This is a genomic window from Streptomyces sp. NPDC048196, from assembly GCF_040652715.1.
Lineage (GTDB): Bacteria > Actinomycetota > Actinomycetes > Streptomycetales > Streptomycetaceae > Streptomyces > Streptomyces siderophoricus.
Map to the genome: position 1 here is coordinate 55,056 of NZ_JBEZMM010000003.1, position 223,291 is coordinate 278,346.

A 223,291-nucleotide genomic window follows, 5' to 3' on the forward strand; every position below is an offset into this window, starting at 1 on the left:
CACCAGCCAGGCCGGTGCGGCGCTCCGGCGGGAGGTCGTGGACAGGGTGGCGGACTCGGCTATCGGGGGCATGCGGACCATGCTCGCATCCGCCCCACACCCCCCGCATCGGAATATGGGTGCATACACCACCTGACCGGGGACCTAGGTCGGGGGGCGGAGGGGCGGGGGCAGGAAGGGGAAGGAAGGGACAGGAAGGTGGGTGGTGGGGGGGTGGGTCCCGTAGGGGTTGGGGGCGGCGATCCCCTAAGGGTCGGGAGACCCCCCGGAGAGCCAACTACCCACATCGGGGCGGAGGTTAACGCGACACCGACGGCCACACGGCCGCACGACCCCACGGCCCCACCGCCCCACGGCCGCACGACCCGCCGGCCCCACGGCCCCACGGCCGCACGGCCCCACGGCCGCACGGCCCGCCGGCCCCCCCACGGCCCCACGGCCCGCCGGCCCCAGGGCCCCACGGCCGCGCGGTCTCTCCCCCACGGCCCATGACCCCACAGCCCCACAGCCCCACGGCCGCGCGGCCTCTCCCTCACGGCCCCAGCCCTCACCTCCGCAGCAATGTCACCACCGCCGCGCCGCCCAGGCCGATGTTGTGGGCCAGGCCCACGTGGGCGTCGGGGACCTGGCGGGCACCGGCCGTGCCGCGGAGTTGCCAGACGAGTTCGGCGGCCTGGGCGAGGCCGGTCGCGCCCAGGGGGTGGCCCTTCGAGATCAGGCCGCCGGACGGGTTGACCACCCAGCGGCCGCCGTACGTGGTGGCCCCGTCGGCGACCAGCTTCCCCGACTCGCCGTCCGCGCACATGCCCAGCGCCTCGTACGTCAGCAACTCGTTGATCGAGAAGCAGTCGTGCAGCTCGATGACGTCCACGTCCTCGATGCCGAGCCCGGACGCCTCGTAGACCTGCCGGGCGGCGGCCCGCGACATCGGCTTGCCGACGACGTCGATGCAGGAGCCGGTGGCGAAGCTCTCCCCGGTGTCGGTGGTCATCGCCTGGGCGACGATCTCCACCGCCCGGTCGGCCAGTCCGTGCGCCCGGACGAAGCGCTCGGAGGCGACCACCACCGCGGCCGCGCCGTCGGACGTCGGCGAGCACTGGAGCTTGGTCAGCGGGCGGTGGATGACCTTGGCGGCCAGCACCTCCTCGACCGTGTGGACGTCCTGGAACTGGGCGCGGGGGTTGTGCGCGGAATGCCGGTGGTTCTTGGCGCCGACCGCGGCCAGTTGCTCGGCCGTGGTGCCGTACCTCGCCATGTGCTCGCGGGCCGCGTTGCCGAAGATCTGGGCGGTGGGCGGGGTCCGCTCGAAGCCGTGCGCGGCCGCCATGACGCCGTAGTGGCGGGCGACCGGGGAAGCGGCGAAATCACCTCCCGCCGCACCGCCGCCCAGCGCGCCGCGCTTCATCTTCTCGAAGCCGAGTGCCAGTACGCAGTCGTTGAGGCCCGAGGCGACGAACTGGCGGGCCATCATCAGCGCGGTCGAGCCGGTCGCGCAGTTGTTGTTGACGTTGTAGACGGGGACGCCGGTCAGGCCCAGCTCGTACGCGGCGCGCTGGCCGGCCGTGGACGGCTGGTGGCAGAAGCCGACCGGCACCTGCTCGACGGCGTCGTAGCCGATCCCGGCGTCCGCGAGCGCCGCCCCGCCCGCCTCCTTGGCCATGTCCCAGTACTGCCACTCGCGGGTCTCGGGCTTCTCGAAGTGCGTCATCCCTACGCCGACGAGGTACGCCGTGCCTGCCATACAGGTCCTCCTGGTGAGTCACCGGGCGTCGTGGGGGGCGGATGAAGCGGTGAAATCATCCGAGTTGGGGTCAGATCAGGGGGCGGGGCTCAGGGTCGCGGGGCAGTCCGAGCAGCCGCTCGGCGACGACGTTCCGCTGCACCTGGGTGGTGCCGCCGGCGATGGTCAGGCAGCGCGACATCAGGAAGCCGTGCAGGGCGCGTTCGCCGGCGCCCTCGCGCACCGCGCCCTCCGGGCCGAGCAGTTCCAGCGCCAGTTCGGCGACCTTCTGCTGGTGCGGGGTCTGGACCAGCTTGCGGATGCTGGCGCCGGCGCCCGGTTCGAGGCCGGAGACCTGCTGGAGCGTGGTGCGCAGGGTGAGGCAGGCCAGGGCGTGCGCCTCGGCGGCCAGGGCGCCCACCCGGGCCCGGACCGAGGCGTCGAGGCCGGCGGTGCGGTCCAGGAGCGCGGTCAGTCCGGTGTCGAAGGTCAACTGGTCGGCCATGTGGACGCGTTCGTTGTCCAGGGTGGTGCGGGCCACCTTCCAGCCGTTGCCGGTCTCGCCGACCACCGCGTCGGCCGGCAGCAGCACGTCGTCGAAGTGGACCTCGCTGAAGAGCGCCTCGCCGGTGATCTCCTTCAGTGGGCGGACGTCGATCCCGGGGGTCTTCATGTCGACGACGAAGAAGGTCAGCCCCTTGTGTTTGGGGGCTTCCGGGTCGGTGCGGGCGAGCAGGATGCCGTGGTCGGCCCACTGGGCGGCCGAGGTCCACACCTTCTGCCCGTTGATCCGCCAGCCGGGGCCGTCGGGGCCGACCACCCGCTCGGCGCGGGTGCGCAGACCGGCCAGGTCCGATCCGGCCTCCGGTTCGGAGAACAGCTGGCACCACCGCATCTCCCCGCGCAGCGACGGCATCAGATAGCGCTGCTGCTGCTCGGCGGTGCCGTGGGCGAGGAGGGAGGGCACCACCCAGGTGGCGATGCCCAGGTCGCTGACGGTGACCCCGGCGGCGGCCAGTTCCTGCTGCACGGCCAGCTGCTGGACGGGGCCGGCGCCGAGCCCGTAGGGCGGGGGAAGGTGCGGTGCGGCGTATCCGGTGGGGGCCAGCTCGCGGCGGACGGCGGCGGGGTCGAGGCCGCGCACCCGGTCGATGACCTCGCGGGCCTCGGTGCGGAACTGCTCGGCCTGGGCGGGGAGTTCGAGGATCAGCGGGCGGCGGGCACCGTCGGCGGCGTGGGCGGCGGCGCGCAGCCGGTGGGTGTCGCCGGTGCCGAGCAGCTGGCGGGCCACGGTCGCCCGGCGCAGGTGCAGATGGGCGTCATGCTCCCAGGTGAAGCCGATGCCGCCGAGGATCTGGATGCAGTCCTTGGCGCAGCTGAAGGCGGCGTCGAGGGCGGTGGCGGTGGCGAGGGCGGCGACCAGGCCGCGGACCTCGGGCGGCTCGCGGTGGGCGCGGGCCGCGTCCCAGACCAGGGCGCGGGCCTGTTCGCAGCGGACGAGCAGGTCGGCGCAGAGGTGTTTGACGGCCTGGAACTGGCCGATGGGGCGGCCGAACTGCTCGCGGACCCGGGCGTGTTGGGTGGCGGTGGCGAGGGCCCAGGCCGCCGTCCCGCAGCTCTCGGCCGCGTACAGCACTCCGGCCAGGTCGCGGACGAGCGCGTCGTCGATCGCCACCAGCCGGTCCGCGGGCACCGGGACGCGGTCCGCCCGGACCTCGGCGGTGGGCCGGGTCGGGTCGGCGCTGTCCTGGACGCGTACGGTCGGCGCCGCGGCGTCGACGGCGAGGTGGACGGTCCCCGTGGCGGTCCGCGCGGCGAGTACGAGGAGGTCGGCGTCGGCCCCGGCGAGGACCGGCGGCGCGGTGCCGTCGAGGAGGTAACCGTCGGGCGTCCGTGTGGCGGTGAGCGTGCCGGGGCCGAGCGCCACGGCACCGATCAGTTCGCCGGTGGCGAGGGCCCGTACGAGGTGCCGGTGCGCGCCGCCGTGGTGGAGCAGCGCGGCGGCGAGAACGGTGGGCAGGTACGGGCCGGGGAGTGCGGCGCGGCCCATTTCTTCGAGGACCACGGCGAGGTCCAGCAGGTCGCCGCCGCCCCCGCCGTCGGCCTCGGGGAGGTGGAGGCCGAGCAGGCCCTGGGCGGCGAGGCCGTCCCAGTGGGCGGGGCGCCCGGGGCGGGTGGGTGCGCCGTCGAGAAGTTTGCGGACCTCTTCGGGCGGTACGGCCCGGCGGGCCCAGCCGCCCGCCGCCTCGGCCAGGTCGCGGTGGTCCGGTGTGATTCCGATGCCCATGCGGGGCAGACTAGAACACGTTCCAATCTGACGGAAGGTCAGACGGGCCGGAATGTTCCGCCCGGCGGAACGCGGCGAGGGGGCCGCGGGGAACGTCCGGCGGCGGACCGGAAACGGTCCGGTGAATTCCGGTACGGAATGCCATTCGCCCGCCCGGCGGTTTCCCGCCCCGGCGGTTTCCGGGGCCCCGCGGGGCCCGCACCTTTCCCGTTTCCGGACATCCGGGAAACGTCCGGCGATAAACCGGCGGGAACGGCCCGGAATCCGCCGGCGCGACTCCCCCGCACCGCCCGGCCCGCCGGAAAGCCGCACGGAATGCGAACCCCCGCACGGCCGCCTCCGGCCCGTACGGCACGATGAGCCCTCCCACCGCACCACCAGGAGGAAGCCCATGTCCGCTCCCACGGCGCCGACCGCCCCGCAGCCGGAGATCCTCGCCGCGTTCGAGGCGGCGAAGGGCTTCATGCCCGTGGACGAGGGGCTCGCGCTGTACGCGGCGGCGGCCGGGGCGGCGCGGCTGGGGCTGCCGTTGGTGGAGGTGGGTACGTACTGCGGCCGGTCCACCCTGCTGCTCGCCGACGCGGCCCGGGCCGCCGGGGTGACGGCCGTCACGGTGGACCACCACCGGGGCAGCGAGGAGCAGCAGCCCGGCTGGGACTACCACGACCCGTCCGTGGTGGACCCCGAGGTCGGCCGGATGGACACCCTGCCCACGTTCCGCCGGACCCTGCACGCGGCCGGGCTGGAGGACCACGTCATCGCGCTCGTGGGCCGTTCCCCGCAGGCCGCGGCCGTGTGGGGGCGGCCGGTCGGGCTGGTCTTCATCGACGGCGGGCACACCGACGAGCACGCCACCGCCGACTACGAGGGCTGGGCGCCGCACGTGGCGCAGGACGGGCTGCTGGTCATCCACGACGTGCATCCGCACCCCGAGGACGAGTTCACCGGCCAGGCGCCGTACCGGATCTATCTGCGCGCGCTGGCCTCCGGAGCGTTCACCGAGGTCTCGGCGCAGGGGACGCTGCGGGTGCTGCGGCGCACCGGCCCCGGCATCTGATCCGGGCCGCGGGCTACCATCGCGGAGATGTCGAACGGCAGCACCTTCCCCCCGCCCCGCCGCCGGCGCGGCACCGTACTCCTGGTACTGGCCGCCGTGGCCCTGGTCTCCGTCGGCGGCTGGCTGTTCTGGCGGCAGGCGGGCGGTCACGGCGGCCCGACGGCCCGGGGCGGCTCGCCGGCGCCCGGCCGGACGGCGGGCAGCGGCACCGGCGGCGGCAGCGGGACCGGCGCCCCGGACCGGAGCACGGGCCACGGCGCCACCCCTCGCCCGGACGGCAAGGGCGATCCGCACGGCAGCCTCAAGGGCAGGACCGTGCTGATCGATCCCGGGCACAATCCGCACAACGGCCGGCACACCGGGCAGATCGCCCGGCTGGTGAACATCGGCACCGCCCGCAAGGAGTGCGACACCACCGGCACCGCCACCAACAACGGCTACCCGGAGGCGTCCTTCACCCTGGACGTGGCCCGCCGGGTCCGCACCCTCCTGGAACACCAGGGCGCCAAGGTCGTCCTCACCCAGGACGGCGACCGGCCGTACGGGCCGTGTGTGGACGAGCGCGCGGCGATCGGCAACAAGGCGCACGCGGACGCCGCGGTCTCCCTCCACGCCGACGGCTCGGCCGCCGGCAACCGCGGCTTCCACGTCATCCTGCCCGCGCGGGTCACCGCCGGCCCGGCGGACACCACCGCGATCACCGGCCCGTCGCGGCAGCTGGGCGAGCGGCTGGCCGACCGCTTCGGGGCGGTAACCGGAAGTTCGCGGTCCAATTACATCGGCGACGGCACCGGACTGGACGTCCGCGGCGATCTCGGCGGGCTCAACCTCTCCACGGTGCCGAAGGTGTTCATCGAGTGCGGCAATATGCGCGACGCCAAGGACGCCGCGCAATTGACCGACGGAGGGTGGCGGCAAAAAGCGGCCCGTGGGATCACCGAGGGCATTACGGACTTCCTGACCCGCTGACCACCCACGACGTCCGCGACCCCGGCCGATAACGCATCGAAACCAACAGGCCGACCCGCCGGATTCGGCGACAGGTTCCCCTTTACGATGGGTGGTCACCGCCGTGCCTCGCACCGCGCGCACCGCGACAGCGACGAACAGCCCACGAAAGAGACAAAGGACCCTTACGTGAACATCCGCTCCCTCACTAGAGGCGACGGCGTGGTGATCGGAGCAGCGGTGTTGCTGTTCATCGCCTCGTTCCTCGGCCTCACCGGCGCCCCGGACTGCACCGGCCCGTTCGCCAAGTACTGCGAGGCGCAGGACTACAGCAGCTCCAACGCCTGGAGCTCGGTCTCCGTGCTCATGAGCCTGTACCTGGCCGGTGTGATCGGCGCGGCGATCATCGTCATCAGCCGTGCGCTGCCGCAGCCGCGCAAGATCGCCGGTCTGGACCTCGGCCAGTTCGGCGTGGCGTTGACCATCTTCGCGGCGTGGACGGCCTTCTGGTACATCATCGACGCCGCCAGCGCGGGCGCCGGCCTGATCGTGGGTCTGATCGCCGCACTGGTGCTGGCCGGCGGCGCGGTCGCCGGTCCGCTCGTCCCGGCGCTGAAGGCCGAATTGATCGGCGCGCCCAAGCCGCCGGCCGCCCCGTACGGCGCGGGCCCCAACCCGGGCTACGGCTACCCCGGCGCCCAGCAGCAGGCGGCGGGCCAGGGCTACGGCTACCCGGGTCCCGGCGGCCAGCAGCAGACCGGCCAGACGCCCGGTCAGCCGGCGGTCGACGCCACGGCCGGCGGCGCGGCGGGCGCGACCCCCGCGGCCGGCGCCCCGGCGGACTTCGCCCCGTTCTGGTTCGCGGTCCCGGTCGCCCGCCCGCTGTACGGCGAGGACGGTTCGCCCTCGCCGATCGCCGAACTCGCGCCCGGCACCTGGTACCTGGCGGTGGAGCAGCGCGGCCAGGCACTGATCGCGCAGACCCAGGACGGCCGCCGCGGCGTCCTGCAGGACACCACCGGCATCCAGCGCGGCTGACCGCCGCCACCGTCCCCCAGCGGTCCTTCCACGGCCCCTCGCCTTCCGGCGGGGGGCCGTTGCGCTGCCCGCACACCGGCCGTACAGTGCGCCGCACGACAGCGAACTGACGACGCGTCAGTTCGCCCGGGGAGCCGTGGAAGAGAGGCGGTCGCCATGCGACTCGGTCTGGCACTGGGCTACTGGGGCCGCGGCCCCGACCCCCGGCACGTCGAACTCGCCCGCGAGGCCGAGCGCCTGGGCTACGACTCGGTGTGGACCGCGGAGGCCTGGGGCTCGGACGCGTTCACCACGCTCACCTGGATCGCCGCGCACACCTCGCGGATCAAACTCGGCACCGGCATCGCGCAGATGGCCGCCCGTACGCCCACCGCCACCGCCATGCAGGCGCTGACGCTGGACCATCTGTCCGGGGGCCGGCTGCTGCTGGGTCTGGGGCTGTCCGGGCCGCAGGTCGTCGAGGGGTGGTACGGGCGGCCGTTCCCCAAGAGCCCGCTGACCGCCACCCGCGAATACGTGGACGTGGTCCGCCAAGTGCTGCGCCGCGAGGGGCCGGTGGCGTCCGACGGGCTGTTCCATCCGCTCCCCTACCGCGGCCCGGACGGCACCGGCCTGGGCAAACCGCTCAAGCCCATCACCCACCCGCTGCGCGCCGATCTGCCCCTCCTGCTGGGCGCGGAGGGGCCGAAGAACATCGCGCAGACCACCCGGATCGCGGACGGCTGGCTCCCGCTGTACTGGTCACCGCGGCGCACCGACGTCCATACGGCGTCGCTGGCGGATGCTCCCGAGGGCTTTCTGATCGCCCCCATGGCGCGCGCCGTGGTCTGCGACGACGTCGCCGAGGGGCTGCTGCCCGTCAAGGCGATGCTCGGCTTCTACATCGGCGGGATGGGCCATGCGGCCAGGAACTTCCACGCCGATCTGATGGCGCGGATGGGATACGAGGCCGAGGCGCGGCGGATCCAGGAACTGTTCCTCCAGGGCCGCAAGCAGGAGGCGGTACTGGCCGTACCGGACGCCTTCGCGGACGAGATCTCGCTGGTCGGCCCGCGCGAACGGATCTCCCGGCGGCTGGAGTTGTGGCGTACGGGCCCGGTCACCGACCTCCTGGTGACGGCGCCGGACCCGCACACGCTACGGGTGCTGGCCGAGCTGAACTCCTGAAAAGCCCGTCCGGTCGCTCACCCGAAGCTCGCCCACTCCAGCCACTGGTCGAGCACCGCACGCTCGCCCAGCACCTCCACCCGGTCGCTGTCGGCGGGCAGCCTGCGGTAGAGGACCAGGAGGGCATCGGTGAGGCTGCCGCGCAGGGCGACCGCCGCCTTCTCGTGGGTGCGGCGGTGGGTGGGCGCCTCCCCCGTGAGGTCGAGCAGCCACTCGGCGTCCAGCTCGGGCGGGGCGTCGGTGGCGTGGACGTGGATCGTCCGGCCGGGGCCGAACGCGTCGCGCCCACGCTCGGCGAAGCGGGCCACCACCATCGGCAGTTCGCCGATCTGCAGCCACTCCTCCAGACAGTCCGCGGCGACCGGCGCCGGAAGGTCGAAGGGGACGCCGGCGGTCAGCGCGGCATCGGCGCGGTGGATGGCCGTCTCGTGGACCATCCGGCGGGCCCAGAATCCCGCGTGGTGGGCCGTCGTCCAGCTCCACACCTTGGTATCGGGCCCGGCTTCCCGCAGCGCGGCCACGGTCTGCTCGACGCCCGCCGCCAGCCAGGCGTCCAGCGCCGCCGCGTCCGCACCCTCGGGCCCGTCGCCCTCGGGGATGTCCGCATCGTCGACGTTCTCGGAGGCGCGGGTGGCGACGAGCGTGCCGACCCAGCGATGCGCACCCCCGACGTGCCGGGCGAGATCGGCGAGCGTCCAGTCGGGGCAGGTCGGCACGGTCGCCGAGAGATCGGCGCTGCGCACGATCTTCCGGAACCCGTCGGTCTCGGCGAGGAGTTGGGCGCAGTATTCCTCGTGGGTGAGGGAGCCTTGGAGAGTCATGGACCGCACAGTAATGCGTATTGCGGACCTGGGGTGTCCTCTTTGACGGCGCACCGGGTCCGCCGATGCCGTGCGGCCGATGCCGCGTCGCGCCTACCGGCAGCAGTCCGGGTCGAGCCCCGTCGGCAGCCGCTCGCCGCCGAACACGAGGGTGGTCGCCTCGTCGCCGCCCACGGCCGCCACCGCGAGCAGCAGCGAACCGGCCGTCCAGGAGGTGCATTCGCGCGGCCAGATCGCGTCGTCGTCGAAGACGTAGCCGGTCCAGTACATGCCGTCCTCGGCCCGCAGGTGCTGGATCCACTTGAGGATCGCAACGGCCCGTTCGGACTCCCCCATCGCCCACAGCGCGAGCGCCAGTTCCGCGCTCTCGCCGCCGGTGACCCAGGGGTTGGGCAGTACGCAGCGCACGCCCAGGCCGGGCACCACGAAGCGGTCCCAGTCGGCGTCGATCCGGTCCCGGGCCGCCTGGCCGCGGACCGCGCCGCCGAGGATCGGGTAGTACCAGTCCATGGAGTAGCGGGCCTTGTCCAGGAACCGCTCGGGATGGCTGCGTATCGCGTGGCCGAGCCGGCCGGCCGCCAGCTCCCAGTCGGGCTGCGGCTCCTCGCGCTGTTCGGCGAGCGCCAGCGCGCAGCGCAGCGCCTGGTAGATGGAGGACGAGCCGGTCAGCAGCGCGTCGCGGACCGGGGTGCCGTCGTCCTCGCGCTTCCAGCCGATCTCCCCGCCGGGCTGCTGCAGTTCGAGGACGTACTCGATCGCGGAGTGGACAGCGGGCCACATCCGGTCGAGGAAGGCCTCGTCGCCGGTGGACAGGTAGTGGTGCCAGACGCCGACCGCGATGTAGGCGCAGAAGTTGGTCTCCCGGCCGCGGTCGGTGGGCGCCTCGGCGTCCCCGTCGGCGTAGGCCGCGTACCAGGACCCGTCCGGGTTCTGGTGCCGCACCAGCCAGTCGTACGCGGCCTCGGCGCGCTCGTGTTCACCGGCCGCGTCCAGGGCCATGGCGGCCTCGGTGTGGTCCCACGGGTCGAGGTGGTGGCCCCGGAACCACGGGATGGCGCCGTCCGTGCGCTGGGTCGCGAGGATGCCCTCGACCGTACGGGCGGCCTCCTCTGCGGTGAGCACCCCCGGCAGGACGAGCCGTTCGGTACGTCCGGGACTCGTCACTTGGCGGCCCCGGCGGAGGACTTGGCGGAGGTCTTGGCGGAGGACGTGGCGGTCTTCCGGGCGCGGGCGGCGGGCCGGGCGGCCGGCTCCGGCGCCTCGGCGGCGGCGCTCGCCTCGTCGGCGGCGGGCGCCTCGGGCAGATGCGGCTTGGTGGCGTAGACGACGAAGCTCTTGCCGATGACGGGGTTGAGGGCCCGCTCGGCGAGCCGGGTGGCCAGCGGCTTCTTCATGATGTCCCAGACCAGCAGCTTGTGGTACGCCTGCACCGGCAGCGCCTTGTCGTTGTCCACCCCGAAGGCGCACTTGAGCCACCAGTAGGGGCTGTGCAGCCCGTGGGCATGGTGCGTGCCGTACGGCTCCAGGCCGGCCTCCCGCATCTTGCCGAGGAGTTCGTCGCCCCGGTAGATGCGGATGTGGCCACCCTCGACCTCGTGGTAGGCGTCGCTGAGCGCCCAGCAGATCTTCTCCGGGCCGTAGCGCGGCACGGTGACGGCGATCCGGCCGCCGGGGCGCAGCACCCGCACCATCTCGGCGAGCACGCCCTTGTCGTCGGGGATGTGCTCCATGACCTCGGAGATGATGACGACGTCGAAGCTGTCGTCGGGGAACGGCAGGGCCAGCGCGTCGCCCTCCATCGCGGTGGCGGACGCGCCGGCCGGGGCCTCGCCCGCCTCCTTCATCGCGGCGAACCACTTGGCGACCTCGCGGATCTCGTCGCCGTTCTGGTCGAGGGCGACGACCTGCGCACCGCGCCGGTAACACTCGAAGGCGTGCCGGCCGGCGCCGCAGCCCAGGTCGAGCACGCGGTCGCCGGGAGCGAGCGGGAATCGGGAGAAGTCGACGGTCAGCACGGCGTTCTGCTTTCGTCCGGCGGTGGGTGGCGGTGGTGCGGCAAACGGCGGCGGGGCGCCCGGGAGGCGGCGCCGGTGAGGTGACGGAGCTATCTGCGGGCGGCGGCGGACCGGCTGCCCTGGAGGGCGATGGCCTCGCGGTAGCGCTCGGCGGTGCCGAGGGCGGCCTGGCGCCAGGTGAAGCGGGCCAGCACCCGCTCCCGGCCGGCCGTGCCCAGCCGGCGGCGCAGCTCCGGGTCGCCGAGGAGGCGCAGCAGCCCGGCCGCCAGGGCACCGGCGTCGCCCGGCGGCACCGCCAGACACGTCTCGCCGTCCGGCCCGGCGACCTCCGGGATGGCGCCGCCGGTGGTGGCGAGCAGCGGGGTGCCGGTGGCCATCGCCTCGGCGGCGGGCAGCGAGAACCCCTCGTAGAGGGAGGGGACACAGGCGATCTGGGCGCTGCGCACGAGGTCGACGAGTTCGGGGTCGCTGATGCCCTTGACGAACTCGATGGCACCGGCCAGCCCGAGTCGTTCGATGGTGGCGGCGACCGGTCCGTCGTCGGCGCGCTTGCCGACGACCACCAGATGGGCGTCGGGGTTCTCGGTGCGCACCTTGGCGAGCGCCTCGACGAGGTGGATCAGGCCCTTGAGGGGCACGTCGGCGCTGGAGGTGGTGACGATCCGGCCCGGCACCTCGGGGACGGACGCATCCGGCGAGAAGAGGTCGGTGTCGGCGCCGATGGGGACCACGTGGATCCGCTCGGGGTGGACCCCGAGGTCGTCGACGATCTCCTGGCGGGAGGAGCCGGAGACGGTCAGTACGGACGGCAGCCGGCGGGCGACCCGCTTCTGCATCCTGGTGAAGCCGTACCAGCGGCGGACCGAGGCGCGGCGCTTCCAGTCCGCGGCGGCGGCCAGGTCGAGCCGGCGGTCGACGGTGATGGGGTGGTGGATCGTGGTGACCAGCGGGGCGCCGAGCGCGCCGGGGCCGCCGAGCAGGCCGTAGCCGAGGGTCTGGTTGTCGTGGACCACGTCGAACTGGCCGCGCTGGGCCGCGAGATGCCGCCGGGCGCGCAGCGAGAAGGTCAGCGGCTCGGGGAAGCCACCGGTCCACATCGTGCCCACCTCAAGGGCGTCGATCCAGTCGCGGTACTCGCCGCGCTTCGGCGTGCGGAACGGGTCCGGCTGGCGGTAGAGGTCCAGGCTCGGCAGCTCGGTCAGCCGCACGCCCTCGTCGAGGACCGGATAGGGCTGGGCGCCGATCACCTCGACGGTGTGGCCGAGCCGGGCCAGTTCGCGTGAGAGGTGGCGGACGTAGACGCCCTGACCGCCGCAGAACGGGTTCCCCTTGTACGTGAGCATCGCGATGCGCAGGGGGCGCCCGTGGTTCTCTTCGGTGGTGGGTGCGGTGCGCTCCGGGCGCCCGTGGTTCTCAGGGGTGGTGGCCGAGGAGTCCCCGACAGGGCGAGGCGCGGCTGCCTGAACGGCCTCTGCGGTCACGCTCGGCCCCCTTCTCACTGGACTTTCGCCGGAGCGTAACCGCTGGCGGTAATCTAGAACAAGTTTCAGAACTGCTGGGCTACTGATCAGTTCACCGAGCTTCGAATCTACCGGCCGAGAACGATGCGAAAAGAGCCGCACCAGGTGATTCGCGCCACCACCCGACCCCCTGCCATGCTGTGCCGGTCGCGGCAGCGGCACTCACCACATCGCGGACAGAACGCCACCAACGGCCACGGAACAGCCATGGAATGGGAACAATGACTACGGAATCCAAGGCAGCCAGGCCGGCGCTTCCCGCGAGTCCTCCCCTGACCGAGCGTCAGGAGGCCCGGCGCCGCCGCATCCTGCACACCAGCGCCAAACTGGCCTCCCGTGGCGGCTTCGACGCCGTACAGATGCGTGAGGTCGCCGAGTCCTCGGGCGTCGCGCTCGGCACCCTCTACCGCTACTTCCCGTCCAAGGTGCATCTGCTCGTCGCCACCATGCAGGACCAGCTCCAGCACATGCACGAGACGCTGCGCAAGCGCCCGCCGTCCGAGCAGGACCCGGGCGCCCGGGTCGCCCAGACCCTGATGCGGGCGTTCCGTGCCCTGCAGCGCGAACCGCACCTCGCGGACGCCATGGTCCGCGCCCTGACCTTCGCGGACCGCTCGGTGAGCCCCGAGGTCGACACGGTCTCCCGCCTGACCACGGCGATCATCCTCGACGCGATGCGCCTGGACGGCCCGCCCACCCCCGAACAGCTCTCCGCGGTCCGCGTCATCGAGCACACCTGGCACTCGGCCCTGATCACCTGGCTCTCCGGCCGCGCCTCGATCGCCCAGGTCAAGATCGACATCGAAACGGTCTGCCGGTTGATCGACGTGACGTCACCGGGGGCGGGGAGCTAGGGGGCGCCTCCCCCTGGTCCCCCTCGCTCACGAGAGGGAGGGCTCATTCCTCCGGAGGGAACACCGCCGCCCCGCTGTCCGCCTCGGTGAGCGTGATCGCCTCCACGGGGCACCCCTCGGCCGCCGCCAGTACGCGCTCGCCGGGCTCCGTCTCCGTCGCCACCGGACGGGACTGCCGCGCGGTGTCCAGCCGGAACCCGTCCGGCGCCGCGCCGACACACATCCCCGACCCGATGCACACGCCCCGGTCGACCTCCACCCGCCACCGCGCCGCCGTCCGCCGCTCCGCGTCCGCCATCACGCACCCGCCGGCAGGTGGATCATCTTGTGCTCCAGATACTCACCGAACCCCTCGGGCCCGAACTCCCGCCCGATCCCGGAGTCCTTGTAGCCGCCGAACGGTCCGAGCATGTCGATGCTGAAGGTGTTCACCGAGTACGTGCCGGTCCGCACCCGCCGCGCCACGTCGATCCCGCGCTCGACATCGCCCGTCCACACCGAGCCGGACAGCCCGTAGTCGGAGTCGTCGGCGATCCGTACCGCCTCCGCCTCGTCCTCGTACGGCAGCAGGCAGATCACCGGTCCGAAGATCTCCTCCCGGGCGATCCGCATGCCGTTGTCGACCTCGCCGAAGAGCGTCGGCTCGACGTACCAGCCGGTGGCCTGCCCCTTCGGCCGGCCGCCGCCGGCCAGGACCTTGGCGCCTTCCTTCTGACCGAGCGCGATGTAGTCCAACGAGCGCTGCTGCTGCCGGCGGGCGACCAGCGGGCCGACCTCGGTGGCCGGATCCAGCGGGTCGCCCACGGTGAGCGCGGACGCCGCCGCGGTGAAGCGCTCGGCGATCTCGTCGTAGTGGCTGCGCGGCGCGAGGATCCGGGTCTGCGCCACGCACGCCTGCCCGTTGATCATCCACGCGAACGGCACGATGCCGGCCACCGCCGCGTCCAGATCGGCGTCCGGCAGGATCACCGCCGCCGACTTGCCGCCCAGCTCCAGCGTGACGCGGCTGAGGTTCCGGGCCGCGACCTCCATGACCCGCTTGCCCGCCGCCACCGACCCGGTGAACGACACCTTGTCCACGCCGGGATGCCCGACGAGGTACTCGCTCACCTCACGGTCCGCCGGCAGGATCGAGAGCACCCCCGCCGGCAGCCCGGCCGCGGTCGCGATCTCCGCGAGGACATACGCGTCCAGCGGAGTCTCCGGCGACACCTTCAGCACCACCGAACACCCGGCCAGCAGCGCCGGCGCGAGCTTGGCGGCGGCGGTGAACTGCGGCACGTTCCACGGCACCACGGCCGCCACCACCCCGGCCGGCTCCCGCCGCACCAGGATCGGGCCCAGCACCCCGGCCCGCCGCTCCTCGAACGGGAAGTCCCGGGCCACCGTGAGCGCCGCGTCCCAGGCCAGCACCGCGGCCAGCGACTGCACCATGACGCCCGAGGTGTACGGGGTGCCGTTCTCCGAGCTGATGACCCTGGCGATCTCCTCGCTGCGCGCCGCGAAGGCGTCCTTGATCCGGGTCACCACCTCGATCCGGTCCGCGAGCGGGGCGTTCGCCCACACCCCGGACGCGAAGGAGGTGCGGGCCGCGGCCACCGCACGGTCGACATCGGCCCGCGAGGCGTGCGGGACCCGGCCGATGACCTGCTCGGTGTGCGGCGAGACGACCTCGATCGTGTCCCGGCCGGCCGGATCGACCCACTCACCGCCTATGTAGAGCTTTCCGTGCTCGACGAGGTCGCTCATGGCTGCCGCCTCCCGACGATGACGATGACCTGCTGTTGACGATGGCGCTACCGCGCGCCCTTGCTGCGCATCGCTACCCACTACGCACCTTGCTGACGGTTCGTCAGATGCCCTGCCGCATCAGGAACTGTTACCAGTTCCCGTGGGAGGAGTCCACGACGTGGGCCGAATCCGACCCGCTCAACTCCACGGATGCGGTGGGCACTTACCCGATCTCTTGAAACTCGTTCTAGTTATAGTGAGGACGGTTTCGACGAGAGGGGACCACGATGGGCGCGCAGGTGATCGACCACAAGGGCGGGGTCTGGAGCATCGCCGTCCCCATCCCGGACAATCCGCTCGGCCACACCCTCGTCCACCTCCTGGAGACCGACCGCGGGCCGGTGCTGATCGACACCGGATGGGACGACCCGGACTCCTGGGACACCTTGCTGGCCGGTGTCACCGCCTGCGGGTTCGCCCTCACCGATCTCCACGGCGTACTGATCACCCACCACCACCCCGACCACCACGGGCTCTCCGCCAAGGTGCGTGAGGCGTCCGGCGCCTGGATCGCGATGCACGCCGCGGACACCGCCGTCGTACGCCGCACCCGCGCGGCCGTACCGGGGCAGTGGCTCGACTACCTGATCGCCAAGCTCGTCGCCGCGGGCGCACCGGACGAGCATCTGGCCCGACTGCGGGACGCACGCGCCAAGGGGAGGAGCGGCCGCCAACCGCCGGGCCGGCAGGCCGCGCTGCCGGACCGCGACATCGCCCCTGGCGAGCTGCTCGACCTCCCGGGGCGCCGGCTGTGCGCCGTCTGGACGCCGGGCCATACGCCGGGCCACGTGTGCCTGCACCTGGAGGAGGAGCACCCGGGGGCCGACACCGGTGCTGGTGCCGGGACTGGTGACGGGGGCGCCGGTACCGGCCCCCGGCAGGGCGGGCACGGTCAAGTACGCGGCTTCGGGCGGCTGTTCTCCGGCGACCATCTCCTCCCCGGCATCACCCCGCACATCGGCCTGTACGAGGACCCGGACGAGGCCACGGCCACCGATCCCCTGGGCGACTACCTCGACTCCCTCGAACGCGTCGCCCGTCTCGCACCCGCCGAGGTCCTGCCCGCGCATCAGCACGCCTTCACCGATGCCGGCGGACGCGTGCGCGAGCTCATCGCTCACCATGAAGAGCGGCTCTCCGGACTGCGAGCACTGTTCCGCGAACCCCTCACCCCCTGGGAGCTCGCGGTGCGCATGGAGTGGAACCGCCCCTGGGAACAGATCCCTTACGGATCGCGGAACATCGCGGTCTCGGAGGCCGAGGCCCATCTGCGCCGGCTGGTGAAGCTGGGACAGGTCGAGCAGGTGGAGCGGCCGGCGGGCGGGGGTCCGGCGCGGTACCAGGCGGTGTAGCCACCCAGGCGGAATTCAGTAGCCTCGGGCAACTAAAGTCGTTAACCTGGCCACCACCCTGCTCACCGTTCCGCTTCTGTTCCCTCACCTCCGGAGGCCCCTCATGGGCGAGTTGCGCGGCGTCGCCGCCACGGCACTAGGTGTGGCCCGGATCCGCGCGGCCGAAAGCGCCCGCCCGGACCGGCTCTTCGACGACCCGTACGCCGCGGCCTTCGTGGCCGCCGCCCCGCCGCCGCCCGCCGCGGACACGCGGACGGACGACGCGGAGGTGCCCGCCGCCCACCGGGAGGCGTTCTACCGCGGGATGTTCCGGCACATCGTGCTGCGCACCCGTTTCTTCGACGACTACCTGATCGCGGCCACCACCGAACACACCCTCCGCCAGGTGGTGGTGCCCGCCGCCGGCCTCGACACCCGCGCCTACCGGTTGCCGTGGCCCGACGGCGTACGCCTCTACGAGGTCGACCTGCCGGAGGTGCTGGCCTTCAAGGAGCGGGTGCTGGCCGAGCAGGGCGCCCGGCCGCGGTGCGCGCGTACCGCCGTCGCGGCCGACCTGCGCACGGACTGGCCCGCGGCGCTGCGGGCCGCCGGCTTCGTGCCGGACCAGCCGACCGCCTGGCTCGTGGAGGGCCTGCTGGTCTATCTGTCGGCGGCGGAGGCCGCCCGGCTGCTGACCACGATCGGCGAGCAGTCCGCCCCGGGCAGCCGACTCGCCCTCCCCGGCTCCGGGGACTTCCGCAACAGCCCGATGATGGCGGGCGGTCGTGCCCTGCCGTCGATGCGTGATATCAGCGCCCTGTGGCAGGGCGGCCTCGACGAGCCGGCCGACGACTGGCTGGGCCGGCACGGCTGGCGGCCGCACACGTACGCCCGCGAGACGGTCGCGGCGTCGTACGGGCGGGCCTTGGCCGAGGGGGCCGGTAAGGCTGACGGTGGCGGGGCGGACGGTCGTGCTGCCTTCGTCGTCGCCGTACGCGGCGACCGGGAGGCCCCGGCCTGCTAGCACACCCGGGGCGCGTTCCGATCGGCCGCGGGTCCCGGCCGGCCGGCGCGTCCGAGGGGGCGCACTCCGCCGGGCGGGGCCCCTCCCCGCGCCGGTGGCCCCCGGCCGGTGGCCGGTTAAGGTGTGCGGGACAACGTCATCCGTACCCGATCGGGGGAAGCCGGTGGAAATCCGGCGCTGACCCTCCCCCAAGCTCTCGGCTTCGTTCGAGCCCGGGGGCACCCCCATCCGTGAGGACGGCCGGTCGCGCCGCGCGCGGCGATCCGGCCGGACGAGCCGGAGCACCCGATGGGGCACGGCCAAGGCTCGCGCCACCGGTACCGCCCCCTGCGGGCCGCCGGTGCGCGGCACCGTCGAGGTATACGGAGCCGAGCCCGGTGCCACCGCGCCCGATCGCAGGATCGCTGCGCGGGTGGGCCGAGCGCGGCTGCGTGCACGGCCGCGACCCGACCCGAGAGGCACCGACCCGATGGCCCCCATGGCTTCCATGGCTCACCAGGCCCCTTCGACGCACCCCGTCGCCTTCCTGGCACGCCGCGCCGCCACGGCGCTGGCGGCCGCGGTGGCCCTGGGCGCGGCCGCTGCCCCCGCCGCGTTCGCCGCCGCCCCGTCCCCGTCCCCGCAGAAGCTGCCCGCCGGGCTGTACGGCACCAAGGACCCGCAGTACGACGGTGTCTGGCGGCAGTCGCTCGCGCTGCTGGCCCAGCACACGGTGGGCGTGCGGCCCGCGGCCCCGGCGGTGGACTGGCTGGTCGGGCAGCAGTGCGCGGACGGTTCGTACCCCGCGTTCCGGGCCGACCCGGCCAAGGCGTGTGACGCCAAGACGATGCGGGACACCAACCAGACGGCCGCCGCGGTGCAGGCGCTGGCCGCGCTCGGCGGGCACGGCAAGAGCGTGACGAAGGCCGTGGAGTGGCTCAAGTCGGTGCAGAACGACGACGGTGGCTGGCCCTCGATGCCCGGTTCGCCCAGCGACGCCAACTCCACCTCCGTGGTCATCGGCGCGCTGGCGGCGGCCGGTCACCAGCCGGAGTCGGTCATCTCGAAGAAGGGCGGCAGGACCCCGTACGACGGGCTGCTCACCTTCCGGCTGGGCTGCGACGCCAAGGAGGAGGGCCGCGGCGCGTTCACCTTCCAGCTCAAGGGCGCGGCACCGAACGCCGATGCCACCGCGGCGGCCGCGACCGGCGCGCTCGGCAAGGGCTTTGTCGTCGCCCCTGCAAACGGTGCCGCCGATGCTCCGGTCAAGCCGCTGACCTGCAAGGACGGTACGGAGGGCGGCGCCGGTGAGGGCAAGCAGGCGGGGGCGGCCGCGGCGGACCGGGCGCGGGCCGCGGACGGCGCCGCCGCCTACCTCGTCGCTCAGCTCGGCAAGAACGGGCAGCATCTGATGTCGGCGATGCCGGGTGCGGAGAAGCAGCCGGACGTCGGCAACACCGCCGACGCCGTGGTGGCACTGGCGGCCGGGGGCCACCGCTCCGCCGCGCAGCGGCCGCTCGCGTGGCTGGAGAAGAACGCCGCCGGCTGGGCCCGGCAGAACGGCCCGGCCGCGTACGCGCAGCTGGTGCTCGCCGCGCACGCCACCGGTACGGACCCGCGCGCGTTCGGCGGCACCGACCTGGTGTCCGCCCTGAACGCCACCGGCCCCAAGCCGGCCGCGGTGTCCGAGAAGTCCACGAAGTCGGAGAAGGACGCGAAGAGCGACGAGGGCGGGGGCATGGGCGTCGTATGGGTCGTCGCCGTCGGCCTGGCCATCGGCGCCGGCATCGGCTTCCTGCTGAGCGGCCGCAAGAACCGCGGGAAGAACGGCCTCTGATGCGTCGGGCACTGACGGCGGTGCTGGTGGCCGGCACCCTCACCGGTCCGGCCGCCGCCCCCGCCCAGGCGCAGGAGTACCGCTACTGGTCGTTCTGGAACGGCGGTGGCAAGGACGGCTCCTGGGCGTACGCCACCCAGGGGCCGGCCACCCTGCGGCCGGCCGATGGCGCGGTCGAGGGCTTCCGCTTCACCGTCGGCGCGGACTCCGCCGCGGCCGGAAAGCCGCGTGCGGCCGCCGACTTCGACGCCGTGTGCGGCGCGACGCCCGCCAAGGACGGCCGCAAGCGGATCGGCATCGTCCTTGACTTCGGCACCGCCGCGGACGCCCCGGACGGCGAGCGGCCCCCGAAGGCGCGGACCGCCTGTGCCCAGGTGCCCGAGGACGCCTCGGCGGGTGAGGCGCTGGCCGCGGTCGCCCGGCCGCTGCGCTACGACTCCAACGCGCTGCTGTGCGGGATCGCCGGCTACCCGGAATCGGGCTGCGCGGACCAGGTGAAGGACCCCGATCGAGGCTCCGGTTCCGGTTCCCGCTCCCCTTCTGCCGGCTCCGGCGACGGGAACACCCACAAGGCCGACGACGCTCACGGCGCCGGCGGCGGCCCGTCCGCGGGTCTGCTCGGCGGCGGTGCGGCCGTCCTCGTGCTCGGTGCGGCGGCCGGGTGGCAGGCGCGCCGCCGGCGCGGATGAGCGCCCCGCAGGCGACCCGGACCACCGCGCTGCACGCCGGCGCGTGGTGGCTGTGGGCGCTCGGACTGGCCACCGCGGCCTCCCGGACCACCAATCCGCTGCTGCTCGGGCTGCTGGTGGGGGTGGCCGGCTATGTCGTCGCGGTGCGGCGTACGGACGCGCCGTGGGCCCGCTCGTACGGCGCGTTCGTGAAGCTGGGGCTGGTGGTGATCGGCATCCGGCTGGTCTTCGCGTTCGTCCTCGGCTCGCCGATCCCGGGTACCCACACGCTCGTCACGCTTCCCGAAGTGCCGCTGCCGGACTGGGCCGAGGGCGTCCGGATCGGTGGCCGGGTCACCGCGGAAGGCATGGTCTTCGCCCTCTACGACGGGCTGAAGCTGGCCACCCTCCTGATCTGCGTCGGCGCCGCCAACGCGCTGGCCAACCCGTCCCGGTTGCTGAAGTCGCTGCCCGGCGCGCTGTACGAGGCGGGCGTCGCCGTGGTCGTCGCGATGACCTTCGCCCCGAATCTGGTCGCCGACGTCCAGCGGCTCCGGGCCGCCCGCCGGCTGCGCGGCCGTCCCGACCGGGGCTTCGCGGCGCTGCTCCAGGTCGGACTGCCGGTGCTGGAGGGCGCGTTGGAGCGCTCGGTGGCGCTGGCCGCGGCCATGGACGCCCGCGGTTACGGCCGTAGCGCCCAAGTCCCGCGTGCCGTGCGGCACACCACCTCCGCCCTCACCCTCGGCGGTCTCCTCGGCGTCTGCGCGGGCACCTACGGCCTGCTCGGTGACACCGGGGCCGGCTACGGCCTGCCCCTCCTCCTGGCCGGGCTGGCGGCGGCACTGGCCGGTCTCTGGCTGGGCGGCCGCCGTTCCGTGCGCACCCGTTACCGCCCCGAACGGTGGGGCCCGCGCGCCTGCTTGGTGGCGGCCTCCGGCATCGCCGTCGCCGGGCTGACGATCTGGGCCGGCGGCTACGCCCCCGTCGCGCTCCACCCGCCCGCCTACCCGCTCACCGCCCCGGTCCTGCCGCTCTGGCCCGCCGCCGCCCTCCTCGTCGGCCTCCTCCCCGCCGTCGTGGCCCCGGCCCCGGCCCCGGCCACCACAGTCACCACCGCGGCCACCACCAGGACCGCCACCACCGCCCGGACCGCCCAGAAGGAGCCCAGCCAGTGATCCGGTTCGAGCAGGTCTCGGTCACCTACGGGGACGCTGCCGCGCCTGCCGTCCAGGGGGTGGACCTGACCGTCCCGGAGGGTGAGCTGTGTCTCCTGGTCGGTCCGTCCGGCGTCGGCAAGTCGACGGTGCTGAACGCCGTCTGCGGGCTGGTCCCGCATTTCACCGGCGGCACGCTGCACGGGCGGGTCACCGTCGACGGCCGGGACACCCGCACCCACAAGCCGCGCGAACTGGCCGATGTGGTCGGGACGGTGGGCCAGGACCCGCTGGCGCATTTCGTCACCGACACCGTCGAGGACGAGCTCGCCTATGGGATGGAGTCGCTGGGGCTCGCTCCGGACGTGATGCGCCGCCGGGTCGAGGAGACCCTCGACCTGCTGGGCCTGGCCGAGCTGCGGGACCGGGCCCTGGCCACCCTCTCGGGCGGTCAGCGGCAGCGGGTGGCGATCGGTTCGGTGCTCACCACCCACCCCAAGGTCCTGGTCCTGGACGAGCCGACCTCGGCGCTGGACCCGGCCGCCGCCGAAGAGGTGCTCTCCGTCCTCCAGCGTCTGGTGCACGATCTGGGGACCACGGTCCTGCTGGCCGAACACCGGCTGGAGCGCGTGATCCAGTACGCCGACCAGGTCATTCTCCTTCCCGCTCCCGGTGCACCGCCGGTCATGGGCGCACCGGCCGACGTCATGACGGTCTCCCCGGTCCATCCCCCGGTGGTGGCCCTGGGCAAGCTCGCCGGCTGGTCCCCGCTCCCGCTGTCCGTACGGGACGCCCGCCGCAAGGCCGTTCCCCTGCGGACGCGGCTGACGGACGTCACACCACCACGGCCGGTCGACGCCGCGGCAGACCCGGGGGCCGCGCCGGTCGCGGAGGTCACCGGACTCGGCGTGCGCCGGGGGCGGATCGAGGCGCTGCACCGGGTGGAGCTGTCCGTCCGGCGCGGCGAGACCGTCGCCCTGATGGGGCGGAACGGCGCGGGGAAGTCCACGCTGCTCGGCACCCTCGTCGGGATGCACCAGCCGTCGACCGGCGCCGTGCGCGTGGGTGGGGTCGTGCCGCACCGGACCGGTCCGCGGGAGCTGCTGCGGCAGGTCGGCCTGGTGCCGCAGGAACCCCGTGACCTGCTCTACGCGGACACCGTCGCCGCCGAGTGCGCCGCGGCCGACCGGGACGCGGCCGCGCCCGCCGGCAGCTGCCGGGCGCTGGTGGCGCAGTTGCTGCCCGGTGTGCCGGACTCGGTGCACCCGCGGGACCTGTCGGAGGGCCAGCGGCTCGCGCTCGCCCTCGCGGTCGTGCTGACCGCCCGGCCTCCCCTGCTCCTGCTCGACGAGCCCACCCGCGGCCTGGACTACGCCGCCAAGGCCCGCCTGGTCGAGGTGCTGCGCTCGCTCGCTGCCGAGGGGCACGCCATCGTCCTGGCCACCCATGACGTGGAGTTGGCCGCCGAGTTGGCGCACCGGGTGGTGATCCTCGCGGACGGCGAGGTGGTCGCCGACGGTCCGACGGACGAGGTGGTGGTCTCGTCGCCGTCGTTCGCCCCGCAGGTCGCGAAGGTGCTCGCACCGCTGCCGTGGCTGACCGTTCCGCAGGTGGCCGGTGCCCTGGAGGGCGCCGTATGACGGCCGGCCGGCAGGCCCGTGCGGTACGGCTCGGGCCCCGGTCCGTCGCCGCGCTGGTCCTGGTGTCGGCGATCGGTGTGATGGCGTTCGGCTGGCCGCTGCTGGCCGACTCGGCGTCCGGGCTCGCCCATTCCAAGGACGCACCGTGGCTGTTCGCCGCGCTGCTGCCGATGCTGCTCGCCGTGGTGCTGGCGACCATCGCCGACGTCGGCCTGGACGCGAAGGCGATCGCCATGCTCGGTGTGCTGGCGGCGGCCGGGGCCGCGCTGCGTCCGCTGGGCGCCGGAACGGCCGGGGTCGAGCCGATGTTCTTCCTGATGGTGCTGGCGGGCCGGGTGCTCGGGCCCGGTTTCGGCTTTGTGCTGGGTTCGGTGGCGATGTTCGCCTCGGCGCTGCTGACCGGCGGCGTCGGCCCCTGGCTGCCCTTCCAGATGCTGACGATGGGCTGGGTGTCGATGGGCGCCGGTCTGCTGCCGGGGGCGGACCAACTGCGCGGACGCCGTGAGCTGGCACTGCTCGCCGCCTACGGTGCCGTCTCCGCGGTCCTCTACGGCCTGATCATGAACCTCCAGGGCTGGCCGTACCTCGCGGGCATGGCCTCGGGCGTCTCCTTCGTGCCGGGCGACCCGCTGGACCAGAACCTCGCCCGCTACGTCGCGTACTGCCTCGCCACCTCCCTGGGCTGGGACCTTCCGCGCGCCCTGGTCACCGTGGTCCTCACGGGCACGCTGGGCGGGCCGGTCCTGAAGGCCCTGCGCCGGGCCACCCGCCGCGCCGCCTTCGACGCCCCGGTGTCCTTCGAGGAGTCCCGCCCTACAGCCGCTGGATGATCGTCGCCGTCGCCAGTGCTCCGCCCGCGCACATGGTGATCAGCGCGAACTCCTTGTCCGCGCGTTCCAGTTCGTGCAGCGCGGTGGTGATGAGCCGGGCGCCGGTGGCGCCGACGGGGTGGCCCAGGGCGATGGCGCCGCCGTTCACATTGACCTTGGACAGGTCCTGGTCGAAGACCTGGGCCCAGGAGAGCACGACGGAGGCGAAGGCCTCGTTGATCTCGACGAGGTCGATGTCCTTGAGGGACATCCCGGCCTTGCCGAGCACCGCGCGGGTGGCGTCGATCGGGCCGTCGAGGTGGAAGTGCGGGTCGGAGCCGACCAGGGCCTGGGCGACGATGCGGGCGCGCGGCCGGAGCTTGAGGGCGCGGGCCATCCGCTTGGAGGCCCACATGATGGCGGCGGCCCCGTCGGAGATCTGTGAGGAGTTGCCGGCCGTGTGGACGGCGGTCGGCATGACGGGCTTGAGGCGGGCCAGCGCCTCCATGCTGGTGTCGCGCAGGCCCTCGTCGTGGTCGACCAGCCGCCACATGCCCTGTCCCGCGGCCTGTTCGTCCTCGGTGGTGGGGACCTGGACGGCGAACGTCTCGCGTTTGAAGCGTTCCTCGGCCCAGGCGGTGGCCGCGCGTTCCTGGGAGATCAGTCCGAGGGAGTCGACGTTCTCGCGGGTGAGTCCCCGGTTGCGGGCGATGCGTTCGGCCGCCTCGAACTGGTTGGGAAGATCGACGTTCCACTCGTCGGGCCAGGGCTTGCCGGGCCCGTGCTTGGAGCCGCTGCCGAGCGGTACCCGGGACATCGCCTCGACGCCGCAGCCGATGCCGACGTCGATCACTCCGCCGGCGATCATGTTGGCGACCATGTGGTTGGCCTGCTGGGACGAGCCGCACTGGCAGTCCACGGTGGTCGCGGCGGTCTCGTAGGGGAGGCCCATGGCCAGCCAGGCGTTGCGGGCCGGGTTCATCGACTGTTCGCCGGCGTGGGTGACGGTGCCGCCGACGATCTGTTCGACGCAGTCGGGCTGGATGCCCGTACGGGCGAGCAGTTCGCGGTAGGTCTCCCCCAGGAGATAGGCGGGGTGGAGGTTGGCGAGCGCGCCGCCGCGCTTGCCGATCGGGGTGCGTACTGCTTCGACGATGACGGGTTCCGCGGCCATGACTGACTCGTCCTCTCCTCGCGTCCGCGGGCGTCCCGGCACCCACGGAACAGAACTAGTACGCGTTCTAGTTCTGCGAACAGTCTCGTGAGCCGCCACCCGGGGCGCAAGGGGCATGCAACCCCCTTGTCCGGAACGGGAATCGCCGAGACCCTTGCCACTTATAGAACTCGTTACTACCTTCACCGCGACCCCACACCTGATGCCCCGTCAGATACTCGATGGCCCACGGACCAGGAGTCGCCGATGCCATGCCCAGCGCTGCCCGAGGGGTTCGACTTCACGGATCCCGACGTCTACCGGTCCCGCGTCCCGCTCCCCGAGTTCGCGCAGCTGCGGCAGACCGCGCCCGTGTGGTGGAACGCCCAGCCGCACGGCATCGCCGGCTTCGACGACGACGGCTACTGGGTCGTCACCCGCCATCAGGACGTCAAGGAGGTCTCCACCAGACCGGAGGTCTTCTCCGCGAACCTCAACACCTCGATCATCCGGTTCAACGCCTCGATGACCCGGGAGCAGATCGACGTCCAGAAGCTGATCATGCTGAACATGGACCCGCCCGAGCACACCAGGGTCCGCCAGATAGTGCAGCGCGGATTCACCCCGCGCTCCATACGGGCACTGGAGGACGCGCTGCGCCAACGGGCCGGCCACATCGTCACCCGGGCCCGGGCGAACGGCTCGGGGGACTTCGTCACCGACGTCGCCTGCGAGCTGCCCCTCCAGGCCATCGCCGAACTCATCGGCATCCCCCAGGACGACCGGGCCCGCATCTTCGACTGGTCCAACAAGATGGTGGCCTACGACGATCCCGAACTGGCCATCACCGAAGAGGTCGGCAGCAATGCGGCGATGGAGCTGATCTCGTACGCGATGAACCTCGCCGCGGCGCGCAAGGAATGCCCGGCCAAGGACATCGTCAGCCAGCTGGTGGCGGCGGAGGACGAGGGCAACCTCGGCTCCGACGAGTTCGGCTTCTTCGTGCTGCTGCTGGCGGTGGCCGGCAACGAGACCACCCGCAACGCCATCACCCACGGCATGCACGCCTTCCTCACCCACCCCGGCCAGTGGGAGCTGTACAAGCGCGAGCGCCCCGCCACCGCGGCCGAGGAGATCGTGCGCTGGGCCACCCCGGTGGTGTCCTTCCAGCGCACCGCCACCCAGGACACCGAACTGGGCGGCGCACAGATCAAGAAGGGCCAGCGGGTCGGGATCTTCTACTCGTCCGCCAACAACGACCCCGAGGTCTTCGACCACCCCGAGGTCTTCGACATCACCCGCGACCCCAACCCCCACCTGGGCTTCGGGGGCGGCGGACCGCACTTCTGCCTCGGCAAGTCGCTGGCCGTACTGGAGATCAACCTGATCTTCCAGGCCATCGCCGACGCCATGCCGGACATCGCGCTGGCGGGCGATCCCCGGCGGCTGCGCTCGGCCTGGCTCAACGGCGTGAAGGAACTCCAGGTGCGGTACGGCTGAGTCGGTGCTTCACGCGGCGCCCGGTGGTCGGCAGGGACCACCGGGCGCCGCCATATGTCCGAAAAGGGTTTGCCGCTCAACCTTGCCAGCCGTCAGGTGCAGACTTACATTCGAACTCACCAGTAAGTAACCGCGGGTAACCCGGACTTCCCCCCGCACGTGCCACGCCCGGTTCCCCTGCGCACCTCCACACAACGCTCCCCCCACATGTCGTGACAGCGCGCTCCACCGCTCTGACGAAGGGGACCCACACCATGCAGGACGCACACGGCAGACCCGTCACGGGACGCACCAGCTGGCGCAGGTTCGCCGTGCTGGCCGTCCCGGCCCTCGCCGGCACCGCGGCCCTGGGCATCGCCCTGGCCAACGGGGCGCTGGCCGCCTCGTTCGCCGTATCGGGACAGCAGTTCAAGGTGTCCGCCGACAGCCTCAAGGGCGACGGATTCGCCCAGTACGGCAGTGTGGACGCGAACGCCAGGGGAGATCTCCTGCCGGTCGCGGTCACCGCCATCAAGACGGCCCAACTCCACAACCTCTGCCAGTCGGTGGTCACCCACCTGCCCGTCATCGGTGACATCTCGCTCAACCTCAGCGCCGGTACGGGCAGCACGCCCGTCGAGGCCAGCAATCTGTTCGTGGACGCCACCCAGCTCTCCGGCCACGCGTCCTTCCACGCCATCGAGATCGGCCGGGACGCCTCCACGCTGGACAAGGGCCCGGCCAGCGCGCAGGGCATGCAGGACCTGTTCGCCCAGCAGGCCGACGACGTCAGCATCAGCAAGCTCCGGCAGACCGCCTGGGCGACCAATGCCGGCACCTTCAAGCTGACCGGCCTGCACATGAAGATCTCCAAGGGCACGAAGGAATGCTTCTGACCTGGCGGCGCTGGCGGACGGGACGGCCCTTCTGGGGCGGTCTGGCGGCCGTCGTCGCCGGCGCCGAGATCTGCGCCATCCCTCTGGCGCCCCTGAAGGTCATGCTGCAGCAGGGCATCGCCGGCATCCCGTCCGTCCTGATGGGACTGGTGATGATCCTGATGGGCCTCTCGGCGTGGTTCGCCCCGCACTACCGGGGGCTCGCGGGGGTGCTCACCGTCCTGTGTGCGGCGGCCGCACTGGTGATGTCCAACCTGGGCGGCTTCCTGATCGGCACGGTCATCGGGATCCTCGGCGGCTCGATGATCTTCGCCTGGCAGCCGACCGGGGTGGCGGAACCGCCGTCTCCGTGACCAACTCCCGTTGCGGGAGTCCCCTGTACAACCCCCTGTGCACCCCCTTGGAACCCCCTCCGGAACTTCTCTGGAACCCCTCTGGAACCCCCCTCTGGAAGGAACCCCACCATGACGCATGCTCAGGACCCCATGTCCGCCCGGCCCCGGGCCTCCCGCCCCTTCCGAACCTCCCGTACGTCCCGTAGGCGGGCGCTGGTCGTCGCCGGTGCCGGGATCGCCGCGGCGGTCGGACTGGCGGCGGGGGTGACCGGTCCGGCGATGGCGCAGCCGGCCGCAACCGCCGCTGCCACGACCGTGACCCCCGCCGGCCACGCCTTCACCGCCACCCTCAGCGGCAAGGCCACCTTCACCGCCGGATCGGTGACCGTGACCTGCACGACCTCGACGTCCAGCGGCCAGGTCCCGGCCGCGCCCGGCAACCACAACGACGCCGGGCCGGTGAGCAGTTCGACCACCCCCGCCACGTACGGCTCCTGTACGACGAGCATGCCCGGGGTGAGCGCGACCGTCACCACGACCGGCACCTGGGGCGTGGCCATGCAGAACGGGACACCGGTGACCGCCGGGCTGACCATCCCCTCGGGCGGGTTCGTGCTCAGGACCAGCGGTCTTGCGTCCTGCACGGTGACCGCGGCGCCCACCACGGCGGCCACCGTCAACGGCACCTGGACCAACGGGGCGCCGGCCACCCTGGCCTTCAGCAACGCTTCGGTGCCGGTGAAGGTGGTGGGCGGGTTCGGCTGCCCCACCAGTGCGACCAGTTCGACGTTCAACGCCACCTATCAGGTGCGCGACACCACCGATCCGGCGTCCTCGATCACCGTCACCGGGTGAGGCCGGCGGCCGCCACCGTCGCCAGGGCCACCAGCACCGTGGTGGCGCTCACGCACGCGGTGACCAGACGTCGCCTGAGGACCCGGTAGACCCCCTCGTATTCGGTCCGCAGACTCGCGCTGCGGACCGCAATACGCTGCAGATAGGCCCGCGAGGTCTCGTACTGGTCCTGGCAATAGCGGACCGCGACTTCCTGCCGCTGGGTGTCGGTGAGCCAGGGCAGTGCCGCGCAGAAGGCATCGGCGCGGGTGCGGGCGCGGTCCTTCTCCGCCTCCCAGAGCAGAAAGCCCTCGATTTCGTTGACGGCCCGGTCCAGCTCCCGTTCGCCGTCCCAGGTCCTTTCCGCACCGGTGCGGATGCGCTCGCTCATGCCCGGGCCTCGATTCCGCTGCCGGACCGGTCCTCGGTATCCGTCGCGGCCGTGAGTTCCCGGGCGACCTCCGGGTGGTGCAGATCGAATGCCGGGGATTCGGAACGAATGCGGGGCAGCGACCGGAAGTTGTGGCGCGGCGGCGGGCAGGACGTGGCCCATTCCAGCGAACGGCCGTAGCCCCAGGGGTCGTCGGTCTCGACCTTCTCGCCGTATTTCGCGGTCTTCCAGACGTTGTAGAGGAACGGCAGGATCGACAGTCCGAGGAGGAAGGAGAAGATGCTGGAGACGGTGTTGAGAGCGGTGAATCCGTCGGCCGCGAGATAGTCCGGAATACGGCGCAGCATGCCTTCCGCACCGAGCCAGTGCTGGACGAGGAACGTGCCGTGGAAGCCGATGAACAGCGTCCAGAACGTGATCTTGCCGAGCCGCTCGTCGAGCATCTTGCCGGTGAACTTCGGCCACCAGAAGTGGAAGCCGGAGAACATCGCGAAGACGACCGTTCCGAAGACCACGTAGTGGAAGTGCGCCACGACGAAGTACGAGTCGGAGATGTGGAAGTCCATCGGCGGCGAGGCCAGGATCACACCGGTCAGACCACCGAAGACGAAGGTGATCAGGAAGCCGACCGCCCAGAGCATCGGCGTCTCGAAGGACAGCGAGCCCTTCCACATCGTGCCGATCCAGTTGAAGAACTTCACACCGGTCGGAACCGCGATCAGGAACGTCATGAAGGAGAAGAACGGCAGCAGCACGCCGCCGGTGACATACATGTGGTGCGCCCACACCGTGACCGAAAGGCCGGCGATCGAAATCGTCGCCGCGATCAGACCGATGTATCCGAACATCGGCTTCCGGGAGAACACCGGGATGACCTCGGAGATGATGCCGAAGAACGGCAGCGCGATGATGTACACCTCCGGGTGTCCGAAGAACCAGAAGAGGTGCTGCCAGAGGAACGCCCCGCCGTTCGCGGCATCGAAGACGTGCGCACCGAATTTACGGTCCACCTCCAGGGCGAACAGCGCCGCCGCGAGCACCGGGAAGGCCAGCAGGACCAGCACACCGGTCAGCAGCACGTTCCAGGTGAAGATCGGCATCCGGAACATCGTCATGCCGGGCGCACGCATGCAGATGATCGTCGTGATGAAGTTGACCGCACCCAGAATCGTGCCGAATCCGGAGAAGGCCAGACCCATGATCCACATATCGCCGCCGATTCCCGGTGAATGCACCGCGTCCGAGAGCGGCGCATAGGCGAACCAGCCGAAGTCCGCCGCCCCTTGCGGGGTCAGGAATCCGCCCACCGCGATGAGCGATCCGAAGAGGTAGAGCCAGTAGGCGAACATGTTGAGCCGGGGAAAGGCGACATCGGGCGCGCCGATCTGCAGCGGCATGATCCAGTTCGCGAATCCGGCGAACAGCGGCGTCGCGAACATCAGCAGCATGATCGTGCCGTGCATCGTGAACGCCTGGTTGAACTGCTCGTTCGACATGATCTGGTGGCCCGGCCGGGCCAGTTCGGCGCGCATGAGCAGTGCCAGCAGCCCGCCGACGCAGAAGAACGCGAAGGCGGTGACCAGATAGAGCGTGCCGATCGTCTTGTGGTCGGTGGTGGTGAGCCACTTCACGGGGAGCTTCATGCCCCGTTGGTGTCCGGGAGGGCCGCCCTCCTCACCGCCAACCGGCCCGCGGGCGGGGCGAGAAGGGGTGGCATGTGTCACTCGGTACGGGTGTGAAGATCGAGGGCATGCCGGACACCAACGGTTCATGAGCACGGACGACGCCTTCGCCGAGGCCTATCGCGCGCACTACTGGGCGGTCAGCCGCTTCGTGGCGCGACGGCTGGACGGGCAGCCGCACGAGGTCGAGGAAGTGGTGGCGGAGGTCTTCTCCATAGCCTGGCGGCGCCGCACCGAGCTCCCCGAGTCCCCGCTGCCCTGGCTCTACGGAGTGGCCCGCAACTGCCTGTCCAACACGGTGCGCGGACTGAGCCGCTACCGGCGGCTGCTGAACCGCCTCGGCAACCACGAGGCGGCGCACCGGCGGCAGACCGTGGAGAGTCCGGACGCCGAGCGGCCCGGCTCCTGGGTGCACGAGGCACTGGCCCGGCTCTCGCCCGCCGACCAGGAGGTGCTGCGGCTGACCGCCTGGGAGGAACTGACCGTCGAGGAGCTGGCGGTGACCCTCGGGTGCGGCCAGGGCGCGGCGGCCATGCGGCTGCACCGGGCGCGCCGCCGGCTGCGCGCGGAGATCGACCGTACGCGGACGACGGTGTCCGCACGAGCAGGAGACGACGGCAATGGGGGCCGCAATGGGTGACGAACTGGAGCTGCTGCGCGCGGCCGATCCGGTACCGGCCGGCGCGGGGCGCTGGCGGGACCGCCCGCTGGACGCCCGCGCCGAAGCGGGCTTGGCCCGTCTGCTGCACCACACGCGCACCCGGCGGGCCGGGCGCCGGCTGATGCTGCGCGCGGAGGCGGCGGTGCTCGCGCTGGTGGCGGTGGTCTGCTTCCTGCTCTCCGACGCCGGCAGCACCCCCGCGGCCGCGGCGCCCGGCCCGCTCGTGCCGCACGCCGACACCCGGCCGGTCCCGCTGGCCGAACTCGCGCGCAGGGCCGAGGCCAGGGCCCGGGCGGCCGCTCCGGGGGACGGGCCGCACCGGGGCAGTCATGTGCAGAGCTGGTACCTGAGCATGCAGGAGGGGCCGGACGCGGCGCCGCCCGTCACCGTGCCCGAAGAACGCATCACCCGGTGGAACGCGGACGGCAGCGGCTCCGAACTGGTCGTGGCCACCGACCCCCGGCACCCGGGCCGGCCGGTCATCCACGACGCCGACGGCCACTGGCGGACCGTCAGCGACGGCAAGGTCCTGCACCGCAGGACCTACCCGGCGGGCTCCGAGGCGCAGCGCGGCGGCCTGGCCTCCCGTACGCGGCCGCCGACGGACCCGGCGAAGCTGCGCGCGCAGCTGGGGTGGCTGTACGGCGGGGCGGGCGGCGCCCGTACCGTCTCCCCCCTGTTGCAGGCGCTCTCTTCGTTCCGCGGGGAGTGGACCCCGGGTCCGCGCGAAACGGCCGCCGTCGTACGGATGCTGGCGGACGCCGGGGGCCTGCGTCCGGCCGGTTCGGTCACCGATCGGCTGGGGCGGCGCGGGGAGGCGTATGTGCACGACGGCGCGGGCCTGCGGCAGATGGTGATCCTCGACCCGCGGACCGGCGAACTGCTGGGCCTGGAGGAGACCTTCACCACGGACCAGCCGGACTTCAAGGTGAAGGCGGGACAGGTGATGTCGTACGAGGCGTGGCTGCCGTGACGGAGCGGCCGCGCTCCCGAGTGGCGGGGCGGCGCGGCATGGCGGATCCTTGAGGGGACGCGACGATCCCGTCTCGGCGCGGCGGTGCTGTGTGCCGCCGCGCCGTTTCGCGTATGGCCCGGCGGCGTACGCCCCGGCCCGGTCGGGCGGCCCTATCGAGTGACGCATGCCACAAAGCCGTGGACGGTTGCAGCCGATCCCCGCGAGATGGATCACAGACGAAGGTCCCTCACATTGCTCGGCAAAAGGGAGTTTCCCCTGCAAGGAGCGGGTATACGACCGCCTGCGCGGTCATCCGCGCACCGTCCGTGATGAACCGTTCTGCCCCTATGGTCGACCTTTGCCCCGCCGCTCGACGGCGGGCCTGCCCGTCGCTGCCATGGCGGGTCATGTCCCGCCACCCGGTGGCGGGCGGTTCCTGTAGTCGTCCAAGAGAGCGCAGGCGAGCGAACACGTGCCGACGAAGTCTCCCGTCGCACCCGGCCCCCGTCCCCCCATCGGCAGTCGTGCCGGTGCCGAGTCACCCGGTCTGCGACAGGACCGGCACGCAGCGCCGCAGCAGTCCTCCCCCGAGGTGACCGTCGTCGACCCCACGATGGTCAAGCGGGCGGTGTCGGCGGCCGCGCTGGGCAACGCGATGGAGTGGTTCGACTTCGGCGTCTACAGCTACATCGCGGTCACTCTCGGGCACGTCTTCTTCCCGTCCGGGAATCCGACCGCGCAGTTGCTGTCGACGTTCGGCGCGTTCGCGGCGGCGTTCCTGGTGCGTCCGATCGGCGGCATGGTCTTCGGGCCGCTCGGTGACCGGATCGGCCGCCAGAAGGTGCTGGCCATCACCATGATCATGATGGCGGTGGGCACCTTCGCCATCGGCCTGATCCCGTCGTACGCCACCATCGGCGTCGGCGCGCCCATCCTGCTGCTCGTCGCCCGCCTGGTGCAGGGCTTCTCCACCGGTGGCGAATACGGCGGCGCCTCGACCTTCATCGCCGAGTACGCGCCCGACAAGAAGCGCGGATTCCTGGGCAGCTGGCTGGAGTTCGGCACGCTGGCCGGTTACGTCGGCGGCGCCGGCCTGGTCACGTTGATGACCGCCCTGCTGTCCACCGAGGACCTCAACTCCTGGGGCTGGCGGATCCCCTTCCTGATCGCCGGCCCGATGGGCATCATCGGCCTCTACCTCCGGATGCGGCTCGAAGAGACCCCGGCCTTCGCGCAGTTGGAGAAGGAGGCGCGGACCAAGGAGAAGGAGCGCCGCGAGGCCGAGAAGCGGATCGGCATCCGCGAGATGGTCTTCGGCCAGTGGCGGTCGATGCTGCTGTGCGTCGGTCTGGTCCTGGTCTTCAACGTCACCGACTACATGCTGCTGTCGTACATGCCGAGCTATCTGACCTCGGAGCTGAAGTACGACGAGACGCACGGTCTGCTGGTCGTGCTCGCGGTGATGGTGCTGATGATGGTGGTCCAGCCGTTCGCGGGCCGGCTCTCCGACCGCTTCGGCCGTCGCCCGGTCATCGCCGCGGGCTGCGCCGGCTTCCTGCTGCTCTCGGTGCCCGCACTGCTGCTGATCCGGCAGGGGTCGCTGGCCGCCATCGCGCTGGGCATGGCCGCGCTGGGGCTGCTGCTGGTCACCTTCACCTCGACGATGCCGGCCGCGCTGCCCGCGCTGTTCCCGACCAAGGTGCGCTACGGCTCGCTGTCGATCGGCTTCAACATCTCGGTGTCGCTCTTCGGCGGTACCACGCCGCTGGTGGTCACCGCCCTGATCGGCGCGACCGGCAACAAGATGATGCCCGCCTACTACATGATGGCGGCGGCCGTGATCGGCGGCATCGCCGTCTGGCGGATGTCGGAGAGCGCCCGCAGGCCGCTGCCGGGCTCCCCGCCGGCCGTCGAGACCGCGGCCGAGGCCCGGGAGGCCGTACGAGCGGCCCGCTGACCGCACCCTTTCCTTCCTGAGCAGGGCCCGGCCGGAGACCTCCGGCCGGGCCCTCGCTGCGTCCTCGGGCCAGGGGTGGCCGAGGCGCGGCGCGGAGTACAGGGCGGGGGTACGGCAGGGGCGGGAACCGGCCACCCCCTCCCCACCGTCTGTGTCGACGCTGCCGGGGTGCCGTAGTGCCCGGGGTGCCGGGACGGCAAGCAGCCTGCCGGGTGCAGCGAGCAGCCTGCCCGGGCGAGAGGCCCAGGTCGGACATGGTGCAGGAAGAGGGGCGGGGGACGACATGGCTCTGGCGACGGTCCGGCCACGGGCGCGACGGGTGGCGGCGCGGGCCGGCGGACGGCGGCGGGCGCACCGGCAGGCGCTGCTGGTGGTCCTGATGCTGCTGGCCGTCCAGCTGGTGTCGCTGGCGCGCCCGGCGTACGCCTGTGGGTGCGGGGCGATGGTGCACGACCCGAAGACCACCATGGCCGTGGGCCGGGAGACCTCGGTCGTGCGCTGGGACGGCAGGACCGAGCAGATCGTGATGAGCCTGCAGGTGAACGGCACCGCCCCCGACGCCGCGTGGATCATGCCCGTACCGCACCGGGCCACGGTGAAACTGGGGGATCCGGCGCTCTTCGACCGGCTCGCCACGCTGACCGAACCGGCCGTCGCGCAGCGCCACTACTTCTGGCCGCACGGTGGCGACTGGCCCTTCGGGCACAACGGGGACGCCGCCGAGGCCCCGCCGCCGTCGGCGGGCAGCCCCGGCGTCGGGGTCGTCGGCCGCGAGCGGCTGGGCCCGTTCGATGTCGCCCGGCTGACCGCCACCGACCCCGGCGCACTGCGCACCTGGCTGAAAACCCATGGTTTCCGCCTCCCCGCCCCCCTGGCGAGCGCCCTCCGCCCCTACGTCTCCCAACACTGGGAGTACGTCGCGATCCGCCTGGCCCCCGCCGAACGGGACCGCACGCTCTCCGGCACCCTCGATCCCCTGCGGCTGACCTTCGCCAGCGCCCGGCTCATCTACCCGATGCGGCTCTCCGCCCTGGCCACGACCCCACAATCCCTGGGCCTCTACGTCCTCGCAGCGCACCGGATGGAGCCGCGCAGCACGATCGGCGGCTCCCGCCCCGAGGTCTTCTTCGCCGGCCGCATCCACCCCGAGGGACCCCTGCGGGACCTCGCCGGCAGCCACCCGGCCTTCCTCACCGCGATCGACCAGAGCTTCCCGCAACCGCACCGCATCACCGGCGACCACGAACTGCTCCGTACCGCCCACGACACCCCGTTCCGGCGGGTCCGATACGAGTACGCGCTGCTGAAGGTGGCCGGCGTCCCGGCCTGGATCGTGACGGTCGCCGGGGCCCTGCTGCTCCTCCAGGCAGCAGCGGCAGCCCTGGCCCTGTCGGTCGCCGCCCGCAGGCGCCGCCGCATGCCCCCCGCCACCGGGTGAGCGCACCGAGCAGCCGCCCGACCGCCCCTTACGCCGCCTTGTCCGCCCCGTACGGCACGATGGGGCCATGAGCATCGTGAAGATCAACGTCCTGACCGTCCCCACCGAACAGCGCGAGGTCCTGGAGAAGCGCTTCGCCTCCCGCGCGGGCACGGTGGACTCCTCGGACGGCTTCGAGTGGTTCGAGCTGCTGCGCCCGGTGGAGGGCACCGACAACTACCTGGTGTACACGCGGTGGCGTGACGAGGAGTCATTCCAGGCGTGGATGGAAGGGCCCATGAAGGCAGCGCACCAGGGCGGCGGCGACCAGGCCGGCGGCGAGCGGCCGAAGCCCGCTGCCAGCGGCTCCACCCTGTGGTCCTTCGAGGTCGTTCAGCAGGCGGCTCCGAAGAAGGCGTGACCGAACTGACCGCCGCTTCCGACCTGACCGTCACCAACCCGACCGCCGGGGTGGGGCGGGCGGCAACCGGTGAAGTGACGCGAATGAAGTGACGTGAACGGACGACCAGGACCTCTTGGCAGCACCGCGGTGTCGAAAGCCCGCTGCGCCAAGAGGTCCTGTCATGCATGTCCCGTCGTCATGATCCGGTGGCCGCACCGATGATGAGGAGGACCAAGAAGATCGCGTACCCGACGCAGCCGATGATGCCGGTCACCAGCCCCGCTATGGCCAGGCCGTCGCCCTTTTGCCGGGTGCGCTGTATCTCGCTGCGCGCTCTCGTGGCCAGGACGATCGCAAGCGGCCCCGTGACGATGCCTATGAAAGGTATGACCAGGGACGCGATTCCGGTAACCATGGAAGCCACAGCTTTACCGCTCGTCGGCTGTGGTTGGTATTGCGGATACGGAGCAAACTGCCCCGGCGGGTACTGCTGCGGATACTGCTGCTGAGTAGGTCGGTTCCGAGGATCCTGGGGCTGCTCGGTGCTCATGGCGCTCTTTCCTACTTCCGTGAGGCCTTTTCCGCCCTTCCCCCCTGCCGAAAACAGATAGGTATGCGCTCTTACGACCGTCTCTCGGGGATACCGGTCGTGCAACTTGATCGCATGACCGGTCTTCGCAACCGGTCGTCCCACCCTCAACCGGTCCGGTCCGCAATTCCGTTGCGGCCGGTCCGGTCCCGCCCGCAACAATGACGCCATGAGCGACGCCGCCACCCTCCGGACTCCCACTCCCACTCCCCCTTCCACTTCCTCTCCCTGGACCATCTCCCCCGAGCCGGTCGATTCGCCGGACGCGCGGGCGCTGCTGCGGGAGTACTACACCGAAGTGGCGGACCGGTACTTCACGCTGCACGAGGACCGTCTCTCGACACCGCAGGAGATCGACGAGGGGGTGGCGGAGTACCCGGCGGCAGACCTCGCGCCGCCGCACGGCGTGCTGTTGGTGGCCCGCCACGGCGGTGAGACGGCGGGCTGCGCCGGCGTACGGCTCCTGGACGCGGGCACGGCCGAGCTCAAGCAGATGTTCGTGCGGCCCGGCGCGCGCGGCCTGGGCGGCGGTGGCGAGCTGCTCATGGCCGCCGAGGCGGCCGCGGCCCGGCTGGGTGCGGAGCGGATCCGGCTGGACACCCGCCTGGACCTGACGGAGGCCATCGCGCTCTACCGGCGGCACGGTTTCGTCGAGATCGCTCCGTACCACGACGACATCTACGCGGAGATCTTCTTCGAGAAGCGCCTCGACAGCGGCGAGGACAGCCACGGCGGCCACAACAGCAACACCCGCCACAGCAGCGACACCAGCGCCAGCAGCGACAGCAACGGCGCCTCGCCCGGGGGTCGTCACTCCGCCTAGCGGCTCACCGCGCGCGGTCCGGTGGCCGGGGCGGCCGGGGGGAGGCGGCGGGGCGCGGCACCGGCCGCCGGGCCTGGCCCACGTACGGCTCCTCCGCGTCCGAGCCGCACAGCTCCGCCGTCAACTCCCGTACCAGCTCGGTGAGGTCGGTGGGCCGGTCCTTGGTCCACCAGTCCCCCAGCATCTCCGCCAGCGACTCCTGGCGGGCCGCCGACAGCCGCTCCGTGACCTCCCGCCCCCGATCGGTCAGCAGCATCAACAGCCCGTCGCGGGTGGCCAGTCCGCGTTCCTCGACCTGGCGGACGCTCTCGGCGAGCACGCCGAGCGGGACGGTGGTGCGTTCGGCCAGCAGCCCCGGTTCGACCGATCCGTAGCGGTGGATGCGCAGGAGCAGCCAGCTGGCGGCCGGTTTGAGGTCGAGGCCGGCCCGCTCGGTGATCTTCTCGTAGATGTGCTTGCGCCCTTCCATGCTGCCGAGTTTGGACAGCGCACGGGCGCACTCGTCGCGGGACGACCGCTCGACGGGGTTGGACGACAGCACCTCGGTGGTGTCCGGGGCGGTCACGCTGCTGCGCAGCGGCTCCTCCTTGAGGAACCAGGCCAGCACGAACGCCACGAAGACGACCGGCACGGCGTAGAGGAAGACATCGGTGATCGAGTTCGCGTAGGCGTGCAGCACACCGGCCGCCTGCCGGGCCGGCAGCCGGGCGACGGTGCGCGGGTCCTGGGCGATCTTCGCCGGGTCGACGCCGGGCGGCAGTTGCTGTCCGGCCAGTGCGGCCGCGATCCGCGGTCCGAGCTTGTTGGCGAAGACCGTGCCGAAAAGGGAGACGCCGAACGAGGCACCGATGGAGCGGAAGAACGTCGCGCCGGACGTGGCGACGCCGAGGTCCTGATAGGCGACGGCGTTCTGCACGATGAGCACCAGCACCTGCATGACCAGGCCGAGTCCGAAGCCGAAGACGAAGAAGTAGCCGCTCATCTCGGCGACGCCGCTGGACGGGTCGAGCCGGTGCAGGAGCAGCAGTCCGAGCATCACCACGGCGGTGCCGGCGATCGGGAAGACCTTGTAGTGGCCGGTGCGGCTGACGATCTGGCCGGACGCGGTGGACGAGAGCAGCATGCCGAACACCATCGGCAGCATGTGCACACCGGACAGCGTCGGTGACACACCCTGGACGATCTGCAGGAACGTCGGCAGGTACGTCATCGATCCGAACATCGCGAAGCCGATGACGAAGCCGATGACGGCGGTGAGCGAGAACGTGCGCAGCCGGAACAGGCGCAGCGGAATGACGGGTTCGGCGGCCCGGCGCTCGATGAGGACGAAGGCCCCCAGGAGGACGACGCCCAGTGCGCCGAAGCCGATGATCTGCCAGGAGAACCACGGGTAGCTGACGCCGCCGAGCGAGGTCATCAGGACGAAGCAGGCGGCGACCGCGGCGATGGTGACGGTGCCGAGGTAGTCGATCCGGTGCGGGGTGCGGTCGCTCGGGATGTGCAGGACGGCGGCGATCACGGCGAGCGCGACGATGCCGATGGGGACGTTGATGTAGAACACCCAGCGCCAGCTGAGGTGGTCCACGAACAGCCCGCCGAGCAGCGGTCCGAGGACGCTCGTGGCGCCGAAGACCGCGCCGAACAGCCCTTGGTACTTACCGCGTTCGCGGGGCGGCACGATGTCGCCGACGATCGCCATCGACAGCACGATCAGACCGCCGCCGCCCAGTCCCTGGACGGCCCGGAACGCGATCAGCTCGCCCATGTTCTGCGCGATGCCGCACAGCACCGAGCCGATCAGGAAGATCACGATGGCGGCCTGGAACAGCTTCTTGCGTCCGTATTGGTCACCGAGCTTGCCCCAGAGGGGCGTCGCTGCCGTCGAGGCCAGCAGGTAGGCGGTGACCACCCAGGAGAGGTGGTCGAGGCCGCCGAGTTCGCTGACGATCGTGGGCAGCGCGGTGGCGACGATGGTCTGGTCGAGCGCCGCGATGAGCAGGCCGAGCAGCAGCGCGCCGATCGCGACGAGAACCGTCCGCTGCGACCGGCGCTCTCCCGGGACGGCAGGAGCGCTGGTGTCCGGCGCCATGTGCGTCTCCTTCGTTGCGGGTACGGCGGTTCGGGTCCGGGTGCCCGCCTTCCGGGCTTCCAGACGTCTTCCGTCGCGTTCCATGGTGGGCGGTTCCGGGCGATATGGCCCGCCGAGCGGTGATCGGCATCCGTCGTCGGCCGGCGGACACCTCGGGTATGCCGGCCGGATGTCCGCGAGCACCTGCGCGGGCGCGGCAGCGTCTGGATAATCGCTGCCTGTTCGGGCCTCCAGGGAGGAGCGCACTCGTGACGGCATTACGGACCTGCCCGCACTGCTTGGCCCCCGTACGGAGCAACGGCCGGCCCACGTGCCTGTGTGCGGCGGCCGATGCGGACGACTTCGATCCGCTGCGCGTACGGCCGTACGTGTCCTTGCCGGAGGAGGCACCGCCCGACGGGACGCGAACCATCCACGGGCCGACCGGCTCCCCGCCGGGGACCGGCTACGGGAGGGACTCCGAGTACGGTGCGGGGCCGCCGGACCGGGGAGCGGCGGACGCATGGGAGGACTTACCCGGGGTCGACGCCGCCGTGCACATAGCGAACGACCCGCCGTCCCTCCCCGCCGCCTCCGCCTCGGAGCCCTTGGTGCCCCGAGCCCGCCGCCCGGCCGGACCGACCTCGCGGACGTACCGCTCCGCCCCCGAGGCTCCGCCCCCGCCCGATCCCCCGTCCCTCGCGCTTCCGCCGGCTGCCCGCCCGCGCCACCGCCGGCGCGCACTGCCCGCCGCACTGGTCGCGGCCGGCGCGGCGGTGGCCGCCACCGCCGTCCTGATCAGCACCGATGCGCTGTCGGGCGGCAAACAGGACCGCGCCGCCCCACCCGACCACGGCACCGTCGCCCCCACCGCCGCCTCCCCCACCGGCGGGGCCCCTTCCGCCACCCGGAACGACACCCCCGCTCCCCCGTCCCCCCACCGCTCGCCCTCCTCCGGCGCCACCGGCATCGGCACGCCCGAGGCCACCGTGAAGCTCTCCCGTACGGCCGCGCCGCCGTCCCCGCCCGCGCCCACCAGGGCCTCCGGCAGCGTCACCGACTCCCCCCGTGGCGACGACCCGAGCGCCGCTCCCACCGGGCCGATCGTGCTGCGCGAGGGTTCCAGCGGCCCGGAGGTGACCGAGCTCCAGGGGCGGCTGCGTCAGCTCGCCCTCTACCCGGGTACCGGGGACGGCCGGTACGACGCGGACGTACGGGACGCCGTCTCGCGCTACCAGCGGGCCTACCGCGTCACCGGCGATCCGGACGGCGTCTACGGCCCCCGAACCCGGCAATCACTGGAGGCCCGCACCCGGAAGCCGTAGGGAGCCGGGCGGTCGGCCGGGCCGGGCCGGGCACCCCCGGTTGTCGCACCGCTCCGCATTTTGTATCGTGAGAAAACAAAGTGGTTCCGCCCGCACTCCCTGACCGGCGGGCGGAGCCGCTTGTCCTCCCTGCGCCCGTACGGTTCCGCGCCGCCCGAGCGCACGTAGTGCCCAGGAGCTCCCGCCGATGACGGCCACCACCACGCTCACCGCCCGCGCCCTGCTGCTCGACATGGACAGCACGCTCGTGAACTCCGAGGCCGTCGTGGAGCGCTGCTGGCGCCGCTGGGCGGCCGAGCAGGGGCTGGGCGCGGACGAGGTCCTCGCGGTCGTCCACGGCCGCCAGGGATGGGCCACGATGGCCGCACTGCTCCCGGACCGCCCGATGGAACTCAACCTGGCGGACAACCGCCGGATGCTGGCGCAGGAGACCGCCGACATGGACGGCGTGGTGCCGGTCCCCGGCGCGCCCGCCTTCCTGGCCGCCCTCGCGGACCTGCCGCACGCCCTGGTGACCTCCGCCGACGTCCCGCTCTCGGACGCGCGGATGGCGGCGGCCGGGCTGCCGATGCCCGCCGTGCGGATCACCGCGGAGAGCGTGAGCGCCAGCAAGCCGGATCCGGAAGGCTTCCTCAAGGGCGCCGCCGAACTGGGCTTCGCCCCCGAGGACTGCCTGGTCTTCGAGGACTCCGAGGCGGGCATAGAGGCGGGCCGCGCGGCCGGCATGCGGGTGATCGGCGTCGGCGACCGCGCCGCGGCGTACGCCCCCACCGCCCACGTCCGCGACCTCACCCACCTCCGCGTCGAGGCGCTTCCGGACGGGCGCATCGCGGTCCACGTCGAGGGCTGAGGCCCCCGCCTCCGGCCGAGGGCTTTGGCTCGCTCGGCCACGCCCCCCACCCCGGCCCGCAGGCCTCAGGCCGCCAGTGCCTCGTAAAGGCTGAACGCCGCCAGCAGGGCCATCACGCCCGCCGCGATCTTCGTGATGAGCCTGAGCGGGACGTGCTTCATGAGCGTGCGGCCGCCCAGGATGCCGAGCCCGGCCACCGCCCACAGACCCAGCACCGCGCCCACGCCGACCGACAGCGGGTCGTCGTAACGGGCCGCGAGGTTGGCGGTCATGATCTGGGTGAGATCACCGAACTCGGCCACCAGGATCATCATGAAGCCCGCCCCGGAGACCTTCCAGAAGCTCTGGTCGGCGGGCGTGGCCACGTCCTCCTCGTCGTCGTCCTTCTTGAAGAGCAGTACCGCCGCGCCCACCAGGAAGAGCACCCCGACCACGCCCTGGACGACGCGGTGCGGGAGCAGGGTGAGCACGCTGCCCGCCGCGATCGCGAGCGCGACGTGCAGCAGGAAGGCGGCGGCGACCCCCGCGAAGACGTACGAGGCGCGGTAACGGGTGCCGAGCATCAGTCCGGCGAGGGCGGTCTTGTCGGGCAGTTCGGCGAGGAAGATGACGCCGAAGACGACGGCGGCGACGGTCAGGCTGAACACGGGGTGGAATACCTCGATCGGTTGGGCCGCACCAAAAGGGGCCCGGGAAAGGGGTCGCTTCGGCACGGCAGCGTCGGACACTGCGGCCGAAGGTCTCGCTGGCGCGCTGCGTACCGCCTCGCGGCATTCGCATCGCGCTCCGGGCGCCGGCCCCCCACGAGGGAGGGCAGTATGTCGACGGTCCGGCGGAGAGCTACTCCCCTTCTGCTGTCCTCAAGGGTACGCGGTGCAGCAGTCCGCGCGCGACCAGCTCCAGCACCACCGCACAGGCCGCCGCCTGCACCGCCAGCAGGGCGACGAGCACGAACAGCTGCACCGCGCCCGCCTGTACGGGCGAGGCGCCGCCCAGCAGCATGCCGACGAACGCCCCGGGAAGTGTGACCAGCCCCACGGTGCGGGTCTGGTCGAGCCCCGGCAGCAGCGCGTCCGACGCGGCCGGGCGGGCGACCTCCATCCGCGCGTCGCGGTCCAGCAGCCCCAGCGCGAGCCCCGCCTCGAACTCGCCGCGCCGGGTCTCCAGCTCGTCCAGCGCCCGCCGCCCGCCCAATACGGTCGCGGTCAGCGCGCCGCCGATGAGGATGCCGGTGACGGGGATGAGGCTGAGGCCCCGCGGCGGCACCAGACCGGTCGCCAGCAGCAGCCCGACGACCGGGACCACCCCGGTGGCGATCGGCACGGCGGCCCACCACCAGGTGCGGTTCTGGGTGATCCGGCGGCCCGCGGTCCGTACCGCGACCGCAAACATCAGCACCAGGAAGCACAGCAGCCACGGAAGTGCGCGCACCACCCAGCCGATGAGGTAGGAGACCGCGGCGAGTTGCGCGGCCGCCCGTAGTCCGGCGACCGCGATGGCCCGGCCATGGCCGAGATGCGACAGGCCGGCGACGGCCACGGCGGCGACCAGGAGGACGGCGAGGACGACCCCGAGGGTGGTATTGACCGGCAGCAGCACGCGCTCACTGTAGGGCGGGCGGGAGCGGACGCGGGCACCTCGGCCGACGCCGACACCTCAGCGGGCCAACCGAAGCGCCGTCGCGCACACCGACCGGAGCGCCGGCGTCCACGCCAACCGGAGTGCAGTCACGCACTTATGGCGGTTCATCAGCTCTTGATCTGTCGTGAGCATGTCGTCACTCTGTTACCTGGTGCCCACCCCATGGCAACCCCACCTCACCACCATGGGCCCGCACCGCAGTCAACTTCCCCCCACTCCAAGGGAGTTCCGATGGCAAAGACCGTGTCGAAGGTCTACGCGCGTCGAGTGTCCATCGCCGCGGGTTCGGCCGTGGCGCTGTTCGGCACGCTGGTGCTGAGCGGACAGTCCGCCCAGGCCGCGCCGCCCAGCCCGCCGAGCGCGGCCACCGCCCGTACGTACCTCGCCCAGATCAAGCAGCAGCCCGAGGGGCCGCAGGACGGCTACAGCCGCGCCAAGTTCCCGCACTGGATCGACCAGGGCAAGAGCTGCAACACCCGTGAGGTGGTGCTCAAGCGCGACGGCAAGAACGTGCACCAGGACGGCAGCTGTGCGGCCGTGAGCGGCACCTGGGTCTCGCCCTACGACGGTGCGACCTGGACCAAGGCGTCCGACGTCGACATCGACCACGTCGTCCCGCTGTCGGAAGCCTGGAAGTCGGGCGCCGCGAAGTGGACCACCGCCCGCCGCCAGGCACTCGCCAACGACCTGACGCACTCCCAGCTGATCGCGGTCACCGACAACGTCAATCAGGAGAAGGGCGACAAGGACCCGGCGAAGTGGCTGCCGCCGAAGACGTCGTACCGCTGCCAGTACGCCCGGATGTGGGTCTGGGTGAAGCACGAGTACGGCATGACCGCGGACTCCGCGGAGAAGGCCGCCCTGAAGAAGATCCTGGACCGCTGCTGAGGCCCCTGGGACGACCCTGGACGGCCGTCACCGCCCGCCGACCCGACACCCGGTCGGCGGGCGCTTCCGGTGGGCGTTCCCGGCGAACCGGGGCGACCTGCCCGGCCATCGGTCACCGTCCTGTGGAACCGGTGTGATTCTCGGCGCACCCGGGTGCCGCGGCGGCGCTGCGGGCGGTGATGATGGGGCGCACCTCGTCGCCCGCACTCTCGGGCGGCCGCGCCCGCGCGCCGGCCGTCCACCGCCCCAGGGAGAGGCCCCTCTTGGCCGCCGACCACATCCCCGACCGCCGCCCCCGCCCCGTCGCCGCCCTCGCCGTCGTCGGTGCGGGGCCGCGCGGGACGAGCGTGCTGGAGCGGATCTGCGCCTCGGCCGCCGAACTGGCCCCGGGCGCCCGGCTGACCGTTCACCTCGTCGATCCCGCCCCGCCCGGCGCCGGCCAGGTATGGCGCACCGCCCAGCCGCCCGAGCTCCTGATGAACACCGTCGCGTCCCAGGTCACGCTCTTCACCGACGACAGCGTCGAGTGCGCCGGCCCGATACGCACCGGTCCGAGCCTGTACCACTGGGAGGGGTGCGAGCTCGGACCGGACGACTATCCGGGGCGCGCGCTGTACGGGCGCTATCTGGAGTGGGTCTTCCGCCGTACGGTGCGCACCGCCCCGGAAGGGGTGACCGTCGACGTCCACCGGGCCCGCGCGGTACGGCTGACCGAGGCCCCCGACGGATCACAGTCGCTCACCCTGGACGACGGCCGGACCCTGCACGGCCTGGGCGCCGTGATCCTCGCCCAGGGCCATCTGCCCACCCGCGCCGGGCCCGAGGAGCAGCGGCTGGCCGCGTACGCCGCCGGACACGGCCTGCGCTACCTGCCGCCCGCCAACCCGGCCGACCTCTCCGCCGACCTGGAGGCGCTGGCCCCCGGCCGCCCGGTGATCCTGCGCGGCCTCGGCCTCAACTTCTTCGACCACATGGCGCTGCTGACGACGGCCCGCGGCGGCCGGTTCGTCGCCGGCGCGGACGGCCGGCTGCGGTATCTGCCGTCCGGACGCGAGCCGCGGCTGTACGCCGGGTCCCGGCGCGGCATTCCGTACCACGCGCGCGGTGACAACGCGAAGGGCGCGCACGGCCGCCATCTGCCGCTGCTCCTGACGCCGGACGTGATCGCCGCCTTCCGCAAGCGCGCGGACTCCGGCGATCTGCCGGACTTCCTGACGGAGGTCTGGCCCCTGGTGGCGAAGGAAGTGGAGACCGTCTACTACGAGGCGCTGCTGGCCCGGCGCGAGGCGACGGCCCCGCGCCGGGCCACGCGTTCCGACGACCCCCAGGGCTCCGGCGACTCCGCCCCCTCCCGGGACCACGCTGAGGACCCCGCCCCCGCCCGGTACCGCTTCCGTGAGCGCTTCCTCGGTACCGCACACCGCGGCGCCGAAGAGGCCGCCGTATTGGACGAGTTCGGCATCGCGCCCGCCGACCGCTGGGACTGGCACCGGATTTCCCGGCCGCACACGGAGCACGGTTTCGCCGACCGCGCCGCCTTCCGGAAATGGCTGCTGGACCATCTTCGGGAGGACATCGCGCACGCCCGCCAGAACAACGTCTCCGGGCCCGTCAAGGCGGCCCTCGACGTCCTGCGGGACCTGCGCAACGAACTGCGGCAGATCGTCGACCACGGCGGACTGGCCGGCGCCTCCCGCCGCGATCACCTGGACCGCTGGTACACCCCGCTCAACGCCTTCCTGTCCATCGGGCCGCCGCGCCGCCGGACAGCGGAGATGGCGGCCCTCATCGAGGCAGGCGTGCTGGAGGTGGTCGGCCCCGGGATGGCGGTCCGAACGGGCGCCGCGGACGGCAACGGCCCCGGTTTCACGGCCGCTTCCCCGGACGTACCCGGGTCGGAGGTGACGGCGACGGCGCTGATCGAGGCCCGGCTGCCGGAGCCCGACCTGCGGCGCACCGGGGACGCGCTGCTGTCCCGGCTGCTGGCCGACGGCGGTTGCCGGCCGCACACCGTGGACGGCTACGAGACCGGCGGTCTGGACGTGACGCCGAGCCCGTACCACCTCGTCGGGGCGGACGGGCGGCCCCATCCGCGGCGGTTCGCGGTCGGGGTGCCGACGGAGGGCGTGCACTGGGTGACCGCCGCGGGGGCCCGCCCGGGGGTGGGTTCGGTGACGCTGGCCGATACGGACGCGGTGGCCCGGGCCGCGCTGAGGGCCACGCTGACCGGCCGGGAGACGGCTGGTGCGGACCGAAGATCACGTTTGACCAAAGGTTGAACTTGCAAGTATAGGTTAGGTACCCCTAACCTATGCTCCGCGGTTCCCATCGTCCCCAGAAACCGTAGGAGCTCCCCACATGTCAGCACCGCTGAACTCGTTCACCCAGAGAGCGACGCCGCACGCGCTCGCACTCTTCCGCGTCGTCGTCGGCCTGCTCTTCGCCTGCCACGGCGCCTCCTCGCTATTCGGCGTCCTGGGCGGCGCGATGGGCCAGGGCGGCACCGTCCCCACCGGCGCCTGGCCCGGCTGGTACGCCGCCGTGATCCAGCTGGCCGGCGGCATCCTGGTGCTGTTCGGCCTGGGCACCCGCGCCGCGGCGCTGATCAGCTCCGGTTCGATGGCGTACGCGTACTTCTCCGTCCACCAGGGCAGCGCGCTGTGGCCGATCCAGAACGGCGGTGAGGCGTCGGCGATGTTCTGCTGGGCCTTCCTGCTGATCTTCTTCACCGGCCCCGGCGCCTGGGCGCTCGACCGCGTCTTCTTCGGCGACCGCGACCAGGAGCCGGCCCCGGCCGCCCAGGGGGAGCCCTCCGCCATCTGACGCCCCCGGGGCAACAGCTGCGCCTGCTTTCACGGCCCGTACGGCACCTTCGCCGTACGGGCCGCGGCGTATGCGGGCGTACGGGCCGTGGCGTATGTATGCGTACGAGCCACGGCCTTTGCGCGCCCCGCGGGCGGGGCCGGACATCCCGGCCGAAACGGCCAGGCGTACGCTGTATGGCCGTAAAGCCGCCCCTGCCGCACCGAGCGACGTCGCGGCGGGGTTCGGACCGGGAGAAGGACGTTGTTGGAAAGCCTGGGGTCCCTCAGCGGCACCCCTTGGTTGTATGTGATCGTCAGTCTTTCGATCCTGCTCGATGTGTTCGTCCCGATCCTGCCGAGTGGCGTCCTGGTGATCGCCGCGGCCACTACGGCCGCCGGCACCGCGGCCACGGGCACCACGGCCGCGAGGACCACCACCGCCGGCGACGCGGTCGAGATGGCCTCGTCCGTCCACGGGGGCACCCACCTCACCGAGGTCATCTCCCTGGTGGTCTGCGCGGCCACCGCGTCGGTACTGGGCGACATGGTCGCCTACCGGCTCGCCTGGCGCGGCGGCGACCGCTTCGACCGGGCCATCAGCCGCTCCCGGCGCCTCACCGCCGCGCAGGAACGCCTCGGCGCGGCGCTGACCCGCGGCGGTGGCGGCCTCGTCGTACTGGCCCGCTTCGCCCCGGCCGGACGGTCCGTGGTCAGCCTCGGTGCCGGCGTCGCGCACCGTACGGTCCGCGAGTTCCTCCCCTGGTCCGCACTGGCCGGCCTGGCCTGGGCGGCGTACAGCGTGAGCCTCGGCTACTTCGGCGGCCACTGGCTCGGCACGTCCTGGATGAGCACCGCACTCTCGGTCGTCGCCCTCTTCGCCGCCGGATCGGCCGCCGCCTATCTGGTGCGCCGCCCGCAACGCCGGACCGCCCACTGAGGTGAGGACGAGGGGCGGGCGGCAAGGGCGAAGCCCCGGGCCTCGGGCAGCGGCCGGCCGGTCGAGGCGCGCCCGCCCGCACGGGCGTCCTGGCACGTTGTCAGACCCTGCTGCGACGATGAAGGACATGACCAGCAGCACCGACGACGCACCCGGGCCGGCCGCCGCAGCAAGCCGGTCCACCGCGGCCCGGCCCGCCTGGCACGTCCGCCCGGAAACCGCCGCGGACATACCGGGCGTCCGCCGGATCAACCTCGCGGCCTTCGAGACGGCCGAAGAGGCGGACCTCGTCGATGCCCTGCGCCTCGACCGGTCGGCCTGGCTGCCCGGGCTCTCGTACGTCGCCGACGCCCCGGACGGCACCCTGGTCGCCCATGCCCTGCTGACCCGCTGCCATGTCGACGGCGTACCCGCCGTCGCGCTCGCCCCCTGCGCGGTGCTTCCCGGGCACCAGAAGTCCGGTGCGGGCAGTGCCGTGATCCGGGCGCTCCTCGAAGCGGCGCGCGAGGCCGGCGAGCGCACCGCGATCGTGCTCGGCCACCCGCCGTATTACCCACGCTTCGGCTTCGCCCCGGCCGCGAGCCGGTTCGGCATCCTTCCCCCACAGCCCTGGCCGGACGAGGCCTTCCTCGCGCTCTCCCTCGACGGCTCCACACCCCCGCGCGGCACGGTCCGCTACGCCACCCCCTTCGGCATCGACTGACCGAGGCGGCACCGATACGGAGTAGAGTCGAGCGTCACAGCCCACCCAACCGCCACCCGCGTACGCGGCCACATCAGCACGGCCGACCGCCGCGAGTGGGGCAGGTGGCGCCCGTCGGCGCCCCACGGGCCGGGTCCGAACCACACACGCGAGGCACATTCGGTGAACCAACCGCCGGTCGTCCACTGGACCGAGGCCGACCAGCCCCGTTCCGCCCGTTGGCACTCCGAGAACGGCTCCCCGCCACCCCGCCGCCTCGTCATCGCCGACGACCGGACCCGGGCCGACGACGCCTACAAGCTCGCCTGTGAGGGCACCGCCCTGCTGTGGCGCGGCGACTTCCACAACGCCCGCCAGCTCCTGACGGCGATGGCCCGCCGCATCGACCGCCGCCCCCGCAAACCGCTGCCCGCCGATGCCACCCAGGCATTCCATGTGCACCGCGCCGCGCAGAACCACCGCGCCCGCATCCTGGGCATGCTGCTGATCCCCCTCGATGCGTCGTACGCCGTCCCCCTGCACCGCGCCCCCGACGTCCGCGAGGCCTGCACCAACGCCTATGGGGCCCCTGCGCAGGAGCCCCTCCCGGCTGCGCCCACGACGCCGGATGAGCCCGCCACCCCGGATGAGCCCGTCGGCGCGGGCGAGGCCGCGGGCGAGGACGCGGCCACGGATGCAGACACGGCCAGGAACGCGGACTCGACCACCGCCACGACCACGGACGCAGGCACGACCACGGCCGCGAACCCCACCGCCTCCCTCGTCTCCCTCCGTGAACTCCTCGCCCTGATCGGCGCCAACGAATGGCGCAAGAAGGGCGTGGAGATCCCGGCACTGGGCGGCGACCGCATCTATCCCCACTACGGCGTCTTCTCCCCGGCCCGCGGCGAGTACGTCGACCTGGTCGCCGAGGCCCCCCTCCCCTCCCAGGACCTGGCGTTCGACATCGGTACCGGCACCGGCGTACTTGCCTCGGTCCTCGCCCGGCGCGGCGTACGCCGGGTCGTGGCCACGGACCAGGACCCCCGTGCGCTGACCTGCGCCCGCGAGAACACCGAACGGCTGGGCGTCGCCGACCGCGTCGAGGTGGTCGAGGCCGACCTGTTCCCGTCCGGCCGCGCCCCACTGATCGTCTGCAACCCCCCATGGGTGCCCGCGAAACCGACCTCCCCCGTGGAGCACGCGGTCTACGACCCCGGCAACCGCATGCTGCACGGCTTCCTCAACGGCCTCGCCGATCACCTCACCGAGACCGGCGAAGGCTGGCTGATCCTCTCCGACCTCGCGGAACACCTCGGCCTGCGCCCGCGCACCGAACTCCTCGACACCATCGCCCAAGCGGGCCTCACCGTCCTGGGCCGCCTCGACATCGCCCCGCGGCACCCCCGCGCCCGCGACACCTCGGACCCGCTCCACGTGGCCCGCATGGCCGAAGTGACGTCCCTTTGGCGCCTGGGCCTCGCCCACCACGCGACGCCCGCCGGCACGCCGTAACCCGTAGCGCTCCGGCAGCAGGAGCGGCACACTCACACCACATGCGCGGCGCAGCGCGGGTCCCGCTCCTGCTCCCGCTCCTGCCGCCCCTGCTGCCGCGCCCTACGACTCCCGCAGCCCCGCACACGCGGTCCGCACATAACGGCGCCAGTCCCCCGCGTCGTTACGGATCACCGCCGCCAGCCCGCACACGATCATCACCACATCGCCGACCTCGGCGTCCGCGCGCACCGTGCCCTCTTCCTTCCCCCGGGCGAGCAACTGGCCGGCGACCGCCTCGGCCTGCGCCCGCCCCTCCCCCGTCGGCTCGGTGGATCCGAACGCCGCCTCGATGGACGCGGACAGCCCTCGTTCCGCGTCGAGCACCTCCCCGATGTGCTCGACGAACGCGACCAGCCCCTCCGCCGCCGTCGCACTCGCCAGACAGCGGCCGCGCCCGAACTCCACGATCTCCGCCTGCCGTTGTTCCCCCACGGCTGCGATCAGGGCGGCCCGGCTGGGGAAGTGCCGGTAGACCGTGCCGATGCCTACCCCTGCCGCCCGCGCGACCTCCGGCATCTGCGCCTCGTCACCGCGCGCACGGAACACCTCCCGCGCGGCTTCGAGGACCCGGGCGCGGTTGCGTTCGGCATCCGCGCGCGGCCTGCGCTGAGGAGTCGAGGACGCCGAGGCCCCCGAGGTACCCGAAGAGGACGGGGAGGAGGCGGCGGACGGGGAAGAGGGGGAGGGCGCGGACGAGGGGGACGAGGAAGCCGAAGAGGACGAGGAGCGTGCCACACGCCGATGCTACTGCTACGCTTCCAATACGGAATCGGATTCCGGTTCAGCTTCAGGTCCAGCTTCCTTCCACGAAAGGGCCAGAGACCTCATGCCCCACTCCACGCCTGACCCCCTGCCGGCTCCCGCCCCCTCCCCCTCCCCCTCTCCCACCCCCGCCCCCTCCCCAGCCCGCTTCTTCACCCTCCGGCCCGGCGAGCGACGGCCAGGACGTGTCCCCCTGCCGCCCGGCCTCGCCGTCAAGGCCCGCACCACCGACACCGAGGGCCGGCTCGCCATCCTGGAGAACCAGCTCCACGTGGACATTCCGCTCCACGTCCACCACCAGGCCGATGAGTTCGTCTACGTACTGGAGGGCGAGATGGAGGTCGACTTCGACGGGGCCACCCACCGCCTGACTCCCGGCATGTGCGTGCTGCTGCCGCACGGCGTACCGCACGCGCTGCGCAACGCCTCCCAGCCGCCCGCCCGCTGCCTGCAGATCTCCTCGCCGGGCGGCTGGGACACGTTCATGGAGGCCATGTTCGAGGCCGGCCCGGTCGCCATGAAGGACGGCCGCCCCGACCTCGACCGCCTCAACACCATCGGCGCGCAATACGGCATGGAGTACCGGACCTGACACCCACGGCCCAGAGGGGCGCCCACCCCCGGACCCTCCCGTCAGGCACCATGGGCGCACCATGGACCTCCAGCACCTCCTGTCCCGCGCCCACCGACTCGCCGCTTCCGCGCGCCCCACCGAGCGCCGGCTGCTCGGCATCACCGGCCCACCCGGTGCCGGTAAGTCCACCCTCGCCGCCCACTTGGTGGCAGGGTTGGCCGGCCAGGCGGCGCTGGTCCCGATGGACGGTTTCCATCTCGCCGAGGCGGAGTTGCACCGCCTCTGCCGCACGGAACGCAAGGGCGCACCCGACACCTTCGACCCGGCCGGATACGCGGCGCTCCTGAGCCGCCTGCGCTCCCCCGAGCCGGACACCGCCGTCTACGCCCCCGCCTTCGACCGCCGCATCGAGGAGCCGGTCGCGGGCAGCATTCCCGTAGCGCCCCACATCCCCCTCATCGTCACCGAGGGCAACTACCTCCTCCTCGACTCAGACCCCTGGGCGCGGGTGCACGAGCTGCTCGACGAGGTCTGGTACGTGGAGCTGGAGGACCAGAAACGGATCCGGCGACTGATCGACCGTCACGAGCGTTTCGGCCGCGCCCGCGCCGACGCCGAGCGCTTCGTGCACGCCTCGGACGAGGCCAACGCCCGCGTAGTGGCGGCGACCCGGCACCGCGCCGACCTGGTCATCACCTTCACCTCTGAGGAAGCCCCACCCCCACAGACCGACTGACGCCCCTCCCTGCCCTACCCGCCATCCCGCCTCGCCCTGTCCCCACCCAGCAGCCCGAGCACCGACAACGCGCCCCACCCCACGGACACCGCCACCGCCTTCCGCCTCCGCCCACGGTCCGGCAGCGTCAGACCGAGCAGGACGGCGTCCCCGAGGTCCGCCGCAATCCGGACGTACGCGGCGGTACGCAGCGCCGGGCCCTCGGGCGCCAGCACCAGCGCCAGCCCACTCGCCGCATCCCGCCAGGCCAGCGGACGCAACGAGATCCGGGTCGCCGACGCGACCCGCCCCTCCTCGTCGACCAGCCCCGAAGGCCGGGCCAACAGATCAGGCACAACCGACACCGCCACCCCATAGACAGCGGTGGCCACCCCCACCACCTTCAACAACCTCACCCTCACACCCAACTCCGCCCTGTCCCAAGCGCCTTCAAGCCCCTTCAAGCCCCATGGAGCCCCTTCGCGCTCCCCCAGGCCCCACCTCTCCGCATCCCCATCCCTCCCCAAAGGACATCACCGATGTCATCATGACATCATGAGTGTCATCGAGAGGGATCGACGCGACGCCGACGACGACGCAAACACCGGCGCCCACGCCGACGAAGCCGACTTCGGACGGGCGAGCCCCACCGAAGAATTGCTGTACGGCGTCATCCGCCGCCTGTGGCCACTGCACCGCACGGTCGTCCGCGCAGTGGAGCGCGAGCTCGCCGGCACGGGCCTGACCGCAGGTGAACACGCGCTGCTGGACGCACTGCGCACCGAAGGCCCGCGCACGGTGCCGCAGTTGGCGCGCACCATGGGGCTCGACAGACAGCCGGTCCAGCGCTGGGTGAACCACACCGCCGAGCTGGGCCTGGTCGTCACGGCCCCCAATCCCGCGCACCGCCGCTCGTCCCTGATCGAGCTCACCACAGAAGGCGCGGAGGTGATACGCGGCATCCAGGACTTCGAGGCCACGGAATTGCGGCAACGCCTGGCCGACCTGCCCGCCGCAGACGTACGCACCGCACTGCACGTACTCGACCGGATCGGCGAGGAATTCCACCACCTGGCGTCCGCCGCCTCCACCCCCACAACGGCCTCCGATACCCACCGCACCTCAGCTCGTCGCGACAGTCCGGGCATTCGCGAGACGGGTGATATCAAGGATGATCCGGACACCCTCGGCGGCCGCCGTGCCCCACGTAAAGGACGGTCGTGACATGACCCAGCCCCTCACCGACTGGTCCGAGATCGACAACGGGATCGTGCCGATCGAGGACGGCGAGCTGTTCTACGAGACGGCCGGCTCGGGGCCCGCCGTGGTGCTGCTGCACGGCGGCATGCTCGACCAGCACATGTGGGACGAGCAGTTCAGCTGGCTGGTGAACTCCGGCGTGCGCGCGATCCGCTACGACTCGCGGGGCCACGGGCTGTCATCCACAGTCACCGACGACTACGCCAACCACGACGACCTGATCACCCTGCTCGACGCCCTCGACGTCCCCCGTGCCGTACTCGTCGGCCTCTCCCATGGCTCACGGGTCGCACTGGACACCGCCATAGCCCACCCCGACCGGGTCGCGGCCCTCGCACTCGCCTCCCCGGGGATCAGCGGCCGCGCCTTCACCGACCCCTTCATCCTGGAGCACATCAAGGAGCAGGTGGCCGCGATCGGCGCACCGGACGGCGCGGAGCGCTATGTCGAACACTTCCTGCGGATGTGGGTGGACGGTCCCCATCGGCAACCCTCCGCCGTCCACCCGGGTTTGCGCGAGCGGATGCGCGCCTCGGCCGAGGCCAACGTCATGGTCCACGCCGACGACGCAGGCACCGGCATCCCCCTCGAAGTCGGGGCCATCGACCGCCTGGGCGAGATCCAGGCCCCCACGATCGTCCTCGACGGCGACCTCGACAGCACGGACATCGCCGCCAACGCCCATGCCATAGCGCTGGCCGTCCCCGGCGCCCGAAGAATCCGCATACCGGGCGCCGGCCACATGGTGAACCTGGAGAACACCCCCCTCTTCGACCAGGAACTCCACACCTTCCTGTCGACCTTGAGCTACTCCCCTGCGGACTACTCCCCCTCGCGCTACTAGCCGCAATTCCACCCGAGAGCCAGATCCAGTACCAGAGCCCTCAGCACCCCCGGGCAACCCCAGCCGAGCACCCCCTACGCCTACGTCTAGGTCCACATCTACATCTACATCTACGTCGCCGAGCCGGCCGCCGCCCCCGTCACCAGATCCGGCCCCCAACGCCGCAACGCCCCCGCCAGATCGAGCGGACGCAGCCGGTCCGACTCGTCCGGCCCCGGCCAGTCCTCCCGCGGGACCCGCCACATCACCTCGAACTCGTTGCCGTCCGGATCCTTGCCGTACAGCGACTTGGAGACGAGATGATCACTCGCGCCGACCAGCGCCCCCCTCTCAACCAGCCGCGCCTCAGCCGCCGCGAGCTCCCCCAGCGTGCCGACCTCCCACGCCAGGTGGTACAGCCCGACCCGCCCGCCCTCCGGCCCCGGCGCCCCCGCCCCCACCGCGAACAACCCCAAGTCATGATCGTTGAGCGACCCAGGAGCGCTGAGAAACGCCGCCCGACCCGGCACCTCAACATCCACCACAAGCCCCAGCGCCTCGGCGTAAAAGGCCACCGACCTCGCCACATCCCGCACATACAACACCGCATGATTGAGCCGCCGCACAGCCATGAACCCCTCCTCCTGACTCCAAGCCCATTCACTACATTTACTTGAAACTTCAATCCTTTCGCAGCCTCACGATACCCAACACCCCCACCCGCACAACAGCGCCAGCCCCACCGCCCCAGCACGCCCAGCACGCAAAAACCCCCGACTCAAACGAGTCGGGGGCTTGCTGACCTCACGGTCGTAATGGTGGGCACAACAGGATTCGAACCTGTGACATCTGCTTTGTAAGTTCGATCAAGAAGCCCTCCGGGCATCACCGGCCGCCACCCCTGCGGCACCAGCGGTGCACCACTGACCGCCCGAGTGCAGTCAGGTCCATCGGTGTTGCCGTCAAGGACTGCCGTCAGCTCCAGGCGCCACGACGCCAAGCCATACCGAGTTTCATCAATTTCTCCACCCACCCCGACTCAAGCGACTCACCGCACCTCAGTACAGGTCAGAAGCGTGATCACCTGGCGGGCATCGTGACTCATACCCGGCTCGAACTGCGACTCAGCCAAGTCTCGGGCGTGGTCAAGCCGCGGCAGCCGGGGGTGCAGGGGACGGCCTGCACAGTGGCGCCCCGGTACGACCCGATCTTGAATCTCTGACAGATCTCGACCCAGCTACGACTGGAGGCAGCGTGTCCCTCGCCCATTACGCTGGTACGCACCACCTGCGAACGGAGAGTGCTCCACGGATGGGACCGAAGACTACGAAGGCTTATGAGACGATCCGCGCTCGGATCGCCTCTGGCGAGTACGCCCCCGGCGCAAAGATCCCCTCAGAGCGGAAGCTCGAAGAAGATGCAGAGCTGGGCATCCGTCGTACCGCACTTCGGCAAGTGCTGACCCGACTCGTCTCAGAGGGTGCCTTGGAGGTCTACGGCCGGAGTTCGTATCGAGTGCCCGGAGGCGTGAGTATCCAGGCGCCCGAAGGGCTGGAGCCTTGGCGCATCCACGGAGAGCGGGATCTCTACGACAACCAATGGGTCAAACTCCAGCTCTGGGACGTGGAGCCGCCCGGCGTAGAGCGCTTCGAGCATCACGTGGTGAAGCTTCACCATGTCGCCGTGACTGCGGTTCTGGATGATCAGGACCGCGTGCTGATGATGTGGCGGTACCGCTTCGTCCCACAGCAGTGGGGGTGGGAACTGCCAGGTGGCATCGTGGATGAAGGCGAGGAGCCGGCAGACACGGCACTGCGGGAAGTCGTGGAAGAGACCGGATGGCGCCCGAAGGCCGTGGAGCACGTAGTCACCTACCAGCCCATGGTCGGTATGGTCGACTCGCCGCACGAGATCTTCGTGGGGCACGGTGCTGAACAAGTTGGCTCACCGACGGACCTCGAAGAGGCCGGCCATATCGCGTGGGTTCCACTGTCCGACGTTCCTGGGCTCATGGCGCGGGGTGAGTTGATGGGATCCGGCACTCTGGTTGGGTTGCTGCACATCCTCGCAAGTCGCGGCAAGCCGGGCGTTACAACCGCGCGCTGAGCAGGTCGATGCGGCGGCGCTGACGTACGGAACCAGTGCGGTTCGCCAACAGCCGTGCCTGCCTCAAGTGTGTATTCGCGTCGTCGTACTCAGCGCGAGCAAGGTGAGCTTGCGCAAGATCGGTGTGCAGGCCAGCCTGTGCGCGGACGAAGGTCGGGTCAACCACGTCCAACGCTCCGTACAGGCTGGTCACAGCGTCACTGTCACCCAGTAGGCCAAGGATGTTGCCGCGCCACCGGGCGAGATGGCTGCCGTTCAAGAAGATGCTCGGCATGTCAGGATCACGATCCTCAGAGCCTGGCGGGGTGTTCGCCATGGCGGAATCGAGCGCGCGCCGGCACTCGTCCTGCAATCCGGCATGAGCGCACAACTCGGCCTCGGCCGCGTACATCCACGCCCAGAGCCGGGGTGAGCCGCCCCGACCGAGGGTGCGTTGGGCGTCGCGTACCAGGTCGAGACCGAGCAGCGGTCGGCCCGCCTCGCACAGTACGTACGCCTGCTCACCCATCGCATGGGCAAGGTACATCGGGTCTTCAGCATCGCGCGCTGCACGCTTCGCAAGCTCGTAATGCCGCCAGGCTCGTTCGACTGCTCCAGCGTCAATTGCCTGCCATGCGGCAAGAGTCGACGCCCCGGCGAGCGCCAGCGCCACGGGCCGACGCACACCTGGGAGGACAGCGAAGTTCAGCGCGTCTTCAAGGGCCGCGAGATGGCCCGTCATCTGGTCGATGAGCCCGGATGCACCCATCTGACGATCCATGGTGCGTAGTAGCTCAGTCTGATCACTGAACGTCTTCACCATGGATGCGCCGACACTGCTGGCCGAGTCGATCCGGCTAAGCAAGTCGTCGTATCCGTCGGTCGCCGGCGGCGCCGCGACGACCAGGCCACCCCTCAACTCCGCGTCGGTGACGCCGAGAATCTGCCGCAGGATCGCCGCGTAGCGATCCGAGATGGAGCGCTTCCCGTTCTCCCACTCGGAGACGTACACCCGCAAACTCGCGGTCGAGGCGACATCAGTGACGTGCCGTCGGGCGTACTGCTCGATCTCGCGTACCAGTCGTTCCTGAGACCAGCCGCGCGCCGCTCGCGCGCCCCTAAGTCCCGTACTCACAGGCCACCGCCCGGCGATAGGTCCACTCACTGACTTACCCAGCATGCCTCACATCGCCGCAGGTCAACAGGGGTTAACACGAACGGAGTTAAGCCCTGTTGGCTACCGACTCCCCCTCCTCAAGCGGTCTTCTGGAGATGCACCAGGCGGGCGACCGCCACTCGAATCGGCGAACGCGCTTGACTCTGGTGCGCACCAGATGCAAACCTTCTGGTGCGCACCAGTTGGCGGAGTCGCCTTCGATTCGCGGTGCGCAGGTGGTTCAGCCCCATTAAGGCTGCCTGCCTGCACTGCGGTACCGCCCGGAAGGCCCCGTGACGCACACGGGCTCGAAGGAAGCGGCCGTTCCTTGAGAACTGAACAGTGATCGTGCGGGGCTGACGCGAGAGCGGCGGTCGCGGTTGGTGCCTAGGACGAGGGTCCGGGGGCAAACCGCCGTGATGGACGACGCTCCCCTCTTAGCGCTTGGCAGGCGGTAGGAGCAGTACAGCGGGGCCCCAACGCACGCGGCGAGATGAGACAGATCGCCCCCGAGACGACCGGGTGATGTCGTCGGCGGCACAACATGCCACCTGCACCGGCTCTGGAGAACACCCCAAACTGTGCCACCCCGTGCAGCCGCCCTGCTGGCGTCAGAGCAGTGACGATGACGCACCTGATTCCCCCGGCTCGGGACCGGTGCTCCGTGGCAACGGCGCACCGGTGAAGCCGTGTCCCTGCGTTCTGCGGGAGGTCGGTGTGAACCGACGACATACCCCGGCGCCGCCGTGATGGACCGGTCGGCGGCGCCCTGCACGAGTTCCGGTCCGCTTCTGCCTGGATCCGCAGCGCTGACGCTGCGGCCGGTTGCCTCCCTCGCCCGTCCGGGCGCCCCCTTCGCGGGCTGCTCGTACGGGCGGGGTGTGGGGAGCCGGATCGATTCCGGCCCGGCCGCCGAGGCGGCCTGCCGCACACGCCGTGTGCGGCCTCATCCGAACGGCGCGCGACCCCGGGGCGCAATCCCGGGGCCGCTGGAGGGCCGTTCTCCCTGAGAGGACACAACGACCCATGAGCATCATTGCACTGGTCCCCGATCCGGACCGTGAGCCGGCCACGGAGTGGGCCGCCATCGTCGCCGAGACGCCGCTGATCGAGGCGGAAGTCGAGCTGCTGGACGTTCGCATTGCCCTGATGGACCGAGTGCCCTCGGAGCTGGACCGGCGGCGCCTGCGCCGGGCTGAGGCCCGGGTGTTGGCCGAGCGGGCCGCGCTGGCCAACCGCGCCCCCTCTGGGGAGGCCGCGTGATGGCCGACACCTTCACCGCTCAGATGACGCTGTCTCCCGCCGGCTTCTGGCGCGTGTACGTCGTGCTCTTCGGCGTGCCGGAGTGGCCCGAGCACTCCTGGGGCCGCATCGCCCCGATCCCCACGGTCGTGGAGCGGGCCGAGGCGCTTGCCTCCCTCGGGTACGAGGTGGCGCCGGGCACCGAGTGGGAGTGGATCGAGTACAGCGAACTGCCCGATGACCCCGGCAGCACGGTGCGTCTGCTCGCCGCTTCCAGCGTGCTGGAGGTGGGGGCGTGAGCTTCCAGGACACTGCGCTGACCGCCGCGCACGCTGAGGTCAAGGCAGAGTTGGCCCGCACGGACACGAAGGCGAGTCTGCTGCTGGCGTTCGTCGGCGCGATGCTGGCCGGCGCTTGGTCGGTCGCCACCGACGTCCATTTGTCCCCGGTCGCCGTGACGTTCGGGGCGGCCGGAGTGGCCGTGCTTCTGGCGGCCGCCGCGCTGCTGCTGTCCACGGTCCGGCCCAACCTCGGCGGGGCCCGGCTGCAGGGCTTCCCGCTGTGGGCCACCCTCACCCCCGACGAGATCCGCGACGCACTGAGCGAGGACGACCGGCCCGCGCACATCGCCGTGCTGTCCCGCATCGCCGTGCTCAAGTTCGGTCGGCTGCGGCGCGCGATCGACCTGACGCGCCTGGCCGGCGGCCTGCTGGTGGTGGCCGGGCTTCTCGCCTGGGGAGGTGGCTCGTGAGCCTGAGCACCTACCGCCAAGAACAGCGCGCCGACCAGGCCGCGGCGGCCGAACAGCGCCGCCTCGACGCTGCGGCAGCCGAGGAACGGCGGGCGGATCGGCGCCGGGCTGAGGATGAACGTGCGGCCCGGCAGCGGGCACAGGCGCGGGCCGATCGAGAGGCCGACCGGGCGGCGCGGCAGCAGCGTCGGCGAGAGCGCGCGGAGTCCCGGTCGGCGGCGCTGACGCCGGAGAACATCTACCGGCGCGGCACCCTGGGCCTGGTTGCTGCCTCGGGTCTGGCCTCCTTGCCCGCTCAGGTTCTGCACTTCGTGGGGATCTCGCCGTTGCTGCTGCCGCTTCCGCTTGCGTTGGAGGGGGCTGCGTGGGTGATGGCGGCTGGTGTCGCCTACGCCGATGCGCGCGGCCTTCCCGGGTGGGTGCGCTGGATGCTGCGCACCCTGGTAGTGGCGTGCGCTGGGTTCGCCGCACACATCAACTACGGCTACGGGCTTTCCCTGGCCGGGCACGGGCTCACTGCGGCCGACGCTTCCACGGTCGGCGCCGGGCTGGCGGCCGTGACGGTCCTGGGACCGGCGGTGTTCGAGATCCGGCAATGGGTCTCCACGATCGCCGCGGCTACCGGCGGGGCCGACGAGCGCGCCCGCCGACGCCACGCGGCACGGCGTCGGCGCCATCACCGCAAGGTGCTGCGCGTCGCCAATCGACTCGTCTCCGCCGCCCCGTTCGGCGACCTCCCCGCCGAGGAAGCCTGGGCCCGGGCATGGTCGATCGTGCACGGCTGCGACGAGCCGAGCATGACCCCCAAGCTGCACCAGCGGGCCGCAGAGTCTGCCCAGCGGATGCGGAAGGCACAGCAACCGCCCACGGACTCGACGAACACGGAGGAATCCACAGAAGAGCCTGCAAATCGGTCTACCTCTGAGCTGGAGGAATCGACCCCCGCACCCAGCGCGCCGATCGAGGCGAAATCGAGGCTGGAAGCCCTCGATCCGGTGCCGGTAGTCGAGTCGATCGATCGACCGGTGCCGGTAGTGGCGGCTGCGGAGTCGACTCGACCGCGCCGGGCGACCGGTCGGGTACCGCGGTCGGCTCGATCGGCCCGGCCGAAGCGGACCGCCGAGCAACTCCTCGACGAGGCCCGATCGGTCACCGCCGATTGGCCGATCGAGGACCTGACCGCCGAGGCGATCCGCAAGGCGGTACGCACCGCGCCGGATAAGGCGCGGGGGCTGCGGGAGGCCTTGCGGGCCGAACGCGGCGACCAGGACGGCGAGGCGTCCGCGGCTGAGGCTGCGTGATGCGGCTGAGCCTGGCCGACTGCTTCGACCCCACCGGCGAACGGTTCGGCATCCCCACCTACCCATGGCAGATGGCACCCGACGGATACGCCACCCGCCGCCAACTCCGCGCCCGCGGACTCCGCCCCGGCGGACAGGACGTAGCCGCGCAGATCCTGCGGCCCCGGCGGCGCCGGGAGCCGCTCACGGCCCACCTCTACCGCATCGACCGCGCCCGGCCGGTCCGCCCCATGACCCCCGGCCGCCGGTCCGCGCTCGACAAGGCCAACACGGCCCGCCGCACCTGCCCCAACTGCCGTAAGGACGCCGGGTACTGCATCCCGCGCTCCCTCGGCATGTGCACCCCCTGTGCCTACCCCGACGACGAACAGCGCGCCGCCTGACCTGCGACTTCAAGGGAGATCCCATGAGCACCAGCATTGAGACCACCTGGCCGGAGGGCGTCATTGCCCGCTACCTCGCTGTTGGCGGCGCGACCGTCGACATCACCGACACGGGCGAGGAGAGCTACTGGCGGTACGAAGCCGCCTGCGCCGGCTGCCCTGCAACTGACGTGAACAGCTTCGAGGGCTTCGTGCGCACCTGGGCCCAGGCGCACGCGGAGAAGTGCCGCGCCATGCCCCGCCCCGCCGCGGCCTGACCGGTTGCCTGTCCGCCCCGGGCCAGCACCGGGGCGGGCGGGGAGCTGGGACAGTCCCGGCCCGTGGCATGGAGGACTTGATGTTCCGACGCAAGAGCAGCAGCGACAGCGCCGTCTCCGCCCACAAGGCCGCCCTGAAGGCGCTGCACGACAACCAGCGCGCGGAGCAGGCTGCCGGCATCCGTGAGGAGACCGACACCTACCGCGAGCTGAACAGCCGTGTGCTGGAGGCCGAGAAGAACGTGCCCTGGTACCGCCGCTGAACTGCTGAAAGGAGGCGGGCCGTGACGCCGCGCCGCTACCAGTTCGACAACCCCTTGCCCGTCCCACGAGATCCGCAACGGCCGGTCGTCTACCGGCCCGAACCGCTGCCCGCCCCGGTCGCCTACGACCAACAGCAGGTCATCGTGCAGCACATTCACCAGGCGCCGCCGGACCGCACTGTTCAGCGCGTCGCGCTCGGCGTCGGCGTCGGTGGCGGGGCGGTCGCGGCGGGGGTCTACTTCGGCCCGCTGCTGGTCGCCGTCCTCTCCTCGATGGCCATCTCCCTGGCGGTTGTTGCCTTCGTCGTGGTCGTCGTCGGGTGGGGGTCGGTTTCCCTCGTTCGCTCGCTCGGCGGCCCGGACGGCAAAGCCGCCGCGCAGAACGTCGCCAAGGCCCGTCGCAAGCGCGGCTGACGGTTGCCCGATCCGCCCGTCTCGTACGGGCGGTGAGGGGAGCTGGACAGTCCGGCTCCAGATCGGAGCGTCATGGCCCAGGAACCGCCGCTGACCGCCGCCGAGAAGGCCAAGGTCACCCTGCTGACCGCCCGCATGTGCAAGCGCTCCCTGGCGGGTGAGGACGTGGACCTGTCCGACCTTCAGCGCAAGGTCGAGCGCATCCTCGACACCGCCGCCAAGCGGGCCGAGTCCCAGTAGCTACGCCCCGGGACGGCCGCACCCGGCCAAGGAATCCGGCCGCCCCGGGCCCTTCCCTGCACGCCCTTCAGCAGCGACAGGAGACACCATCATGACCGAACCCGCGGCCGAGCAACCGCCGTTGGGGACCGTGCACGACCTCGACGAACACCGCTCCACCCGCGCCGGCGCCGCGCCGACGCTGACATCCCTGGTCAAGGACACCACCGCCCCCGCATCCGCTCCGGTCGTCTACCCGGTCGAAGAACCGCAGCGGCCCACCATTGACGCTGAGCCGACCTCCTCTGGCCGTCTTCGCCGGATCAGGCGTGTCGCCCGTGGGGCGCACCGACTGGCCACGCACGACCGCACCCGCAGCGTCGTCAGGGTGGCGGTGCGCCATGGCGGCTACTTCGTCGGCGGGGCCGGGGTCGTTGCCAAGCGGACCTGGGAGGGACGCACCGTGGCCGTACATCACCGGATGCGGGCCATGGCCCTTGCCGCCGGGGACCACGCAGCAGCGGCCGAATGGCAGGACCGGGCCGACCGGTTCCGCCGGGAGCGCCACGAACGACGCATCGAGCTGATCCACAAGGTGCCGACGATGGCGAAGTCGGCCGCAATCGGCACGGCCGCGGCCGAAGGCATCTTGCTGCTGGTCGGTATCTGCATGGCCATCCATGACCGCGAGCTGCATGACGTGGTGGCTCCGACGCTGGCCGCGATCGACGCGGTACGGGCGCTGTGCTGGTTCGTCGGGATCGCGTGGGGCCCGGCCCTGGGGCTGGCGCTGGTGGCCTGCCTCTCGCATCTGTGGCGCGCCGGCCACCAGCACGAGACGGCGCCCGCCTGGGCCCGGCCCGACTCCGGCACGGCGGACGACATCCCGATCACCCCCTCCATCGTGGTCAAAGCCCTCTCCGACCTGGGCATCCCCGCGCTGAGGAAGGCCATCAAGGAGATGGCGGACGGGGCGGCCGGGATGCTCGGGCCAATCCGCCTGGCGGGGTGCGGCATCGAAGTCGATGTCACCTTGCCCTCCGGGGTCTCCACGGAGGAGATCCTGGGCAAGCGCCGCAAGCTCGCCGAGAACATGAACCGGCACGAGCACGAGCTGCACATGACGATCCCGCCGGCGCCCCGCACGGTCAGGATGTGGGTCGCCGACTCCGGCGCGCTGGACCAGCCGATCGGCCCGTCCCCGCTGGTCACCGACGCGGACCTGACCGCCGACATGCGAAAGGGCAGGGCGCCCTGGGGCCAGGACCTGCGCGGCGACACGGCGCTGATCTCCCTGTGGCAGCGGCACATGCTCATCACCGGCCTGTCCAACCAGGGCAAGACCGCTTCGCTGCGGGCCCTGGCGTTGTGGCTCGCGTTCGACACGCGCGTGGAGTTCCGCCTCGCCGACCTCAAGGGCGTCGGGGACTGGCAGATGTTCGACGGGATCGCCACGGTGCTCATCCAGGGCCCGACCGACGAGCACGTCATGGAAGCAACGCACATGGTGGAGGGGGGCGTAGAGGAGATGGGGCGCCGCATCGATCTGATGCGGGAGCTCTCCGCCAAGGGCTGGAGCCAAGACAAGATCCTGGCCGACCCGCGGTTCAACCCCCTGGTGCTCATCGTCGACGAAGCACAGGTCGCCTACGGCTCCAGCGCCGTGGAGACCCACATCACCGACAGCGGGGCGGTCCGCAAGGGCGCGCCCTACGGGGGATCGAAGGCGGACAGCCGCTACTTCCAGGCCGTGAAGAAGGTCCACGATCAGGGGCGCGCGGTGAACGTCACGATCTGGGAGGGCACGCAGGACCCGACGAACGAGAACCTCCCAAAGCGCTCCCGGGAAGGCAACCACATCCGCGCGTCCCTGGTGCTGGGCACCGAGTCGCAAGCCCGCATGGCCGTGGGCGACTCGGCGGTCGACGCCGGCGCGGCCCCGCACAAACTGAGGCAGGGCCTGGACAAGGGCACGCTCGTAGTGGCCGGAGACGGCCTCAAACTCGCCCCCGGCCAGCCGTCCGTGACGGTCCGCACGCACTTCGTCGACCAGGACCCCGCCAAGGAGATCGCCGAGCGGGCAAAGGTACGCCGGGCCGGCGTCGCGCCGCAGACCGCCGCGGAGCCCGCACAGGACGTCGACCACCTGGCCAACGTGCTCGACGCGTTGGGCGACGGCAAGCGCATCCAGACCCAAGAGGTTCTGCGTCGGCTCATCAGCACGCACCCCCATGCCTACGACGGATGGGAGCTGCACGACCTCACGCGAGTGCTTCGCGAGGCAGGCGCCGAGCCGAAGCCGACACGGGCCGACAACGGCAAAACCGGCGTGGTGTGCGTCTCCCGCGCCCGGGTCGAGGCGGCCATCGAAGCACGCGAAGACACCGCCGACCGCGACGCAGAGTAGTCGCAGACTGATGGAGGAAGGTGGTGGAGGCACCGGAATCTGATGGAGAACTCCACCAGCCGGTCCACCACCCACCTCCACCGGCCCTCAACTGCGCAAACAAAACCACGACGGGTCTGGTGGACCTGATGGAGGAGCCCCTCCAGCGGGCCCCACAAGCCCGGTTTTCGGACCGTGAGGCCCCTCCCCTCCTACATCTCCCGTCGGTTACGCACAGTGCCCGGCACGGTCGGCGCGGCCGATCGCGCCTCCATCAAGCACGACCCCAGCTCGGGGGGCCCACGCCCGCCACACCACCAAGGAGACCTGTGGACGAGGACGACGACTTCATCGACTGCGAGCTGTGCGCCCCCACCGACGACAGCGAGCCCTACCCCTACCCGCACTGCTGCCAGTGCGGCGCCGACGGCTCCAGCGAACGCCCCGACTGCACCTGCGAGTAACTCACCCAAGGAGAGCTGACGTGAACTTCAGCGACAACGAGACCGTGACCGTCGAACTGGACTGCCCGGGCTGGACCAAGCCCCACACCTGCGACATCACCCGCCACCAGCTCAACGCACTGCTCGTCACCCTCGACGACATGGCCGCCGACACCTACGAAGCGGCCCGCCGCCTGGCCCAGAAGTGGCCCACCCCCGAAGAGGCGTACGCCAACGCCCCGACCATCGCCTACGAACAGGCGTGGACCGAAAGCACCGCCAACGCCTCCGCCGACGAGCTGGAACGGGACTGGTACCTGCGGCACGCCGCGCTCCTGGACCGCATCGCACTGCGCGACGACCCCGACCAGGACACCTGCGCCGCGGAGGACGCCGAGGCGACCGCCGTCATCCTGCTGGACATCGACCAGGCGCCCCGGGGCTGCAACCCGCGCGCCTACGTCCGCCAGCAGTACGCCGCCTGGGCCGGCTGCTCCTGCGCCGACCTCTTCGACGACTCGCCCTGCTCCAAGCACTCCTAGCAACGCCCAGGGCGGCCGCGCCTCTCGCCAAAGATCCGCGGCCGCCCTGGTCTCCCCGCTCATCTCACAGAACAGGAGACATCCAGCATGACGCATGAACCCCGCCCGGCGCTGCTCCGCGCAGCGCTGGACGCCGCCGAACAAGGCTGGGCAGTCATCCCCCTCCGGCCCGGCGACAAGCGGCCGGCACTGCACGGTGAGACGTCCTGCCCCGCCACCGGCGACTGCGCGGGCGGTCACCGCAAGTGGGAACAGCGCGCCACCACCGACCCCGACCGCATCCGAACCGCCTGGGCCACGTTTCCCTTCAACGTGGGCATTGCCACCGGCCCGTCCGACCTGGTGGTCGTCGATCTCGACATGCCCAAGAGCAACAGCAAGAAGGACACGCCTTCCGGCGTGACGACCTTCCAGGCGCTCTGCGAGCGCACCGGCCACCCCGTCCCCACCACCCGCACGATCCGGACTGCAAGCGGCGGGCGGCACCTGTACTTCACCGCACCGTCCGGCGTCCGGCTGGCGAACACCGCGGGCATGCTCGGGCCGCTGATCGACACCCGGGCATGGGGCGGCTACGTGGTCGCCCCCGGCAGCAACGTCCACAAAGGCGCCTACACGGTCGAGGAAGCCGCGCCGGTACTTCAGTTGCCCGGATGGCTGCTGCGGCTGCTCCAGCCGGAACCGCCGCGGAAGGCGGGGCCGCTCAGGCTTCCCGCCGTCAGCGGCAGTCGCGCGGCGCTGGCTGCGCTGGAGCGGGAGTGCGCTGTGGTCACCAAGGCGCCGGATAAGCAGCGCAACAACACGCTGAACCGGTGCGCTTTCAAGGTGGGGCGCTTTGTCGCGTGGGGCGACATCTCCCGTCACGCAGTGGAGGAGGCCTTCCAAGCGGCTGGGGAGGCGCGCGGGCTCACCGCTGCCGAGTGCCGCGCCACGATCCGCAGCGCCCTGGACTGCTCCATCCGCAAAGCCCGGCCCCGGGAGGCGGCATGAGCACCCAACCCCCTCCCCCCTTGGAAGGCCAACCCGCCAGCACCACGGCCCCCTGCTCCGCCGAACCGGCACGCACCCCGTTCGACAGTGGCGCGCCGAAGGGCGTCGCCCGTCAGGGCGTCCTTTCAGCTCTTCGCCCTGACCCGCGCCAGCCCGCCCAGCCCGCGGCCGAACTGGTCTTCTACGGCCTGCACATCATCGCCGAGCCCGAGTGGCGCATCGCAGTGACCGCGGCATGCCCGTGCGGCTTTCGCCGCCAGGTCAGGGGCCGCGCCAAGGTCGCGCAGACCATCGAGGACTACACGCGCCACAAGGAGACCTGCCCCCGTCATACCGGCCTGGTCGAGAGGAGGCATGCCGCGTGATCGCCGAAGAACTGCCTGCACCCTCCAACCCCCTCGCTGTGGCCCGGCGACTCCTGCCGGACTGGCAGACCGAGGACGGACAGTTGCAGTGCCGACGCTGGCGCGGCTCGTGGATGCGCTGGACGGGCACCTGCTGGCGGGAGCTGGACGAGGAGCAGGTGCGGGCCCACATGTATGAGCGGCTGGAGCACGTCACCTTCAGCGTCCCGGGCAAGGACGGCCCGGAGGTGCGGGACTGGGCGCCGACGAAGCAGAAGATCGGCAACCTACTGGATGCACTGGGCGCCATCACCCTGTTGCCCACCGAGCTGGACGCCCCGGCCTGGCTCAACCAGGACGGGGCCTCACAAGAGACCAGCCCCATCGTGGCGTGCCAGAACGGGCTCCTGAGGATCCGAGACCGTGAACTGCTGCCGCACGGACCCAACTTCTTCAACCTGGTCTCCGTCCCGTTCGACTACGACCCACAAGCCACCGCCCCGACCTGGCACTGGTTCCTGGGACAGATCTGGCCCAACGACCCCGACGCCATCGAGGCACTTCAGGAATGGTTCGGCTACGTGCTCTCCGGCCGCACCGACCTGCAAAAGATCCTGCTCATGGTCGGCCCGTCGCGCTCCGGCAAGGGCACCATCGCCAACGTGCTGAAAGAGCTGGTCGGCAAGAAGAACCTTGCCGGACCCACTCTCGCCGGGCTGGGCACGAACTTCGGACTATCAACGCTGATCGGCAAGCCGCTGGCGGTCATCGCCGACGCCCGGATGTCCGGCAACGACAACAGCCAGGTGGTGGAGCGGCTACTGACGATCTCCGGTGAGGACACCATCGACATCGACCGCAAGTACCGCGCGGTGTGGACCGGCAAGCTGCCGACACGGCTGGTGATCCTCTCCAACGAGCTGCCGCACTTCGGCGACTCCTCCGGAGTCATCGCCAAGCGGTTCGTGCTGCTCAACATGACGGTGTCATGGCTGGGCAAGGAGGACCCCACCCTGTTCGGCCGGCTGGTTGCCGAGATGCCCGGGATTCTGAACTGGGCCATGGAGGGACTCGCCCGGCTGGAGGTGAAGGGCCGGATCACGGAGCCAGCGTGCAGCCGTGAAGCGGTCACCACCATGCAGGACACCGCGTCCCCGACCAGCGCCTTCATCCGCGAGCGCTGCACCACCGGCCCGACGTGCAGCGTGCCCGTGGATGCCCTGTGGACCGTCTGGCGCGAATGGGCCGAGGACAACAACGTCCGCGCCGGCACTCGACAGGTCTTCGGCCGCAACCTGCTCTCCGCGGTGCCTCAGCTCAACCGCACCCGACCCCGCGACGCCTACGGCCGACAGGTCGCCACCTACCACGGGATCACCCTCACACAACCCGATCCTCATTCGCCTGAGTCGTGACTCATCGCGACTCAGGACCCCTCCAAGCCGCTTTGAGTCGCGATGAGTCGCGACTCAAAGCAATGTCACTCCAACTCAAAAGCGAGTCCGGCCCCGTGGAGGCAGCCGTGAGCAAAGCTCCGCCCACCTCGATTCAGGCGCTGAGGGTCCCGGAGGTCATGGAGGCGCTCTGCCTCAGCCGCAGCAAGGTCTACGACCTCATCCGCTCCCGTCAGCTCGAAAGCTTCACCGTCGGCCGGTCCCGCCGGATCGCTGCCGACTCCCTTCGAATCTTCATCGCCCAGCAGATCGAGGAGGCCGCCTGATGGCGCGCAAGAGAAACCCGAACGGCGCCGGCAGCATCTGGCAGCGCAAGGACGGCCGGTACGAAGGCCGCGTCTACGTCCCGCAGCCCGACGGCACACGCAAGCGCAAGACCGTCTACGGCGCCACCTGGGAAGAGTGCGACACCAAGCGTCAGGACCTGGTCCGCCGCGACCGGCAGTGCATCCCTACTCCGACCCGGTCGGCCAAGCTCTCCGACTGGCTGCCGTACTGGCTGGAGGAGTACGTGAAGCCCGAGCGCAAGAAGACGACGTACGCCAAGTACGAGACGCACGTGCGCCTCTACCTCACGCCACAGATCGGCGTGAAGCGGCTGGAGACCTTGGGTGTTGCCGACGTACGCCGCATGCTCACAGCCGTGCAACGCCAGGTGTCGGCCCCCACGGCCAAGGAGTCGCACCGGGTCCTGCGGTCGGCCCTCGCCGCCGCGTGCCGGGAGGAGCTGATCAACCGGAACGTGGCCCAGCTGGTGCCCGCCCCTCGCGTCCAGCCCAGGGAGCTGAAGCCGTGGACGGTGGACGAGACGGCCACATTCCTGGAGGCAGCACGAAGGGACCCGCTGTACCCAGCGTTCGTACTGGCCGTATCGCTGGGCCTGCGCCGGGGCGAAATCTTGGGGCTGCGCTGGTGCGACATCGACCTTGACCGGCGGACTCTGTCGGTGCGGACTCAGCTCCAGCGCGTACAGAAGGAGCTGTACACCGACTCCACGAAGAACCGCCGGAGCCGGACTATCCCCCTGCCCCTGATGTGCGTCGCTCCCCTGCGATGGCAGCGCCTGCGGCAGGAGGCTCAGCGACGCGCCGCCGGGGGCGAGTGGTCGAGCGACGGTGACTACGTCTTCACGACGCGCACAGGGCGACCGATCGAGCCCCGGAACCTCAGCCGGTCCTTCGAGCGGATCGGGCAGGCCGCGGGCCTGCCCCGCATCCGGCTGCACGATGCCCGGCACGGCTGCGCTTCTCTACTGTTCGCCGCGGGCGTCCAGCCACGCGTCGTAATGGAGATCTTGGGGCACTCGCAGATTGCGGTGACCATGAACGTCTACACCCACGTGTCGGAGGACTCGCGCAGGGAGGCTGTGGGGCATATGGACCGGCTCTTGCGGCGCCGGCGGGGGCGTCCGGAGTAGGGACTGCCGTCAAGATCTACCGTCAACGCCCCCGTGGAGGGGACTCCACGGGGGCGTTTTCGCTGGTGGGCACAACAGGATTCGAACCTGTGACATCTGCTTTGTAAGAGCAGATGTATCGACCGCTCCCTGATCACCTGACCTGGCGCTATGCCGCTCGCTCACCGCTCACAGTGATCATCTGGGAGATATTCGGGAGATCATCTTCGGAAGCTCGCCGCTTCACCAGATCCACCCGGCCCCACAGGGTCCGCAGCCCTACGTTACGCATCGCGCGCTGGAAAATCTCCTCCAGCCCGTCCAGGCGATCCTGCCGCATCGCTGGCGTCGGGTGCTGGTAGACCGCTTTGATGCCCGGGCGCTTGTGGCCGGCCTGCTCGAAGGCCAGCGCCGGCTTGACCCCGATCTGCTCCTGGAGCGTGTCATGCGTGTGGCGCGTAGCCCGCATCGTCATCCCCGGCATGATCGGCGCCCACGCCTCCCGCGGAGCGTGCCCCTTGCTCTTCGGCAACGCGTCGCGCCCGTCTGCAGCTGGCCGCAGAACGCTCCGACCGAAGTTGCTGCGCCGCCAGAACTTCCCTGTGGGGGTGCAGAAGACATGCGGCCATGGCCAGTCGGCGAGGTGGTAGCGGAGGAGCAGAGCGAGGAACGGCGGTACGTCCACGTCCCGGGCCCGCCCCTCGTTCTTCGGCGGCTCCAGCTGAAGCACCAACCCGATCCGCCGACCGTCCTCATCCCGGGCGACGTACTCAGCCAGTTCCCCCACTTCTGAGTCGACCCGGATGATGGGGCAGGTGAAGGTGCCACCGTCGTAGGGTTGCTGACGCAGGAGCAGGGTGTTGTCCCGGTGTAGGGCAGTGCTCTCCCCCCAACCGAGGCCAGTGAATGCGGTCGTGAGGACGTGCAATCCGTTGACGGGCCCGAGCCGTTCGGCGACCCGCACGACGGCTTCGGGCGGCGCCCACTGCTCCTCGTCCGTTTTCCTCTTCGCCTTCAGCCGGGCCCCCGTCGTCGTCGCGGTGGCCCGGGTGCGCCGGCGGCCGGCGAGCGGATTCACGATGAGGTGCTGGGCGTCCACTGCGCCGGTCAGAATGGAGGACATCAGACTGACGCAGTGCCCGGCGGTGACGTCGTCGCAGCGAAGCCCCTGTTGCCAGGTGTCGACGTCGAACCATGTGATCGCCTGGAGCGACGTGTGCTCCCACTTCGGCAGGATGTGCTGGTCGAGCATGTTCCACCGCTTGTCAACGGTGGCGCCACGCTTCGGCTTTGCCTTCATCCACTCCCGGGCCCAGACCCCGAAGTGCTTGCGCTGCAGGTCCGGGTCGATCCACCGGCCGGACCTGATCGCAGCCTCTTGCTCGTCACCCCACTGCTCGGCGGTCCGCTTCGTCGGGAAACCCGGTTCGCTTCCCCACGTCCCGTCGGGCTTTTTGTACCGGGCTCGCCAGGAGACCTTCCCCTTGCTGCCCTTGGCCGTGCTGACGCGCTTTTCCGCGTAGGCCATCGCCCACCCCTCTACCGAACTGGCGAGCACCGCCAGTTGGGGGCAAGCACGAGCGGCTCCACCCCCGGAATCCTTCCGTCGAGCCACATGAGGACCTGCTCGGCGATGTACAGAACCCACACGCCACCGCGCTGGACGAGCCACGCGAGTACGCCCATGGGCATGCTCTTGACGCATCGGACTTCGATCCGCACCGGTCCCCCAACTCCTTAACCGAGTACGGCGGCACCTCCGTTACTGGTTGACCATGCAACCACACGGAGTGTGCACAAGTGGAGGGTGCGTCATAACTTTTCAGTCCTTACCAGTCCCGCTGTCGCCCTCTGCGCTCCTGAGCTTGGCTTCCATGGCCTCCCACCTCAGAAGTGCACGCTTCAGCTGCTCGGGGGTCGCTCGCTCACGCCCCTTCACGATGACGACCATCTGACCTTCCGGGCCGTCGTCATCGCCGGGCAGGTTGATCACCGCCGTGTCGATGAGCGGGCCCTCGCGCAGAGCGTTCTGGATGCGGAGTGGCAATTCCTCGGGTGCCGCGGCGATGCTCTCGGCCGCTGCAGCGTCGCGCTGGCGTGCCGCATCTGAGGCGATGACCGGTTCACCGCCGGCCAGTACGGCGTCCACGGAATCGTCCGCCCAACCCACAGCATGGGCGTAGGCGCGGATGGTCGGGGTGACCCGGGCGATTTCCCCGTTCTCGATGTTGCGCATGGTGCCGCGCTTGACGCCGATCATCTCGCCGACAGTGCCCTGGTGTAGGTCGCGGGCCTCCCGCGCGGCCTTGAGTGCCGCACCGAGCCGCTTCCAGTCTCGCTCCATGGCTACCCATCATGCCTCATTGCTGTGCAACCCAGTAGCCGACTCTGAGCCTTTTGACCAGCAATTACTGAGCGTGCGAAGAGCGCACGGGTTGCATCCGGGGCGCAAAGACCAGGGGATTATGCGCCGGACACTAGGCGCCATGCTCAGTTTCTGTGCACAGAAGGTGCCGAGAGGGTTGCAGAAGGGGTAGTCCAATGCTTAATCTCTGAGCGTGACACCGAACGGCAGCGCCATAAGAGCGATCCGTGAGGCTCAGAAACTGAGCATCCGCGCACTCTCTAACCGAACGGGCCTCAACCGGGGCTACCTCTCGCGCCTTGAGCGAGGGCTGATCCGGGAGACGACCGCCGAGCGGGTGGAGGGAATCGCACAGGCCATGCGCGTGCCGACCGCAGCCATCACGCACAAGGAGATGAAGCCGTGACGACGACGGCCACGAGCAAGAGGCGCCCCACCGCCCCCCGTGGCGGCGCCACGAAGCCGGAGCAGCCCAGCCTCGAAGAGCTGGTGCACTACTCCCCCGAGGACGTCTACAAGAAGGGCTGGCTGCCCTTCACGCCACGCACCCTGCGTAATAAGGCCAATGCCCGGGAGATCCCGTACAGCATCGCCGGTGGCCGGATTTCCTTCACCGCCCGGCACATCCGCGAGATCGCCGCCATGTACGAGGTCCGGCCGATCAGCGAGAGCAAGCCCGCCGCCCCGACCTCCTGAACTTCTGCATCCCTGACGCGAGTCGGGGCCGGCCGGTGGCACCCGGCGCGACCCCTGAACGGCTCGCCTCACCACTCCAGTTCCCAGAGAAATGAGGCTCACCAATGAGCATCGACTCTACCGCCCCGTCACAGCCGGCCCAGCCAGCCCGGGACCCGCGGGCCCTGTACCTCGCGGCGCTGAGCGTCGCCGAGCGGATCGTGGCCGGTGCACCGATCGTGCCGCAGTCGATCGACACCCGGAGCTACGGCGAGTGGGCGTACGGCCGATACGGCGTCTCGGTGCACCTGCGCCAGCCCGCCGACGTGGCCGCGTTCGCCCGCTGGATCGGCGCCCACGTGGCTACCGAGCCGCGGGACGACGGCCGGTACATCACCACGGCGAGCGGCGAGCACCACGGCACCCCGTTCCACGCGTGGGCGCTGCACTCGGATGCCGCGTGGATCAAGCGTCAGTCCGAGCTGGCCGGTGAACTCGCCGATCAGGCACACGACATGTACGACCTCAACCCGGACTCGGTGGCGTTGGTGCCGGGGTGCGCGCGGGTCGGGTACGTGACCGCGGCGTCGGACGCCGAGGGTGCCGAGGTGTCGGCATGACGATCTCACCTGCTGTGTCCGCTGCGCTGCGTGTCATCAACGCGGCGTGGGCCGAGGGCCCGTCGTACGACCTCGCCTCGCAGGCCGCGTTCGCGCTGGACGCGGCCGGGCGGCTGAAGGCACCGGAGGCCGCGGCCGAGGATCGCTGGAACGCCGCCGCTGTGCAGCGGGTGCGCGATCTGGTGGCGTACTGGATCGGTGTCGAGGGCGGCGAGCAGGCTGCCGAGGCGATCGAGTCGGTTTTGCTTGGCACCCACCGGCCGCTGCCGACCGCGGCCGAATGGGCGTGGGACGGCGACAGGCCCCCCACCACCGAGGTTGAGCAACTGCGAGCCCGGGTCGCCGAGCTGGAGGCGGACACCGCCGCGCTCCAGCAGGACAAGGAGGCAGTGGCGGGGGTGGCGGAGCGTGCCCGTGCCCGGGTCGCTGAGCTGGCTGCACTGCTGAAGCGGGCGCAGGCCGAGGCGCGTACGGCGCTCGCCGGCGACGAGTACCCGCCCGCGCTGCCGTGGGCGCGGCTGATGGATGCCGAGGACCGCGCCGACTTTCTGGATGAGCTGGCTGCGGCCGCCATCACCCATGCGGACAGCAAGACGGCCCTGGCTGATGTGGAGGACACCTGCGGCCGGTGGCGGGCGATCGCCGAGGCACAGCACGCGCACAACACGGCGCCCGGCCCGGACGCCGGTCCGGGCCCGGCGGCGGAGTCGGGGGGTGTCGCATGAAGCTGCACATTGACGCGTCCTTCGACGTGGCGATCGCGCGGGCCGTGGCGGGCGAGGACCCGGCCGAGTACATGCTCGCGTACGCCGCTGGCCGCAACCGTGCCGAGCAGGGCTGCGACGCCGAGGCGGACTGGCTGCTGCTGAAGTCGAACCCGATGACGTCCGCGGCGAGGCTCGCCGGGTTCATCGAGGGCCTGGCGTCGACCAGGGATCCGGCGCAGTGGGGCGGTGCCCGATGACCGCTCGCCCTGTGATCGGCCACCTTCCCGTGGACCGCGTGAACGCTGCGCCGTTGCCGCGCACCTCGGAGGAGGAGCGGGCCCGTGCCCGCCTCTACGTGGCCAGCCGCGCCGCCGACGCCGACGACCTCCGCCAACTCCTCGACGGTCTCAACCTCATGGAGGACTCGTGAGCATCACCGACGTGTCCCGCCGCCTGGTCCTCGCGGACGCCGTGCAGACCGAGGGCGGTGTGTGGACCGCCAAGCGGGTGGCTCGCACGTACCGCGCGGCCGGCCTGGATGTGCCGCTGCGTAAGACCTGGCGCGACGACCTCAAGCGCCTCTCCCGCGAGGGCGTTCTCACCCTCCATGACGCCCCTGGCCGCCGTTTCTACACCCGCAAGGACGATGCCCGATGAAGTGCGAAGAGCGGTATCCCAAGGGCTCCTACGAGGAGTGCCAGCGCGATCTTGGCCACAGTGGCCAGCACGACTACCTCGGTACCAAGTGGTCCCGGCCGGAGCCGGCCGAGCCCGACCGCGACGTTGCCGACCTGCTGGAGCGGTCCCGGCCGCCCAGGACGTGGGGTGTGGACGAGCGGAGCTACCCGGTCGTGGTGGTGGAGACCGTCACCCGCATCGTGTGGGTGGACGCCGAGTCCGAGGACGAGGCGCTGGCCTACTGGGACGACGACTACTCCGACCTTGACCTGAAGTCCTCCGACGTGGTCGACGGCTACCTGGAGTTCCAGCGGCCGGACGAGTTCCAGCGACAGGACGCGCTGCAGCACCGGCACCACGGGCAGAAGGTCGGCCCTGAGTTGCAGTGCCCGGACTGCCGGACGCTGTCCTTCACCCGCGAGGCGTATCACGACCCGTACCGCCGCTGTCACGGCCAGATCGAATGGCGGCAGTGGCCGACCGGCCGGGGCGCCTCCCGCGTCTTCGCCGCCCGTCCGATGCCCGCCCGCAAGGCGGTGGCGGCATGAGCGAGCGCACCGAGATCGTGACGGTCCTCCGGCCGGCGGGCGTGATCCCGCATCCCAGCAGGTACAGCCACACCGATGTGGACGGCGACCGCCTGCTGATCAGCACAGCCCTGTTCGACGACGGGACGCCCGGCATCTACTTCCGGACCGACCCCAACGGCTCGTCCGTACCGCTCGCCGACCTGCCCGGCCTGATCGCCCAGTTGCAGGTCATCGCTGACGCTTCCCGCGACGAAGCCGCGGCCAGCAGCGTGCGGGAGTGCGACCGATGCGACGGCACCGTGCGCGCGGTTTCGATCGGTGACGGCTGCCGGTGCCGCATCAACCAGGACGTGCCCAACTGCACCTGCGGCAAGGAGGCCGACCGTGACTGACGACCGTCTGACCGAGATCGCGGCCCGCGCGGCCGCCAGCGCCGGCCCGGGCGCGTGCGGCACCTGCCGCAGCAGGGTTCGCGACGGCCTGCCTGTCGAACACGACGAGTGCGCCGCCCGCGCCACCCTTTTCGAGGCTCCCGGCCACCCCGACTACGAGGAGCTGGGAGACCTCACGGACGAGGAGAAAGTGGCCCTTCCCGCACAGTTCCACACTCCCGTCTTCGACAACCTCGGCAAGCCCAACGCCTGGCTGTGCCGGGTCTGCTGGGGCGACGGATGGGTCACCCAGTGGCCCTGCGCCACCGCCCAGAGGCACGGCGCCCGGGTGTTCACCCAAGAGCACCACGCCGAGCGTCGCCGGGCTCAGCAGGTCACCGAGGTGGCCGAGCTGCGCGAGCAGCTGGATGCCTACGAGGTGATGAACCCGCAGCAGTGCCAGGCCAGCAAGCACGCTGACTGGCTCGTCGACTCCGAGCACACCCACGCCTGCCCCTGGTGCGAGATCGCCCGGCTCCGTGCCGAGCTGGAGAAGTACGTGGGCCACGAGCCGACGGCGGCCGAGGAGATGCAGTACCTGCGCAGCTGCCTCGACGCCGTGTACGACGCCTGCGAGGCCGCCCGTCGGGACGGGCGCGTGATCACCGTCGAGGAGATCGAACAGGCCGCCGACGGCCAGCGTCCTGGGGCCCGGAAGCTCCTAACCGAAACGCTGGCCGAGCTGGCTGGCCAGGCTCGCCGGGTCGCTGAGTCCCACCAGCGGTTCATCGAAGAACACGCCGACCCCAGTGCCGAGGCTCTCTGCGCGCAGTACGAACTCGCGCAGACCCTCGTCCGCGGCGAGGAGCCCAACCAGCCCGAGCCGGGGGCCGAGCCCGAGGTTCCGTGGGCGACCGCGTGCCACGTGCTGTGGATGTTCGGCGAGGACGGCGGGATGCGTCCCGGCTCCTTCACCGAGCAGCTCATCAACACCTGCGCCCGAGCTGACGTCATGCAGCTGGCCCGGCTCGCCCAGGCGTACCCCGCCGAGGCGCACGCCGTGCACCTGGCGAAGAACACCGAGGACGGCATCACCCGCCTCCGGACCATCGCTGGAGGTGCGGCGTGACTAACACCGCGCTGGCCGGGGCGGTCGCCCCGGCCGCCGGCCCGGTCACCGGGCCTGGCGTCTACGACCTGACCGCCGAGGAGTACCACGCCGACCCGGTGCCGTGCGGCTCCCTCTCCTCCTCCGGCGCCCGCCGCCTCCTCCCACCGTCCTGCCCCGCACTGTTCCGCTGGGAGCAGGACCACCCGCAGCCGCCGAAGGCCACCTTCGACTTCGGGCACGCCGCCCACAAGCTGGTACTGGGCGTCGGCCCGGACCTGGTGGCGCTCGACTTCGACGACTGGCGCACGAAGGCCGCCCGCCAGGAGCGCGACGAACTGCGCGCGGCCGGAGCGGTGCCGCTGCTCCGCGACGACTACCAGCAGGTACTGGACATGGCAGCCGCCATCCGCCAGCACCCCATGGCGTCCCGACTGTTCGAGCCGGGCAGCGGCACGGCCGAGTCGGCGCTCGTGTGGCGGGACGGCCCGACCGGCGTCATGCGCCGCGCGCTCCTCGACTGGCGGCCTGCGCCGGGCCCGGGCCGAATGATCATCCGCGACTACAAGACCGCCCGTTCCGCCGACCCCGCGGCCGTCGCTCGGGCCGTGCACGAGTACGGCTACCACCAGCAGGCCGACTGGTACCGCGCCGGCTGCCGAGCGCTCGGCCTGTGCGACGAGACCGCCGAGTTCGTGTTCGTCGTCCAGGAGAAGACCGCGCCGTACCTGGTCACCGTCGTCCAGCTCGACGCCATGGCCATGCGCATCGGCGCGGCCCGCAACCGGCGCGCCATCGAGACCTATGCCAAGTGCGTCGAGACCGGCCGCTGGCCCGGCTACGCGGACGACGTCGCATACCTCTCCCTTCCTCCGTACGCGGAGATCCGTGACTCCGAGGAGTACCTGTGAACCAGCCCGCACAGCCCGCGACCCGCATCGGGCAGGCCACCACCATCGAGATGTCGCGCGCCGAGGCCGAGGTGAAGGCCGCCGTCGTCATCGCCCAGCAGAACCCCCGCAACATCCACGCCGCCGTCGATGAAATGCGGTTCGCCTGCCAGCAGTACGCCCTCGCCGAGAAAGCGTTCTTCAGCTACCCGAAGGGCAAGGAGACCATCACCGGCCCCTCCGTCCACCTCGCCCGGGAACTGGCTCTGATCTGGGGCAACGTGCAGCACGGCACGATGGAGTTGAGCCGGGACACTGGGCTGGGCCAGTCGGAGATCCTGGCGTATGCCTGGGACTTGCAGCGCAACTCGCGCTCCTCGCAGATCTTCATCGCTCCCCACGTCCGGGACACCCGGCAAGGCAAGAAGGACCTGACGGACCTGCGGGATGTGTACGAGAACAACGCCAACTTGGGCGCTCGCCGGCTGCGTGAGGCGATCTTCGCGATGCTGCCCGCCTGGTACGTCTCCGAGGCCGTCAGCATCTGCGAGGAGACCCTCAAGAAGGGCAACGGCCAGACGCTCGCCGAGCGAGTCACCGAGGCCATCCAGACGTACGACCGTGTCGGCATCACCGTCCACCAGCTGGAGACGAAGGTGGGCCGGCCGCAGGACCAGTGGGACGAGAAGGACATCACTGACCTGGAGGTGATCTACCGGTCGGTGGACCGCAAGGAGATGACCCCCGCCGAGGCGTTCCCGCCGCCGAAGGTCACCGCCGACGAGATCACCGGTGGGCAGCGGCAGAACGCCGAGCCGGGGTCGGAGGTGCGGTCATGACGCGCAAGAGCCGTCGTATCGCCGAGCTGCAGACCCGGGTCTCCAACCTCGACTTCAGCCTGACTTGGACGCGGTTGGAGCGGGACGTGTACAAGATCCGATCCCGCCGGTACGCCCTCCGCATCGCCCGCCTGGCCCGCGCTGTGTGGCGCCTCCGCCGAGAGCTGGCCGAGCAGAAGCGCGTCAACGACCGCCTGGCCGACCAGCTGTTCAACGCCATGGGCTACACGGACGCCGGCCTGAAGGCCCTTGGTGTCCCCGCCCACACCGCTGCTGGTCGTGAGCCCGGGGAGGTGGCGTCATGAAGAAGGCAGGTATGCCGCGCCGGGCATCCGCCGAGGACTGGCGGAAGTACGCCAAGTGCCGCAAGGAGGACGCCGAACTCTTCTTCCCCGTGGGCGACACCGGCCCGGCGCTGCTGCAGATCGAGGAGGCGCGCGCCGTGTGCCACCGCTGCCCCGTGATGCTGCTCTGCCAGGAATGGGCGCTGGACGCCCGGGAGCCGCATGGCGTGTGGGGTGGCCTGTCCGAGGCCGAGCGCGGCAACGTCCTGCGACACCGGTCCCGCCAGCGGGCACGGACGGGGGCTCGCGCATGAGCCTCACCGAAACCCTGCTGATCGTCGCATTCTGGGCCGGTGTCGCCCTCGCGGTCGCGGTCCGGCTCGGCGCCGCGATCCGCCGCCACCAGGCAGCCATCGTCGTCCCGCCGTACGCCACCTTCACCCCGCCCCCGCCCGGCGCCCGCTGGCTCATGTGCGACACCACCACCTGCGCCCGCCTCCAGACCATCCACACCCCGCAGCCCGGCGGCGCCTACCGGTGCACCACCTGCGGCCACACCAAGGGGGACTGACCCATGCAGGACCTCACCGACGAGCAGTTGGACGACCTCATCAAGGCCATCGGCCTCAAGCGGCCCCGCGGCGGCAGCCAGCGCAAGCCCATCGCCCACGGCACCTACCGCGGCGCCCGCCAACACCGGTACCGCAACGAGCCGCTGTGCCAGGACTGCCGGACCGCCGAGAATGCCTACCAGAACGCGCAGTACGCCGCCCGAAAGGCGGCCAACCGATGACCGCCCCGACCGTCGCCGCCCCGGCCGCTACCACGGCGGCCGGGCCCCGGCCGGACAGCGCCCCGGCGAGCACCCGCCCCCACGGCTACGCCCGTTACCGGCTCGACGGCTGCCGCTGCTACGTCTGCGGCTACGCCCGCGCCCAGTACGACGACAACCGCACCCGCGCCATCGCCTACGGCACCTGGCAACCATGGGTCGACGCCGAACCGGTCCGCCACCACATCCGCTACCTGCAGTCCTGCGACATGGGCCTGCGGGTCATCGCCACGGCGGCCGACGTGGACCGCAAGCGCCTGCAGGGCATCGTCACCGGCCGGCCGGAGCGCGGTACAGGACCGCAGGCGCATGTGCGCCCGGCTCTCGCGGCCGCCGTCCTCGCCGTCGAGCCCACCCTCGACAACCTCGGCGCCGCGACCGTCATCAACGCCACCGGCACCACCCGCCGTCTCCAGGCGCTGGGCGCCGCGGGCTGGCCACAGCACCACCTCGCTGTCCGACTCGGCATGTCCGACGGGAATTTCGGCGCCACCTTGCGCCGTGACCGTGTCATCGTCCGGACCGCTCGGGCCGTGCGCGGGCTGTACGACGAGCTGTGGCGGGCCGACCCGCGAGAGCACGGCGTCGACAGCCAGGCGTACAGCCGGGCCCGCAACCACGCTGCTGCCGAGCGGTGGGCGCCGGTCGGCACGTGGGACGACGACACCATCGACGACCCTGCGGCCTTCCCGGACTGGACCGGACGCTGCAGCACAGCGGAGGGCTACAACGACCACCGTCGGTTGGGGATCCCCATCTGCCCGCCATGCCGAGAGGCCGGCGCCCGGGATCGACGCGAGCGTGCTGGCCGACAGGCGGTGGCCTGATGGCAAACCACGAGCAGCCCCGCCACCTCGTACCTGACCACATCCCTGACCACCTGCGTGAAGCATTCGCCACCGCCAAGGGGCGCGCCATCTCTGCGCACAGCCCGTACCAGCTCGGCGACGCCGTCCAGCGCCACGGATACCGCGGCAACCTGCCCGGCCATGCCCAGACCGGATTCCGCGGGTGGGTTGTCGCCACCGTCGGCTCCACCATCCTCACTGGCATCACCACCGAGGGCGAGGAGTGGTGGGAGTACTGGGGCGACCTGGAACCGGACGGCCAGCCCGTCGACATCTGGCGGTGGTGTACCTGCTGCCGTGAGGCAAGGCGCCCGCTCCTGCTCGCCCATTACGCCCGCCAGCGTGCGGCCGGTGAACAGCTCGACCTGTTCAGCCAGGGCGCGGCATGACCGCCGCCCCGCGGCCGTGCGGCGCGCTCGGCGAGCACAACGGCCCCGTCCGGCCGTACGCGGCGGGCTGGCTCTGCTCCCGGCACTCGCCGTGGGGCCGGGCCGGCCGCCCGGTGCCGCAGCCCGGGCCCGGCTGGCCCGCCGACGCCTGGGACACCCCCTCGCCGCAGTCCGCCAGCCGCGTCCACGACGCCCAAGCCATCGCCAGCGGCAAACGCCGCTCGAATCCCGCCGCCTACCGCGCCGCACAGGCCGCCGTTGGCGCACGAAAGGACCCGAAGTGACCTTCTTCCACGGGGGATTCCCCGGGCTCAAAGTCGGCGACCTGCTGCTGCCGCCGGACCGCACCGGCACCGAGCACCGGCTCTCGGCCGCCGCCGAAACCCTCGGCGGGCCGGCCCACGCCACCCGCACGGACGTCGTGTACCTCACGACCCAGCGGGAGGTGGCCCGCGCGTACGCCGCGTTCTACCCGGACGGCGCCCTGTACCAGGTACTGCCGCAGTCGCCCGTCGATCCCGACCCGGACTGCCTCCAGCTGGACCTGTCCTGGCACTGCCCGGCCGCCGTGATCGTGGCCGTCATCGATCCGGTCGTGCTCTTCCGCAACCGCACGCCGGACCGCTGGCTGCGGATGCTCAACGGCCCGGCCCGAGGGAGCGCCGCCTGATGCCCGCCCGCCTCCGGATCCGGTACACGGACTGGCCGCGCCCGGCCATCGAGCTGACCGACACCCCGCGGCCCGGCTGCTGGGACTGCGACGGCGACGGCGGGTTCGAGGTCGCCGGCCGGAGCGGTCCCCAGCCCGAGACCGTGCTCTGCGACTGCTGGGACCCGGCCCGCGCGTGGCTCCTCAGCTACGTACCCCGCTGCATCGCCCGCCGCTGGCTCGGCTGGACCGACCGGCCCTTCTACGACGCCCCGCCGTTCTGACCTGCCCCGGAAGGACGCAAGTGAACTCCTGGCACCACGCCCAATCCTCCGCCCGCAAGTGGGGTGGCGAACCGCAGTTGTACCTCCCAATCCACGAGTTCATCGACAGCTCCAAGCGGATCATCGGCGATGTCCGGCACCGGTCCCTCTACCACCACACCGAAGGCATCTGGCTGTGCCAGCGAATCTTCGGCGTGACCCTCGACGTGCCCAAGGCCCGAACCACCGTGCAGGTTCCGGTCCGGCTCATCGCCGAACAGCACGTCCTCGAAGACCTCGGCTGGCTCCCATCCCCTGCGGACTACATCAACGGCATGCCCATCAAGCCGTGGATGTCCGGCAGCCAGCGCAAGACCGTCCCTCTCTCCCACCTACTCCTCAACCAGCCCACTGGAGAAACCAAGTGACCACCCAGACCAACTTCCTCGGCATCCCCGTCAACGGCGATGTCACGCGTGGCGAGACCCGCGTCGAGCAGAAGCCGATCGAAGAACTCCAGCCGATCCTCCAGGCCGTCCTCAACGACCCCACCATCGTCGAGTTCGGCTGGCAGCAGTACACCCCCTACTTCAACGACGGCGAGCCCTGCACCTTCCGCGTCAACAGCACCTGGGTGCGCACCACAGCCGACGCGGACGTCGAGGACGAGTACGAGCTGGAGATGTGGAGCCACCGCAGCCTCGGCAAGACGACGGGGGGCGAGTGGGTGGACGACCCCGACACCGGACTCCGGAAGAAGATCGGCGCCCAGTACGAAGGCCCGGACGAGGCCCGATACCAGCAGTGCAAGGCCCTGGAAGCGGCGATCGAGGGCGGCGCCTTCGAGAACGTCCTCCTTGACGCATTCGGCGACCACGCCGCCGTCACCGTCCGCCGCGACGGGATCGAAGTCGAGTTCTACGAGCACGACTGACCACCCGACACACCGGCCCCGGGGCGGGGCGACCACACCCCCGTCCCGGGCGCACAACCGCCGCCGCACCGCGAGAAAGAAGCAGCACATGCCGTGGTTCAAGATCGATGACGCGTCGCACAGCCACTACAAGTTCATCAAGGCTGGCAACGCGGCATTGGGTCTCTGGCTGCGTTGCGGCGCCTACTCCGCCCAGCACCTCACCGAAGGCATCATCCCCGGCGAGGTGGCCGAGCTGTACGGCTCCGGCCCCCAGGCCCGCAAGCTCGTCAAGGTCGGCCTGTGGCACGAGCACGAGCACACCTGCCCCCGCTGCCCCCAGCCCGATGCCGGCGACTACGTGGTGCACGACTTCTTCGAGGGCGGCCGCAACACCACCAGGGCCCAGCACGAGGCCAACAAGAAGGGGGCCGCTGAGCGGGCCGCGAAGAGCCGCGCCAACCGGAAAGCCTCGGGAAAAGCTGAAGATTCGCCCGCGAAAAGCGCTCCGAAAGCCGACGAAAACTCGGCGAATCCTTCCCCAAACGAACCCCATTTTCCGGCGTCCGCCGCAGGTCAGGAAGGGTTGTCACACCGTACGCCCTTCGACGGCGTCACAGCTGTCCAAGCCAAGCCAAGCCCTCCGTCTCCTCCAGAGGAGGAGACGGAGGAAGGACAGCTAGCTATGCGCGCGGGCACGAACGACGTCCCCCGCATCGGAGACCGGCCCCGCATCCCGCCCAACTGCCAGCCGCTCGTCGCCGCCGTACAGGCAGCCCGCCTGCACGTCGGCTGGGATCTCCGCCCCGAGGAATGGTTCCTCGTCGAGGCGCTCGTTCGCCGCTGCGGAATCCCGGCGCTCGTCGTCTCGGCGAACGCCAGCTGGCAGGGCGCCCGCAGCCAGCCCCGCAACGCCCGCTATTTCATCCCCGCTTGGCGCACCCTGCCCGACGCGCTCCCGGCCGCCGAGCCCGTCGACCTGCCCTCCGCGGTCGGCGAAGTAGTCCCGCTCGGCCCCGCCCCGCATACCGCTGGCGCCCGCCCCTCCACCACCGACGCCCGCGTACAGCAGGCCCTCGCCGCCGGCCGCCGCCTCCAGGCCCTCGCCGACGCCCAGAACGCCCAGGAGAACCAGTGATCACCTACGAACAGGCCGGTGAACTCCTCGGCCTCGCCGCCGCCCGCGACCAGCGCACCGTCGGCGAAGCCGACATCCTCGCCTGGCACGACGACCTGAACGAGGCAGGCATCACCTACGTGGATGCCCGCGCCGCGCTCACCCGCTTCTACGTGGCGCAGGGCGATCTGCGCGCCGAGGACCGGTTCCGTGCCACCACCCCCGACGTCATCCACCAGGCCAAGGCCCTGCGCCGTGAGCGGCTGACGAACTTCGTCTACGAGCCGCCGCCCGGCGACTCGGACCCGCACTACCTCGCCCGGCTCCGCGTCCAGCTCTCCGCCATGGCTGACGGCCGCATACCGGCCCTCAGCGCGGCGCCCGCTCTGGAGGGCGGCCCGTATCCGCGGTTCGTAGAGGAACTGGAAGCCCGGGGATACCAGGTCGGCCGTCCGATACCCAAGGACGAGGACGGGGACGACAGCACGACAGCGGAGGTCGCCAAGGTCCGCCGCCCGGGCCCGCTCGGTGTCGACTGCCCGTCCTGCAACGCGCCGATCGGCCGACCGTGCAAGACCCGGTTCCGACGCCCGCACGGTGCCCGCCGGCGCGTGGCTGCCGGGCAGCCCGCAGCGAGTGAGACGCCCACCGAGATCGAGCAGCGCCGGGCCGCGGCCCTCGCGCACCTCTCCGCCGCCGCGACCACGGAGGACGAACAGTGACCGGCGCCCCGATGCCCTCCAGCCTCCGCCGCGGCCGGCCCGCCCAGCTCGACAACGAGTGCCCCCGCTGCCGCGCCCAGCCCGGCGCCCGCTGCACCAGCCCCCGCGGCCGAACCCTCACCGACCCCCACCCCTCCCGCCTCGACACCACCGCGCACACCGAGGAGACGCAGCCATGGCCATACCGCCCGCCGCAGCCGCAGTGATCCGCGCCGCCCTCGACGACTACCGGCTGACCGTCCCGCCCACCCGCGGTACCGCAGCCGGCCAGGTCCACCGCATTGCCCAGTACCTCGCCGCCAGCGGCTACACCATCCGCCAGACCAGCACCCGCCTGGTCGGCCGCGCCGGGGACATCGACCCGGCCGCGCTCGCCGCCCTCCGCATGGCCCTCCAGATCTACGCCGTGCTCACCCCGCCCGAGCTGGCCACCCCGCAGGCCGCCACCGAGTACATCGCCGCTGAGATGACCGAGGCCGGCTGGTCCATCACGCCCGACACCCGCACCAGGAGCGCCGCCGCATGAACTGCACCGCCTGCACCGCCCCCCTCGACCACGCCGCCCAGCTCTGCCCGGCGTGCACCGGCGGCCTCGACGTCCGGCTGGCCGAACTCCCCGGGCTCTACCTGCTGCTGGCCGATCAGCTCCGTCCGGGCGCCGGACGATCCGACGGCCCCGTAGCCCTCGTCCGCGAGGCCCCGCTACCGGTACGTGAGGACGTCCTCGACATGCGCGCCGCCGGCGGCATGGTCACCACCCTGGAGTCGTGGCGCGAGGCCATGCAGGAAGCCCGCGGCTGGGGCCAGCCCGCCTGCACCGGCAGCATCGAACGACGCATCATGGCCGCCGCCCGCGGCCTGCAGCTCAACCTCGACTGGATCGCCGCCGAGTTCGAGGCCGCAGGGGACCTGGCTCGCGAGATACGCGCCCTGACCGGGCAGGTGAACGCGCTCCTCGACCCCGCCCCGCGCACGCTCTCCGTCGGCACCTGCGCCGCGGACCTCGGCCAGGGCGACATCTGCGACGCGCCACTCCGCGTCCCGGCCGGCACCACGACCGTACGCTGCCGACGCTGCGGCACCAACTACCCGCCGCACACCTGGATGACCCTGGCCACCGGCGCGTGGGCACCCGCGGGCGCCGCAGCATGACCCCGCGCGCACAGCTGTACGCCCGCCTCCTGGCCGCACGCCCCCACGCCGCCCTCTGTGGACGCCGAGCCAGCCATACGCCCCGCACACGGACTCTCGCGACCGCCTGATGGTCGCCGTCGTGCTGCTGGTCGCCCTCATCTGCCTGACGACCAGCACACTCACCACCCCACCCGACCGACATCGCCTCACCGGCCGCCTAAAGGGACATCACCGATGAACTGGAAAGAGACCCTTCCGCATGGCACCACCGTGGCCCTCCACGGCTACACCCTCACCCACCTGAACCGCATCACTCGCATAGCCGTCCTTCGCGGCTACCTGCGCGCCTCCGGCACCATCGCCGATCAGCTCGAAACTGCGTGGCACGCCATCGTCGAGAACCTCTGTGAAGCCGAACACCGCCCCGCCCCCAGCCAGTTGATCGACACCGCCCGCGCCGCGCTCTCTACCGCTTTCCGTGACGAGCTGCACCACCACGGCTACGTCCAGACCGACGTCGCCGCCGGCCGGGAAGCTATGCCCGCCTTCCAGCGGTACTGGAACCCGCCGGCTTCCTCCTCGCTGGAAGAGCGGGTGGTGGAGCGGACTGCGCTCGCTCAGATCTGGAACCAGCTGGCGCCCTCCGAGCAGCAGGCCCTTGAAGCGCTCGCCGCCACCGGCGACTACCAGAAGGCCGCGGCCGCCGTCGGGAAGAAGCAGGGCACCTTCAACGTCCTCGTCCGCAACGGCCGGCTCCGCTTCCTGGCAGCCTGGCACGACGGCGAACCCCCCTCGAGGGTGTGGCGTACCGACCGCCGAGTGGGAAGCCGGTCCGGCCGAGACACCCGCGGTCGGCAGCGCCTGACCGTCTCGCAGGTCGAGGCTTACCGGGGTCGGCAGCAGCAGGGGGAGACGATCCGAGCACTGGCCGCCGAGGCCGGCGTCAGTGAGTGCACTCTCGGCGCGCTGCTGCGCGGCAAGTTCCGGCCCGCCGACGACCTGGTGGTGGCGGGATGACGCGCAACTGCACCTGCCGCCACTGCCTCACCCCGGCCCCGGTCGTCGAACCCGAACCGGTCGCGCCCGTCGCACTCCCCACCGAGCCTCGGCAGTTCCGTGTCCACAACGAGGACGGCGACATCCAGAACTGCACCCTCCACCCCGACGGCACGATGACCATGGTCATGGCCGGGCAGGTGTGGCGATCCCTGCTCTCATTCGACGAGATGCGCCAGATGAACTGGGCGAACGCCCGCATCGAGTGGGACCCCGCGCCACTGGTACCGGAGGCTGAGGCACCACCGACAGCCGGCCCGGTACAGGACGCCATCCCGCTCCAGGAGGGCGGCCCGTGACCGATTGCGAAATGTGCGGTCGCCCTCTGCGCCGTCCGTCGCCCGACGGCCTCGGCCCCCGCTGCCGACGCAAGAAGCGCGCCGCGGAGCCCGAGTCTGACCGTACAACCACCGTGCCGGGGCGGCACTGGCTCGACCACGCCGCGCTCGCCGCCGCCGGCCAAACGGCCATCCCCATTCAGCCCGCGTTCAGCGACTGCGAACCCGCCTGGCGCCCGGCCCGCCGCCGACGCCGCATCACCGACGTACCCGGCCCTGACACCTGGCCCGCCCCCGAGGAGAACAGCCCGTGATCACATTCCTGCTCGGCCTGCTGCTCGGTGGGATCTCCGGCGGCGGCACCTACGCCCTCACCACCGACAGCCACCTGGCCCTCGTCGTCGGCGCCGTCGTCACGATCGCCTGCTGGCTCGGCGTCGCCGCCGTGATCTTCATCGACGAATGAACCGCTCCGCCCAGCCGAGCGCACCAACGCACACCGAGGAGGGCCAGTGACCGAGCCGACCACCGAACACCTCATACGTACCCTGCTCCGCAACGTCCGCCCCGACACCTCCGGTTGCTGGGAGTGGACCGGTCCGCGGGACACCGACGGCTACGGCAAGGCGTCCGCGGACGGCCGCACGGTCAGTGCGCACCGCTGGCTGTGGACGCTGCTCCGCGGTGAACTCCCGCCCACGCAGCACCTCGACCACCTGTGCCGCAACCGCGCATGCGTCAGCCCAGACCACCTCGAACCCGTCAGTTGCGGCGAGAACATACGTCGCGGCCACCTCGCCCGCGGCACCCACATCTGCCCCGAGCACGGCCTCAAGAGTCGCCGCGCCTCCGGCCGGCTCGTCTGCCGCGCGTGTGACGCCCGAGCCGCCCGCATCCGCCGCGCCGCCCAGCACGCCGCCTGACCCACCTCGCCCGGCCGCCACCACGGCGGCCGGGCCCAGCACTGGAGACCCACATGCCCCAACACTTCGCATCGATCGGAGAGGCAATCGGCTCCGCCATGGCCCACAACGCCCGCATGGCCGCCGACCTCGCCGCCGCCCACCGCCTTGCCGAACAGCCGCCGACCGTCGGCCCTACCCCGACCGGCGGCAACGCCGAGGACTGCCCCCGCTGCACCGGCCACACCACCGAGCTGGCCCGGGACTGCCCCGCCTGCGAGGCCGGCATCCCGCACACCGAGCACTGCCCCACCCCCGAGACGCACAACTGGGGCTGCGGATGCCCCACCGACGCCATGCGACAGGACACCGGCCAGGACGTCGCGCCCGGCCCGAGCAGCTACCCGTACCTCGACACGCTCGGCGTCCTCCTGTCCCGCATGGTCCGCGGGGTGCTCCTCGAAGCCGAGCGCCCGCTGCTGCGCGAGCACGTCGAGCACCTGCTCACCGACCGCAGCCGGTCTGAACACGCCGCCAGCCGACTCATGGAACAGCGGCAGGAGCTGGCCGAAGAGCGGTACGCATGGCAGGAACGCGGCGACCGGGCCGAGGCCGCCCTCCGCCGGGTGCGCGCCGAATGCGACGCCATCGAGGCCGAGCGCGCGCGGGTGGACGAGCCGTTCGGCGATGGCATGGTGGACGCTACGGCCCGGGTCCGCATCGCCATTGCCGGGCCCGCAGCCGACCGGCAGCCCGCGCCATGCCCGCCCGGAGGAGGCTGCACGCTCTGCAGCGAATGCACCTACTGTCTCGCGCACCAGCACCCGGCCGAGGGCGGATGCCACCCCCGCCGCTGACCGCAGCGCCGACGCCCCGCCGATCAGATAGGCGGGGCGCCGTCACGTCCACACGTCCGGCCCGCCGCCGCGCCACTCGATCAGCGCGGCGTCGTCGAGTCGCACCTCCTCCGGATCGAGGCCGGCCCGGCGCAGGAACTCCAGCAGATCGGCCGGCCGGTATGCACCACCACGGGCGGACGCTCGGCCATACCCCCACCGTGCCGCCCCTGGCTGCGCCCCGCACGCTGGCCACGACCACATGACGGAGACCCCGGCCCGTTCCGGGCGGGGTCTCCGTCGCGTGCGCGCTTACTCGGGCGACTCGGGCGCCTTCTTCGGTCTCACGGTCCCCGAGCCTTTGTAACCGCGGAATACGTCCTGCACCGTGCTGAGCTTGCAACCGAGCCGATCGGCGATGGCCCGGTACGAGAGGCCGTTACCCCCGTCCCACAGCTCGCGGATCAGGTCGCTGCGCTCTGCCGACCACTGCCGATTGCGCTCAACCTGCGCGGCCATGATCCGGCTCTTCGCCCTGACCCGCTCTTCTCGATCCGCGATCTGCTCGACCGCATCAAGGGCGTCCGACACGCGGCGCACCTCCTCGTCGCTCATCCCGGCCCTTTCTTCGGTGGGCCGCTTGCCACGAGCGTAGGGGACCCCTACAGTCATGGGCAAGCAGCCTGCGCTGCTGATGCACGAAGGCCCCGGCCCGGCGCTGCACACGCCATATGGGCCGGGGCCAGACCCACCCACACGCGTCTCAAGGGAGTGGATCCGCCATGGATCGTACCCAGCCCACCCCGGCCCCCCGCCACACCATCGCCGTCGGCATCCTCGGCCGCCGCGCCGGCCGAACCATCGCCACCGTGCGCACCGAGGCCGGCACCACCGGCACCGTCCGCCGCGACGACTCCGCCTCCAGCCGCAGCCACGCCATGGCCTACGTCCCCACCGGCACCCCGCGCATCGAGATCGGCGAGACCGACACCCGCCGGCGCGTCTGGTCCATCCGCGAGCTGGACGCCGTGCACACCCACTCCGGGGGCACCGGCACCGTGACCGCCCGGCAGATCGACCAGACCACCATTGAGGTCACCCTCGCCGTCGGCCCCGTGCAGGTGTTCACGGACTGGGAGCCGGGCGAGGAGTCCTACGCCGCCGCTCTGCCCGTCATCCGCGCCCTCACCAGTACCGCCCGATGAGCCGCCGCGCCCCGCTGGACTGGCTGCTGACCACCGCCGCGGACAAGCTCCCCACCGGTTCCCCGAACGCCCCCATCACCCGCGAGCGGATCGCCCTGACCATCGAGCTCGTCATCTGGGACTGGCACGGCACCGGCGACCCCACCACGGACTCCATCGCCGACACCAACGCCCTGCGCAGCGTCCTGCTGGGGCTCCCGATCCGCGGAGCCACCCGCGCCGAGTACGCCGCCCGCGTACGCCTCGCCGCACAGGGGGTGTCGCTGTGACGATCACCGACCCGCGCCCGGCCGAACCGACCGACGAGGCCCGCGCGCTCCTCGCCGAGGCCGCCGCCGACTACGCCGCCAACGAGGAGAACCGCCGCCACGCCGAGGCGAACGCTCGGGCCGACGCCGCGGACAACGGAGGTACCTGATGAACGCCACCCTCGCAGCCCAGCAGGCAGCCCTCGACGCGGCCGCGCAGCTGGCCCGCGCCCTCGGACACCTACCCAGCGCCAACATCGACGTCAACCACCACTCCCCGGAGCGGATCGAGATCAGCGTTCACGACGGTCTCGACCGATTCGAGCAGTGGCGCGAGGCCCTCGGCATCCCCACCGCAGCCCTCAACTACCGCACCAGCGTGACCGGCATGCACATCCGATCCAGCACCACCTGGAACGGCATCGAGATCCAACTCACCGGCTACGCCCCCGCGATCAACACCGACCGCGTCACGCACTGACGCCCGGACCGGCCCGGCCCGCCAGCCCCAACGCGCGGGCCCCGCCATCCCCCTGGAGCACCACGTGGACCTCACACCCGCCACCGAGTGGGTCACCGCCCACCCCTGGCCCGCTGGCATCATCGGCGGCGCCATTGCGGCCGGCCTCGCCCTCGCCGCTCGGCGCCTCGGCCACGCCGTCCTCGTCGCAGCCGTCGGCGCCATGGTCTGCACCGCCTACAGCGCGGACACCAGCTGGCGATTCGCCGCGCACCGCCTCGGCATGACCGACGACAGTGAACGCCTCGTCATGTTCGCCGCCGCGGAGATCGCCCTGCTCGCCTGCGGCCTGCTCGCCCGCGCGACCAAGGCCGCCACCTCCACCGACGACACCGCTGGCACCGCCGGCGTCCCCGGCGCCCTCGTCTGGGCCGTCACCGGTGTGCAGATCATCCCCGCCTTCTCGGAGTCCGGGCTCGTCGGCGGAACGGTCCGCGCGTTCATCGGGCCCGTGATGGCCGGCCTGCTCTGGCACCTCGCCATGGGCCTGGAAATCCGGCTCGTGCGCCCCGGCGCCCTCTCCACCGGCCTCCCCGCCACGATCGGCCGAGAACTACGCGAGCGGCTGCTGTCCCGCCTCGGCCTCGCCGTACGCGACCGATCGGCCGAGCAGATCAGCCGCGACCGCGCCACCGCACGCGTCGTACGCCTCGCATCCCGCAAGCGCCTCTTTGGCTGGGGCCGCAAGCGCCTCGCCGCGGCCGTCACCCGGTCACACGTCGCCACCGACCCCAACCAGCGCCAACGCCTCATGCTCGAACTCGCCGCCCGCCGCGGGGCAACGGACCTGACAACCATCACGCTGCCGTCCACATGGGACCCGCCACAGGAACCGGCACGGCCCCGTACCCACCTCGCCGTCACAGGTACGCACCTGCGCGCCATGGACCCCATAGACGCCATCCGCCAGGTACAGGCGGCCCACCCAGACCTCGACCCAGCCCACCTCGCAGCGCACTGCACCGAGTACGGACTCGTCGTATCCGAGACCCAGGTACGCGTAGCAACCCGCGCCGGCAACCCCAACCCGCACCCGCGTACCCGTACCCCGAACGCCGAACCCGAGGTACAGGTACACCGCGTACCCGCCACCGAGCACGCCGACGAACCCATCCCCCGTGCCCTCGACAAGACCCCCAGCCTCACCCTCGAACTCGCACCGATGGGGGACCTGCACCCCGAGGTACGCACCCGCGTACCCGTACTCGCCGCAGGCCACAGCCGGTCCGTCGTCCACGCCAAGGTTCCGCCGCACCCCGAGGTACCCGACGTACCCGCGCACCCGCAGCCCCCAGGCGCCAGTGAGGACCCGCTCATCCAAAGAGCCCGCGCCCTTCAGGGCGACGGCCCGCCACCCACCATCAAGACCCTCAAACGCGAACTGCGCATCGGCCAGGCGAAGGCCCAGGAGATCCGCCGCGTACTCGACACCCAGGTACAACCCGTACCTGCAGAAGGGGACTGAGATGCACGCCGTACCCGCCGTGCTCTTCTTCGGCACCACCGCGCTCGTCGGCCTCGTCGGGCTGCTGGCCCTCGCACCCCGCCGCACCCTCCGCCGAGCCGAGCCGTACGCCCTCCCCGCCGTGCGCACCCTCGCCCTCCTCACCGTCACCGCGGCCTACGTCGCCACCCTCTTCCACCACTGAGGAACCCTCATGTCCGAACCGGCGAAGATCAGCCGCGTGATCCCGTCGGGGGAGCAGCAGGCATGGCCGGTCCGCCCAGGCACCCCCGGCGGGCCGGACGCTTCACCGCTGCTCGGCCCGCCCGTGCCGTACGGCACCCCCAACCCGCCACCGTGGCGACCCGTCACACCCCCACCTCCGCCGCCCGCTGCCCCCTGGCTGCCGGCCGCGCCCCCGCCCGACCCCGGGCCCATCGAAGTGCGCGTCACCGTCGACCTGATCGGCCCCCAGCCTGAGCCCGAGCCGGAGCGCCGGGACTGGTCCTGGCTCACCAGCCGCGTCCGCCCGTGGGCCTCGCTCATCAGCGGCGTGGTGGTGCTCGGCCCCTGGTTCGGCGGCACCAGCGCCGTCGGCGCCTGGTCAAGGGCCATGCACGACGCCCGCACCGAGGCCGGCATCCTCCCCGCCTACATCATCGCCGGCACCGCCCTCGCCATCGCCTTTTATGCCGACGACCGCCGCCCCCGCTGGTGGACCCGCGGCGCTCTGCTCGTCGCCCTGGTCGGCGGCACCGGCGCCATGGCCTGGTTCGACCCCGTTACCGCCCTCACTGGAGTACGCCCGTGACCACCGCAACGTCCCTCTCCCTCGGCGGCCTCGCCCTCTCCCTCGTCGTGGCCTACGCCAACTTGTGGCCCTGGTGGAAGGCAGGCCACGACCCGAAGAAGATCATTCCGTTCGCCCAGGGCTTCTCGCTCGGCGCCATCTCCACCATCTGCGCGGGCGGCGTCCTCGGCTGGCTCGCCGGTTGCTCCGCCGGCGCCGGAAACACCGGCGGCGGCAAGGTGCTCGGTGGGATCACCGGCGCGAGTGGGGGTGGCACCCTGGCCCGCGGCGACCTCGGCCACCTCACCCCCGAGGGGGGAGTCGTCGTGCTGCTGATGACCGTCGGGGTCGTCATGGCCTGGCGGTCCGCGGGGAAGGCCGACAAGAAGCGGACCGCGGGCGGGGCGTTCGTCGGGTCGACTCTGACCCTGACGGCCGGGGTTGCCAGCCTCCTCGGATTCCTGCCCGAGGCGATCAACGCGATCGGGGAGCAGGGCCGCGCCGTCATCGAGAGCGCGGGCATCCTGTGAACCGCCTGCATTCCACGGCCGATCGCCTCTGGTGCGGCAGCATCGAAGTGGCCCGCCGCCGGGCGAACCGGATCACGGCATGGGTCCGTTCCTCTCCGACCAGCCGGGGGGCCTGGGTCCGTCTCGGTGTCGTGCTCGGCCTCGCTTGGATCGCGGTGCGCGCCTGCCGCACCGCGCCCAGTCTGCTGTGGGTGGTCACCGCCGGCTGGCTGTGGGCCGCCTACCGAGCCGGCCGCGATCACGCCTCGGCGGCCCCCGCTGAGGACGCCGAACCGGCCCCCGCCGAGGCGGCCGAGAACGCCCCCGACGGCCCCTCCACGGAGGCCGTGCGCACCCTCCTCCTCGACCTCATGGGGGATGACCGCGGGGTGCACCTCTCCACCGTCCTGGCACACATGCAGGAGGAGGGGCAGGGGGTGGGCTGGAAGGTGGGCGATTTGAGGGTCCGTCTGGAGGCTCTGGGCATCCCTGTCGACCCCAAGCTGAAGCTCTCCGGCGTGCCCACCCGGGGCGTTCGCAAGGAGGCTCTCCTGCCCCCTTCCCCGGCGGAGGCCCCGGCCCCGTCTCCCGAGGCGTCTACCGCCGCCTGACCTGCACGTCTACCGCCCCATCTCCCGCCGTCTACCGGCCATCTCCCGCCCCGTCTACCAGGCCAACTACCCGAAGGGAACCCGCCCATGGACCGTCAGCAGGCCATCGAGGCCGCCGCCCGCAAGGTGCTCGAACACGGCGGCCCCGAGTGCCGCACCGACCCGCGGACCGTCACCGACGCCATGGCCGCCGCCCTCGACCTCGGGGCGACGCACGACGACATCACCGCCGAGATGAAGCGCCAACGCGGCGCCTGAAAGGACCACCGATGCCTCAGTACGCCTACCTGATCGCCCGCACCGACCCCGACACCGACGACGACCGCCGCGTCATGTCCCGCGGCACGCAGACCCTCAGCGACGACCAAGACCCAGCCGCGTTCGCCGCCACTCGGCTGGCGCAGAACCGGGTGGAGCACAGCTACTACACCGGGCCCCGCCGCATCTCTTACTGGCCGCACGAGTTCGGCGCGCCGCTCCCGCGGACTGCGCCAGCCGAGGCCGAGCACATCGACGGCTGAACACGTACTTCCCGGAGCGGCCGCCCGCCTGGCAGCTAGCCGGCCGCCCCGGTCCCATCCCGCACGCGAGACAGGACCGCCATCATGGCACTCCGCAAGAGCATCCCCATGTCCGAGCTGCGCGAGAAGCGCGGCGGCCGCGACGACGAGCGGCACGGCCGCGACTATCAGGCCAGCCGCGGCGGCTGGGTCGAGCGCGACGAGCGGCCGGTACCCGGCACCCCGAAGTGATCAACTCGCGCCAAACCGACAGAAGTTGATCTAATTCAATGTGCAACTATTGCTCTGGCTCGCACGTCTCACGTGCAGAGCCGCCACACACCCCCCACAACTTCATAAGGAGATTCCGCATGCGAAAGACCCTCGCCTGCGCCGCCGCGGCCCTCGCGGCCTGCGCTCTCACCAGCAGCCCCACCCACGCCGCCACCCTCACAACGGCCGGCACCGGCTGGAAGCTCGCCACCGAACTGGGCGTCACCTCCGCCAGCCCCCGCGAGACGTACACCGTCACCTACCAGTCCGACGCCGTCCGCAAGTTCTACGCCCCGCAGATCCAGCGCGCCGTCGACCAGATCAACAGCACGACCGGCCTACACCTCGCCATCGGCGGCGTCGAGGCCATGGACCCCAACAAGTGCGGGCCCGACTGGCACATCCAGGTCCTGGAACTCAAGAACCCCATGGGCGACGACCCACCCCGGCTGGTCACAAGGCATGCCCTGCCCCAACCCGGCCATGGGCATGAGCCGCGGCGGCATCGTCGCCATGAACAGCTCCTACCGCGACGGCTCCTGGCCCATCAAGCAGGAGACGCTGCAGGACACATCCGTTCACGAAGTGCTGCACACCCTCGGCCTCGGCCACCCCAACTACGACGCAGACAAAGACGGCGCCATCGAGTCGTACGAGTGCGTCGCCACCAGCTACGGCAACCGCCCGATCATGTGCAGCCCCAACGGGGGCTACGCCACATGGAACAACGTCGGCCGTCTCACCGGCTACGACATCAACGGCCTGAAGGCCCTCACCTCCAACGCCACGGCGCAGGGACTCAAGTAGGCCCGTTGTCAGTGCCCCCGCGTACCGTCGAACGCGTCAACCATCCGAGCTGCTGGCGCTCCTCGGACCCCCGCCCCGCCCCCGGATACAGCGACCGGGCGGCGGGGCGAACCCGTTTCACCGCGGGCATCATGGACACATGAACACGCCCGTTCTCGTCGACATCTACGCCGCCGCCCACCACTGCGGCGTCAAGCCCGGAGCCCTCCGCGTACGCCTCCACCGCGGCACCCTCACCCGCCACGGTCACGATCGCCACGGCCGCGCCCTCGTCGACCTCCGTGAACTCCCCGCACAACCCGCACCAGTCGCCGCTTGACCGAAGCTCCGACCTGCTGTAACACTGAGGCCGTTCTTCGCATGCCCAGACACACGCGAACCACAGCCCCGAAGCCCCAACCGGACACACGGTTTGGGGCCTTTCGCTTCCCCCGCCCCGCGGCATACGGGACCATGACCCCGAAACCGCGACCCAGGGGGAACCCGCATGTTCGGCTCCAAGAAGAGCGCTGAAGAAAAGACCGCCTCCAAGGCTGTGACCGAGCTACGTCTCGCAGCGGCAAGCATCGGCGGCATGATGGTCCGAAAAGACCCCCTACGATTCACCGCCCCCGGCCAGATGGACGTCCCAGTGGCCGGCGCTCAGGTCACCGTGGACCGTGGAGAGGCCGCAAAGCGCATCACCGCCACCCGCGTAGCCCTAACAGGGATCTTCGCCCTCGCGTTGAAGAAGGACAACACCAAGCTGTTCATCACCATCGAGGGCGCCGACGGCTCCGCGATGCTCCTCGACTGCAACGCCAAGAAGGAAGCCGCAGCCCGCAAGTTCGCGATCCTCGTTCACACCAAGCACCCCGCGTAGCCCCCGGGCCCGCGGCCTACCGCGGGAGGTGGCCATGGGAACGGGCTACAACTTCTACCGCCCCCAGGTCACCCCCGCCGGCATCGGTGCCTACACCGCTTCCGCCGGCGCTGCGCTGGAGGCACTGCGCCCGGACCTGCCGAGTGACCAAGGGCTGCTCGCGTGGACCTACGACCCGAACATGGCCGGACACGTCACCGCCCAGAGCAGCGGCGGCGTAGCCGGACGCATCACCCTCGTGCGGATCATCATCCGCAAACAGATCACATGGTCATCCATCTGGCTCGGCCTCGCCGGAGTCGACACCGCGGCCACCCTGTCGAACTGCTACCTCGGCGCATACGACTCGGGCGGCAACCTCAAGGGCGTCACCGCGGACCTGAGCGCCCAACTCGTCAACGCCGCCAACGCCAAGGCCATCGGCTTCGCCCTCACCACACCGTTCACCGCGACGCCCGGCACGTACTTCATCGCCCTGCTGCTCGGCGGGACGTGGACCACCAACACGTTCACGCTGAAGGCGAGCGGAGCCGGCATCTCCGTCAACGCTGGCTTGACCGCACCGAACCTGCGCTACTCCACCATGCTCACCGGGCAGACCAGCCTGCCCGGAACCCTGAACCTTGCCTCCCAGGCCACCAGCACCATCACCACGGGCTGGGGCAGCCAGTGGTACGGCGTCAGCTGACCGATCGGAGGACCCCGTGGCCACACATACCGTAGCCAGCGGCGAGGTAGGCGCCCACGCGCTCACCCTCACCGCGAACACCATTGAGACCGTGGCGTTCGAGGGCGGCCTCGGTACCGTCACCGTCCTCTCCCACGACGGTGCAAGCCCCGTGTACTTCACCACCGACGGCACCACACCCACCGTGGCAGGCTCGCACTGCTGGTGCGTACCCGCAGCCATAGGAGCCGTCACCGTCCCCGTATCGACGTACGGGCCCAACAGCATCAAGGCCATCAGCGCGGGCACCCCCACCATCAGCGTGCAGCGCGGCACCTGACCCCCTCCCGGTACCTCCCCCGGGTAGCCCCTCCCCCTGGAAGAGGAGGCCCCGTGCCCTACGCCCCACCATCCCGCTGCAGAGATCCCCAGTGCCACGAGCTGGCCGCCAAGGGCGGACGATGCGACGAGCACCAGCCCATCGCATGGGCAGGCCGAGACGACAAGCAAGCGCGATACGGAATCAGCTCGGGCACATGGCGCAAACTCAAGCGTCGAGTCGCACAGCGCGACAACGAGTGCTGCTACTCGTGCGGCGTCGCACAGCCAGACGACCCTGACGAACCACGCCACGTCCTCGACCACATCACGCCCATCGCCGAAGGCGGCTCGGTCACCTCCATGGACAACCTCGGACTGCTCTGCACCGACTGCGACACCGCCAAGAGCCGTGCCGAAGCCCAACGAGGCACACAACGAGCACGAACACGACGAGCACGTGGCCATAGCGCATCCTGACCCCAGGAGGACCGCATGCCCATCACCACGACGGCACACGTGCTCCTGACCGTCCCCACCCCCCACGGCGACCCCATCCACGGGGACCTCGGCACCATCAGCGTGCCGACCAACGGCACAGCCCTCCCGGAACCCGAACTTCGATCAGCCCTCGGCAACCTGCTCGTTGCCGCCGGCCAGTACCTCCTCGCGGGCGGCCACTTCCCCCACCCCGACACCACCCCGGGGGTAGGGGAGTCGGAATCACCACGGTGATCCCCTGGGGCCCCGCCGCGGTCAACTGGGGAGATGCGTGCACAGAATCTGGGATGGGGGGTCTGGATCATGGGGCGTACCGCGCAGCCTGCCGGCCTCAAGCTGATCAAGGGCCGAGGTGATGGGAAGGACTCGGCCGGACGGCCGGTTAACCCGGGGCCGGCGTTCAAGCGGGTGCCGCCGACCGCGCCGGAGTGGCTGACGGATGAGGCGCGCGCCGAGTGGGACCGGGTGGTGCCGGGGTTGACTCGGCTGGATCTGCTGAAGCCCGAGGATCGGGCCGTGCTGTCGAGCTACTGCGAGACGTGGGCGGTGTTCGTCGAGGCGACGCAGACGGTGCAGCGCGAGGGTCTGACGATCGAGGCGAAGCAGGGCACGCTGGCGCATCCGGCCGTGGGGATCGCGCGCGCAGCCGGCCGGGAGTTGCGCTCCCTCGCCGCTCACTTCGGCCTGACACCCTCGACGGAACAGGCCCTGGCGCGAGGGGCAGACGATGGCGACGAGGAAGAGAACCCCTTCGCCTGAGCCGCCGGCCGCGTACCTGGACGAGGCTCTGCTGGAACGGCTGAAGCTCTCGCCCGAGGTGGCGTGGTACCTGGCGGAGCGCGGGATCCCGCTGCCGGAGACGCCACCGATGGTGAAGACACCGGAGCCGCGGGAGGTGCCGGGAGCACGGTTCGATCCGGTACGCGTCGACAAGGTCATCAAGGCGTTCGGTCTGCTGCGACACACACAGGGGCAGTGGGCGGGGCAGCCGCTGCGTCCGGACCCGTGGCAGGTGGCCTACATCCTGGCGCCCGTGTTCGGCTGGGTCGTCTGGGATGACGACGCGGACATGTACGTGCGGATCATCCGTGAGTTGTTCGTGGATGTGCCGCGGAAGAACGGCAAGTCGACGCTGGCCGGTGGCATCGCGATCTACATGACGTGCGCGGACGGGGAGCCGGCCGCGCAGTGCATCACCGCGGCGACGACGAAGGAGCAGGCGGGTTTCGTCTTCGAGCCGGTGAAGCGGCTGGCGGAGTCGGCTCCGGCGTTGAAGCGACACGTCAAGCCGATGAAGAGCGTGATCTACCACCCCAAGAGTGGCTCGTACTTCAAGCCGATCTCGTCGGTGGCCGGTGCTCAGCACGGCGCGAACCTGCACAACGCGATCATCGATGAGCTGCACGAGCACAAGACGCCGGAGCTGGTGGAGACGATCGAGACGGGCACCGGTTCCCGGCGCCAGCCGCTGATCGTCATCATCACCACGGCGGACGCGGGCAAGAAGGAGTCGATCTACGGTCGGAAGCGGGATCGGATCGAGCAGCTGGCCCGCGGGGTGTTCACGGCTCCGAGCGTGTACGGCGTGGTGTTCGCGGTGCCGAAGGACGCCGACCCGTACAGCGAGGAGACGTGGAAGGCCGCAAACCCCGGGTATGGAGTGTCGCCAACACGCTCGTACCTGGCCGCCCGCGCCGACGAGGCCAAGCAATCGCCGGCCGACCTGGCGAAGTTCCTGCGCCTGCACCTTGGCGTGCGGACAAAGCAGCAGACGAAGTTCGTGACGCTGGAGTCGTGGCGCGCGAACGCCGCGCTCGTCGACGAGGAGAAGCTGAAGGGCCGCGAGGCATACGGCGGCCTTGACCTCGGCAGCGTCTCGGACCTCAACGCGCTGTGCTGGCTGTTCCCGGACGACTCGGACGGGTCGCTGGACGCGCTGTGGCGCTTCTGGACGCCGGAGGACAACATCCCGGCCCTGGACAAGCGGACAGCTGGCGCGGCCTCGCGATGGGTACGTGAGGGATGGCTGCGCACGACGCCCGGGAACGTGACGGACTACGACTTCATCAAGGAGCAGATCCGCCGGGACCTGGGGTTCTTCAAGGTGAAGGCGATCGGCTATGACCGGTGGAACAGCACGCAACTCACGAACGATCTGGAGGGTGAGCGCGCACCGCTGGTGAAGGTCGGGCAGGGCTTCGTGACGATGTCGCCGGCACTGAAGGCGGTGCAGCGTCAGCTACTGCTCGGCATGAAGGCGGTCGAGGCTGGGGGCCAGCCGATGCTGCGGCACGACGGCAACCCGGTGATGGCGTGGATGGTCGACAACTTGGCGGTGGCCATGGATGCGGCCGGGAACGTGAAGCCGGACAAGGCCAACTCGGGCGAGAAGATCGACGGCGTCTCAGCGCTGTGCGATGCGATGTCCGAGGTGCTGGCGCGGCCGCCGCGGCGGAAGTCTGCGTACTCGGATGAGGACGACGACGAACTGATGGTCGTGTAGCGGCCGAGAAGGGGGGCCGCGGTGTTCGCGTGGCGTCGTACGGCGGTCCGGCGACGGGTCGTGGTGAACCTGGCCGAACGGGCGTTCTCTGGCGTCCTGTGGGCGAAGCGAGGGCCGCTGTTGGTGCTGCGGGACGTGCAGCTGCTGGAGGCTGGCCGGGCGCCGCAGGCGGTTGACGGCGAGGTCGTCATCGAGCGGGCCCGGGTGGAGTTCATGCAGGTGCTCGCGGGCGGGGGTGGCTGACCGTGTCGTTCGTTGTCTCCTCGGGCCAGCTGTCGGTGACGGGCGCTGGGGTGACGCCGGGGTATGCGGCGATGCCGTTGCCGGCGGCGCCGTGGGAGTTCGCGGAGATCTGGCGGACCCAGCCGCAGGTCCGTACGGTGATCGGTTTCCTGGCGCGCAACGTCGCCCAGCTTGGTGTCCATGTGTTCCGGCGGCTGTCGGATACGGACCGGGAGCGGCTGACGGACCACCCGCTGGCGCAGTTGCTGGCGGAGCCGGTGCCGCGGATGACGACGTACCGCTGGGTGGAGCGGCTGGTGTCGGACGTGGCGCTGTACGACAACGCGTACGGGATCAAGCTTCGATTGGACGGCCGGCTGCGGGTGCTGCCGGTGCCGCCGACGCTGATTCGCCCGCACGGCGGGAACTGGATCGCCCCGGAGTACTACGAGACGGCGGGCGGCCGTGACTTCGCGGTTGAGGACGTGGTGCACATCCACGGCTACTCGCCGGAGGGCTTGACGTGCGGGTCGTCGCCGATCGAGTCGCTGCGGGAACTGCTCCTGGAGTCTTCGGAGTCCGCGAAGACGAGGGCCCAGATGTGGCGGGGCGGCGCCCGGATGACGGGTGTGCTCCAGCGGCCGGCCGACGCCCCGGAGTGGGGGGCGAAGGACAAGCTGAGGTTCCGCGAGATGTGGCGGAGCTTCACACAGGGCGGCGGCGCGGAGGGCGGCACGCCGATCCTGGAGGACGGCATGCAGTACGTGCCGGTCGGGTTCGACCCGAAGGCGGCGCAGTACATCGAGGCGCGGAAGCTGACGCGCGAGGAGGTGTCGGCGGCGTACTTCATCCCGCCGCCGCTGATCGGAATCTTGGATCACGCGACGTACTCCAACATCAAGGAGCAGCACGCGCACCTGTACCAGGACACGTTGGGGCCGTGGCTGGTGATGCTTGAGCAGGAGTTCGGCGCGCAGATCCTGCCGGACCTGCCGGGCGAGAACAGCGATGTGTACTGCGAGTTCAACATCCAGGCGAAGATGCGCGGGTCGTTCGAGGAGCAGGCTGCGGCGGCGTCCACGGCGACAGGCGGGCCGTGGATGACGCGCAATGAGATCCGGGCCCGGAACAATCTGCCGGCGGTTGAGGGCGGCGACGAGCTGATCGTGCCCATGAACGTCACCGAAGGCGGCCTCGCATCGCCGAGGGATACGGCGCCGGAGCCGGACGCGCTCCCAAAAGCGCGGGGCCTGGCGCTGGTCAAGAGCGGCAGGCCGGCTGATCTGGGCACCGGCGTGGCGGAGCAGGACGACCTGACGACGGCGCTGGTGCGATGGACGGAGAAGGCAGCTGCCAAGCTGCTCGACGCGGCCGGCGCCAAGGCCGACGGTGTGCCGGATCTCCTGAAGCTGTGGGCCGAGGGTCATGAGGACCGGCTCGCCCAGCTACAGACGATGCTGGCCGACCATGGGTATCGGCTGGCGCAGGTCGGCGCGTGGGAGGTGCTGGCCGAGCACAATCCCTCGGCAGAGGGCTGGTCGGCCGAGGTGATGCTCGCGTGGATCCTCGCGGCAGCGGAGACCCACGCCGAGCAGCATGAGGAGGCCGGGCGGAAGGCTGTGGCCGCGGTGCAGGACGAGGGCGGCGACGGCTGGCGCGACGGGCTGAAGGCGGCGGCCGGGGCCTGGGCGGTCGCAGCGGACATGCGGGCGGCCACGGCGGCGACTGAGCTGCGCAGCTTCGGCGGCCACGATGCGGCCGAAGCGTCGGGCCTCGACAAGAAGATCTGGCGGACCGGCGGCAAGAACCCGCGGGCATCGCACAAGGCGCAAGACGGCGAGGCCGTGAGTCTCGACGACGTGTTCAGCAACGGCCTGCGCTGGCCGGGCGACGGCCAGGGCGCGGCCAAGGAGACCGCGCGCTGCAACTGCACTCTCGACTATGCGAAGGAGGGATGACGCCGTGCGTACGAAGGACTTTGCCGCGAAGGTGAAGGCGGCGGGCGTCGCCGACGGCCTGGCCGAGGGGCAGTTCACCGCCCTGGTGTCGGTGTTCGGCAACGAGGACAGCGTCGGGGACATCGTCCGCCCGGGCGCGTTCACGGAGACGCTGGCCAAGTGGTCCGAGAAGGGCGACCCGATCCCCGTCATCTGGAGCCACGCGTGGGGTGACCCGTTCGCGCACATCGGTACGGTGGTCAAGGCGCAGGAGACCCTGCAGGGGCTGGAGGTCACCGGGCAGATCGATGACCTGGACACCAACCCCACGGCGCAGCAGGTGTACCGCCTACTGAAGGGCCGCCGCGTCACGCAGTTCTCGTTCGCGTACGACGTGAACGAGGGCGCGTGGGTGTCGGACGAGGAGCACCCGTGGGGCGGCTACTACGAGCTGCGCAAGGTGTCCCTGCATGAGGTGGGCCCGTGCCTGGTCGGCGCGAACCAGGAGACGGAGCTGTTGGCGGCGAAGGCGCACAGCATCGCCCGCGGCGCGAAGGCCGGCCGCGTCCTGTCACAGAAGAACTTCGAGACGCTGACCAGCGCATACGAGTCGATCGGTGAGGTGCTTTCCAGCGCCGCCCCCGAGAAGGCCGCCGCGCCGAAGAAGACCACGACCGAGGAACCCGGCCAGCCGGGCCCCGCGGCGGCCGCAGGCAAGGAACCTGCCGCCCAGCCCGTGGTTGCCCCGCCCGCCAAGGGATCGGCCTCGGATGACGAGCTGGCGGCCCGCGTGGCCGAGCTCGTGGCCGCTGAACTCGCCAAGGGCACGGCGGCCGGAAGCAGCACGACGACCGACAGCAGCACCGAGGACGAGACCACGCCGGATCCCCGCGAAGCGCCCGAGGGCGCCGCCACGGCCGGTGCCGCCTCCGCCCGTCTGCGCACCGATCTCGAACTCCTGGAGTTCGAGGCATCGCTCACGGAATGAGGACACGCACATGCCGACCATGACCATCGAGGATCTGACCGGCCAGATGAAGCACGCCCTGGAGCAGGCGCGTGCCATCGCGAAGAACGCCGAGGACGAGGATCGCGATTTCACCCCGGAGGAAGCCGGCCAGCTGCGCGAGCACATGGCCAAGGCCACCGAGGCGAAGAGCCAGATCGAGAAGCTGAAGGGCAACGATGCCCTGCGCAAGTCGCTCGCCGACCTCGGCGACGACATCGCCCTGAACGCCAAGACCGACGACGACGGCCGCCGCCGGACCGCGAGCGGCTTCGAGCTTCCCGACCGGCGCAAGAGTGTCGGCGAGCAGTTCACCGACTCCGCCGAGTACAAGGCGCTGCTGGCCACCGCGCCCTCCGGGACGTTCGGCGCCAAGCAGCGCGTGCAGTCCGGCCTGGCCGGTTTCAAGTCGCTGGTCACAGGCGTCTCCGACACGTCGGCCGGCGCGTTCGTCACCAACGACCAGCTCGGCCTGCAGGTAGGTCTGGACGTCCTGCAGCGGCCGCTGCGTCTCCGGGACGTCGTCACGTCCGGCACAACGACCAGTGACACGGTCGAGTACGTGCGGATGACCAGCATCACCAACAACGCCGCTCCGGTGGCCGAGGCCACCACCGCGGCGGCGCCCACCGCCCCGGGCAGTGCGGGCGCGCTGGTGAACGCCACCGGCGGCGGCTACAAGCCGGAGAGCGCGCTGGCCGCGGCGAAGGTGAGCGCGCCGGTGCGGACGATCGCGCACTGGATTCCGATCACCAAGCGGGCCCTGTCCGACGCCGCGCAGGTCCGCACCCTGATCGACGCGTTCCTTCGCTACGGGCTGGAGGAGGAACTCGAAGACCAGATGGTGCAGGGCGACGGCACCGGCGAGAACTTCGAAGGCGTCGGCTCCGTGTCGGGCGTGCAGGCGCAGAGCTGGGACACCAACGCGCTGGTGACGCTCCGGAAGGCCAAGACGAAGGTCCGCACTGTCGGCCGCTCGGTGCCCAACGCGTATCTGCTCAACCCGGCCGACGTCGAGACGATTGACCTGCTGCAGGACAACGAGGGCCGCTTCTACTTCGGGGGGCCGTCTGGCGTCGGCACCGCGTCGATGCTGTGGGGCCTTCCCGTCATCGAGACCGAGGCCGTCCCGGCGGGCACCGGCTACGTCGGCGACTGGCGCAAGGCGATCCTGTGGGACCGCGAGCAGGCCACCATCCAGATGACCGACAGCCACCTGGACTTCTTCGTCCGCAACCTCGTCGCGATCCTCGCCGAGATGCGTGCGGCCTTCGGTGTCGTCCAGCCGTCCGCGTTCGTCGAGGTCGACCTGACCGCCTGATCGGAGGCAGCACCATGGCGTACCTGAACCCGAGCGCGGGCGCGGCCCGCGAAGGCAAGCAGGCGGACGCACAGGCGGACGTCGGCGCCCTGACGTCGGCGGCGGCCTCGGGGGCGAACCCGACGAAGGCCGAGTTCGACAAGACTGTGGCGGACCTGGCGACGCTGCGCACGGCCTACAACGGCCTGCTGGCCAAGCTGCGCGCGGCCGGCCTGCTGGCCCCCTGATGTTCACCCTTCGCACCGCGTCAGGGCGGTGCCCATGTGGCGCGCAGAACGCCGCATGCGGCCCGCCCTCGGACGCGGTGCCGGCCGATGCTCGAATCGAGGAGGTGGCCGCAGTGGGCGGCCCGTTGAAGAAGTACCGGGTCACGTCGCCGTCCGGCGCCGAGACCGTCATGAAGCTGAACACAGCCGACGCGGAGGCGCGGGGCCTGGGCGAAGACGACCTCGCGACCGCGGCGCCGGCCCGGCGCGGCGCAGCCGAGGACGTCACCCTGCCCGAAGGCGACGGGGCGTCGGGCGAGCCGGAAGCGAAGAAGGCCCCGCCGGCACCGAACAAGGCTCGCACCACCTCGGCGAACAAGGGCCGCGGTGCCCGCGGTGGCAGCTGAGGAGTTCCTCGCCGACCCGGCCGAGCTGGCCACCTGGCTGGGCCGGGACGAGGACGATCCCAAGTTGCTCGCCGCGTTGCGGGCGGCCACCCGCCGCTTCCGTGGCGCGGTCGGTCACCCGGTAACCCTGGTCACGGACGACGTGGTCACGCTGGACGGCAACGGCCGGGAAAGCCTGCTGCTTCCGGTGTGGCCCACGGTCGCTGTGTCCGAAGTGCTGCTCGACGGCGTGGCGTTGGTCGAGGGCACCGACTACGCGTGGTCGGAAGCCGGCATGCTGCGTCTGCTCGGTGGCGCCCGGTGGCCCGACCGTCTTCGGTGCGTGCAGGCCACCTACACGCACGGCTGGGCGGACAACCCGGAGGACGTGCAGGAGGTGGTCCTCGACCAGGCCCGGACCATCTTCACCGTGCGGCCGGGGGTGCAGACGATGCAGACCGGAGGCCAGACCATCGGCTACGGCGCCCAGGCCGCCGTCGGCGTAACGGACCAGTGGGCGCGTGCGGTTGACCGGCACAAGGTCCGCACGGGCGGGGACGTGTGATGTTCTTCGACACCATCGTGCGGGTGCGCGCCGGCACGCGCACGGACCGCGGCGGCAACACCGTGCAGGACTGGTCGCCGGACGCCGTAACCAGGCTCACCGTGGATGACGTCAACGTGCAGCCGAACACCCAGACCGAGGCGACCGAGCCAGGGCGGAACGCGGTGGTGACTGGGTGGCGGGTGCAGTCCGCGCCGGGTGCCTCGCCCGACGTGACGGCCGTGGACCGGATCGAGTGGCGCGGCATGACCTGTGAGATTCAGGGCGAGGTGGCCCAGTGGCCCGACCCGCTCGACGGCTCGGTGCACCACATCGAGTTCACCATGACCCGGGTGACGGGATAGGAGGCCGCTGTGCTGAAGAGTTTCCGTCTCGACTCCCGCGGGGTGCGCGAGGTCCTGCAGTCCCAGGAGGTCCGCACCCTCGTGGACGGCGTGGCGGCCAGCATTGCCGATCACGTCCGGGGCCAGGTGGGTATGGCCAAGGTCGTTGTCCGCTCGTACACCACGGACCGAGGCGCGGCCACGGTCGAGGTGCAGGACGCGCGCGCCATGTCCTGGCAGGCCCGGGACGGACTCCTGACACGCGCGGCGGGACGCGCGGGCCTGGAAGTGAAGGCGGTCGAATGAAGCCCCTGGTCGTCTTCGGGGACGTCCAGGCCGCGGGGGCGGAGGTGCTGCGTACGGCTCTGGCAGGGCGGCCGGAGTCGTACGCAGCAGGTGTCACCGTCGGCACGCGCGTGCCGGGTGACCGGTCGCCGGAGGCCCCTCACCTGCCGTATGTCCTGGTTGCCAAGGACTCTGACACCCCGCATCCATCCATGGCCAACGCCCGGTGCACGCTGCGCATCACGGTGTGGCACGAAGACGCCGACCAGGCGCACGACCTGGCGATGCTGTGCCAGGGCCTGATGGTCGTGCACTCCGGGCCCGTCATCCGCGGGGTGCGACCCGGCATCGGACCGCTTCCCGCGGTCGACCACGAATCCGGTGTGGATCTGAGCACCTGCACGGTCCTCGCCAACGTCCGGCCAACGGTACTGGCCTGACCTCTACGAACCGCGGCACACCCTGTACCTGATCTCTTGAGGAGGACGCCGTGGCCGGCGACCCGAGCAACGCATCACTGTGGACCGACGCCGATGTCTACATCGGCCCTCTCTCGGCGGTGAACCCGACCAACGCAAACGCCCCGTTCGGGTCGGACTGGGGCCTGGTCGGGCTCCTGGACGGCGACGACGGCATGCCCGAGTCTCGCGACGAGGACACCGACGACAAGTACGCCTGGGGCGGCATCCTGGTCAGGACGTCGCGCGCGCACTTCAAGCTCACCAAGAGCTTCAGCGTGCTGGAGGACAACCCCACCACCCGGTCGCTGATCTGGCCGGGCTCGTCGGAAACCGAGATCGTGGTTCCCGTCCCCGTGCCGGTGAAGGTCGGGTTCGAGGTACGGGACTCCGGCACCGGGAAGGTCCACCGACTGATCACGCGTCGGTACGCCGTCATCGAGGTGGACGGCGACGTGGACCAGAACGAGACCGACCTGACCAAGGTGACGCTGGCCGCGACGATCTACCCGGACAGCGACAAGGTGCTGTTCGACCGGCAGACCACGCCGGTGCTGTCCAGCATCTCCGTGTCCCCGTCCAGCGCGAGCGTCGTCGTCGGGGACATTGCTGCGCTGACGGCCACCGCTACGTACGACGACTCCTCGACTCAGGACGTCACGTCCGCAGCCACGTGGACGTCCAGTGCGCCGAGCAAGGCCACGGTGTCCGCTGGTTTTGTCACCGGTGTTGCGGCCGGGTCCTCGACGGTCACCGCTGCGTACTCCGGCAAGACCTCCTCTTGCTCGGTCACCGTCACTTCGTCCTGACAGGCCGCCGGGGCGCGGGTGTTCGTCGCGGTTCGGCCGCGCCCCGGTGCACCACCCCTCGAACCGCGACCAACCGCGACAGGAGGAGCCGTGCAGCAGTTCACCGACGCTGAGGTACACGCCAAGGCGGTGGACCTCGGGCTCATCGACGAGGGCCACGAGCTCCCACGACACCAACGAGGCCGTGTCGTGGCCGTCCTCATGCAGCAGCGGCGGGCCGCAGCACGGCCGGAGCCCGAACCGGTGGCCGAGCCGCGTGCGGCTGCCTCGATCGTCATCCAGCCTGATGGGCGGATTGACATCGACGGCCGGCCGCTGCCGTGGCTGGTTGCCAGAGAGGCGATCGACGTGCGTCTGGCTCCCGAGGCTGACGGCATCAGCACCGTGCGGCTGACGCTGCTGGTCACCTCCGTACAGATCATCAAGCCTGAAGCAGAGAGCGAGAGCGCATCATGACCACCCGAACCGCGACGAAGAGCAGCGACGACCAGCCATTCGACTTCAACCTGGACGCCGTGCAGTCCGAGGTCGACCTCACGCCGTGGCGTGTCCACTGGGACGGTCGACGGTGGGAGTTCGCCCACATGCAGGATCTGGACGTGTGGCCGCTGCTGGAGGCCGCCGAGGGCGGCGACGTCGAGGCGATGGTGGGGATCTTCCGCACCGCGCTGGGTGACAAGCAGTGGTCCGAGTTCCGCAAGGTTCGACTGCCGCAGTACAAGATGAAGGCGCTGTTCGACGCCTACCGCGCGCACTCCGGGGTGTCTGAGGGGGAATCTCCGGCCTCGTCCGACTCCTGAGGGAGCACGGCGGGGCCGTGGAGGCCGACCTGCGGCAGCACTACGGCGTACGGCTCTCGGACCTCTTCGCCCGGGACGCCGCCGGCCGACCGCTGCTGACGTGGCGGGAGCTGGGCACCCTCGTGCGCCAGCTGCCGCCCGACGCGCGCACCCGCGTCGCCCTGGGCGAGGAGGACGGCCTGTGGGGGCTGGCTGAGCACCTGCAGGCCATGACGCTGGATGAGCTGCGTGTGGCGAACTGGCAGCGCGCAAACGAGGGCGTGAAGCGCAGCAAGCAGTCCAAGCCGCCCAAGCCGATCGCCCGGCCGGGCAGCAAGAAGCGCGGCAAGGACCGCGATTCGCCCGAGCGGCAGGCGGCGCGAACGGCAGCACTGCAACGCGCGGCCGCCCGACGGGCAGCCATCGCCTCCGGGGAGATCACATGACATCTGCGTGACGTGAGGGGGTGCCATGCCCTCCGTCGGATACGCAACGCTGCAGGTGATCCCCTCGGTCCGCGGCATCGGCGACGAGATACGCCGCCAGCTCGTCGGCCCGGCCGCCGACGCCGGCCAGCAGGCTGGCGACCAGGCCGGCGGCGGGCTGAAAGACAAGCTGCTGAAGGGCGCGGCTGCCGCCGGTGTGGCGGCCGGCGCCATCCTGGTCAAGGGCCTGACCGACGCCATCGACCAGGCCAACGTCACCTCCAAGCTGCAGGCGCAGCTGGGCACGTCCAACAAGGTCGCAGCGCAGCAGGGCAAGCTGGCCGGCAAGCTGTACTCCAGCGGCGTCACCGAGTCGTTCGAGGGCGCCGCGGACGCCATCAAGAGCGTCATGCAGGCGGGCCTGGCGCCGCCCGGAGCGACCACGAAGCAGCTGCAGGCGCTGGCCACCAAGGCCAGCGACGTGGCGACGACCTTCGATCAGGAGCTGGGCGGCGTCACGAACGCGGTGTCGCAGATGCTGCGCACCGGCCTGGCGAAGAACGCCAACGAGGCGTTCGACGTGCTCACCAAGGGGTTCCAGTCGGGCGCCGACAAAGCCGGTGACCTGTTGGACACGATGAACGAGTACGGCACCCAGTTCCGTAAGGCGGGGTTGACCGGCTCGGACGCGGTGGGGCTGATCAATCAGGCGCTGCAGGCTGGCGCCCGTGACGGTGATCTGGCTGCTGACGCGATCAAAGAGTTCTCGATCCGGGCGATCGATGGCTCGGACTCGACGAAGGCCGGGTTCAAGGCCCTCGGGCTGTCGGCGGACGACATGGCCGCGAAGTTCGGCAAGGGCGGCGCGACGTCGAAGGCCGCCTTGGACCTGACCCTGGATCGGCTCCGGGGCATGAAGGACCCAGTCGCGCAGTCCGCTGCTGCCACGAACCTGTTCGGTACGCAGGCCGAGGACCTGGGGAAGGCGCTGTTCGCCATGGACCCGTCCAAGGCGACGTCTGGGTTGGGGAAGCTGGGCGGGACGGCAAACAAGCTGGGCAAGGATCTGCGCTCCGGCCCGTCCTACGAGCTGCAGACGTTCGCCAGGACCATGCAGCAGAGCCTGGTCGACTTCCTGGGCGGGAAGGTGTTGCCGGTCCTCGGGCAGGTCGGCGGCTGGATCAACGCCAACGTGCTGCCGCCGCTGTCGGGCGTCGCCTCGGTCGTCGGTGCTGTCCTGGTGCCGGTGCTGTCCGGGCTGTGGTCGGCGGGGCAGAGCGTCGTCGGCTGGCTGCAGTCGATGGGGACCTGGCTGATCCCGATCGGTATCGCGGTGGGCGGGCTGACGCTTGCCCTCACGGCGCAGCAGCTGGCCGTAGCGGCGACCACTGCGGTGTTCTCCATCTACCGCGGGGCGATCCTGGCCTGGTCGGCGGTGCAGCGCGGCGCGACGATCGCGCAGGCGGCCTTCAACGCCGTGATGAACGCGAACCCCGTGATTTTGATCATTACGGCGATTCTGGCGTTGGGCGCTGCGGTGGTCGTGGCGTACAACAAGGTGGGCTGGTTCCGCGCGGCGGTGCAGGCGGCCTGGGCTGGCATTCAGGCGGCGGCGTTGTGGGCGTGGAACAACGTCCTCAAGCCGGCGTTCGCCGGGCTCGTCGCGGCGTTCAAGGCCATCGGGGCGGCTGCGTCGTGGCTGTGGACAACGGTGCTGCAGCCCGTCTTTGGGTTCATCGCCGGTGCTGCGAAGATCCTCGCAACCGTGATCGGCGTGATCGTGGTCGGGCCGATCATCCTTGCGGTGAAGGCGCTCGGCGCGATCTTCTCTTGGCTGTGGACCACCGTTTTGTCGCCGGTGATCGGCTGGATCGTGGCCGGCTTCAAGCTCCTGTGGGCCGGGATCCAGGTGGTGTTCGGCTACATCAAGGGCGGATTCTCTGCGGTTGGTGATGCCTTTGCATGGCTGTGGAACAACGTCCTGTCGCCGATCGTGGGCTGGATCGTCGCTAAGTTCCGGCTGTGGTGGGCCGGGGCGCAGGTCATATTCGGCTACATCAAGGGTGGCTTTTCCGCGGTCGGCAACGCTTTCCGTTGGCTGTGGAACAACGTTCTGTCGCCCGTCGTCGACTGGATCGTAGGAAAGTTCAAGCTGTGGTGGGCCGGAGTCAAAATCATCTTCGGCTACGTGAAGTCTGGGTTCTCTGCCGTAGGCGACGCCGCTAAATGGCTGTGGAACAACGGGATCAAGCCGGTGCTGGGCTGGATCGGCGACAAAGCAAAATGGCTGTGGAATAACGCCATGAAGCCGGCCTTCGGGTGGATCAAGGACGGGGTAAAGGCCGTCGGTGATTCCTTCCAGTCGGCGAAGAACTTCATAGGCAAGGCGTGGGGTGGCCTGCAGGAGATCGCAAAGAAACCTGTCCGGTTCATCATTGGCACCGTCTACAACAAGGGAATTGTCCCGACGTGGAATCTGATCGCGGACGCCTTCGGCGCGCCCACGATCAAGGCCATGTCGCTGAAGGGATTTGCCCGCGGCGGCGCGGTGCACGGACCGGGCACGGAGACGTCCGATTCCATCCTGACGACGCTGTCGCGCAACGAACACGTGTGGACGGCGAAGGAGGTGCGCGGCGCCGGCGGACACGGCGCGATGATGGCCATGCGGCGCGCCGCCGCGTCTGGGCAACTCCGCGGGGTTGTGCCCGGCTTCAAGGACGGGGGCGGCCTCTTCGGCTGGGTCGGTTCAGCGGTCAACACGGTCAAGGGCTGGGGCAGCGCGGCCTGGGACAAGGTCAAGGACGCCGCGAGCTGGCTCGCCGACGGCATCGAGGCGTCCGCGCGCGCGGGTGTCAAGGCCGTCGTCAACCCGCTGCTGGCAGCGCTCCCGGGAGCCAATACCGGCTTCGGGAAGATGATCCGGCGCCTTCCCGACAAGGCTCTAAACGCGATCTTCGGATACTCAAAGGCCGCGGACGACAAGGGAGCCAGCGTCGGGGCGGCCGCGGGGCCGGGTGCGCTGGGAAAGTGGATCGCGCGAGCGATGAAGCTTGCCAAGGTGCCGGCCAGCTGGGCGGCACCGCTGCGGACTCTCATCATGCGGGAATCCGGCGGCAACCCGCGGGCAATCAACCGGTGGGACTCCAACGCGAAGGCCGGGCATCCCAGCCAGGGCCTGATGCAGACGATTCCTTCGACGTTTGCGGCGTACCGTCTCAAGTCGTTGTCCAACAACATCTTGGATCCGATCGCCAACATCGTGGCGGGCATCCGCTACATCAAGGCGCGCTATGGCTCGATCTTCAACGTCCAGCAGGCAAATGCCAGCAAGGCACCCAAGGGCTACGCCAACGGTGGTCGGCCGCGTGCGGGTGAGCTGGCGTGGGTTGGTGAGCGGGGCCCGGAGCTGCTGCGTTTCAGGGGCGGGGAGGAGGTCTTCGACCACCGCACGTCCATGGCCATGGCTGCGGGGCTGCACCTGCGGGGGTTCGCGAAGGGCTCCAGCGCGGCGAAGGCCGCTGCCAGGGCCCGTGCCAAGGCGCGCGGGGAGGTCGGCGGGGACCTGGGTGCGTTCACCAAGAGCCTCACCGGGTCGGCGTCGTCGATTGCCTCGGCGGCCAAGGAACTGGCGAAGGACCTGACCGCTGCGGGCGGGGCCGGTCGGCGACTGGCAGCCTCGACGAACAGCACGTCGTCCCGCCTGCAGAAGCTGGCCAAGCAGCGTGACACGGTGGCGTCGAAGGTCGATGCGGCGAAGGCGTTCGCAGCCGACCAGAAGAAGGCCGTCACCGACTATCTCGGCCTGGGGCAGTTCTCGTCGGCCACGGGCCTGGGGGATGTGCTGGCCGGGCTGGAGACGCGGCTGAAGACGGTCAAGGACAACCGGGCCGACATCGCCAAACTGGCCAAGCGTGGCCTGTCCAAGACGGCCATCAGCCAGCTGTCCGGCCTCGGCCTGGACAGCACGCTGCCGGGCATTTTGGCGGGCGCCACGTCCAGTGAGATCAAGACCGTCAACCGGCTGCTCTCGCAGGGCTCGTCGCTGGCCACGTCGTACGGCAATGGCATGGCCGACCTGCTGTACGACTCTGGCAAGAATGCCTCCAAGGGGTTCTTGGCGGGGTTGCTCGGCCAGGAGAAGCAGATCCAGGCGGCTATGAACCGGCTCGGTGCCGGCCTGGTCAAGGGCGTCAAGCGCTCTCTGAAGATCAAGTCCCCGTCCCGGGTGATGCGGGACGAAGTAGGTGCACAGGTCGGCGCGGGTCTCGTGGTCGGCATGGACGCCACCGCCTCGTCGGTGGCAGCTGCAGCAGCCCGTATGGCCAACACCGCGGCCGGCGGTGGATACCGGTCGCTCACCGCCCCGGGCGCGGGTCGCGCCGGGGACGCCGGCCCGGTCGTCGTCGAGGTCCACACGCGGGACGAGGCGCTGGCGGACTTCATCGAGGTGAAGGTGCGTGGTGACCGGCAACGCGTCGCCAGCGTCGTGCGCGCAGGAAGGAGCAGGTAATGGGGATCCCCGGGAACTTCCTCTCGGCCGCTACGGAGGCCATTGACCCGGGGATCTCCGGCTGGGTAGCAAAGACCAACTGCGCCATCAGCCTGGGGAGCGGTGGCCGTAACGGCGCCGGTGTTCTGACGGTGGCGTCGTCGGCCGCCGGTGAGGCACAGGCTCGCACCGCCTCGTCGTACCCGGTCGACGTCGGCCAGACCTACGCAGCGTTCGCGGACGCCTCGGGAGCGACGGTGCCCGAGCGGATCGGCATCCAGTGGCTGACTGATGCGGGGGCGGAGGTGTCGGTGTCGTGGGGCCTGACGACGTCGGCGGCGTCCTCGTCATGGCACCGTATCTCCGCCGCGGCTGCCGCTCCGGTGGGGGCTACTCGGGCCCGGGTGCTGGTGTCCCTGATGACGCCGGCCGCGGCTGGCGTGGTCGGCTTCTTCGAGAACGTGTATCTGGGGCTGCCGCTCCGCCAGGCTCTGAACCTGCTCAGCTTCAACGCCGAGCAGGCTGAGATCGACCTGACCGGCTGGGCGGCCGGCACGAACGGCACCCTCACCCGTACTGCCCCGGCGGTGAACTGGGCGGTGAATTGGTACTACGCGGGCGGGCCAGTCCTGGCACTGTCGGCGACCGCGGCCGGGGACACTTCTGCGCTGTGCACTGAGCGGCCGAGCGTGCAGCCCGGGCAGGAGTACCTGGCGTACGCCTACCTCAACCCGCCCACCTCGGCCGCGACGACGTGGGTGGAGCTGCGCTTCTACGACGCCACGGGCACCCAGATCCAGGCCAACCGCGCGACTCTGCCCGCGCCCGGGACGGGCTGGTACCGGCAGACCACCTCCGGGGTAGCGCCGGCCGGCGCCGACTCGGCGAGCATCGCTTTCGGGATCACTGGCGCGACGGCCGGACAGGTGGTCCGGTCCGAGGGCGCCGTGATCAAAATCCGCACGGCCAGCCTGACCAACGCTCTGCCCAACTTGAACGTCGTTCCCTTCGCTGACGCTCAGGCAGAGCAGGGCACGGGTGCCTGGACGGTTCCGACCGGTCCGGCGACCCTCGCACGCTCAACGCCCTGGGGTTCTGCTGGCCTCTCGCCCTACTCTTACGCACTCGTCGTCTCCAGCACCACCGCGGCCGCCTCGGTGCTGCGGTCGGCGCGCTACCCCGTCTCGGAGCTGCTGAACTGGCGGATACTGCTGTACGCCCGGCGCGCGTCCGGCAGTTGGACGTACTCACCGTCGGTGCGCTGGTTCGACGCGGCCGGGACGCTGTTGTCCACCACCACGGAGATCACCTTCACGGTCTCCAGCGACGGCCAGTACTGGCTGTTCAGCAGCGATCAGATGGCTCCGGCAGGCGCAGCCACCGGTCAGATCGACCTGACACTGACCGCCACGTCTGCGTCGTCCGTACTGCACGTCGCCACGATCGTGATGGCGCAGGTACTTCCCCAGGCGGAGGCAACCGGTGACGACGAAAGCGCCTCGGTGCAGGTCGTGTTCCGTGAACTGCCGGCCGGGACGATCACGATGTACCGGGTGACTCCGTCCGGACAGCGAGATTTGGTCCGTGGCCCGGACGGACTGGTGGACGGCGTCACTCTGGTGTCGGACACCTACAGCGTCGAGGACTACGAGGCGCCGCTCGGGTCGGAGGTCCGCTACCAAGTCGAGGTGCGGTCGGCCACCACCGGCGCCGTAGTGGCCTACCGGGCGGCCGGTCCCGTCACCCTCGCCGCACCGGACCCAACGATGGTCTGGCTGAAGGACCCGATCGAACCGATGCGGAACGTGCAGCTGCAGGCGCAGCATCCTCTGCCTTCGTTCCAGCGGCCGATCGAGCAGGCCGTGCAGCGCGTCATCGGCCGCCGTAACGCCGTCGTCTACAGCGGCGAACGCTCGGGCGCCGAGGGGGACCTGGTGCTGTTCACTCGGACCGCCGAGGAGCGTGACCGGCTGAACTGGCTGCTTGACCCAGGGCACGTGCTGTTCATCCAGGCGGCTCCGCAGTCAGGCTGGCGGGACCTGTACGCCACGGTCGCCGAGGCCGCGGACGCCTCCGACGGTTCGAACGACGGCACATGGCGGGACTGGACACTGCCGTTGACCGAAGTAGACCGGCCGACGGGCGGGCAAGCGGGGTCCGCCAACCGCACCTGGAACGACATCCTCGTAGAGAACGCGACGTGGGGTGACGTGCTGGCCAGGTACGAGACCTGGTTGGACGTGCTGCTGAATCGGCCCAAGACCGGGGGGTGACCTCTTGTACCCCATCTCCGATCAGGCTCTGTCGCTGCTCAGTGAGTCCCACCGGGTGCTGTCGGAGGTGGAGTTGCACACCACCGACGGGCGCGTTCAGCTGCTGGACCACATAAGCGGCAGCGTCACCGCCGACCGCGGTTCGGCATGCCGGCGCACCTGCTCGGTGGTGATCCCCGATCCCGCACTGATCCCGCGCACTGAACTGGACAGGATCAGCGTCTACGGGGCGTACGTTGTACTGCGCCGCGGCATCGATCTGGGCAGTGGCCAGCGAGAAATGATCCCCCTCGGCCAGTTCCGCATCGATGACATCGGCGGTGACATCCACGCCGGCCCGGTCACCTTGAACGGCAAGTCCTTCGAGGCGTACCTGTCCGACGACAAGTTCACCGCGCCTACCAGCACCCGCGGCTACAGCATGGTCTCCACGGCAATCAGCTACCTGGTGTCCTCGTCGATGCCGTCACTGGTCATGGACACCACCCGGCTCGTCGACACGGCGTGCGGCGTGACGACGTGGGATATAGAAGGGGACCGACTGGAGGCCATACGGGAGGTGGCCCGGGCGGCGGGCTGTGAGGCGTACTGCAACGCGGACGGGACGCTGGTGGTGGCTCCGCTGCCGGACCCGTTGCTGACCACGCCAGTGTGGGAGATCCGCACAGGCGACCGCGGCAACATGATCAAAGCCGAGCGCAGCATGTCCTCACAAGGCGTCTACAACGGCGTCTCGGCCCGCGGCGAGAACACCGAGTCCGACAGCGGCCCCGTCTCCGCCCTCGTCGTCGATGACGACCCCTCCTCACCGACCTACTGGGGCGGCCCCTTCGGCCACCGCCCAAAGTTCATCTCCAGCAGCACGCTGACCACGACCGGCGCCTGCACGGCCGCGGCCACATACGAGCTGGCAGCGTCACGTCGACCCAACGCGACCGCAGACCTGAGCGCCCTGCCGAATCCGGCGCTTGAGCCGGGCGACGTGATCCGTGCCGTCTACAAGGACGGCACCCGCGAGCTGCACCAGGTGCAGTCGCTGACCATCTCCCTAGAGCCCGGCGGCGAGTTCAGCCTCTCCCTGATCGGCAGCAAGGAGGACGCCTGATGCCCTCCTCGGACGCCGACTTCGCGGACGCGCTGCTGGACGAGGCGGCACGCCAGGCCACCCGGACACCGGGCGTGCGCCGCTCCGAATGGCGCACCGGCACCGTCACCGCCGTGGACGTCGTACCGGGCACCGTCGACATCGACACCATCCGCGCCCGCCGGCTGGAGTCGTACGTGGCCCCGCGAGTCGGAGACCGTGTCATGATCAGCCAGTCGGGCATGGGCAACTGGATCGCCATCGGCCGCACCGCCAGCGCGGCAACCGCGCTCGGCCTGCCACGGTTCGTCTACAAGGCCGCCGCCACTGACCGAGCGTCCACCACCACGCGCACCGCCGACCCCGACCTGACCATGACGCTGGACGCCAACGCCGTCCACATCGTCGAATTCCACCTGCTCGTCGGCGGGCCCTCCGGCGGCCTGATGGTGACCTCCTGGAACGTCCCCTCAGGCGCAACCGGCCTGAAAGGCGCACACGGACCAGCATCAACCGCGGCGGGCGTCGACACGCTCACCAACGCCGGAGACAACATCAGCGGACGATTCGGCAGCCACGGGTTCACCACCACGGTCACGTACGGGCGCCGGGACTCCAACACCAACCTGCTGTACGCGATCGAGACCGGCACCGTCATCACCGGGGCGTCGTCCGGCACTGTGGCCATCGCCTGGGCGCAGTCCGCATCGAACGCCACCGCCACCCGCATGGGCCTCGGCTCATGGATGCGCGCAACGCGAATCGCCTAAGGAGGCCACGTGCTGAACTACCCGTTCCTCACCGTCGATGCCATCGAGACAGCCGAGTACGAGACCGGCTACTCCCTCACTCTGCAGACGGCCCCCAACGCCGTCCCACTTCCCGGCGCATCGGAGCAGGGCATTCTGGACGCGCTGCGCCAGTACTTCGAGGCCCTGAGCCCGACGGTCGAGGTGCGCGTGCGGCGTACCGAGGTCGTCACCACCGATGTGACCGCCTGAGGAGCGCCCGTTGTCGACCACCGACTCTCTGGGGCAGAACATCCCGGTGCCCACGCTCGCCGACGCCCCGAACATCGAGGCGCTTTCGGCCCTGGTCAACGCCCTCGCTTCCCCTGGCATCCTCAAGTTCCAGAACGCGACCGCGCGGGCCGCGGCCATACCTACCCCCACGCACGGCATGCTCACCGACCTGGTCGATGAAGACCGCATTGACCGGTGGGACGGCTCCCGCTGGTTCCCGATCACGCCGGGCCCGTGGCATGCATTCCCGTACGGCTCCGGGATTCAGGCGCACTCCGGCTCACCGGGATACCAGTTCGTCAACGGCCGGGTTCAGTTCCGCGGCCGCTTCAAGCTGGCCTCGGGAGGCCAGTTCACCACCGGTACGGACTGGCTGCTGGGCACCATGCCGCTGGGCTGGCGCCCGTCCTCGTACACGTACTGGGTCGTGCCCATCGAGATCGGTGCCGGTATCTACTACGCCCGTGCCGAGGTTCGCGACACTGGCGACATCATCGCCCAGACCCCGCCCGGCGCCACCTCAACTGTCAACGGCATGCACTGGCTGGGGCTGGAGGACCACAGTTACTCGCTGGACACCCCGCCCGTCACTCTCTAGGAGCCGTGGCATGCCGGTGCAGCCTGTGCCCGTCCCGACCGAGCCCGATCCGACGGGCGCCCCGGCCGGCGACCTCGAAACCCTAGTCAACCTCGGGCTGGAGGAACCTCCACCAGAGCCCAGCCCCGAGCCGCCGCCACCACCGACGGCCGAGTTCACCGTGCAGACCACGGACGAACCAACCTGACCTGCCCATTCCTATGCCCCGAGCCGAACCGGCCGGGGCCTTTCGCATATCTGGAGGCCCCTATGGCCACACCCCTTTCCGCCGATCGCCTGCTGGCCGTCCTCCGGGCCGAGGGCCTGACGGTGCACGAGCACTCGGGCTGGCGGACACACGAGCGCGACGCCGCGACAGGCAAGCCCTTCGGCCCGGTGCACGGCGTGCTCATCCACCACACTGCCGGCCACGGTGACCGCGAGATCTGCTACAACGGCCGGTCCGACCTACCCGGCCCCCTGTGTCATTCCTGGCTGGGCAAGACCGAGGGCCTGTGGATGATCTCGGCCGGGCGGGCGAACCACGCCGGGCTGGTCGACCTGGACGTCATCAACGCGCTGATGGCCGAGAAGTCGCCGCTGCCACACGACGACCAGGCCAACGCCGACGGCAACGACGTGCTTTACGGGATCGAGATCGAGAACCTGGGAAACGGCAAGGACCCCTACCCGGCGGAACAGTACCGACAGGCCGTGCTGTGGGCGGCGGCGCTGTGTCGGGCGCACGGCTGGTCGGAGCGCAGCGTGGCCGGTCACAAGGAGGTCCAGCCGGGCAAGGTCGACCCCAGCTTCGATATGGACATCTTCCGCGCGGACGTGCGCAAGCAGCTCGCCACGAAGCCGGGCAAGCCGGCCACTCCGCCGCCCACCCCGTCGGCGCCGCGGGTGGATCTGTCCCAGCTCGTCGCCGCGGCGCACGCGGACCCTCCCGCGAAGCAGGGGCACGTCACCTACCGGGCGGGCGTGAATCTCGTCGAGGCGGCGCTCGTCGCCGAGGGGATGCTCGCCAAGACGTACGCCGGTGACGGCAGTTACGGCACCACCACCAAGGACGCGTACGCCCGGTGGCAGCGGTCCCCGGCCGGCGGCGGCTACACCGGCAAGGACGCCGACGGCATCCCCGGCAAGGCCAGCCTGCAGCGCCTCGGCGCGCGGCACCACTTCACCGTCGTCGCCTGACAACTCACCTTCGGCGCGCTCCCAAGGCGTGCCGACCAGCAGAAACGGATACGACCATGAGTGCTCCCACTCCTCTTCCCGATGTCCAGACCGTGGTGAAGACGGCTCGCGTCTACGCCCGCGACCTGACCGAGCGTGTCCTCGCCACGTTCCTCCAGGGCTTCATCGGCGGCGTCGTCGTGACGACCCCGCTGGACCTGCCGATGTGGCAGGCCGCAGCCACCGGCGGCGTTGCGGCTGTGCTGTCCCTGGGCAAGGGTCTGTTCGCCCGGCTCGGAGAGACGAAGAACTCGGCCAGCCTCGCCAAGGGCGTCTGACCAAGGAGCACCACATGTCCGATGAGCCGACCCTCGGTGAAGTGGTCCGCAGGTTCGAGGATCGGTTCGCGGACGTGCGCGACGACATCGCAGGACTCGGCCGCCGCATCGACTCGAAGGTGAGCCAAGACGTCTACGACCTGCGCCACGAAGCGCTGGCCGCCAGGGTGGCCACGCTGGAGACCCTGCGGGAAAAGGATGTCGAGCGGATCGTGGCGACCCGCCGGTGGCTGATCGGCGCGGTCGTCGTGCCGCTGATCGGCATACTGCTGCCGGTCGCGCTACTGCTGATGCGGGGGGCGGGTTCATGATGCGGCCGCAGGTGCGCGCGGAAGAGCGACGGTGGCGACGTGGCGATGCCCTGACCGTGGCCGGGGCTCTGGTCCTCGGCGCGGCAATCGCGTGGATCGTCCTCACGGTTCAACAGCTCACAGGCGAGCTGCAGGACGCCAACCAGGCCAGGGATCTGCTCGCTCGGCAGGTGCAGCAGCTTGGTGCGCGGCCGGTGGCCGGCCCGCCTGGCAGCCGTGGTGATCCCGGCGAGACGATCCGTGGGCCGCGCGGGCCCCGCGGGCCGCAGGGGGCACCCGGCGAGCCGGGCCCGAGCGGGCCGAGTGGCAAGGCCGGCACGACCGGGAAGGCCGGCAAGGCCGGTGCCGACGGTCCCGCCGGAAGTAACGGATCCCCGGGCCCGGCTGGCAGCGACGGAGCGGCCGGCGCGGCTGGTTCGCCTGGCCCGCAGGGGCCGCAGGGCGAGCCCGGCCCGGCTGGCCCCGCAGGGAAGGACGGCCAGGACGGCGCGGCCGGCCGGGACGGTCAGACGTGCCCGGCCGGCTACTCTCTCCAGCCGCCGCCGGACGACCCGTATGCCCTGGTGTGTAGGAGGGATGACGCGCCGTCCCCTGAGCCCAGCCCCTCGTCGTCGCCTCCGGCGATCCTGTCGCCGGACCGGCGCAGGTCATGAGTAATGCCCCGCTCCTGCCGTGTGCAGGGGCGGGGCGTTTCGTCGTGTTCGGAGTCAGTTGGTCGTCGGCCCGCGAAGCGCGGCGGCCCACGTGTCGAGCAGCTCCTCGTACTTGTCCTGCTCCTCGGGCCACAGGGGGCGACCGGTGCGGGCGGCCATGAACCGGCGTATCGCCTCATTGGCCTCGGCGGTGGCGTCAGGGACGCATGTGATCGCCATGGGGCGAATCGTACGGGTAGGCACTGACAAACGCACACCGATTGGCTCGGCTTTCGTCGCACCGTCCGCTCAGTAGAGTGGCCCCATGATTCGCGCTGTGGTCTTCGATGTCGGTGAGTGCTTGGTCGACGAGACGCGGGAGTACGGGACCTGGGCTGATTGGCTGGGCGTCCCCCGGCACACGTTCGCCGCGATGTTCGGCGCAGTGATCGCGCAAGGCCGTGACTACCGCGAAGTGTTCCAGGAGTTTCAGCCAGGATTCGACCTCTACGAGCAGCGAGAGGCGCGTGCGGCGGCCGGTCAGCCGGAGCACTTCGACGAGACGGACCTGTACCCGGATGTGCGCCTTGCGCTCGCCCAGCTCCGCGCCGACGGTCTGTGGCTCGGCATCGCGGGCAATCAGACGGTGCGGGCTGGCGGCATCCTGCGGGATCTCTTCGCTGAGGATGTCGACCTGATTGGCACCTCAGACGACTGGGGTGCCAGCAAGCCAAACCCGCTGTTCTTCGAGCGGGTCGCCGAGGTGGTGCCGTTTGAGAACAGCGAGATCTTGTACGTCGGCGACCGTGTCGACAACGACCTCCGGCCGGGCGCCGCATGCGGGATGCACACAGCGCTCATTCACCGCGGCCCGTGGGCGACCATCCAGTGGAACACCGCGGAGGCGCGCGACCTGCCTACGTTCCGGGTCGAGTCCCTCGCGGAGCTGTCGGAGTCGATCAAGAAATTCAACGGGCAAGAGCGCTGACTGTCGTCGTCCATCCGTAGAGCCGTTCGTCGAGGTCACGTACGCACTGCTCGTGTTGGTGTGGAGCCAGGGCCCGGCGCACCTCTCGAACTCGGGCCATGCCGGTTGCGTACCAGGTGATCTCCAGCTGATCGAGTGCCAGGCGGGCGTATCGGCAAGCTTCCTCGGGCTGGCCGGCGGCCGCCTCTACGGCGGCCAAGTCCCCGTAGATCACGGTGGATTGCTTGGCTTCCGTGGCTGGCATCTTCTCCAGGACTTCCAGCAGGGTCTCGCGCGCCTGAGGAAGATGCCCTGCCTTGAGCTGAGTGTTTCCCTTGAACGCTGCGAGCCGCACTGGGCTGAACCAGTCGAGCCATGCGGGTGTGGCGTCTGTGGATCCGGCTTTCAGGGTGTCCTCGGCGTGGCCGATCAGATGCAATGCCGTGTGCGTGTTCCCGCTTCTGGTTTCGCACTCGGCCTCGACAGCGTCGAGCCACGCCCAGAGTTCGGCCGACGCGGGGCCGCGCCGGGCGTATGTGCGGGCAGCCACCATGCGTTCTGCTGCGGCCTCCCTGTCACCTGTCCAACCGGGGATGAAGGCGGTGTGGGCAAGGATTGCGGCTCCGAGTAGGGAATCGTCAGCCTCTCCAGCGGCTTGCAGGGCGCGGAGGAGTGTGGCGCCAGCATCTTCAGGCCCACGTAGGTCGAGGTCAAAGAACTCGATGCGGCCTGCGAGCAACAGAGTCTCGGCAAGGGCTGCGGCCACGGTACGACGAGTCTGGCCAGCGGTTTCTGTGAGGAGCACGCACCCCAGGTCGGCGTGCGCAACGATCGCCGAGTGCAGGGTCGCTGGAGCCACTGACCAGTACATGCGGCGATGAGCCTGGGTGCCGGTTTCGTAGTCGACCGCCACAGAGGCTGGCTGCATCGTCATGACGGATTGCGAAGGGACCGCTGATCGGCTGCTCCCGGTGCGCGGAGGCAAGAGGGCGTACCGTTGCTTGCCGGGCAGGCGATCTTGTCCGGCTGGTGGAGTGAAGCCAAGAGCTTCCATGTCCTGACCGGTAAGCTCCGTGAGGCGCTGCTGCATGTCGGCGTGCGGCCACGGCGGCCTCTGGGACTCCCACCGGCGCACTTGGCGCACATCGACGCCGAGGGCCTCGGCAAATGCTTGTTGTGTCGGGAAACCTGCCGCCAAGCGGGCGCACTTCAGCCGGGAGTTACCTGGGGGTCGCGGCACACTGCACCTCCATCGTGGGTCTGCTTCAGTGTTGCCCGAGAGTCCTCGTCTCCGCCAGTTATCACCCCTCCGGCGAGATGTAAGTCCCCTTTGCGGCATCTAAAAGTCCGTTAGAAGTCCTCGATGTAGAACCTCAACCCGGCAATCCTTGAGGCACGTTGAACCGCCCCCAGTGCGATCAGGAGCCCTTATGCTCGCCGGCCGATCCGTAGTTCAGCCTCTCGGCGATTGCACGCCCCATGAGGCCGGCATCAACTGGGATGCCATCCGCGTCGCGCACAGCATTGGCTACGGCGCGGTGAAGATTCTCGGGCCTCGGAGCGGTGCAGTAATCGATGACCCCCGCGAGAGGTCTCTCTACTGGTTCGTCCCTCCTGGTGCCGCCGATGGGTGGGACCTACCGGGCACTCGGGTCCTGTCGTGTGGCGCCGTTGTGACGGTGCCGCCGCCTCGCCGAGTCGGTGGCCCCGGACCGCATTGGCGCGTAACGCCGGGAGACGGCACGTGGCTTACGGCTCCCTGTGCGCTGCGGGCTGCGCTGGAGGACTCCATGGCACAGGCAGGAGGGCAGGCGTGACGGCCGGGCAGGCAGATAAGGCGTGCGTTCGCGACGCCACCGCAAGCGCGCCAAGTAGAACAGGTGGGGCCACCGTCCGGCGGACCATTGCCATGGCCCTACGTCTCGGGCCACCCCTGCCGTATGACGACCTGGTGGCGCTGGAGCAGACGCTGCTCGTCATCATCGCCGGCCTCTGGGCGGCCGTGGACGAGGCCGAGCGCGAGAGCCTCGACGCTCCTGGGCAGGAGCGGCGGCGGGCGCGCATGGAGGCCATCCGGCACCAGACCGCGGTCGGCCTCGGCGACGGCCTGATGTCCGCGCAGATGCAGGTTCGTGCGCTCGCGCGGGACTGTCAGTGGCTGCTCGACCAGCGTCCCACGGAGGCCATCCGATGAGCGCGGTGGCTCCGCTGGCGTTCGTCTACGACCGGTGTACCAGCCGCGGCCTGCGCGCTCGGGATGAGCTGGACATGCGGCTGACCGGCTGCCACGCGTACGTGGACAGCATGGGTTGGGTGCTGGCGGGCCACTGGGTCGACCTCGGCGCCGACGCCATGAACACGCACCGGCCACAACTCGCTGCCCTGCTGGACTCCATGCGGGCGAAGGTAGGCCGCAGGGAGGTGGCGTGCCTGATCCACACCTGGGGCCGGCTGGCCACCGACGACACCCACCGGCAGCAGCTCCAGCAGCGCATCATCGACGCTGGCGGCTGGACGGTGACGACCTTCGGGGAGACCGATCGTCACAGCGCCCACGCCGCGCTGGTGGGGAGGCGGCCATGACCCGCGAACTACGCCGCGCCGTCACCTACCTGACGTGCCTCGCCGCCCTGGCATTCATCCTGACAGTTGGCATCGCGGGAGGTGGGCGGTGACCGCCTCCACCCGCTGCGACTGCGGCAGCACGCTCGACCTGCGGGACATCGTCCTGGACTCCGCATCAGGGCCGGGCAGGACCGTGACGTTCTGCGGTGCATGCGCCCCCAAGGCGACGCTCCCTGTCCCGGCCGGCGTCTCCCGCGTCCTCGCTCGCCGCGCCGGAGTGCGCCTGCCGGACGACCCGGTGCACCTCCATGGCAGGAGGGGCCGTGACTGACCCGCCCCACAACAGCCGCACCTGGTGCGTCATGTGCATCAACGTGGTGGAACCCGAGGACCTGGTGCATGTGGTCATTCCGGCCGCAGGCCGACGGCAGACGCCGTACGAGACGACTGCACACCGGGCTTGCGCCAAGCGCTCCGGCGCCGCGGCGCTCGTGCGGGACCCGCGGCCGAGCGGCCACGGCCGCCCCTGAGACTCCCGCGGTGCCCATCCCCCGAGGCGCCGCGGGTAGGCCGGCCGTCGCCCCTCCTTGACACCGGCGGCCGGCCGTACGCCTGACCCCCAGCACGAAGGAGTCATCCATGCCACCCGATCGCTGCCCGCTCTGCGGCGGACCGTGCCGGAAGCCGCAGCAGCACAGCCCCTGGAAGTGACCAAACCCCGTCCCGGCCGAGTAGTCCGGCCATGGAGGAATCGGCCGGGACGGGCCCGGGCCTCCACAGCGAGGCATCACCTCACCGACATGCCCGCCTCTCTGCCGTCACAGAGGACGGCGAGGGGTAGCGCCCACCCTCGGAGGGAAAATGGCTTTGTTAGCTCCCCAGTTCGCCTGGCTGGAGATCACCGGGTTTTGTAATTTGGCCTGTCGCCACTGCTACGCCGGGTCGTCTCCGCAGGGGAACCACGGCACTATGACCGCGACGGACTGGCGGCGCGTCATCGACGAACTCGCGGCGCTCGGCGTCGCGGATGTTCAGTTCATCGGCGGCGAGCCGACGCTGCACCCTGATCTGCCCGAGTTCATCAGGCACGCCCGAGCCCGGCGAATGCGCGTCGAGGTGTTCAGCAACCTCACGAACGTGTCGGAGCCGATCTGGGAGGCCCTGCAGCTGCCGGACGTCCGGTTGGCTTTCAGCTACTACTCGGACGACCCCGACGATCACGACGACGTCACCGAGAACCGCGGCTCCCACGCCCGCACTCGCGCCAACGTCGAGAAGGCGCAGGCCCTCGGCATCCCCATGCGGGGAAGCGTGATCAACGTGTTGCAGGGGCAGCGCGGCAGCGAGGGCCGCCGGCAGCTGCTGGACATCGGTCTGCGGGACGTCCGGACGGACAAGATCCGGCCGTTCGGCCGCGGGGCTGGCGGCGCCGCGCCGGACGTCTCGAAACTCTGTGGCCGCTGCGGCAGGAACAAACTGGCGATTGCCCCCGACGGCAGCGTCTGGCCGTGTGTGTTCGCGCGCTGGATGACCGTGGGCAGCGTGCACGAGCAGAGCCTTCGGGACATCTACCATGGGGTGGCCATGCAGGGCGCCCGCGCGGAACTGGCCGCCGCCCACCCGGAGAAGGCGCCTCGGGCCGGCGGTGACCCGAGCTGCCTGCCGGACTGTAACCCCAGCTTTGATACCTGCTCGCCTCAGCTGGCGTGCGCGCCGGACGCAGCCTGCAACCCGACTGAAGGCGATGACCGGCTTCGGGAGCCGATCATGTCGCCGCACCGAACCGTGCGATACAGCAATCCCCGGATCGCCGGTACTGACTGCTGATCATGAGCGCGGACGGGGGAACCTCGGGCGATCCGGTGAGGCTGAAGAGGAGGCCGAGTAGCGTGGCAACGCTCGTTGTTCCCCCACCTCCGGAGAAGATCATGAGCGCCATCGCTTCTGCTCTCTACCTCGCACGGCAGGACACGTACGCCCGGTTCCTGTCTGCGGCAGACTCCGAGTCGGCCGTCTGCTGGCGCAAGGCGGATGACCAGTACCCGACGCCCGACGCGGCCCGTGCAGCGCAGGATGCGGCGTACGCGGTCACTGCGGACGCCTACAACCGCATGTTGGTCGAGCCGGTAGGCCCCCACAAAGAAGCCAAGGCGGTCGTGGAGCAGATCCGGCAGCTAGGCCGGGCAAGCAAGGACGAGCAAGACTGGGTGGCCTTCAAGAAGGCCCGCGAGGTCTTTGTTGACGCTTGCCGCGCATGTCTGGTGGAGACACTGGAAGCCTGAGACCCAGAACGGGCGCTGGAGCCAGCCTGACCCCGCTACTCCCTCACGAGCACAGCCAAGGGCACATCGAGCGCGTCGGCGATCAGCAGCAGGTGGTCGAGGACCGGGGACATCACGCCGTTTTCGATGCGGTTGATGGTCTTCCGGTCCAGGCCGGCGCGCTCCGCCAGGCGCTCCTGTGTGAGGTTGCGGTGGAGCCGTGTAGATCTGATGCACTCGCCGATTGCCCGGCGGCGGGCGGGTACCCAGTCGGGCAGCGGATCGGACGGCACTCGATAACGCTCGGTCGAGCAAGATCCAATGTCTGTACCTTGGAAGGTACATTCCTTGATCTTCGTGATCGAGGCCACTCAGAGAGTGGTTGCATAGAGAATCAAACACATGTTCCCATACTTGGGATTCCGCTTCGCGGCAATCCGATAGACGCGCCGGGTCGCCCCTGGGGGCGGCACCTCCGTTGCAGGCCCGGCGCACAGAGCCCCCTCCCGTTCACGGGAGGGGGCTCGTTCCCTTTCGGGCCCTGACGTGCAGTTACGCGGAGTCCTGTGGGAGATATTTGGGAGACGAGGCCGGGAGTTCAGACCGTATCCAGAAGGTGAGAGACCGTACGCAGAAGGGGAGCGCGAAACGAAAGCCCAGACCGGGAAGCTCCCTGACCTGGGCTTTTGCCACCGTTCACGCTGGTGGGGGTGGTGGGCACAGACGGATTTGAACCGCCGACATCTGCTTTGTAAGAGCAGCGCTCTACCGCTGAGCTATGCGCCCTGGCCGAGCCGACAGACTACCTTGCCGTCGGGGTTGGACTGCAAACCAGTGGGCGAGGTGCGAACTTACCGGCCGGTGTGTTCGTTTCCGGTGGGTGCGAGAATGACATTCGGTCTTGGGGCGATCCGGTCGGGAGAGGGAAGTGACGGCGACACATACGCAGCCGCTTGAGCAGCGAGAACGTCGTCGTGCGCGGGGTGGCCCGGTCCGTGACGTGGTGGGCCTGATGTTGTTGCCGGTGCCGCTGGTGGCGGCGGTGGCGACGATGTCGTTCGCGGGTGGCGGTACACGTCGGTGGTTCGGGCGCGGGGAGAGCCAGCGGGCCGACGCGCAGGCCGCGAAGGATGCCGCGGCCGCGGCGTTCTACGAGCTGGACACCGCGCAGCGGGATCTGCGGATCACCATAGAGACGATCACCGCGGTCGACAGTTCGCCGCGGGCGCGCCAGGCCGCGCAGGACTACGAGGACTTCGGGCGGCGGATCGACGAGGTCAGCCAGGCGTACATCTCCGCGGTCGACGCCCATGACCTGGACCGGGACGATCTGGACGGCGGTGCGGTGGCGCGGGCGCGGGCCGATCTGACCCGTGCCAAGGACGAGCTGAACCGGGTGAAGGGTGAGCTCGACCGGTTCGCGCAGGGGCTGGCGCCGCTGCTGCAGGCGGCCGAGACCCAGCTGGCGCAGCTCGCCCCCGCCGTCGAGCGGGCCCGGCAGGCGCTGATGGCGGCGAGCGATGCGCTGGACACCGTCCGCGCCCAGGGGCTGCAGGCGGACGAGCTCGCCGCTCGGCTGGCGGCGCTCGGCCCCGAGCTGACCAAGCTCAATCAGGGCGCCGGGCAGCACGGTGTCCAGGACACGATCCGGCGCGCGGACGACGTGCAGCGCAAGGCCGGGGAGATCCGCGCCGAGGCCGAGCGGCTGCCGGCGCGAGCGGCGGAGATCGACAAGCGGCTGGTGTCGTTGCGGACCCGGGCACAGGCGATCACAACGCGGGCCGGGAAGGTCGAGCCGATCCTCAGCGAGCTGCGCCGGCGCTACAGCGCGGCGTGCTGGCAGGACCTGCAGCACGTTCCGGAGCGGGCCGCGCAGTCCGTCGACCAGGCCGAGGTCAAGCTGCGGGAGGCGCAGCAGGCTCGGGACGAGCAGCGCTGGGCGGACGCGACGAGCCGGCTGGCGACCGTACGGGCACTGCTGGACACCACCGACGAGGCGGTGTCGGCGGCCGGTGACCGGCTGCAGCGGCTCGATGCGGTCTCGTTCGACCGGCAGAAGGAGGTCGACCGGACGCGTTTCGCGATCCGGGACGCCCAGCGGCTGGCGATGGCCGGGCGCAGCACCCCGGACCCCCGGCACGCGCAGCCGCTGGACGACGCGGTGGCGCGGCTGGACCGTGCGGTTGCGGGCCTGGAGGGACGCCATCCGGACTGGTGGCACTTCCTGACGGAGACCGAGGCGGTACGGCAGACGGCCGCCCGGGTGGTGCAGGAGATTCGCGAGGGCCGGGGCGGCGGTACGGGAACGGGGACGGGGACGGGGGCGGGCGGCTGACGTCGGGCCGGTTGGCCTGGGGTTGGGCTGTGGCCGATGGCGGGCCGGTCGGTCTGGGGTTGGAGCTGTGGCCGATGGCGGGCCTGCGGCTGACGTTGGGCCGGTGACTGGCGTTGGGCCTGTGGCTGACGTCGGGCCTACGGCTGGCGTCACACCCTCGGGTGGCGTCGCTGGGCGGCTGGGCGGCTGGGCGGCTGGGCGGCTGGGCGGCTGGGAACCGTATCGCTTTGTTGCGGCGACCTACTCGTTGCGCGGCGGCCTGGAACAGCGCCTCGGGATATAGCCCTGTCCCGTCCCTACACATAGCCCCATCCCATTCCTAGCCATTCTCCTCCGCTTCGCTGCGGCCCAGTAGCGCTCCCATAGCGATCCCATGGCGCTCCCATCTGTCGTCCCCGGCCGGGGATCGCACGGGAGCGATGGCGTGATGCGGCGGCTGGGCGGATCCTGGAGATTGGATTGAGTACGGCCCAGGCGGCACCTCTGTGCAAAGGAGGCCGGACATGGCTACTGGGGCTCCTGGCCAGGCTCTGCCCGGGGGGCGGTTCCACCGGGCGAAGCGACGCACCCGGCTCGATGAGCATCTGCCCGTGGACCACGGGCTGAGCAAGGTCTACCGCATCGGCGCCGGGCTGATGGGCCTGGTACTGCTCGCCTTCGGCATCCTCGGACTGACCCACAACATCGGCTTCTTCGACACCGGCGGCGACACCGTGGCCGGGCTGCAGACCAACGGCGCCCTGAGCGTGCTCTCGATCGTCGTCGGCGTGATCCTCTTCGTCGGCATGGTGATCGGCGGGAACTTCGCCTCGAACCTCAACCTCACCTTCGGCATCCTCTTCCTCCTCAGCGGTTTCGTGAACCTGGCGCTGTTGCAGACCGACGCGAACTTCCTGGCCTTCAAGATCCAGAACGTGCTGTTCAGCTTCGTGGTGGGCCTGATGCTGATGGTCTTCGGCATGTACGGACGGGTCAGCGGCGGTCTCCCGTCCGACAACCCGTACTGGCGCGCCCGGCACCCGGAGGAAGCGGAGCGCTTCGACCGCGGCGAGTGGCGTCCCGTACCCGGTATGACGGCCGGACGGCAGGCGATGCTCGTCAAGATCCAGGGCGCGTCACACGCCGGGCGCGGTTCGTTCGGGCCCGGGACCAGTGGGAGCGGCATCCGGCGCAGCACGGGCACCGAGGCGCACGGACCCGCCAGAGGCAGTGGCAGTAGTGGCAGTAGTGGCAGTGGCAGTAGCGGTGGGATGACCAGTGGCGGTAAGGGCGGCGGCGGTAGTGGCGGCGAATCGGGGCCGTCCAGCCGATCGAGCGGAACGAGGGGATCCTGAGGGATCAGGGGATCCAGTAAGGCGGGCGGCGCGAGTGGTTCCGGCGGCAACGAGCCGTGAGCCGACCGTGATCCGGCGTCGCGCGGAGGCGTCAGGGCGTGCCGAGGAGGGACCGGGGTTCGGCACGCCCTGACGTCGCATACCTCAGCCAGTGCGTGCATCAGCCGCCGTACGCATCGGATGTCGGGCGCGTCGGGCGTGCGTCGGGAGCTCCGGCGTCGGGCGTAGCGGTGACGTCAGGCGTATCGGTGACGTCGTGCGCATCGGTGACTGACGTCGTGCGCGTCGGACCGTGGCCCGGGAGCAGGAAGCAGGGAAGCAAGGAAGCAGGGAGTGGGAGTGGCAAGCATGAACCGGTCGGAGCAGCCCGCCCCCGCCGCGGGGAGCAGTGTGCAGCACGCGGCGGTCGAAGCGCTCGCCAAGCGGATCCTCACGGGCGCCCACGGCGAGGGCGAATCCCTTGTCATGCCGGAGCTGATGGCCGAGCTGGACGTCAGCCAGACCGTGCTGCGGGAGACGGTCAAGGTGCTGACCACCAAGGGGCTGCTCGGCACCGACCAGCAGCGCGGGACGTTCGTTCTTCCCCGGGCGGAGTGGAACCTGCTGGACACGGATGTACTGCGCTGGAAGCTCGCGGCCGGGGTGTCCTCCGACTTCTTCGCGGACGTGCTCGAACTGCGGCGTTCCATCGAGCCGGCCGCGGCCGCGCTCGCCGCGGAACGCCGTACCGAGGGGGATCTGGCGGCCCTCGACGCGGCGCTGAACACCATGGCCGCGACCGACGACGACCCGGAGCTGCTCGTCCGGGCCGACGCGGACTTCCACACGGCGCTGCTGATCGCGTCGAACAACCGGTTCTATGCGCAGATGCACCGGGTGATCGTGCCGGTGCTGGTCCAGCGTGACCGGGCGGTGCTCGGTGCCGACGGCGCCTTCGAGCACCCGCACGCGATGCACGCCGCGGTCCGCGACGCGGTGCGGGACCGGGACGTGGACGGCGCGTACATGACGATGCTCGAACTGCTCGACAAGTCCGCGCGCGAGCATCCCTGAGTGCCTTGACCTCTGTGGTGGCGGGGTGGCGGGGTGACGGGGCAAACGGTGAGCTGCACGAGGCTACGCGGCCATGCGTCTCGCCTTCCCTTCGTCCCGCCGCCACCCGTCACCGTCCCGGCGGCCCGCTACCGCCCCGCCGTCCAGTTACCGTCCCGCCGCCGCCTCACCGTCCGGGCCGCTCCGTTTCCCTGTCCCGGCGTCCCTCTTTCCGTCCGAGCCGCTCCGTTTCCTTGTCCGGCCGCCCCCCTTTCCGTCCGGGCCGCCCCGTCACCGTCCCGGCGCCCCGTTACGACGCCCACCACATGGGGCAGAAGCCCCCGTCGCAGAAACCACCGTCACACCCCCGTCGCGGAAACCACCGCTACAGAACTCACTCACCGTTGCGGAACTCACCGCTACAGAACTCACCGTTGCGGAAACCACCGCTACAGAACCCACCCACGGCACAGTGCCCCCACCCCGCCCCCTCAGGCCGGCCCAAAGCTCCGGAGGTTCCTCACATGAAGATCAGCCGTATCGAGACCTTCCTCGCCCCGCCGCGCTGGATGTTCGTGCGGGTCGAGACGGATGAGGGTCTGGTCGGCTGGGGTGAGCCGGTGGTCGAGGGGCGGGCGGAGCCCGTGCGGGCGGCCGTGGAGGTGCTGGCCGAGTACCTCCTGGGGCAGGAACCGGAGCGGATCGAGGACCACTGGCAGGTCATGACCAAGGGCGGCTTCTACCGCGGCGGGCCCGTCCTGTCGTCCGCCGTCGCCGGGCTGGACCAGGCGCTGTGGGACATCAAGGGCAAGCGGCACGGCCTGCCCGTCCACCAGCTGCTGGGCGGACCCGTCCGGGAGAAGATCCGCACCTACGCATGGGTCGGCGGCGACGAACCGGAAGCCATCCGCGACGCCGTCTCCGCGCAGACCGAGGCCGGCTTCACGGCCGTCAAGATGAACGGCTGCGGCCGGATGAGCCCCGTGGCGACCCGCGCCGAGGTACGGGCATGCCTGCGGCGCGCCGAGACCGCACGGGAAGTCCTCGGCGACGACCGGGACTTCGGTCTCGACTTCCACGGCCGGGTCTCCCCCGCCAACGCCCGCAGGCTCCTCCCCCTGCTGGCCGAGCACGCACCGATGTTCGTCGAGGAGCCGGTGCTGTCCGACTACATGCAAGCCCTCCCTGATCTCGTCAACGCCTCCAACATCCCCCTCGCACTCGGTGAACGTCTCTTCACCCGACGGGAGTTCCTGGCTCCGCTTCAGGCGGGGGTAGCGATCCTCCAGCCCGACATCTCGCACGCCGGGGGCGTCTCCGAGCTGCGCCGGATCGCCGCGCTCGCGGAGACCTACGGGGCGCAGCTCGCCCCGCACTGCCCCCTCGGGCCGGTCGCCCTGGCCGCCAGCCTCCAAGTCGCCTTCACCACACCGAACTTCCTCATCCAGGAGCAGTCCCTCGGCATCCACTACAACCGGGACGCCGAGCTGCTCGACTACGTCGTGGACCCGGAGCCGTTCCGCTTCCACGGCGGCGCACTGCTGCGGACCGAGCGTCCCGGCCTCGGCGTGGACGTCGACGAGGCCGCCGTACGGGCCGCCGACGCGCGCGGACACACCTGGCGGAACCCGGTGTGGCGCCACGAGGACGGGTCGTTCGCGGAATGGTGAGCCCAACGGCGAGCCGGGTGATGAGCCGAACGGTGAGCCGAAGGGTGCGGTACCCCGCCCCCGTGAGCCGAAGGCTGACCCGCCCAGCGGGCCGAAGGCTGACCCGCCCAGTGGGCCGAATGCCGGCCCGCCCGGTGAGAGCCGAACGGTGCCCCGCCAGCTACAGCCGAACGGTGAGCCGAAGGGTGCGGTACCCCGCCCCCGTGAGCCGAAGGCTGACCCGCCCAGTGGGCCGAATGCCGGCCCGCCCGGTGAGAGCCGAACGGTGCCCCGCCAGCTACAGCCGAACGGTGAGCCGAAGGGTGCGGTACCCCCACCCCGTGGGTCGAAGGCTGACCCGCCCAGTCGGCCGCCCGGTGACCCGACCGGGCGCCGCAGGTCCGGCGCGGCTGTCAGTCCGGACCGGAATAATCGGAGGCGGAGGCAGCACCCGCGCGACCGGACGACCCGCCCGCCTGGCATCTGCCGGGCGGGAACGGGAGAAAGTAGGAAACGCCATGGACTTCAGCACAGCGCTCCGCACCGAGCGGCTGGTCGCCATCATCCGGGGCAGTGACGCGGAGGCGTCCTTCCGTACGGTCATGGCGCTCGCGGAGGCGGAGCTGCCGCTGGTCGAGATCTCGCTCAGCGGCAAGGACGCGCTGGGCGTCATCCGGCGGGCGCGCGCCGAGCTCGGCGACGCCGCCTGGATCGGCGCGGGCACCGTCCTGACCGGCAGCGACGCCCGGCGCGCCGCGGAGGCGGGAGCGAACCTCATCGTCACGCCCGGCCTGGGCGCGGGGCTGGAGGAATCCGTCCGGCAGGGGCTGTCGACGCTCGCCGGGGTGCTGACGCCGTCCGAGGTGATCGCGGCGGAGGCGCTGGGCGTCTCGGCGCTGAAGCTGTTTCCGGCCTCTGCGGGCGGTCCGGCGTATCTGCAGGCGCTCCGCGCGCCCTTCCCCGAGCTGCCGTTCGTGCCGGTCGGCGGGGTGGACGCGGCGACCGCTCAGGCGTACTTCGACGCCGGGGCGGTGGCCGTGGGTGTGGGCTCACCGCTGGTCGGGGACGCGGCGGACGGCGGTGATCTGGACGAGCTGCGCAAGCGCGCGGCGGAGTTCCGGGCGGTATGCGCCCGATGACGGGAGAGGCCCCGGGAGAAGCTCCAAGGCGAACCCCGACGGAAGGGGAAACCCCGGTGCCGGGTGAGGCCCCGGTGACGAGGGAGGCCCCGGTGACGAGGGAGGCCCCGGTGACGAGGGAGGCGGGGGCGGAAGGGAAAGCGGGCCGCCCGGGGTCGGTGGCGGGACCAACGGCAGAGACCGAGGCGGGGCCAGCGGCAGAAGCAGAGACAGAGGCGAAGGCGAAGGCAACCGCACAGACAGAGGCAAAGGCAGAGGCAGAGGCAGGGCCGGACGCGAAGGCGGAGGCAGAGGAAACCGCGCGGCCGCTTCCCCCGGCCCGGCCCGGCCGGCCCGATGTCCTCACCTTCGGCGAGACCATGGTCGCGCTGCGCGGCAGCGGCCCGCTGAAGCTCGGCGGCACGATGCAGGTGTCCGTCGCCGGGGCGGAGAGCAACGTCGCGATCGGCCTGGCCCGGCTCGGGCACGCCGTGAGCTGGGCGGGCGCGGTCGGCGACGACGAGGCCGGGCAGTTGGTGCTCCGTACGCTGCGGGCCGAGGGCGTCGGGGTGTCCGGCGCCACCGTCGACCCCGGTGCGCCCACCGGACTGCTGATGTTCGAGCCGCGGCTGCCCGACGTCACCCGGGTGCACTACTATCGCGCGGGTTCGGCCGGCTCCCGGCTCACGGCGCACGCGGTCGAGGCCGCCTTCAAAGCCGCTCCACCGCGCATCCTCCATCTGACGGGCATCACCCCGGCCCTCGGCCCCGCGGTCCTCGCGGCGTCCCGGCACGCCCTCGAACTGGCCCACCGGGACGGCTCGTTGATCTGCCTCGACGTCAATTTCCGGAGCCGCCTGTGGACGGCCGAGGACGCCGCCGCCGTGCTCCGGCAGTGGATCCCGTTCGTGGACGTGTTGATCGCCTCGGACGACGAGCTCCCGCTCTGCCTGCCGGAGGGGGCGGGCTCAGCGGACGGGCTGGGGGCGCGCCCAACAGACGGGGCCGGGCGGGTCGCCGCGCTCGCCGAGCGGGCCGCGCCGCTGCTGGAGCTGGGCGTCGCCGAGGTGGTGGCGAAACTGGGCGCGGACGGGGCGGCGGTCTTCACCGGCGAGGAGTCCCTTCACCGGCCCGCCACACCGGTCCGCGTCGTGGACGCCGTGGGCGCCGGGGACGCGTTTGTGGCGGGATATCTTTCGGCGCTGCTGGACGGTGCGGGGCCCGCGGAACGCCTGGAGCGGGCCGTCACCACCGGGGCGTTCGCGGTCGCTTCGCACGGCGACTGGGAGGGCGCGCCGACCCGCGCGGAGCTGGGCCTGCTGGGCGCGCCGCCCGGCACCGTCGTGCGCTGACCGGCGCCGCGGTTAATCTGTGGCCATGCCTCGTTACGAATACCGGTGCCGCCCCTGCGGCTCCATCTTCGAGCTGAACCGGCCGATGGCCGAGTCCTCCGCCCCGGCCGTCTGCCCGGAAGGTCACGAGGACACCGTCAAGCTGCTCTCCACGGTCGCCGTCGGCGGCTCGGCGGCCGCCCCGGCCCGGAGCGCGCCCAGCGGCGGGGGCGGCGGCTGCTGCGGAGGCGGCTGCTGCGGCTGACCCACCACGGCCCGCCCCGCGGCGGGCCGTACGTCATGCCGTCGGCGGGCAGCCGATCAGCTGCCTGCCTCTCCCCGGCTCCCCCCCCCGCTCCCCCGCCCCCTCCGCCTCCCCCCCCCGCCCCCGCCCGCCCCTTCGTCCCGCTACCGCTTGCGGGCCAGCGTCACCCCGTCCGCCACGGTGAGCATCACCGCCTCCATCCGGGCGTCCGCCTGCACATGGTCGTTGAACGCCCGGATCGCCAGCGCGTTTCCGGTGGCCGCCGGGTCGACGACCTCACCGCGGTAGAGGACGTTGTCCGCGACGATCAGGCCGCCCGGCCGCAGCCGCGGTACCAGCTCTTCCCAGTAGGCGATGTAGCCGCCCTTGTCCGCGTCGAGGTACGCAAGGTCGATGTGCGGTTCGGCCGGCATCGCCCGCAGCGTCTCCAGGGCGGGCGCGATCCGCAGGTCGATGCGGTCCGCGACGCCGGCGCCGGCCCACGCCTCCCGGCCGTACGCCGTCCACTCCTCGGAGATGTCGCAGGCGATCAGCGTGCCGTCCGCGGGCAGCGCCTGGGCCATGGACAGCGCCGAGAAGCCGGTGAACGTGCCGACCTCGACGACGTGCCGGGCCCCGATCAGGCGCACCAGGAACGCCAGCAGCGCCCCCTGCTCCTCGGCGGACTGCATCCCCGCCGCCTCGGGGAACTTCTGGTGGGTGAGGTCCACGATCTCGCGCTGTGCGGGGTTCAGCGGCGGGTTGTGGGCGAGGACGTAGTCGTACATCTCCGCCGTGATCGGCGTGCTCTTGGACTCGGCCACTGGCTCTCCTCCGGGTCAAGGATGGGGTGTCGGCCGATCACCGGAAGTGCGGCCGACCGCCATCGCGAGACTAGCCGAGGTCCGGGGCCGCCCACCGGTTATCCACAGCCCCGAGGAAGGCCCGGACGATCTCCTCGCCCGCGGCGGCGCCCCGGGCGTCGAGCGCGGTGACGTGCTCGGCCCGCCAGCCGGAGTCGGCCAGTTCGCCGTGGCCCGGCCGCCAGCCGCGGTCCGCGGCCAGCAGCAGGTCCGCGTCGAGCAGGGAGTCACCGGCGGCGAGCACCTGGGACGCCCCGGTCCGCCGGGCCACCTCCGCCACGGCCGCGCTCTTGGTCAGCGGCCGGGGCACCGCGTAGATCTTGCGGCCCTGCAGGGAGACGGTCCAGCCGCGCTCCTCCGCCCAGCGGGCCAGCTCCTTGACCCAGGTGTCGGGCAGCAGCGCCCGTTCCACGACGAGATAGGCGAAGAGGTCCTCGGCGACCCGTTCCTTGAGCAGCCAGGCGGGATCGGCGGTGCGGACCAGGTGTTCCCGGACTTCCTCCAGCGGCGCGCACTGCGCGGCGAGCCGCTCGGCGACGGTGCGCCGCCAGTCCGGGTCGGACTCGCCCCGGACGAGCAGCTGGCCGCCGTTGGCGCAGATCGCGAACTCCGGTGGCGGGCCGGGGAGATGGATGCGGCCGTACTGTTCGCGGGTGCGGGTGGTGGTCGGCACGAAGGTGGTGGCGGCGGCGAGTTCGGCGAGCAGCCCGGCGGCCGTCTCCGTCATGTAGGAGAGCGGTGCGCCCTGGTAGACCTCGACGCACAGCAGCCGTGGGGCCTCGGCGTCGGGCACGGCGAGGCCGAGGGCCGCGGCCGAGTAGATCAGGGTGCGGTCGAGATCGCTGGCGACGATCGTGTTCATGCGGAGACCACCGCCTTGCCGTCGGTGCCGGTGGCGCCGCGGGTGAAGCGCGGGTGGATCAAACCCACGCAGCTGTAGGGGAGTTCGTCGACCTCTTCGACGGGCACGCCCCGTTGTTCCGCCAGCAGCCGGACGTGGTCGAGGTCGGTCCCGGCACCGCGGCGGGCCAGGATCTTCCAGGGGACCCGGCGCAGCAGTACCCGGGTGGTCTCACCGACGCCGGGCTTGACGAGGTTGACGTCGTGGATGCCGTACTCCTCGCTGATCCGCTCGACGGCCGCCCAGCCCTCCCAGGTGGGGGCCCGGTCGGCGCCGGCCAGCTCCTTCACCTCCGCGGTGACGTCCTCGGCGACCTCGTCGAAGCAGGCGCTGACGGTGTCCAGGAACGCCCGCGAGACATCGGCGCCGGCCAGTTCGCGGTAGAACTTTGCGCCGTGGAAGTCGTCCGGGCCGACCAGGTCGTCGCGCAGGACCGTGCGCGATATCAGGCCGGAGACGGTGGAGTTGAGGCAGGCGGACGGGATGAGGAAGTCGTCGCGGGTGCCGTAGGTCTCGACGCAGCCGCCGGGGTCGGCGAGCACCGCGATCCGCGGGTCGAAGCCGGGGAAGTCCGTCAGCGCCTGGGCGAGTTCGCGGGTGATGGCGCCCTTGCCCGTCCAGCCGTCGACGAAGACGACGTCCGCGGGGTCGTGGTGGGCGGCCAGCCAGCGCAGTGCGGTGGTGTCGATGCCCCGGCCGCGGACGATCGAGACGGCGTAGTGCGGCAGGTCGAGGCCGTGGGTGTGCCGGGCCCAGCGGCGCATCAGCACGCCGACGGGGGTGCCGGCCCGGGCCAGGGACACCAGTACGGGGCGGGGGCTGCGCTCGGCGAGCACGGTATCGGTGACGGTACCGACGGCGCGCGCGATCCGGCGCGCGGAGCTCTGCAGTGCGCTGTGGAACAGCGCCTGGTAGCGCTCGCTCGGCTGGAATTCGACCGGCAGCGACTCGGCGTAGTGCGCGCCGCCGCGCTGGATCGCCTCCTCGCGTTCCTCGGTGGGCGCTTCCAGGGTGACGTCGGAGAGGTCCTGCAGCAGCCAGCCGACCTCGTCGGCGTCGTAGGAGGAGAAGGCGGGGCCGCGCAGCGGCTCGGGGAGGGGCATGGGGGCCGCCTGGGGTTGCGGGGCGTACGAGGGGAGGACGGCGAGCAGCAGCCGGTCGGTGTGAGCGGCGAGCCGGTCCAGCAGCCCGCCGGGGGCGTGGAGTTCGGGGCGGTCGCCGTGCGAGTCCACCACGGCGACGACGGCGTCGAAGCGGCGGGCCGGGTCGCTGCCGGCCGCGACGTTGTAGGCGTACCGCTCCCCCGGGCCGTCGGCGGGCCGGTCGTGGGCGGGGAAGGACAGCCGGGTGCGTATCGCGTAGCCGGGGTCGTCCACGGCGAGGACGGGTGAGCGGGTGGTGGTCGAGAAGCGGACCTCCGCGTCCGCGCCGAGGTGGGAGTCGAGCGCCCCGGCCAGCCGCAGCGGCGCGTACATCAGCTCCTCGTTGCCGAGGACGAGGATGCGGCGGGCGCCGTCCAGATGCGGGGCGAGACGGGCCGCCAGGCCGGGGAGTACGGCTTCCAGGCGGGCGCGGTGCGCCGGGGTGAAGCCGTGCCGCCCGCCGTCCGGCAGCCCGGCGGGCCAGCGGAGATCGACGCGTACGGCGGCCGCGCGGCCGTCGTCCCCGGATACGGGCGGGCTTTCCGGAGCCGCCTGTTCCAGCGGCGCACGGGACTCGTACTCCGCGACGAGCGCCTGTCCACGGGCCAGGACGTCCTCGGGAAGGCGTACGCCCCCCGCGGCGAGCGTCACGAGGTCGACCCGGGCGCCCAGTTCCGCCGCGAACTCCTCCAGCCGGCCGCGGTCGGCCTCGGAGCGCATGTCGACCAGGGCGACGACGACGTAGTGGTCGCGCGGGAAGCGGGCGTGCAGCGCGCTGATGGTGTTCAGGACCGTCCGGCCGGTGGAGAACTCGTCGTCGACGAGCACCAGCGGCCCGTCCCCCGCGAGGAGTTGCCGGTCCTCGGGGAGCAGCAGGTGCGAGGTGGCGTGGCTGTGCTCCTCCTCGAAGCCCGCCTGGTGGGCCACCCCTTCGACCGGCCGGCGGGTGGAGTGCAGGTACGGCGCGAGCCCCAGGCCGTCGGCGACCGAGTGCCCGAGGCCGGTGGCAGTCTCGGCGTAGCCCAGGACGACGGCGCGGGCGGCCGCCCCGTCACCCAGCAGCGTGCGCACCCGGCGCCCCAGGCCCACGCCCGAGCCGTGCACCACGTCCGGCCGCTGCGGCACGTGCTTGCCCAGCACGTTCGACACGAGCAGATGGGCCCGCTTGGGGTTGCGCCGCAGCGCCAGTCCCAGCAGGCCGGTCAGCTCGTCCCCGCCGCTCAGCGAGACGCCGAGCCGGCCGGCGACCCATTCTCCCGTCCAGACCACGCGTTCCGTCTCCTCCGTCGTACCGTTCATGTCGTGCGCCGTGTCCCAGGTGGTGCTCAGGTCTGCGGCAGGCTCGCCGTCAGCATTTCCACGAACCCGATGCCCTCCCGCGCGACGCCGAACGCCTCGGCGCGCAGCAGGGTGCGCTCGGCCCAGGCGCGGTGCGGCTTCACCTCATTCATCTTGTTCGTGTACGCCGAGCGCAGGACCCCGCCGTCGCCGCGTTCCGGCCGCAGGATGTCGACGGCGTCGGTGAACTCCTCGTGGCTGACGACCGAGAGGGCGTGCACCGGCGCGACGTGCGAGGGGTGGATGCAGGTCTTGCCCTGAAGGCCGTTGGCGCGGTCGAGCTCGATCTCGCGCAGCAGGCCGTCCATGTCGTGCTCGATCAGCGCGGTGCGCAGCTCCTCGGCGCGCCCGAGGAACGGTGAGCGGCGCAGTTGGGGCTTGAACATCCGCTCGTGCAGCCGGAAGTACTCCCAGACCGGCCCGGTGACGGTGAATCCGGTGCCGTCCGCCCGGCCCAGCACGTTGACCACGTCGGCGATCACGGAGGCAACGATCTGGACGTCGTACGCGGTCATGTCGGGCGCCCTGCGCAGCCCGTAGGCGGAACAGAAGTCCGTGACGCCCAGGCGGAGGGCGAGAACGCGGTCCCGGTATTTGTCGACGGTGCGGGCGATGCCCTGAAGCGTCTCGGGGCGGCTCTCCAGGTGGAGCAGTTCCGGGGACTCCAGTACCGGCATCGCGAACAGCCGCCGGTCGCCCGCGGACTCGGCCGCGGTCAGCGCTTCGAGGAACGGCACACCACGTTCTTCGGTGAACTTCGGAAGTACAAATCCGGACAGCCGGCGCGCGGCCGGTCCGATACGGCGGATCAGATCGGGTATCTGCCCGGGCGCTCGTACCCGGATGAACAGCAGCGGGAGGTCCGTGCCCGCCTCGGCCGCCTCGTCGAGCAGTCCGAGCTGCCGGACGAGGTTCTCCTCGCCGGCCGCGACGTCCGCGTCGCCTATGGAATCCTCCAGACACAGCACCATGGAGAGCACGCCGCGCCCGGCCTGTTTGAGGACGTCGGCGGCGAGTCGCGGCCGGGTGGCGGGGCTGTAGAGGGTGGCGCCGAGGGCGGCCGCGAGGGTGCGGGCGGGGGAATCGGCGGTGAACTCCACCGGCTCTTGGTGGAACAGTGTCTTCCGGATAGCGGGCGGAAGATGCCCAAAATGCCGCATATAACTCCCCGATTACCTGCGGGACCCGGGCACCCCCGCTGCGTCTCGCTGTCTGGATCCAGCCGGTAATCGTACGTCCGGCGGGGTGGGGTTGGTTCCCCCGCGCGTGAAAATCACGTAACCCTCATGAGGCGCCCGGGTGTCGGGATGGACGCCCGACGCACCGGGTCGCGTGCCCCGCGTTGTCCCTGCCACCTCCGGGAAGGCAGGATTGCGGCATGACGCACGCGATGTTGAAAGGGTCGAACGTACCCCTCGACGCCACGGCCGTCCGGGCCGTCCTGCGCTGGACGCCCGGCGCCGACGTCCCCGACGTCGATGCCTCGGCGCTGCTGGTGGGGCCCGAGGGGCGCGTGCGTTCCGACGAGGACTTCGTCTTCTACAACCAGCCGCGGCATCCCAGCGGTCTGGTGCGGCATCTGCCCAGGGCCCGGCTCGACGAAAGTCTGGCCGAAACCATCGAGGCGGATCTGTCCGGCCTGGATCCGTCGATCGAACGGGTCGTACTGGCCGCATCGTCCGACGGCGGCGCCTTCGCGGGCGTAGCCGACCTGCGGGTTCTGCTGTACGACGCGGCGGCGGACGACGGTGAGCCGATCGCGGTCTTCGACGTGGTGCCCGAGACCGGCGACGAGACCGCGCTGATCTGCGGGGAGTTGTACCGCCGTGCCGAGTCCTGGAAGTTCCGCGCCCTGGGGCAGGGCTACGAGAGCGGCCTGACGGGCCTGGCGAACGAGTTCGGCATCTCGGTGGAGGAGAACGACGAAGCGGCCGGCGACGCCGCGCCCGCGGACGCCGGGGCAACGGCCGCCGCAGCCGCACCGGAAACAGCGGCGTCCGCCTCGGCCGCCACGACGGCGGTCACCCCGCCCCCGCCGAGCGGGCCGACCGGTACCGGCGCCGTCACCCCGCCGCCGAGCACCTGGCCCGAAGGGGCGCCCGGCCCGGGAGCCGCGGGCGACCCGGAGAGCTACCCGCTGGCGGACCCGCAGGCCGTCACCCAGCACGTGGCGGACGCGATGCCCGAGCCGTTCTCGGCCGCCCCGCTCCCCCCGGCCGGCACCCCGCCCCAGGCGCCCGCGGCCGCGCCGACGACCGGCGGCGGTTACGGCTACCCGGCGCACGTCCCGCCGCCGCCCACCCAGCCCCCGGCCCGGCCTGGCTACGGCTACCCGGGCCCGCCGCCGCAGTACGCACCGCAGCAGCCGCCCGCGTACGGCTATCCGCAGCAGCCACCGGCCCCGGCGTACGGCTATCCGACCCAGCAGTACCCCGCGCCGGACCCGTCCTTCGTGCTGCCGCCGCAGGGCCCCCAGTTCCAGCGCCGCTAGCCGACGGCCGGCCGACCGGGCCGGGTGCGGGTCAGACCTTGGACTTGTATCCGCGCCCCCACTGGAGGCCCCAGCCGTACAGCCGGTCGAGCTCCGCCTGGAAGCCGTAGACGTACTTGACCTCGCGGCGCACCGTGAGCTCACCCTTGGTGTTCTCCAGCGTGAAGATCGCGCAGGACCGGGCCTGTGGCGCCCGTTCGTCCAGCTTGACCTCCACCCGCGGCCCGCTGCTGGGGTAGAGCGTCACGACCGCATGTGTGCGGTCGAACGCCGGTGTGCCGTCGTAGATGTAGACGAAGATCAGTAACCGCTTGATCTCGTCGCGGTGGTCCAGGTTGATGTACAGCGTCTCGCCGGAGCCGGAACCGAACCGGTCGTCCCCGCTGAGCTGGACGAACGGCGGGCCGTTGAGGTCCCCGAGGAAGTTCCCCAGCGGCTGCACCACGCCCTTGGTGCCGTCCTTCAGCTCGTACAGGCAGGCCAGGTCCAGGTCGACGTTGACCACGGCCGGTCCCTGCGCCTGGACGATCTCGGGCTTGAACAGCTTGCCCGGATGCCGCAGCAGCCCGCCCCTGCCCTGCCCGCCCCGCTCGTGGAAGTCGGAGGTCCGCATCTGCCAGTGCAGATTGACCCGCAGATGACCGGCCGCCGCGCCCTGCTTGGTCAGCGAGATGACCGGACTGCGTTTCGTCAGCTCGACGACGTACGACGCCCCGCCGCTGTCGAAGTCGAATTTCTGGGCGCCACCGCGCCACAGGTTCCCCAGGAACGACACCTTGCCCACCCCATCGCTCGGCCCCAATTACCGCGGGGCGGCCCGGGGTCCGTACCCCGGGCCGCCCCGCAGAGAGCGTTCCTCATTCAGCGACGCGTCACACTCCGGACGCGACTTCCGGTTTCGCTCCGGCGCTGTCGCCCGGCTTGCCCTCGCGTCGGTTGCGGACCACCGACGAGGCGTACGAGAGGCCGATCAGCACCACCCCGATCAGACCGGTGATGACCTCGTTGATCTCATACTTGATCGAGACGAGCAGGATGACGGCGAGCGCGCCGATGGCGTAGTGCGCGCCGTGCTCCAGGTAGACGTAGTCGTCCAGGGTGCCCTTGCGGACCAGGAAGACGGTCAGCGAGCGGATGTACATCGCCCCGATGCCCAGGCCCAGCGCCATCATGAAGATGTCGTTGGTGATGGCGAACGCGCCGATGACGCCGTCGAAGGAGAACGACGCGTCGATGACCTCCAGGTAGAGGAAGAGGAAGAACGCGGCCTTGCCGGCCAGGCCGAGCGCCGAGCCGGCGCCCTTCGTCGCGGGCGTCGCGACGGCCTCGTCGTCGTCCTCGCCCTCTTCCTCGTCCTCCTCCAGCTTGCCCTCGAAGTAGCCCGAGATGCCGCCGACGACGAGGTACGTGATCAGGCCCGCGACGCCGGCCAGCAGGACCGTGGCGGTCTTGTCACCGCCGCCGTGCGCGACGTTCGTCGCCACCGTCATCGCGGTCACCAGCAGGGCGACCAGCGCGATGATGACGGAGAGCATGTCGAGCTTGCCCATCTTGGCCATCGGCTTCTCGATCCAGGAGAGCCACTTGTAGTCGCGCTCCTCGAAGATGAAGTCGAGGAAGATCATCAGCAGGAACATCCCGCCGAAGGCCGCGATGGCCGGGTGGGCGCTGGTGACCAGCTCCTGGTAGTGCGCCTTGTCATTGAGGGCGAGCTTGACCGCCTCGATCGGCCCCAGTTTCGCGGTGATCGCGACGATGACGACCGGAAAGACCAGCCGCATGCCGAACACCGCGATGAGAATGCCGACGGTGAGGAAGATCTTCTGCCAGAAGGCATTCATCTTGCGCAGGATGCCTGCGTTGATGACGGCGTTGTCGAACGAGACCGAGATCTCCAGAACGGACAGGATCCCGACGATCGCGAGCCCCTGCCACCCCCAGAGCACGCCGGCCAAGGCGAGACCGACCACCGTGATGGCGAACGACCAGCCAAAGGTTTTCAGGAGCACTGCCTACCCAATCCCTCGCTGTGTGGGCCCCCCGCGCGCAGCGCGCGGCGCTTTACGAAACGTTGACCCCGAAGTCTAGAGCGATGCCCCTCAGGCCTGACGCGTACCCCTGTCCTACCGCCCGGAACTTCCATTCGCCGTTGTAGCGGTACACCTCACCGAAGATCATTGCGGTTTCGCTCGAAGCGTCCTCGCTCAGGTCATAACGGGCGAGTTCACTGCCGTCGGCCTGATTGACGATCCGGATGAAGGCATTGCTGACCTGGCCGAAACTCTGGCCACGCAGATCCGCCTCATGGATCGAGACCGGAAAGACGATCTTGTCGACCTGCTCGGGCACCTGCGAGAGGTCCACCAGGATCGATTCGTCGTCGCCCTCGCCCTCACCGGTGAGGTTGTCACCGGTGTGCTCGACGGAGCCCTCGGGGCTCTTGAGGTTGTTGTAGAAGACGAAGTACTCGTCGCCCAGCACCCGGCCCGACCGGCACAGCAGTGCGCTGGCGTCGAGGTCGAAGGGCGCGCCGGTCGTGGACCGTGCGTCCCAGCCGAGGCCGACCATGATCTGCGTGAGATTCGGCGCGGCCTTCGACAGGGAGACGTTGCCCCCCTTGGCGAGCGTGACACTCATCGTTCGCTTCCTCCCCGGTGTCGTACGGGCCCGCCCTGGCGCGGCCCGGCTCCTTCACGCGCGCCCGGCGCCGCACTCCCCGGACAGGGGCGTACGGCGCCGGGCGCGGTCACTCTCCTGGCCGGGCGGCCACCGCGGTGGCTGCCCGGCCTGACGTCGGCGATCGGCTCGGGGCCGGTCAGACGTTGACGCCGAAGTCCTGGGCGATGCCGCGCAGGCCCGAGGCGTAGCCCTGGCCGATGGCGCGGAACTTCCACTCCGCGCCGTTGCGGTACAGCTCGCCGAAGACCATGGCGGTCTCGGTCGAGGCGTCCTCGCTCAGGTCGTAGCGCGCCAGCTCCTTGTCGTCGGCCTGGTTGACCACGCGGATGAAGGCGTTGCGGACCTGGCCGAAGCTCTGCTGGCGGGTCTCGGCGTCGTAGATCGACACCGGGAAGACGATCTTGGCGACATCGGCCGGCACGGCGGCGAGGTTCACCTTGATCTGCTCGTCGTCGCCCTCGCCCTCGCCGGTGATGTTGTCACCGGTGTGTTCGACCGAACCGTCCGGGCTCTTCAGGTTGTTGAAGAACACGAAGTTCTGGTCGTTGGCCACCTTGCCCTGGTCGTTCGTCAGCAGGGCGCTGGCGTCCAGGTCGAAGTCCGTACCGGTGGTGGTACGCGCGTCCCAGCCCAGACCGACGACGACCGCGGTCAGATTGGGGGCTTCCTTCGTCAGCGAGACGTTGCCGCCCTTGCTGAGGCTGACTCCCACGAGTCCTCCCGTAGATTCGAGGGGTACGTAGAGATCTGCGCCCCCATCGTGCATGGCATCGGATCAACGAATTGATCCTAGTGACCGGTTCCCACCGATTGCAGATATCGCACCTGGATCGCTGCGGATGTCGGCGCGGCGGGCACCTGCGGGTGGGAGCGCGCCCCGGCTCAGAGGGTTTCGAGGGCCTTGACGTAGTCGTTCAGGTCGCGGGCGTCGGGCAGGCCGTTGACGACCGTCCAGCGGACCACGCCCTCCTTGTCGATGACGAAGGTGCCGCGCACCGCGCAGCCCTTCTCCTCGTCGAAGACGCCGTAGGCGCGGGAGGCCTCGCCGTGCGGCCAGAAGTCCGACAGCAGCGGGTACTCCAGGCCCTCCTGCTCGGCGAAGACGCGCAGCGAGAACGGGGAGTCGTTGGAGACGGCCAGCAGCTGGACGTCGTCGTTGACGAACTTCGGCAGCTCGTCGCGCAGGGCGCACAGCTCGCCGGTGCACACGCCGGTGAAGGCGAACGGGTAGAAGAGGAGGACGACGGCCTTCTCGCCGCGGAAGTCGGAGAGCTTGACCAGCTCGCCGTGCTGGTTCTTCAGCTCGAAATCCGGAGCCTTCGTGCCGACCTCGATCGCCATGGGGGTGCATCCCTTCCGCTCACGCTCAACAGAACGCGACCACCCTACGCGCCGGGGCGCCTCGTCGGGGACCCGGTGCGAGCGGGGCCGAGCCCCCTCCGGAACAGGGCGGAGGGGGCTCGGTGGCGAGTGAGGGGCCTGCGGCTCAGCGCTTGCCGGACTTGGGCGTGACCAGCCGGCTGCCCGTCCAGTCCTTGCCCGCGTTGATGCTCCGGGTCTGCGACAGGCCCGCGGTCTGCGCGGCTTCGTTGATGTCGCTGGGCTCGATGTAGCCGTCACGGCCGGTCTTGGGCGTCATCAGCCAGATCTGGCCGCCCTCGTCGATCAGACCGATGGCATCCACCAGCGCGTCCGTGAGGTCGCCGTCTTCATCGCGGAACCACAGCAGAACGACGTCGGCCACATCGTCGTAGTCCTCGTCGACGAGATCCTGGCCGATCACGGTCTCAATGGCTTCGCGGAGATCCTGATCGACGTCATCGTCGTAGCCGATCTCCTGGACCACCTGTCCGGGCTCGAACCCCAGCCTGGCGGCAGGGTTGGTCCGCTCCTCCGCGTGGTCCGCGGTCGCGCTCACGGATTGCCTCCTGTCATGTTTCGGAAAATGCTCGGGGACCCCGCGCGTGCGCGGAGCATTGGGCGTAGTCCACACGGGCCGGGCGGATCGCGCAAGTACCCGGCGGTCCAGACCGCCGAAACGGTGACGTTTCGCGGCGTCTCGCCGCAACCGCGACCCCCGGGAGACAGGGTGAAGTGATTCACACCACAGCGTTCTGCGGGGTTTATCGGGTAGTCGCGCGCGACTGGTCCCTTCGGGGGGTGGCCGGGCCCGCTACCGGATCTCATTTCGGAGGGCGTACGTCCGTACGCGAAGCACTTTCGACGTGGGCGTATGGTTGCGATTTGGCCGACCTGAGAAATCGGCCTTTTCAGCGCCATCTCTCAGCGGATGGTTACCCATCGGTAGAGGTGACGTATCGCTGTGGCTCGGTACACGATGGAAGACGGCGCGACACCAAGGCAGAGACAGCATTCGTCCCGTGCACGGCATGAATAACGTGCGGAGCACGACACGACCCGAACACGAAGGAACAGCGTGGCTTCCGGATCCGATCGAAACCCGATCATCATTGGCGGCCTTCCCAGCCAGGTCCCGGACTTCGATCCCGAAGAGACCCAGGAATGGCTCGACTCGCTCGACGCGGCCGTCGACGAGCGAGGCCGGGAACGTGCCCGCTATCTCATGCTCCGGCTGATCGAGCGGGCCCGCGAGAAGCGCGTGGCCGTGCCGGAGATGCGCAGCACGGACTACGTCAACACCATCGCGACCAAGGACGAGCCGTTCTTCCCCGGCAACGAGGAGATCGAGCGCAAGGTCCTCAACGCGACCCGGTGGAACGCCGCCGTCATGGTGTCCCGAGCCCAGCGCCCCGGCATCGGCGTCGGCGGTCACATCGCCACCTTCGCGTCCTCCGCCTCCCTCTACGACGTGGGCTTCAACCACTTCTTCCGGGGCAAGGACGAGGGTGACGGCGGCGACCAGATCTTCTTCCAGGGCCACGCCTCCCCCGGTGTCTACGCCCGCGCGTTCCTCCTCGACCGACTCACCGAGGCCCAGCTGGACGCCTTCCGCCAGGAGAAGTCCAAGGCCCCCAACGGCCTGTCCAGCTACCCGCACCCGCGGCTGATGCCGGACTTCTGGGAGTTCCCGACCGTCTCGATGGGCCTCGGCCCGCTCGGCGCGATCTACCAGGCCCGGATGAACCGCTACATGGAGGCCCGCGGCATCGCCGACACCTCCAAGTCGCACGTGTGGGCCTACCTCGGCGACGGCGAGATGGACGAGCCCGAGTCGCTCGGCCAGCTGTCCATCGCCGCCCGCGAGGGCCTGGACAACCTGACCTTCGTCGTGAACTGCAACCTGCAGCGCCTGGACGGCCCGGTCCGCGGCAACGGCAAGATCATGCAGGAGCTGGAGTCGCAGTTCCGCGGCGCCGGCTGGAACGTCATCAAGCTGGTCTGGGACCGCAGCTGGGACCCGCTGCTCGCGCAGGACCGCGACGGCATCCTGGTCAACAAGCTGAACACCACCCCCGACGGCCAGTTCCAGACGTACGCGACCGAGACCGGCGCGTACATCCGTGAGCACTTCTTCGGCGACGACCACCGTCTGCGGGCGATGGTCGAGAACATGACCGACGACCAGATCCTGCACCTGGGCCGCGGCGGTCACGACCACAAGAAGATCTACGCGGCCTATGCGGCGGCCAAGGCGCACAAGGGCCAGCCGACCGTGATCCTCGCGCAGACCGTCAAGGGCTGGACGCTCGGCCCGAACTTCGAGGGCCGCAACGCGACCCACCAGATGAAGAAGCTGACGGTCGACGACCTCAAGGGCTTCCGCGACCGGCTGCACCTGCCGATCCCGGACAAGGACCTGGAGGACGGCCTGCCGCCGTACTACCACCCGGGCCGGGACTCCGAAGAGATCCAGTACATGCACGACCGGCGCAAGTCGCTGGGCGGGTACGTACCCACCCGTGTCGTGCGCGCCGAGCCGCTGCAGCTGCCGGACGACAAGGCCTACGCGGGCGCCAAGAAGGGCTCGGGCCAGCAGAAGATCGCCACCACCATGGCGTTCGTCCGCATCCTGAAGGACCTCATGCGGGACAAGGAGATCGGCAAGCGCTTCGTGCCGATCGCGCCCGACGAGTACCGCACCTTCGGCATGGACGCGTTCTTCCCGTCGGCCAAGATCTACAACCCGCTGGGCCAGCAGTACGAGTCGGTGGACCGCGAACTGCTCCTGGCCTACAAGGAGTCGCCGACCGGCCAGATGCTGCACGACGGCATCACCGAGGCTGGCTGCACGGCCTCGCTGATCGCGGCCGGCTCCGCCTATGCCACGCACGGCGAGCCGCTGATCCCGGTCTACGTCTTCTACTCGATGTTCGGGTTCCAGCGCACCGGTGACCAGTTCTGGCAGATGGCCGACCAGCTCGCGCGCGGTTTCGTGCTCGGCGCGACCGCGGGTCGTACCACGCTGACCGGTGAGGGCCTCCAGCACGCCGACGGCCACTCCCAGCTGCTGGCCTCGACGAACCCGGCCTGTGTCGCCTACGACCCGGCCTACGGTTACGAGATCGCGCACATCGTCAAGGACGGTCTGCGGCGGATGTACGGCGAGAACGCCGAGGACGTCTTCTACTACCTGACCGTCTACAACGAGCCGATCCAGCACCCCGCGGAGCCGGCCGACGTCGACGTCGAGGGCATCCTCAAGGGTCTGCACCGGATCAAGGCCGGCGAGAAGGGCGAGCACGCGGCCCAGATCCTCGCCTCCGGCGTCGCGGTGCCGTGGGCGGTCGAGGCCCAGCAGATCCTCGCGGACGAGTGGAACGTCAAGGCCGATGTGTGGTCGGCGACCTCCTGGAACGAGCTGCGCCGCGAGGCGGTGGACGTCGAGGAGCACAACCTGCTGCACCCGGAGGAGGAGCAGCGCGTCCCGTACGTGACGCAGAAGCTCCAGGGCGCCGAGGGCCCGAAGGTCGCGGTGTCGGACTGGATGCGTTCCGTCCCGGACCAGATCTCCCGCTGGGTCCCGGGGACGTACCAGTCGCTGGGCGCCGACGGCTTCGGCTTCGCGGACACCCGTGGTGCGGCCCGTCGCTTCTTCCACATCGACGCGCAGTCCATCGTCCTGAGCGTGCTCACCGAGCTCGCCAAGGAGGGCAAGGTCGACCGTTCCCTGCTGAAGCAGGCCATCGACCGCTACCAGCTCCTGGACGTCGCGGCCGCCGACGCGGGTGAGGCCGGCGGCGACGCCTGATCCCCCTGCGGCCTGCCGCCGCACCGCTTCCCTCGCGCCCCCCGGCCGGTGTCCCCCACCGGCCGGGGGCGCGGTGGTGTGCGGCCCGGCGGGCCGGCACCTCGCGGTGGGACCGCCGCTGCGCGGTTCATCGCTCCCACACCTTGAACGCCCTTACCTGGTAAGGGGATCGGGGCACCCAGGTGCCGCCGCCGGGGTAGGTGTTGTACTCGGCGGTCTCGGCACACTCCGCGCTCTGGTACGTGGTGACCGGCCGGCCCATCCGGTTGGCGAACGAGGCAGCGCTGACGCCCTTGGGCAACGTAATGCAGCTCTCGATGTCCGTGTCGGACAGCTCGAAGGTCCGCCGCTTGCCGGCGAAGTCCGCCCTCGGCCAGAGACATAGCTGCCCCGCCGCGCACTCGCCCGAGGCCCCGGCGGCGCGGCCGGTGGTGGCCGCGTGCGCGGGGACGGTGCCGAGCGCGGTCGGGAGGGTGAGCGCGGCGGCCAGGGTGGCGAGGCCGGTGAACAGGGCGGTGGCGGTGGTGGTGGCGGACGTGTGCAGACGCAGACGCATAGGAATCTCTCCCCCGTGAGGTACGTGACGTGCCGCGGCGGGCGGGCTGCCCGCGGCGGGTTCGTCATCGACCTTCGCCGGGCCGCGGTGCGATTGCCAAGGCCCGGCCGGGTCCACCACCCGGATCAGGTATGTGGACAAGCGGACCGGCCGGAAGTGGGGCTGCGGCGCACGAGGTTGACGTGGCGCGGGGCGGCCGGAGGGGCCGCGGAAACCGTTCTTCGCGGCCGCCTGGCGGGAACGGGGGCAGGGTCGTCACCTGTAATGCGCGCAGGGGCCGGGCCGGTTCCCGGCACGGCTCACCAGGATGAGGGATTCGGCGTTTCGGAAGGGGTCAACTGCCGCTTGGTGCCTGGGCGGTGGGCCGTGCGGCGGCCCGGAACGGGTGGTTGACGCGGCCTGCCCCGCGGCTGCGCGCCGCGGCCAGGCAACGGCAGGGCACGCGACGGTGGCGTACGCGACGGTGGAGCAAGGGACGGTGGCGTACGCGACGGCGCGCGGCCGGCCGAGGAGTGCCTCGACCGGCCGCGCGCCGGGTGCTGCGGGTGGGCCCGGGGCGCTCACAGGCCCCGGCGGCCCGGGTCAGATGTGGCCGACGCCGGCACCCGCCTCGGCGTTCGCTCCGCGCTTGGTGAAGAGCGCGACGATCGCCGCGACGACCGCGACACCGCAGGCGACGGTGAAGGCCAGGCCCATGCCGGACACGAAGGTGTCGTGCGCGACCGAGGTGATCTTCTGCGCGAACTCCGGCGGGGTGTGCTTCGGGACCGGCGCGATACCGGCCGAGACGGCGTCCGAGACCTTCGGCATCTGGGCGGGCGGGATCGGCGGGAGGCCGGCCGAGTGCCAGTTGCCCGGCAGCTCGTTCTCCACGCGAGAGGCCATCACCGCACCGAGCACGGCCGTACCGAGGCTGCCGCCGACCTGCATGGCGGCCTGCTGGAGGCCACCGGCGACGCCGGAGAGCTCCAGGGGGGCGTTGCCGACGATGACCTCGGTGGCGCCGACCATGACGGGCGCGAGCCCGAGGCCGAGCAGCGCGAACCACACGGACATCGGCCCGGTACCGGTGTTGGTGTCGAGACCGGACATGCCGTACGTCGCGATTGCGGTGAAGACCATGCCGCCGACAAGCGGGATACGCGGGCCGAACTTGGTGATCAGGGCGCCTGCCAGCGGCGACGCGACGATCATCATGCCGGTGAGCGGGAGGAGGTGCAGGCCGCTGTCCACGGGGGACATGCCGTGGACGTTCTGCAGGTAGAACGTCACGAAGAACAGGCCGCCCATGAAGGCGAAGGCCATCAGCACCATCAGGATCGTGCCGGCGGTCAGCGGCACGGAGCGGAACATCCGCAGCGGGACGAGCGGTTCGCGGACCCTGGTCTCCAGGAGGGCGAACAGCGCGAACAGGACCACGGCCCCGATCAGGAAGCCCCAGGTCTTCATGTCGCCCCAGCCCCAGTCGGTCGCCTTGATCAGCGGCCAGATGAGGCAGAACATCGCGGCCGAGAGCAGCACGATGCCGGGGATGTCGAACGAGCGGGGGGCGTTCTCCGCGCGGTGGTCCTTGAGGATCACCAGGCCGAGGATCAGGGCCAGCACGCCGACCGGGACGTTGATGAAGAACACGGACTGCCAGTTGACGTGCTCGACCAGCAGTCCGCCGACTATGGGGCCGCCGGCGGTGGAGGCGCCGATGACCATGCCCCAGATACCGATCGCCATGTTGAGCTTCTCGGCCGGGAAGGTGGCGCGCAGCAGTCCGAGGGCGGCGGGCATCAGCAGCGCGCCGAACAGGCCCTGGAACACGCGGAAGACGATGACCAGCGTGACCTGGCTGGAGAAGCCGATGGCTCCGGAGGCGGCGGCGAAACCGACGATGCCTATGAGGAAGGTCTGGCGGTGACCGAAGCGGTCACCGAGCTTTCCGGCCGTGATCAGCGAGACGGCCAGCGCGAGCATGTAGCCGTTGGTGATCCACTGCACGTCGCCGAACGAGGCGCCGAGGTCATCTTTGATCGCCGGGTTGGCGATGGCGACGATCGTGCCGTCCAGGGCCACCATCATGACGCCGATGGCGACGGAGAAGAGGGTCAGCCACGGATGGCCTCGCAGCCCGCGCGGGGGCTCCGGTACGGGAAGTTCCGGCGCGGCGTGGGCGACCGGGGTCTGGGAACTCATACCCAGAGGCTAATGACAGCGACTGACAATTGACAAAGCAAATCATGAGTCGGTAACTGTCATCTCCCTCACAGGTAATCTGAGCAGCGAGAACACCACGGAAAGGCGGCGCAGGATGGCCACCTCGACGCCGCAGACGGCCCCCGGAGGCGGACTGCGCGAACGCAAGAAGCAGCGCACTCGTGACGCCCTGATCCGCGCCGCGCTGGAGCTGTTCACGGAGCAGGGCTACGAAGAGACGACGGTCGACGAGATCACCGAGACGGTGGATGTCTCCCAGAGGACGTACTTCCGGTACTTCGCCAACAAGGAGGACGTCACTTTCGCGGTCCAGGAAATGGTCGAGGCCCGCTTCCTCGACGAGCTGACCGCACGCCCCGCCTCCGAGGATCCGCTGACGGCGCTGCGCAGCGCGGTGATGGTGGCGTGGGACGACATCGGCGGCGCCATCGAGTCGGTGGTGCCGGTGGAGCTGTACATGCGGACGTACCGGATGATCGAGTCCACGCCCACGCTCGTCGCCTCCCATCTGCGGCGCTCGTCCGAGCTGGAGGAGCGGATCGCGGGGCTGATCGCCCGGCGCGAGGGGCTGGACGTCGACGCCGATCCGCGGCCGCGGGTACTGGTCGCCGCGTTCTGCGGGGTGATGCGGGTGGCCGGCAAGGTGTGGGGCGAAGGACCGGACTGCAGCGTGGCGTCCATTCGTGAGCTGACCCAGTCCTATCTCGACCACATCCAGCCGGCGATCGGCGGCGACTGGCGTTCCGCACGCTGAGGTCGAATCCCCCGCAACTGCCCGTAACGGACAGCCGCCGTTGAGCAACCCATTAACCGCATGATGAGACCACTCCTGCACGACTGAGCGCAGGAAATCGGCAATTCATGTCCGGTTTGGTCGAAATACCCGCCGCGAAACGTGATATCACTCACGGGCCCGACTGCGGGCCTTCCCCGTCTCCTAGGGTGGCCCGCGGTGACTTCCTTCCCGGGCCTGGGCCCCTCCTCCGGTTTTCTGCAGTCCACCGCCTGGCGTGCGGCACTCGCCTTGGCGGTGGTGTTCGTGATGCTCGCCATGACCGGCTGGACGGCCGTCAGAGGCACCAAGGACGACGCCAACCCCCTGGCCACGGCCAGAACCGCCTGGAAGCACGCCACCTTCCTCGGGCGTCCGCTGCCCGACCCCAACGGCTCCCCGGCCACCCTGCGCACGTTCTTCGCCGCGCTCACCGGCGCCCAGCAGCAGCAGCTCGCCAACCGTTATCCGCTGGTCGTCGGCAACATGGGCGGCGCGCCCGCCGCACTGCGTTACCGGGCCAACCGGATGGCGATCGACGACGCCCGCGCCGTGGAGAAGCGGCGGATGGGCGACCGCCGGCTCACGCCCGTGGGCCGCCAGGAAGCCGGCCGGCTGATGCACCGCTTCGAGTCGATGATGAGTCCCGGGCGACAGATCCTCGCCTTCGATCCGGCCGGTGGTGGACGGGCGGCAGAGGTCTTCGGCAGCCTCCCGGCGGCGAAGCGGGTCTCCGTAGTGGTGCCCGGTGTGGACACCAACCTCTCGACCTTCGAACGGACCGTACGGGCCACCGCGGCGCCCGTCGGCATGGCGCGCTCCCTCTACGACGCCGAGCGCACGGCCAAACCGGGTGTGCGGACGGCCGTGATCGCCTGGGCCGACTACACCACGCCGTCCGGCCTCGGTGTGCAGGCCGTCACCGGGAACCTCGCCGAGGCCGGCGCGGTCCGGCTGCGCGCCCTGGTGAAGTCACTGCCGTCCTCCGACACCGTCTCGCTGTTCTGCCACAGCTACGGCTCCGTGGTGTGCGGCGTCGCCGCCCGGCACCTGCCGGCGAACGTCGAGGACATCGCGGTCGCGGGCAGCCCCGGCATGCGGGCGGAAAGCCTCTCCGGGCTCGGCACCCACGCCCGGGTCTGGGCGATGCGGGACTCCGACGACTGGATCCAGGACGTGCCGTACCTGGAGGTCGGCGGGCTCGGCCACGGCGCCGACCCGGTGGATCCGTCCTTCGGCTCCCGGATCCTGTCCGCCGACGGTGCCGTCGGACACGCCGGCTACTTCGCGCCCGGCACCCGCAGCCTGCGCAACTTCGCGCTGGTCGGGGTCGGGGCGCTCGACTCGGTGGACTGCGCGACCGACGATCCGCACTGCAGCACGGGCCTCGTCTGAACTCCCCTGCGGATACGGCCGGTTCCCGCCGGCACGGTCCGGCGCCCGGGGACGGGCCGTGCCGACGGGAACCGTCCCCGGTGGCCGGCGCGTCAATGGGGCAAGGGCCGGAAGCGGCCGGGCCGAAGGCGCGTGACGCGCGTAGTCCTGGCAGCGCCTTCGAGGTGTCCGGAAGGGGGACGGGCGGGCAACCGCCCGCATACGATGAGCCGCATGGGTGATGTGCTGGCCGGTTTTCATGCCGTCTGGGAGTTCGACACGGACTCCGTACTCATCCGCTTCGAACGGGGGATCCGCAGGCCGAAGCTCTTCCAGGCGCTCGGCGAGCGACGCATTCCGTACGAGGCGCTGAGCTCCGTCGAGCTGTCCGAGGGCAGACGCGGCACGGTAGTGCTGCACGCCGTGCCCCGGCCGGGCGCCGACCCCCTGATGGAGGCGGCGAACGGGCAGCTGAAGGAGGAGGCCGACCCGTACCGGCTGGTGCTGCCGGCCGAACGCGAGACCCTGGCGGACTACTACGCGGACGAGCTGCGCACCGCGCTGGGCCCCGACGCCAAGGAACCGGCCGAGCGTCATCTGGTGACCGCACCGGAACCTCCGCTCCACTTCAAGGCGTACGACGGCAAGGCGTCCTTCGACGGCCGTTCGGTCGCCTTCCGCTGGTTCTGGACCGGGGCGTCGTCGGCGAAGTGGAAGTGCGGCGACCAGACCTTCACGGTGGGCGAGTTGGCCGGTGTCGAGTGGCGCTCGCCGGAGGTCTTCAACGGCTACCTGCGGCTGTTGGAACGCGGGGCGGCCGAGCCGGGGAAGGGCGAGGCCGATCAGGACCCGGCAGCGGTGGTGTTCGGGCTGGGGTACGGCCCGGTCCACGAGTCGCTGCCGTTCGCCGCTGCGGTACTGCAGGCCGTGCGCGCCGCCGAGCCGGAGCAGGAGAGCGCGGAGCGCGAACCGGTGTGCCGCCGGGCCGGGGACGCCCGCCGGGACCCCGCGGACATCGCGGACCGGATACGGCACTTGGGCGAGCTGCACGACGCCGGGCTGCTGACGGACGACGAGTTCAGCACGAAGAAGGCCGAACTGCTGGCGGAGCTGTAGGCCCTGCGCCGTGGCTTACCGCGGGCCGGCTGCCGGACGGCGGGCTTGTGCGGCGGGCTTGTGATTGGCGGTCTTGCGCGGCGGGCTCGTGCCGCGGTCTCGTCCGGCGGTCTCGTGCGGCGGTGGGTCATACCGTGGTACGGGGCCGAAGGCCGACCCGTGGTATGACGCCCGGGCCCCGACCGTCCGCTTACATTGACTCCGCGATGAACGGACGATCCCCCACCCCAGCCCCCGAGGCGGCCCGCAGCGCCGAGCGCGAGCCGGCCCGGTCGAGAGCGCTGCGCGCCGCACGGCAGGCGCTGCGCATCCTCGCCGTCGAGCTCGGCACCCCGACCGAACCCGGCATCCCGCTGTTCGCCGGTGTCCAGAACCGCTGGCTGCGCCGGGTGCCGTATCTCGTCGCCTTCACCTTCGCGGTGTCGTTGCTGCCGACGACCATCAACGTCCTCGGCAACGACTACGGCATGAACGGCGGCCTGGCCGGCGCGCTCGCCACCGCCCAGACCGTGCCCCTGATGCTGGCCGTGACCCGGCCGCTGCAGGCCTGGTGGGTGATCTTCGCCGCGGATGTCGTATGCGCCCTGGGGCTCACCGTGGTCGACGGCGTGGCGAACCGCGCCTGGCCCTGGACGCCCCCGGCGATCGTCGGCTATCTCGCGCTGATGCTGGCACTGTCCCTGCGCGAGCGCCGGCGCACCCTGATAGCCGTCTGGCTGACGACCGGCTTCGCCGGAATACTCTCCGAGACGATGACCCCGGAGCGCAGCCAGAGCACCTGGGTGCTGACGTTCGTGCTCGCCGGCGTGATGCTGTTGATGGGCGCCAGCCTGCGCGAACGGGGCGACGCACAGCGGAAGTTGATCGAGCAGGAGACCATCAGCGAGGCCGAACGCGCCCGCCGTACGCTCCTGGAGGAACGCACCCGGATCGCCCGCGAGCTGCACGATGTGGTCGCCCACCACATGTCGGTGATCACGGTCCAGGCGGACAGCGCCCCGTACCGCATCAGCGGGATACCCAAGGAGGCGGAGGAGGAGTTCGGGTCGATCGCCGCGACCGCGCGCGAGTCCCTGGCGGAGATGCGCCGGCTGCTCGGCGTGCTGCGCAGTGAGGAGACGGAACGGCAGGGCGGCGGCCCGGAGAAGACCCCGCAGCCCGGGGTGGCGATGCTGCCGAAGCTGGTCGAGGGGACCGTACGGGCCGGTGTGCCGGTGGAGTTGGTGCTGCCGGAGGAGCCGGTGGTGCTCGAACCGGCGGTGGACCTGTCGGCGTACCGCATCGTGCAGGAGGCGCTGGCCAATGTGGTGCGGCACGCCCCCGGCGCACAGACCCGGGTGTCGGTCATCCCGACCGCGGACCGCACCCGGCTGACGGTGCTGATCGTCAACTCCGCCCCGCCCGTGGCGTCCGCGCCCTCCACGCCGCTGGAAACCACCGGGACCGGCCACGGCCTGGTCGGGATGCGGGAGCGGGTGCGGCTGGTGGACGGTTCGCTCGACACCGGTCCGCTGCCCGACGGCGGCTTCCGGGTCGCCGCCCAGCTGCCGCTTACGCCCGCGCCCGGCTCCCCGGCAGCCGGCTCTCCAGCACCCGGCTCCCCCGCGTCCGGCTCCGCCGCTTCCCCCTCGATATCTCCCCTCTCAGCGAAGGATTCCGGCTCTTCATGACCACGCGCGTGATCATCGTCGACGACCAGGCCATGGTGCGCGCGGGGTTCGCCGCGCTGCTCGCCGCGCAGAGCGACATCGATGTGGTGGGCGACGCTCCCGACGGTGTGCAAGGGGTGGAGCTGAGCCGTCGGACGCATCCCGATGTGGTGCTGATGGACGTCCGGATGCCGGAGATGGACGGGCTGGAGGCGGCCCGGCAACTGCTCACGCCGCCGCCCGGCGTCACCCACCGCCCCAAGGTGCTCATGCTGACCACCTTCGACGTCGACGACTACGTGTACGAGGCCCTGCGCGCAGGGGCCTCGGGGTTCCTGCTCAAGGACGCCCCGCCGGCCGATCTGATCTCCGCGGTGCGCGTGGTGGCGGCAGGGGAGGCACTGCTCGCGCCGTCGGTGACCCGTCGGCTGATCGCCGATTTCGCCCGCCAGCGGCCGGCACCCCGTAAAAAGGACCGTGCCTCGCTGCGGCTGAACGGCCTGACCCCGCGGGAGACCGAGGTGCTGGAGCTGATCGCCCGCGGTCTGTCGAACCAGGAGATCGCCGAGGCACTGATCCTCGCCGAGCAGACCGTGAAGACCCACATCGGGCGGGTGCTGGCCAAGCTGGAGCTGCGGGACCGCGCGCAGGCCGTGATCTTCGCGTACGAGTCGGGGCTGGTGGCGCCGGGGAGTGGCAACTAGAGCAGTAGAGGGAGCTGTAGGTGAGGTTGTGGTTGCAGCTGTGGTGGGAGCTGTAGGTGAAACTGCGGTGGGAGCGTACTGGAGCTGCGGTTGAAGCCGAGGTGGGAGCTGTGGTGGAGCTGTAGATGAGGCTGTGGCGGGAGCTGCAGTTGAAGCTCTCCTTGGAGCTGCAGTTGAAGCTTTCCTTGGAGCTGGAGCTAGAAGCTGGAGTTGGAGCTGGAGCTCCGGTGGGAACGGTGGGGCGATTGCCCTCGGTAGACGCGGCCCCGGTTGCCGGTCTTGCCGGTCCTCTTCGGACCGGTGGTTGGGGCCGTGGCCCGTCGTCCGCCCCCTGACGCGACTCGCGCACGCCGCCCACCGCGCACCCCCTACACCCCCTGAACCCCCTGAACCCCCTTGCATCCACCCACGACCTACGTTCCCTCTACGACTCCCTACGTTCCCCCTACGCCCTCCTCGCGCGCGCTCCTTCCTGAGGGCGAGTGCGGAGCCGGACCCCCTACCCCGGTATCACCCCGGAGTTGGCTCCGCGGTGTGACGCCGTGTCATACAGCGTCTCCCTACCTTTCCTCCGCACACCAACGGGAGAGGGAGACACACCATGTCCGTGCTGCGCACCGTCGCACGACGCAGCAAGCGCACGTTGATCGCCGCCGCGCTCGCGGTGACCGTGGCCGCCGGAACCGGCGGCTGGGCGGCAGGTACCGCGCAGACCGCCGTCACCGGCCCGCCGCCCGGCGCCGCCGCCTGGCGCGCGGACCACTCCCTCGGCGTGCGGTTGCCGGACCCGGCGACCGCCCAACCCACCGCCGTCGCCCGCTTCTTCGCCTCGCTGACCGACGCCCAGCAGCAGGCTCTCGCCGTCCGGCACCCGCTCACCGCGGGCAACCTCGACGGCACCCCGATCGCCCTGCGGTACACGGCCAACTCCCTTGCCCTGAAGGCGGAACGGGCCCGTCAGCTGGCCCGTGCGGCGGATCCGGCCGGCACCCTCCAGGACCACCAGCAGGCCAGGAAGGCGGCCGACCGGTGTGCCGCACTGCTCAAGCCCGGCCGCCGGATCCTCGCCTTCGACCCGCGAGGACGTGGTCAAGTGGCGGAGGTGTATGGCGACTTGGCCACCGCGGAGCACACCGCCGTGATCGTGCCGGGCTCGGACATCGACCTGGCGTCGTTCGACCGCGCCAAGGACCCGTACGGCACGCCGACCGGGATGGCCAGGTCGCTGCGTACCGAGATGACTGCCGACGCGCCCGGGACCCGTACCGCCGTCATCGCCTGGGTCGGGTACACCACCCCGGTCGGCATCGGCCCGGACGCCGCCACCGGCCGGCTCGCCGAGGCCGGTGCGCCCCGGCTGGCGCGCTTCCTGTCCGGGCTGGCGGCGACCGGCGTGCCGGCACCGGCCGTGCTGTGCCACAGCTACGGCTCGGTGGTCTGCGGACTGGCGGTGCCGGGGCTGGGTGGTCAGGGTCGCATCGCCGATCTGATCGTCTTCGGCTCCCCCGGTATGCGCCGGGACGGCGTGGCGGAACTGCACACCTCCGCCCGGGTCTGGGCGGCCCGGGACGCGTCCGACTGGATCGGCGACGTCCCGAACGTGGAGCTGCTGGGTCTCGGTCACGGCGAGGACCCCACCGACCCCGCCTTCGGCGCCCGGCACGTCTCAGCGAAGCGGGCCGAGGGCCACACCGGCTACTTCGCCCCCGGTACGGACTCGCTCCAGAACTTCGCGGCCATCGCGCTGGGCCGGTACAGCCGGGTCAGCTGACGCGCACAAACCGGGGCGCGGGATGTCACCGCATGACGCGGCACGACACCGCACAGCACCGCACGGCACCGCATGGCTTGGCGGGTCGCCGCCGGGCGCGGCACGACACCGAGGTTCCCCGCCCCGTACCGCCGCACCCGGTGCACGACTGCACGCCCCTGCACGCCTCACCCTCACGGCACCGCCGCACCGCCGCACCGCCCTGCACCTCCGCACCGCCCTGCACCACCCTTCACCTCCCTGCACCACCCACCTACAGGACGCAGAGGCCAAGGACCCCCATGAAAACCACCTCCACAGTTCGCTCAGCCGTCCGCGCGATCGAGGCGCGTACCCCCGCGGAGCGGGACCGGGCGATCGACGGGCTGCGGGCGCTCGCGCTGCTCGCGGTGCCCACCGGCCACTGGCTGCTCGGCGGGTTCACCCTGGACGCCGACGGTGCGCTGCACAACGCCAGCCCGCTGACCGCCTTCGGCTTACTCGCGCCCGCCAGTTGGGTGCTGCAGATGCTCGGCATCTTCTTCCTGGTCGGCGGCTATGCCTCGGTGCTGTCCTACCGGCGTGCCGTCAGGCGCGGCGAATCGGTGGGCAGTTGGCTGCGCGGACGGCTCATCAGACTTGGCCGGCCGGTGCTCGGCGTCACGGCCGTATGGGCGGCGCTGCTGCCGCTGCTCTACAGCGTGGGCGTACCGGAGGCGACCCTGCGGACGGGCGCGACGCTGGTGATCCAGCCGCTGTGGTTCGTCGGCGTGTACGCGGCGATCACCGCGCTGACGCCGTACTGCGTCCGCGCGGCGGGCCGGATGGGCGCCTGGGCCGCCGCACCGCTGCTGGTGGCCGTGGCGGCGGTGGACTTCCTGCGCTACGGGCCGTTCGCCGACGCCATGCCGTCCTGGCTGAGTCTGCTGAATCTGCTCCCCGGCTGGATGTTCGCCTATCAGCTGGGCGTCTCCTGGGGTGAGCGGCGGCTCGGCCGGCGGGCCGCCTGGACGCTCCTGTTCGGCGGGGCGGCGCTGTTCGCGGCGCTGCTGCTGTTCTTCCACTACCCGGCGAGCATGGTGGGCGTCCCCGGCCAGGACCGTACGAACTCGCATCCGCCGTCGCTGCTGGTCCTGGCGCTGGCGGCGGCCCAGTCCGGTGCCGCGATCCTGCTGCGGGACCGGATCGCCCACCTCCTGCGCCGGCCCGCCCTGTGGGCGCCGGTCGTGGTCATCAACCTGTCGGCGATGACGATCCTGTGCTGGCACCAGACGGCGATGCTGTCCGCGGCGGTGCCCGCGTCCTTCCTCGGAGCGGTGCCCGGTCTGACCGTCGCGCCCGTCACGCCGGAGTGGATCCTCGTCCGGCTCGCCTGGCTGCCGGTCTTCGCCGTCGCCCTGCTGCTGATCGCCCGCAGCACCCGCCGTTTCGAAGCCCCTTGGACGGATGTCACCCGTGCCCGCCGCGCCCTCGCCGCGGTCCTGGCCACCGCGTTCGCGGCGTTCGCGCTGGGGCTGGCCTAGGGCCGGGGCGGGCAGCCCGGGCGCAGCGGCCCAGAGCGCGGCAGCCCGCTCGCGGCAGCTCGGGTGCACGGCCCGGGCGCGGCAACCCCGAGCGCGGCAGCCCGGGGCGTGCCCGTAAGACCACCCCACCCGGGCCCCCGGGCAGCCCGGACCGCCGGGTCCGCCCGGGCTGCCCCGAACCGACGCCCCAACAGGCACCATGAGCGCCCCCCGTGCACGGCCCTCCATGAGCAACCCGCCCCGCGCCCGGTCCACCCCATAAGGGACCCACCCACAAACGGCCCGCCCCGCGAGGCACCGGCCCCACGAGGCCCCCCGTCCCGCGACCTACTCCCGCCCCGCCGACGTGTGCGTCATGTCCGCGTAGCGCTCGCCCGCCACCTTGTCGGCGATCGGCTCCAGGAGGGCCAGTTCCTCGTGGGTGAGCCGGATGCGGGTGGCGGCGGTGTTCTCCTCGACGCGGTGGCGCTTGCGGGTGCCGGGGATCGGGACGACGGCCAGGCCGTGGACGGCGGCCTGCTGCTGTACCCAGGCGAGGGCGATCTGGCCGAGCGTGGCGTCGTGGGCGTCGGCGACCGTCCGGACCGGTTCCAGCAGTGCGGCGTTGGCGGCCGCGTTGTCACCGGTGAAGCGCGGCTGCGTACGACGGAAGTCGTCCGTGCTGAGCTCCTGGTCGGCGTGCACGAACGCGCCGGTCAGGAAGCCGCGGCCGAGCGGCGAGTAGGGCACCAGGCCGACGCCGAGCTCGGCCGCGGCGGGCACCACGCCCGCCTCGATGTCCCGGCTGAAGAGGGACCACTCGGACTGGACGGCCGCGATCGGGTGGATGGCGTGCGCCGCGCGCAGTTCGCTGCCGGTCACCTCGCTCAGCCCCAGGTGCTTGACCTTGCCCTCGGTGACCAGTTCGGCCATCGCCCCGATCGACTCCTCCAGAGGGACGTCAGGATTGCGGCGGTGCATGTAGTAGAGGTCGATCTCGTCGACGCCCAGCCGCTTGAGGCTGCCTTCGACGGCCTGGCGGATGTAGGCGCGGTCGTTGCGGATGATGCGCCGGTACGGGTCCTCCGGGGCGTCCGGGTCGGGAGAGATGGCGAACTTGGTGGCCAGGACGACCTCGTCGCGGTGCGCCTGGATGAAGGGGGCGATGAACTTCTCGTTCTCCCCGCGGCCGTACATGTCGGCGGTGTCGTAGAGCGTCACGCCCAGCTCCAGCGCGCGCTCCAGGGTGGCCCGCGCCTCGTCGGCGTCCGTGGGCCCGTAGGCGAAACTCATGCCCATACAGCCGAGGCCCTGCAGCCCGACGCGGGGGCCGCCGGGGCCCAGCTCGACCGTCTCGATCTTCTCGCTACCCATGAAACCTCAGAACCTCTCGGATGCCCGCCGGGCATCGGCATAGATGTCGATCTTGTAGTCGAGTACGTCCAGCGTGCTCTGCAGGTCCGTTATGCGCTGCCGTACGTCCTCGCGGTGCGCGGTCAGCAGCTGCTCACGCTCGGCGAAGGTGCTCTCGCCCTGCCGGACGAGTTCGGCGTAGCGGACCATGTCGGCGACCGGCATGCCGGTCAGCCGCAGCTTGGTGACCAGGCTCAGCCAGTCCAGATCGCGGTTGCTGAAGCGGCGCTGCCCGGTGTGCGTACGGCTCACGTGCGGCATCAGGCCTATCCGCTCGTACCAGCGGAGGGTGTGGGCGCTGAGCCCGGTGTGCTCCGAGACCTCGCTGATCGTGTACCGGTCCTGGCCGGTGGGCTTGGGGTGCGGGGGCGGCGGGGTGCCGCAGTTGCGGACCTTCTCCGGCCGTTCGGCGGTCGCTGCCAGTCCGCTCGTGACCGGTTCGCTCTGCGTGACCGTCATGCCCCGTCTCCCCTGTTTCGCCGGATTGCTCTCGACTTCGCCGCGGACCTCGCGGCTTCGCGCCGGATGCCTTGCGACGTCTTCAACGCTAGAGAGTTCGAGCGCACTCCAAGCAAGCGCGGATCGGGCGCAGACTTGACCTGAATTTGGGGAGGTTAGGCTCGGAGCATGCAGAGCCTGCGGATGATCGAGAACTGGCCGGTGCCCACCGCTGCGGCCGCCGTCGTACGAGCCGACGGGTCGGTGGCCGGATCGTACGGCCCTCTGGAGCAGAGGTTTCCGCTGGCGTCGGTGACGAAGCCGCTCGCCGCGTACGCCGCCCTGCTGGCCGTCGAGGAGGGCGCCGTCGAGCTGGACGAGCCGGCCGGTCCGGAGGGTTCCACGGTCCGTCATCTGCTCGCGCACACCTCGGGTCTCGCCTTCGACGAGCAGCGCGTGATGGCCGCCCCCGGCACCCGTCGGATCTACTCCAACACCGGCTTCGAGGTGCTGGGCGACCACCTCGCCAAGGCGACCGACATCCCCTTCCCGCAGTATCTGCACGAGGCGGTGCTGGCGCCGCTCGGCATGACCGCGACGGAACTGCCCGGCTCGCCCGCCAAGGACGGCGTCTCCACGGTCGCCGATCTGGCCCGGTTCGCGGCCGAACTGCAGACGCCGCGGCTGCTCGCACCGCAGACGCTCGCGGAGGCGACGCAGGTGACCTTCCCCGGGCTGACGGGCGTGCTGCCGGGCTACGGCCACCAGAAGCCGAACGACTGGGGCCTGGGCTTCGAGATCCGCGACGGCAAGTCGCCGCACTGGACGGGCGCCGGGTCCTCGCCCCGCACCTACGGGCACTTCGGGCAGTCCGGGACGTTCCTGTGGGTGGACCCGGAGGCCGGGGCCGCCTGTGTGGCGCTGACCGACCGGGCCTTCGGACCGTGGGCGATCGAGGTCTGGCCGAAGCTGACCGACGCGGTGCTGGACGAGCTGGCGCGAGCGGTCTGACGCGGCCGGCCCGACGCGGGCGGCGGGCGGACGTCCCGTTAGGACCACGAAGCGGAATCACGCCCGCCAAAGCCCGCTGCGGCCCGCCCGACCCCGCCGCGGCCGCCCCCTCACCCGTGGACCGGCTCCGCCCCCATCTCCCACATCAGGCACTCCGCGGCCGCCAGCGCCGTCAGCTCCAGCCCGGTCCGGTCCGTGATCCGCGCCGCGTCGCCCGCCTCCAGGCGCTGCCCGTCGATCCCGACCGCTCCCCGCACGACGTGCACGTACACCCGCTCCGCGTCCGGGACGGCGGTGCGCTCACCGTCCGTGAGACGGCGCACATGCAGCAGGGCGCCGGCCCGCGGGACCGCGTACGGCGTGCCGTCGGCGATGCCGCGGACGATCTCGTACGCCGGCTCCCCGCCGAATTCGCGCGGGGCCAGCCACATCTGGACGAAGCGCAGCGGGGCCCCGCCCGCGTTGCGCTCCACGTGCCGCACGCCGCCGGCGGAGCTGAGCCGCTGGAGATCGCCCGGGCGTACGGTGGTCTCGTGTCCGGCCGAGTCGCGGTGGGTCAGCTCACCCTCGACCACCCAGGTCACGATCTCGGTGTCACGGTGCGGATGCTCGTCGAAGCCGGCACCGGCCGCCAGCCGCTCCTCATTGCAGGCGATAAGTGCACCGAAGCGCAGATTGTCCGGGTCGAAGTGGGGCCCGAAGGAGAATGCGTGCAGTGACTCGATCCCGGCGTCCGGATCGCCGCCCCGATAGCGTTCCTCGCCCCTGCGCACCTGAATCATGGGCCCACGGTAGCCCCGCCCCCTCACCTCCCCGCCCCGATAGTGCAGGCTTGTCCCGTGTCTGAACCCGCATCGCGCGACGCGCACCCGCACTCCGCGACCCTCCGGCGCCTGGAGAATTCCTCCGGCACGCTGGCGGCCGCGGCCATCGCCCGCATGGACGCCACGCTGCCGTGGTACCGCGCGATGCCCCCGGAGAACCGCTCCTGGATCGGCCTGGTCGCCCAGGCCGGTATCGCCGCTTTCACCGAGTGGTTCCGGCATCCGGAGACCCCGCAGGCGATCAGCACCGACGTCTTCGGCACCGCGCCGCGCGAGCTGACCCGGGCGATCACGCTGCGCCAGACCGTGGAGATGGTCCGGACGACCATCGAGGTCATGGAGGCGGCGATCGACGAGGTCGCGGCCCCCGGCGACGAGTCCGTGCTGCGCGAGGCGCTCCTGGTCTACGCCCGGGAGATCGCCTTCGCCACCGCCCAGGTCTACGCCCAGGCCGCCGAGGCCCGTGGCGCCTGGGACGCCCGCCTGGAGTCGCTGGTGGTCAACGCGGTGCTCTCGGGGGAGGCCGACGAGGGCGCGGTCTCCCGGGCGGCGGCGCTGGGCTGGAACTCCCCCGAGCACGTGTGCGTGGTGCTGGGCACCGCCCCGGACGGCGACAGCGAGCTGACCGTGGAGGCGATCCGGCGGGCCGCCCGGCACGCCAAGCTGCAGGTGCTGACCGGGGTGCTGGGCTCGCGGCTGGTGGTGATCGCGGGCGGTTCGGACAATCCGCTCAAGGCGGCGAAGGCGCTGATCGGCCCGTATGCCGCCGGCCCCGTGGTGGCCGGCCCGGTGGTCTCCGACCTCCTGGCGGCGACCCGTTCCGCGCAGGCCGCGGCGGCCGGTCTGCGGGCGTGCGCGGCCTGGCCGGACGCACCGCGCCCGGTACTCGCGGACGATCTGCTTCCGGAACGCGCGATGGCCTCGGACCCGGTCGCGCGGGAGCAGTTGGTGGAGGAGATCTACAGACCGCTGGAGGAAGCCGGGTCGGCGCTCCTGGAGACGTTGAGCGTCTATCTTGAGCAGGCGAGCAGTCTGGAGGGCGCGGCCCGGATGCTGTTCGTCCACCCCAACACCGTGCGCTATCGGCTGCGACGTGTGACGGACGTCACCGGGTGGTCACCCTCCGATGTGCGCTCGGCCTTCACCCTCCGTATCGCACTGATTCTGGGGCGTCTGGCTGACGGTGAGGCGCAACTCTAGACTTTTGTCGGAGACCAACAATTCCCCCGATGGTTCTTCGTCCTTGTCCCCACGGGCGGGCGGAACCACCCACAAGAGAGAGTGTGAGGGTGCTCGTACTCGTCGCTCCCGGCCAAGGCGCCCAGACGCCCGGCTTCCTGACCCCCTGGCTCGACCTCCCCGGTGTCGAAGACCGGCTCCGTGAGTGGTCGGCCGCCATCGACCTCGACCTGGTCCACTACGGCACGAAGGCGGACGAAGAGGAAATCCGCGACACCGCGGTGGCGCAGCCGCTGCTGGTGGCGTCCGCCCTGATCTCCACCCGTCAGCTGTTCGCGACGGCCGACGACTTCTCCTCCAAGGTCGGCGCCGCGGCCGGCCACAGCGTGGGTGAGCTCGCCGCCGCCGCGCTGACCGGCACGCTCTCCGACGAGGCCGCGATGGGGCTGGTACGCCGCCGCGGCCTGGCGATGGCCGAGGCCGCCGCCGTCACCGAAACCGGCATGGCCGCCCTCCTGGGTGGCGACGAGGCCGTCGTGCTCCCCCATCTGGAGCGGCTGGGCCTGACCCCGGCGAACGTCAACGGCGCCGGCCAGATCGTCGCGGCCGGCACCGCCGAGCAGATCGCCGCGCTGGTCGAGAACAAGCCGGAGGGCACTCGCCGGGTCGTACCGCTGAAGGTGGCCGGCGCGTTCCATACTCACCACATGGCACCCGCCGTCTCCGCGCTGGAATCCGCGACCGCTTCGCTGTCGGTCGCCGATCCGCACACCCGCTACGTCTCCAACAAGGACGGGCAGCTGGTCTCCTCCGGTCAGGAACTCGTGCAGCGGCTGGTCGGCCAGGTGGCCAACCCCGTGCGCTGGGACCTGTGCATGGAGACCTTCAAGGCGCTCGGCGTCACCGCGCTCATCGAGGCCGCCCCCGGCGGCACGCTCACCGGCCTGGCCAAGCGCGCCCTGCCCGGCGTGCGGACCCTCGCCCTCAAGTCGCCCGACGACCTCGACGCGGCCCGCACGCTGATCGCCGAGGCGTCCGCCGCCACCGCAGCTGGCTCGGCACCGGTCGAATAGGAGTCCGAAGCGCATGACCTCGAAGATCAAGCCCTCCAAGGGCGCTCCGTACGCCCGGATCATGGGCGTCGGCGGCTACCGGCCGACCCGTGTCGTGCCCAACGAGGAGATCCTCAAGCACATCGACTCGTCCGACGAGTGGATCCGCTCGCGGTCCGGCATCGCGACCCGCCACTGGGCGGGCCCCGACGAGACCGTGGCGCAGATGTCGGTCGAGGCGTCCGGCAAGGCCATCGCCGACGCCGGCATCACGCCCGAGCAGATCGGCGCCGTGATCGTCTCCACCGTCTCGCACTTCAAGCAGACCCCGGCGGTCGCGACCGAGATCGCGCACCGCATCGGCGCCGGCAAGCCGGCCGCCTTCGACATCTCGGCGGGCTGCGCGGGCTTCGGCTACGGACTGACCCTCGCCAAGGGCCTGGTGACGGAGGGTTCGGCGGAGTACGTCCTGGTCATCGGCGTCGAGCGGCTGTCGGACCTGACCGACCTGGAGGACCGTGCGACGGCCTTCCTGTTCGGCGACGGCGCCGGCGCGGTGGTCGTCGGCCCGGCCAACGAGCCGGAGATCGGCCCGACGGTCTGGGGCTCGGAGGGCGACAAGTCCGAGACGATCAAGCAGACCCTCGGCTGGGACGTCTTCCGTTCCACGCCGGTCCCCGGGGGCGACGGGCCCGAGGCGCGCCCCGCCCTGGAGGAGATCCGGTACCCCGCCATCACCCAGGAGGGCCAAGCGGTCTTCCGGTGGGCGGTGTTCGAGATGGCGAAGGTCGCCCAGCAGGCGCTGGACGCGGCCGGAGTCAGCCCGGACGACCTGGACGTCTTCATCCCGCACCAGGCCAACATGCGGATCATCGACTCGATGGTGAAGACTCTGAAGCTGCCGGAGAGCGTGACGGTCGCCCGCGACGTGGAGACCACCGGCAACACCTCGGCCGCCTCCATTCCGCTCGCCATGGAGCGGCTGTTGGCGACCGGACAGGCCAAGAGCGGCGACACCGCGCTGGTCATCGGCTTCGGGGCGGGTCTCGTGTACGCCGCGACGGTCGTTACCCTCCCCTAGGCAAGATCTGCGCAGCACCGTCCGTCTCCGGACGTGCCGGTCGCCGCACGGATCTTCACCGCAAGTAACGCAGTTTCCCCTTAAAATGACCGAAGGAGCGCCATCATGGCCGCCACTCAGGAAGAGATCGTTGCCGGTCTCGCCGAGATCGTGAACGAGATCGCCGGGATCCCCACCGAGGACGTCCAGGTGGACAAGTCCTTCACCGACGACCTGGACGTTGACTCGCTGTCCATGGTCGAGGTCGTCGTCGCCGCCGAAGAGCGCTTCGACGTGAAGATCCCGGACGACGACGTCAAGAACCTCAAGACCGTCGGCGACGCGACCGACTACATCCTCAAGCACCAGAGCTGATCCAGCTCCCGCGCATGTCGCCACCCCGCGGTGGCGCCGTCGATTCAGACCCCTCTACCCGTGGAGTAAGAATTCCCGTGAACGCGACCAATCGCACCGTGGTCGTCACCGGTATCGGCGCAACCACACCGCTGGGTGGCGACAGCGCTTCGACCTGGCAGGCCCTGCTCGCCGGACGCTCCGGTGTCAGCACGCTCGACCAGGACTGGGCCACCGACCTGCCCGTCCGCATCGCCGGGCAGATCGCCGTTGAGCCGTCCGAGATCATCCCGCGGCCGCAGGCCCGCAAGCTGGACCGCTCGGCGCAGTTCGCGCTCGTCGCGGCCCAGGAAGCCTGGAAGGACGCGGGCTTCACCGCCAAGGCGGGCGAGGACACGTCGGTCAACCCCGACCGTCTGGGCGCGGTCATCGCCTCCGGCATCGGTGGTGTGACGACCCTGCTCGACCAGTACGACGTGCTCAAGGAGAAGGGCGTACGCCGCGTCTCCCCGCACACCGTGCCGATGCTGATGCCGAACTCGCCGTCCGCCAACGTCGGCATCGAGTTCAACGCCCGCGCCGGTGTGCACACGCCGGTCTCGGCGTGCGCGTCGGGCGCCGAGGCCATCGGCTACGCCATCGAGATGATCCGCTCGGGCCGCGCCGACGTCGTCGTCGCCGGTGGCACGGAAGCCGCCATCCACCCGCTGCCGATCGTCGCGTTCGGCAACATGATGGCGATGTCCAAGAACAACGACGACCCGCAGGGCGCCTCCCGCCCGTGGGACGTCGACCGCAACGGCTTCGTGCTCGGCGAGGGCGCCGGCGTGATCATCCTGGAGTCCGAGGAGCACGCCAAGGCCCGCGGCGCCACGATCTACGCCGAGGCCGTCGGCCAGGGCATCTCCGCCGACGCACACCACATCACGCAGCCCGAGCCGTCCGGCAACGGCATCGCGGCGGCGCTGACGAACCTGATCGACAACACCGGACTCAACCCGGCGGAAATCGTGCACGTGAACGCGCACGCGACGTCGACCCCGGCCGGTGACGTCGGTGAGCTCAGGGCGCTGCGCAAGGCGTTCGGTGACGACGTCGATCACATGGCCATCACCAGCACGAAGTCGATGACCGGCCACCTCCTGGGCGGCGCGGGCGGCATCGAGACGGTGGCCACGATCCTCGCGCTCAAGAACCGCATCGCCCCGCCGACGATCAACATCGACGAGCTCGACCCGGAGGCCGACGCGGACATCGTCCGCGGCGAGCCCCGCAAGCTGCCGGCCGAGGGCACGATCGCGGCTCTGAACGACTCGTTCGGCTTCGGCGGCCACAACGTGGTGCTCGCCTTCCGCACGGTCTGAGGCGCACTCAGCACAGACGGAGGGCCCGCCCGGTGACGTTCACCGGGCGGGCCCTCCGTCTTTCCCGGTCCGGTGCTCTCAGTCGTCGAAGCTGGCGAAGTACGCCGCCGCGCCGTCCTCGTCGCCGTGGCCCTGCGCCTCGGCCCGGCGGAAGCGCTCGGCGGCCGCCTCGGTCAGATCCACCCGCACGCCGGCCCGGTGGGCGGCCTCGGTGATCAGGCGGGTGTCCTTGCGGGCGGCGGAGACGGTGAAGCTCGCGGGGTACTCACCGGACAGGATCAGGTCGGACTTCATCCGCAGATACGGCACGTCCAGCGCCCCGCCGGCGACCGCCGCGAGCACCTCGCGCGGGTCCACGCCGAGCCCCTTGGCCAGCGCCATGGTCTCCCCCGTGCCGGTGATGAGGGTCATCACCCAGTTGTTGACGACCAGTTTGAGCCGGCTGGCGGCCCCGCTCGCACCGTCCTCGCCCACCCACTGGGTGCGGCTGCCGACGATCCCGAAGACCCGCTCGGCGCGCTCCCGCACGTCCGGCGAACCGGCCGCCAGAATCGTCAACTCCCCCTTCTCCGCAGGTGCCTTGGTGCCCAATACGGGCGCGTCGACGAACCGCAGTCCATGGTCGTCGGCGAGACGGGCGAGCGGGTCCAGCGCCTCGTCGCCCACGGTGCTCATCTGGAGCCAGAGGGCGCCGGCGGGCAGCGCCGGGGCGGCCTGCCGCACCGCGTCCAGGACGGCGTCACCGTCGAGCAGCATGGTGAGCACCACATCGGCGCCGCCCACCGCCTCCGCGGGCGTGTCGGCGATCCGCACCCCGTCGGCCGCCAGCGGCTCGGCCCTGGCCCGGGTACGGTTCCATGCGCGGACGTCCAGCCCGGCCCGGGCGAGGTTGCGGGCCATCGCTGTGCCCATGATTCCGGTGCCCAGGACGGCTACTGACAGGGTGTCGGGTTCAGGAGAGTTGTTGTCGGCCATGAGGGCACGCTAAGTCTTCGAGCACACTCCAGGACAACCGGGGCGGTGTGTCGTCGCCCTTCGGACACCTCGGCGGGGACGCCGGACGCCCTGGTGGAGGCAATGCCCTATTGGACGCAGCGCCCTATTGGAGGCAGCGCACGGGCGTCTGGCTCCTCTGACTCCTCGTACGACGTGGTGGAGCCGGTGCGCCGGACGCCTCGCTCCTCATACGACCTGGTGGAGGCAGCGCACGGGCGCCTAGCCCTCATACGACCTGGTGGAGCCAGCGCACCGGGGCGCCCTCACCCGCGTACCGGAAGGGCTCCAGTTCGTCGTCCCAGGGCTTGCCGAGGAGCTTGGCGACCTCGGCGGCCAGCTCGGTCTCGCCGCGCGCGGAGCGGGCGACGGCGGCGCGCAGCCGGTCCTCGGGGATCAGGATGTCTCCGTGGATGCCCGTGACGGCGTGGAAGATGCCCAGGTCGGGGGTGGAGCTGTAGCGCTCGCCCTCAGCGGTGGCGCAGGGTTCCGCGGTCACCTCGAAGCGCAGCAGGTGCCAGCCGCGCAGCGCGGAGGCGAGCTTGGAGGCCGTACCGGCCTCGCCCTGCCAGGAGAATTCGGCTCTCCACGTGCCCGGCGACGCCGGCTGCCGGATCCAGTCGAGGTTGACGCGCACTCCGAGGACGCCCGCCACGGCCCATTCGACGTGCGGGCACAGCGCGCGCGGAGCGGAGTGGACGTACAGAACTCCACGTGTCGTCACCGGGACCTCCAGTGCGGTTCGAGGTTCGCCTTCCCCAGCGGCCTCGTGCCCGTTCCGGTTGCGGCCGGGACAGTTGTCATTCTGCCCCAGTGATCACTTCGGCACCAGCATGCGAGGTGACCTACAGTAAACACCATTAGGCGGAATTTGCCGCAAAAGGGACAGGAAATGACGTGATGTAATTTGTCTGTGCCGACCGCACGTGCCACTTTGGGTCACCGCCCGGCAGGCACGGGGCAAAGCTACCGCGCGGTGCCGGACGAGGGGGTGACGTACCGTCGGTACCCGAAGAGATATCACTCGCACGCCGGAGGGGACAGGGGATGACCCAGATCGATCGGCCCTTTCGCCTCCGTCGCCACGATCGTCGCGCACGCCGGACACGTACCGTCACCGCCGTCTCTGCCGTCTCCGCAGTCTCCGCTGTCTCCACCCTGCTGCTCGCCCTCGCTTCCTGTAGTGCCGGCGACAGCGCACGTCCCCACCCCGGCCCGTCGGCCGGACGTCAGGCGAAACAGGCGCCCGCCTGGCGCACCCACCCCGGCTCGATCGCGGCGCTCGGCGACTCGATCACCGTCGGCTTCAACGCCTGCACCATCCTTTCCGAATGCCCCGCGGTCTCCTGGTCCACCGGCACCGACCCCAAGGTCGACAGCCTCGCCAGACGCCTGGTGAAACGTCCCGCCACCCATAGCTGGAACTTCGCCCGGGCGGGTGCCCTGATGAACGACCTGCCGGGCCAGGTAGCCGCCGCGGCCGTACGGAAGCCCGAACTGGTCACCGTCCTGATCGGCGCCAACGACGCCTGCCGCCCCAACGTCGGGGCGATGACCCCCACCGCCTCCTTCCGCGCCGACTTCACGCGCTCCCTGAAGGCGCTGCGGCGCTCCCTGCCGCACACACAGGTCTATGTCGCGTCGGTGCCCGACTTGTTGCGGCTGTGGTCCGAGGGGCGCAAGAACCCGCTCGGCAAGGAAGTCTGGAAGCTCGGCATCTGCGGCTCGATGCTGCGGGACCCGGACGACCTGACCAAGCCGGCCCAGGACCGGCGGGAGAAGGTGCGCGAGCGGGTCATGGCCTACAACTCGGCGCTGGCCGAGGTCTGCGGCAAGGACCCACTGTGCCGCTTCGACCCCGCGGTCTTCGACTACCGCTTCACCGGGCGCCAGTTGAGCACCTGGGACTGGTTCCACCCGGGCGCCGGCGGCCAGAAGGAACTGGCGGAGCTGGCGTTCCGGACGATCACGCGCAGGCAGGGGTAGCGGGGGCTGGTCAGCGGGTTGGCTGGTCCAGCGGGTTCGTCCGGCGGGTCGGTCCAGCGAGTTGATCCAGCGGGTTGATCAGCGTGCCCGTTCGGCAGGCTCGTCCGGCGGCATCGTCCGGCAGGTCCGGCCGGACGATCCGTCCCTTTGGCGGGCGGCGGTCGGCGTGTGGGGCGGTGGAGTTCGGCGTGTTGGGCGGACGGTGTGCGGCGCTGGGCCGACGGTGTGTGGCGCGGGGCGGATGGCGCGCGGGCGGTGGGCAGCGTGGGCAGCCTGTGGGGCGGATCGCGCGCGGGCGGTGGGCAGCGTGTGGGGCGGACGGCGCGCGGGCGGTGTGCGGCGTGGGCAGCGTGTGTCCGTAGGGCGCGCGGCGGTCGCCTCCCACCAGGCATCGGCTCCCGACCAGGCATAGGCTCATGCCCATGAAGACGCAGGTCAGCAGGGAACCCTTCGGCATGCTGGACGACGGAACCGGCGTCGACCGCTGGACCCTGGAGGCGGGCACCGGACCGGACGCACTACGGGTGCGGGTCCTGACGTACGGCGGCATCGTCCAGACCGTCGAGGCCCCCGACCGGGACGGCAGGTCCAGCCAGTTGGCGCTCGGCTTCCGCGACCTGGCCTCCTACGTGGCCCACGGCGGCTCCCACTTCGGCGCGCTGGTCGGCCGCTACGCCAACAGGATCGCCGGGGCCGCCTTCCCCCTCGACGGCAGGACGTACCCACTGACGGCGAACGACGGGCGCAACAGCTTGCACGGCGGGCCGCGGAACTTCTCCCGAGTGGTGTGGGACGCCCGGCAGATCGAGAACGGAGTGGAGCTCCACCGGGTCAGCCCCGACGGCGAGGAGGGCTTCCCCGGCAACCTGGACGTGCGGGTGTCCTACACCCTCTCCCCCGGCCCGCGCGGCGGCGCCCTGCACCTCTCCTACGACGCGCACACCGACGCCCCCACCGTCGTGAACCTCACCAACCACACCTATCTCCACCTGGGTGGTGACGGCAGCGGCAGCGCCACCGGGCACGAGCTGCGGCTCGCCGCGAGCCGCTACACGCCCGTCGACGACACCGGCATTCCGCTGCCCGGCGCGCCGGCCGAGGTCGCCGGCACCCGCTTCGACTTCCGGACCGCCCGCGCGGTGGGCGGCCCGTACGACCACAACTTCGTGCTGGACGGCGACGTGAGCACCACCCCGCGCCCGGTCGCGGAGCTGTACGACCCGGCCTCCGGCCGCGCCCTGGAGCTGGCGACGACAGAACCCGGTCTGCAGCTCTACACCGCCGACCACCTCGACGGCTCCCTGACCGGCTTCTCCGGCCTGCCCTACGGCCCGGCGGCCGGCCTCGCCCTCGAGACCCAACACTTCCCGGACTCTCCCCACCGCCCGGACTATCCCAGCACCGTCCTGCGCCCCGGTGAGGTCTACCACTCGGAGACCGTCTACCGCTTCTCGGTACGCCCAGGGGAGGCGGGCGCGGCGTGAGCCGGGGGCTGTTGCGTGACACCCCAGGGGGCAGCCCTTAGGGGTCCTGGGGCGTCGCAGGGGTGGATCCCCTAGGGGCTTCTCATACCGTGCGGTGATGCCAAAGGTCATACCCTGCGGTGACGATTCCCGATTCGCGATACCCGAAGATGATCAGTGTCCGGCCCACCCGGTCCGGAACCGCTTCGGTCCCCTTCCCTTCGTCTCGGGAGACGTATCACCATGGCCCGCCTCCGCGCTCCTCATCTCATCCTGTCCTGTGCGGCATTGACCGCGCTGGCGGCCGGCTGCTCGCTCTCCGATTTCGGCCCGACCAAGGAGGCGAAGCGCACGTACACCGTGGACGGAAAGATCACCGCTCTCTCGGCGACGACCCATGGCGGGGACATCGAGGTGGTCCCGGTCGCGGCCGGCGGCTCGGTGAAGGTCACGGAGAAGTACCGCTACAACGACCACAAGCCGACCCCGGCACACAGCGTCAAAAACGGCCGGCTGACCCTGAAGGCCGAGGACTGCGGCATGGGCCGCAAGTGCGAGGTGGACTTCCGGGTGCTGCTGCCGCGCGATGCCTCCGTCAGCCTGCACACCAGCGGTGGTGACGTCACCGTCCGCGGCACCTCGGGCGCCATCGACGCGGAGACCAGCGGCGGTGACGTCACCATCGCGGACTCCACGGCCCGCAGAGCCCAGGCCAGAACCAGCGGCGGAGACGTCGACCTGACGCTGACCACAATGCCCGACGACATCTCGGCCCGCACCAGCGGAGGCAACGTCACCGTCCGCCTCCCCAAGGGAAGCTACGCGGTCAAGGCCACAACCTCCGGCGGCACCAGCAAGGTCTCCGTACCGACGGACCCGCACTCCCCGCACAAGGTGACGGCCCACACGAGCGGAGGCGATGTGTCGGTGCAGAACTCTTAAGGACCGGTTGCGGTCGCGGTCTTCTCATCGCCCACTGGTCGTCGCCATCTGTCGCCTTCTGTCTTCTTCTGTCGGCACAAGGCCCGGGGGAGAGAGGCGGGGGCCCAGGCTCGGGGGCTTGAGTCAGGCGGCAGTGACCGGCTCTGGCTGGCAGGTGGCGGCGACCGGGGTTGTCAGGCGGCGATGACCGGCCCTGGCTGTCAGGCGGCGGTGACCTCCGCTGTGAGGCGGCGGTCGGTGAGGCTGTGGGCCGCCTCGACGGTGTAGACGCCCTTGATTCGGCGCCAGCCGCCTGCCTCCTCGTCCCAGATCTCGAAGGCACGGTCCGGGAGCGGGATTTCAGCCTCGGTGCTCTCGCCGGGACCAGCCTCGACGACGGCGAAGCCGACCAGCCAGCGGGCCGGTCGTTCGGGTGCCTCCCGGGTGGCGTCGACGGTCGAGGTCGGAGCAGGGCCGGTGCCGGACGTGGCGGTGTACGGGGCGGGCTCGGTGCCGTTCCGGGTGGGCGGGGTGGGTGGAGTGGCGTGGGCGGGCGCCGGCGGGGTGGGCTCAGGCCCGTTCGGCGTCGCGGGCGTGGGCGTGGGGGTGGGGGTGGGGGTGGGGGCCAGGTAGATCTGGATGACTTCGCGGCCGGGGCGGGGGCCTGTGTTGCGGAGGCGTACGCGTACCGAGTCGGGGGTGGTGTCCAGGGACTCGTACTCCCAGTCGGTATAGCCGAGGCCGTGGCCGAAGGGGTAGGCGGGGGTGGGGAGGGACTCGGACCGTTGCCAGGCGCGATAGCCGATGAACAGGCCTTCGGAGTAGGTGAGTTGCCCGTTGGTGGGGGTGACCGTGGTGACCGGCGCATCGTCGAGGCGGGCCGGCCAGGTGGTGGGGAGCCGGCCGCCGGGCTCATGGGTCCCGAGCAGGACGTCGGCGAGTGCGGCGCCTGCCTCTTGTCCCGGGAACCAGCTCAGTAGGACGGCGGCTACCTGCTCGCGCCAGGGAAGTTCCACCGGGGAGCCGGAGTTGACCACGACAACGGTGCGCGGGTTGACCGCGGCGACGCGGGTGACCAGCTCGTCCTGGCGGCCGGGAAGCCGGAGATCGCGACGGTCGAAGCCCTCCGACTCGACCTCTTCGGTCGTCGCGACGACCACGACCGCGACATCGGCGGCGGCCGCGACGCGGACCGCTTCCTCGATCTCGGCGTCCGCGTCGAGTTGGGGCGCGCTGTGGCCGAGGGTGAAGTTCAGCGCGTCCAGCCCCTCGCCCAGCCCGAGGCTGCGCGGTACGAACCGCAGGGTGACGTCGACCCGCTCCCCCGCTGCCAGTTCCGCCGTCACCTGCTGCTCGGCGGGTTTCATGAACGCCTCGAAGGGGTCGCTGCCCTCGGGTGCGACGGTGTCGTCGAAGAGGACCGTGCCGCCCACGGTCAGCCGGAGGGCGCCGGTGCCCGCGACGGCGAAGGTGTGGGTGCCGCCGAGGTGCGGGGTGTAGCTGCCGGTCAGTTCGACGGCGCTGAGGTTGTGCCGGGTGACGCCGTCCGGGAAGCGGCCCATCACCTGCACCTTCCCGTCGAACTGCGGAGTTTCGGCCAGGAGGTTGCCGTTCGCGTCGAGGTAGCGGGCGTGCAGGGTGAACCCGGCACGGGCGTGCGGGATCCGGGTGCGGGGGTCGGCGCCGACGGCGAAGGTGACCTCGACGTCGTCGGGCAGGGCCGCGCGTAGGCCGTCCAGCGGGGCGATGATCCGGTCGGGGAAGACGGTCGCGGATCCGCCGCCGAGGACGCGGGCGTCGCGCGCGGTGGCTCCGATCACGGCGAGGGAGCGGATCGCCGTTGCGTCGAGGGGCAGTACCCGGTGGGCGGCGCCCACTGGTCGGGCGGTCACCGCCTCACCGCCCATCACTGCCTCACCGACCATCACTACCTCACCGATCACCGCTTCGTGGGCTGCCGGTTCGTGGCCTTTCGATTCGTGGGCTGCCGGTTCGTGGCCTTCCGATGCGTTGGCTGGCGTTTCATGGCCGTCCGATGCGTGGGCTGCCGGATCATGGCCTTCCGCTTCGTGGGCTGGCGTCTCATGGCCGTCCGATACGTGGGGTCCCGGTTTCTCGGCTACCGACGCATGGGGCGCCGAAGGCTGGGTTGCCGACGCATGGGCCGGCGAAGCCTGGTTTGCCGACACATGGGTTGCCGACGCCTGGGTTGCTGGTTTGTCCGCTACCGGCGCGTCGGCCAGCGGTTCACCGCCGACCGGCTCGTTGCGGAGGAGGACGAAGGCGCGTCGGGCGATTTCGCGGGCCATCGCGGGGCCGTCGACGTACGGGGGAACGTCGGCCGGGGCGACGGCGGCTGGTACGCCCGCGAGGCATCCCGTACGAGCGGCGAGCAGGAGTACGCGGCGGACCGCGTCGTCCACCTCGTTTTCGGCCACCTCGCCGGCTCGGACAGCTTCGGCCAGCGGTGCGCCGTAGACGGTGTGCGGGCCGGGCATCGCCACGTCCAGGCCACCGCGCAGCGCCCGAACGGTGTCACGGGCGGCTGTCCAGTCGGACACGTTGCAGCCGTCGAAGCCCCATTCGCCGCGCAGGACGTCCTGGACGAGGTAGCGGTGTTCGGTCATCGTCGAGCCGTTGACCTGGTTGTACGCGGTCATGATGCCCCAGGGGCGGGCGTGGGTGACGATGTGCTCGAACGGCGCGAGGTACAGCTCGCGGAGCGGGCGGGGAGCGATGCGGTTGTCGACGGTGAGCCGGTCGGTCTCGGCGTCGTTGCCGACGAAGTGCTTCACCGTGGTGGCGACGCCGCCTTCCTGCACCCCCCGTACGTATCCGGCACCGATCGCGCCGGTGAGAAGCGGGTCTTCCGAGTAGCACTCGAAGTGGCGGCCGCCCAATGGGGATCGGTGCAGATTGACGGTCGGCGCCAGGAGGACGTCTACGCCCTTGCGACGCGCCTCCTGGGCGAGCAGGTGCCCGGCGCGGCGGGCAAGTTCGGGGTCCCAGGTGGCGGCCAGGGCGGTGGGACTGGGCAGGGCGACCGAGGGGTCTTCGGCGCTCCAGTGCTGGCCGCGGACGCCGATGGGACCGTCCGACATCACCAGCGACCGCAGGCCGATCTCGGGGACGGCCGGCAGGGTCCACATGTCCTGACCGGACAGCAGCCGGACCTTGGTGTCGAGGTCGAGCGCGGTGAGCGCCCGCTCGACGGCCGCGGCGTGTTCGCCTGCGAGTGCATCCTCGTGTTGGTCGGGGTGCATCTCGCCGTATGACTTCGCATGTTCGGCGGGGTGCATCTCGCCGTATGCCTTCGTGTCGTCGCAGGCGTGCATCCCGCCGGATGCCTCCGTGAGGGCGTCGGCGTGCATCTCGGGGTGTGCGTCCGCACGAGTGGAGGCTTGGGCGGGGGCGGTGTCGCGGGACGGGCGGTCTGACTGGGCGTCGGTCATACAGCTCTCCGGTCTCGCTGTTGGCTGGTCCTGTTGGGCCTGTGGGGGGCTGGCGGGGGCCGTTGTACCTGTTGGGCCTTCTGGGGCCTGCGGGGCTGTTGGGGCTTGCGGGGCTATTGGACTGTTGAGCTGTGGGACCTGTCGGATCTATGGGACCTACTGACCCCGGACTTCATGTGACTCCTGGCCGGATTCTGATCGCCCAACCTTCCGAACGGTAGGCATTGTGACCTGTCCGTTACCTTGCCCGTACGAGTTCTCCACCCCGGGGTTACGCTCGGCCGGTGACAGCACGAGATCGGGGCGCCTCCCGCGACGGTCGGACGGGACCACGGCGGGGCGGCGGCGGACGGGAGGCCCAGCGCGCGGAGCGGCGCGAGGCCATCCTGGAGGCCGCCGTGGAACTCATCGCCGAGCGGGGCTACCGCCGCACCTCGCTGGCCGCCGTTGCCGAGCGTGCCGGGCTGACCCAGCAGGGGCTTTTGCACCACTTCCCCACCAAGGAGCTACTGCTGGTGGGTGTATTGGAGGCGCGCGACCGTTGGGATCTGGCCTCGTCCGCCGCCGCGTCCGGCACCTGGCGCACCGACACGCTCGCCCAGCTCGTCGACTACAACGCCACCCGCCCCGGCATCGTCCAGACCTACACCGTCCTGTCCGCCGACAGCGTCACCGAGGACCACCCGGCCCGCGCCTTCTTCGAGTCCCGCTTCCGGACCGTACGCGCGGCGATGGCGGCGGCGCTGCGGGCCGAGTTCGGGGACCGGCTGCCCGGCGGCCTGACGCCGGAGCGCGCGGCTCCGCTGCTGGTCGCGGTGATGGACGGGCTCCAACTCCAGTGGCTGCTGGACCCGGAGAACGTCGATATGCCCGCGGCGTTCCGGGACTTTGTGGCGTTGCTCCGGGGCGGGGAGGGCGAGGGGACCAGCGATGGGACAGGCGACAGCGCGAGCGTCGGCACGGGCGACGGGACGAGCGCCAGCACGGGCGATGGGACAGGCGACAGCCCGAGCGACAGCCCGGGTAACGGCACGAGCGCCAGCACGGGCGACAGCACGAGAAACGAGGCGGGCAACGGAGAAGGCACCCGCCGGAGGACGTGACGGGTGGGACGGGCCGCGCCGGGCCATGCACCCGCCCTCTACCGTCGCACCCCGCGCCCCCGCTTTACTCGCCCCATGAGATCGCTCTTCAACCCCTCACGCATGGCGTGCGCCGGGCGCTCAACTGCTCGGCTGGGCACTCTCGGTGTCGCGCTGTTGGCCGCCGTTCCGCTGTCCCTTCCCACCCCATCGGCCGCAGCGACCCCGGCAACCCCGTCAACCACAACGACCGCCACCACTGCCACTGCCACCTCCGCCTCCATAACTTCCCTAACATCCATATCCCCCGCAGCCCCCATGTCTTCCGCGAGACCCACAACCGCCGCCGGTACGGCTACGACGACGGACCTCACCGTGGAGGAGGGCCGACTGACGGAGGCCGCCCCTCAGGAGATCCTGCGGCGCAGTGGGTTTGCCGTATGGCCGCGGGAGTTCGCGCGCGGGCTGGCGCGGTTGAGTACGTATCCGCAGGCCAGGCGGTATGTGGAGGCGGAGGGGCGGGCGTTGTGGCGGCGTGCCGTGGACCGGACGCAGGGGCGCGGGGCCGCGGGGGGTGATCTCAGTCGGGACGACGACCGCCCGCTGTATTGGGCGCGGTTGGGGATGTCGAAGGAGCTGCGGCAGTGGCGGCCGGGCTTTGACCTGTCGGCCGCCCAACGGGAGGCGCTGTTCGGTTCGTTGGAGCGCGGTTCGCGGGGCCAGGACTCGATCGAGCTGCCTGCGGGCAAGCGCCTGCTGCGGATCGTGGTGACCGGATTCGACCCGTTCCAGCTGGATGCCGATCCACGGCGGAGCAATCCGTCGGGAGCGGCCGCGCTCGCGCTGGACGGGACGACGATACGGACCGCGTCGGGTGAGCCGGCGCGGATCGAGGCCGCGGTCTTCCCCGTACGGTGGGCCGATTTCGCGCAGGGGACGGTGGAACACACGCTGGCACCGTATTTCCGGCGCGGGTCGCGACAGGTGGACCTGTTCACGACGATCAGCCAGGGGCGGCCGGGACGGTTCGACGTGGAGCGGACCAACGGGGCCTGGCGGGGCGGCTATCCGGACAATGTGCGGGCGTCGCGTACCGAGACCGTGCCGATTCCGCCCGGCGTACCGACCGTTACGCCGCAGCCGCAGTGGACGACCACAAGCCTGCCGTACGCGCGGATCGTGGCGGCCGGTACCGGGCCGTACCCGGTGGTCGATCACACCGCCGTGACGGAGATCCCGGCGGGCGGCACGGCGCCGGTCGAGCGGCCGGACGGGCCGACTCCGGGGTCGACCGCCCGGGCCGGGGGCGGCGGGGACTACCTGTCCAATGAGATCGCTTATCGGGCGACGCTGCTGCGGGATGCGGTCGGGCGCCCGACGCTGCCGGGCGGGCATCTGCACACCCCTGTCCTGGAGTTCGGGCCCGACAACACGGATCCGGCGAACGGGCAGGTCACCGATCCGGTCCTGGTGCAGAACCGGGTGGCAATCACTCAGCAGGTGCGGGAGATCGTGACGGTGGCTGCCGAATCGGCGGCCGACTCGGCTGCCGACTCGGCGGGCGGTGCTGAGGCCGGCACCTCGTAGCAAAAGGACTCGTAGCGAGAGGACTGGTAGCGAGAGGACTCGTAGCAAAAGGACTCGTAGCGAAACGAGGGGGCGAGCGGGTGCGGACAGCCGGCGCGATCGGGCCTGTGCAGAGTTATCCACAGGCCCGCACGCGTCGGGGCCGCGGCGGGCATCATGGGGGAATGATCACCGCAGCCGCACAGTTCGCCCCCGTGCCAGGGGATATCGAGGCCAACGCCGCACGGATGGCCACGCTCATCGGCGAGGCCGCCAGCCATGGCGCCGGCCTGGTGGTCTTTTCCGAACTTGCCCTGACCCACTACGACTTGCGGCTCATAGCGGCTGATCCGGACCGGCTGACGGTCGCTCCCGACGATGCCCGGCTGACGCCGGTCCGGGACGCCTGCCGGGCGAGCGGGGTGGCGGCGGTGGTGAACGCTGCGGGCCGGGCCGTGGAGCCCGGTGGCCGGCCGACGATCTCCTCGTTCGTCTACGGACCGGACGGCGCCCTGCTGACCCGCTACGACAAGATCCACGTGTCCGATGACGAGAGCAAGGTCTTCGCGCCGGGCAGCACTGAGGGGCGCTTCTTCCTCGGCGGGATCCGGTTCGGGCTGGCGACGTGCTTCGACAACAGCTTCCCCGAGGTGCCGGCGCGGGCCGCGGCGGACGGCTGCCGGGTGTATCTCTCCAGCGCCTTCCACGATTCGGCGGAGCGTGTGGGGCGGTATGGCGAGATGGCGCGTGAGCACGGGCTCCTCGTCGTGCTCGCCAACGGGATGGAGGTCGGCAGTCCCGGGCCGGCGTGCGGACTGAGCGGAGTCTGGCTGCCATCGGGTGAGCGGGTGGCGGTGGCCGCCGAGTGGACCGCGCCGGTGCCGGGCGACGGTGCGGAGCTGGTGGTGAGCGACGTCCGTGACCGGATCACGCTGATGTCGGACCCGGCGGTGGCGGCGATACCGGTCGAGGAGTGCGGTGAGCCGCTGGTGGATGTGCGGTCCGCGGCGCCCGGCCTGCTGGTGGCCGCGGACCGCCACGACGAGCCGGGCGCGTTCGCGCATCTGCGGGAGGGGGTGCTGCGGCGGCTGCTGGAAGCGCAGCGGGCGCTGCCGGACGGGCTGCGGCTGCAGTTCGTCGAGGGGTACCGCCCACCGGGCCTCCAGCGACGCTATTTCGAGGAGTACGCGGACGAACTGCGCGCCGCGCACCCGGACTGGGACGGGGCACGGGTCCATGAGGCCGCCAGCCGGTATGTGTCCCCGCCGGAGATAGCGCCGCACAGCGCGGGCGGTGCGGTGGACCTCACGCTCGTCACCGCCGACGGCGAAGAGGTCGATATGGGGACGCCGATCAACGCCTCCCCCGAGGAGAGCGACGGCGCCTGCTACACGGGCGCGCCGGGCCTCTCCCCCGCGGCGCGCGAGCACCGCCGCATAGTGAGCGCCGCGCTCACCGGCGCCGGGTTGGTCAACTATCCGACCGAGTGGTGGCACTGGTCCTACGGCGACCGCTATTGGGCACTGGCGACGGGCGCGGACCATGCGCTGTACGGACCGAAGGAGCTGAGGGAGGAAGGGGCGAACGGGGTGGTGTCAAAGGGGTGATGTCAAAGGATCGGTAGCAAAGGAGAGGAGCAAAGGAGAGGTAGCGACGGGCAGGCAATAAGGGACGGGTAAGGAGGGAGGGGTAGCAAGGAGAGGTAGAGGTAGCGGAGGGCAGGCGTCAGTCGGTCGCCCGGGCATGCCGTGCCGGGAGGGGGCCGGGGCATCCCCGGCAAGGCCGGGGACGGTGGCCGCAGGCCGACAAGCCGGGGGGCGTGACCCCAGGCCGGCGCGGCCGGGGACGGTGGCCGCACACGGACAAGGCCGGCACCGTGGCCTCCGGCCGGCAAGACCGGAGGCGGTGCCTTCAGGCTTCACGCTGGCAAGGCCCGGGGACGTGGCTGCACGCCGGCGCGCGCCTTAGTTGCCGTCACTCGCGTCCTGGGCGGTTTCCGGGACCATGGCTTCCAGTTCGGCGCGGGTCGGGTAGGACGGCTGGGCGCCCGGCTTGGTGACTGCTGCGGCTCCGACCCGTACGGCGAAGCGGGCGGCCTCGGGGAGGGTGTCGCCGCGGGCCAGGCGGGTGGCCAGGGCACCGGTGAAGGCGTCGCCGGCGCCGGTGGTGTCCACGGCCTTGACGCGTACGCCGGGCACCTCGGTGGCTCCGGAGGCGTCCAGGACCAGCGCGCCGTCGCCGCCGAGGGTGACGACGACGGAGCGGGCACCCTGGTCGCGCAGTGCCCCAGCCCACTCGGCGGGGGTGCCGTCGGCGCGGCCGGAAAGCTGGCGGGCCTCGTGCTCGTTGACCACCAACGGGTCGGCCACCGCGAGGAGTTCGGGGGCCAGGGCCGCCTCCGGTGCCGGGGAGGGATTGAGGACGACGCGGGTTCCGGCCTGTTCGGCGGTGGCCGCGGCGGCCCGTACGGACTCCATGGGGATCTCCAGCTGGAGGGAGACCACCGCGGAGGCAGCGATGGTGTGCTTCGCCGCGGCCACGTCCTGCGGGGTGAGGGCGGCGTTGGCGCCCGGGGAGACGACGATGCTGTTGTCGCCGTCCGGATCGACGATGATCATCGCGGTGCCGGTGCGGGCCGTCTCGTCCACGATGACCGGCGTGACGTCGGTGCCCGCCTCGCGCTGGGCGTGCAGCAGCAGTTCACCGTAGGCGTCGCCGCCGACCCGGGCCAGCAGCGCGGTGCGCCCGCCGATCCGGGCCGCGGCGGCCGCCTGGTTGGCGCCCTTGCCACCGGCCGATTCGACCAGGTCCGTGCCGAGCACGGTCTCCCCCGCGCCGGGTCGCCGCTCGACCCGTACCGTCAGATCCGCGTTGGCCGAGCCGACCACCAGGACGTCATACATGCGCCGTTCTCCCGTTTCCGAGCGTCGCCCGGTGCTGCCGATGGCTGTCCATGCGCCGCTCTCCTTCTGATCTCGTGTGTGTGGTGCGTTGAGCTGTGGTGCGTTGAGCTGTGTGCGTTGGTTGTGTGGTGCGTTGGTCGTGTTGTTGGAGTCGAGGTGTTGTGCCTGGGCGTTGCAGTCAGGGTGTTGCAGTCGACGTTGTTGCTGTCGAGGTTGTTGCTGACACGCGTGGGGTTGGGGCGTGGGGCTGTGGCATGTGGGTGGGGCGTGTCGTTTCCCGTGTGTTGCTGTCCCCTGGCTGTTGTCGCTGTCGTGTGTGGTGTGGCTGTAGTGCCTGTCGCGTGTGGTGTTGCTGTAGTGCCTGTCGTTGCCGTCTGGCGTGTTGAGTGGGCCGGCGCCTGTGTTGGGTCTGTGTCGGGGCTGTGGGTGGGGTGGCCTCATCCGCCGTCGGGCTCATCCGCCGTCGAACGTGGCCGCGTTCTTGCGGGTCACGAGTACCACCGGGACCTTGACCGACTGCGGCAGCTTCTCACCGTGGGCGGCCTTCAGGGCCCAGTCCACGGCCTGTTTGCCGAGGAGTTCCGGCTGCTGGGCGATGGTGGCGGTCAGGGTGCCGTTGCGTACGGCCGTGATGCCATCGGGTGTGCCGTCGAACGCCACCACCTTGACGTCCTTGCCCGACCGGCCGCCCAGCGCCTTGGCGGCGCCGAGCGCCATCTCGTCGTTGGCGGCGAAGACCCCGGCGAGGTCGCGGTGGGCCTGGAGCATGTTGGTCATCACGTCCATGCCCTTGGTGCGGTCGAAGTCGGCAGGCTGGCGGGCGACGACCTGGATGCCGGGGTACTTCCTCAGGCCCTCCTCGAAGCCCCGGCCGCGTTCGCGGGCGGCGGAGGTGCCGGGCTGTCCTTCGAGGAAGGCCACCTTGCCCTTGCCGCCGAGCGATTCGGCCAGCGTCTTCGCGGCGAGCCGGCCGCCGGCGACGTTGTCGGAGGCGATGGTCGAGCCGACCGCGCCGCCGTTGACGCCGCGGTCGAGGGAGATGACCGGCACCTTCGCGCGGTTGGCGACGCCGACGGCCGGGACGGCGGCGTCCGAGTCGACCGGATTGATGATGGCGGCCTTGACGTTCTGGCTGGTGAACGTCTCCATCTGGTTGATCTGCTGGGTGGGGTCGTTCTGGGCATCGGTGATGTTGATGTGCAGCCCGCGGGCGTCGGCCTCGGCCTGTGCGCCCTTCTTGATGCCGACGAAGAACGGGTTGTTCATCGTGGACAGCGCGAGGCCCAGGTCGGTGTTGCCGCCGCGGTCGCAGCCGGTGAGCGCGAGGGCGACCGTGAGGGTCGCGGCCACCGCCATCGCCATCGCGCGCATTCTCCCGCTACGGGCACGCCCATGAGTGCCCCTACGAGCATCCTCATGAGCACTCCTCCGGGCGTCCCGCCGGACCTCCCCGCGTGCATCCCTCCGGGCGTCCCGCCGGACCTCCCCGCGGGGGTCCCCGCCACTACCCTTTCGGGCATTCCCACGGGCGTCCCCACGGGCGTCCCTCCGGGCATCCCCACGTGCATCCCGAGGGACATCCCCGCGAGCATCCCCATGAGCACTGCTCTGGGCATCCCCGCGGGCACCCTTTCCGGCTGCCTGCGCCCACGTCCGCGCCCACGTCCACGCCCATGCCCCCGCCCCCGCCCCCGCCCTCATCGGGTGCTCCGGCGGCGCAGCGTGTCCAGGAGCACCGCGAGGGCGATGACCAGGCCGGTGGCCACCTGCTGCCAGAAGGCCGAAACGCTCAGCAGGTTGAGGCCGTTGCGCAGTACGGCCAGGATCAGGGCGCCGATGAGGGTGCCGGATGCCTTGCCGGAGCCGCCGGAGAGGCTGGCCCCGCCGATCACCACGGCCGCGATCGCGTCCAGTTCGTAGCCGGTGGCCGCCTGGGGCTGGGCGGAGGTGAGGCGGGCCGCGAGCACGATGCCGGCGACCGCCGCGAACAGCCCGGACAGCGCGTAGATCACGAGCTTGCGGCGCTTGACGTGGATGCCGGAGAGGCGGGCCGCCTCCTCGTTGCCGCCGATCGCGAACATCGCGCGGCCGGCGTACGTACGGGCCAGGATCAGTGCGGCGACCAACCCCATGCCGATCATGACGAGCACCGGTATCGGCAGCCAGCCGCCGAGGGTGTCACCGAGCCTGCTGACCGAGGCAGGGAAGGGGATCGGCGAGCCGCCGGAGATGACCAGGGCCAGACCGCGGCCCACGGACAGCATCGCCAACGTCGCGATGAAGGCGGGCAGTTTGCCGTAGGCGACCAGTGCGCCGGAGAGCAATCCGGATCCCGCGCCGACCGCGAGGCCGAGCAGTACGGCGATCCAGACGGGCAGGCCCTGGCCGGTGGCGGCCCAGGCGACGACGGTGGCGGCGAGCGCGGCGACCGATCCGACGGACAGGTCGATGCCGGCCGAGACGATCACGAACGTGACGCCGAAGGCGAGGATCGCGGTGACCGATGCCTGGACTCCGACGTTGAGGAGGTTCTGGCCGTTGAGGAAGTCCTTGGAGAGCGCGGCCATCACCACGACCAGGGCGGCCAGGCCACCGAGCGGGCCGTTTTTGAGGACCGCCCGGGAGAACCACTCCGCGGGCCGGCGGCCGCCCGGGCCCCGGTCCGGTGCCTGTCCCGCCGCCTCGGCGGCGACTCCTGTCTTCAGCTCAGCGGACATCAGCTCAGCGGACATCGGAGCCCTCCATCGCGCTCTTGTCGGGGTGGTTGCGGTGGCCGGTATCGGGGGACCTGCGTCGGTCGGTGCCGGGGGTCGTGCGGTGGTCGGTGTCATGGGCACCGTGGCGGTCGGTGCCGGGGGCCGTGCGGTGGTCGGTGCCGTCGGCCGTGTCGGGATCGGTGTCGTGGGCTGTGCCGGGATCGGTGTCGGGGGCACTGCCGCGGTCCGTATCGGAGGTCGTACCGCGTTCGGCGTCGTGAGCCGTGCGGTGGTCGGTGTCGTCGGCCGTCTCGGGGTCGGTGCCGGATGTCGTACCGCGGCCGGTGCCGGGGGCCATACCGCTGCTGGTGCCGGGGGCGGTACCGCGGCCGGTGCCGTTGGCCGTAGCGCGGTCCGTCTCGTGGGCCTTGACTCGGCCGGGGTCGTGGGCCCTCCCGCCGTCCGTGCCGTGGGCACTGCCGTGGTCCGTCTCGTGGGTCGTTTGGAGGGCCAGCTCCATCACGGCGTCCTGGGTGGCTTCTTCGGCGGTGAGTTCACCGGCCAGCCGGCCCTGGGACATCACCAGCACCCGGTCGCTCATGCCGAGCACCTCCGGCAGGTCGCTGGAGATCATCAGGACCGCCCGGCCGGACGCGGTCAGTTCGTTGATGAGCCGGTAGATCTCGACCTTGGCGCCGACGTCGATACCCCGCGTGGGCTCGTCGAGGATCAGCAGCCGGGTGTCCGCGAGCAGCCATTTGCCGATGACGATCTTCTGCTGGTTGCCGCCGGAGAGCGTCCGGGCGGGCTGCGCCAGGCCGCTCATCCGGACCTTCAACTGCTCGGCCACGGTGGCCGCTCGGCGTCGCTGGGCGCCGCGGTCCACCAGCCCGCCGCGGGTGTCGCGGGTGAGCCGGGCCAGGGTGAGGTTGTCCTGGAGGGACGCGTCCAGGACCAGGCCCTGGCCCTTGCGGTCCTCCGGTACGAGGCCGAGCCCGGCGCGCATCGCGGCACGCACGTCGCCGCGGGCCAGCCGCTCGCCGTCGATCTCGACCGTGCCGGCGTCGTACGGGTCCACCCCGAAGACGGCCCGGGCCACCTCGGTGCGGCCCGCGCCGACCAGCCCGGCCAGGCCCACGACCTCACCGGCCCGCACCTCGAAGTCGACGTCCTGGAACACCGGTCCGGTGCCACGGCCGTGGCGGGTCAGACCGCGGACCCGCAGCAGCGGCGGGCCGGGCCGGTCGGGGCGCTGCCGCGGGTACTGCTCGGCGATGTCCCGGCCCACCATGAGGCGGATCAGCTCGTCCTCGCCGGTCGAGGCCGGCACCTGGGCGACCGAGCGGCCGTCGCGCAGCACGGTGACGCGGTCGCCGAGCGCGCCGATCTCCTCCAGGTGGTGGGTGATGAAGAGGATCCCGACGCCGGCGTCGCGCAGTTCACGGACGATCCCGAAGAGGGTCTCGACCTCTTCGGAGGTGAGCACCGCGGTCGGCTCGTCCATGATCAGCACCTGGGCGTCGAGGCTGAGCGCCTTGGCGATCTCGACCATCTGGAGGCGGGCGATGCCGAGTTCGGCGACCGGGGTGTCCGGGGAGACGTCCAGGCGTACGCGCCGCAGCAGTTCGGCGGCGCGGGCCCGCATCGCCTTCTTGTCGATGAGGCCGAGGCGGGTGCGCGGCTGGCGGCCGAGGAAGAGGTTCTCGGCGACGGTCAGGCCGGGGACGAGGGTGAACTCCTGGTGGATGGTGGCGATGCCGAGCCGCTCGGCGTCCTGGGCCGAGCGGATGTGCACCTCACGCAGACCGCCGCCGGGCGGGGCGTCGGGCCTGGTGGTGGGGCGGGTGGTGGGCCTGGTGGTGGCGCGGGTGGTGGGCTTGGTGGTGGGCTTGGTGGTGGCCTTGGTGCGCGGCCTGGTGCCGGGCCTGGTGGGCCTGGTGCCGGGCTTGGTGGGCCCGGTGGTGGGGCCGGCGTCGGGCCCTTCCGGCCCGGGGGCGGCGAGGATGCGGCCCTGGTCGGGGCGGTGGGCGCCGGAGAGCATCTTGATGAGCGTGCTCTTGCCCGCGCCGTTCTCACCGAGGAGTACGTGCACCTCGCCGCCGCGCAGGCTCAGGTCCACGCCGTCCAGCGCGCGCACCCCCGGGAAGGACTTGGTCACCCCCTCCACGCGCAACAGTTCGCGGCCGCCCGGCACGTCGGCCGGAACGCCGCCCGGCAGGCCGGCTGCCACATTGCCCGGCACATCGGCCGGAACGCCACCCGACGGGCCGGCTGCCACACTGCCCGGCACGTCCGCCGGTACGCCCCCCGGAACGTCGGCTGGTATGTCGCCCGGTGCGCCGTCTTGCACATCGGCCGGTAGACCGTTCGACACACCATCCGGTATGCCGTCCGGAACGTCGGCCGGTATGCCGTCCGGAACGTCGTCGTTGACGCCGGTCATGCGCTGCCCCTCTCGTCCTTGTGCGACTGCTCGTTGCCGGTTGCTCGTTGCCGGTTGCTGACTGCTGGCGCTGGCTTCTCACTGGCCTGGCTGCCGCTGGCTCGACGGCTGTGGTGCTGCCCGCCGATCTGGCTGGTGGTGTGGCTGCTCGGGTGGTTCCTCGGGTGCTCCTCGGAGACGAAGTACCGGGGGGACGGTCGGAGGTGGTCGGTGGCGGGGTGCCTGGGACCGGAGTCGGTCGAGGCGAGGCGCCGGGGGGCGGAGACGGTCGGGACGGGTGCCGGGGGTCGGAACGGTCGGGCGGGTGCCGGAGATCGGAGATCGGAGACGGTCGGAACGGTCGGGGCGGAGTGCCGGAGATCGGAGATGGTCGGACGGGCGGGGGGCGCGGCTCGGAACGGTCGGGGCGGGGTGCCGGAGATCGGAGACGGTCGGACGGGCGGAGCGCCCGGGGTCGGAACGGTCGGGGCGAGGCGCCGGAGATCGGAGACGGTCGGACGGGCGAGGCGCCGGGGTCGGAACGGTCGGGGCGAGGCGCCGGAGATCGGAGACGGTCGGACGGGCGGAGCGCCCGGGGTCGGGGCGGGGTGCTGGAGGTGGGAGACGGTCGGGTGGGCGGGATGCCGCGGGGTCGGAGGCGTACGTGCCGCCCATGGGTCAGGCGCCCGTGGGGTCAGCCGCCCCTGGGTCAGCCGCCCGTTGGTTCGCCGCAGGAGCGGCGGGGCACGAGGCGGGCCGGGAGCAGTACCGATTCGGCGGGCCGGCCCTCGATCCGGGCCAGCAGGGTGCGGACGGCGGCCCGGCCCAGTTCGCGGGTGGGCTGGGCGATGGCGGTCAGCGGTGGATCGGTGTGGGCGAACCAGGGCACGTCGTCGTAGACCACCAGCGCCATGTCGTCGGGGACCCGCAGTCCGCGGGCGCGGAGTTCGTCCAGCGCGCCGAGCGCCATCAGGTTGTCGGTGGCCAGGACCGCGTCCGGTGACTCGGGGAGGTCGAGGAAGCCGCGCATCATCCGGCGGCCGCCGGTGGGCTGGAGGTCGGGGGTGGCGCCGACCCGTTCGTCGGGCAGCGGGATGCCGTGGTCGGCCAGCGCCGTACGGAAGAGGGCGAGGCGCTCGTCGCCGGTGGGGGTGCCGGCCGGGGCGACGATGATCGCGGGGCGGCGGCGGCCGAGCGCGGCGAGGTGGCCGGCGAGTTCGGTGAGCGCGGCGCGGCCGTCGGCGCGTACGCAGGGGGCGTCGATGCCGGGGACGCTGCGGTCCAGCAGGACCAGCGGGGTGCCGGAGGCGACGACCTCGCTGAGCATCGCCGAACCGGTACCGGCCGAGCTGACCAGCAGCCCGTCGATCCGGCGGTCGAGCAGGGTGCGGATGTAGTCGTCCTGCTGCTCGGGGCGTTCACCGGCATTGCCGATGACCAGGCTGTAGCCGAGGCTGCGGGCCGCGTCCTCGACGGCGTCGGCCAGCTCGGTGAAGAACGGGTTGGTCAGATCGCTGATGATCAGGCCGAGCGCGCCGGTCCGGGCGGTGCGCAGGGCGCGGGCGACGTTGTTGGGGCGGTAGCCCAGTTCGCGTACGGCGGCGAGCACCCGGTCGCGGGTCTCGGCGACCGGGCTGTGCCCGTTGAGGACCCGGGAGACCGTGGCCACGGAGACCCCTGCCCGCTCTGCCACGTCCTTGATGTTCGCCATGGCGCCGTTGCCGTTCCGCTCGTGGGTGTAATCGCTCGCGATCGCTTGTGATCGCTTGCGTGTGTAATCGTTTTCACGGGATGTCGTGAGGGCTACGAAATCGATTACATGGCGGGTGCGTCAAGGTGCGGTGTGCGTGACCTACGTCACACGGGGGCCTGTGGCGCGGGGGCTGTAGCGCGGGGGGCTACGAGGTCGTACGAGGGCTTCGAGAAGCGGTGACGTGAGAGAACTCCGGCTCCGGAGAACGCCGGCTCCGGAGAACTCCGGCTCCGCATGCGACAGGGGCCGCACCCCGGGTCGGTCCGGGATGCGGCCCCTGGCACGTGCGCGGAACCGCCGTTACACGGGAATCGCCGTCGCGGAAGACACCTCCGCAGGAGACGCCGCCGCGGCGGTCCATCAGACGACGGTCAGGCGACGGTCAGCTTGACGTCGATGTTGCCGCGGGTGGCGTGGGAGTACGGGCACACCTGGTGCGCCTTCTCCACGAGGTCCTTGGCGGTGGCGGCGTCGACCGTGGGGATGGCGGCGACGATCTCGACCGTGAGGCCGAAGGCGCCGTCCGGGGTCTTGCCGATGCCGACCTTGGCGGTCACCCGGGAGCCGGAGACATCGGCGTTCTCCCGGCGGGCGACGACGCTGAGCGCGCCCTGGAAGCAGGCGCTGTAACCGGCCGCGAACAGCTGCTCCGGGTTGGTGCCGGCGCCGCTGCCGCCCTGCTCCTTGGGCGGGTTGACGACCACGTCGAGCTTGCCGTCGTCGCTGGCGACGCGGCCGTCACGGCCGTTCTCAGCGGTGGCGACGGCGGTGTAGACGACGTCGACGGTAGGGATGGACATAGGAAATCCTCCTGTGGTTCGCCGCGACTCGCGCCCACGGATCGCGACGGCTTGCCGCCGAGCCTAACGGGCCCGCGCAAGGGCACGGCGAGGAGGGCTCGCCGCCCGGCGGCCGCCGCCGGTGATCGCTCAGGCCTCCGTCAGGCTCACGATCATCTTGCCGGTGTTCTCACCGCGGAGCAGGCCCAGGAAGGCGTCCGCGCCGCGCTCGATGCCGGCGACCTTGGTCTCGCTGTACTTCAGCTCGCCGGAGCGGATCCAGGCGGAGACCTCCTCGACGAACTGCGGCTGCAGCGCGGAGTGGTCACTGACCAGCAGGCCCTGGAGGCGCAGCCGCTTGCCGATGACCATGGCGAGGTTGCGCGGCGCGGGGCTCGGCTCGGTGGCGTTGTACATCGAGATCATGCCGCAGATGGCCACCCGGCCGTGGACGTTGAGGGCGCTGATGGCCGCTTCGAGGTGGTCGCCGCCGACGTTGTCGAAGTAGACGTCGATGCCCTCCGGCGCGGCCTCCTTCAGCTGCTGGGTGACGTTGCCGTTCTTGTAGTTGAAGGCGGCGTCGAAGCCGTACTCCTCGACCAGGAGCTTGACCTTCTCGTCGGAGCCGGCCGAGCCGATGACCCGGGAGGCGCCCTTGAGCTTGGCGATCTGGCCGACCTCGCTGCCCACCGCGCCGGCCGCGCCGGACACGAAGACGGCGTCGCCCTCCTTGAAGGACGCGACCTCCAGCAGGCCCGCGTAGGCGGTCAGGCCCGGCATGCCCAGGACGCCGAGGTAGGCGGTGAGCGGGGCCAGCGACGGGTCCACCTTGGCGGTCCGCTTGGCGTCCACGACGGCGTACTCGCGCCAGCCGAGGCCGTGCAGGACGTGGTCGCCGACGGCGAGGGAATCATCGCGGGAGGCGATGACCTCACCGACCGCGCCGCCGTCCATCGGCTCGTCGAGCTGGAAGGGCGGGACGTAGGACTTCACGTCGTTCATCCGGCCGCGCATGTACGGGTCGACGGAGAAGTGCTGGTTGCGGACGAGGACCTGGCCCTCGGCGAGCTCGGGCACCGCGGCCTCGCGCAGCGCGAAGTCCTCCGGGGTGGGCCAGCCGTGCGGGCGGGCGACGAGGTGCCATTCGCGGCTGGTCGTGGGCAGTGCGGACATGAGAGCCATCCTCCTAATGCTTCAGGTACTGAAACAACCATGGACTCGATATTTCATGATGTCAAGTAATCGGCTATCCTGGTCCGCATGACACCGCGTCCAGACTCCTTGACCGTCGAGGTCGTCGATCTCATCGGCACCGTCGTCGCCCGTTACCACGAGGAGTACGAGCACGCCGCGGCCGAGCACTCCCTCACCGGCACGCAGGCCCGGGTCCTCAGCCTGCTCGCGGTCGGCCCGCAGCCCATGCGCAAGATCGCCAACTGCCTGAAGTGCGAGCCGTCGAACGTCACCGGCATCGTGGACCGCCTGGAGTCCCGCGGTCTGGTCGAGCGCCGGCCCGACCCGGACGACCGCCGCGTCAAGCTCGCCGCCGCGACGGACGAGGGCGCGCGGACCGCCGAGGCGCTGCGGACGTCGTTGCACTTCGCCCGCGAGCCGCTCGGCAAGCTCACGATCGCCGAGCGCACGCTGCTGAAGGAGCTGCTGCAGCGGATGCTGGGCGGCGCCGCGGAGTAGACGCGGAGGAGGGGGAGGAGATACGGAACAGACCAGTAGTGGGCGAGGAGCAGGGGCGCAAGTGGCCCACGATCGCCGCGGCAAGGTGGACCGGGCGGGCGGGCCGGTGGCGGCTTAGGGTCGCGGTATGACACAGCCCAGCGCCTCCCGCCACTCCGTCGACTTCTACTTCGACCCCATCTGCCCGTTCGCCTGGATCTCCTCCCGCTGGATCCTGGAGGTCGAGCAGCACCGCGAGCTGGACCTGCGGTTCCGCGTGATGAGCCTGTCCGTGCTCAACGAGGGCCGCACGGACCTCCCCGAGAAGTACCGCGAGCTGCTGGACTCCGGGTGGGGCCCGGTGCGGGTGTGCATCGCGGCGGCCCAGGAGCACGGCGAGGGCGTGCTGCGCGACCTCTACACCGCGCTGGGCACCCGTATCCACAACAACGGCCGCGAGGACACCGCGGCCGTCATCGAGGAGGCGCTCGCCGAGGTCGGGCTGCCGGCCGGGCTGGCCCGTGCCGCCGGGAGCGACGCGTACGACGATGCGCTGCGCAAGAGCCACCACGAGGGCATGGACCCGGTCGGCGAGGACGTCGGGACGCCCACGATCCACATCGACGGGGTCGCCTTCTTCGGGCCGGTGCTGATGGCGATCCCGCGCGGCGAGGACGCGGCGCGGGTCTTCGACGGCGCCCGCCTCCTCGCCGGTTACGACAAATTCTTCGAGCTCAAGCGCACCCGCACCGGCGAGTTCGACTTCAGCTGACCGTCCCTGAGGGGACCGGGGCCGGCTCGCTTTCCGCCGGGGCTTCCGCGGGCGCCGGACGTACGCCCCGCAGCAGCGCCACGGACAGTACGGCGGCGCAGAGCATCACGCCCGCGGCGCTCAGCACGGCCGTCTGCAGGCCGTCGGTGAAGGCCGCGCGGGCCGCGGTCAGCACCGCCCGGCCGGCCTGCGCCGGGAGGTGCGCGGCCACCGCGGCGGCGCCGGCCAGCGTCTCGTGTGCGGCGTCGGCCGCGCCCTGGGGGAGGCCGGCCGGCAGGGCGTCGTCCATGTGGCCGCGGTAGACGGCGCTGCCGATGCTGCCCAGGAGCGCCATGCCCAGCGCGCCGCCCAGTTCGGTGCCGGACTCCAGCACGGCCGAGGCTGAGCCCGCGCGCTCCGGGGGCGCCGCGCCGAGGGCCAGTTCGTTGCCGAGCGACGCCACCATCACCAGGCCGGAGGCGTAGACGGACGAGGCGACCAGGACGTACCAGAGCGCCGAGCCCGGCTCCGCCCAGGAGAGCCAGACGAAGCCGCCGGCCGCGAGGACGAAGCCGAGGGCGATGACGTGCGCCCGGTCCATCCGCTGGCCGAGCGCCGTGGCCACCGCGGCCATACCGCCCACCGCGAGGGTCGGCAGCAGGTTCCACAGCGCGGCCTCCAGCGGGCTCATCCCCCGTACGGTCTGCAGGTACTGGGTGAAGAAGACCGCGCAGCCGACGATCGCGAACATCGCCAGCAGGTTCATCAGCACCGAGACGCTGAACCCGCGGTGCCGGAAGAGTTCGAGGTCGAGCATGGGGTGGCGGGCGGTGCGCTGGCGGTGGACGAAGCCCGCGGCGGCCAGCAGGCCGACGACGAGGGCGAGGACGGGCAGGACGGACACGCCGTTGCGGGCCATCTCCTTGATGCCGTAGACGATCGGCAGCATGGCGAGCAGGGAGAGCAGCGAGCCGGGCAGGTCGAAGCGGCCGGTCGTCGGGTTCTTGAACTCCGGGAGCAGCAGCGGCCCGCAGACCAGCAGCAGCACCATCGCCGGGGTGTTGATCAGGAACACCGAGCCCCACCAGAAGTGCTCCAGCAGCAGCCCGCTGAGCACCGGTCCGACCGCGATCCCGCCCATGGTCGCGGCCGACCAGATGGCGATGGCTTTGCCGCGCTGCTTGGCGTCGTGGAAGAGGTTGCGGATCAGCGCCAGGGTGGACGGCATCAGGGTCGCGCCGCCGACACCGAGCAACGCCCGGGCGGCGATGAGCATTTCGGCGCTGCGGGCGTAGGCGGCGACCCCGGAGGCGAGGGCGAAGAGCAGGGCGCCGAACAGCAGCAGCCGGCGGCGCCCGATGCGGTCGCCCAGCGCGCCCATGGTGATGAGCAGGCCGGCCAGGACGAATCCGTAGACGTCCAGAATCCACAGCTGCTGGATGCTGCTCGGTTCCAGCTGCGCGGTCAGGAACGGCACCGCGAAGTAGAGCACCGAGACGTCCATGGAGACCAGGAGGCAGGGCAGGAGGAGGACGGCGAGGGCGATCCACTCCCGGCGGCCGGCCCGCGGCTCGGGGGCGGGAGCGGGGGATGTGTACGAGGTAAACGTCATGGGTGACACGGTAAGCATGGGCGGCTTACGGTGCAAACATCAGGCACACCAAGGGAATTGGAGCTGCATCACACTAGTGCACCTGCCTAGTGCGCGCCAGGGAAGAGGTGCAGGTGACGGGCCGGTGGCGCCCCGCGCTGCTAGGGTCGGCGCCAGTGGACAGGCCCTGGTGCACTAGTACGGCACGGAGAGGGCGCTGATACGGCACCAAGCTGATACGGCACCAATACGGAGGAGGCCACCCCGTGGCGCAGCCCAGCGCACCGCCCTACCGCCGGATCGTCGCGGAGATCCGGCGCCGCATCGACACCGGCGAGCTGGCGCCGGGCGACCGGGTGCCGTCGACCCGGCGGATCACCCAGGAATGGGGGGTGGCGATGGCCACCGCCACGAAGGTGCTGACGACGCTGCGCCAGGAGGGGGTGGTACGGGCGGTGCCGGGCGTGGGGACGGTCGTGGCCGAGCCGCAGCCGCAGCCCCAGCAGCGGACGGCGCCCGGTGCGTCCCCGCGGGAGCGGCGGCCGCGGGACGCGGACGGCGGGCTGAGCCGGGAGCGGATCGTCCGGGCCGGGATCAAGGTCGCCGACACCGAGGGGCTGCGGGCGCTGTCGATGCGCCGGGTCGCCGCCGAGTTCGGGGTGTCGTCGATGGCGCTCTACCGCCATGTGGCCGGCAAGGACGAGCTGGAGCTGCTGATGGCGGACGCCGTGTTCACGGAGGTGGAAATGCCCGATCCGGCGCCGGACGGCTGGCGCGAGCGGATGGAGGCCGGGGCCCGGCTGCAGTGGGCGCTCTACCGCCGACACCCGTGGCTGGCGAAGTACCTGTCGATCAGCCGGCCGCAGCCGATGCCGCGGGCGATGGCACTGATCGAGTGGACCGTGGGACGGGTCGAGGGGATGCCCCCGGTGACGCTGCTCCACATGGCCGTGACGCTGCTGGGTTTCGTGATGTCCACCGCCGCCGGTTTCGAGGACGACCTGGAGGCCGAGCAGGAGACCGGGATGGACCAGGACCAGTGGATGGCCTCGCTGGAGCCGCAGTTCGAGGGCATTTTCCAGTCCGGTGCGTACCCCATGTACGCGGCGGTGTCCGGCTCGCCGGAGGACTCCTTCAACCACGAGACGCTGTTCGAGTTCGGTCTGGCGCGCCTCCTGGACGGCATGGCGGTACTGGTCGAGGGCAGCGGAGAGAGCGCCTGACCCGGCCGAGGACTCAGTTGAGTTCCCCACGGAGCCGTCTCGCCCGTAAGACCAGTTCCAGTTCGAAGCGGCGGTCCGGATCGTCCACCTCCGGGCCCCATAACTCCCGTATCTGGCGCAGCCGGTAGCGCACGGTCTGGGGGTGGACGCCGAGCCGGGCGGCGATCTCCGGGGCGCCGCCCCGGGTCTCCAGCCAGGCGAGCAGGGTTTCGGCGAGCCGCCGGCCGTGGGTCGGGCCGCAGCCGTCGAGGGGGGCGAGGCGGCGGCGGGTGAGGTCGTCGATCAGTTCCTCGGGCGGCAGCAGGACCAGTGCCTCGGTGTGCTCGGTGCACTGCAGCAGTTCGCCGGCCGGCAGCAGTCCGCCCTCGACCAGGTCCGCCGCGGCCCCGGCCCAGCGCAGCGATTGCGCGGCGGCCGCCAGGGGGACGACCGGGCCGAGCGCGCCCGACCAGCCGGCCGCGGCCCGGCCCAGCAGCTCGCGCCGGCCCGGGGCGTCCGGTTCCGGCACCACCATCCGCGGCCGTTCGCACTCCATGTCCAGCAGGACGTCCGGGGCGACGGCGGGGGCCACCGCCGCCCGGTCCGGGCGCAGCAGGACGGCGACCGCGACGCGTTCGGGCAGCGGCCAGCCGAGCCGGGCGGCGCGTTCGGCGAGCGCCGCCGGCACCCCGCCGGTTCCGGCCGACCCGGGTCCGGCCGTTCCGGTTCCGGTCCCGCCGCGTCGCGTACGGGTGGCCGCGAGGCCGAACAGCTGCTCCATCAGGCGGCGTTGCTGCCGCAGCCGCTCCCCGGCCTGGCGGGCGGCGGCCTCGGCGTAGCCGCGGACGGATTCGGCGACCAGCCCGTCGAGGTACTCGAAGCCGGACTCGGCGAGCTCGTACATCGCCGGGGCGGGGATGGCGACCTGCTGGCCGATCTCGGCGAGCCGCCGCCAGGCCAGCCGTACGCCCAGCCGGTAGATGGCCTGCAGCGCGTCCAGGCTGCGGCCCTGGACGCCCTCGCCGCGGCCGAACTCCTGGAAGACCCGCGGATGGACGTGCGGCCGGTCCGGTCCCGTGGTCAGGTGCGTGACGAAGTGCTCCAGCGACTGGCGGATGCCGACCAGCGCCCGCGGTTCGCCGAACTCGTCCGGGACCAACGGCAGTTGGGGATACTCGTGGCGGATCTCGCGCAGGATGTCCTGGGCCAGTGTGGGCACCTCCGCCAGCGCCAGGGTGGCGAACTGCCGTACCTGGTAGGGCGGGACGTCCCGCCAGGCCGAGCGGACGGCGGTCACCATGCCGAGGACCTCCTTCGTACGCCGCGGCCGGCCGCGTTGCGCATACCGCCGCCTACTCGCCGGCCCGGTCGAAGGTCACCAGCGGCACATTGGGCTGTTCGGGGGTGGTGTCGAGCGCCGCGACGATACCGAGCGCGGCGCCGACGGCCAGGGCGGCGGCGGTCAGCGCGGTCAGTGCGGCGGCGAGCATCCGGTGCATGGCGCGGCGAGCCCTTCGTCGGGACCGGAGACCTCACCGGTCTCCGTCGGGTCGGTACGGCACACGGCGCGGCCCCGGCGTGCGATTCGGGGTCCCGCTCGTGCCGCGTCCCACAGCGCGGCACCACTCGGTCGTGGTGACTGCCGAGTGTGGAAGGGCATTGACGGTCTGTCAAGAGTTCCCTTACGTTCCCGGCCCATGGGCGCCCGGCCCGTCCGGCACCGTTCCCCGGGACGGCCGCCCGCCCCTTCCGCACGTGCACCAGAGCGTGATCCCCCACCGCTTCCAGGAGTGCCCGTATGCCTTCGCCCACCACCGTTTCCGCCCCGCCCCCGGCCCCCGCCACCACGGACACCGGCGCCCGCACCGCCGCCCCGATGTCCCTGGCGCTGCTCGGCCTCGGCGTCTTCCTGCTCGTCCTCGCACCCCTGCTGACCTGGTACGTCACGCCACGGGCGAAGGTCACCCCGGTCGACGTCGACGTCACCACCGTCTTCACCGGGACCGGCAGCTACTTCGACACCGACGCCCTGCGCACCAGGGACCGGCAGCGGATCACCCTGACCCGGCACGTACTGGGCGACGTCGCGGCGAGCGAGAAGAGCGGACGGGCGGTGTGGGACGTCTCCACCACGGTCGACACCCCGAAGACGCTGGCCCTGAAGGATCCGCGCCGGGCGTTCCAGTGGACCACCGAGCGCTGGGTCACCGACCGGCGCAGCAACGCCCCGGTGCACTGCTGCGGCGAGGCCCCCACCCGCTTCGACGGCGATGCCTACCTGAAGTTCCCCTTCGATCTGCGGCGGACCGGATACCGCTGGTGGGACAACACGCTGGGCGGCGCGATCCCGCTCCGCTTCGCCGGTGAGCGGCGGGCCGGGGGGCTCGTGCTCTACCGCTTCGCCGGGACCGTGCCGGCCACCAGGACCGGCAGCCGGGAGGTCCCCGGGCGGCTGGTCGGCCGGCCGCGGCAGGGCCAGGTCCAGGCCGAGGAGTGGTACGCCAACTCCGGTGTCGAGCTGGTCGCCGAGCAGCGCACCGGCCGGATCGTGGATGCGGTGATCTCACCGGTCAAGACGCTGCGGGCGCCCGGCGGACGGCACGACGCGGTGACCCTGCTGCGCGGCGAGCGGCTGCGGTTCACGCCGGCGACGCGGCGGGCGCAGCTGCGGCTGGCGGAGGCGGACAGCGGCAAGCTGGCGCTGGTGGGCGAGACGCTGCCGGTGGGCGCCGCGGTGGCGGGCGGGCTGCTGACGGCCGGCGGGGCGCTCTGGGTGGCGCGCGGACGGCGGCGCACGGAGGGCAGGTGACAGGCCGCGGCGGGTGCCGGGCCCCGGCATGAAGTGATGAACCGTCAGTTCAATACGGGCCCGATTTTGTCACCCCGGTGAGTAGCCGCGCCCCGGGGCCCGGCCCAAAACTGTCCACCCCATGGCGCAGCACGGCCGCACGACTCAGCACGCAGTACGTCCCCCACCACCGGTACCGCACCCTGAGACGAGTTGGATCCGCCCATGCCCCCACACGTCCGGCCCGCTTCCCCCGTCCGCCCCGCCCCGCCGCTCGCCCCGACCACGGCCGCCGGTCCCGCCGCCGGCGGCCCGCCCCCGCCCCCCCGCCGGATCGCCTTCCTCGCCCGCCGCGACCTGGGCAATCCGGCTGCCGGCGGCTCCGAGCTGCTGGTGGACCGGATCGCCGAGGGCCTGACCGCGCACGGTCACCAGGTCACCCTGGTGTGCGGCGGGCCCGCGTCCGACCGCACGTACCGGGTGGTGTCCGCGGGCGGCGACGCCGGCCACTTCCTGCGCGCGCCGCGCCACCTGGACCGCCGGGTCGGCGGCTGCGACCTGCTGGTCGAGGTCTGCAACGGCCTGCCGTACCTCGCCCCGCTGTGGCACCACGGACCGACGCTGTGCCTGGTCAACCACGTCCACACGGACCTGTGGCGGATGCGCTACCCGGGGCCGGCCGCCCGGCTGGGCCGCCAACTGGAGCACTGGGCACTGGCCGGGGCGCACCGCCGCAACCTGATGGTCGCGGTCTCCGGCTCGACCGCGGCCGCGCTGCACGATCTGGGCGTGGACCCGGGCCGCATCCGGCTGGTGCACAACGGCGTGGAGGAACCCGGGCCGCTGGTCCCGAAGGCGCCCGAGCCGCTGTTCCTGGCCATGGGCCGGCTCGTCGAGTACAAGCGGATCGATCTGCTGCTGCGGCTGTGGGAGCGGGTCCGGCCGGTGACCGGCGGCCGGCTGGTGATCGTCGGCGACGGGCCGGAACGCGCCCGGCTGACCGCACTGGCCGGGCCCGGCGTCACCTTCACCGGCCGGATCTCCGAACGGCGCAAACACGAACTGCTCTGCTCCGCCTGGCTGTTGCTGCACCCTTCGCTGGTCGAGGGGTGGGGCCTGGTGGTCATGGAGGCGGCCGCCCGGCGCACCCCGGCGCTCGGCTTCGACATCCCCGGACTGCGGGATTCCGTCGAGGACGGCGTCACCGGTCTGCTCGCCCGCGGGGAGAGCGCCTTCGCCGCGCACTGGTGCGCCCTCGCACTGGGTGCGCGGCACCGTACCGCCCTGGGGCTCGCCGCACAGGCGCGCGCCGCCCGCTTCCGGTGGAGCCATACCGTCCGCAGCTTCCGCGCGGTCGCCGCGGAGGCATTCCGCAGCGCGTCCCCCGGGCGGTGAGGCCCGACGTGCGCGATCCCTCACTGCGCCGGTCCTGGGCCCTGTTCCGGGCCTTCCTGCGGGAGCAGGACGATCCCGAGCACTGCTACCGGCTGCTCGCGCGGGACGCCGCCGACCAGGTCGAACGCCATCTTCCGCTGAACGGCGCGGTGGTCGCCGATGTCGGCGGCGGCTGCGGCCACTTCACCGAGGAGTTCCGGCAGCGCGGCGCCCACGGCTACCTCTTCGAGCCCGATCCGGCCGAACTGACCGCCCGCGGCCGGCGGCCCGAGGGCGCGGTGATCGCCGACGGCTATCTGCTGCCGCTCGCCGACGGCGCCGCCGACGTCTGCTTCTCGTCCAACGTCCTGGAACACGTCGCCGACCCGCAGACCTTCCTCAGCGAACTGATCCGGGTCACCCGCCCCGGCGGACTCGTCTACGTCGCCTTCACCAACTGGTTCTCCCCCTGGGGCGGCCACGAGACCGCGCCCTGGCACTACCTGGGCGCCGAGCGGGCCCGCAGCCGCTACCGGCGGCGCACCGGCAGACCGGCCAAACACACCCTGGGCGTCAACCTGTTCGCGGTGCACGTCGGCCGCACCCTGCGCCAGGTGCGGGCCCGGGACGACATCGCGCTGGTCAGCGCACGCTCCCGCTACGCACCGTTCCTCGCCGAGGCCATCCCCCGCCTCCCGGGCATCCGGGAGGTCGCCACCTGGAACCTCCTCCTCATCCTGCGGCGGTTGCCATGACCCAGACCCTCAGGCCCTCCCCGTCCCCGGGGTCGCCCGACGCCGGCGGCCGGACCGCGCCCGTCCCGGCCCCGTCGCCCGGGCGGCCGCGGTCCCGGCGCTGGCTGCTCGCCTTCTGGGTGCTCACCCTGGTCGGCTTCCTCGCGCCCGCGCCGGGCCGGATGACGTTCGAGACGAAGCTGGGGGTCACCACCGACCCCTGGCGGTTCCTCGGTGACCTCGGGCAGTTGTGGCACGACCGGGCCGGCTTCGGCGGCCTCGCCGACCAGTACATCGGCTACGCCATCCCGGCCCTCCCGTATTACGGGCTGACCCACCTCGCCCACCTGCCGGTGTGGCTGGCCGAGCGGCTGTGGATGTCCCTGATCGTCACGGCCGCGTTCTGGGGCGCCCTCCGGCTGGCCGAACGGCTGCGGTTCGGCTCCCCGGCCTCCCGCCTGCTCTCCGCCGCCTGCTACGCGCTGTGGCCCACCTTCACCCTCGTCATCGGCTCCACCTCCGCCGCCGCGCTGCCCGGCGCGGTGCTGCCGTGGGTGCTGCTGCCGCTGACGAACACGCAGGTCAACGCGCGGATCGCGGCCGCCCGTTCGGCGCTGCTGATCCCGTTCATGGGCGGCGTCAACGCGGCCTCGACGCTGGCCTGTCTGCTGCCCGCCGGGCTGTATCTGCTCTCCCGCACCGGGCCGCGCCGGACCCGGCTGCTCGCCTGGTGGCTGCCCGGGGTCGTGCTGGCCACCGCCTGGTGGGTGGTGCCGCTGCTCCTGCTGGGTCTGCACGGCGAGAACTTCATGCCGTTCATCGAGCAGGCCGACACCACCACCGGCACCATGTCCGCCACCGAGATGCTGCGCGGCGCCGGCAACTGGGTCGGCTATCTGAACTTCGGCGAACCGTGGTTGCCGGCCGGCTGGACGCTGACCGCCCGGCCGTACGCGGTGCTCGGCTCGGCACTGGCCGCGGCGCTCGGCCTGGCCGGCCTGGCCCGCCGCGATCTGCCGGAGCGGCGCTGGCTGCTGCTGACCGTGCTGTCCGTCGCGCTGATCACGCTGGCCGGATACGGCGGTGCGCTCGGCGGGCCGCTGCACGGGCTGTGGCAGGACTGGTTGAACGGCTGGCTGCGCCCGTTCCGCAACATCTACAAGTTCACCCCCGGCCTGGCGCTCGCGCTCACCCTGGGCCTCGCGCATCTGCTCGCGGCCGCCGGCGGACGGCACGCCACCACCCGCCGTGCCTCCGCCCGCCACCGGCTGCCGCTGCTGACCGCGCTCCTCGTCCTGCCCGCGCTCGCCCTGCCGTTCCTCACCGGCACCGTCCTCCAACCAGGCGCCTTCACCAAGCTGCCCGCCTACTGGACGCAGACCGCCCAGTGGCTGAAAGCGCACTCCCCGCAGAGCCGCGCCCTGGTGGTGCCCGCCACCGCGCACGGCATCTACACCTGGGGCTCCCCCATCGACGAACCCCTCGACGTCCTGGCCCGATCACCCTGGACGCAACGGGACTTCGTCCCCTTCGGCACCCCCGGCGCCCGGCGCGCCCTGGACGCCGTCGAACAGGCCCTGCTGACCGGCGCCGAGGTCCCCGGCCTGCGCGACTACCTGCACCGGGCCGGACTGCACGACATCGTCGTCCGCAACGACCTCGACCCGGACCAGATCGGCTACGTCCCACCGCAGACCGTCAAAAGCACCCTGGAGGCGTCCGGCTACCGCAAGGCGGCCGCCTTCGGCCCGCTCACCACCGGCGGCCGGATCCCCGCCGAGACCCCGCTGCAGATCCAGGGCCTCTATCCGCGCCAACGCGCCGTCGAGATCTACCGGCCGACCGACACCCCTGCCCCCGGGCCGGTCACCGCCCGGGCCGTCGCGGACACCGCCCAGCTCAGCGGCGGCCCGGAGGCCCTCCTCCAGCTGTCCGCCGACCCCGCGCTGCGCCGCCGGCCCACCGTGCTCACCGGCGACAACCACCCCGGGCTCGGCACCCCACCGCTCCAGCTGACCGCCGACGGACTGCGCCGCGCCGACACCCGCTTCGGACTCGTCAACAGCAACACCTCCTACACGTACACGGCCTCGGAGACCAACCACCCCGACAGCGTGCAGGACCCCGGCCGGCCGCCCCGGCAGATCCTGCCGACCTCGGGCATCGGCCACCAGACCACCGCCGTGCTCCGCGGCGCCGCCTCGGTCACCGCGTCCAGCAGCGGCAACTGGCTGTTCCACCTGCCGCAGTACGACCCGGTCAACGCCTTCGACGGCAATCCCGACACCGCCTGGGCGGAGGGCAGCGCCGGCGACCCGGTCGGCCAATGGATCAAGATCACCTTCACCCGGCGCACCACCCTCCCCGCCACCCTGTCCCTCACCCCGCTCCCCGGGGACGGCCTGCGCGCCGCCCCCACCTCCGTACGGATCGCGACCGACCGCGGCAGCACGGACGCCCCGCTCCGCCCCGACGGAACGAAACAGCAGGTCAAGGCACCCGCCGGGCCGGCGAAATGGCTGAAAGTGACGATCCTCGGCTCACAGACACCGCGCGCCGGACTGTCCGGAGCCGGCTTCGCCGAGATCGGCATACCGGGCGTACAGGTGACCCGACTGCTGCAACTCCCCACCGACGCCCAGGGATCCGACGCCGCCGCCGAGACCATCTCACTGCACCGCGGCAGCGACCCGGGCGGGCTGTCGCCGGTCTCCGCCGAGGTGGGCCTGCACCGCCAGTTCCGCACCGGCTCACCCGCGCCCTACGCGGTCTCCGGCACCGCGCTACCCGTGCCCGGCCCGGAACTCGACCGGCTGCTGGACCGCCTCGCCCCGGAGCAGAAGGACCGGATCACCGCCACCGCCGACTCCACCAGCTTCGGCTTCGGCCGGTCGCTCAGCCCCCGCAACCTCGTCGACGGCGACCTGACCACCGCCTGGATCGCCGGCGACAAACCGACCCTGCACCTGCGCTGGCCGGGCAAGAAGAAGATCGACCGGATCGTGCTGGCCGCGGCCGGCGGGATCTCCACCCGGCCGGAACAGATCCTGATCAACTCCCCCGACGGGGCGGCCACCGCGGGCGTCGACGAGAACGGTCAGGCCCGCTTCGACCCGATCACCACCGACCGCCTCGACCTCACCATCAGCAAGGTGAAGGAACTCACGCTCCACAACCCGGTCGCCGGGCAGCCCCTGCAACTCCCGGTCGGCCTCAGCGAGGTCTACCTCCCGGCCCTGGACACGTACCGCACCCCCCGCCCACCGGCCGGCGCCCGCTTCTCGCTCGGCTGCGGCCAGGGCCCGATGCTCGCCGTCGACGGCGTACTGCACGCGACCAAAGCCTCGGGACACCTCCGCGACCTGACCGAACGGCGCCCCGTCCAGGTGCAGTTGTGCGCCGGTGAGGCGCGCGACGGACGACTGGAACTGGCCGCGGGCCGCCACCGCGTCGAGGCGGGGGACCAGGGACCGCTGGCGCTGACGGACGTGACGCTGGGGAAGGGAACGACGGGCGCGACGTCGGGGAGGGAGCCGACGGGTGCGACGTCGGGGAAGGGGCCGACCGGTGCGACGTCGGAGAGGAGCGGAACGGCCGGTACCCGGGCGGCCGCAGTGGACCGCACGGCCACCGCTCAGGACTGGTCGGGGGACCGGCGTACCGTCCGCATCGGCCCCGGCCAGGCCGTCTATCTGCAGATGTACGAGAACGCCAACGACGGCTGGCAGGCCACCCTCAACGGCCACCGGCTCACCCCGCTACGGGTGGACGGCTGGCAACAAGCCTTCCTCGTACCGGCGGGCGCGGGCGGCACGGTCGAGCTGTCCTACGCACCCGCCGGCCTGTACGACGCGGGGCTCATCGGCGGCGCGGCGGCCGTCGCCCTGCTGGCCGTCTGCGCGCTGGTGCGCCGTGGTACGCCGCAGGCCGCGCCGCCTGCCGAACTCGCTCCGCCCGCACCCTCGTGGGTGCTCGGGGTGGTGGCACTGACCGGGGTGCTGGCGCTGGCGGCCGGGCCGTACGCCGTGCTCGTGCCGCTCCTCGCGCTGGCGGCCCGCTTCCGGCCGACCCTGCTCGGGCCGCTCGCACTGGTGGCGATGGCGGGCGCCGGAGTCATCGCGGCGGTGGGCGCGGGCGAGCCGGTCGCAGCCGGCCGGGGCGCGTTCAGCGGCGCCGCACAGGCGCTGGCGCTGCTGGCACTGACGGCGGCGGTGGTGACGGTGCCGCCGGGCCGGCCGGCGAGGTCCGGGACGTTGCCGGCCCGGCCGGCGGGAGCCGGGGCGTTGCCGTCCCGGCCGGCGGGAACCGGGGCGTTGCCGTCCCGGCCGGCGGGATCCGGGGCGTCGCCGTCCCGGTCGGCGGGAACCGGGGCGTCGCCGTCCCGGCCGGCGGGAACCGGGGCGTTGCCGTCCCGGCCGGCGGGATCCGGGGCGTCGCCGTCCCGGTCGGCGGGAGCCGGGGCGTCGCCGTCCCGCACGTACAGCGAGGCGTCAGACGATGGGGAGGGTTCTGCCCGATGACCGCACTGCATCCGACGGCCGGTGCTCCGGCACCGCACGGGGGTCCCGGCGGCCCCAGTGGGTCCAGTGGGTCCAGTGGGCCCGGTGGGTCAAGTGGGTCCGGTGGGCCCGGTGGGTCCTGTGGGTCCGGTGGGCCCGGTGGGTCCTGTGGGTCCAGGGGGCCCGGTGGGTCCAAGGGAGCCGGTGGGTCCACTGGGTCCGGGAGGCCAAGTGGGACCGGGAGGCCAAGTGGGTCCGATGCCGCCGTCGACCGTCAACCCACCCTCACTCGGGTCCCGTTCCCCGCCGTCGACGAGATCGCCCGGCACTGCCTGGACGACGACGAACCGGAGACCGTGCACATCGAGGTGCATCTGCCCGGACCGGTGGACGCCGCCCGGCTGCGCACCGCGTTCCACCAGGCGCTCACCCGGCATCCGCGCATCCTGATGCGGCAGGCGCCGACACGCTGGTGGCACCGCTCCTACGCCTGGCACCTCACCGCCGGCCCGGACCGGGACCCGGTGGTCGTCCCGCCGCCCGGTCCCGATGCCCTGCTACGGGCGAGGGAACGGGCCCTGACCGACTGCCCGTCACTGGACTGTTCACCGCCCGTACGCCTGGAGATCCTCGGCCCCGCGGTGCCGGGCGGCGGCACCGTACTGCTGCTCACCCTCAACCACACCGCACTGGACGGCCCCGCCTGCCTCCGCGTCCTGGCCACCACGGCGGAGCTCTATGGGGATGCGGGGGCGGGGGCGGGTGCAGGAGTGGGTGGCGGTGAGGGAGCAGAGACGGGTGCAGGTGCGGGTGGCGGTAAGGGAGCAAAGACGGGTGCAGGTGCGGGAGGCGGTGAGGGGACAGGTGCCGGTGTGAGTGCCGGTGTGGGAGGCGCCGGGCGCCCGGCGGACGGGCGTGGCACGGCCCCGACGGGCGGCCAGGACGGCGACCCGGACGGCGGTCGGTCGCGCGGCACCAGGGCCCGCTTCGGCCGGCCCGCCCGGGTCGCCGCCGATCACCAGGACCGCGGCGGGGACAAGGGCTCCGGTCCCGGCTCCGGCAACGGCTCCGGCTCCGGCTCCGGCAACGGCTCCGGCAACGGCATGCTGCTGACCGAGTTGCCGGTACCGGCCCGTCCGCCACGGACCGGCGGCCGGGCGCCGTACACCGTCAACGATCAACTCCTCGTCGCCACCTGCCTGATGGTGGCGCGCTGGAACCGGCTGCACGGCGCCCGCCCGGCACCCGTGGTCATCACCATGCCCATGGACGACCGGCCGCGCGGCGTCGAGATGCCCATCGGCAACGGCACCCGGCTGGTCCCGGTCCGCTTCGGCCCCGAGGAACGCCGGGAGGCGGCACTGCTCACCTCCGGGTCGCCCGACCCGGACGCGGTGGCCCGACTGCTGCGTCGGACCGCCGAACGCACCCGCGTCCTCAAGGCGGCGCCGCCCGGCCCACCGCTCGGCCTCGCCGGGACCGTGCTGACCGCACCGGTACTGCCCGTGGGCGTACGCGGCGCGGTCACCCGTGCCCTGCGCCGCACCGCCGCGCCCTGGACCACCACCACCCTGCTCTCCAACATCGGGCGGCTCCCCTACCCGTTGGACTTCGACGACGCCGGCCGGCCGACCGCGGTGTGGTTCTCCGCACCGGCCCGGATGCCGCGCGGACTCACCGTCACCACCGTCTCGGTCGGCGGCCGCATCCAACTCGCGCTCCGCTGGTCCCACCCCCTGCTCGACGAGGCCGCCGGCGCCCGCCTCGCCACCCTCTTCCGCACCGCCCTCGCCGCCACCGCCTGGCCGGGGACCACGGCGGCCCTTGGGCCCCCTCCCCCTCCCCCTCCCCCAAGCCCACCCACCCCGCCACCACCACCCACGCCCACACCCACACCCACGGCCAGCTCGCCCCCACCCGCCACGCCGCCCTCAGCCCCACCACCGCAGCCTCCGCCACCCGCCCCGCCACTGGCAGCCCCACCTACGCCCAACTCGCCCCCACCCGCCACGCCACCGTCAGCCCCGCTGCCTCCTCCGCCACCCGCCCCGCCGCCCTCAGCCCCACCGCCGCCTCCGCCACCCGCCGCGCCACTGGCAGCCCCACCGCCACCCGCCACGCCGCCGCCCCCGTCCGAGGGCGGCGCCCGGTGAGCCCCCTGAGGCGGGTGAAGCGGGTGAGGCCCGTGAAGTCGGTGAGCCCCGTGAGCCCGATGCGGTACGCCGACGAGACCGCCCCGGTCGGTGCCCCATGAGTCCGGTCCCTGCCCTGCGGGACTTCTACGAAGATCCCGCCGTGCCGGTGGCGTCCGGGGCCGGGCGCAGCCGACGGCAGGCGCGGCTGCTGGCGCACGCCCTGGGCCCCGTACGGGCCGGGGCGCCGGGCGCCACCGTGCTGGACATCGGCTGTGGCGACGGCACCGCGGCCGCCACCGCGGCGGAGGTCCTGGCCGGCCATCGCCTCATCGGCGTCGACTGGTCACAGGACGCGCTGCGCCGCGCCCAGCCCCGCATCCCGTATGTCGTTCGTGGCGAACTCACCGACGGCGGGCTGCCGTTCGCGACCGGCTCCGCCGACGCCGTCCTCTTCAGCGAGGTCGTCGAGCACCTCGTCGACCCCGATGCCGCACTGGACGAGCTGCACCGGGTGCTGCGTCCCGGCGGCCATCTGATGCTGTCCACCCCCAATCTCGCCGCCTGGTACAACCGCGGGCTCCTGCTCGCCGGGGTCCAGCCCGTCTTCTCCGAGGTGAGCATGCGCCGGATCCACGGCCGGCCCGGCACCCAGGTCGTCGGCCATCTGCGTCTCTACACCGCCCGCGCGCTACGCGGATTCCTGGCCGCGTCCGGCTTCGAGGTCGTACGGATCGCCGGTGCGCCGTATCACGACGTACCGCGCCCGCTGCGCCCCCTCGACCGGGCCGCGTGCCACCTCCCGTCGCTGGCCTCCATCCTGCTCGCCCATGCCCGCCGGAGAAGGGAGTAGGGCGATGCCGTGGTGGGGCGTGGCGTCCGCGCTGCTCGCCAACGTCCTGTACAGCACCGGTTTCGTGCTGGAGAAGCGGGCACTGGCGGCGCTGCCCGCACTGAGCATCCGGCAGCCCGCCCGGGTCGTCGGTCACCTCCTGTCCAGTCCGCTGTGGCTGGGCGGTTCGCTCGCGCTGGCCGCCGGGTTCGCCGCCCAACTGGCCGTCTACCGCACCCTGCCGCTCGCCGCCGCGCAGGGCATCTTCGTCTCGGGTCTGGTGTTGTTGCTGCTCCTTTCCTCGGTCGTGCTGGGCGAGCGGACCAGTGGCCGGGAGCGGCAGAGCATCGTGGCGATCCTCGTCGCGCTCGTCCTGGTCGTCGCCTCCCTCCGCGGCGAGGACGCCCGGGCCGTCGCCCGCACCGCCCCACCCGCGACGCTGCTGGTCATCGCCGTACCCTCGCTGGCCGCCGGGCTGCTGCTCTACCGCTCGGCGGAACGGCGGGCCCGGCGCCGCCACCGCCTGCCGACCGCCGGCGTCCCCTACGGGGTGGCCGTCGGCCTGCTCTACGGCGTCAGTTCACTGGCCATCAAGGGCGTCTCCGGCCTGCTGACCACGCATGACGTCCCGGCCGCCGCCGGGCAGTTGTTCCGTTCGCCGTACCCCTACCTCCTGCTCTTCACCGGCGCCGCCGGTCTGGTGCTGTCCCAGACCGCGCTGCAGCGCTGCCGCGCCTCGGTGATCGTCCCTGTCTGCACCACCGTCACCTGTGTCTTCACCGTCGTCTGCGGCACCGTCGCCTTCGGCGAGCCACTGCCCGCCGATCCGCTGCGGCTGGCGCTCCGGCTGGGCGGCACCGCCGTCGCGGTGACCGTCCTGCTCGCCCTGCCCCGCCATGACACACCTTCCGACCCCCGAGCCCCGAGCTCCCTGGCCCCCGGGTCGCCGCCCCAACGGCTCACCCCCCGAGCGCCCAGCCCCGGCCCCGGCGCTCCGCCCCAACCACCCCCCAATTCCCAGGAGTTGAGCCATGAAGCCCGATGACCCGCTGCTCAAGATCCTCGTCTGCCCGCTCGACAAGGGGCCGCTCGCCCTCCTCACCCCCGAGGACGTCCTCTACAACCCCCGGCTGCGCCGCCGCTATCCGGTCCTCGACGGCATCCCCCAGCTCCTGCCCTCCTCCGGCGAACAGGTCACCGACGCCGAACACGCCCGTCTGCTGCGCCGCCTCACGGACCAGGAACCGCGGCCGTGACGCTGGCCGCCCGGCTGGGACCCCGACTGCCGGCCCGGCTGGTGTCGGCGCTGGCCGCCGGGCTCTATCCGCGCTTCGAGCCGGAGCTGCGGCGCCTCGGCGATTTCTGCCCGTCGGGCGGCACGGCCGTCGACGTCGGCGGGTGGTACGGCCCCTGGACCCGGCGGCTGGCCCGGCGCGCGGACCGGGTCGTCACCTTCGAGCCCGTGCCCCACCTCGCCCGCCTCCTGGACGCCGTGACGCCTCCTCATGTCGAGGTGCACTCCGCCGCGGCCACCGACCACACCGGCTGCGCCACCCTCTGGCTGCCCCCGGACGGCCGCGGCGACCGCGGGGTCTCCTCGCTCGTCCGCCGCGACCTGCACACGGCCGCCCTCGACGTACCCTGCCTGCCCCTGGACGCGCTCGGTCTGACGTCCGTCACGCTCATCAAGATCGACGTGGACGGGGCCGAACTGGCCGTGCTGCGCGGCGCAGCACGCACCGTCGAGCGCGAACGCCCGGCGCTCTTCGTGGAGTTGGAGTCCCGCATCCAGCCGCTCCGGCCCGTGCTGGACTGGACGGCGACGCGCGGCTATCGCGGCTGGGTCCTGCCGCACGACCGCTGGCTGCCGCTGGCCGACTTCGATCTGTCCGCCCATCAGTCCCGCACCTCCCACGTCGCCGAACACGGCCTGCTGAGGCGCTCCCTCGCCCCGCACCGCCGCTATGTCAATTCGGTGTTGTTCCTTCCGGACGGCGAGCGCCCCGGACCTCCCGCGGCCCCCGTCGTCCACGACCATGTCCATCATGAACCGCACCACTGACAATGACCCGCCCGCCGGCGCCGGCACCCCCTCCGACCTGCCCGGACCGCTCGCGTTCCAGCTCGTGCTGCTGCGCCGGATGGCCGACCACCACCCCGGCCTGGTCGAGGACGCGCTGCGCGAGCTGGGGGCCTCGCGGGCGCAGATGCGGGAGGCCAACCGTCGCTGGCAGGCGCGGATGCACGCCCCGCGGGCGGGCGGCGTCCAGCCGTACCGGGCGCTGCTGGGCGCCCCCGAGTCCGTCACCCCCCGCCGCATCGGCGATCTGACCTGCGAGGCGCTGCTCTGGCCGGTCCCGCTCTGGCCCGATCTGCGGTTCGAGTTGCTCACCGCCGCCCGGGGCACCGTCTGGAACGCCTGGCTGGTCCGCGCGCCCGGCGCCGCCGCCCCCGAGTTGCGCACCACCGCGGACCTGGCTCCGTGGTCGTGCACGGTCGACGAGGTCGCCCGCGCGTTCCCTCCGGCCCGCCCGATGGAGGGCAGCGCCCCGACCCGCTGGCGCCTGGCCTGCAAGGCCCCCGGGCCCGACGGCGCGCCCCAGGATCTCGTCGCGGAATTCACCTGGGGGCTGTACCAGCGGCGGGTCGACTGAGCGGCCCGCGCGCCCCTCCGCGGTCACCCGTTCGCCCCGTTCCGCCCCTGCCCGTCCCCCGACCGGACGCTCTCGGCGGGCGGAGTTGTGCGGGCGCTCGGAGGATGGCGCACGAGCGGTCCGTGTGATCGGGCCGTATCAGCGGTCCGGTGAACGGGCCGTCCCGAGCCCTTTCGTTCATACCGGCCCACCGGGGAGGAACCACCCATGACCATCAGCCTCGCCCAACTGCGGCGCTGCTCGGCCGCCGTCGACCTCGGTGCGGCCCGGACCCGGGTGTATGTGAAGAACCAGGGGCTGGTGGTCGATGAACCGACCGTCGCCGCCATCAACACCCGCACCGGTGCGCTGCTGGCCGTCGGCGCACAGGCGGAGGTGATGGACGGCCGCACCCCGGACTACATCCGCGTGGTGCGCCCGGTCTCCGGCGGCACCGTCGTCGACATCGACATGGCCCAGCGGCTGCTGCGCACCCTGGTCGGCGACAAGTTGCGCAAGTCCTGGCGCCGCCGGCCCACGATGCGGGCCGCGGTCTGCCTGCCCTACGGGAGTGAGCCGCTGGCGCAGCGGGCCGCGGTCGAGACGCTCACCGGGCTGGGCGCGCGCCGGGTGGAACTGGTCGACACCCTGGTGGCCGCCGCGGTCGGCTCGGGGCTACCGGTGGAGCAGCCGGAGGCGACCATGATCGTGGTGTGCGGGGCGGGAACGACGCAGGTCGCGGTGCTCTCGCTCGGCTCGATCGTGGCCGCGGAGACCGTACCGGTGGGCGGCAACGCCATCGACCACGCGGTGGTCCAGCACCTGCGGCTGCACCACGAACTGATGCTGGCGGGCCAGTCCGTACGCCCGCTGCATCTGATCCTCACCGGTGGCGACGGGCTCACCCCGGGCTCCACCGAGGTGCACGGCCGGGACGTGGTCAGCGGCATGGCGCGCTCGGTGCACGTCGACACCGAGCGGGTACGGGACGCCATCACCACGCCGCTGACCGCGATCCTCGACGGGATCGGTGCCGTACTGCGCCGCTGCCCGCCCGACCTGGTCGCCGACCTCGGCGAGCGCGGCATCGTGCTCGCCGGCGGCAGCGCGCTGATCCCCGGCCTGGAGCCGATGATCCATCAGGCCACCTCGATGCCGGTGCACACCGCGGACCGGCCCGACACCTGCGCGGTGATGGGGCTGGGCGCGATGATCGAGGGCAAGGTGCAGCCGCTGCACCTGGACCCGATGGCGCCGTAGGACGCGTCGTCCGGAAAAGCGGTGAGCGCGCGGAGTTACGGATTACGGGTGTTCCACGCCACCACGGCCGGGCGGTCGTGCTCCGCGCCCAGGACGCCGACCGCACCCGTCTCGAACGTGAACAGCCCGCCCGCGGCGGCCGGCAGGCCGAGCCGGCGGGCGGCCAAGACCCGCAGGAAGTGCGCGTGCGCCACCAGCACCACATCGCCCCGGCCGGCCCGCAGCTCCGGGTCGAGCCGGGCCAGCACCCGGTCGGCGCGCGCCCCGACCTGCTCGGGCGACTCACCGGGGTGCCCGTCGGGGCCGGGGACGACACCGTCGGAGAAGAGGTACCAGCCGGGCCGGCTGCGGTGGATGTCGGCGGTGGCGACGCCCTCGTAGCCGCCGTAGTCCCATTCCCGCAGGTCGGGGTCGATCTGCGGCTGCGGGAGGCCCGCCAGCTCGGCGGTGCGCAGTGCCCGCACCATCGGGCTGGCGTGGACCTGCGCGATCTTCCGGCCCGACAGCAGCGGCCGCAGTGCGCGGGCCTGCTCCTCGCCGACGGCGGTCAGCGGCAGATCGGTCCAACTGGTGTGCCGGCCGTCCCGGCTCCACTCGGTTTCGCCGTGCCGGACCAGAAGTAGCTCGCTCACGAGCCCTGAGCCTACTGGCCCGCCCCGCCCTGTGCCTGCTCGCTCGTCCGGGCCTCCGCGACCGACGCGCGGACCTCGTCCATGTCCAGCGCACGGGCCTGGCCGATCACGTCCTCCAGGGCCGCCTCGGGCAGCGCACCCGGCTGGGCGAACACCGCGATGTTGTCCCGGACGATCATCACCGTCGGGATGGACTGGATCTGGAAGGCCTGCGCGAGCTCGGGCTGCGCCTCCGTGTCGACCTTGGCGAAGACCAGGTCGTCGTGCTTCTCCGAGGAGCGCTCGAAGACCGGGCCGAACTGCTTGCAGGGGCCGCACCACTCGGCCCAGAAGTCGATCAGCACGAAATCGTTCCCGGAGACGATCTCGTCGAAGTTTTCCTTGGTGAGCTCAACGGTGCTCATGTATGTCCCTGCTTCTGTCGAGGATGTGCTGCTGTTCGCACGGTCTCCGGCTGCGGAAACGGGTTCGCCCCGCCACGTATTCCGGACACCGCGACGTTTCCGTACGCCGCGGGCGCGTTCGGTACGCCGCGGGCGCGTTCGGTACGCCGCGGGCGCGTCCGGTACGCCGCGACGTGTTCGTACGCCCCGGCGCATCCGTACGCCGGACCGCCCCGCTCCCCTGCCCACCGACAGCATTCCTAGACATCCCGATCCGCGTGGGAAGACACACGTCGGCGCCCGTCCTCCCCCGTACGCGACGGCCTCATATCCAATACGGCGGCGACGGCACGCCCTCTCCCCCGGAGGTGGCCAGCCCTGCCCCGGCCGGACTGCGCCCCGTCAGCCAGGCCAGCAGATCAGCCGATCGGCCCAGCACGACCGGACCACCGCCACCGCTCCCGACGGCGCGGGCGAACTCCGCGTCCGTCGCCTCGATCCGCAACGCCGACGGCCGCACCGCACCGTCGCCGCCCTGGGCCTCACCCGGGCCCGGGTCCACATCCGCCGCCCGGCGGGCGAGGGCCGCGACGATGTCGTCCAGGATCCAGCGCGCCGTGGCCGCCGGGATGTCCGCGAAGGTGTAGCCGGCGTCCAGATCCGCGTGGTGGATCTCCAATTCGCGCAGCCTGGTCTCCATCAGGCCGGCCGGCGTCCGCGTCTCCCCCGTACGCATCCGCACCCGCGCCTCCCAGGCCGCTTCGGGCAGCGCCCGGAGGGCTGCCGCGAACCGTTCCGCGCTCCCCGTCAGGTCTTCCGCCAGCGCCGCAACCGGGCGGGCCGCTCCGGCCTCGATCTCCGCCGCGCGGGCCGCCATGCTCGGGTACTGCGGAATCGCCGCTCCCGTACGCGCGCCCTCCAGCAGCCGGCAAAGACTGTCGGTGGCCCGCGCGAGATGGGTGAGCACATGCCCCCGGGTCCACGGCGGGATCAGCGTCGCCCCACCGACCTGTTCGTCGGTCAGCCCCGCGACGGTGCCGGTCAGCCGCGCCATGGACGCATCGAGCGCCCCGCGCAACTCCTCCCGCGTCATCCCGGAGTCCCCCGCCGCACGCCCGCCGTCGCCGCTCCTGCTCCCACTCATGGCCATACGCCTGCCCCAGCCTCCCCACAGCATTCCGTTAAGTGGAAACAGAATGCCGCATCCCGAGAGGAGGCTGGAACCAGGCGAGGCAATCACACCCAGCGAACCACCGACCGGCCACCCCTTCGGCAGCTCAGCAGCCCGCCAGGTCAGCAGCCCGGGAGTTCAGCAGCCCGGCAGTTCAGAGGTCCGCCAGTTCAGAAGTCCGGCAGTTCAGCAGCCGACGCTTCACTCTTCACCCACCCTCCTTCGCATAGTCCTTCGCCATACCGCCCGCGAAGTCGTACACCACGACCTGTTCGTCGCCGACCACCCAGGCGTCGTGACCGGCCGGGCAGACGAAGACGTCGCCGGGCCCCACCTCGGTCTCCGCGCCGTCGTTCATCCGCACCCGCAGCCGCCCCTTGACCACCAAGCCGTTGTGGTGAACCTCGCAGCTGTCCGTCCCGGCGATCGGCGCCACCGACTCCGACCAGCGCCAGCCCGGCTCGAACGTGCCCACGGCGAAGTCCAGGCCGGTCAGATGCAGGGCCTCCAGGTGGCCCCGGGGAAAGTCCCGCCGCTCATCGGGCTTGTCGATCGGCTTGACCTCCATCATGAGGACTGCCTCCCTCCGCCCCCTGTCGTTCCCGGATTTCCCCACCCCTTCCATCGTGCGCCCGCACTCGCCCGGACGAAATGTCGCCGTACCGGTGCCGTGGCCCGCAACCGCCCCGCGCGACGGCTAGCATCCGGAACGATTCGCCCGGAACGCCCCACCAGAACCGCCCCGGACCGCCCCACCGGAACCCCGGACCGACCCGTCGGAACCACCCCGGGAGCACCGGAACGGAAGCCCACATTCCGAACCTCCGGGGGCCGCCGAGAACGGAGTCTCCCCCGTGCCCCACCTGCGCGTAGGCGTCGCCATCCTCACCATGGGAAACCGCCCCGCCGAACTCCAGGCACTGCTCGATTCGGTCGCCAAACAGGACCTCGCACCGGCCCACATCGTGGTGGTCGGGAACGGATCGCCGCTGCCGCCCCTGCCGCACGGCGCCGTGGGGATCGAGCTGAGCGAGAACCTCGGCGTCGCCGGCGGCAGAAACGTGGCCCTGGACGAACTTCGCAAGCTCGGGGATGTCGACCTGGTGGTCGACCTCGACGACGACGGCCTGCTGATCAGCCCCGACGTCTTCCGCAGGCTCGCGGAACTGCACGCTGCCGACCCGCAGTTGGGCATCGTCAGCTTCCGCATCGCCGACGAGCGGGGCCGTACGCAGCGCCGGCACGTTCCCCGCCTACGGGTCGGCGACCCCGCGCGCGGCGGCCTGGTCACCACCTTCCTCGGCGGCGGGCACTCCCTCTCCCTGCGCATGCTGGACCGCATCGGCGGCTGGCCGGACGACTTCTTCTACGCGCACGAGGAGACCGACCTCGCCTGGCGGGCCCTGGACGACGGCTGGCACATCCGCTACGCACCGGAGCTCGTGCTGCAGCACCCGTACACGTCACCGACCCGGCACGCCGTCTACCACCGCATGGTCGCCAGGAACCGCGTCTGGCTCGCCAAGCGGCACCTCCCGGCCCTCCTGGTGCCGGTCTACCTCGGCGTATGGGCCGCAGTGACGGCCGTCCGCAGCCGCTCGGCGGCCGGTCTGCGGGCCTGGGCCGCCGGCTTCGCCGAAGGCGTCCGCACCCCCTGCGGCCCGCGCCGCCCGATGCGCTGGCGCACGGTTGGGCGCATGGCCCGCCTCGGCCGCCCCCCGATCATCTGACGCCCTCATCCCTGGCCCTGCAGACGAGCGGAGGCCGCCCCTCCGCCCGGTGGCGGTGAGACGACCTCATGTCATCACCTGCGAAGTGCAGGACCTTCGGCCGGGATTACTGGTGGTCCTCCACGAGGTCCGCGATGACCAGTGCCTTGACCTTTCCCTTGAACTGCCATGCCGGGTCCTGGATGATCTGCTCCCTGGGCCGAAGATTGACGGTCAGCACCACCTCACCGGATTGGTGACCGGTCGGCTGGACCTGGAGATCGACCTCCTCGCCGCCGAATTCATAGTCCTCGACATTGCCGTTGATGTAGGCCTCCAGCTTGAAGGACTTGAGTGCCACGTCGATGACCCGGTTCCCGTTGTCATCCGTCCGAAGCCTGCCGGGGAGATTGACGTCCCTCCGCAGCTCCACGCGATTCCTCGACGGGCTGATGTCCACGTCGAACCGGATCTCCCGAAACACAAGTGTCACGCCATCACCTTCCGCAGGAGCCGGCGAAATCGCCACCCCTGTCGCGACTTTCCCCCACCGGGCCGATCCCGGCGGGGCCGAGCACAAGACCTGGGTAACACGCCGTCGGCGCACACCACTATGACGCACCGCCGAAATCAGCCCCGGGCCTGGCGAATTCCATCTGCCAGATTTCAGCCGCACGCATCCCATTCATCGCCTCACGAAACCCCTGCCACCCATCGCCCGCAGGCGAAACGGAAGCCTGACCGAAGAAACGATTCAGAGGCGATGCAGAAATCCAGGAAATCCTTGACCGATTGCCGTACGGAGGCGGGCCGCCCCCGGCCGCCCATTCGAGCCACCTTGCTTCCACGGCATACCCACAGGTCATCCTGCTCTTGACGTCGCACCGTCCAGAAAAGTAATCCACCGCCGACCCACTCGAAGGCCAGTGCTAGAAATCTCCGGCACGGGGCTGGCCTGATGTGCGCGGAGCCCGATATGGCGCCCGAATTCTCGGGTTGCGGACTTTCATCACGGGTAGCGTCACCTCGCGGCACGAATCGAACGAGAGGGACCGCCATGGCGTTTATCATTGCCCAGGGATTACCACTGCCGGTGAATATCTCCCAGGGGGGAAGTGAGGTATTCACGATCAACTTGCTGTTGACGCCGAACAGCGCGCCCGTCAAAGGCGAGAAGTGGGAGATGACCTTCACCCTGCCCGACGGAATCATCTTTCCCCATGACGGAAAGGTCGTCTACGTCGTTCCGGGCGCGCTCCACCGGGAGCTGCATCTCCTGGACCGGGGGCCGCAATTCGTGCGGTTCGAGAACACGGTGCACCTCAACGACGGTTCACCGGAAGCGGGCGGGTTCTACCTGGTCGGCGTCCGGGCCCTGGACAACGCCCCGCTGGGACTGGCCTGGGGCCGGCTCGAAATCGGCACGACCACGGCCCCGCTGCGCTTCCAGATCACGCCCCACCGGCCGACCGGAAACCTGATCGGGAACGGCGGCTTCGACCAGTACGCATTCAAGCCCGACGGGAAGTGGTACGACAACAAGGGCGTCACGTACGCGAAGAACCTCCGGCAGCTCACTTCCTGGAAGGTGGGCGCGTACGAAGGCAAGGGCGTCTGGCGCGCCTCGCCGACCGGGGAGCCGGGGACGTTCATCGACCTGATCCAGGGGAACGCGAGCGCGAACTTCCCGGAGGACCCGGAGTACCCCTTCGCACCGGGCGAGAACATCGTCGACATCAACGGAGCCAAGTCCTGCGGCTTCATCGAGCAGACCGTCCCGGTGACCCCCGGCTCCTGGTACGAGCTGTCCTTCTACACCGGCTACCACTTCCTGCGGGACCCGATCACCGCCCCCACCTACCTGCGGGCCGAGGTCCTCGCCGGGGACCCGGCCCCCGGCACCCCAGTGGTCTGGGACGACTACATCCACTACTACAGCGGCAAGGGCGCCTCCGCGACGGACGCCGGGAAGAAGCTCAACGCCCCGGGCTGGCGCAAGCGCCGGCTCCGCTTCCAGGCACCAGCCGGCGCCGACCGGGTGACCGTGCGGTTCGCCAACCCGGGCCGCGCCGGCTTCGACAAGGAGCTGAGCGCCAACCCGGACGGCGACACCGGCATGCTCCTCGCCCACATCCGGCTCAGCCCCGCACCGTCCGCCCCCTGAAGGCAACGCCGGAGCCGGTGACCATTCATGGACAAGAGCCCCGGGACGGCCGATGGGGGCCACCGCACTGTGGCGGTGACCCCCATCGTCACGATTCCCCAGGAGAAAAGGATCTTCGTCCTGGGCGCTGTGGTGGGGCGGGTGGGACTCGAACCCACGGCCGACGGATTATGAGTCCGCTGCTCTAACCGGCTGAGCTACCGCCCCCTCACGGCGCGTCGCGCACATTTGTGCGCGCCGTCTGCCGCAGCATAGCCGCTCATACGATCTGCTGCCCGTGAGGGCTGCCGTTCCGCGACCATGCATGCCCAAGAAGACTTCGATCACCGGGGGTTCGGTTCCACGGCGCACGAAAAAGGGCCCCTTCCGGGACCCTTCCTCGCTCTGCTCCCCCGACTGGACTCGAACCAGTAACCCTCCGGTTAACAGCCGAATGCTCTGCCAATTGAGCTACAGGGGATTGAGCTCCCCCGACTGGACTCGAACCAGTAACCTGCCGGTTAACAGCCGGCTGCTCTGCCAATTGAGCTACAGGGGATTGCTCCGTGTGCCTCGAATGCGTCGCTGTCCGGGCCTCCGGACGGCGGGCGTTCGCTGCGACACATACATTAGCGCAAGCAGGGGGGTGCTCCGCCAATCGGTATCGCCTCAGGTCACCTCGGGTGATCTCCGGCCCCGGAGGGTAGGCGCGCGGCACAGCCCGGCATCCGGTGCGTACCGGCATCGGACGGGACCGAACACAGGGAAAGGTGGAGCGATGCGCTACCGGCTCACTTTCATCGCGGGACTGGCCACGGGGTACGTGCTCGGCGCACGGGCCGGCCGGGAACGGTACGAGCAGCTCCGCAAGGCCGCCCAGCGGGTCACGCAGAATCCGGCCGTCCGTAACAGCGCCGAGTCGGTGGCGCTGACCGGGCGGGACGCGGCGGCCAAGGCGTTCGGGAAGGTCTCGGCCAAGGTCGAGGACCGGCTTCCGGCGTCCGTGAGCGACCGGGTCCGTTCCCTGCGGGAGCAGCGTTCCGCCGACGAGGACGAGTGGGGAACCAGTAACACCTGAAAGGGGCGGGCCCGGCGGCATCCGAGGCGGACAGCGGGCGGCGGTCGCCGGGGCAAACCCTGACTCTTTCCCTATGCGTCCCATGGGGCATCATCTGGGGCCATGGGGATAGTCGCCGGATTGGACAGTTCGTCCGAGAGCACACGGATCGTCGTCTGTGACGCGGACACGGGCGCCGTCATCAGGCAGGGGTATGCCCCGCACCCGGTCGAGAAGGGACCGGAGGTCGACCCTCAGGCGTGGCTGATGTCACTCGGGGAGGCCGCGGGCAACGGGCTGCTGGAGGGCGTACAGGCCATCGGGGTCACGGCGCAGCAGCACGGGCTGCTGCCGCTGGACGCCGAGGGCAACCTCGTCCGGCCGGCGCTGGTCGGCAACGACAAGCGGGCCCAGAGCGCCGCGGCGGACCTGCTGGACTCGCTGGGCGGCCGCACCGCCTGGGCGCAGGCCATCGGGGCGGTGCCGCAGGCCGCGCACCCGGTGACCAAGCTGCGCTGGCTGGCGCGTACCGAGCCGGAGCACGCGGCCCGGGTGGCGGAGGTCATGCAGCCGCACGACTGGCTGGTCTGGCAGCTGCTGGGGCGGCCGGCGCGGCGGACCACGGACCGCGGCGCGGCCTCGGGCACGGGGTACTGGTCGGTGGCGACCGCCTCGTACCGGCCGGATCTGGTCGAGCTGGCGCTGGGCCATCAGGTGCGGCTGCCGGAGGTGCTGGGTCCGTCCGGGACCGCCGGGTTCACCCCGGAGGGGCTGCTGATCTCGGCCGGTACGGGCGAGACCATGGCGGCCGCCTTCGGGCTGGGTGTCGGCGAGGGGGACGCCGTGATGTCGCTGGGCGCCTCGGGGTCGGTGTTCGGAATCCATCACGAGGCACTGGTCGACCCGAGCGGCACGATCACCTCGTTCGCCGACGCCACCGGGCGGCATCTGCCGGTGGTGCACACCAGCAACGCGGTACGGGTCCTGCGGGGCGCCGCGGAGATGCTGGGGACGGACCTCCAGGGCCTGTCCGACCTGGCGCTGAAGTCGTCGCCCGGTGCGTACGGCATGGTGCTGCTGCCCTATCTGGAGGGCGAGCGGACGCCTCATCTGCCGCACACCGCCGGGTCGTTGCACGGGATGCGGCGCGAGTCGATGAAGCCGGAACATCTGGCGCGGGCCGCCGTCGAGGGCATGCTCTGCGGGCTCGCCGACGCGCTGGACGTCCTGCGCGGGCGGGGCGTGGCGGTGCGCCGGGTGTTCCTGCTGGGTGCGGCGGCGGAGCTGGCGGCGGTGCAGACGGTCGCGCCGGCGTTGTTCGGCGTGCAGGTCGTGGTGCCGCAGCCGGCCGAGTACGCGGCGCTGGGCGCGGCACGGCAGGCGGCCTGGGCGTGGGGGGTGGCGCACGGCACGCTGGCGCCGGCCGCCGGGGCACCGGCCGCACCGGGCGGCGGGTCCGCCTGGGTCGATCCGCCGCAGTGGCCGGCCGCCGCGAGCCAGGTCTTCGAACCGGGCGATGAACTCCCGGTCGGCCAGGCCGTGCGCCAGCAGTACACGGCGGTGCGGGACGAGATCCATCCGGGGGCGTTCCAGCGGGAGGGGTGAGGGGCGCGGGGCCGTGCACGGCCCCGCCCACGGCCCGGGCCGGCCGGCGGCCGGGCAGGGGTGGCTCAGTCCAGGTAGCCGCGGAGCTGGTCGGCGAAGGCGTGGTCGCGGAGTTTGTTGAGGGTCTTGGACTCGATCTGCCGTATCCGTTCGCGGGTGACGCCGAAGATCCGGCCGATCTCCTCCAGGGTGCGGGGGCGGCCGTCGGCCAGGCCGTAGCGGAG

At 71.4% G+C, this 223,291-nt stretch carries 240 protein-coding genes, 5 tRNA genes and 6 pseudogenes (2 of these 251 only partly in view); 185 read left to right on the top strand and 66 right to left on the bottom strand.

Annotated features, from left to right (window positions below; all coding sequences use genetic code 11):
- The 3 genes from AB0E02_RS05425 to AB0E02_RS05435 form a co-directional block, all read right to left on the bottom strand.
- A protein-coding gene (locus AB0E02_RS05425) for an MFS transporter (RefSeq protein ID WP_362136244.1) crosses the window boundary here: on the bottom strand, positions 1-81 show its 5' end (the start). The gene continues 1,368 nt to the left of window position 1, outside the view; 81 of the gene's 1,449 nt are visible here — the first part of the coding sequence; its start codon is at positions 79-81; the stop codon falls past the left edge of the window.
- Between the two features lie 466 nt (positions 82-547).
- Positions 548-1,741 (bottom strand): beta-ketoacyl synthase N-terminal-like domain-containing protein, encoded by a 1,194-nt coding sequence (locus AB0E02_RS05430; protein ID WP_362136246.1) that lies wholly within the window; start codon positions 1,739-1,741, stop codon positions 548-550.
- A gap of 70 nt (positions 1,742-1,811) precedes the next feature.
- Positions 1,812-4,007 carry an acyl-CoA dehydrogenase gene (locus AB0E02_RS05435; protein WP_362136248.1) on the bottom strand — a complete coding sequence of 732 codons (2,196 nt, stop codon included), beginning with the start codon at positions 4,005-4,007 and terminating at the stop codon, positions 1,812-1,814.
- 391 nt (positions 4,008-4,398) lie between these two features.
- Between AB0E02_RS05435 and AB0E02_RS05440 the strand changes: the two genes are divergently transcribed.
- The 4 genes from AB0E02_RS05440 (at position 4,399) to AB0E02_RS05455 (ending at position 8,217) form a co-directional block, all read left to right on the top strand.
- A complete protein-coding gene (locus AB0E02_RS05440) occupies positions 4,399-5,064 on the top strand; it encodes a class I SAM-dependent methyltransferase (protein WP_362136250.1) in 666 nt (221 codons plus the stop codon).
- Between the two features lie 27 nt (positions 5,065-5,091).
- A complete protein-coding gene (locus AB0E02_RS05445) occupies positions 5,092-6,033 on the top strand; it encodes an N-acetylmuramoyl-L-alanine amidase (protein WP_362136252.1) in 942 nt (313 codons plus the stop codon).
- 168 nt (positions 6,034-6,201) lie between these two features.
- A complete protein-coding gene (locus AB0E02_RS05450) occupies positions 6,202-7,050 on the top strand; it encodes a hypothetical protein (protein ID WP_362136254.1) in 849 nt (282 codons plus the stop codon).
- A gap of 156 nt (positions 7,051-7,206) precedes the next feature.
- Positions 7,207-8,217, top strand: coding sequence for an LLM class F420-dependent oxidoreductase (locus tag AB0E02_RS05455; protein ID WP_362136256.1), 1,011 nt, complete (start codon positions 7,207-7,209; stop codon positions 8,215-8,217).
- Positions 8,218-8,234: 17 nt separating this feature from the next.
- Here AB0E02_RS05455 and AB0E02_RS05460 read toward each other — a convergent pair whose 3' ends face one another.
- The 4 genes from AB0E02_RS05460 to AB0E02_RS05475 form a co-directional block, all read right to left on the bottom strand.
- Complete coding sequence (locus AB0E02_RS05460; RefSeq protein WP_362136258.1) at positions 8,235-9,038, bottom strand: maleylpyruvate isomerase family mycothiol-dependent enzyme; 804 nt, start codon at positions 9,036-9,038, stop codon at positions 8,235-8,237.
- Between the two features lie 93 nt (positions 9,039-9,131).
- Entirely contained in the window at positions 9,132-10,202 is a 1,071-nt protein-coding gene (locus AB0E02_RS05465) for a prenyltransferase/squalene oxidase repeat-containing protein (RefSeq protein WP_362136260.1), read from the bottom strand.
- Positions 10,199-11,053: a class I SAM-dependent methyltransferase gene (locus AB0E02_RS05470; RefSeq protein ID WP_362136262.1), complete on the bottom strand. Its 855-nt coding sequence runs from the start codon at positions 11,051-11,053 to the stop codon at positions 10,199-10,201. Before AB0E02_RS05470 ends, AB0E02_RS05465 begins: the two co-directional genes overlap by 4 nt.
- Positions 11,054-11,142: 89 nt before the next feature.
- Positions 11,143-12,534, bottom strand: a complete 1,392-nt coding sequence (locus AB0E02_RS05475; protein ID WP_362136264.1) for a glycosyltransferase family 4 protein — start codon at positions 12,532-12,534, stop codon at positions 11,143-11,145.
- A gap of 260 nt (positions 12,535-12,794) precedes the next feature.
- On the opposite strand from AB0E02_RS05475, the gene AB0E02_RS05480 reads away from it, so the two are divergent.
- Positions 12,795-13,427 carry a TetR family transcriptional regulator gene (locus tag AB0E02_RS05480; protein ID WP_030415845.1) on the top strand — a complete coding sequence of 211 codons (633 nt, stop codon included), beginning with the start codon at positions 12,795-12,797 and terminating at the stop codon, positions 13,425-13,427.
- 43 nt (positions 13,428-13,470) lie between these two features.
- On the opposite strand, the gene AB0E02_RS05485 is transcribed toward AB0E02_RS05480, so the two are convergent.
- The gene (locus AB0E02_RS05485; RefSeq protein WP_362136267.1) at positions 13,471-13,725 is read right to left on the bottom strand and encodes a ferredoxin; all 255 of its coding nucleotides are present in this window, start codon (positions 13,723-13,725) and stop codon (positions 13,471-13,473) included.
- The gene (locus tag AB0E02_RS05490; protein WP_362136269.1) at positions 13,725-15,176 is read right to left on the bottom strand and encodes an aldehyde dehydrogenase; all 1,452 of its coding nucleotides are present in this window, start codon (positions 15,174-15,176) and stop codon (positions 13,725-13,727) included. The genes AB0E02_RS05485 and AB0E02_RS05490 overlap by 1 nt, the downstream gene beginning before the upstream one ends.
- A 269-nt stretch (positions 15,177-15,445) precedes the next feature.
- Here AB0E02_RS05490 and AB0E02_RS05495 point away from each other — a divergent pair, with 269 nt between their 5' ends.
- From AB0E02_RS05495 to AB0E02_RS05525, 7 genes are all read left to right on the top strand, one after another.
- The gene (locus AB0E02_RS05495; protein ID WP_362136271.1) at positions 15,446-16,570 is read left to right on the top strand and encodes an MBL fold metallo-hydrolase; all 1,125 of its coding nucleotides are present in this window, start codon (positions 15,446-15,448) and stop codon (positions 16,568-16,570) included.
- A 103-nt stretch (positions 16,571-16,673) separates the two neighbouring features.
- Positions 16,674-17,573 (top strand): SAM-dependent methyltransferase, encoded by a 900-nt coding sequence (locus tag AB0E02_RS05500; protein ID WP_362136273.1) that lies wholly within the window; start codon positions 16,674-16,676, stop codon positions 17,571-17,573.
- A gap of 469 nt (positions 17,574-18,042) precedes the next feature.
- The gene (locus AB0E02_RS05505; RefSeq protein WP_362136275.1) at positions 18,043-19,389 is read left to right on the top strand and encodes a prenyltransferase/squalene oxidase repeat-containing protein; all 1,347 of its coding nucleotides are present in this window, start codon (positions 18,043-18,045) and stop codon (positions 19,387-19,389) included.
- On the top strand, positions 19,389-20,078 hold the full coding sequence (locus AB0E02_RS05510; RefSeq protein ID WP_362136277.1) for an SCO2322 family protein: 690 nt from the start codon (positions 19,389-19,391) through the stop codon (positions 20,076-20,078). Before AB0E02_RS05505 ends, AB0E02_RS05510 begins: the two co-directional genes overlap by 1 nt.
- Positions 20,075-21,232 (top strand): CbiQ family ECF transporter T component, encoded by a 1,158-nt coding sequence (locus AB0E02_RS05515; RefSeq protein ID WP_362136279.1) that lies wholly within the window; start codon positions 20,075-20,077, stop codon positions 21,230-21,232. The genes AB0E02_RS05510 and AB0E02_RS05515 overlap by 4 nt, the downstream gene beginning before the upstream one ends.
- Positions 21,229-22,851, top strand: a complete 1,623-nt coding sequence (locus AB0E02_RS05520; RefSeq protein WP_362136281.1) for an ATP-binding cassette domain-containing protein — start codon at positions 21,229-21,231, stop codon at positions 22,849-22,851. The genes AB0E02_RS05515 and AB0E02_RS05520 overlap by 4 nt, the downstream gene beginning before the upstream one ends.
- On the top strand, positions 22,848-23,681 hold the full coding sequence (locus AB0E02_RS05525; RefSeq protein WP_362136284.1) for an ECF transporter S component: 834 nt from the start codon (positions 22,848-22,850) through the stop codon (positions 23,679-23,681). The genes AB0E02_RS05520 and AB0E02_RS05525 overlap by 4 nt, the downstream gene beginning before the upstream one ends.
- On the opposite strand, the gene AB0E02_RS05530 is transcribed toward AB0E02_RS05525, so the two are convergent.
- Positions 23,665-24,834 carry a steroid 3-ketoacyl-CoA thiolase gene (locus tag AB0E02_RS05530; protein WP_362136286.1) on the bottom strand — a complete coding sequence of 390 codons (1,170 nt, stop codon included), beginning with the start codon at positions 24,832-24,834 and terminating at the stop codon, positions 23,665-23,667. The genes AB0E02_RS05525 and AB0E02_RS05530 overlap by 17 nt on opposite strands.
- Positions 24,835-25,080: 246 nt before the next feature.
- On the opposite strand from AB0E02_RS05530, the gene AB0E02_RS05535 reads away from it, so the two are divergent.
- From AB0E02_RS05535 to AB0E02_RS05550, 4 genes are all read left to right on the top strand, one after another.
- Positions 25,081-26,313: a cytochrome P450 gene (locus tag AB0E02_RS05535; RefSeq protein WP_362136288.1), complete on the top strand. Its 1,233-nt coding sequence runs from the start codon at positions 25,081-25,083 to the stop codon at positions 26,311-26,313.
- 254 nt (positions 26,314-26,567) lie between these two features.
- Positions 26,568-27,188: a DUF6230 family protein gene (locus tag AB0E02_RS05540; RefSeq protein WP_362136291.1), complete on the top strand. Its 621-nt coding sequence runs from the start codon at positions 26,568-26,570 to the stop codon at positions 27,186-27,188.
- Complete coding sequence (locus AB0E02_RS05545; protein ID WP_362136293.1) at positions 27,179-27,541, top strand: DUF6114 domain-containing protein; 363 nt, start codon at positions 27,179-27,181, stop codon at positions 27,539-27,541. The genes AB0E02_RS05540 and AB0E02_RS05545 overlap by 10 nt, the downstream gene beginning before the upstream one ends.
- Before the next feature lie 132 nt (positions 27,542-27,673).
- Positions 27,674-28,378: a hypothetical protein gene (locus AB0E02_RS05550; RefSeq protein ID WP_362136788.1), complete on the top strand. Its 705-nt coding sequence runs from the start codon at positions 27,674-27,676 to the stop codon at positions 28,376-28,378.
- Here AB0E02_RS05550 and AB0E02_RS05555 read toward each other — a convergent pair.
- On the bottom strand, positions 28,368-28,748 hold the full coding sequence (locus AB0E02_RS05555; RefSeq protein WP_362136295.1) for a hypothetical protein: 381 nt from the start codon (positions 28,746-28,748) through the stop codon (positions 28,368-28,370). The genes AB0E02_RS05550 and AB0E02_RS05555 overlap by 11 nt on opposite strands.
- Positions 28,745-30,391 (bottom strand): cytochrome c oxidase subunit I, encoded by a 1,647-nt coding sequence (ctaD, locus tag AB0E02_RS05560; protein ID WP_362136297.1) that lies wholly within the window; start codon positions 30,389-30,391, stop codon positions 28,745-28,747. Before ctaD ends, AB0E02_RS05555 begins: the two co-directional genes overlap by 4 nt.
- Before the next feature lie 127 nt (positions 30,392-30,518).
- Between ctaD and AB0E02_RS05565 the strand changes: the two genes are divergently transcribed.
- The 5 genes from AB0E02_RS05565 (at position 30,519) to AB0E02_RS05585 (ending at position 35,841) form a co-directional block, all read left to right on the top strand.
- Complete coding sequence (locus AB0E02_RS05565) at positions 30,519-31,070, top strand: sigma-70 family RNA polymerase sigma factor (RefSeq protein ID WP_362136299.1); 552 nt, start codon at positions 30,519-30,521, stop codon at positions 31,068-31,070.
- Positions 31,063-32,064: a CU044_5270 family protein gene (locus tag AB0E02_RS05570; RefSeq protein WP_362136301.1), complete on the top strand. Its 1,002-nt coding sequence runs from the start codon at positions 31,063-31,065 to the stop codon at positions 32,062-32,064. Before AB0E02_RS05565 ends, AB0E02_RS05570 begins: the two co-directional genes overlap by 8 nt.
- A 529-nt stretch (positions 32,065-32,593) precedes the next feature.
- The gene (gene proP / locus AB0E02_RS05575; RefSeq protein ID WP_362136790.1) at positions 32,594-34,003 is read left to right on the top strand and encodes a glycine betaine/L-proline transporter ProP; all 1,410 of its coding nucleotides are present in this window, start codon (positions 32,594-32,596) and stop codon (positions 34,001-34,003) included.
- A gap of 379 nt (positions 34,004-34,382) precedes the next feature.
- Positions 34,383-35,441: a DUF2330 domain-containing protein gene (locus tag AB0E02_RS05580; RefSeq protein ID WP_362136792.1), complete on the top strand. Its 1,059-nt coding sequence runs from the start codon at positions 34,383-34,385 to the stop codon at positions 35,439-35,441.
- A 67-nt stretch (positions 35,442-35,508) separates the two neighbouring features.
- Positions 35,509-35,841 (top strand): antibiotic biosynthesis monooxygenase, encoded by a 333-nt coding sequence (locus AB0E02_RS05585; RefSeq protein WP_201808001.1) that lies wholly within the window; start codon positions 35,509-35,511, stop codon positions 35,839-35,841.
- A 178-nt stretch (positions 35,842-36,019) separates the two neighbouring features.
- On the opposite strand, the gene AB0E02_RS05590 is transcribed toward AB0E02_RS05585, so the two are convergent.
- A complete protein-coding gene (locus tag AB0E02_RS05590; RefSeq protein ID WP_362136304.1) occupies positions 36,020-36,373 on the bottom strand; it encodes a DUF4190 domain-containing protein in 354 nt (117 codons plus the stop codon).
- 208 nt (positions 36,374-36,581) lie between these two features.
- Here AB0E02_RS05590 and AB0E02_RS05595 point away from each other — a divergent pair, with 208 nt between their 5' ends.
- The gene (locus AB0E02_RS05595) at positions 36,582-37,235 is read left to right on the top strand and encodes a GNAT family N-acetyltransferase (RefSeq protein ID WP_362136306.1); all 654 of its coding nucleotides are present in this window, start codon (positions 36,582-36,584) and stop codon (positions 37,233-37,235) included.
- A gap of 4 nt (positions 37,236-37,239) precedes the next feature.
- Here the strand turns inward: AB0E02_RS05595 and AB0E02_RS05600 are convergent, their stop codons facing one another.
- Positions 37,240-39,324 carry an MFS transporter gene (locus AB0E02_RS05600; protein ID WP_362136308.1) on the bottom strand — a complete coding sequence of 695 codons (2,085 nt, stop codon included), beginning with the start codon at positions 39,322-39,324 and terminating at the stop codon, positions 37,240-37,242.
- Positions 39,325-39,572: 248 nt separating this feature from the next.
- Between AB0E02_RS05600 and AB0E02_RS05605 the strand changes: the two genes are divergently transcribed.
- Together AB0E02_RS05605 and AB0E02_RS05610 are read left to right on the top strand one after the other, a co-directional pair.
- Entirely contained in the window at positions 39,573-40,628 is a 1,056-nt protein-coding gene (locus tag AB0E02_RS05605) for a peptidoglycan-binding domain-containing protein (protein WP_362136310.1), read from the top strand.
- A 187-nt stretch (positions 40,629-40,815) separates the two neighbouring features.
- Complete coding sequence (locus AB0E02_RS05610; RefSeq protein WP_362136312.1) at positions 40,816-41,478, top strand: HAD-IA family hydrolase; 663 nt, start codon at positions 40,816-40,818, stop codon at positions 41,476-41,478.
- A gap of 65 nt (positions 41,479-41,543) precedes the next feature.
- Here the strand turns inward: AB0E02_RS05610 and AB0E02_RS05615 are convergent, their stop codons facing one another.
- Positions 41,544-42,125 (bottom strand): TMEM165/GDT1 family protein, encoded by a 582-nt coding sequence (locus AB0E02_RS05615; RefSeq protein WP_362136314.1) that lies wholly within the window; start codon positions 42,123-42,125, stop codon positions 41,544-41,546.
- Positions 42,126-42,318: 193 nt separating this feature from the next.
- On the bottom strand, positions 42,319-43,077 hold the full coding sequence (locus AB0E02_RS05620) for an ABC transporter permease (protein WP_362136316.1): 759 nt from the start codon (positions 43,075-43,077) through the stop codon (positions 42,319-42,321).
- Positions 43,078-43,362: 285 nt separating this feature from the next.
- On the opposite strand from AB0E02_RS05620, the gene AB0E02_RS05625 reads away from it, so the two are divergent.
- The 6 genes from AB0E02_RS05625 (at position 43,363) to AB0E02_RS05650 (ending at position 49,945) form a co-directional block, all read left to right on the top strand.
- Positions 43,363-44,007: an HNH endonuclease family protein gene (locus AB0E02_RS05625; RefSeq protein WP_362136794.1), complete on the top strand. Its 645-nt coding sequence runs from the start codon at positions 43,363-43,365 to the stop codon at positions 44,005-44,007.
- A 263-nt stretch (positions 44,008-44,270) separates the two neighbouring features.
- Positions 44,271-46,286 (top strand): FAD/NAD(P)-binding protein, encoded by a 2,016-nt coding sequence (locus AB0E02_RS05630; RefSeq protein ID WP_362136318.1) that lies wholly within the window; start codon positions 44,271-44,273, stop codon positions 46,284-46,286.
- Positions 46,287-46,365: 79 nt separating this feature from the next.
- Entirely contained in the window at positions 46,366-46,830 is a 465-nt protein-coding gene (locus AB0E02_RS05635) for a DoxX family protein (RefSeq protein WP_362136320.1), read from the top strand.
- A 243-nt stretch (positions 46,831-47,073) separates the two neighbouring features.
- A complete protein-coding gene (locus tag AB0E02_RS05640) occupies positions 47,074-47,748 on the top strand; it encodes a VTT domain-containing protein (protein ID WP_362136322.1) in 675 nt (224 codons plus the stop codon).
- A 127-nt stretch (positions 47,749-47,875) separates the two neighbouring features.
- Positions 47,876-48,451 (top strand): N-acetyltransferase, encoded by a 576-nt coding sequence (locus AB0E02_RS05645; protein WP_362136324.1) that lies wholly within the window; start codon positions 47,876-47,878, stop codon positions 48,449-48,451.
- A gap of 162 nt (positions 48,452-48,613) precedes the next feature.
- Positions 48,614-49,945 carry a class I SAM-dependent methyltransferase gene (locus tag AB0E02_RS05650; protein WP_362136327.1) on the top strand — a complete coding sequence of 444 codons (1,332 nt, stop codon included), beginning with the start codon at positions 48,614-48,616 and terminating at the stop codon, positions 49,943-49,945.
- A 102-nt stretch (positions 49,946-50,047) separates the two neighbouring features.
- Here AB0E02_RS05650 and AB0E02_RS05655 read toward each other — a convergent pair whose 3' ends face one another.
- Positions 50,048-50,722: a helix-turn-helix domain-containing protein gene (locus AB0E02_RS05655; RefSeq protein WP_362136329.1), complete on the bottom strand. Its 675-nt coding sequence runs from the start codon at positions 50,720-50,722 to the stop codon at positions 50,048-50,050.
- Between the two features lie 91 nt (positions 50,723-50,813).
- Between AB0E02_RS05655 and AB0E02_RS05660 the strand changes: the two genes are divergently transcribed.
- Both AB0E02_RS05660 and AB0E02_RS05665 read left to right on the top strand, forming a co-directional pair.
- Positions 50,814-51,341, top strand: a complete 528-nt coding sequence (locus AB0E02_RS05660) for a cupin domain-containing protein (protein ID WP_362136332.1) — start codon at positions 50,814-50,816, stop codon at positions 51,339-51,341.
- A 61-nt stretch (positions 51,342-51,402) separates the two neighbouring features.
- Positions 51,403-52,059 carry a nucleoside/nucleotide kinase family protein gene (locus AB0E02_RS05665; protein ID WP_362136335.1) on the top strand — a complete coding sequence of 219 codons (657 nt, stop codon included), beginning with the start codon at positions 51,403-51,405 and terminating at the stop codon, positions 52,057-52,059.
- Positions 52,060-52,073: 14 nt separating this feature from the next.
- Here AB0E02_RS05665 and AB0E02_RS05670 read toward each other — a convergent pair whose 3' ends face one another.
- Complete coding sequence (locus tag AB0E02_RS05670) at positions 52,074-52,460, bottom strand: hypothetical protein (RefSeq protein ID WP_362136337.1); 387 nt, start codon at positions 52,458-52,460, stop codon at positions 52,074-52,076.
- 133 nt (positions 52,461-52,593) lie between these two features.
- On the opposite strand from AB0E02_RS05670, the gene AB0E02_RS05675 reads away from it, so the two are divergent.
- Entirely contained in the window at positions 52,594-53,262 is a 669-nt protein-coding gene (locus AB0E02_RS05675; RefSeq protein WP_362136339.1) for a MarR family transcriptional regulator, read from the top strand.
- Position 53,263: 1 nt separating this feature from the next.
- Positions 53,264-54,142, top strand: a complete 879-nt coding sequence (locus AB0E02_RS05680; RefSeq protein WP_362136341.1) for an alpha/beta hydrolase — start codon at positions 53,264-53,266, stop codon at positions 54,140-54,142.
- Positions 54,143-54,252: 110 nt separating this feature from the next.
- Here the strand turns inward: AB0E02_RS05680 and AB0E02_RS05685 are convergent, their stop codons facing one another.
- Positions 54,253-54,753 carry a VOC family protein gene (locus AB0E02_RS05685; RefSeq protein WP_362136343.1) on the bottom strand — a complete coding sequence of 167 codons (501 nt, stop codon included), beginning with the start codon at positions 54,751-54,753 and terminating at the stop codon, positions 54,253-54,255.
- A 679-nt stretch (positions 54,754-55,432) separates the two neighbouring features.
- Here AB0E02_RS05685 and AB0E02_RS05690 point away from each other — a divergent pair.
- Positions 55,433-56,227: an NUDIX domain-containing protein gene (locus AB0E02_RS05690; RefSeq protein ID WP_362136345.1), complete on the top strand. Its 795-nt coding sequence runs from the start codon at positions 55,433-55,435 to the stop codon at positions 56,225-56,227.
- On the opposite strand, the gene AB0E02_RS05695 is transcribed toward AB0E02_RS05690, so the two are convergent.
- Positions 56,211-57,218, bottom strand: coding sequence for an XRE family transcriptional regulator (locus AB0E02_RS05695; RefSeq protein ID WP_362136347.1), 1,008 nt, complete (start codon positions 57,216-57,218; stop codon positions 56,211-56,213). The two genes, AB0E02_RS05690 and AB0E02_RS05695, sit on opposite strands and share 17 nt — an antisense overlap.
- A gap of 1,170 nt (positions 57,219-58,388) precedes the next feature.
- Between AB0E02_RS05695 and AB0E02_RS05700 the strand changes: the two genes are divergently transcribed.
- The 17 genes from AB0E02_RS05700 to AB0E02_RS05780 all read left to right on the top strand — a co-directional run bounded on the left by AB0E02_RS05700 (position 58,389) and on the right by AB0E02_RS05780 (position 69,768).
- Positions 58,389-58,625 carry a DUF6284 family protein gene (locus AB0E02_RS05700; protein WP_362136349.1) on the top strand — a complete coding sequence of 79 codons (237 nt, stop codon included), beginning with the start codon at positions 58,389-58,391 and terminating at the stop codon, positions 58,623-58,625.
- Entirely contained in the window at positions 58,625-58,903 is a 279-nt protein-coding gene (locus AB0E02_RS05705) for a DUF6303 family protein (protein WP_362136351.1), read from the top strand. Before AB0E02_RS05700 ends, AB0E02_RS05705 begins: the two co-directional genes overlap by 1 nt.
- Positions 58,900-59,355 (top strand): Pycsar system effector family protein, encoded by a 456-nt coding sequence (locus tag AB0E02_RS05710; RefSeq protein ID WP_362136354.1) that lies wholly within the window; start codon positions 58,900-58,902, stop codon positions 59,353-59,355. The genes AB0E02_RS05705 and AB0E02_RS05710 overlap by 4 nt, the downstream gene beginning before the upstream one ends.
- Positions 59,352-60,656, top strand: a complete 1,305-nt coding sequence (locus tag AB0E02_RS05715) for a hypothetical protein (protein WP_362136356.1) — start codon at positions 59,352-59,354, stop codon at positions 60,654-60,656. Before AB0E02_RS05710 ends, AB0E02_RS05715 begins: the two co-directional genes overlap by 4 nt.
- On the top strand, positions 60,656-61,039 hold the full coding sequence (locus AB0E02_RS05720; protein WP_362136361.1) for an RRQRL motif-containing zinc-binding protein: 384 nt from the start codon (positions 60,656-60,658) through the stop codon (positions 61,037-61,039). Before AB0E02_RS05715 ends, AB0E02_RS05720 begins: the two co-directional genes overlap by 1 nt.
- A 23-nt stretch (positions 61,040-61,062) precedes the next feature.
- Complete coding sequence (locus tag AB0E02_RS05725) at positions 61,063-61,296, top strand: hypothetical protein (protein WP_362136363.1); 234 nt, start codon at positions 61,063-61,065, stop codon at positions 61,294-61,296.
- A gap of 80 nt (positions 61,297-61,376) precedes the next feature.
- Complete coding sequence (locus AB0E02_RS05730) at positions 61,377-61,559, top strand: hypothetical protein (RefSeq protein ID WP_362136365.1); 183 nt, start codon at positions 61,377-61,379, stop codon at positions 61,557-61,559.
- 21 nt (positions 61,560-61,580) lie between these two features.
- Complete coding sequence (locus tag AB0E02_RS05735; RefSeq protein ID WP_362136367.1) at positions 61,581-61,973, top strand: DUF6251 family protein; 393 nt, start codon at positions 61,581-61,583, stop codon at positions 61,971-61,973.
- 72 nt (positions 61,974-62,045) lie between these two features.
- The gene (locus AB0E02_RS05740; RefSeq protein WP_362136369.1) at positions 62,046-62,213 is read left to right on the top strand and encodes a DUF6257 family protein; all 168 of its coding nucleotides are present in this window, start codon (positions 62,046-62,048) and stop codon (positions 62,211-62,213) included.
- 91 nt (positions 62,214-62,304) lie between these two features.
- Positions 62,305-64,599, top strand: a complete 2,295-nt coding sequence (locus AB0E02_RS05745; protein WP_362136372.1) for an FtsK/SpoIIIE domain-containing protein — start codon at positions 62,305-62,307, stop codon at positions 64,597-64,599.
- A 308-nt stretch (positions 64,600-64,907) separates the two neighbouring features.
- On the top strand, positions 64,908-65,042 hold the full coding sequence (locus tag AB0E02_RS05750; protein WP_362136374.1) for a hypothetical protein: 135 nt from the start codon (positions 64,908-64,910) through the stop codon (positions 65,040-65,042).
- Positions 65,043-65,062: 20 nt separating this feature from the next.
- The gene (locus AB0E02_RS05755; RefSeq protein ID WP_362136376.1) at positions 65,063-65,563 is read left to right on the top strand and encodes a hypothetical protein; all 501 of its coding nucleotides are present in this window, start codon (positions 65,063-65,065) and stop codon (positions 65,561-65,563) included.
- An 87-nt stretch (positions 65,564-65,650) separates the two neighbouring features.
- The gene (locus tag AB0E02_RS05760) at positions 65,651-66,553 is read left to right on the top strand and encodes a bifunctional DNA primase/polymerase (RefSeq protein WP_362136378.1); all 903 of its coding nucleotides are present in this window, start codon (positions 65,651-65,653) and stop codon (positions 66,551-66,553) included.
- Complete coding sequence (locus AB0E02_RS05765; RefSeq protein ID WP_362136380.1) at positions 66,550-66,918, top strand: hypothetical protein; 369 nt, start codon at positions 66,550-66,552, stop codon at positions 66,916-66,918. The genes AB0E02_RS05760 and AB0E02_RS05765 overlap by 4 nt, the downstream gene beginning before the upstream one ends.
- Positions 66,915-68,312: a phage/plasmid primase, P4 family gene (locus AB0E02_RS05770; RefSeq protein WP_362136382.1), complete on the top strand. Its 1,398-nt coding sequence runs from the start codon at positions 66,915-66,917 to the stop codon at positions 68,310-68,312. Before AB0E02_RS05765 ends, AB0E02_RS05770 begins: the two co-directional genes overlap by 4 nt.
- Before the next feature lie 107 nt (positions 68,313-68,419).
- Positions 68,420-68,617, top strand: coding sequence for a helix-turn-helix domain-containing protein (locus AB0E02_RS05775; RefSeq protein ID WP_362136384.1), 198 nt, complete (start codon positions 68,420-68,422; stop codon positions 68,615-68,617).
- Positions 68,617-69,768, top strand: coding sequence for a site-specific integrase (locus tag AB0E02_RS05780; RefSeq protein ID WP_362136386.1), 1,152 nt, complete (start codon positions 68,617-68,619; stop codon positions 69,766-69,768). Before AB0E02_RS05775 ends, AB0E02_RS05780 begins: the two co-directional genes overlap by 1 nt.
- 63 nt (positions 69,769-69,831) lie before the next feature.
- Here the strand turns inward: AB0E02_RS05780 and AB0E02_RS05785 are convergent.
- The 3 genes from AB0E02_RS05785 to AB0E02_RS05795 form a co-directional block, all read right to left on the bottom strand.
- Positions 69,832-69,911 (bottom strand) — tRNA-Val (locus tag AB0E02_RS05785).
- A 5-nt stretch (positions 69,912-69,916) separates the two neighbouring features.
- Positions 69,917-71,275 (bottom strand): hypothetical protein, encoded by a 1,359-nt coding sequence (locus AB0E02_RS05790; protein ID WP_362136388.1) that lies wholly within the window; start codon positions 71,273-71,275, stop codon positions 69,917-69,919.
- Positions 71,276-71,569: 294 nt separating this feature from the next.
- A complete protein-coding gene (locus tag AB0E02_RS05795; RefSeq protein ID WP_362136390.1) occupies positions 71,570-72,091 on the bottom strand; it encodes a helix-turn-helix transcriptional regulator in 522 nt (173 codons plus the stop codon).
- Positions 72,092-72,305: 214 nt separating this feature from the next.
- Between AB0E02_RS05795 and AB0E02_RS05800 the strand changes: the two genes are divergently transcribed.
- From AB0E02_RS05800 to AB0E02_RS05965, 34 genes are all read left to right on the top strand, one after another.
- Positions 72,306-72,518: a helix-turn-helix transcriptional regulator gene (locus AB0E02_RS05800; protein ID WP_362136392.1), complete on the top strand. Its 213-nt coding sequence runs from the start codon at positions 72,306-72,308 to the stop codon at positions 72,516-72,518.
- Positions 72,515-72,808 carry a hypothetical protein gene (locus AB0E02_RS05805; RefSeq protein ID WP_362136394.1) on the top strand — a complete coding sequence of 98 codons (294 nt, stop codon included), beginning with the start codon at positions 72,515-72,517 and terminating at the stop codon, positions 72,806-72,808. Before AB0E02_RS05800 ends, AB0E02_RS05805 begins: the two co-directional genes overlap by 4 nt.
- A gap of 104 nt (positions 72,809-72,912) precedes the next feature.
- The gene (locus AB0E02_RS05810; RefSeq protein ID WP_362136396.1) at positions 72,913-73,407 is read left to right on the top strand and encodes a hypothetical protein; all 495 of its coding nucleotides are present in this window, start codon (positions 72,913-72,915) and stop codon (positions 73,405-73,407) included.
- Entirely contained in the window at positions 73,404-74,132 is a 729-nt protein-coding gene (locus AB0E02_RS05815; RefSeq protein ID WP_362136399.1) for a hypothetical protein, read from the top strand. The genes AB0E02_RS05810 and AB0E02_RS05815 overlap by 4 nt, the downstream gene beginning before the upstream one ends.
- On the top strand, positions 74,129-74,371 hold the full coding sequence (locus AB0E02_RS05820; protein ID WP_362136401.1) for a hypothetical protein: 243 nt from the start codon (positions 74,129-74,131) through the stop codon (positions 74,369-74,371). The genes AB0E02_RS05815 and AB0E02_RS05820 overlap by 4 nt, the downstream gene beginning before the upstream one ends.
- The gene (locus AB0E02_RS05825) at positions 74,368-74,544 is read left to right on the top strand and encodes a hypothetical protein (RefSeq protein WP_362136403.1); all 177 of its coding nucleotides are present in this window, start codon (positions 74,368-74,370) and stop codon (positions 74,542-74,544) included. Before AB0E02_RS05820 ends, AB0E02_RS05825 begins: the two co-directional genes overlap by 4 nt.
- Complete coding sequence (locus AB0E02_RS05830; protein ID WP_362136405.1) at positions 74,541-74,771, top strand: hypothetical protein; 231 nt, start codon at positions 74,541-74,543, stop codon at positions 74,769-74,771. The genes AB0E02_RS05825 and AB0E02_RS05830 overlap by 4 nt, the downstream gene beginning before the upstream one ends.
- Positions 74,768-75,340 carry a hypothetical protein gene (locus AB0E02_RS05835; protein ID WP_362136407.1) on the top strand — a complete coding sequence of 191 codons (573 nt, stop codon included), beginning with the start codon at positions 74,768-74,770 and terminating at the stop codon, positions 75,338-75,340. The genes AB0E02_RS05830 and AB0E02_RS05835 overlap by 4 nt, the downstream gene beginning before the upstream one ends.
- On the top strand, positions 75,337-75,714 hold the full coding sequence (locus AB0E02_RS05840; RefSeq protein WP_362136409.1) for a hypothetical protein: 378 nt from the start codon (positions 75,337-75,339) through the stop codon (positions 75,712-75,714). The genes AB0E02_RS05835 and AB0E02_RS05840 overlap by 4 nt, the downstream gene beginning before the upstream one ends.
- A complete protein-coding gene (locus AB0E02_RS05845; RefSeq protein ID WP_362136411.1) occupies positions 75,707-76,822 on the top strand; it encodes a hypothetical protein in 1,116 nt (371 codons plus the stop codon). The genes AB0E02_RS05840 and AB0E02_RS05845 overlap by 8 nt, the downstream gene beginning before the upstream one ends.
- The gene (locus AB0E02_RS05850; protein WP_362136414.1) at positions 76,819-77,712 is read left to right on the top strand and encodes a PD-(D/E)XK nuclease-like domain-containing protein; all 894 of its coding nucleotides are present in this window, start codon (positions 76,819-76,821) and stop codon (positions 77,710-77,712) included. The genes AB0E02_RS05845 and AB0E02_RS05850 overlap by 4 nt, the downstream gene beginning before the upstream one ends.
- A complete protein-coding gene (locus AB0E02_RS05855; RefSeq protein WP_362136416.1) occupies positions 77,709-78,530 on the top strand; it encodes a hypothetical protein in 822 nt (273 codons plus the stop codon). The genes AB0E02_RS05850 and AB0E02_RS05855 overlap by 4 nt, the downstream gene beginning before the upstream one ends.
- Complete coding sequence (locus tag AB0E02_RS05860) at positions 78,527-78,835, top strand: hypothetical protein (protein ID WP_362136418.1); 309 nt, start codon at positions 78,527-78,529, stop codon at positions 78,833-78,835. The genes AB0E02_RS05855 and AB0E02_RS05860 overlap by 4 nt, the downstream gene beginning before the upstream one ends.
- A complete protein-coding gene (locus AB0E02_RS05865; RefSeq protein ID WP_362136420.1) occupies positions 78,832-79,128 on the top strand; it encodes a WhiB family transcriptional regulator in 297 nt (98 codons plus the stop codon). The genes AB0E02_RS05860 and AB0E02_RS05865 overlap by 4 nt, the downstream gene beginning before the upstream one ends.
- On the top strand, positions 79,125-79,385 hold the full coding sequence (locus AB0E02_RS05870; protein WP_362136422.1) for a hypothetical protein: 261 nt from the start codon (positions 79,125-79,127) through the stop codon (positions 79,383-79,385). Before AB0E02_RS05865 ends, AB0E02_RS05870 begins: the two co-directional genes overlap by 4 nt.
- 3 nt (positions 79,386-79,388) lie before the next feature.
- On the top strand, positions 79,389-79,607 hold the full coding sequence (locus AB0E02_RS05875) for a hypothetical protein (protein ID WP_362136424.1): 219 nt from the start codon (positions 79,389-79,391) through the stop codon (positions 79,605-79,607).
- Complete coding sequence (locus tag AB0E02_RS05880) at positions 79,604-80,473, top strand: hypothetical protein (RefSeq protein ID WP_362136426.1); 870 nt, start codon at positions 79,604-79,606, stop codon at positions 80,471-80,473. The genes AB0E02_RS05875 and AB0E02_RS05880 overlap by 4 nt, the downstream gene beginning before the upstream one ends.
- Positions 80,473-80,883: a hypothetical protein gene (locus AB0E02_RS05885; RefSeq protein ID WP_362136428.1), complete on the top strand. Its 411-nt coding sequence runs from the start codon at positions 80,473-80,475 to the stop codon at positions 80,881-80,883. The genes AB0E02_RS05880 and AB0E02_RS05885 overlap by 1 nt, the downstream gene beginning before the upstream one ends.
- Positions 80,880-81,167, top strand: coding sequence for a hypothetical protein (locus AB0E02_RS05890; protein ID WP_362136430.1), 288 nt, complete (start codon positions 80,880-80,882; stop codon positions 81,165-81,167). The genes AB0E02_RS05885 and AB0E02_RS05890 overlap by 4 nt, the downstream gene beginning before the upstream one ends.
- Positions 81,164-81,553 (top strand): hypothetical protein, encoded by a 390-nt coding sequence (locus tag AB0E02_RS05895; protein ID WP_362136432.1) that lies wholly within the window; start codon positions 81,164-81,166, stop codon positions 81,551-81,553. The genes AB0E02_RS05890 and AB0E02_RS05895 overlap by 4 nt, the downstream gene beginning before the upstream one ends.
- A complete protein-coding gene (locus AB0E02_RS05900; RefSeq protein WP_362136434.1) occupies positions 81,553-81,816 on the top strand; it encodes a hypothetical protein in 264 nt (87 codons plus the stop codon). Before AB0E02_RS05895 ends, AB0E02_RS05900 begins: the two co-directional genes overlap by 1 nt.
- Positions 81,817-81,836: 20 nt before the next feature.
- Entirely contained in the window at positions 81,837-82,223 is a 387-nt protein-coding gene (locus AB0E02_RS05905) for a hypothetical protein (RefSeq protein WP_362136436.1), read from the top strand.
- The gene (locus AB0E02_RS05910; protein WP_362136438.1) at positions 82,220-82,729 is read left to right on the top strand and encodes a hypothetical protein; all 510 of its coding nucleotides are present in this window, start codon (positions 82,220-82,222) and stop codon (positions 82,727-82,729) included. The genes AB0E02_RS05905 and AB0E02_RS05910 overlap by 4 nt, the downstream gene beginning before the upstream one ends.
- Positions 82,730-82,817: 88 nt before the next feature.
- Positions 82,818-83,846, top strand: a complete 1,029-nt coding sequence (locus tag AB0E02_RS05915; protein WP_362136440.1) for a mucin-2 — start codon at positions 82,818-82,820, stop codon at positions 83,844-83,846.
- A complete protein-coding gene (locus tag AB0E02_RS05920; RefSeq protein ID WP_362136442.1) occupies positions 83,843-84,547 on the top strand; it encodes a hypothetical protein in 705 nt (234 codons plus the stop codon). Before AB0E02_RS05915 ends, AB0E02_RS05920 begins: the two co-directional genes overlap by 4 nt.
- A gap of 11 nt (positions 84,548-84,558) precedes the next feature.
- The gene (locus AB0E02_RS05925; RefSeq protein WP_362136444.1) at positions 84,559-84,753 is read left to right on the top strand and encodes a hypothetical protein; all 195 of its coding nucleotides are present in this window, start codon (positions 84,559-84,561) and stop codon (positions 84,751-84,753) included.
- Complete coding sequence (locus AB0E02_RS05930; protein ID WP_362136446.1) at positions 84,723-85,073, top strand: hypothetical protein; 351 nt, start codon at positions 84,723-84,725, stop codon at positions 85,071-85,073. The genes AB0E02_RS05925 and AB0E02_RS05930 overlap by 31 nt, the downstream gene beginning before the upstream one ends.
- Positions 85,070-85,699, top strand: coding sequence for a hypothetical protein (locus AB0E02_RS05935; RefSeq protein ID WP_362136448.1), 630 nt, complete (start codon positions 85,070-85,072; stop codon positions 85,697-85,699). Before AB0E02_RS05930 ends, AB0E02_RS05935 begins: the two co-directional genes overlap by 4 nt.
- A gap of 216 nt (positions 85,700-85,915) precedes the next feature.
- On the top strand, positions 85,916-86,698 hold the full coding sequence (locus AB0E02_RS05940) for a hypothetical protein (RefSeq protein WP_362136450.1): 783 nt from the start codon (positions 85,916-85,918) through the stop codon (positions 86,696-86,698).
- Positions 86,695-87,036: a hypothetical protein gene (locus tag AB0E02_RS05945; RefSeq protein WP_362136452.1), complete on the top strand. Its 342-nt coding sequence runs from the start codon at positions 86,695-86,697 to the stop codon at positions 87,034-87,036. Before AB0E02_RS05940 ends, AB0E02_RS05945 begins: the two co-directional genes overlap by 4 nt.
- The gene (locus tag AB0E02_RS05950; RefSeq protein WP_362136454.1) at positions 87,033-87,329 is read left to right on the top strand and encodes a hypothetical protein; all 297 of its coding nucleotides are present in this window, start codon (positions 87,033-87,035) and stop codon (positions 87,327-87,329) included. The genes AB0E02_RS05945 and AB0E02_RS05950 overlap by 4 nt, the downstream gene beginning before the upstream one ends.
- Positions 87,326-87,481 (top strand): hypothetical protein, encoded by a 156-nt coding sequence (locus AB0E02_RS05955; protein WP_362136456.1) that lies wholly within the window; start codon positions 87,326-87,328, stop codon positions 87,479-87,481. The genes AB0E02_RS05950 and AB0E02_RS05955 overlap by 4 nt, the downstream gene beginning before the upstream one ends.
- Before the next feature lie 46 nt (positions 87,482-87,527).
- On the top strand, positions 87,528-87,938 hold the full coding sequence (locus AB0E02_RS05960) for an HNH endonuclease signature motif containing protein (RefSeq protein WP_362136458.1): 411 nt from the start codon (positions 87,528-87,530) through the stop codon (positions 87,936-87,938).
- A gap of 53 nt (positions 87,939-87,991) precedes the next feature.
- Positions 87,992-88,774, top strand: coding sequence for a hypothetical protein (locus tag AB0E02_RS05965; protein WP_362136460.1), 783 nt, complete (start codon positions 87,992-87,994; stop codon positions 88,772-88,774).
- A gap of 42 nt (positions 88,775-88,816) precedes the next feature.
- Here the strand turns inward: AB0E02_RS05965 and AB0E02_RS05970 are convergent, their stop codons facing one another.
- Both AB0E02_RS05970 and AB0E02_RS05975 read right to left on the bottom strand, forming a co-directional pair.
- Positions 88,817-89,017: a hypothetical protein gene (locus AB0E02_RS05970; protein ID WP_362136462.1), complete on the bottom strand. Its 201-nt coding sequence runs from the start codon at positions 89,015-89,017 to the stop codon at positions 88,817-88,819.
- Between the two features lie 48 nt (positions 89,018-89,065).
- On the bottom strand, positions 89,066-89,368 hold the full coding sequence (locus tag AB0E02_RS05975) for a helix-turn-helix domain-containing protein (protein WP_362136464.1): 303 nt from the start codon (positions 89,366-89,368) through the stop codon (positions 89,066-89,068).
- Between the two features lie 167 nt (positions 89,369-89,535).
- On the opposite strand from AB0E02_RS05975, the gene AB0E02_RS05980 reads away from it, so the two are divergent.
- The 45 genes from AB0E02_RS05980 (at position 89,536) to AB0E02_RS06200 (ending at position 120,509) form a co-directional block, all read left to right on the top strand.
- On the top strand, positions 89,536-89,958 hold the full coding sequence (locus AB0E02_RS05980; protein WP_362136466.1) for a hypothetical protein: 423 nt from the start codon (positions 89,536-89,538) through the stop codon (positions 89,956-89,958).
- The gene (locus tag AB0E02_RS05985; RefSeq protein WP_362136468.1) at positions 89,955-90,227 is read left to right on the top strand and encodes a hypothetical protein; all 273 of its coding nucleotides are present in this window, start codon (positions 89,955-89,957) and stop codon (positions 90,225-90,227) included. Before AB0E02_RS05980 ends, AB0E02_RS05985 begins: the two co-directional genes overlap by 4 nt.
- Positions 90,224-90,376 (top strand): hypothetical protein, encoded by a 153-nt coding sequence (locus AB0E02_RS05990; protein ID WP_362136470.1) that lies wholly within the window; start codon positions 90,224-90,226, stop codon positions 90,374-90,376. The genes AB0E02_RS05985 and AB0E02_RS05990 overlap by 4 nt, the downstream gene beginning before the upstream one ends.
- Entirely contained in the window at positions 90,376-90,687 is a 312-nt protein-coding gene (locus tag AB0E02_RS05995; RefSeq protein WP_362136472.1) for a hypothetical protein, read from the top strand. The genes AB0E02_RS05990 and AB0E02_RS05995 overlap by 1 nt, the downstream gene beginning before the upstream one ends.
- 64 nt (positions 90,688-90,751) lie before the next feature.
- Positions 90,752-92,191 carry a hypothetical protein gene (locus AB0E02_RS06000; protein ID WP_362136474.1) on the top strand — a complete coding sequence of 480 codons (1,440 nt, stop codon included), beginning with the start codon at positions 90,752-90,754 and terminating at the stop codon, positions 92,189-92,191.
- Position 92,192: 1 nt separating this feature from the next.
- Positions 92,193-92,375 carry a hypothetical protein gene (locus AB0E02_RS06005; RefSeq protein WP_362136476.1) on the top strand — a complete coding sequence of 61 codons (183 nt, stop codon included), beginning with the start codon at positions 92,193-92,195 and terminating at the stop codon, positions 92,373-92,375.
- 9 nt (positions 92,376-92,384) lie between these two features.
- The gene (locus AB0E02_RS06010) at positions 92,385-92,981 is read left to right on the top strand and encodes a hypothetical protein (RefSeq protein ID WP_362136478.1); all 597 of its coding nucleotides are present in this window, start codon (positions 92,385-92,387) and stop codon (positions 92,979-92,981) included.
- Entirely contained in the window at positions 92,978-93,490 is a 513-nt protein-coding gene (locus AB0E02_RS06015) for a hypothetical protein (protein ID WP_362136480.1), read from the top strand. The genes AB0E02_RS06010 and AB0E02_RS06015 overlap by 4 nt, the downstream gene beginning before the upstream one ends.
- Positions 93,491-93,621: 131 nt before the next feature.
- On the top strand, positions 93,622-94,080 hold the full coding sequence (locus AB0E02_RS06020; protein ID WP_362136482.1) for a hypothetical protein: 459 nt from the start codon (positions 93,622-93,624) through the stop codon (positions 94,078-94,080).
- 87 nt (positions 94,081-94,167) lie between these two features.
- Positions 94,168-94,338, top strand: coding sequence for a hypothetical protein (locus AB0E02_RS06025; RefSeq protein WP_362136484.1), 171 nt, complete (start codon positions 94,168-94,170; stop codon positions 94,336-94,338).
- An 11-nt stretch (positions 94,339-94,349) separates the two neighbouring features.
- On the top strand, positions 94,350-94,601 hold the full coding sequence (locus AB0E02_RS06030) for a hypothetical protein (protein ID WP_362136486.1): 252 nt from the start codon (positions 94,350-94,352) through the stop codon (positions 94,599-94,601).
- 84 nt (positions 94,602-94,685) lie between these two features.
- Positions 94,686-94,832, top strand: coding sequence for a hypothetical protein (locus AB0E02_RS06035; protein WP_362136488.1), 147 nt, complete (start codon positions 94,686-94,688; stop codon positions 94,830-94,832).
- 483 nt (positions 94,833-95,315) lie between these two features.
- Positions 95,316-95,660: a hypothetical protein gene (locus AB0E02_RS06040; RefSeq protein ID WP_362136490.1), complete on the top strand. Its 345-nt coding sequence runs from the start codon at positions 95,316-95,318 to the stop codon at positions 95,658-95,660.
- Positions 95,661-95,799: 139 nt separating this feature from the next.
- On the top strand, positions 95,800-95,979 hold the full coding sequence (locus tag AB0E02_RS06045) for a hypothetical protein (protein WP_362136492.1): 180 nt from the start codon (positions 95,800-95,802) through the stop codon (positions 95,977-95,979).
- A 168-nt stretch (positions 95,980-96,147) separates the two neighbouring features.
- Complete coding sequence (locus AB0E02_RS06050; protein ID WP_362136494.1) at positions 96,148-96,522, top strand: hypothetical protein; 375 nt, start codon at positions 96,148-96,150, stop codon at positions 96,520-96,522.
- A 34-nt stretch (positions 96,523-96,556) separates the two neighbouring features.
- The gene (locus tag AB0E02_RS06055; protein ID WP_362136496.1) at positions 96,557-97,210 is read left to right on the top strand and encodes a hypothetical protein; all 654 of its coding nucleotides are present in this window, start codon (positions 96,557-96,559) and stop codon (positions 97,208-97,210) included.
- Positions 97,211-97,226: 16 nt separating this feature from the next.
- On the top strand, positions 97,227-97,529 hold the full coding sequence (locus AB0E02_RS06060) for a hypothetical protein (RefSeq protein WP_362136498.1): 303 nt from the start codon (positions 97,227-97,229) through the stop codon (positions 97,527-97,529).
- A gap of 53 nt (positions 97,530-97,582) precedes the next feature.
- Complete coding sequence (locus tag AB0E02_RS06065; protein WP_362136500.1) at positions 97,583-97,987, top strand: HNH endonuclease; 405 nt, start codon at positions 97,583-97,585, stop codon at positions 97,985-97,987.
- Positions 97,988-98,002: 15 nt separating this feature from the next.
- Entirely contained in the window at positions 98,003-98,242 is a 240-nt protein-coding gene (locus tag AB0E02_RS06070; RefSeq protein WP_362136502.1) for a hypothetical protein, read from the top strand.
- A gap of 33 nt (positions 98,243-98,275) precedes the next feature.
- Complete coding sequence (locus AB0E02_RS06075) at positions 98,276-98,767, top strand: phage terminase small subunit P27 family (RefSeq protein ID WP_362136504.1); 492 nt, start codon at positions 98,276-98,278, stop codon at positions 98,765-98,767.
- On the top strand, positions 98,736-100,511 hold the full coding sequence (locus tag AB0E02_RS06080; protein ID WP_362136506.1) for a terminase TerL endonuclease subunit: 1,776 nt from the start codon (positions 98,736-98,738) through the stop codon (positions 100,509-100,511). Before AB0E02_RS06075 ends, AB0E02_RS06080 begins: the two co-directional genes overlap by 32 nt.
- 21 nt (positions 100,512-100,532) lie before the next feature.
- The gene (locus AB0E02_RS06085) at positions 100,533-100,754 is read left to right on the top strand and encodes a hypothetical protein (RefSeq protein WP_362136508.1); all 222 of its coding nucleotides are present in this window, start codon (positions 100,533-100,535) and stop codon (positions 100,752-100,754) included.
- Between the two features lie 71 nt (positions 100,755-100,825).
- Positions 100,826-102,691: a phage portal protein gene (locus AB0E02_RS06090; RefSeq protein WP_362136796.1), complete on the top strand. Its 1,866-nt coding sequence runs from the start codon at positions 100,826-100,828 to the stop codon at positions 102,689-102,691.
- Between the two features lie 4 nt (positions 102,692-102,695).
- Positions 102,696-103,658 carry an HK97 family phage prohead protease gene (locus tag AB0E02_RS06095; protein ID WP_362136510.1) on the top strand — a complete coding sequence of 321 codons (963 nt, stop codon included), beginning with the start codon at positions 102,696-102,698 and terminating at the stop codon, positions 103,656-103,658.
- Between the two features lie 10 nt (positions 103,659-103,668).
- Entirely contained in the window at positions 103,669-104,997 is a 1,329-nt protein-coding gene (locus AB0E02_RS06100; RefSeq protein WP_362136512.1) for a phage major capsid protein, read from the top strand.
- Between the two features lie 14 nt (positions 104,998-105,011).
- Positions 105,012-105,224: a hypothetical protein gene (locus AB0E02_RS06105; RefSeq protein ID WP_362136514.1), complete on the top strand. Its 213-nt coding sequence runs from the start codon at positions 105,012-105,014 to the stop codon at positions 105,222-105,224.
- A 77-nt stretch (positions 105,225-105,301) separates the two neighbouring features.
- Complete coding sequence (locus AB0E02_RS06110) at positions 105,302-105,610, top strand: hypothetical protein (protein ID WP_362136516.1); 309 nt, start codon at positions 105,302-105,304, stop codon at positions 105,608-105,610.
- Positions 105,600-106,154, top strand: coding sequence for a mobile element protein (locus AB0E02_RS06115; protein WP_362136518.1), 555 nt, complete (start codon positions 105,600-105,602; stop codon positions 106,152-106,154). The genes AB0E02_RS06110 and AB0E02_RS06115 overlap by 11 nt, the downstream gene beginning before the upstream one ends.
- Positions 106,154-106,498, top strand: coding sequence for a hypothetical protein (locus AB0E02_RS06120; RefSeq protein ID WP_362136520.1), 345 nt, complete (start codon positions 106,154-106,156; stop codon positions 106,496-106,498). Before AB0E02_RS06115 ends, AB0E02_RS06120 begins: the two co-directional genes overlap by 1 nt.
- A gap of 9 nt (positions 106,499-106,507) precedes the next feature.
- Positions 106,508-106,783 (top strand): hypothetical protein, encoded by a 276-nt coding sequence (locus tag AB0E02_RS06125; RefSeq protein WP_362136522.1) that lies wholly within the window; start codon positions 106,508-106,510, stop codon positions 106,781-106,783.
- Complete coding sequence (locus AB0E02_RS06130; protein ID WP_362136524.1) at positions 106,780-107,202, top strand: hypothetical protein; 423 nt, start codon at positions 106,780-106,782, stop codon at positions 107,200-107,202. The genes AB0E02_RS06125 and AB0E02_RS06130 overlap by 4 nt, the downstream gene beginning before the upstream one ends.
- Positions 107,203-107,252: 50 nt before the next feature.
- The gene (locus tag AB0E02_RS06135) at positions 107,253-108,029 is read left to right on the top strand and encodes an Ig-like domain-containing protein (RefSeq protein ID WP_362136526.1); all 777 of its coding nucleotides are present in this window, start codon (positions 107,253-107,255) and stop codon (positions 108,027-108,029) included.
- Positions 108,030-108,119: 90 nt separating this feature from the next.
- Positions 108,120-108,485 carry a hypothetical protein gene (locus AB0E02_RS06140; RefSeq protein WP_362136528.1) on the top strand — a complete coding sequence of 122 codons (366 nt, stop codon included), beginning with the start codon at positions 108,120-108,122 and terminating at the stop codon, positions 108,483-108,485.
- On the top strand, positions 108,482-108,829 hold the full coding sequence (locus AB0E02_RS06145) for a hypothetical protein (protein ID WP_362136530.1): 348 nt from the start codon (positions 108,482-108,484) through the stop codon (positions 108,827-108,829). Before AB0E02_RS06140 ends, AB0E02_RS06145 begins: the two co-directional genes overlap by 4 nt.
- Before the next feature lie 17 nt (positions 108,830-108,846).
- Complete coding sequence (locus tag AB0E02_RS06150) at positions 108,847-109,254, top strand: hypothetical protein (RefSeq protein WP_362136532.1); 408 nt, start codon at positions 108,847-108,849, stop codon at positions 109,252-109,254.
- A 25-nt stretch (positions 109,255-109,279) separates the two neighbouring features.
- Positions 109,280-113,746, top strand: a complete 4,467-nt coding sequence (locus AB0E02_RS06155) for a phage tail tape measure protein (RefSeq protein ID WP_362136534.1) — start codon at positions 109,280-109,282, stop codon at positions 113,744-113,746.
- Positions 113,746-115,998, top strand: coding sequence for a hypothetical protein (locus AB0E02_RS06160; protein ID WP_362136536.1), 2,253 nt, complete (start codon positions 113,746-113,748; stop codon positions 115,996-115,998). Before AB0E02_RS06155 ends, AB0E02_RS06160 begins: the two co-directional genes overlap by 1 nt.
- Before the next feature lie 4 nt (positions 115,999-116,002).
- A complete protein-coding gene (locus tag AB0E02_RS06165; RefSeq protein WP_362136538.1) occupies positions 116,003-117,103 on the top strand; it encodes a DUF5047 domain-containing protein in 1,101 nt (366 codons plus the stop codon).
- The gene (locus AB0E02_RS06170) at positions 117,103-117,852 is read left to right on the top strand and encodes a hypothetical protein (protein WP_362136540.1); all 750 of its coding nucleotides are present in this window, start codon (positions 117,103-117,105) and stop codon (positions 117,850-117,852) included. The genes AB0E02_RS06165 and AB0E02_RS06170 overlap by 1 nt, the downstream gene beginning before the upstream one ends.
- Positions 117,853-117,861: 9 nt before the next feature.
- Positions 117,862-118,083 (top strand): hypothetical protein, encoded by a 222-nt coding sequence (locus tag AB0E02_RS06175; RefSeq protein WP_362136542.1) that lies wholly within the window; start codon positions 117,862-117,864, stop codon positions 118,081-118,083.
- A 10-nt stretch (positions 118,084-118,093) separates the two neighbouring features.
- Positions 118,094-118,702 (top strand): hypothetical protein, encoded by a 609-nt coding sequence (locus AB0E02_RS06180; protein WP_362136544.1) that lies wholly within the window; start codon positions 118,094-118,096, stop codon positions 118,700-118,702.
- Positions 118,703-118,712: 10 nt separating this feature from the next.
- Positions 118,713-118,889, top strand: a complete 177-nt coding sequence (locus AB0E02_RS06185; protein WP_362136546.1) for a hypothetical protein — start codon at positions 118,713-118,715, stop codon at positions 118,887-118,889.
- A 62-nt stretch (positions 118,890-118,951) separates the two neighbouring features.
- Positions 118,952-119,881 (top strand): N-acetylmuramoyl-L-alanine amidase, encoded by a 930-nt coding sequence (locus tag AB0E02_RS06190; RefSeq protein ID WP_362136548.1) that lies wholly within the window; start codon positions 118,952-118,954, stop codon positions 119,879-119,881.
- Between the two features lie 56 nt (positions 119,882-119,937).
- The gene (locus tag AB0E02_RS06195; RefSeq protein WP_362136550.1) at positions 119,938-120,198 is read left to right on the top strand and encodes a hypothetical protein; all 261 of its coding nucleotides are present in this window, start codon (positions 119,938-119,940) and stop codon (positions 120,196-120,198) included.
- 14 nt (positions 120,199-120,212) lie between these two features.
- Positions 120,213-120,509 (top strand): hypothetical protein, encoded by a 297-nt coding sequence (locus tag AB0E02_RS06200; protein ID WP_362136552.1) that lies wholly within the window; start codon positions 120,213-120,215, stop codon positions 120,507-120,509.
- Between the two features lie 707 nt (positions 120,510-121,216).
- Here the strand turns inward: AB0E02_RS06200 and AB0E02_RS06205 are convergent.
- A complete protein-coding gene (locus tag AB0E02_RS06205) occupies positions 121,217-121,381 on the bottom strand; it encodes a hypothetical protein (protein ID WP_362136554.1) in 165 nt (54 codons plus the stop codon).
- An 85-nt stretch (positions 121,382-121,466) separates the two neighbouring features.
- Here AB0E02_RS06205 and AB0E02_RS06210 point away from each other — a divergent pair, with 85 nt between their 5' ends.
- Positions 121,467-122,129, top strand: a complete 663-nt coding sequence (locus AB0E02_RS06210; RefSeq protein ID WP_362136556.1) for an HAD family hydrolase — start codon at positions 121,467-121,469, stop codon at positions 122,127-122,129.
- Here AB0E02_RS06210 and AB0E02_RS06215 read toward each other — a convergent pair.
- Positions 122,110-123,348: a helix-turn-helix domain-containing protein gene (locus tag AB0E02_RS06215; protein WP_362136558.1), complete on the bottom strand. Its 1,239-nt coding sequence runs from the start codon at positions 123,346-123,348 to the stop codon at positions 122,110-122,112. The genes AB0E02_RS06210 and AB0E02_RS06215 overlap by 20 nt on opposite strands.
- Before the next feature lie 573 nt (positions 123,349-123,921).
- Between AB0E02_RS06215 and AB0E02_RS06220 the strand changes: the two genes are divergently transcribed.
- The 6 genes from AB0E02_RS06220 (at position 123,922) to AB0E02_RS06245 (ending at position 126,955) form a co-directional block, all read left to right on the top strand.
- A complete protein-coding gene (locus AB0E02_RS06220) occupies positions 123,922-124,302 on the top strand; it encodes a DUF6415 family natural product biosynthesis protein (protein ID WP_362136560.1) in 381 nt (126 codons plus the stop codon).
- Positions 124,299-124,691, top strand: a complete 393-nt coding sequence (locus AB0E02_RS06225) for a recombinase family protein (RefSeq protein ID WP_362136562.1) — start codon at positions 124,299-124,301, stop codon at positions 124,689-124,691. The genes AB0E02_RS06220 and AB0E02_RS06225 overlap by 4 nt, the downstream gene beginning before the upstream one ends.
- An 88-nt stretch (positions 124,692-124,779) precedes the next feature.
- The gene (locus AB0E02_RS06230; protein WP_362136564.1) at positions 124,780-125,004 is read left to right on the top strand and encodes a hypothetical protein; all 225 of its coding nucleotides are present in this window, start codon (positions 124,780-124,782) and stop codon (positions 125,002-125,004) included.
- Positions 124,997-125,203, top strand: a complete 207-nt coding sequence (locus AB0E02_RS06235; RefSeq protein ID WP_362136566.1) for a hypothetical protein — start codon at positions 124,997-124,999, stop codon at positions 125,201-125,203. Before AB0E02_RS06230 ends, AB0E02_RS06235 begins: the two co-directional genes overlap by 8 nt.
- 331 nt (positions 125,204-125,534) lie before the next feature.
- Positions 125,535-126,500, top strand: coding sequence for a radical SAM protein (locus AB0E02_RS06240; RefSeq protein WP_362136568.1), 966 nt, complete (start codon positions 125,535-125,537; stop codon positions 126,498-126,500).
- Positions 126,501-126,601: 101 nt separating this feature from the next.
- A complete protein-coding gene (locus tag AB0E02_RS06245; RefSeq protein ID WP_362136570.1) occupies positions 126,602-126,955 on the top strand; it encodes a hypothetical protein in 354 nt (117 codons plus the stop codon).
- A 35-nt stretch (positions 126,956-126,990) separates the two neighbouring features.
- Here the strand turns inward: AB0E02_RS06245 and AB0E02_RS06250 are convergent, their stop codons facing one another.
- Together AB0E02_RS06250 and AB0E02_RS06255 are read right to left on the bottom strand one after the other, a co-directional pair.
- Entirely contained in the window at positions 126,991-127,227 is a 237-nt protein-coding gene (locus tag AB0E02_RS06250; protein ID WP_362136573.1) for a helix-turn-helix transcriptional regulator, read from the bottom strand.
- A gap of 418 nt (positions 127,228-127,645) precedes the next feature.
- Positions 127,646-127,720: transfer RNA gene (locus AB0E02_RS06255), tRNA-Val, on the bottom strand.
- 142 nt (positions 127,721-127,862) lie between these two features.
- Between AB0E02_RS06255 and AB0E02_RS06260 the strand changes: the two genes are divergently transcribed.
- From AB0E02_RS06260 to AB0E02_RS06290, 7 genes and pseudogenes are all read left to right on the top strand, one after another.
- Positions 127,863-129,269: a hypothetical protein gene (locus AB0E02_RS06260; RefSeq protein WP_362136575.1), complete on the top strand. Its 1,407-nt coding sequence runs from the start codon at positions 127,863-127,865 to the stop codon at positions 129,267-129,269.
- Between the two features lie 503 nt (positions 129,270-129,772).
- Positions 129,773-130,603: a DUF4383 domain-containing protein gene (locus AB0E02_RS06265; RefSeq protein ID WP_362136577.1), complete on the top strand. Its 831-nt coding sequence runs from the start codon at positions 129,773-129,775 to the stop codon at positions 130,601-130,603.
- Positions 130,604-130,951: 348 nt separating this feature from the next.
- On the top strand, positions 130,952-131,656 hold the full coding sequence (locus AB0E02_RS06270; RefSeq protein WP_362136579.1) for a FadR/GntR family transcriptional regulator: 705 nt from the start codon (positions 130,952-130,954) through the stop codon (positions 131,654-131,656).
- A gap of 503 nt (positions 131,657-132,159) precedes the next feature.
- Positions 132,160-133,305 carry a galactonate dehydratase gene (gene dgoD / locus AB0E02_RS06275; RefSeq protein WP_362136581.1) on the top strand — a complete coding sequence of 382 codons (1,146 nt, stop codon included), beginning with the start codon at positions 132,160-132,162 and terminating at the stop codon, positions 133,303-133,305.
- Positions 133,306-133,802: 497 nt separating this feature from the next.
- Positions 133,803-134,423 (top strand): bifunctional 4-hydroxy-2-oxoglutarate aldolase/2-dehydro-3-deoxy-phosphogluconate aldolase, encoded by a 621-nt coding sequence (locus AB0E02_RS06280; RefSeq protein ID WP_362136583.1) that lies wholly within the window; start codon positions 133,803-133,805, stop codon positions 134,421-134,423.
- Positions 134,424-134,758: 335 nt separating this feature from the next.
- Positions 134,759-135,754 (top strand): annotated as a pseudogene (locus AB0E02_RS06285) (sugar kinase); the annotation flags it as partial.
- A gap of 25 nt (positions 135,755-135,779) precedes the next feature.
- Positions 135,780-135,998 (top strand): zinc ribbon domain-containing protein, encoded by a 219-nt coding sequence (locus AB0E02_RS06290; protein ID WP_030415254.1) that lies wholly within the window; start codon positions 135,780-135,782, stop codon positions 135,996-135,998.
- A gap of 143 nt (positions 135,999-136,141) precedes the next feature.
- Here AB0E02_RS06290 and AB0E02_RS06295 read toward each other — a convergent pair whose 3' ends face one another.
- From AB0E02_RS06295 to AB0E02_RS06310, 4 genes are all read right to left on the bottom strand, one after another.
- On the bottom strand, positions 136,142-136,765 hold the full coding sequence (locus AB0E02_RS06295) for a class I SAM-dependent methyltransferase (protein WP_362136798.1): 624 nt from the start codon (positions 136,763-136,765) through the stop codon (positions 136,142-136,144).
- 106 nt (positions 136,766-136,871) lie between these two features.
- Entirely contained in the window at positions 136,872-137,702 is an 831-nt protein-coding gene (locus tag AB0E02_RS06300) for an HAD family hydrolase (protein WP_362136586.1), read from the bottom strand.
- The gene (locus AB0E02_RS06305; RefSeq protein WP_362136588.1) at positions 137,699-140,182 is read right to left on the bottom strand and encodes a phosphoribosyltransferase; all 2,484 of its coding nucleotides are present in this window, start codon (positions 140,180-140,182) and stop codon (positions 137,699-137,701) included. Before AB0E02_RS06305 ends, AB0E02_RS06300 begins: the two co-directional genes overlap by 4 nt.
- A gap of 26 nt (positions 140,183-140,208) precedes the next feature.
- On the bottom strand, positions 140,209-141,381 hold the full coding sequence (locus AB0E02_RS06310; RefSeq protein ID WP_362136590.1) for an HpcH/HpaI aldolase/citrate lyase family protein: 1,173 nt from the start codon (positions 141,379-141,381) through the stop codon (positions 140,209-140,211).
- Positions 141,382-141,599: 218 nt separating this feature from the next.
- Here AB0E02_RS06310 and AB0E02_RS06315 point away from each other — a divergent pair, with 218 nt between their 5' ends.
- Positions 141,600-142,712, top strand: coding sequence for a TerD family protein (locus tag AB0E02_RS06315; protein WP_362136593.1), 1,113 nt, complete (start codon positions 141,600-141,602; stop codon positions 142,710-142,712).
- Positions 142,713-142,743: 31 nt separating this feature from the next.
- On the opposite strand, the gene AB0E02_RS06320 is transcribed toward AB0E02_RS06315, so the two are convergent.
- The 6 genes from AB0E02_RS06320 to AB0E02_RS06345 form a co-directional block, all read right to left on the bottom strand.
- Positions 142,744-143,487: a Tellurium resistance gene (locus AB0E02_RS06320; protein WP_351529310.1), complete on the bottom strand. Its 744-nt coding sequence runs from the start codon at positions 143,485-143,487 to the stop codon at positions 142,744-142,746.
- Between the two features lie 97 nt (positions 143,488-143,584).
- Positions 143,585-144,721 (bottom strand): DUF475 domain-containing protein, encoded by a 1,137-nt coding sequence (locus tag AB0E02_RS06325; RefSeq protein ID WP_362136596.1) that lies wholly within the window; start codon positions 144,719-144,721, stop codon positions 143,585-143,587.
- Positions 144,722-144,773: 52 nt separating this feature from the next.
- Positions 144,774-145,349 carry a TerD family protein gene (locus tag AB0E02_RS06330; RefSeq protein WP_362136598.1) on the bottom strand — a complete coding sequence of 192 codons (576 nt, stop codon included), beginning with the start codon at positions 145,347-145,349 and terminating at the stop codon, positions 144,774-144,776.
- 178 nt (positions 145,350-145,527) lie between these two features.
- Positions 145,528-146,103 (bottom strand): TerD family protein, encoded by a 576-nt coding sequence (locus AB0E02_RS06335; protein WP_261951750.1) that lies wholly within the window; start codon positions 146,101-146,103, stop codon positions 145,528-145,530.
- A 170-nt stretch (positions 146,104-146,273) separates the two neighbouring features.
- A complete protein-coding gene (locus AB0E02_RS06340) occupies positions 146,274-146,732 on the bottom strand; it encodes a peroxiredoxin (protein ID WP_030414570.1) in 459 nt (152 codons plus the stop codon).
- Between the two features lie 145 nt (positions 146,733-146,877).
- On the bottom strand, positions 146,878-147,309 hold the full coding sequence (locus AB0E02_RS06345) for a DUF3052 domain-containing protein (RefSeq protein WP_030414571.1): 432 nt from the start codon (positions 147,307-147,309) through the stop codon (positions 146,878-146,880).
- Positions 147,310-147,828: 519 nt separating this feature from the next.
- On the opposite strand from AB0E02_RS06345, the gene aceE reads away from it, so the two are divergent.
- A complete protein-coding gene (aceE, locus tag AB0E02_RS06350; RefSeq protein ID WP_362136601.1) occupies positions 147,829-150,561 on the top strand; it encodes a pyruvate dehydrogenase (acetyl-transferring), homodimeric type in 2,733 nt (910 codons plus the stop codon).
- 127 nt (positions 150,562-150,688) lie between these two features.
- Here aceE and AB0E02_RS06355 read toward each other — a convergent pair whose 3' ends face one another.
- Both AB0E02_RS06355 and AB0E02_RS06360 read right to left on the bottom strand, forming a co-directional pair.
- Positions 150,689-151,117, bottom strand: coding sequence for a peptidase inhibitor family I36 protein (locus AB0E02_RS06355; protein ID WP_362136603.1), 429 nt, complete (start codon positions 151,115-151,117; stop codon positions 150,689-150,691).
- Positions 151,118-151,699: 582 nt separating this feature from the next.
- The gene (locus tag AB0E02_RS06360; protein WP_362136605.1) at positions 151,700-153,301 is read right to left on the bottom strand and encodes an MFS transporter; all 1,602 of its coding nucleotides are present in this window, start codon (positions 153,299-153,301) and stop codon (positions 151,700-151,702) included.
- 115 nt (positions 153,302-153,416) lie between these two features.
- On the opposite strand from AB0E02_RS06360, the gene AB0E02_RS06365 reads away from it, so the two are divergent.
- From AB0E02_RS06365 to AB0E02_RS06395, 7 genes are all read left to right on the top strand, one after another.
- Positions 153,417-154,076, top strand: coding sequence for a TetR/AcrR family transcriptional regulator (locus AB0E02_RS06365; RefSeq protein ID WP_362136607.1), 660 nt, complete (start codon positions 153,417-153,419; stop codon positions 154,074-154,076).
- Between the two features lie 198 nt (positions 154,077-154,274).
- Positions 154,275-155,489 carry an alpha/beta hydrolase gene (locus AB0E02_RS06370; protein ID WP_362136609.1) on the top strand — a complete coding sequence of 405 codons (1,215 nt, stop codon included), beginning with the start codon at positions 154,275-154,277 and terminating at the stop codon, positions 155,487-155,489.
- 213 nt (positions 155,490-155,702) lie between these two features.
- Positions 155,703-156,584, top strand: coding sequence for a DUF4429 domain-containing protein (locus AB0E02_RS06375; RefSeq protein WP_362136611.1), 882 nt, complete (start codon positions 155,703-155,705; stop codon positions 156,582-156,584).
- Between the two features lie 206 nt (positions 156,585-156,790).
- Entirely contained in the window at positions 156,791-158,254 is a 1,464-nt protein-coding gene (locus AB0E02_RS06380) for a sensor histidine kinase (RefSeq protein WP_362136613.1), read from the top strand.
- Positions 158,251-158,937 (top strand): response regulator transcription factor, encoded by a 687-nt coding sequence (locus AB0E02_RS06385; RefSeq protein ID WP_362136615.1) that lies wholly within the window; start codon positions 158,251-158,253, stop codon positions 158,935-158,937. The genes AB0E02_RS06380 and AB0E02_RS06385 overlap by 4 nt, the downstream gene beginning before the upstream one ends.
- Positions 158,938-159,538: 601 nt before the next feature.
- Positions 159,539-160,708, top strand: coding sequence for an alpha/beta hydrolase (locus AB0E02_RS06390; RefSeq protein WP_362136617.1), 1,170 nt, complete (start codon positions 159,539-159,541; stop codon positions 160,706-160,708).
- Between the two features lie 281 nt (positions 160,709-160,989).
- Positions 160,990-162,210 (top strand): acyltransferase, encoded by a 1,221-nt coding sequence (locus tag AB0E02_RS06395; protein WP_362136619.1) that lies wholly within the window; start codon positions 160,990-160,992, stop codon positions 162,208-162,210.
- A 327-nt stretch (positions 162,211-162,537) separates the two neighbouring features.
- Here the strand turns inward: AB0E02_RS06395 and AB0E02_RS06400 are convergent, their stop codons facing one another.
- Entirely contained in the window at positions 162,538-163,563 is a 1,026-nt protein-coding gene (locus AB0E02_RS06400) for an aldo/keto reductase (RefSeq protein ID WP_362136621.1), read from the bottom strand.
- Between the two features lie 6 nt (positions 163,564-163,569).
- Entirely contained in the window at positions 163,570-164,061 is a 492-nt protein-coding gene (locus AB0E02_RS06405; protein WP_362136623.1) for a MerR family transcriptional regulator, read from the bottom strand.
- A gap of 168 nt (positions 164,062-164,229) precedes the next feature.
- Between AB0E02_RS06405 and AB0E02_RS06410 the strand changes: the two genes are divergently transcribed.
- Positions 164,230-165,051, top strand: a complete 822-nt coding sequence (locus tag AB0E02_RS06410; protein ID WP_362136625.1) for a serine hydrolase domain-containing protein — start codon at positions 164,230-164,232, stop codon at positions 165,049-165,051.
- Between the two features lie 110 nt (positions 165,052-165,161).
- On the opposite strand, the gene AB0E02_RS06415 is transcribed toward AB0E02_RS06410, so the two are convergent.
- The gene (locus AB0E02_RS06415; RefSeq protein WP_362136627.1) at positions 165,162-165,833 is read right to left on the bottom strand and encodes a pirin family protein; all 672 of its coding nucleotides are present in this window, start codon (positions 165,831-165,833) and stop codon (positions 165,162-165,164) included.
- 57 nt (positions 165,834-165,890) lie between these two features.
- Between AB0E02_RS06415 and AB0E02_RS06420 the strand changes: the two genes are divergently transcribed.
- The 5 genes from AB0E02_RS06420 (at position 165,891) to fabF (ending at position 170,884) form a co-directional block, all read left to right on the top strand.
- The gene (locus tag AB0E02_RS06420) at positions 165,891-167,075 is read left to right on the top strand and encodes a helix-turn-helix domain-containing protein (protein WP_362136629.1); all 1,185 of its coding nucleotides are present in this window, start codon (positions 165,891-165,893) and stop codon (positions 167,073-167,075) included.
- A gap of 89 nt (positions 167,076-167,164) precedes the next feature.
- Positions 167,165-168,127 (top strand): ACP S-malonyltransferase, encoded by a 963-nt coding sequence (locus AB0E02_RS06425; protein WP_030414587.1) that lies wholly within the window; start codon positions 167,165-167,167, stop codon positions 168,125-168,127.
- A gap of 13 nt (positions 168,128-168,140) precedes the next feature.
- A complete protein-coding gene (locus AB0E02_RS06430) occupies positions 168,141-169,187 on the top strand; it encodes a ketoacyl-ACP synthase III (RefSeq protein ID WP_362136632.1) in 1,047 nt (348 codons plus the stop codon).
- Between the two features lie 105 nt (positions 169,188-169,292).
- Entirely contained in the window at positions 169,293-169,541 is a 249-nt protein-coding gene (locus AB0E02_RS06435) for an acyl carrier protein (RefSeq protein ID WP_006605825.1), read from the top strand.
- A gap of 77 nt (positions 169,542-169,618) precedes the next feature.
- Positions 169,619-170,884, top strand: coding sequence for a beta-ketoacyl-ACP synthase II (gene fabF, locus AB0E02_RS06440; protein WP_362136635.1), 1,266 nt, complete (start codon positions 169,619-169,621; stop codon positions 170,882-170,884).
- A gap of 78 nt (positions 170,885-170,962) precedes the next feature.
- Here fabF and AB0E02_RS06445 read toward each other — a convergent pair whose 3' ends face one another.
- Both AB0E02_RS06445 and AB0E02_RS06450 read right to left on the bottom strand, forming a co-directional pair.
- Positions 170,963-171,859 (bottom strand): NAD(P)-dependent oxidoreductase, encoded by an 897-nt coding sequence (locus AB0E02_RS06445; protein ID WP_362136637.1) that lies wholly within the window; start codon positions 171,857-171,859, stop codon positions 170,963-170,965.
- 247 nt (positions 171,860-172,106) lie between these two features.
- Positions 172,107-172,601 (bottom strand): DUF3145 domain-containing protein, encoded by a 495-nt coding sequence (locus AB0E02_RS06450; protein ID WP_030414591.1) that lies wholly within the window; start codon positions 172,599-172,601, stop codon positions 172,107-172,109.
- A gap of 323 nt (positions 172,602-172,924) precedes the next feature.
- Here AB0E02_RS06450 and AB0E02_RS06455 point away from each other — a divergent pair, with 323 nt between their 5' ends.
- From AB0E02_RS06455 to AB0E02_RS06465, 3 genes are all read left to right on the top strand, one after another.
- Complete coding sequence (locus AB0E02_RS06455; protein ID WP_362136640.1) at positions 172,925-173,863, top strand: SGNH/GDSL hydrolase family protein; 939 nt, start codon at positions 172,925-172,927, stop codon at positions 173,861-173,863.
- A gap of 422 nt (positions 173,864-174,285) precedes the next feature.
- Positions 174,286-175,347: an aldose epimerase family protein gene (locus tag AB0E02_RS06460; RefSeq protein ID WP_362136643.1), complete on the top strand. Its 1,062-nt coding sequence runs from the start codon at positions 174,286-174,288 to the stop codon at positions 175,345-175,347.
- Positions 175,348-175,569: 222 nt separating this feature from the next.
- Complete coding sequence (locus AB0E02_RS06465; RefSeq protein WP_362136645.1) at positions 175,570-176,268, top strand: DUF4097 family beta strand repeat-containing protein; 699 nt, start codon at positions 175,570-175,572, stop codon at positions 176,266-176,268.
- A gap of 200 nt (positions 176,269-176,468) precedes the next feature.
- Here the strand turns inward: AB0E02_RS06465 and AB0E02_RS06470 are convergent, their stop codons facing one another.
- The gene (locus AB0E02_RS06470) at positions 176,469-179,510 is read right to left on the bottom strand and encodes a glycoside hydrolase family 3 C-terminal domain-containing protein (RefSeq protein WP_362136800.1); all 3,042 of its coding nucleotides are present in this window, start codon (positions 179,508-179,510) and stop codon (positions 176,469-176,471) included.
- A 473-nt stretch (positions 179,511-179,983) separates the two neighbouring features.
- On the opposite strand from AB0E02_RS06470, the pseudogene AB0E02_RS06475 reads away from it, so the two are divergent.
- The 4 genes and pseudogenes from AB0E02_RS06475 to AB0E02_RS06490 form a co-directional block, all read left to right on the top strand.
- Positions 179,984-180,613 (top strand): annotated as a pseudogene (locus AB0E02_RS06475) (helix-turn-helix domain-containing protein); the annotation flags it as partial.
- 486 nt (positions 180,614-181,099) lie between these two features.
- Entirely contained in the window at positions 181,100-182,368 is a 1,269-nt protein-coding gene (locus AB0E02_RS06480) for a pyroglutamyl peptidase (protein WP_362136647.1), read from the top strand.
- Positions 182,369-182,532: 164 nt separating this feature from the next.
- Positions 182,533-183,153: pseudogene (locus tag AB0E02_RS06485) on the top strand (carbon-nitrogen hydrolase family protein); the annotation flags it as partial.
- Positions 183,154-183,282: 129 nt separating this feature from the next.
- Positions 183,283-183,954, top strand: a complete 672-nt coding sequence (locus tag AB0E02_RS06490) for a M15 family metallopeptidase (protein WP_362136802.1) — start codon at positions 183,283-183,285, stop codon at positions 183,952-183,954.
- A 357-nt stretch (positions 183,955-184,311) separates the two neighbouring features.
- On the opposite strand, the gene AB0E02_RS06495 is transcribed toward AB0E02_RS06490, so the two are convergent.
- The 7 genes and pseudogenes from AB0E02_RS06495 to AB0E02_RS06525 form a co-directional block, all read right to left on the bottom strand.
- Complete coding sequence (locus AB0E02_RS06495) at positions 184,312-185,250, bottom strand: ribokinase (protein ID WP_362136649.1); 939 nt, start codon at positions 185,248-185,250, stop codon at positions 184,312-184,314.
- A 453-nt stretch (positions 185,251-185,703) separates the two neighbouring features.
- Positions 185,704-186,537 (bottom strand): annotated as a pseudogene (locus tag AB0E02_RS06500) (D-ribose ABC transporter substrate-binding protein); the annotation flags it as partial.
- 419 nt (positions 186,538-186,956) lie between these two features.
- A pseudogene (locus AB0E02_RS06505) lies at positions 186,957-187,829 on the bottom strand (ABC transporter permease); the annotation flags it as partial.
- Between the two features lie 622 nt (positions 187,830-188,451).
- A pseudogene (locus AB0E02_RS06510) lies at positions 188,452-190,122 on the bottom strand (sugar ABC transporter ATP-binding protein); the annotation flags it as partial.
- A 955-nt stretch (positions 190,123-191,077) separates the two neighbouring features.
- The gene (locus AB0E02_RS06515; RefSeq protein WP_362136651.1) at positions 191,078-192,079 is read right to left on the bottom strand and encodes a LacI family DNA-binding transcriptional regulator; all 1,002 of its coding nucleotides are present in this window, start codon (positions 192,077-192,079) and stop codon (positions 191,078-191,080) included.
- 413 nt (positions 192,080-192,492) lie between these two features.
- Positions 192,493-192,921: an organic hydroperoxide resistance protein gene (locus AB0E02_RS06520; RefSeq protein WP_362136654.1), complete on the bottom strand. Its 429-nt coding sequence runs from the start codon at positions 192,919-192,921 to the stop codon at positions 192,493-192,495.
- 129 nt (positions 192,922-193,050) lie between these two features.
- Entirely contained in the window at positions 193,051-194,073 is a 1,023-nt protein-coding gene (locus tag AB0E02_RS06525; protein WP_362136656.1) for an NADP-dependent oxidoreductase, read from the bottom strand.
- Between the two features lie 87 nt (positions 194,074-194,160).
- Between AB0E02_RS06525 and AB0E02_RS06530 the strand changes: the two genes are divergently transcribed.
- Both AB0E02_RS06530 and AB0E02_RS06535 read left to right on the top strand, forming a co-directional pair.
- Positions 194,161-194,592, top strand: coding sequence for a MarR family transcriptional regulator (locus AB0E02_RS06530; protein WP_362136658.1), 432 nt, complete (start codon positions 194,161-194,163; stop codon positions 194,590-194,592).
- A gap of 127 nt (positions 194,593-194,719) precedes the next feature.
- Entirely contained in the window at positions 194,720-195,343 is a 624-nt protein-coding gene (locus AB0E02_RS06535) for a disulfide bond formation protein DsbA (RefSeq protein ID WP_362136661.1), read from the top strand.
- Here AB0E02_RS06535 and AB0E02_RS06540 read toward each other — a convergent pair.
- Positions 195,336-196,934: an MFS transporter gene (locus AB0E02_RS06540; protein WP_362136663.1), complete on the bottom strand. Its 1,599-nt coding sequence runs from the start codon at positions 196,932-196,934 to the stop codon at positions 195,336-195,338. The genes AB0E02_RS06535 and AB0E02_RS06540 overlap by 8 nt on opposite strands.
- Positions 196,935-197,179: 245 nt before the next feature.
- Between AB0E02_RS06540 and AB0E02_RS06545 the strand changes: the two genes are divergently transcribed.
- A complete protein-coding gene (locus AB0E02_RS06545) occupies positions 197,180-198,136 on the top strand; it encodes a GntR family transcriptional regulator (RefSeq protein WP_362136665.1) in 957 nt (318 codons plus the stop codon).
- Positions 198,137-198,149: 13 nt separating this feature from the next.
- Here AB0E02_RS06545 and AB0E02_RS06550 read toward each other — a convergent pair whose 3' ends face one another.
- Positions 198,150-199,415, bottom strand: coding sequence for a helix-turn-helix domain-containing protein (locus AB0E02_RS06550; RefSeq protein WP_362136667.1), 1,266 nt, complete (start codon positions 199,413-199,415; stop codon positions 198,150-198,152).
- 52 nt (positions 199,416-199,467) lie between these two features.
- Positions 199,468-199,614 carry a hypothetical protein gene (locus AB0E02_RS06555; RefSeq protein WP_362136669.1) on the bottom strand — a complete coding sequence of 49 codons (147 nt, stop codon included), beginning with the start codon at positions 199,612-199,614 and terminating at the stop codon, positions 199,468-199,470.
- A gap of 377 nt (positions 199,615-199,991) precedes the next feature.
- On the opposite strand from AB0E02_RS06555, the gene AB0E02_RS06560 reads away from it, so the two are divergent.
- The 11 genes from AB0E02_RS06560 (at position 199,992) to AB0E02_RS06610 (ending at position 214,367) form a co-directional block, all read left to right on the top strand.
- On the top strand, positions 199,992-200,924 hold the full coding sequence (locus AB0E02_RS06560) for a DUF3068 domain-containing protein (RefSeq protein ID WP_362136804.1): 933 nt from the start codon (positions 199,992-199,994) through the stop codon (positions 200,922-200,924).
- Positions 200,925-201,128: 204 nt separating this feature from the next.
- Entirely contained in the window at positions 201,129-202,298 is a 1,170-nt protein-coding gene (locus AB0E02_RS06565; RefSeq protein WP_362136671.1) for a glycosyltransferase family 4 protein, read from the top strand.
- Between the two features lie 8 nt (positions 202,299-202,306).
- Positions 202,307-203,032: a class I SAM-dependent methyltransferase gene (locus tag AB0E02_RS06570; protein WP_362136673.1), complete on the top strand. Its 726-nt coding sequence runs from the start codon at positions 202,307-202,309 to the stop codon at positions 203,030-203,032.
- Complete coding sequence (locus AB0E02_RS06575) at positions 203,029-207,531, top strand: alpha-(1->3)-arabinofuranosyltransferase family protein (protein ID WP_362136675.1); 4,503 nt, start codon at positions 203,029-203,031, stop codon at positions 207,529-207,531. Before AB0E02_RS06570 ends, AB0E02_RS06575 begins: the two co-directional genes overlap by 4 nt.
- A gap of 335 nt (positions 207,532-207,866) precedes the next feature.
- Positions 207,867-209,663, top strand: a complete 1,797-nt coding sequence (locus AB0E02_RS06580; RefSeq protein ID WP_362136677.1) for a condensation protein — start codon at positions 207,867-207,869, stop codon at positions 209,661-209,663.
- Positions 209,664-209,760: 97 nt separating this feature from the next.
- Positions 209,761-210,495 (top strand): class I SAM-dependent methyltransferase, encoded by a 735-nt coding sequence (locus AB0E02_RS06585; protein ID WP_362136679.1) that lies wholly within the window; start codon positions 209,761-209,763, stop codon positions 210,493-210,495.
- 4 nt (positions 210,496-210,499) lie between these two features.
- Positions 210,500-211,519, top strand: coding sequence for a DMT family transporter (locus tag AB0E02_RS06590; protein WP_362136681.1), 1,020 nt, complete (start codon positions 210,500-210,502; stop codon positions 211,517-211,519).
- Positions 211,506-211,730: a Trm112 family protein gene (locus tag AB0E02_RS06595; protein ID WP_362136683.1), complete on the top strand. Its 225-nt coding sequence runs from the start codon at positions 211,506-211,508 to the stop codon at positions 211,728-211,730. Before AB0E02_RS06590 ends, AB0E02_RS06595 begins: the two co-directional genes overlap by 14 nt.
- Positions 211,727-212,536 carry an FkbM family methyltransferase gene (locus tag AB0E02_RS06600; RefSeq protein ID WP_362136686.1) on the top strand — a complete coding sequence of 270 codons (810 nt, stop codon included), beginning with the start codon at positions 211,727-211,729 and terminating at the stop codon, positions 212,534-212,536. The genes AB0E02_RS06595 and AB0E02_RS06600 overlap by 4 nt, the downstream gene beginning before the upstream one ends.
- Positions 212,520-213,128 carry a hypothetical protein gene (locus AB0E02_RS06605; RefSeq protein ID WP_362136688.1) on the top strand — a complete coding sequence of 203 codons (609 nt, stop codon included), beginning with the start codon at positions 212,520-212,522 and terminating at the stop codon, positions 213,126-213,128. The genes AB0E02_RS06600 and AB0E02_RS06605 overlap by 17 nt, the downstream gene beginning before the upstream one ends.
- A 207-nt stretch (positions 213,129-213,335) precedes the next feature.
- Positions 213,336-214,367, top strand: a complete 1,032-nt coding sequence (locus AB0E02_RS06610; protein WP_030814924.1) for a rod shape-determining protein — start codon at positions 213,336-213,338, stop codon at positions 214,365-214,367.
- Between the two features lie 35 nt (positions 214,368-214,402).
- On the opposite strand, the gene AB0E02_RS06615 is transcribed toward AB0E02_RS06610, so the two are convergent.
- The 4 genes from AB0E02_RS06615 to AB0E02_RS06630 all read right to left on the bottom strand — a co-directional run bounded on the left by AB0E02_RS06615 (position 214,403) and on the right by AB0E02_RS06630 (position 217,124).
- On the bottom strand, positions 214,403-214,999 hold the full coding sequence (locus AB0E02_RS06615; RefSeq protein ID WP_362136692.1) for a histidine phosphatase family protein: 597 nt from the start codon (positions 214,997-214,999) through the stop codon (positions 214,403-214,405).
- Between the two features lie 11 nt (positions 215,000-215,010).
- The gene (gene trxA, locus AB0E02_RS06620) at positions 215,011-215,403 is read right to left on the bottom strand and encodes a thioredoxin (protein ID WP_362136694.1); all 393 of its coding nucleotides are present in this window, start codon (positions 215,401-215,403) and stop codon (positions 215,011-215,013) included.
- Positions 215,404-215,707: 304 nt separating this feature from the next.
- Positions 215,708-216,526: a maleylpyruvate isomerase family mycothiol-dependent enzyme gene (locus AB0E02_RS06625; RefSeq protein ID WP_362136696.1), complete on the bottom strand. Its 819-nt coding sequence runs from the start codon at positions 216,524-216,526 to the stop codon at positions 215,708-215,710.
- A gap of 235 nt (positions 216,527-216,761) precedes the next feature.
- Complete coding sequence (locus tag AB0E02_RS06630; RefSeq protein WP_362136698.1) at positions 216,762-217,124, bottom strand: cupin domain-containing protein; 363 nt, start codon at positions 217,122-217,124, stop codon at positions 216,762-216,764.
- Between the two features lie 283 nt (positions 217,125-217,407).
- Here AB0E02_RS06630 and AB0E02_RS06635 point away from each other — a divergent pair, with 283 nt between their 5' ends.
- Positions 217,408-218,283 (top strand): glycosyltransferase family 2 protein, encoded by an 876-nt coding sequence (locus tag AB0E02_RS06635; protein ID WP_362136700.1) that lies wholly within the window; start codon positions 217,408-217,410, stop codon positions 218,281-218,283.
- A 106-nt stretch (positions 218,284-218,389) separates the two neighbouring features.
- On the opposite strand, the gene AB0E02_RS06640 is transcribed toward AB0E02_RS06635, so the two are convergent.
- Positions 218,390-218,755 carry a hypothetical protein gene (locus tag AB0E02_RS06640; protein WP_362136702.1) on the bottom strand — a complete coding sequence of 122 codons (366 nt, stop codon included), beginning with the start codon at positions 218,753-218,755 and terminating at the stop codon, positions 218,390-218,392.
- A 690-nt stretch (positions 218,756-219,445) separates the two neighbouring features.
- Here AB0E02_RS06640 and AB0E02_RS06645 point away from each other — a divergent pair.
- The gene (locus tag AB0E02_RS06645; RefSeq protein ID WP_362136704.1) at positions 219,446-220,426 is read left to right on the top strand and encodes a hypothetical protein; all 981 of its coding nucleotides are present in this window, start codon (positions 219,446-219,448) and stop codon (positions 220,424-220,426) included.
- Positions 220,427-220,556: 130 nt separating this feature from the next.
- On the opposite strand, the gene AB0E02_RS06650 is transcribed toward AB0E02_RS06645, so the two are convergent.
- From AB0E02_RS06650 to AB0E02_RS06660, 3 genes are all read right to left on the bottom strand, one after another.
- Positions 220,557-220,633: transfer RNA gene (locus AB0E02_RS06650), tRNA-Ile, on the bottom strand.
- A 180-nt stretch (positions 220,634-220,813) separates the two neighbouring features.
- Positions 220,814-220,886 (bottom strand) — tRNA-Asn (locus tag AB0E02_RS06655).
- A gap of 5 nt (positions 220,887-220,891) precedes the next feature.
- Positions 220,892-220,964, bottom strand: a tRNA-Asn gene (locus AB0E02_RS06660).
- A 219-nt stretch (positions 220,965-221,183) separates the two neighbouring features.
- On the opposite strand from AB0E02_RS06660, the gene AB0E02_RS06665 reads away from it, so the two are divergent.
- Positions 221,184-221,483: a hypothetical protein gene (locus AB0E02_RS06665; protein WP_030416956.1), complete on the top strand. Its 300-nt coding sequence runs from the start codon at positions 221,184-221,186 to the stop codon at positions 221,481-221,483.
- A 102-nt stretch (positions 221,484-221,585) separates the two neighbouring features.
- Positions 221,586-223,067, top strand: coding sequence for an FGGY family carbohydrate kinase (locus AB0E02_RS06670; protein ID WP_362136707.1), 1,482 nt, complete (start codon positions 221,586-221,588; stop codon positions 223,065-223,067).
- A gap of 65 nt (positions 223,068-223,132) precedes the next feature.
- On the opposite strand, the gene AB0E02_RS06675 is transcribed toward AB0E02_RS06670, so the two are convergent.
- A protein-coding gene (locus tag AB0E02_RS06675) for an RNA polymerase sigma factor (RefSeq protein ID WP_362136709.1) crosses the window boundary here: on the bottom strand, positions 223,133-223,291 show its 3' end. It continues 1,275 nt past the right edge of the window; 159 of the gene's 1,434 nt are visible here — the last part of the coding sequence; its start codon lies off the right edge, out of view; the stop codon is at positions 223,133-223,135.

Coding starts and splice junctions, on each gene's coding strand:
- AB0E02_RS05430 (WP_362136246.1), bottom strand. CDS start 1,741: ATGGCAGGCACGGCGTACCTCGTCGGCGTAGGGATGACGCACTTCGAG.
- AB0E02_RS05435 (WP_362136248.1), bottom strand. CDS start 4,007: ATGGGCATCGGAATCACACCGGACCACCGCGACCTGGCCGAGGCGGCG.
- AB0E02_RS05440 (WP_362136250.1), top strand. CDS start 4,399: ATGTCCGCTCCCACGGCGCCGACCGCCCCGCAGCCGGAGATCCTCGCC.
- AB0E02_RS05445 (WP_362136252.1), top strand. CDS start 5,092: ATGTCGAACGGCAGCACCTTCCCCCCGCCCCGCCGCCGGCGCGGCACC.
- AB0E02_RS05455 (WP_362136256.1), top strand. CDS start 7,207: ATGCGACTCGGTCTGGCACTGGGCTACTGGGGCCGCGGCCCCGACCCC.
- AB0E02_RS05460 (WP_362136258.1), bottom strand. CDS start 9,038: ATGACTCTCCAAGGCTCCCTCACCCACGAGGAATACTGCGCCCAACTC.
- AB0E02_RS05480 (WP_030415845.1), top strand. CDS start 12,795: ATGACTACGGAATCCAAGGCAGCCAGGCCGGCGCTTCCCGCGAGTCCT.
- AB0E02_RS05485 (WP_362136267.1), bottom strand. CDS start 13,725: ATGGCGGACGCGGAGCGGCGGACGGCGGCGCGGTGGCGGGTGGAGGTC.
- AB0E02_RS05490 (WP_362136269.1), bottom strand. CDS start 15,176: ATGAGCGACCTCGTCGAGCACGGAAAGCTCTACATAGGCGGTGAGTGG.
- AB0E02_RS05495 (WP_362136271.1), top strand. CDS start 15,446: ATGGGCGCGCAGGTGATCGACCACAAGGGCGGGGTCTGGAGCATCGCC.
- AB0E02_RS05500 (WP_362136273.1), top strand. CDS start 16,674: ATGGGCGAGTTGCGCGGCGTCGCCGCCACGGCACTAGGTGTGGCCCGG.
- AB0E02_RS05505 (WP_362136275.1), top strand. CDS start 18,043: ATGGCCCCCATGGCTTCCATGGCTCACCAGGCCCCTTCGACGCACCCC.
- AB0E02_RS05510 (WP_362136277.1), top strand. CDS start 19,389: ATGCGTCGGGCACTGACGGCGGTGCTGGTGGCCGGCACCCTCACCGGT.
- AB0E02_RS05515 (WP_362136279.1), top strand. CDS start 20,075: ATGAGCGCCCCGCAGGCGACCCGGACCACCGCGCTGCACGCCGGCGCG.
- AB0E02_RS05525 (WP_362136284.1), top strand. CDS start 22,848: ATGACGGCCGGCCGGCAGGCCCGTGCGGTACGGCTCGGGCCCCGGTCC.
- AB0E02_RS05530 (WP_362136286.1), bottom strand. CDS start 24,834: ATGGCCGCGGAACCCGTCATCGTCGAAGCAGTACGCACCCCGATCGGC.
- AB0E02_RS05535 (WP_362136288.1), top strand. CDS start 25,081: ATGCCATGCCCAGCGCTGCCCGAGGGGTTCGACTTCACGGATCCCGAC.
- AB0E02_RS05540 (WP_362136291.1), top strand. CDS start 26,568: ATGCAGGACGCACACGGCAGACCCGTCACGGGACGCACCAGCTGGCGC.
- AB0E02_RS05545 (WP_362136293.1), top strand. CDS start 27,179: ATGCTTCTGACCTGGCGGCGCTGGCGGACGGGACGGCCCTTCTGGGGC.
- AB0E02_RS05550 (WP_362136788.1), top strand. CDS start 27,674: ATGTCCGCCCGGCCCCGGGCCTCCCGCCCCTTCCGAACCTCCCGTACG.
- AB0E02_RS05555 (WP_362136295.1), bottom strand. CDS start 28,748: ATGAGCGAGCGCATCCGCACCGGTGCGGAAAGGACCTGGGACGGCGAA.
- ctaD (WP_362136297.1), bottom strand. CDS start 30,391: ATGAAGCTCCCCGTGAAGTGGCTCACCACCACCGACCACAAGACGATC.
- AB0E02_RS05565 (WP_362136299.1), top strand. CDS start 30,519: ATGAGCACGGACGACGCCTTCGCCGAGGCCTATCGCGCGCACTACTGG.
- AB0E02_RS05570 (WP_362136301.1), top strand. CDS start 31,063: ATGGGTGACGAACTGGAGCTGCTGCGCGCGGCCGATCCGGTACCGGCC.
- AB0E02_RS05580 (WP_362136792.1), top strand. CDS start 34,383: ATGCTGCTGGCCGTCCAGCTGGTGTCGCTGGCGCGCCCGGCGTACGCC.
- AB0E02_RS05585 (WP_201808001.1), top strand. CDS start 35,509: ATGAGCATCGTGAAGATCAACGTCCTGACCGTCCCCACCGAACAGCGC.
- AB0E02_RS05590 (WP_362136304.1), bottom strand. CDS start 36,373: ATGAGCACCGAGCAGCCCCAGGATCCTCGGAACCGACCTACTCAGCAG.
- AB0E02_RS05595 (WP_362136306.1), top strand. CDS start 36,582: ATGAGCGACGCCGCCACCCTCCGGACTCCCACTCCCACTCCCCCTTCC.
- AB0E02_RS05600 (WP_362136308.1), bottom strand. CDS start 39,324: ATGGCGCCGGACACCAGCGCTCCTGCCGTCCCGGGAGAGCGCCGGTCG.
- AB0E02_RS05610 (WP_362136312.1), top strand. CDS start 40,816: ATGACGGCCACCACCACGCTCACCGCCCGCGCCCTGCTGCTCGACATG.
- AB0E02_RS05635 (WP_362136320.1), top strand. CDS start 46,366: ATGTCAGCACCGCTGAACTCGTTCACCCAGAGAGCGACGCCGCACGCG.
- AB0E02_RS05645 (WP_362136324.1), top strand. CDS start 47,876: ATGACCAGCAGCACCGACGACGCACCCGGGCCGGCCGCCGCAGCAAGC.
- AB0E02_RS05660 (WP_362136332.1), top strand. CDS start 50,814: ATGCCCCACTCCACGCCTGACCCCCTGCCGGCTCCCGCCCCCTCCCCC.
- AB0E02_RS05665 (WP_362136335.1), top strand. CDS start 51,403: ATGGACCTCCAGCACCTCCTGTCCCGCGCCCACCGACTCGCCGCTTCC.
- AB0E02_RS05675 (WP_362136339.1), top strand. CDS start 52,594: ATGAGTGTCATCGAGAGGGATCGACGCGACGCCGACGACGACGCAAAC.
- AB0E02_RS05680 (WP_362136341.1), top strand. CDS start 53,264: ATGACCCAGCCCCTCACCGACTGGTCCGAGATCGACAACGGGATCGTG.
- AB0E02_RS05685 (WP_362136343.1), bottom strand. CDS start 54,753: ATGGCTGTGCGGCGGCTCAATCATGCGGTGTTGTATGTGCGGGATGTG.
- AB0E02_RS05690 (WP_362136345.1), top strand. CDS start 55,433: ATGGGACCGAAGACTACGAAGGCTTATGAGACGATCCGCGCTCGGATC.
- AB0E02_RS05700 (WP_362136349.1), top strand. CDS start 58,389: ATGAGCATCATTGCACTGGTCCCCGATCCGGACCGTGAGCCGGCCACG.
- AB0E02_RS05705 (WP_362136351.1), top strand. CDS start 58,625: ATGGCCGACACCTTCACCGCTCAGATGACGCTGTCTCCCGCCGGCTTC.
- AB0E02_RS05720 (WP_362136361.1), top strand. CDS start 60,656: ATGCGGCTGAGCCTGGCCGACTGCTTCGACCCCACCGGCGAACGGTTC.
- AB0E02_RS05725 (WP_362136363.1), top strand. CDS start 61,063: ATGAGCACCAGCATTGAGACCACCTGGCCGGAGGGCGTCATTGCCCGC.
- AB0E02_RS05730 (WP_362136365.1), top strand. CDS start 61,377: ATGTTCCGACGCAAGAGCAGCAGCGACAGCGCCGTCTCCGCCCACAAG.
- AB0E02_RS05740 (WP_362136369.1), top strand. CDS start 62,046: ATGGCCCAGGAACCGCCGCTGACCGCCGCCGAGAAGGCCAAGGTCACC.
- AB0E02_RS05745 (WP_362136372.1), top strand. CDS start 62,305: ATGACCGAACCCGCGGCCGAGCAACCGCCGTTGGGGACCGTGCACGAC.
- AB0E02_RS05760 (WP_362136378.1), top strand. CDS start 65,651: ATGACGCATGAACCCCGCCCGGCGCTGCTCCGCGCAGCGCTGGACGCC.
- AB0E02_RS05765 (WP_362136380.1), top strand. CDS start 66,550: ATGAGCACCCAACCCCCTCCCCCCTTGGAAGGCCAACCCGCCAGCACC.
- AB0E02_RS05780 (WP_362136386.1), top strand. CDS start 68,617: ATGGCGCGCAAGAGAAACCCGAACGGCGCCGGCAGCATCTGGCAGCGC.
- AB0E02_RS05790 (WP_362136388.1), bottom strand. CDS start 71,275: ATGGCCTACGCGGAAAAGCGCGTCAGCACGGCCAAGGGCAGCAAGGGG.
- AB0E02_RS05795 (WP_362136390.1), bottom strand. CDS start 72,091: ATGGAGCGAGACTGGAAGCGGCTCGGTGCGGCACTCAAGGCCGCGCGG.
- AB0E02_RS05810 (WP_362136396.1), top strand. CDS start 72,913: ATGAGCATCGACTCTACCGCCCCGTCACAGCCGGCCCAGCCAGCCCGG.
- AB0E02_RS05815 (WP_362136399.1), top strand. CDS start 73,404: ATGACGATCTCACCTGCTGTGTCCGCTGCGCTGCGTGTCATCAACGCG.
- AB0E02_RS05820 (WP_362136401.1), top strand. CDS start 74,129: ATGAAGCTGCACATTGACGCGTCCTTCGACGTGGCGATCGCGCGGGCC.
- AB0E02_RS05825 (WP_362136403.1), top strand. CDS start 74,368: ATGACCGCTCGCCCTGTGATCGGCCACCTTCCCGTGGACCGCGTGAAC.
- AB0E02_RS05835 (WP_362136407.1), top strand. CDS start 74,768: ATGAAGTGCGAAGAGCGGTATCCCAAGGGCTCCTACGAGGAGTGCCAG.
- AB0E02_RS05840 (WP_362136409.1), top strand. CDS start 75,337: ATGAGCGAGCGCACCGAGATCGTGACGGTCCTCCGGCCGGCGGGCGTG.
- AB0E02_RS05860 (WP_362136418.1), top strand. CDS start 78,527: ATGACGCGCAAGAGCCGTCGTATCGCCGAGCTGCAGACCCGGGTCTCC.
- AB0E02_RS05865 (WP_362136420.1), top strand. CDS start 78,832: ATGAAGAAGGCAGGTATGCCGCGCCGGGCATCCGCCGAGGACTGGCGG.
- AB0E02_RS05870 (WP_362136422.1), top strand. CDS start 79,125: ATGAGCCTCACCGAAACCCTGCTGATCGTCGCATTCTGGGCCGGTGTC.
- AB0E02_RS05875 (WP_362136424.1), top strand. CDS start 79,389: ATGCAGGACCTCACCGACGAGCAGTTGGACGACCTCATCAAGGCCATC.
- AB0E02_RS05880 (WP_362136426.1), top strand. CDS start 79,604: ATGACCGCCCCGACCGTCGCCGCCCCGGCCGCTACCACGGCGGCCGGG.
- AB0E02_RS05885 (WP_362136428.1), top strand. CDS start 80,473: ATGGCAAACCACGAGCAGCCCCGCCACCTCGTACCTGACCACATCCCT.
- AB0E02_RS05890 (WP_362136430.1), top strand. CDS start 80,880: ATGACCGCCGCCCCGCGGCCGTGCGGCGCGCTCGGCGAGCACAACGGC.
- AB0E02_RS05900 (WP_362136434.1), top strand. CDS start 81,553: ATGCCCGCCCGCCTCCGGATCCGGTACACGGACTGGCCGCGCCCGGCC.
- AB0E02_RS05915 (WP_362136440.1), top strand. CDS start 82,818: ATGCCGTGGTTCAAGATCGATGACGCGTCGCACAGCCACTACAAGTTC.
- AB0E02_RS05925 (WP_362136444.1), top strand. CDS start 84,559: ATGCCCTCCAGCCTCCGCCGCGGCCGGCCCGCCCAGCTCGACAACGAG.
- AB0E02_RS05930 (WP_362136446.1), top strand. CDS start 84,723: ATGGCCATACCGCCCGCCGCAGCCGCAGTGATCCGCGCCGCCCTCGAC.
- AB0E02_RS05935 (WP_362136448.1), top strand. CDS start 85,070: ATGAACTGCACCGCCTGCACCGCCCCCCTCGACCACGCCGCCCAGCTC.
- AB0E02_RS05940 (WP_362136450.1), top strand. CDS start 85,916: ATGAACTGGAAAGAGACCCTTCCGCATGGCACCACCGTGGCCCTCCAC.
- AB0E02_RS05945 (WP_362136452.1), top strand. CDS start 86,695: ATGACGCGCAACTGCACCTGCCGCCACTGCCTCACCCCGGCCCCGGTC.
- AB0E02_RS05965 (WP_362136460.1), top strand. CDS start 87,992: ATGCCCCAACACTTCGCATCGATCGGAGAGGCAATCGGCTCCGCCATG.
- AB0E02_RS05970 (WP_362136462.1), bottom strand. CDS start 89,017: ATGTGGTCGTGGCCAGCGTGCGGGGCGCAGCCAGGGGCGGCACGGTGG.
- AB0E02_RS05975 (WP_362136464.1), bottom strand. CDS start 89,368: ATGAGCGACGAGGAGGTGCGCCGCGTGTCGGACGCCCTTGATGCGGTC.
- AB0E02_RS05980 (WP_362136466.1), top strand. CDS start 89,536: ATGGATCGTACCCAGCCCACCCCGGCCCCCCGCCACACCATCGCCGTC.
- AB0E02_RS05985 (WP_362136468.1), top strand. CDS start 89,955: ATGAGCCGCCGCGCCCCGCTGGACTGGCTGCTGACCACCGCCGCGGAC.
- AB0E02_RS05995 (WP_362136472.1), top strand. CDS start 90,376: ATGAACGCCACCCTCGCAGCCCAGCAGGCAGCCCTCGACGCGGCCGCG.
- AB0E02_RS06005 (WP_362136476.1), top strand. CDS start 92,193: ATGCACGCCGTACCCGCCGTGCTCTTCTTCGGCACCACCGCGCTCGTC.
- AB0E02_RS06010 (WP_362136478.1), top strand. CDS start 92,385: ATGTCCGAACCGGCGAAGATCAGCCGCGTGATCCCGTCGGGGGAGCAG.
- AB0E02_RS06025 (WP_362136484.1), top strand. CDS start 94,168: ATGGACCGTCAGCAGGCCATCGAGGCCGCCGCCCGCAAGGTGCTCGAA.
- AB0E02_RS06030 (WP_362136486.1), top strand. CDS start 94,350: ATGCCTCAGTACGCCTACCTGATCGCCCGCACCGACCCCGACACCGAC.
- AB0E02_RS06035 (WP_362136488.1), top strand. CDS start 94,686: ATGGCACTCCGCAAGAGCATCCCCATGTCCGAGCTGCGCGAGAAGCGC.
- AB0E02_RS06040 (WP_362136490.1), top strand. CDS start 95,316: ATGCCCTGCCCCAACCCGGCCATGGGCATGAGCCGCGGCGGCATCGTC.
- AB0E02_RS06045 (WP_362136492.1), top strand. CDS start 95,800: ATGAACACGCCCGTTCTCGTCGACATCTACGCCGCCGCCCACCACTGC.
- AB0E02_RS06050 (WP_362136494.1), top strand. CDS start 96,148: ATGTTCGGCTCCAAGAAGAGCGCTGAAGAAAAGACCGCCTCCAAGGCT.
- AB0E02_RS06055 (WP_362136496.1), top strand. CDS start 96,557: ATGGGAACGGGCTACAACTTCTACCGCCCCCAGGTCACCCCCGCCGGC.
- AB0E02_RS06070 (WP_362136502.1), top strand. CDS start 98,003: ATGCCCATCACCACGACGGCACACGTGCTCCTGACCGTCCCCACCCCC.
- AB0E02_RS06075 (WP_362136504.1), top strand. CDS start 98,276: ATGCGTGCACAGAATCTGGGATGGGGGGTCTGGATCATGGGGCGTACC.
- AB0E02_RS06080 (WP_362136506.1), top strand. CDS start 98,736: ATGGCGACGAGGAAGAGAACCCCTTCGCCTGAGCCGCCGGCCGCGTAC.
- AB0E02_RS06090 (WP_362136796.1), top strand. CDS start 100,826: ATGCCGTTGCCGGCGGCGCCGTGGGAGTTCGCGGAGATCTGGCGGACC.
- AB0E02_RS06100 (WP_362136512.1), top strand. CDS start 103,669: ATGCCGACCATGACCATCGAGGATCTGACCGGCCAGATGAAGCACGCC.
- AB0E02_RS06105 (WP_362136514.1), top strand. CDS start 105,012: ATGGCGTACCTGAACCCGAGCGCGGGCGCGGCCCGCGAAGGCAAGCAG.
- AB0E02_RS06120 (WP_362136520.1), top strand. CDS start 106,154: ATGTTCTTCGACACCATCGTGCGGGTGCGCGCCGGCACGCGCACGGAC.
- AB0E02_RS06130 (WP_362136524.1), top strand. CDS start 106,780: ATGAAGCCCCTGGTCGTCTTCGGGGACGTCCAGGCCGCGGGGGCGGAG.
- AB0E02_RS06145 (WP_362136530.1), top strand. CDS start 108,482: ATGACCACCCGAACCGCGACGAAGAGCAGCGACGACCAGCCATTCGAC.
- AB0E02_RS06155 (WP_362136534.1), top strand. CDS start 109,280: ATGCCCTCCGTCGGATACGCAACGCTGCAGGTGATCCCCTCGGTCCGC.
- AB0E02_RS06160 (WP_362136536.1), top strand. CDS start 113,746: ATGGGGATCCCCGGGAACTTCCTCTCGGCCGCTACGGAGGCCATTGAC.
- AB0E02_RS06170 (WP_362136540.1), top strand. CDS start 117,103: ATGCCCTCCTCGGACGCCGACTTCGCGGACGCGCTGCTGGACGAGGCG.
- AB0E02_RS06185 (WP_362136546.1), top strand. CDS start 118,713: ATGCCGGTGCAGCCTGTGCCCGTCCCGACCGAGCCCGATCCGACGGGC.
- AB0E02_RS06190 (WP_362136548.1), top strand. CDS start 118,952: ATGGCCACACCCCTTTCCGCCGATCGCCTGCTGGCCGTCCTCCGGGCC.
- AB0E02_RS06195 (WP_362136550.1), top strand. CDS start 119,938: ATGAGTGCTCCCACTCCTCTTCCCGATGTCCAGACCGTGGTGAAGACG.
- AB0E02_RS06200 (WP_362136552.1), top strand. CDS start 120,213: ATGTCCGATGAGCCGACCCTCGGTGAAGTGGTCCGCAGGTTCGAGGAT.
- AB0E02_RS06205 (WP_362136554.1), bottom strand. CDS start 121,381: ATGGCGATCACATGCGTCCCTGACGCCACCGCCGAGGCCAATGAGGCG.
- AB0E02_RS06210 (WP_362136556.1), top strand. CDS start 121,467: ATGATTCGCGCTGTGGTCTTCGATGTCGGTGAGTGCTTGGTCGACGAG.
- AB0E02_RS06225 (WP_362136562.1), top strand. CDS start 124,299: ATGAGCGCGGTGGCTCCGCTGGCGTTCGTCTACGACCGGTGTACCAGC.
- AB0E02_RS06240 (WP_362136568.1), top strand. CDS start 125,535: ATGGCTTTGTTAGCTCCCCAGTTCGCCTGGCTGGAGATCACCGGGTTT.
- AB0E02_RS06245 (WP_362136570.1), top strand. CDS start 126,602: ATGAGCGCCATCGCTTCTGCTCTCTACCTCGCACGGCAGGACACGTAC.
- AB0E02_RS06265 (WP_362136577.1), top strand. CDS start 129,773: ATGGCTACTGGGGCTCCTGGCCAGGCTCTGCCCGGGGGGCGGTTCCAC.
- AB0E02_RS06270 (WP_362136579.1), top strand. CDS start 130,952: ATGAACCGGTCGGAGCAGCCCGCCCCCGCCGCGGGGAGCAGTGTGCAG.
- dgoD (WP_362136581.1), top strand. CDS start 132,160: ATGAAGATCAGCCGTATCGAGACCTTCCTCGCCCCGCCGCGCTGGATG.
- AB0E02_RS06280 (WP_362136583.1), top strand. CDS start 133,803: ATGGACTTCAGCACAGCGCTCCGCACCGAGCGGCTGGTCGCCATCATC.
- AB0E02_RS06290 (WP_030415254.1), top strand. CDS start 135,780: ATGCCTCGTTACGAATACCGGTGCCGCCCCTGCGGCTCCATCTTCGAG.
- AB0E02_RS06295 (WP_362136798.1), bottom strand. CDS start 136,765: ATGTACGACTACGTCCTCGCCCACAACCCGCCGCTGAACCCCGCACAG.
- AB0E02_RS06300 (WP_362136586.1), bottom strand. CDS start 137,702: ATGAACACGATCGTCGCCAGCGATCTCGACCGCACCCTGATCTACTCG.
- AB0E02_RS06305 (WP_362136588.1), bottom strand. CDS start 140,182: ATGAACGGTACGACGGAGGAGACGGAACGCGTGGTCTGGACGGGAGAA.
- AB0E02_RS06310 (WP_362136590.1), bottom strand. CDS start 141,381: ATGCGGCATTTTGGGCATCTTCCGCCCGCTATCCGGAAGACACTGTTC.
- AB0E02_RS06315 (WP_362136593.1), top strand. CDS start 141,600: ATGACGCACGCGATGTTGAAAGGGTCGAACGTACCCCTCGACGCCACG.
- AB0E02_RS06330 (WP_362136598.1), bottom strand. CDS start 145,349: ATGAGTGTCACGCTCGCCAAGGGGGGCAACGTCTCCCTGTCGAAGGCC.
- AB0E02_RS06340 (WP_030414570.1), bottom strand. CDS start 146,732: ATGGCGATCGAGGTCGGCACGAAGGCTCCGGATTTCGAGCTGAAGAAC.
- AB0E02_RS06355 (WP_362136603.1), bottom strand. CDS start 151,117: ATGCGTCTGCGTCTGCACACGTCCGCCACCACCACCGCCACCGCCCTG.
- AB0E02_RS06360 (WP_362136605.1), bottom strand. CDS start 153,301: ATGAGTTCCCAGACCCCGGTCGCCCACGCCGCGCCGGAACTTCCCGTA.
- AB0E02_RS06365 (WP_362136607.1), top strand. CDS start 153,417: ATGGCCACCTCGACGCCGCAGACGGCCCCCGGAGGCGGACTGCGCGAA.
- AB0E02_RS06375 (WP_362136611.1), top strand. CDS start 155,703: ATGGGTGATGTGCTGGCCGGTTTTCATGCCGTCTGGGAGTTCGACACG.
- AB0E02_RS06380 (WP_362136613.1), top strand. CDS start 156,791: ATGAACGGACGATCCCCCACCCCAGCCCCCGAGGCGGCCCGCAGCGCC.
- AB0E02_RS06385 (WP_362136615.1), top strand. CDS start 158,251: ATGACCACGCGCGTGATCATCGTCGACGACCAGGCCATGGTGCGCGCG.
- AB0E02_RS06390 (WP_362136617.1), top strand. CDS start 159,539: ATGTCCGTGCTGCGCACCGTCGCACGACGCAGCAAGCGCACGTTGATC.
- AB0E02_RS06395 (WP_362136619.1), top strand. CDS start 160,990: ATGAAAACCACCTCCACAGTTCGCTCAGCCGTCCGCGCGATCGAGGCG.
- AB0E02_RS06400 (WP_362136621.1), bottom strand. CDS start 163,563: ATGGGTAGCGAGAAGATCGAGACGGTCGAGCTGGGCCCCGGCGGCCCC.
- AB0E02_RS06405 (WP_362136623.1), bottom strand. CDS start 164,061: ATGACGGTCACGCAGAGCGAACCGGTCACGAGCGGACTGGCAGCGACC.
- AB0E02_RS06410 (WP_362136625.1), top strand. CDS start 164,230: ATGCAGAGCCTGCGGATGATCGAGAACTGGCCGGTGCCCACCGCTGCG.
- AB0E02_RS06415 (WP_362136627.1), bottom strand. CDS start 165,833: ATGATTCAGGTGCGCAGGGGCGAGGAACGCTATCGGGGCGGCGATCCG.
- AB0E02_RS06430 (WP_362136632.1), top strand. CDS start 168,141: ATGACCTCGAAGATCAAGCCCTCCAAGGGCGCTCCGTACGCCCGGATC.
- AB0E02_RS06435 (WP_006605825.1), top strand. CDS start 169,293: ATGGCCGCCACTCAGGAAGAGATCGTTGCCGGTCTCGCCGAGATCGTG.
- AB0E02_RS06445 (WP_362136637.1), bottom strand. CDS start 171,859: ATGGCCGACAACAACTCTCCTGAACCCGACACCCTGTCAGTAGCCGTC.
- AB0E02_RS06455 (WP_362136640.1), top strand. CDS start 172,925: ATGACCCAGATCGATCGGCCCTTTCGCCTCCGTCGCCACGATCGTCGC.
- AB0E02_RS06460 (WP_362136643.1), top strand. CDS start 174,286: ATGAAGACGCAGGTCAGCAGGGAACCCTTCGGCATGCTGGACGACGGA.
- AB0E02_RS06465 (WP_362136645.1), top strand. CDS start 175,570: ATGGCCCGCCTCCGCGCTCCTCATCTCATCCTGTCCTGTGCGGCATTG.
- AB0E02_RS06470 (WP_362136800.1), bottom strand. CDS start 179,510: ATGCACCCCGACCAACACGAGGATGCACTCGCAGGCGAACACGCCGCG.
- AB0E02_RS06480 (WP_362136647.1), top strand. CDS start 181,100: ATGTCTTCCGCGAGACCCACAACCGCCGCCGGTACGGCTACGACGACG.
- AB0E02_RS06490 (WP_362136802.1), top strand. CDS start 183,283: ATGTCGGACCCGGCGGTGGCGGCGATACCGGTCGAGGAGTGCGGTGAG.
- AB0E02_RS06495 (WP_362136649.1), bottom strand. CDS start 185,250: ATGTATGACGTCCTGGTGGTCGGCTCGGCCAACGCGGATCTGACGGTA.
- AB0E02_RS06515 (WP_362136651.1), bottom strand. CDS start 192,079: ATGGCGAACATCAAGGACGTGGCAGAGCGGGCAGGGGTCTCCGTGGCC.
- AB0E02_RS06520 (WP_362136654.1), bottom strand. CDS start 192,921: ATGTCCATCCCTACCGTCGACGTCGTCTACACCGCCGTCGCCACCGCT.
- AB0E02_RS06525 (WP_362136656.1), bottom strand. CDS start 194,073: ATGTCCGCACTGCCCACGACCAGCCGCGAATGGCACCTCGTCGCCCGC.
- AB0E02_RS06530 (WP_362136658.1), top strand. CDS start 194,161: ATGACACCGCGTCCAGACTCCTTGACCGTCGAGGTCGTCGATCTCATC.
- AB0E02_RS06535 (WP_362136661.1), top strand. CDS start 194,720: ATGACACAGCCCAGCGCCTCCCGCCACTCCGTCGACTTCTACTTCGAC.
- AB0E02_RS06540 (WP_362136663.1), bottom strand. CDS start 196,934: ATGACGTTTACCTCGTACACATCCCCCGCTCCCGCCCCCGAGCCGCGG.
- AB0E02_RS06550 (WP_362136667.1), bottom strand. CDS start 199,415: ATGGTGACCGCCGTCCGCTCGGCCTGGCGGGACGTCCCGCCCTACCAG.
- AB0E02_RS06555 (WP_362136669.1), bottom strand. CDS start 199,614: ATGCACCGGATGCTCGCCGCCGCACTGACCGCGCTGACCGCCGCCGCC.
- AB0E02_RS06560 (WP_362136804.1), top strand. CDS start 199,992: ATGTCCCTGGCGCTGCTCGGCCTCGGCGTCTTCCTGCTCGTCCTCGCA.
- AB0E02_RS06565 (WP_362136671.1), top strand. CDS start 201,129: ATGCCCCCACACGTCCGGCCCGCTTCCCCCGTCCGCCCCGCCCCGCCG.
- AB0E02_RS06575 (WP_362136675.1), top strand. CDS start 203,029: ATGACCCAGACCCTCAGGCCCTCCCCGTCCCCGGGGTCGCCCGACGCC.
- AB0E02_RS06585 (WP_362136679.1), top strand. CDS start 209,761: ATGAGTCCGGTCCCTGCCCTGCGGGACTTCTACGAAGATCCCGCCGTG.
- AB0E02_RS06590 (WP_362136681.1), top strand. CDS start 210,500: ATGCCGTGGTGGGGCGTGGCGTCCGCGCTGCTCGCCAACGTCCTGTAC.
- AB0E02_RS06595 (WP_362136683.1), top strand. CDS start 211,506: ATGAAGCCCGATGACCCGCTGCTCAAGATCCTCGTCTGCCCGCTCGAC.
- AB0E02_RS06605 (WP_362136688.1), top strand. CDS start 212,520: ATGAACCGCACCACTGACAATGACCCGCCCGCCGGCGCCGGCACCCCC.
- AB0E02_RS06610 (WP_030814924.1), top strand. CDS start 213,336: ATGACCATCAGCCTCGCCCAACTGCGGCGCTGCTCGGCCGCCGTCGAC.
- trxA (WP_362136694.1), bottom strand. CDS start 215,403: ATGAGCACCGTTGAGCTCACCAAGGAAAACTTCGACGAGATCGTCTCC.
- AB0E02_RS06625 (WP_362136696.1), bottom strand. CDS start 216,526: ATGAGTGGGAGCAGGAGCGGCGACGGCGGGCGTGCGGCGGGGGACTCC.
- AB0E02_RS06630 (WP_362136698.1), bottom strand. CDS start 217,124: ATGATGGAGGTCAAGCCGATCGACAAGCCCGATGAGCGGCGGGACTTT.
- AB0E02_RS06645 (WP_362136704.1), top strand. CDS start 219,446: ATGACCTTCACCCTGCCCGACGGAATCATCTTTCCCCATGACGGAAAG.
- AB0E02_RS06665 (WP_030416956.1), top strand. CDS start 221,184: ATGCGCTACCGGCTCACTTTCATCGCGGGACTGGCCACGGGGTACGTG.
- AB0E02_RS06670 (WP_362136707.1), top strand. CDS start 221,586: ATGGGGATAGTCGCCGGATTGGACAGTTCGTCCGAGAGCACACGGATC.